The following is a 162,321-nucleotide window of genomic DNA, read 5'->3' as shown; positions in this document are numbered from 1 at the left end:
AAGGGTCGTAGGAGATGACTACGTTGATAGGCTATAGATGTAAAGGCAGTAATGTCATAGTCGAGTAGTACTAATAACCCGTAAGCTTATGTACGTCCTTCCAGCCCCCTAACCACCAAAGGGGGAATAAAGGGCTGGAAAGAAACTTTCTCACTAAACAAAATTTTTCTTTATCTCAGTATGTTAAGATATTATGTAATTGATATTTATCACAAGATAAGTAACATTACAGTAATTGCCCAAAGCAATTATAACCTCTTAAGGTGGTTATTGCGGCGGGGCTCACCTCTTCCCATCCCGAACAGAGTAGTTAAGCCCGCCTGCGCAGATGGTACTGCAGTTATGTGGGAGAGTATGTCGTCGCCTTTCTTTTAAAACCCGTTCTAATGAACGGGTTTTTTATTATAAATACTTTTCAGTAGTAGAAAAGTATACTGGTACCTTAGCTCAGATGGTAGAGCAATGGACTGAAAATCCATGTGTCCCTGGTTCGATCCCTGGAGGTACCACAAAAAGCTCGGATGGTGAAATTGGTAGACACGCTGGACTTAAAATCCAGTGAACAGCAATGTTCGTGCGGGTTCAAGTCCCGCTCTGAGTACTAAAACTTCAGTTAGCTAACGCGAACTGAAGTTTTTTTGGTTTTAGAATATAGAATGCTCGTAATCATGATTACTAAATTTATTTTTTAACAGTTAAGTTCAAAGGTTGAGATTATCCTAAGGATGTTTGATAATCTGAACAATTAAAATTAATTTTTTGTATTGCTCTATATTGAAATCTAAATTTATCTTTTTCAATATGCTCTCTTTTTAAGCAGCTAAATAACTATTTAAACTTGGCTGATTAATTTTTCCGTAAATATTTTAATGAAGTTAAGAATAGATTAATTTATCTTCATATGTGTTTCGTCGGAGTTTGATTAAACTTTAAGTTGTATTTTTGTTTTAATTATAAAAATTTAATATGAAAAGAATTATTTTGTTTTTGACATTCACAATGTCTTTAAACTCACAAGCGCAACAACGCCCCAAATTAGTCGTAGGTATAGTGGTAGATCAAATGAAAATGGAATATTTATATCGTTTTTCAGATGATTTTTCAAATAATGGATTTAAACGGTTAATGAATGATGGATATACTTTTCATAATATGCATTATAATTATGTGCCAACCTACACAGCTCCAGGTCATGCGAGTATTTATACTGGAACAACTCCGTCAACACATGGAATAGTTGGAAATGATTGGTTCAACAAAGCTATTGGAAAAGATATGTATTGTACGGATGACGCTTCTGTAAAAGTAGTCGGTGATGGGACAGAAAAAGAAGGAGCAATGTCTCCTAAAAATTTATTAAGTACAACTATTACTGATGAGTTACGTATGGCAACGAATTTTAAAGGTAAAGTAATCGGTTTGAGTATTAAAGATCGAGGAGCAATTTTACCTGCAGGTCATTTTGCCAATTGGGCTTTTTGGTACAGCAAAACTGGATCTTTTATTTCAAGTACTTTTTATGGTTCAGCATTGCCTAGTTGGGTAACGGAATTCAACCAAGAAAAACGGTACATGAATTACATTAATAAAGGTTGGGATTTATTGAAGCCAATTGCTACTTATAATGAAAGTCTTGCTGACGATAATCCTTATGAAGGTAAATTAGATAAAGCCAATGCACCAGTTTTTCCGTATGATTTGAGTAAAATTTATAAAGAAAAAGGAGCAGATGTTTTAAGAACTACACCTTTTGGCAATGATATTTTGGCAGAATTAGCTATGAAAGCTATAGAAAAAGAACAATTAGGGAAAGATGGAATTACAGATTTTTTGACTGTTAGTTTTTCTTCTACAGATTATGTAGGACATACTTTTGGACCTCGTTCTATGGAGCTACAAGACACTTATTTGCGTTTGGATCAAACCATTGCTCAGTTTTTAAACTATTTGGATAAAACCGTTGGAAAGGATAATTATTTGCTCTTTCTAACTGCTGATCACGCTGGAGCTGAGAATCCAAATTATTTAAAAGACAACAAATACAATGTTAAAAATATTCCTTCTAAAGACATTGTTGCGGCATTAAAAAAACATTCAAACGAAACCTTTGGTTCTGATTTGATATTGGATTATTCTAACTTTAATCTTTTTTTTAATAAAGAAACTATTAAACAAAAAGGTTTAGAATTGGGGAAAGTGAAACAAAGTTTTAAGGACTTTTTGATGACACAAGAACAAGTTAAACGAGTGTATACTGAAGAAGAAATTTTAGCTTCGTCAGGAGATGATTATTTTTTGAGTTTTATATCTAAAGGATATGATCCTAAACAAAATGGTGATTTAGTTATACTCGATAAGGCGGGTTATATGCAATATCAAGCTACAGGTACTACACATGGTTCACCTAATAGTTATGATACACATGTTCCTTTACTTTTTTACGGATGGCAAGTTCCAAAAGGAGAATTGCACACTAAAAAATACATTACTCAAATAGCACCAACACTTTCACAAATGTTGAAAATTCCATTTCCTAATGGAACTGAATCTGAAGTTTTGGAAACGCTTTTGGAAAAAAAATAATTTATATTAAGTTTTTTTTTGAATATAGAAAACTCCTGTCTTTGATTAAGATAGGAGTTTTTTGATTTAAAGTTAGACTCTAAAATTTATTTTCTACTTCAGCAGCCTCTAGCATTAAATAATGTAGGTCGGTGTTTTTTATGAAAGGTTTTAGTAATTCGCTTCCGGGTCCATACATCGCTAATTCACTATAATCCGCAGAATGATCCATACTGATCCAGCCCACTGAATTGTGTTTCTTTTGAATGTCAGCCAACGCTTTGAAAGGCAAATGTTTCGGATTATAAAGACCTTCTTCTAATTTAATATTCGAATAAAAATTCAAAATTTCCTTGGCTTCATCTTCTTTTAGAATCGTTTTATTTGCATATTCAATTCTTTCAATTGCTTGTGATACAGATGTTTCTTGGCCAATTCCATTCAAAATCCAATCGTTGGTTTGTTTGTAATTTTGGACACTATCAAAATTAGCATCTGCATCTTTTCCGTAGATAATTCCCGGATTAGCATTCCCATGATCTGTGGTGATAATGACCAACGTATTTTTATCTTTTTCAGCAAAATCAATAGCAACTTTTACAGCTTCATCATGAGCTACTTGATCATAAAGTAATCCAGTGATGTCATTTCCATGTGCTGCCCAGTCTACTTTTCCTGCTTCAACTTGCAGTACAAAGCCGTTAGGATGGTTCTTCATTTTATCAATGGCACGTTCCGTCATTTCTGCTAAAGTTGGAATAGTTCCAGTTAGTTCTTTACTGCTTTCTCTGTCTTTTGAATAAGGAAGCCCATCATTGTGAAAAACTCCAAGTATTGGTTTGGTGTTATCACAAGCTAACATTTCACTTTTAGTTTTTACCACAGAAAATCCATTTTTTGAAAATTCTTGGTACAGATCACGTTTGTCTTTGCGGCTTTCGGAGGAGAAATAGTTATTTCCGCCACCCATCATGATATCAAATTTTAAGTCAAGATACATTTCGGCAATACTTTCCTGACTGTTTCTACTTTTTGAGGCAATACAAAAACCCGCAGGTGTGGCATGTGTGATTGGAACAGTAGTGACACATCCCGCCATTTTTCCTGCTTTTTTGAATTTTTGCCATATTGGAAGGTATTCTTCTCCGTTTATGCCAACATTTAAGGAGCCATTTTTGACACGAAAACCACTTCCCCAAGAAGAACTTGCTGCAGCAGAATCGGTGACAATTGATGATGCTGAAGCCATATCCATCAATGCTCGAGTTACTTTATTGTCTTTGTATAGTTGAATCCAATTGCTTCCTTTTCCCGTTTTTCTATTCAGGTATAAGTCAGCCATGTTTAATGTACCAATACTCATTCCATCGCTAACGATCACGATGATATTTTTAGCTTTTGAATTATTTTTTAAAGTGTCAAAATCAAGTTCGTTTGCATTTCCTTCAAATGGATTTAAGAATGTAGCACCAATTGCAAATAAAGAACCGTTCTTGAAAAATTTCCGTCTATTCATTCGTTTGAGTTTTTTTGTAAGAATTTCAAATGTAAAGAAACTCTTTTACTGAATATGTTAAGGATTGATTATTTTTTGGAATAAAATAATTTTACGAGGAGATTGGTTTTAATGTAAAAAATAATCCCCTTTACGGTCGCAAATGGGATTATTTAGTTTATTCTGTTGATACTGCAACGGGTAACGGAATTTGATTTTTAAGTAAGTCTTCAAAGGTTTCATGCGCTCTGATTAAATGTCCTTCGCCGTTCATCCACAAAACCTCGGCGGGCTTGTATCTCGAGTTGTAATTCGATGCCATAGAGAAGCAATAGGCTCCCGCGTTTCTAAAAGCTAAGATATCGCCTTCTTTAATTTCAGCAATTCTTCTGTTGTTTGCAAAAGTATCTGTTTCGCATATATATCCTACTACGGAGTAAAAACGCTCTTTCCCTTTTGGATGTGATATGTTTTCAATATGATGTTGTGAACCATAAAACATTGGTCTAATTAAATGATTAAAACCACTGTCTATTCCTGCGAAAACTGTCGAAGTAGTTTGTTTTACGACATTCACTTTCGCCAAAAAGTAACCAGCTTCACTTACTAAAAATTTCCCTGGTTCAAATATCAAGGTTAATTCTTTTCCGTATTCAGTACAAAAGGCATTGAATCTTTTTGATAATTTTTTACCTAATTCTTCGATGTCAGTTTCGATATCGTCTTTTTTATAAGGCACTTTAAATCCACTTCCAAAGTCTAGGAATTCAAGATTCTTGAAGTTTTTTGCGGCATCAAATAATATTTCAGCAGCATATAAAAATACTTCGATATCCAAAATATCAGAACCAGTATGCATGTGTATCCCTACAATGTTCATTTTAGTGTTTTCGACAATACGAACTAAATGAGGCAATTGGTGAACCGAAATACCAAATTTACTATCGATATGACCAACAGATATATTTGCATTTCCACCAGCCATTACGTGCGGATTTATACGGATACATACAGGAACATTCGGGTATTTTGTTCCAAATTGTTCCAAAATGGATAAGTTGTCAATATTTATTTGAACACCCATGGCATTGACTTCTTCAATCTCTTCTAAAGAAACACCATTAGGAGTATAAAATATTTTATCCGGCTCATACCCTGCATGAAGTCCTAGTAATACTTCTTGAATAGAAACAGTATCTAATCCTGATCCCATTTCTCTTAATAATTGAAGTATAGCTACATTTGACAAAGCCTTCATTGCATAATTGATACGCAACTTATTTACCTTTGAAAAAGCTTTTGATAATCTATTGTACTGAGATTGTATTTTTTCGGCATCATAAACGTATAATGGACTGCCAAATTGTTCTGCTAATTGTACTAAGTCTTTTGATTGCATGATTATTAATTTTGAGCAAATTTATTACTCTTTATTTAGTCTTACAAGCTAATAAATGAATTCTAACAAATTCTAACAAAAAGTTATAAATTAAACATTTGTTTGAAATTTTATAAAAAAATAACCCTTGACAAATTTTTCTATCAAGGGTTATAAAATATTATTTAGAATTACAAGTTCGGTAAATCGCCATTTCCTTTGGTTGGTAAATTCGTATAACCCATTAAGTATTTGTCGACTTCTCTGGCAGCTTCACGACCTTCAGATATTGCCCATACAATTAATGATTGTCCTCTTCGCATGTCTCCTGCAGTAAAAACATGAGGAACATTCGTTTGATAATTCGTTGCTTTATAATTGCTTCTCATATCAATTTCTAATCCTAATTGATCACTTAGTGTTCTCTCTGGCCCTGTAAATCCAAGTGCCAATAAAGCTAAATCACAAGGCCATATTTTTTCTGAACCTTCTTTTTCTATCAATTCAGGTCTTTGTCCCGGTGTCATTTTCCAAGCCACTTCAACGGTTTTTAAACCTACAACTTGGCCGCTTTCATTAGAAATGAATTCTTTGGTGTTGATTAACCAGTTTCTATTACAACCTTCTTCATGTGAAGAAGATGTTTTTAATTGCAATGGCCAAAATGGCCAAGGAGTAGTTTCACTTCTTCCAACAGGTGGTTTTGGTAAAATTTCAAAATTAGTAACCGATTTGGCTCCATGTCTGTTTGATGTTCCCACACAATCAGAACCGGTATCACCACCACCAATAACGATTACATCTTTATCGGTCGCCATTATTTGGTCAGAAACTACTTCGCCATATAGCGATTTAGTTTGTTGTGTCAAGAAAGTCATTGCTTGAACTACGCCTTTACTTTCTATTCCTTTTGTTGGTAAACTTCTTCTTTCGGTTGCGCCACCACATAATACTATAGAATCAAAAGCGTTCAATTCTTCAATGCTATAGTTTACGCCAACATTTACATTCGTTTTAAAAGTAATTCCTTCTGCTTCAAGTACTGTAACACGTCTGTCGATAATTCCTTTTTCTAATTTAAAATTTGGAATTCCGTAACGTAATAATCCACCAATGGCATTGTCTCTTTCAAAAACGGTAACGGTATGTCCAGCACGATTTAATTGTTGTGCAGCCGCTAAACCAGCAGGACCAGAACCTATTACAGCTACTGTTTTTCCTGTTCTAACTTCTGGTGGTTGTGGTTTTATCCAACCTTCAGCAAAACCTCTTTCGATAATATTTTTTTCAATATTTTCAATAGCAACTGGTTCGCTTATAATTCCTAATACACATGATTTTTCACATGGAGCTGGGCATAAACGACCAGTAAATTCAGGAAAATTATTGGTTGATTGCAATATTTTTAAAGCACTTTCCCATTCTTCCTGATGCACCATGTCATTAAAATCTGGAATCAAATTTCCTAATGGACAAGCACTGTGGCAAAATGGAATCCCACAATCCATGCATCTGGATCCTTGTTCTTTGATTTTATCTTTAGGTAATGAAATTGTGAATTCATTGTAATTTGAAACACGCTCTTCAATAACTATATTACTTTCGTCAGTTCTATTGTATTCTTTAAATCCTCCTATCTTTCCCATAACTATAGTGCTAGTAGTTCTTCAATTTGTTTTTCTTCGGCTAAACGTTGTAATGCTTTTTTGTAATCTGTTGGCATTACTTTGACAAAATGTCCGCGTTCGTTTTCCCAATCTTCTAGAATCCTTTTTGCCAAAGGGCTGTTGGTGTACATAGAATGATTTTTTATCAAACGTCTCAGTTTTGTAAAATCTTCTTCTTCCAATGTTTCAAAAGCGACCATTTCCATATTGCATAATGTAGCGTCGAATTTTTTATTTGGATCAAAAACATAAGCAATACCACCGCTCATTCCAGCTGCAAAATTTCTTCCCGTTTTTCCTAAAACTACGACAGTTCCTCCGGTCATATATTCGCATCCATGATCTCCAATTCCTTCTACAACGGCTGTTGCTCCAGAATTTCTAACACAAAAACGTTCTCCAGCCATACCATTTATATACGCTTCACCAGTAATTGCTCCATAAAGTGCTACGTTACCAATGATGATATTTTCTTCTGGTTTGAAAGTTGCAGTAGGAGGAACTTTGATTATCAATTTACCACCTGAAAGCCCTTTTCCTAAATAATCATTACAGTTTCCATGTATCTTTAAGGATAAACCATTTGTTGCAAAGGCACCAAAACTTTGTCCTGCGGATCCTGTAAAATCCACTAATATAGTGTCCTCAGGTAAACCTTGAGCGCCATATATTTTTGAAATTTCATTACTCAATATAGCACCAACGGAACGATCCGTGTTTTTAATATCAAACGTAACTCTAGTTTTTTCTTTTCTATAAATAGAAGGAATAGCTGCTTTTATAATTTCAAAATCAAGAACATGTTCTAAAGCATGGTCTTGTGTAGTCGTATTGTGATTTGGAACTTCTTTGGCTTTTTCTGGTTTGTATAAAATAGCAGACAAATCTAATCCACTTGCTTTATAATGCTTGATAGCTTTATTGACATTCAATTTTTGAGATTGTCCTACCATTTCTTTTAATGTTCTAAATCCAAGTTGTGCCATGATTTCTCTCAACTCCTCAGCAATAAAATACATGAAGTTGATGATGTGTTCCGGTGTTCCTTTGAAATTTTTTCTCAATTCAGGATCTTGTGTTGCAATACCAACTGGACATGTATTCAAATGACAGGCTCTCATCATAATACATCCTGACGCTACTAAAGGAGCGGTTGCAAAACCAAATTCTTCAGCTCCAAGTAAGGCAGCAATAGCGACATCACGACCCGTTTTCAATTGTCCGTCACATTCTAAAACTACGCGACTTCTCAAATCATTTAAGATCAAGGTCTGTTGTGCTTCGGCAAGTCCAAGTTCCCAAGGAATACCAGTGTGTTGTAGTGAAGTTAATGGTGCTGCTCCAGTTCCTCCATCGTATCCAGAAATCAAAATCACGTCAGCTTTTGCTTTAGCAACACCGGCAGCGATTGTTCCAACACCTACTTCAGAAACTAATTTTACATTAATTCTAGCTTCACGATTGGCATTTTTTAAATCAAAAATTAACTGTGATAAATCTTCAATAGAATAAATATCGTGGTGTGGTGGCGGTGAAATTAATCCAACATAAGGCGTTGAATTTCTCACTTCGGCAATCCAAGGCACTACTTTTTCACCGGGTAATTGTCCACCTTCTCCCGGTTTTGCACCTTGAGCCATTTTTATCTGAATCTCTTTGGCATTGGTTAAATAGTTGATAGAAACCCCAAATCTTCCTGAAGCAACTTGCTTAATCGCACTATTTCTGGAATCTCCATTTAAGTCTTTTTGGAAACGTTTTGGATCTTCTCCACCTTCTCCAGAATTACTTTTTCCACCAATTCTGTTCATGGCAATCGCCAGATTTTCATGGGCTTCCTGGCTAATAGATCCATAAGACATGGCGCCAGTCTTGAATTTCTTTACTATTTCGGTCCAAGGCTCTACTTCGTCAATAGAAATTGGGTCTAAGTTGTTGAATTCAAATAAACCTCTAATAGTCATTAAGTTTTCGCTTTGATCATTGACCATTTTAGCATATTCCTTATAACTTTCAGGACTGTTTAAACGTACAGCTTGTTGTAATTTAGAAATCGTCGTTGGATTAAACATGTGTTTTTCTCCTGATCTTCTCCATCTGTAAATTCCTCCAATCTCTAATGGCAATAAATTGCTGACTTTTGAATTTGGAAATGCTTTTTGGTATCGTTTCTTGATTTCTTTTTCAACTTCCATTAAACCAATACCTTCAATTCGGGACGGTGTGTAAGGGAAATATTTAGAAGTGAATGTTTTGTTTAATCCTAAAATTTCAAAAATTTGTGCCGCTCTGTATGAATGTAAGGTAGAGATGCCAATTTTATTCATGATTTTCAGAATCCCTTTTGCGATAGCTTTATTATAATTTTTAATAGCATAATCCGCTTTTATACCAGTGATAAAACCTTCGTTTACTTGGTTATGAATAATTTCATTCACCATGTAAGGATTAATTGCACTTGCTCCGTAACCAAATAATAAGGCAAAATGGTGTGGCTCACGAGGTTCTGCAGATTCTATAATGATTCCAAATTTAGAACGAGATTTTAAAATATTCATAGAGTGATGAATATAAGAACAGGCCAAAAGCATTGGTATTGGAGCCATTTTTTCACTCACGCCTCTATCAGAAATGATAACAATATTACACCCTTCTGAAACTGCTTTAAAAGTGGCTTGAACTGCTCTTTCCAAAGCACGTTCTAATCCGTTTACTCCTTTTTCGATGTCATATAAAGTAGATATCGTTACTGATTTGAAATCAGCATGATCAATGTTTTTGACTTTATCTAAATCCTCATTTGAAATCACTGGATTTTGGATTTTTAATTTTTTACAATGCTTAGGCACAATGTCAAAAATATTATAATCCCCACCAATCGCTAAACTAATATCAGTAATTATTTCTTCACGAATACCATCCAATGGTGGATTGGTCACCTGAGCAAACAGTTGTTTGAAATAGTTGTATAAAAGCTGTGGCTGATCTGACAAAACTGCCAACGGAGTATCATTTCCCATAGAACTTAATGCTTCTGCACCTTGAGTTCCCATTGGGTTTATGATTGTTTTTAAATCCTCTAATGTGTAGCCAAAAAGTCTTTGTCTTGTTTCAAAATCAATATTTTCTACAGGAATTGGATTATCAGTGTATGGTATTTGAGCCAATTGTACTAAATTTTCATCCAACCATTGTTTGTAAGGACGTTTGGTAACAATCGCATTTTTGATTTCGTCATCTTCAATAATTCGGCCTTCGTTCATGTCCACCAAAAACATTTTTCCTGGTTCTAAACGACCGTGCTGAATCACATCTTCTGGCTTGATGTCAAGAACACCAATCTCTGAAGACATAATTACGAAACCACTTTTAGTCAATGTATATCGTGAAGGACGCAATCCATTTCTATCCAATAATGCACCAATAACGTTTCCGTCAGTAAAAGGAATAGAAGCTGGGCCATCCCAAGGTTCCATGATGCAAGCGTTGTATTCATAAAAGGCCTTTTTGTCGGCTGACATCGTTTGGTGTTTTTCCCAAGCTTCAGGAACGACCATCATCATTGCTTCCGGAAGAGAACGACCGGTCATCAATAACAGTTCAATTACCATATCCATTGAAGCCGAATCTGATTTTCCTTCTAAAATAATTGGGAATAATTTTTTGATATCATCACCAAAAACATCACTTTTCATCAATTCCTCACGAGCACGCATGCGACTAATATTACCACGAAGTGTATTGATTTCACCATTATGGCACATGTAACGAAAGGGCTGTGCTAATTCCCAAGATGGAAATGTATTGGTAGAAAAACGTTGGTGTACCAAAGCTAATCGGGTCACTAAGTCATCATCTAATAAATCAGTATAATACCTGCTGATGTCTTCCGGCATCAACAAACCTTTATATATTATAGTAGTAGTGGAGAAACTAGAAAAATAAAACATATGGCTTTCTGAAATTCTTGAATTTCGAATCGCATGTTCTGCTATTTTCCTCGCTGCAAATAATTTAGCATTAAATTGTTGTTCTGTAAGGTCTAATCCATTTTTACCTACAAATACTTGTTTAACGGTTGGTTCTTTCTCGCCGGCAATTCGGCCTAAATTTGATGCATCAACCGGAACATCTCTCCATCCTAATATTTCAAGATTTTGATCGCGTATCGAAGTTTCAAAAGTAGTTTTACAAAATACTACTTGGTTGGAACTTTTTGGCATAAAAACCATTCCTACGGCATACTCTTTAGTTTCCGGAATATTAAATTCGCAAACTTTCTTAAAAAAATCATGTGGGATATCAAATAATATTCCTGCTCCATCTCCAGTTCTGCCATCTGAACTCACTGCGCCCCGGTGTTCTAATTTGATTAGGATATCTAGTGCTTTGTGGATAATATCATTTGACTTAATTCCATTTAAATTACAAATGAATCCTGCTCCGCAATTGTCGTGTTCAAATTCGGGCAAATAAAGGCCTTGTTCTTTAACTCTCATGCTTACTATTTTTTTTATACAAAAATAAAGATTTCGTTGAATATAATTCATTGTTTGCGGGTTAACGATTCTATTTTTACAATAAAATTAGAAAAACGTTTCGTAAATGATAATAAAGTAAATTAAATAGATTGTATACGACAAATCAATAATTTAAATTCTTTTTAATGCAAAAAATAGTGTTATTACAATGAAATTAAAGGGCTAAGCAAGAATAATTCAATCGATGTAGTACCTTTTTATATTTAAAACGAAAACTATTTTCCTTTTTAAAAATGGATTAAAACTTAAATTTCAATTTTGAATTGTAATTTGATTTTTATTATCAGTTTTAAATATAAAAAGATTTCTCTATTAAGATGAATTTTGCTATTTTTGTCCCACTTTTATTCTGAAAGAAATTCAGAAGCCAGACAAATTCTATATTATGAACATACACGAATATCAAGGAAAAGAGATTTTAGCTAGCTACGGAGTTCGCATTCAACGCGGAATCGTTGCTAATAGCCCTGTAGAAGCGGTTGCTGCTGCAAAACAATTAACTGCCGAAACGGGTACAAGTTGGTATGTTGTAAAAGCCCAAGTTCATGCAGGTGGACGTGGAAAAGGTGGTGGAGTGAAACTTGCCAAAAATTTACAACAAGTTGAAGAGATTTCAGAGCAAATCATCGGAATGCAATTGATTACACCTCAAACTTCTGCTGAAGGTAAAAGAGTACACAAAGTTTTAATTGCTGAAGATGTGTATTATCCTGGCGAAAGTGAAACTTCTGAGTTTTATGTTTCTGTTTTATTGAATAGAGCTACAGGTCGTAACATGATTATGTATTCTACTGAAGGTGGAATGGATATTGAAGAAGTTGCTGAACATACTCCTCATTTAATTTTTACTGAAGAAGTAGATCCTTCTGTTGGATTACAAGGTTTTCAAGCAAGAAGAATTGCTTTTAACTTAGGTCTTTCTGGAAATGCTTTCAAAGAAATGGTGAAATTCATCGATTCTTTATACAATGCTTACATAGGATCTGATGCTTCGATGTTTGAAATCAACCCGGTTTTAAAAACATCTGACAATAAAATTATGGCTGTTGATGCTAAAGTAAATATCGATGATAATGCTTTATACAGACAAAAGAAATATGCTGACATGCGTGACATTCGTGAGGAGAACCCAATCGAAGTGGAAGCTAAAGAAGTAGGATTAAATTATGTAGATCTTGACGGTACTGTTGGATGTATGGTGAACGGAGCTGGTTTAGCGATGGCAACTATGGATTTAATCAAGTATGCTGGTTTTGAACCTGCTAACTTCCTTGACGTAGGTGGAACTGCTGATGCAAAACGTGTTGAAACTGCTTTCCGTATTATATTAAAAGATCCAAACGTAAAAGCTATTTTGATTAATATTTTTGGTGGAATCGTTCGTTGTGACCGTGTGGCACAAGGAGTTGTTGACGCTTACAAAAATATGGGTGATGCAATTAAAGTGCCAATCATTGTTCGTTTACAAGGTACAAATGCAGCTATTGCAAAAGAATTAATTGATAATTCAGGAATGCCAATTTTATCAGCAGTTGAATTTCAAGAAGCTGCAGATCAAGTAAAAGCAGCACTTTCTTAATTAGGAATAACGTTATATATTTTTTTGAAAATCCTGTTTGCTACTGCGAACAGGATTTTTTTTTTGCTGAAAATAAATTTTTAGATAGAACAAATCATAATAATAATTGAAAGTGTAAAGTTTTCTGGTTTACAACAATTATCTTTGTTCTTAACGTTTTTTAGTACTTATGAAACTTCAGACACAAAATAATTTCACTACCGAACTGCCTGCTGATCCCAACCAAACCAATGTTCCAAGACAGGTTCATCAATCCGCATTTTCGTTTGTAGTACCCAAAAAGCCAACCAATCCTTCACTGATTCATGCTTCAATAGACGTAGCAAATGCTATTGGTCTTTCTCAAGATGATATCCTTTCTACTGATTTTTTGAATACTTTTTCTGGAAGTATCATTTATCCTGGTACGAAACCGTATGCTATGCCTTATGCCGGACATCAATTTGGAAATTGGGCCGGACAATTAGGAGATGGTCGTGCCATTAATTTAACTGAAGTAGTTAATGATAATAAAACCTACACTTTACAACTAAAAGGAGCAGGACCAACACCATATTCGCGAACAGCAGATGGGTTTGCCGTTTTACGTTCTTCCATACGAGAGCATTTATGTGCTGAAGCAATGCATTATTTAGGCGTTCCTACTACGCGTTCGCTTTCACTAATGCTTTCTGGCGATCAAGTATTGCGGGATGTTTTGTATAAGGGAAATCCAGCATACGAAAAAGGCGCCATTGTTTGTAGAGTCGCTCCTTCATTTATTCGTTTTGGTAGTTTCGAATTATTCGCTTCTCGAGAAGATCACGATAATCTCAAACTACTGACAGATTTTACCATAAAACATCATTTTCCTCAGATTCAAAAAGAAGGTGTCGAAAAATATTTGGCCTTTTTTCAAGAAGTAACCCAAACGACACTCAACATGATTGTGCATTGGCAACGCGTTGGTTTTGTTCATGGCGTTATGAATACCGATAATATGTCCATTCACGGCATCACCATTGATTATGGACCTTACGGCTGGTTGGAAGACTACAATTCTGGCTGGACACCAAATACAACCGACAACCAACATAAAAGATACCGTTTTGGCAATCAACCAGAAATTGCGTTGTGGAATTTATACCAATTGGCAAATGCGTTGTATCCTTTGATAAATGATGCAAAGCCACTCGAAGCTATTTTAGAGGCGTATAGTACAGATTACGAAAAGGAGTATTTGAATATGATGCGAGATAAACTCGGGTTTCAAATCAAAAAAAATCAAGATGTAGTTTTGATTCAGAGTTTGACTCAATTGCTTGAAAAGGTAGAAACGGACATGACCATATTCTTTAGAAATCTGAGTAATGTATCCAAAGCTGATGCTGCAACAACCGCTTTCAACACCATAAAAGACGCTTTTTATAATGAAAAGGATTTAGATAAAACGATCTTGAAAGATTGGCATGATTGGTTTGAGAAGTACAGCATTCGAATCAATGAAGAAACACTTTCGGATTCCGAAAGAAAAAACCAAATGAATACAGTAAATCCAAAATATGTATTGCGAAATTACATGGCGCAATTGTCTATCGATGATGCCGATAAAGGGAATTATTCTCTACTCAACGAATTATTCGAAATTCTTAAAAATCCATATGAAGAACAACCGAATTTTCAAAAATGGTTTGCCAAAAGACCGGATTGGGCCAGAGATAAAGTAGGATGTTCGATGTTAAGTTGTAGTTCTTAAAGTTGCATTTATAACAGTAATAAATAAGATGAAGAATAGAGTTTATTTTACACCAATTCCCTCTTGACCTCTTAGCAATATCTTGTTTTTATTATCTAAATTCTCTTTAGTTTTTCCCAAGATGTTAATGATGTTAAATTTTGTATCACTTTTTCTAAAATTATAAAAAGCCTCTGAATTGGTAACTTCAACTTCTAAAATATAGTTTCGGTCTAATTTAAAAGTGTCAATGTTGTCTTTTATAAATGCTCCATTAACCATATAAACAACATCATTACTTTTGATTTTGGTAAATTGAGATTTAATTTGTTCCAAGCTTATGAAATCATATTTCTTAGGGTTTTTAGACGTAATGTTAATCTGGCCACGATACAAAATACCATTTATAATTGAGTCTTTTTTGACAACATGTATAGATTCAATTTCATTTGGTTCGACGTATTCAATTGTATTGCTTGGAACTAAGTTTAAATCAATAAACACCGCAGGTTCTACAGTTTTATTATTTTGTCCAAAAAATAGGGTTGTAAAAAGTAGTATGGAGCAGGTTAGAATAAATTTCATATTTGAAGAGATAAATTTATTTAGATAAACTAAATATACAAAAAATCCTGAACTCTCATTCAGGATTTTGATAATGTATTAATTTCCAATTTCTTGAATCGCATCTGATTCGTATATTTTGAAACCTGTATCGTTTTTTTGCGCAATTTTCAAAAGTGCTTTGGCTACGGTTTTACCTTCAATTGGTTTGTATTTTTTTAAATTTCCAAGGAATAGAAAGGACAGTGTTTTCATGAAAAAGGCACCTACTTTTTCGCCCAATCTGAATTCAGTTCGATTTCCCAAAAGAAGCGAAGGTTGCAATATAGCAACGCTTTCAAAATCGCAATCCTTAAGGAAATCTTGAATTTCTCCTTTTGTTTTTAAATAGAAGTTTCCAGATTTCGCATCGGCACTAAGAGATGAAATAATTAGGAATTGTTTGACTTTATGTAGCAATGCAAAAGCGGCAAACTGGCGCGGATATTCAAAATCTACTTTTCTAAAAGCTTCTTTACTACCTGCTTTTTTGATTGTCGTGCCAATGGTACAAAAGAAATCATCACCTACAACTAATTCTTTATAGCTTTCTGGCTTGTCAAAATCAATAATGTGTTGTGTTAATTTAGGATGCTTTATTCCTGTATCTCTTTTTACGAAAGTGATTACTTTAGCGTAATGTGGACTTTCTAAAAGTAAATTTAATAGTTCTGAACCTATTAAACCGGTGCTACCAATAATCACAGCCGTTTCCACAGTTATGATTTTTTATTCTTACCGAAATTAAATTTCACTTTCTCCACTACTTGAACTTTTGAATTTCCTTTTGGATATTGTTTTTTAGAAGTGTTTTTTGTCGCAGGTCTTGATTTTGAGGGTGCTTCGTCACCTCTTGATTTTTCTTCGTCTCTTGGTTTTGCCTTAAACTCGGGTCTGTCTTTGGATCCTTCTTTTGCAGGAATTTGAGCTTTGTGTTTTGCTAAAACATCATTTGGGTTTTTTGGATTTTCTTTCGTTCCACGCAAATGAATTACCAATGCGTTTAGAAAGTTACGCAACACTTGGTCGCCACATTCCATGTAATTTTCATGTTTTTCATCACGGAAAAAAGCACCTAATTCTGATTTAGTGATTCTAAAATCTACTAATTCTAATATTTCAACTATTTGATCGTCACGTAACATTAAGGCTACACGAAGTTTTTTAAAGATATCGTTATTTGTCATCATATTCTAATTTTTTACAAAGGTACGGTTTAAAAGCAATTGGACCACAATTTTAGATTTAGAATTGGTTTTGGTTCAGAAGGTGAATTATAGTATCCAAATCTTCTTTTTTATGATTGGCAGTAATTACAATTCTGTTTAAATCCTTTGTGTCTGTGGGATATTTAAAATTGGTTATAATAATTTTATTTTCTGTAAAAACATCATTTATGCCTTCGATTTCCGGATAAATGAGTGGATAATTAGCATCAAAAAGAATGGCCTCATTTTTACTTAAATGAGTATCAATATAGTTTAAATTGTCTTTTAATTTTTGGTGCTGTTGTAAATAAATATGCTCCGCATCTGACATTGTCTGTACAAATGCAGCATTCATTCCGGCACTGGAAACAAAAGTATCGTGAGTTGCTACTAGATTGATAAATTCAGAATCACTAGCAATTACGCCTCCTGTCAATCCAAATGCTTTGCCCAAAGAGGACACCATGATTTTCCTTTTAACGTTGGGAAGATTAATGTTCGAATAAATCCCGCAACCATTCATACCCAAAATTCCAAGTGAATGTGATTCGTCAATAACTAAAGTGATTTCTTTATTGGACGGAATCAAATTCAGAATAGAAAGATCGATTGGTTGTACACGAAAGGAGGGAACCGAATCCGTCAAAACAGTAATTTTTTCAATTTCAGAATCGAGCAACCGAGGATTTATCTTTTCTCCAATAAAAAAAGGAAGACTGTTTTGCGATTTGATGGCAGTGTGCGTATCCGGAAAATGAAAAAAGCAATCGGTTTCAGGAGTTAATGCTTCAATAACTAATTTTCCTGCTAACATTCCGGAAGAAAGGGTGAGAGCAGCTTCTGCTTTGATGAAATTGGCCAAAAACCGTTCCCCATTTTCGTAGGCGGTCAGTTGAATGTTTGCACTTCGAGAACTTCCATACGCCGTTCCCCATTGCAAAATGTTTTTAATGAGCAGTTTTTTGAATTCAGGATGCGTTGGCAAACCCAAATAAGCCGTTCCTCCAAAATAAAGATATTCTTTATTTTCGATTTCAATTATTCGATCTGGAAATTGGTTGACTTTCATTTAAAACTACATTAAAGTTACACCAGTTCCGTTTAAGTCAGAATAGTTTATTTTTCCAAAATCGATTGTCACTCCAGTTGCAATATCTTCTGCCAAAAGCAATGCGCCGTCCATATCTACATAATCCAATTGTGGCAATAAATGCGCAATCGCAGAAATTCCTACAGTCGATTCGGTCATACAACCCACCATGGTTTTTAGACCTAATTTCTTGGCTTCCTGAATCATTCGTCTTCCGGGAGTTAATCCGCCACATTTTACCAACTTCACATTCACACCATGAAAATGGTTATGACATTTTGCTACATCTTCTTCGATAATACAACTTTCGTCGGCTATAATCGGTAAAACGGAATGTTTAAAAACTTCCTTGTGTCCTACCCAATTATCTGCTTTCAAGGGTTGTTCCAAGAATTCCACACCCAATTTTTTTAGTGCAACGGCATTGTTTATGGTTTCGTCCACGCTCCAGCCACAATTGGCATCGATTCTGAAAATAGCATCGGTATGTTTCCGAAGTTCAGTAACAATGGCTATATCTTCTTTGGTCCCTAACTTGATTTTATAAATCGGCCAAGGCAATTCCTTCATTTTAGCCACCATTTTTTCGATGGAAGCTATTCCAATTGTGTAATCGGTCAATGGATTTTTGTCAATGCTATAATTCCACAATTCGTACAGTTTCTTTCCTTTTTTACGCGCGTATAAATCATTGTATGCCATATCCAAAGCGCACAAAGCAAACATATCGTCTTTTAAGTAAGGATGGATTTTTGCCCAAAATGCTTCGGGTGTTTCCTCTGTAGTATTTTCGATTATGGTTCTAATTTTTTCTAAATCCTGCATCATCACAGGAACTGTTGTCTTGTAATATGGATTAGAAGTTGCTTCGCCACAACCAGAAAAACCATCACGTTGCAACTCCACAATCAAAGATGGCTGAACATCAATCGATTCTCTTGAAATCGTGAACGTATGTTTTAATTTGAGTTCGTATTCTCTTAATATTAGTTCCATTTGGGGTTTAATTTTACTATTTGTTGTGTTTATTTAAAGCAGAATTTTTTATAAACCGAGCCATAAAAAGGCATCGACAAAACCGTCGCGCCATAGTTTTTCATTGTGTTTTCCGTCTTTTACAATTGTTTTTTTATTTAAATTGAGGCAATAGCATCGATTAGAATTTATTAAATATTCCATTTTGTTCAAATCCGAAACCATGTCGTCACTTTCAGCATCGCCACACAGAAAATAAATTTTCGACTTTATTTTTTTTGATTTTTCAGTCAGCGTATAAATGTCTTTGGTAAACCAAAAGGAAGGCGAGAAAACACCTGCTTTTCCAAAAATTTCAGGATATTTTAAAACGGCATAATAGGAAGTCAAACCGCCAAGAGAACTTCCCATGATGATTGTATTTTTCTTTTTAGTTTTGGTTCGATAGGTTTTGTCGATTTGTGGCTTCAATGTTTTTACGATAAATTCTAAATAGTTATCTGCTTTTCCACCACCGTATTTTTCGTTTTTAAAAGGCGTTAATTCCTCCATTCGTTTCTCATTTCCATGTTCGATTCCTATCACAATAACCTGAGCTTTTAGGCTATCCAGTTTTTCATCTACATTCCATTCCCCGGAATAAGAAGTTTTTGCATCAAACAAGTTTTGAGCATCATGCATATAAATTACAGAGAAATTCTTTTTTGAGGTTGCATAATTTTCGGGTAAATACACCCAAATTTTCTTTATAGTTTGAAGTTGTGGCGCTTCAATAGTAAAAGTAGACACTTGTTTAGAAGCCGTAGTTTTCTTTATTTCTTCGCACTGAGCAGTAATTTTTGCTATCGTAAAAAAGAAAAGTAGGATTAGGAATTTTAGTCGATTCATTATTAGTTTTTGTGTTTTGATTTAAAAACAATATTTTAGCTAAAAATAATAATTTGATGAATACATTCGAACAAAAGAGGAGTTTACTTTTAGAAATGATTGCTTTTTCTACCGTTGACGGACATTTGCATAAAAGAGAATATGAATTTTTAGAAATTGTCGCCAAAGAACTGAGTTTTGACAGTACCGTTTTTAAAGATTTTTTTCATCAAGAATTACCTTTAATACCGATAAAAACTGAATTTCAACGGATTCAACAATTTTATAGATTGGCTTTATTGATGTATTGTGACGGAATTTTACATAAAAAAGAAGCTGTTGCGATTCAGCAAATAGCAATTGAAATGGGACTTAATCCAATAGCTACAAAACGCATTCTTAAATTGATGAATGAAGCGCCTAATGCAATTATAGATGCCGAAGTTTTATTAAATATTTTTCAGGAATAACATAATTAACCTTTGATTCTAGAGGAATTTGAGGATCTATATTTTTACTATTTAATTCTTAAAAGACATTTTCACACCAAAGCCTGTCTGTAAATCAGGCGCATTATCTAGCGTAAGGTCTTCTCTAATGTATATAAAATAAGAAAATTGTTTAACAGAATAGGTGCAGATAAAATTCCATGCATCAAGATTTTCATATAGGTGAGATAGTGTTTCCTGCCAATGCGATTTTACTCTCTCGCCAGTTAAAATGATATGATTAAAATCATTTTTATTATTGTAGGGTGTTTGAAAAGTATAATTGATCCCAAATGAAATAGTATTATTATTTTGAAGTTTTCTTTTATAATCAATAAGTCCTTCAAAACTGTATAGGAAGGAGCGATCGCTGAAGTTTACTCGATCTCCAAACTGGAATAATCGCTGTCTTAAAGCGCCTGCACTGATGCCTACAGTCAATATGTTTTTATCTTTAACTATCATTTTCTTGATAGCGGAAGAAGAAATACCAATGTCCATAACAGGATTGTATCTGGACATATTGATGCCGAAGTGGGCGCCAAAATTCATATAGATTCGATGTTTCTTATTCATTTCTAATTTTGGATAGTAGAAATAATTGATCTCCATTCCTGGAATTCGAAAATTACCATTGTTCATTGTTAGAAAGGTGTTGTTCTCGTCTTGATAGGATATTTTTGCTTTGTTTAAACCATAATACCGTCTCGAAAATGGATCTTCTCCTCCGGCAATAGTACTGTGAAACCATTCAATGGATTCATCAGAGGTAAATACTGAAAATGGATATTTTCCTCCGTCAAGGGAATACGAACGGATGCCAAAAGTAAGTTCGTGATTGACCGATAAAGGCAAGGAAAATGTAAATTTATAGGATCTAATGACACCGTCAGCAGTAAATGAGTTGGTTTGAGCAGGAACGGTGTTGAGGTCAAATTTGTATTCTCGGTCATGCCAAGGAAACTGTGCCGCATTTGCTCTATCAACTGGATTCGTTAAAGTATATGATTTAACATAAGGCAACATCACATTTCCGCTGGAAACTTCAAATGAGAAGGAGTATTTCTCTGGTGAACGCACTTTAAAATTATGATTTATTCGGGAAATGTACATTCCTAACGGGTGATTAGAAAGAATATTTGGTTTGATTAAATCAGTGCTGTTTTCTATTTCTGTGCGTATCAAATCCTGCTCCGAAGTTTGTCCTGAAGCACCTGAAATAAATCCTAAAAGAATTAAAATGTATGAATAGCATTTCATTTAAAATCGTAATTGATTGTATAACAATTAGATAATATTTCAGTTCAAATTTAAAACTTTTTAAATAATTTAAAAGCATTTCATGACAAAATAGTAGTACTTAAAGCCATCTAAATTTACGAAGTTATATTTTATATTTGTTTGCAATGATGTATTGCAGCGTTCGCTAGGCTAATTGACCTTGTAATCTCTTGATATCATCCCGTAATTTTGCCGCTTGCATAAAGTCTAAATCTTTTGCCGCTTTCTCCATTGATTTGCGTTTCTCTCTAATAATCTTCTCGATTTCCGGTTTGGACATATAAGTCGTTTCCGGTTCGGCAGCTGAGTTTAAGGTAAGTCCTAATTCATAATCTGCTAATGGATTTTTGGTAAAAGCACTCTCGATTTTTTTATTTAAAGCCATCGGAACCAAGTTGTGTTCTGTGTTGTAATTAATTTGTTTGGTTCTGCGGTAATTGGTTTCATCAATAGTTTTTTGCATGCTATTTGTGATTTTATCCGCATACATAATTGCTTTTCCATTAAGGTTTCTTGCCGCTCTACCAATGGTTTGCGTCAATGAACGGTGGCTTCTTAAAAAACCTTCTTTGTCTGCATCTAATATGGCGACCAAAGAAACTTCTGGTAAATCCAATCCTTCACGAAGCAAATTCACACCAATTAACACATCAAAAATTCCTTTTCGCAAATCTTGCATGATTTCTATTCGTTCTAAAGTATCTACTTCAGAGTGAATGTAACGACAACGAATATTAACTTTTGTTAAATATTTAGCGAGTTCTTCGGCCATTCTTTTGGTTAAAGTCGTCACCAAAACGCGTTCGTCAATTTCGGCTCGAACTTGAATTTCTTCAATTAAATCATCAATTTGGTTTAAACTTGGTCGGATTTCGATAATTGGATCTAGTAAACTTGTCGGGCGAATTACCTGCTCTACAACAACGCCTTCTGTTTTTTGTAACTCATAATCCGCTGGTGTTGCCGAAACATAAATTACTTGGTTTTGCATCGCTTCAAATTCTTCAAATTTCAAAGGACGGTTGTCCATTGCAGCTGGAAGTCGGAAACCGTATTCCACTAAATTTTCTTTACGGCTTCGGTCGCCGCCATACATAGCGCTAACTTGTGAAAGTGTCACGTGACTTTCATCGACCACCATTAAGTAATCTTTAGGGAAATAATCCAATAAACAAAAAGGTCTAGTTCCCGGTAAACGACCATCAAGATAACGGGAGTAATTCTCGATTCCAGAGCAATAACCCAATTCCCGAATCATTTCCAAATCAAAATTGGTGCGTTCTTCCAATCGTTTTGCTTCTAAAGGTTTGCCAATTTCCTTGAAATAATCAACTTGTTTTACCAAATCTTGCTGTATTTCCCAAATGGCGCCTTGCAACACGTCCGGTGAAGTCACAAACATATTAGCTGGATAAATAGTCAGTTTTTCAAATTTTTCAAGAACCTGAGAATTCTTGGTGTCAAAACTTTCAATTTCCTCAATTTCATCCCCAAAGAAATGAACTCTGTAAGCTTCATCTGCATAACTAGGATACACATCAACGGTGTCGCCTTTAATCCTGAAACTTCCAGGATTAAAATCGGCTTCTGTTCTGGAGTATAAACTTTGCACCAATTGATGCAATAATTTAGTTCGTGAAATGATTTGGCCTTTCTCTATTGGAATTAAGTTTTTCTGAAATTCTATTGGATTTCCAATACCGTACAAACACGAAACAGATGCGACTACCAAAATATCTCTTCGTCCGGAAAGTAATGAGGCAGTTGTTGACATTCTCATTTTTTCCAGTTCTTCATTGATAGATAAATCTTTTTCGATGAAAACGCCGGTTACGGGCATAAAAGCTTCAGGCTGGTAGTAATCGTAATAGGAAACGAAATATTCCACGGCATTATTCGGGAAGAATTGTTTGAACTCGGAGTATAATTGAGCCGCCAACGTTTTGTTGTGTGCCAAAACTAAAGTGGGTCTTTGTACTTCCTGAATGACATTAGCCACCGTAAATGTTTTCCCAGATCCAGTAACACCTAAAAGTGTTTGGAATTTATCGCCCTCAATAATTCCCTGAACTAATTTTTCAATCGCTTGGGGTTGGTCGCCTTTGGGTTGGTAATCGGATACTACTTGGAAATTCATCTGTATTTAGGGGCAAAGTTTTACAGGGGCAAAGGTACAAAGTTTGGCTTCTTTTTTTCCAAAGTTTAAGCCAAAAAAAAACCATTCGCGCAGGCGAATGGTTTTCAATATAAAATAGGGTTTTCTAGAAACTCAAGCTTAACCTAGCAAAAAGGAATCTTCCGTTTTGACCAAATTGAGAGGTGTTTCTTGAATATGCAAATTGATTTGCATTTGATAAGTCAATTGTGGATGGTGCAGCGTTGTAATCAATAGCTCCAGATACTAATCTAGGTCTGATTGCAGTTTGTGTACCAAGATTTGCATCAGGATAGATGTCAAAAATATTGTTAGCTCCAATTACAACTTTTGCAGCTCCAGTAATTTTAAAACCAACAGATAAGTCAGTGATTATTTTTGCGCCCCAGATTGGATGCTCTACTTCGACTGCTTGACCATTTATTATGGCTCCTTCAACTCTTCCATCTCCATTTACATCAGCCGTATTTGGATCAGTTACCTGTCCGAAGTAAACATTTCTCAAAAAGAAATCGAATTTTTTATAAGTAAAAGAGTTGGTTAAATTTCCTTTAACTCTAGGGATTGCTTCTTCTAAATAGATTCTGCTCATTTCAGAAAAATAACGGTTTATTTGACCATTAGCAACTAAAGTAGGCGATCCTTGTATAGCACCCACTTGTCTTGTTTGAGAAAAAGTAGTAGCTAAATCTGATTTGATTACTATAGCTCCTAAATTTAGTTTATGTGTTATAATGATATCAATACCTTTAGACTCGGTACTAATAGCATTGGCAAAAAAGGTAGCCGCATTTGCTCCAGCTAGATCAAATTGTAATTGAAGCTCTCTCTGTGGTGTTCCTGCAGCAAATGTTCCCGATGGACGAGAAAATTGATCCGTCAAAGTTACTCTGTCATCTATTCTTACAATATAAGCATCTGCTGTTAAAGTTAAATTTGCTTCTGGAATTTTAGCGGTAAAACCAATACTAGCACTTTTAGATTCTTCTTGTTTCAATTGCGGAATTCCAAGGGCTTTAGCTGCTGGAGAGTCATTACTAAATGTACTTACTTCAAATGGTACACCACCAACAAATTGAGTCGCTGTAGCGTTAAAATTGATTTGATGTAAAGAAGGAGCGCGAAAACCTGTGGAAACGGCACCACGCAAATTAATGTTGTCTGTTAGTTTATAACGACTGGCAACTTTAAAATTAGTAGTGTTTCCAAAATCAGAATAATTTTCAAAACGAACGGCTCCGTTCAACAACCATTTATCTGTAACATCATATTCAAGATCTCCATAAATAGCGGCACTGTTGCGTCCTTTATCAACTGCGTTTGCAGGTCTAAAACCCGGAAATACTTGGGAACCATTTCCTCTAATAGATCCAAAGAAATCAGTTACGATAAGATTAGCGGGTGTTACTCCTGGTAAAGCAACATCACCGTTTATATCATATAAATTATATGATTCAGGTTGTCCAGCATTGATGCTGTATTTTTCATTTCTGTATTCGGCGCCGAAAGCAACGTTCAAATCACCAAATTTTTGATTCATGTCAAAATTGGTTGTGTTTTGGCTAAATGCCAATCCACCTGCATCAAAAGTAGTTAGAGAATTTTCTCTCATGGAAGAATTGACGGTATTTTCAACACCATAATCAAAACTGTTTCTACCAAAAGTATTACTCAAATCAAAATTCCAATTACCAAAAATGGTACCTCGCAATCCTGCCGCTGCTGAAATGTCGTTAATTGTAGAATGGATTTCAGGTAAAAAACCATTTGGATACAAACCGGTATACGATCTAGATTGATTTGGTCTTCTGTAAAACCCAGCAGCTTCACCAGTTCTGTGGCTGTTCCCTCCAAAAGCATACAACTCTAATTGATCAGTTATAGGATAGGCAGCATTTACAAAGAATTGTGAGCTTTGAAGTGATGATTGACCTACTCGCATATTAAAATCATTACGAACTAAGCCTCTAGCAGCAAGTTCGTCCGAAGTTACATCAGCTCCTAATAAAGTTCTCATCCCAGATAAATTTCCTGCAGTAGCGGCACTTTGAATAGCTGTTTTTGTAGTTGCATCAAAATAACTTACTTGTTGTGCATACGTATTAATTGTGTTCAACAAACCGTTGTAAAAACCAGGGGTAGTGTTTAACGTATTCGCATACAAACTATTAATGTTAATACCTGCTATTCTAGCTCTTTCTTCAACAGCATTATATCGGTTGAATAAACTTCCTGTAACTTCTTTGGCACGACTTGTTTGGCCTCTCAATTGAGCGCTTGCCGTAACATTGATGAAACTTTTTTCCTTTCCTAAATTTGTTCCGTAGTTTAAGTCAATTTGAATGTTATTTCCATCATTTCCGCCAGTATGGTCGTTAGCATTTTTAGAAAAATGGCTTCCACCAAAAAGGTTTACTTCTAATTTTTTAGTGTCTTTTTTCATGTTGATGTTGATTACACCAGCAATAGCATCTGAGCCATATTGAGCTGAAGCTCCATCTCTTAATACTTCAATTTTTTCGATAGCAAAAGCGGGAATGGAATTTAAGTCGGTACCTACAGCTCCTCTACCAGGTGATCCATTGATGTTTACTAAAGAGGACGTATGACGTCGTTTTCCATTTAATAAAACTAAAACTTGGTCTGGTCCTAAACCTCTTAATTGTGCAGGGTCAATGTGATCTGTTCCATCAGCTACAGTGGTTGTATTAGATGTAAATGATGGCGCAACCATATTTAAAATCTGATTCAAATTCGTTTGAGCCCCTTGTGAAGCGATCTCTTTCATAGAAATCACATCAATAGGTACTGCAGATTCAGTGACTGTTCTGGTTGGATTTCTGGATCCGATTACGACAACATCTTGTAGTGTTTCGCCACTTCCCATTAAAGTAACGTTTAATGTAGTTCCGGTTACCTTCAGTGATTTAGTTTCTAATCCTACATAAGAAAATTGTAAAACGTCTCCAATTTCAGCGCTGATGGTATACGTTCCATCGATATCTGTTGTTGTTCCTTTTGTAGTTCCTTTTACGATAATTGTCACGCCAGGTAACGATTCTCCTTTTTCATCCACTACACGACCTTTGATAATCTCAGCAGTTGTATTTTGATTTAAAGTAGAGAAATATTCAGCATTCATTCCGGTGTTAGCAATACCTTCTTTTTGTAAAATAATTTGATTACTTACTTCGGTATAATTCATTTTTAATGGTTTCAAAATGCGAGTCAATACACTGGATAATGCTTCATTATTAGCATAAACACTCACTTTTTGATTCAATTGTGACATTCTCGAATTGTACGAAAATTTTACATGTGCCAATTTCTCAAGTTTTGACAAAGCAGTATCTAAGTTCAAATCGGTCACGGTAATAGTTACCTTTGTGTCCAGCTTTTTTTGACCTCTGATATTATTCGCAAATGTTATACTTGAAAATACAAGGGCTAAAACAAATTGAAATAAGGTTATTTTCATAATTCGAATTAGTAGTCGTTGTTTGAAGACGGTTTTTTTCATAATTTTGGTCTGTTTTTATTAATATTCGTTAGTTAGGGTATTGGTAGAACAAAGCAATTACTCTTTACAGAGAGTGAATTGATTTTAGTTAAGGCGTCGAGAATGTTACAGCATTTTCGGCGCTTTTTGTATTATATATTTTTATTCATAGGCAAGTTACTATTAATTACATCCATCGGATATAATACTAATTTGGTTACCATTCATTTCATAACTCGTATTGTTTCCAAGGCTTTTGCAAATAATTTTAAGCTTTTCAGGTAAAGGTTGATCTGTTAAAGATGTTGTCAGATAACAGTCTTTTAATTTGGATTGAGGAAAATCAATTTTCACTAAGTAGGCTTGTTCAATTGTTTTTAAAATTTGTGACACAGGAATATCGGTGAATTCAAATCCTAATTGCTCAATATTACTCTTCGAATTAATTAATAATTCATCTTGTGTAATATCAGTAATCTTTTTAAAACTTAAGTTTTTTCGAACGAATCGCAGTGCTTGATTGGGCAATAAAACAATCAGCTCGTCTTTTGAATTTGAGATTAATTCATTCGATCTTACTTTTACTTTTCCAGTCCGAACCACAACTTCTACATTTGGTTGATTAGCGTATGCTTTTATTTTGAAACTGGTTCCGACTACTTTTGTAACGATTTCATTCGCAAATACAAAAAATGGCTTTTTAGGATCTTTGCTAATTTCGAAAAAGCCTTCACCGGACAGGTACACTTTTCGTTCATTACCCGCAAATATTTTAGGATAACTTAATTTGCTGTTGGGTTGTAATAAAACAGAACTGCCATCGGATAATGTTATGATTTGTGGTTTGTCTGAATTATTCGTTTGCTCCACTAAGCCTTCTTCATTTTCATTGATAAGTTCGCTATAAGTTAGTGCGGAATCATTATCACTGTTGGTTTGATTGTACAACCATCCGGTTAAAAGGCTTAAAATCAAAACAGCCGCAACTCCGTTAAACCATCTTTTTCTCAAAAGCTTAAGAACTGGTTTTTCCTTTTTATTTTCTTCTACTCTTTCAATTTTTTTCCAAGTAGCTTCCAATGCATTTTGCACTTCATCCTTAGTTAAATTATCATTAGGCGCTTTCATTGCTAACAACCATAATCGAGCCTCTTCAACTAATTTAGCACGATTGGAATTTTCTAAGGTCCATTCTTCCCATTGGCGTTGATCATCATTGAAATGCACCCATAATCGGAATGATTCATCAGCTAAAAAGTGTTCTATTTCGGTATAATTAGTACGGTGTTGCATCAAAAAAAGGGTTACATTTAAATAGAGGACCTTTTTTTTAATTGATACTCACTAAATAGTGTTTTTTTTTAAATTATTTTTTCGAAGATTAAAATGTGAGCGAAACAAGCATTAAAATGCAGCAGATGTTTCCTTTCCAATCTTTGCGTAAGCTTAACAAAGCGCGGTGCAAAAGATTGTTTGCCGATTGATAATTAATATCCAATGTATCGGCAATTTGGTCTACGGTTAGTTCTTGTGTATAACGAAGGTATAAGGCTTCTTTTTGTCGAGAAGGCAAATCATTTATCAAATGATTGAGATGTGACACTTTAGAAGCTGTCGTTTCCTCTGAGATAAGTTCATGTTCAATTGAAAAATCAAATAAAAATTCTACCGTATCTATAGAACTGCTAAGGCGAAAAATCCGATCCCTTTCTTGTGATCTAGTTATACGCTTGCGAACACAGGCTAATAAATAGGCTTTTACAACCACTTTATCACTCAATTTGTCTCTATAAATCCAAATGTCAGTAAAAACATCTTGAACACAGTCTTGCACTTTTTCTGGAAAGGGAATAAAAGAATTTCCATAGCGTACTAAATGTGCATAATGTCTTTTGAAAAGTATGGAAAAAGCATTTTCATTCCCTTCTTTTAGACTGTTCCAAAGTGTGGAATCATCAAGTATTTCGGTGTGTGACAGTTGCTTTTTTACCATTTAGTTTAAATTAGAACATTGACTTTAAACACAAAAAATAATCTGAAAAAGAATAATTAATTTAGCTTTTTTAGTTTAAAAAGTTTAGTTTTCAGTTGCCTTTTTAATGCGTTGTAAAAGAAATTTCTTTATAATTAATTAAAGATTTCTTTATCAAATCTACGTAAAATTATGTTAAAATGATCTTTTACTCTTGAAAGTAGCAAGAAATACAACTATTTATGAATAACAGTATTTTTTTTTCGGTAAAGTAATTTTTTAGAAGTATAATTATCGATTTACTAATAGAAGTTTTTTAAGTGCTTCATTTTAAATCCATAATAGGAAGAAGTATAGGTACAGATTGATTTTCCAGACTATCAAGAATGATTGTTGGGATTGATTGCTTAAACTAAATAGGAGTTTTTATTCGAACTTCCAGGCTTTTTGTTGTGCTTCACTCAGGAAAGTCCAAGCTATTATTCGGCTTGTTTTTTGGCCTTGAGCCATATCAATTGTTTTAATTTCGACTGCACTTACTTTGTTTAGTGTTTTGTAAAGACTGGAAAGATTTTCTTTTTTAGATACCAAAGTGGTGAACCATAAACACTGCATCGGATATTTTGCACTTTCGTAAATCATTTGGGTCACGAAACCTAATTCGCCGCCTTCACACCACAATTCAGCATTGTGACCTCCAAAATTTAAAACAGGTTTAGTTACTTTGCTCTCGGCACTTCGGGATTCTAAATTATTGATTTTTCGAACTGTGCTTTTCGTAGCTTCCTCTTGTGAGGCATGAAAAGGAGGATTGCAAATGGTAAACGTAAATCGGTCTTCGGGAGTGATTATATTTTTAAAAATAAAACGAGATTCCGTTTGCTGTTGTAAACTAATGGCATCAATCAGTTTTGGATTTTCTTCAATGATGGCGCTACAATTTTCAATTGCTTTCAAATCGATATCGGTTCCTACAAAACTCCATCCATACGCTGAATTACCAATTATTGGATAAATGCAATTGGCACCTACACCAATGTCTAAACCTTGAACGGTTTCTCCTTCAGGAATGATTCCGTTGTTGCTGGAAGCTAATAAATCTGCTATATAATGAATGTAATCCGCTCTTCCTGGAATCGGTGGACAAAGATAATTTGCTGGAATATCCCAGTTTTGAATGTCGTAATGAGATAACAATAATGCTTTGTTAAGCGACTTTACTGCATCAGGATTACTAAAATCAATTGTCTCTATATTATGTTCATTTATAGAAACAAAAAGCTGCAATTCAGGAGATTTTTCTATTAATTGCTCAAAATTATATCCAAATCTATCCAGGTTTCTCGGATGTAAATTAGTTTTTTCGGTAATCGTTTTTGCTTTCATTTTCTATATTTCGGTGCAAAGATAGGCATAACTATTTTGTAAAAGTATAAAGACGACTTTGACCCATTAAACATATGAAAAATAAATCATAAAATCAGAACCTTGCGTATTTTTCGAAAACTAAAAACGGTTACTTTTATAAAAAATACAACTAGAATGACTTTTATGCCCGCTTCATTTCATTTCAAAAAGAGATACATAGTGTACAGTTTAATGTTTTTGTATATCGTAATATGTCAATCCTGTATGACGATGCGATATTCAGATAAGGAAACGACAAAATTTTTCGCTGGCTCTAAAACAGAATTTCAGGATAAAACAGTTGTTTTTGAAGGTTATAAAGTACATTATGTAGCAACTGGAAATGCGCAAAACCCAACTTTGTTTTTTATTCATGGGTCGCCTGGAAGTTGGAATGCTTTCAAAGAATATCTTCAGGATACTTTATTGCTCAAAAAATACTGAATGATTGCTATTGACCGTCCGGGTTTTGGATACAGTGATTTTGGTGAAGCTCAAAATTTAAAGGTACAGTCTCAAAGAATATCTGAATTCATCAAAAAAATCGATAATAAAAAGCCATTAATTTTAGTAGGGCATTCCGTTGGCGGACCTGTTGTGGCTCAGTTAGCCGTGGATAATCCGTCTTGGTACAAACGATTGGTGATATTGGCTGGATCATTGGACCCGAAAGCGGAGAACCCAGAAAAATGGAGAACGGTTATCAAGGCATCGCCTTTGCGGTATTTGATTCCTGGAGCATTACGCCCGTCCAATGATGAATTGTGGTGGTTGAAAAAGGATTTAGTTTATTTAGAACCAGAGCTGAAAAAAATCACTTGTGATGTCACCATTATTCATGGAACAAAAGATGCTTTGGTACCATACAGTAATGTTGCCTTTATGCAAAAAAAAGTTTACCAATGCTAAATCAATCGATACGATAACGATAGAGAAAGCCAATCATTTTATTCCTTGGAGTCATTATGAGATTGTGAGAAATGTATTGTTGGATATACAATAAATGTTTAGTCCATGCATTCCATCATCAATAAATCGCCTTCATTATGTTCTATTGTTACGATGCCGTCTTTGATTACGTGATTGCTGCTTCCGGTTCTGTAACCAATGGTCAAACTGTCATCTTTCAATGGATAAAATAAATTATCCGAATGGATTCCTGTAACGTGACCGATAGGAATTAATGAAATAGGAGTGTTCGCTGTATACCATTTTTCGAATTTCTTGGGCAATAAAAAGACTTTTGAATGATCGTCCAGAATGACAATTTTCAATAGATTTCTGTATCTCGTGATGTTAGTCAGATTTGTAATCGTGTGATCTGCTCTTCGTCCGGTGGCCCAAACTACGTTTACGGCAGGAATTTTTCGTTCGATTAAATAGTCAAAAGCCTTCTCTAAATCGGTTTTATTTTGATCTGGCGTATGAATAATTTCAATTGGATATTGAGTCGTTTTATAAATTTCAGGATCAAATCCTCTATCAAAATCTCCTAAAAGCACATCGACTTTGATGTCTAATTCCATTACGCGAACCATAGCCGAATCCAATACCACCACAAGCGGTGACCATTCCAGTAATTGACTTAATAATTCCAGATTACAGGAAGCGCCGTTGGCAATGATTAAAGCGGGTTCTTGGTCGTCGCGAACGATATGGTGTGAAGACATGAGGATTGTAGATTTAAGAAATGTGAATTAAGATTTTAGATTTTGGCAATCGATAATAGAATAGATTGTAGGCTGTAAAGTTAGTTAAAATATGTAAACTGGAAACTGCGACTGAACTTTAGCCCAGATGGCAATGAAAACCAAAACAGGTTGTAAACTTTAGTTTTCTGGCTGTAGAAGAGCGACCAAAGGAAGCTCCTTATACAGACTGGAAAACTGTTTAGAACCTGTTTTTGGTTGTAATGAACAGCTGGATTAGCTCCTAATTATTCAATCGTATAATTTCTAACATCGATTTCACTTAGGGAGAAATAGCCCAAAGGATAATTAGCCGAATTAGTGGTGTTGATAACATTTCCTCTCACGGTTGCCGGTGGAGATTGAAAGGGTCCACCGCCATTATTTCCGGCAATACTGACTAAAACACTCATGTAATTATAGTAGGTTTTTGAAATTCCGAAGTGCGTTACCTCAATTTTATCGTCTTTTTTTAATTCATCATTTTGCGAAATACTAAAAAATTCGTTTCCGTTGAAAAACTCATCCTGATCCACATAAAAATTTGATTTTACCTGATTGGAATATACATATTTGTAAAGATAATAATTAGGCTCACCAGCTGGATCTTGGTAAAATGTTTTAATTTCTTTTTCGTTGCCTGTAAAACCACCTTGGTTGTTTTGAACAATTTTAGTAATGGCCGTAACAGGTTTCAAGGTTTCGGTTGCAGTGTACGTATTACCATTGCTGATAACCGTCAGCGTGTAGGTTTCGTTTATAAGCGGAATAAAAGTAGCGCACGTATATTCACCGGTATTCGCAATTTCCGAAAAAGTAAAAACCAGATTAGTGCTATTTTTTATGGAAACTGTTGCTCCAGAAACTTTTGGAATTTCAGTGCTATAAAATCCTGTTGTAGTAGTCAATTTTATTTTTTGTTGATTTCCCACAGTTCCTTTTTTCCAATTAATAGCTGCTTCAATAACCAGTTTTGGTGGCGCATTGTCTAAATCTACTTCAATAACCTCTTCGCAACTGGTTGAAAAAATAGCTATTAAAAGTATGAGATATAGTGTTATTTTTTTCATAATTTCATGTTTTTATTTTGTTCTCTTTTGAAAGACTATCCTTAGAATTTAAAGTTATAACTCACTGCTGGAACTATACCAAAAATAGAAGTTTTTATGGCTTCATTGCTACCAGTATCAGCATTTTGTCTGAAATTGATTGAAGCAGCATTTTTTCGATTGTACAAATTGTAAATGCTAAAAACCCATTCGCCTTTCCATTCTCTATTTTTATTTTTGCTGGGCGTTAAAGTGGCAGCAATGTCAAGATGGTGGTACGCTGGAAGCCGATTTTCATTTCTCAGTCCGTAACTAGGTACATTGATTCCTAGGTATTCATATTGTCCAACAGGATAGGTCACGGGTTGTCCCGTTTGCAAAGCAAAATTAGCTCCAAAAGACCATTTTTCGTTTAAATTATACGATGTGGTTACCGCAACATTATGCAGTTTATCATACACTGAATTGTACCATTGCCCGTTGTTGATCCCGGTTTCTATTGGGGTTCTTCCTGGAGTTTGTTGCTCTGATTTGGATAATGTGTACGAAATCCAGCCATTAAATTTTCCTTCGTTTTTTCGGAACATGATTTCTAAACCATACGATCTTAATTGACCGTTTAGGATTATTTGCTCGATGGCTTTATTGGCAATCAAATTAGCACCATCAATATAATCCAATCGGTTTTGAACTTCTTTATAATAGGTTTCAACTTCAAGGGAATACATGTCATCGTTGAAGTTTTTAAAGTAACCCAAAGCGACTTGATCGGCAATTTGAGGTTTGATAAAACGATCACTTGGCGTCCAGACATCAAGCGGAGTAGGCGATGAGGTATTCGAAATCAGTTGCAGATATTGCACCATTCTGTTGTAACTTGCTTTGATCGATTGGTCGTCGTTGATTTGATACGCCAAAGAAAATCGAGGTTCCAGATAATTATAGCTCTTCATCACTTTGTTACGGTCGTAGAATTTGGTGCCAATTGGAGTTGCTTTTTCATAAATCTGTAAATCTGAATTAAAGAGCACCGGATTGTCATTTTCATAAATATTCACCGTAGATTGTCCTAAACGGTAAAACATACTGTAACGTAATCCGTAAGATAATGCTATTCTATCGGAGATTTCGTGGTCCGCATTGATGTAAACTGCAGGTTCGAAAGCATATTTTTTATCCAATTGGTCAAAGTTAATTCCGGAGTCCGCATCTGATGGTCTGATGGTTCCAGGATTGAACTCGTAATAGATTCCGTTTAGCCCGTAATTCAATTTGAATTTATCTGAAATATAATTCTTAAAATCGTATTTGACATTATAATTTTTGATGCCCGAATCCCATTTGAAACCAACAAAATCCAAATCTAAACCATAATAATAATCGCTGTAAATAAGCGATAAATTCGAAAATAATTTTTCAGAAAATAAGTGGTTCCAGCGCAGGTTTACCGTGGCATTCCCATAAATATTGGTAAAGCTTTTATTTAAGCTAAAAACATCCCTACCAAAGTAACCAGATAAGTATAAGCTGTTGTTGGTGTCTAATTTATAGCTCAATTTAGTATTCAAATCATAAAAATAAACAGAGTTGTTTTTTTGTTCTTCGGAAAGCTTAAGGAATAAATGTCCATACGAACTTCTGCCGCCAATAAGGAACGAACCTTTGTCTTTTACCAAAGGTCCTTCGGCCAAAATCCTACTGGAAATTAATCCAATTCCGCCATTTACATGAAAACTTTTACTGTTACCATCTTTTTGATAAATATCCAAAACAGATGATGCTCTTCCGCCATAACGTGCTGGAATTCCACCTTTGTATAATTTTAAATCTTTGATAGCATCCGGATTAAAAACAGAGAAAAATCCAAAAACATGCGATGAATTAAAGATCGTTGCTTCGTCTAATAAAATCAAATTTTGGTCGGCTCCACCACCACGAACATTGAAGCCAGAGGCGCCTTCGCCTGCATTAGTAACTCCGGGTAGTAATAAAATTGATTTTAAAACATCGACTTCTCCCAAAACGACAGGCATTTTTTTGATAGCTGAAATAGAAAGTTTGTTGACACTCATTTCGGGTTTCTTGATGTCAATTTTTGTTTTATTGTCTGTAATGATTACTTCTTGTAAAGCCGTTTCATTGCTAAATAAATTAAAATTATTTTTTATATTTTGGTTCAAAGCGATCGATTCTTCAATGGTTTGATAGCCCAAATAACTTATTTGAACGGTATAGTTTCCTTTTGGTATCGTAATGGAGAAAAATCCGTATTCATTTGTTGTTACGCCAGTTTTTAACGCTGGAATTACAACGTTGACACCTATTAAAGTTTCATTGCTATTGGCGTCTATAATAGTTCCACTTAGCGTAAATTTTTCTTGAGCGAAACCCGAGAGCACGGACAGTAATACAACTAAAAAGGTAATAATTTTCTTTGGAGTCATTGTTTAAATTTTATCGAAATGAAAAAACGCAAAGTACACTAAATTGAATAGTAATTGTCATATAACAATTGTTAAGGTATTGCTAATATAAAAAAAAGACAACCGTTTCGGGTTGTCTTTTAAATATATATAGCAGAAAATAATTAGGCTAGTTTAGCATCTAAATTTTCTTGGATAGCTGCCAAAAAAGCCTCCGTAGTCAAATAGTCTGCTGCAGTCAAACCTTCTGGTTTTACTAACATGGCTAAATCTTTAGTCATTTTTCCACTTTCAACAGTATCAATACAAACTTGTTCTAGTGCATGACAAAAATCAATTAAGGCTTGGTTTTCGTCTAATTTACCTCTGTGTTCCAATCCTCTTGTCCAGGCAAAAATAGATGCAATTGGGTTCGTTGAAGTTGCTTTCCCTTGCTGGTGCTGTCTAAAGTGACGCGTTACTGTTCCATGAGCTGCTTCTGCTTCTAATGTTTTTCCATCAGGAGTTACTAAAACAGAAGTCATTAGACCTAAAGAACCAAAACCTTGTGCAACAGTATCGGATTGTACATCACCATCGTAGTTTTTACAAGCCCAAACAAATCCACCACTCCATTTCATTACAGACGCAACCATGTCATCAATCAATCTGTGTTCGTAAGTAATACCTGCTTCAACAAATTGTGCTTTGTAGCTCGATTGGTATACTTCTTCAAAAATATCTTTGAAACGACCATCATAGGCTTTCAAAATTGTATTTTTTGTAGAAAGATACAAAGGCCATTTTTTTGTCAATGCCATTTGAAATGAAGAATGTGCAAAACCGTAAATACTTTCATCAGTATTGTACATAGCCATTGCAACTCCGTCTCCTTTATAATCGTATACTTCCCAAGTTTGAGTTTCTCCTTCTTCAGGCACAAAAGTCATGGTTAGTTTTCCTTTTCCTTTGATGACAGTATCAGTAGCTTTGTATTGATCTCCAAAAGCATGACGGCCAATAACAATAGGTTGTGTCCAGCCAGGTACTAAACGTGGTACATTTTTCATGATAATTGGTTCACGGAAAACGGTTCCACCTACAATATTACGGATGGTTCCGTTTGGAGATTTCCACATTTTTTTTAAACCAAATTCTTTAACGCGGTCTTCATCTGGGGTAATGGTGGCACATTTTATACCAACATTGTATTTTTTTATTGCTTCAGCAGAATCAATTGTGATTTGATCATTGGTAGCATCTCTGCTCTCCATTCCTAAATCATAATATTTAATATCTAAGTCTAAATAAGGAAGAATTAATTTTTCTTTAATAAAAGACCAAATAATTCGTGTCATTTCATCTCCATCCAATTCTACAATTGGATTGGCTACTTTAATTTTTGTCATAATGTATTGCTATATGTAATTCTTATTTTTAAACGTGGCTACAAAGGTAATAAAACGATATCGTAAAAGAAAATGCGTTTTCATTAAGTTTTTAGTAGTATAAATTGAATTATGGAATTAGTATTATTGCGAATCTAAATTGCGAATATGAAAATGAATTTCCTTATAAATTATCAAATAAGAGCTATCAAAATTCTTTTGTTTTAGTTAAAATCTACTGAATAATGATTGTTACTTTGGGTTTAAACCAAAAAAAAGTCCCAACAGTGTTGGGACTTTTATAGTAAAGAGATAGTGACTATCTTCTTTTGTCTTTAATCTTAGCTTTTTTACCAGTAAGTTCTCTGAAGTAGAAAATTCTAGCTCTACGAACTGCACCTTTTTTGTTGATTTCAATTTTCTGTAAAGCTGGCAAGTTAACTGGAAAGATACGCTCTACTCCAATAGCACCTGACATTTTACGAATTGTGAAAGTTTCTGTATTAGCAGAACCTCTTCTTTGGATAACAACTCCTTTGAAAAACTGTGTTCTAGTTTTTTCACCCTCTCTAATTTCGTAGAAAACTGTGATAGTGTCTCCAGCTGCAAAAACTGGGAATTCTTTTCTTGTTACGAATTCGTCTTGAACGAATTTCATTAAATCTGCCATGATATTTTTAATTATGGGTTGCATTAAATCAACATTCACGGATCTCGCCAGAGGTTAAACTAATGTGGGCGCAAAAGTAAATAAAAAAGTTTAAAGTTTAAAGTTTTTCTTGTTTAAAGTTTAGAAGTTCTTGAATACCAACTTTAAACCTGAAACTTTAAACCTGAAATAAATTTTTTACTCCTCCAATAAATCCGGTCTTCTGTTCTTAGTATGTTCGTAGGCCATATCCTCACGCCATTTGTCTATTTTAGCAAAATTCCCTGAGGTTAAAACCTCTGGAACTTTCCATCCGTTATAATCTGCTGGGCGTGTGTATATAGGTCCTGACAATAATCCGTCTTGAAAACTATCCGTCAATGCTGAGGTTTCGTCACTCAAAACTCCTGGAATCAATCGGATTAAAGCGTCTGATAATACCAAAGCTCCTAATTCACCGCCACTCAATACATAATCACCAATTGATATTTCTTTGGTAATAAAATGATCGCGTACGCGTTGATCCACCCCTTTATAATGTCCGCAAAGGATAATAATATTTTCATACATTGACATGGTGTTCGCCATTTTTTGGTTCAAGGTTTCCCCATCTGGCGACATATAAATGATTTCATCGTAGGTTCTTTCGCTTTTCAAATGTGTAATACAGGCATCAATAGGTTGCACCGTCATCACCATTCCTGCACCACCACCATAGGGATAATCATCCACACTTTTTTGTCTGTTGGTCGTATAATCCCGCAGATTATGGAAATGAACTTCCACCAATCCTTTATCAATAGCACGTTTCATAATCGAAGCCTCAAACGGACTTCTCAATAATTCTGGGAGAACAGTAACAATATCAATGCGCATAATTTTTCTTAAAAAGGTTCTAAGTCGCAAAGGTACAAAGATGCGGAGGTTTTCAAATAACCAAATACCCAATTCAACTATTAAACTTTTCTTTCGGAGCTTTTTCCAGCTTTACACGCTATCTTTTCTTGCTTAAAGAAAGCAAGAAAAGGATGTTGTCTCAATCTGGGCTAGGGTTTAGTCGAATTAGAACATTTTCGTTATTACAAAGACTTAGGGAGCATAGCACCACAAACAAAAGCTGCTATGACTAATGTAGAGATTTGTATTGTTTTGGTAAATCTTAAAGTATTCTAAATTGTATTGATTTACAATTTTTTATTTCTGAATTTTGATATTCAATGAATGATGATGAAAAATAAAATTCGAGTTTTAGGAAGTCTAACACTGCTCTCGGCAAGTCTGTTGGTTATGAATTCCTGCAGTTCTATGCCTAAGGGAGCAAAGGTAATTCAAGATTTTGAGAAAGATAAATACTTAGGAAATTGGTACGAAATTGCACGGCTGGATTTTATCTTTGAAAAAAATTTAAACAATACAACCGCTGAATATTCATTAAACGAGGATGGAACGATTCAGGTGGTAAATCGAGGGTATAATTACATAAAGAACAAAGATGTAGCATCTACAGGCAAAGTGAAGTTTGCAGGTGATGCAAAGGAAGGGAAATTAAAAGTTTCTTTTTTTGGACCATTTTATTCGGGATATAACATTATTGGACTTGATTCGGACTATAAATATGCTTTGGTTGCAGGTAAAAGTCTGAAATATCTGTGGTTGCTTTCGCGGGATAAAACAATGCCACAAGAGGTAAAAGAAGCATATTTAAAAACGGCGAAAGATCTTGGCTACAAGACTTCCGAACTTATTTGGGTAAAACACAATTAGTTTCTACAAATAGAAGAGGGGGATGATTTACAGTCTTTTTTGCCAAAATGGCTCAGTAACAATCACTAAAAAATGGTCTTCCATTAACTGAATCCATTTAGTGAGAATTTTCAAATTGTCTAATTTAATTCGTAAATTTGCGCTTTAACAAAAATTAAAAAAAATGGAAAACGGAATATATGCTAAATTCAACACCACAAAAGGTGCTATTTTAGTAAAACTTACACACGATTTGACTCCAGGAACAGTTGGAAACTTCGTAGGATTGGCGGAAGGAAACATAGAAAATAAAGTAAAACCACAAGGGGTTAAATTTTATGATGGATTAAAATTCCACCGTGTAATTCCTAATTTTATGATTCAAGGGGGTTGTCCTCAAGGAACAGGAACTGGAGATCCAGGATATAAATTTGATGATGAATTTCACCCAAGTTTGAAACACAACCGTCCGGGAGTTTTAGCAATGGCTAACTCAGGACCTGGGACAAACGGTTCACAATTTTATATTACGCACATTCCAACGGATTGGTTGGATAACAAACATACCGTTTTTGGTCATGTGGTAGAAGGTCAAGATATTGTTGATGCTGTTGAGCAAGGAGATGTTTTAGAATCTTTAGAAATTATCAAAGAAGGTGAAGAAGCTAAAAATTGGAATGCAATTGAAGCATTTATCACATTCAAAGGATCTCGTAACAAACGTGATGCTGCTGTAAAAGCAGAAGTGGAAGCAGCGATGGAAAAATTAGCAGCTGGTTTTGAAAAAACAGAAAGCGGTTTGCGTTACCAATTCATCCAAAGAGGTGAAGGTAAAAAAGCAGAAAGTGGAAAAACAGTGGCTGTTCACTATGAAGGTTCTCTAGAAAATGGTAAAGTTTTTGACTCTTCTTATCCAAGAAAAAAACCAATTGAATTTAAATTAGGTCAAGGTCAGGTTATTGAAGGTTGGGATGAAGGAATCGCTCTATTGCGTGTAGGCGATAAAGCCCGTTTTGTGATCCCATCGGATTTAGGATATGGATCTCGTGGTGCTGGTGGAGCAATTCCACCAAATGCTACTTTGATTTTTGACGTAGAATTAATGGAAGTTAAATAGGTAAAACTGTTTATAGAATTACAAAATCCCATTCGCCGCGGCGAATGGGATTTTTTTTGCAATTCAGAAATTTTGGTTTGTCAAATCGGTTGCGGTGTACGCTATGAATTTAAAAATTCAATTAAATCACTATTTAATTTGTCTTTTTCAATGTAAAACAACCCATGAGGGGCTCCTTCATAAATGATAAATTTATTGTCTGGAATCAGTTTTGTCGCTATCTCAGAAGTTATTTCAATAGGGACAGTTTTGTCCTCATCCCCATGAATAATTAAGGTAGGAACATTCACGGATGCCATTTCTCCTCGAAAATCAGTAGAGGAAAATGACTTGGCACATTCTAAAGTCGCACGAGGTGAAGCAAAAGAACACAGCATTCTATAATAATCCAACAAAGGAGTGCTTATAGGTTGGCTGATAAAACTTACCCCAAAAAACGTTTTTCCAAAATTATCTAGAAAACCAATGCGGTCGGCCTTAATTTGCTCTGCCATTCCATCATACTTTTCTTGTGGAACACCGTTAGGATTGGAGTCCGTTTGCAATTGAAACGGGGTCACTGACGATATAAGTACCGCTTTTGAAACGCCTTTCCCACCATGACGACTGAAATAGCGTACCACTTCGCCACCGCCCATTGAAAAGCCAACAAGTGCGGCTTCTTCCAAATTCAATTGCTCGATAATGGCTGCTAAATCATCCGTTAAAGTGTCATAATCATAACCGTCCCAAGGTTGAGAAGATTTCCCAAAGCCACGACGGTCATACGCAATAACTCTAAAGTTATTTTGAACTAAAGTGTCAATTTGGTATTCCCACATTTCATTAGATAAAGGCCATCCATGTATAAGGATAACGGGTTTACCTTGTCCATAATCTTTTACATATAATTTTACATTTGGTGCTGTTTCAATATACATATCTATTCCAGTTCTTGTTTCATCCTGAATATTTTTTTTGCGCAATTCACTGTTTTTCATTTCCATACTAGTTATTATTTATATGCGGAATTAATATTAGTTTTGTAAAAGTAGACGGATGCTATGAAAATAGCTTTATAGAATTAGTGTAAATAGTTGTAAAATTTATAGGTTTGTTATTATGTCCTAATATTTAATAAATTAATTATGGAAAACATCAGCTGGCCGGAATTTGAGAAAGTAGAAATGCGTGTGGGAACTATAATGGAAGTGCATGATTTTCCAGAGGCCAGAAAGCCAGCTTATCACCTTACAATCGATTTTGGTTCTGATCTTGGAATTAGAAAAACATCTGCACAAATTACGAAAAGATATCAAAAAGAAGATTTAATGAATCGTCAAATCGTAGCCGTGGTTAATTTTCCTAAAAAACAAATTGGGAAATTCATGAGTGAATGCTTGGTACTTGGCGCGGTAGGAGAGCCAGGCGATGTGATTTTACTGGCTCCTGATTTTAAGATTGATAATGGTTTGCGAATAGGATAATTTAAGTTTCAAAAGTACTTGTTTTATTGGCTTCTAAAGTTTCGTATTTATTATGGATGGCTAATATTATTACTCCAAATAAAACGGCAGTAACAATCAGGATTGTATTCAGAATTCCTTCTGTACCAAAAGAAAGTTTTATCAGTATTGTCGAAATTATAAAACCCGAATTTCGGATGACTCTATTAAATTTATCCGATAAAAAAAAGGAGAATAAGAGTAAAAGAACTTCTACCAATATCAAAACTGTAAAAAATTTATCGAAGAATATTTTATTGATATCTTTTATTTTATCTACGATTTGCGTTAGTGAAAAGAAACTTTCATAAATCCAATGTCCTAGACTATAAAGCGATAGCACAACAAAAATGGGAATGAGCACAATCGCAAAAATGTTTTTAAGTTTTATAAATTTATTTACATCTAACGTTTTTTGAATTTTAGATTGGTTGATCTCATTTTTTCTGTTGAGGTTGTAAAAAACAAAAATTAAGAAGAATAAAAGTATAGTTGCTATAATGTCAAGCGTAAAATTCACATTCGTTTTTACAGTGAACCAGCTGGAGTTAATTTCTAATTTAGTTAAGTCTTTAAATATTCTACGAATAATAATTAATGTTATAATTTCATATTGTTTGCCTATATAGATTGTTGTTGATTTAGGTAAATAATAGACTAAAAGATACACTTCGTATATCAATATAAAGGAAAAAGGAGTATAAATGGCAGAGATTGGATTACTCAACAATTTCGAATAATCATTGACCAAAATAATTTCAAGATCAACCAATGCTATAACTAGCAAATGAAGTAAATAGCTAATTATAGCTACAGAGATAAAAAACTTTTCGGTTGTTTTCTTTGTCTTTTCAGATAAAAGAGCGGTATATAAAAAGCTAAACAATGATTTGGTTTCTGTCATTTGAGTTATATATATAGTAAACGTAATCAAAAAAGCCTGGAACTCATTTGAATTTCAGGCTTTTAACTTTCGTTTAAGCGTCTTTTAGCCATTAAATATCATCAAAATCGATATCCGTAAAACTAGATGTTTGTGGTAGGATCTCATCATCTGATTTTTCAGAGGCATATTCTTTTTTGAAATCTTTTTGGTGTCTTTCTGAAATTACCTCTTCGCCTTTATGGTTCAAAACGTAAGAAGTCATATCTCCTAAAATCTCAGCAAAAGCAGCAAAATCCTCCTTGTATAAATAGATTTTATGTTTTTTGAAGTGGAATGATCCATCTTCCTCAGTAAATTTCTTGCTTTCGGTAATGGTAATGTAATAATCATCTGCTTTTGTAGCTCTCACATCAAAGAAGTAGGTTCTTCGTCCAGCTCGTAAAACTTTAGAAAATATCTCTTCTTTTTCTAACATGTCATGTTCTCTCATAATCCTTTCTGTCAATTTATGGTTGTTAACTAGTTTCCAAAAATCTACAAAAAATATGTATTACACAACAATTAAAGCATTTCTTTTTCTGAAAGTTGTTTCAAGTACAAAGCGGCGTAATATCCTTCCTGATTTATCAATTGATTATGAGAACCTTGTTGTATAATTTGGCCTTTATCAATGATAATAATTCGGTCTGCGTTTTTAGCCGAAGAAACGCGATGACTAACAATAATAGTTGTTTTGTCTTTGCATATTTCATGCAAGTTGTTTAGTATCTCTTCTTCGGTTTGGGTATCCACAGCGGATAAGCAATCGTCAAATAGCAAAATCGGAGGATTCTTAATGATGGCTCTCGCAATAGAAACTCTTTGCTTTTGACCGCCAGAAAGGGTAATTCCCCTTTCGCCCAAAACTGTTTCGTATTGTTTACTGAAGCCCATTATATTATCATGAACAACAGCACTTTTAGCAGCAGATTTTACTTCTTCTTCTGTAGCATTTTCTTTTCCGAACATAATATTGTTCTTGATACTGTCTGAAAATAAAAAGGCATCTTGCGGTACAATCCCAATACTGTTGCGTAAATCAAAAAGATTGATGGTGCTTATTTCATTTTTATCAATATTTATTTTTCCTTCTGAAACATCGTACATTCTTGAAATTAGGGATAAAATGGTAGATTTTCCTGAACCTGTTTTGCCTAGGATAGCTAAAGTTTCTCCCTTTTGTACGGTGAAAGATATGTTTTGAAGCGCTTTGATATTGGTGTCTTCATAGGTGTAACTTACATTTTCAAAAGAAATAGTTCCTTCTATTACCGATTTGTTTTCGTTTTTATTTTTTATTTCTGGTTCTATTTTTAGAAATTCATTAAGCCTTTTCTGCGACGCTTCTGCTTCTTGAACCATAGACGAAACCCAACCTAATGATGCTACAGGCCAAGTAAGCATATTGACATACAATATAAATTCAGCGATGGTTCCAATGCTTTTAATGGTGCCATCGATATACATTAAACCACCAAAATAAATGACCACTAAGTTACTGATTCCTATTAGAGCCAACATTAATGGACCAAATAAAGACTGTACTTTGGCCAAATTCAAGCTTTTACTTTTGCTTTCATTCGCTAAATTAACCATGTTGTTTTGATGTTGATCCTCCAAAGAATACGCTTTTATCACGCGGATTCCAGAGAATATTTCTTGTGAAAAACTGGAAACTTTGGATAAATATTGTTGAAAAATGGTGCTTCTTACATTGATTTCTGAACTTAGCTTGAAAATAGCATACGATAAAAGCGGTAAGGGCAAGAGTGTGTACAATGTTAATGTAGGCGAGACATTATACATGTAAACAATAACAATAGCAAAACGGATAACCGTGTTTATGGTATACATTACTGCTGGACCAACGTACATTCTCACTTTTGAAACGTCTTCGCTGATTCGGTTCATTAAATCTCCTGTCCGATTTTGCTTGTAAAAATTTTGAGAAAGATTTTCATATTGGCGGAATACTTCGTTTTTTAGGTCAAATTCAATATGGCGCGACATCACAATTAGAGTTTGTCGCATCAAAAAAGTAAGGAAACCCGCAATGATCGTTGTGGCAATAATCAGTAAAATATTCGAAATTAATTCTTGATGAATCATGGATTTGGCCACGGTTTTATCTTTGGCGAAAGCTTCAATAACCTTAAATGATTTGCTGATCAACTTAGGAGTGAACAACATAAAAATCTGAGCTATAATCGTAAAAACGATTCCGAGTAGAAAACTGTATTTGTATTTGACGAAGTATTTGTTTAAATAACGTAATTCTTTCATTTTTTTAATATATTCTGTGTTGAAATGATTTTATTTTTAGGATAAAATTTTATTTTTAATAATTTAAAGGCTTAACTTTTACTTGTAAATCTTGCTAATTTGGTGATTTTTTAACAAAGCATTCATATATGTTTATATTTTGTGTAAATTTGGATTGTCTTTTTGACAAATTCATAATTTATCACTATTAAAACTTACACTATGAATGCAGCTTTCACAACTGGCAAGGAACTTCAAAAAATGGATCCCGTTTTTGGCCAATTATCATTTGATGATCACGAACAAATTGTATTTTGCAACGACAAAGATACAGGTTTAAAAGCAATTATTGGTATTCATAATTCGGTTATGGGTCCTGCTTTAGGCGGAACACGAATGTATAATTACGCAAACGAATGGGAAGCATTAAATGATGTTTTGCGTCTGTCGCGGGGAATGACTTTTAAGGCAGCAATCACAGGATTGAATATTGGTGGAGGTAAAGCAGTTATTATTGGTGATGCCAAAACACAGAAAACACCAGAGTTGATGCGTAAGTTTGGTGAATTTGTACATTCTTTAAGCGGAAGATATATTACTGCTGAAGATGTAGGAATGGAAACCGCAGATATGGATATCGTTAGAGATGTAACGCCTTATGTTACAGGAATTTCTGAATCTAGAGGTGGTTCTGGAAATCCATCTCCAATTACGGCTTATGGAGTGTATTTAGGAATGAAAGCAGCTGCTAAACAACAATTTGGTTCGGATGTTTTAAGCGGTAAGAAAGTATTGGTTCAAGGAATTGGTCACGTTGGTGAAACTTTAGTTGATTATTTAACCAAAGAAGGAGCAATCGTTACTATTGCTGATATCAATGAAGAAAAATTGAATGAAGTAGGAACGAAGTACAATGCAGAAATTTTCAGAGGGGAAGATTTATATAGCGCAGATGTAGATATTTATGCGCCTTGTGCTATGGGAGCTACGTTAAATGACGCTACTGTTTATAAAATTAAAGCAAAAGTTATTGCTGGTGCAGCTAACAATCAGTTGGCAGATGAAAATGTGCATGGAGCAATCCTACAAGAAAGAGGCATTTTATATGCTCCTGATTTCTTAATTAATGCGGGTGGAATTATTAATGTTTATGCGGAATTAGCACATTATGACAAAGCTGAAATTATGCGTAAGACGGAAAATATTTATAACACAACTCTAGAGATATTTGATTTTGCTCTTGCTAATAAAATCACACCGCACCACGCCGCTTTGACGATTGCTCAAAATCGAATCAATCAAAGAAAATTGGAGAATAGCAAAAAGTAATTTTAACTGTTCCATAATCCGTATTCAGTGTTCATTTCGTCTTGATCGATGCATACGGATTATGGAATACTTTTAAAATAAGCGATTATATATTTTATTTTAAAAAAGTAAAGACTTATTTTTGCAGGCTAATTAATAAAAGTTCTTACAAGGTGGTAAATAGAAGGCACATTCGCGTTAAAGTCATGCAATCCATTTATGCGATGCATCAAAGCGGTTCAGATAATTTAGAAAAAGAAGAGAAATTTCTTTTTTACAGTATCGACAATATTCAAGATTTATACCTAATCATGCTTTCTTCGCTGATTGAGATTTGTAAAACAGAAACAATCTTTTTGCATAAATCAAGTCTAAAGCATCTTGCAACTGCTGAGGAACGTAAGCCCAACGAGAAATTCATTAAAAACAGGATTTTTCAAATTCTTTCCGAAAACAACTCATTAAGTATTGCACTGGAAAACCGTAAAATTAATAATTGGACTTTAAACGACGATTATATTTTATTGCTTTTGAATGCGATAAAAGCAAGTAGTTTGTATGCCGATTACATGAGTAATGCAGTAAATACATTTGAAGAAGACCGACAATTTATTGTTGATTTGTTTATGGAGGTTATTGTTCCTAATGAAAAATTATACGACTATTTAGAAGATGATAAGTTGACTTGGGTTGATGATATTCCATTAGTGAATACGCATATCATCAAGCAATTGAAAGCGATTAAACCAGGTGAAGATGACAATTTTAGAGTACCAAAATTGTATAAAGACAATGAAGACAAGGATTTTGTAAAAGACTTGTTTCGAAAAACGGTTTTAAATGAAACTGAATTGGCAAAGGAATATCTAGATAAAACGCCCAACTGGGACAGTGATAGAATTGCTGAAATTGATACGATTATCCTTAAAATGGCAATTTGTGAATTCTTGAAATTCCCGTCCATTCCAATAAAAGTTACTCTTAATGAATATTTAGAAGTCGCTAAGGAATATTCTACACCAAAAAGTAGTATTTTTATCAATGGAATTTTAGATAATTTAGTAAAAGAGCTGCAAACCAACAAGAGAATCATCAAAGCTGGTCGTGGTTTAATGTAATAATTAACAAATAAAAAGAGAATTAAAATTATGGAACAATTAACTCAATTTGCACCGTTTATATTAATGTTTGTGGTGATCTATTTCTTTATGATCAGACCACAACAAAAAAGAGCTAAAAACGAAAAAGAATTTGAAAGTACGTTAAAAGTAGGTGATAAAATCATTACTAAAAGCGGTCTTCACGGAAAAGTTTCGGAATTAGCGGATACAACTGTTGTTGTAGAAACGATGTCAGGAAAATTAAAAATGGAGCGCTCTGCAATCTCTATGGAAATGAGTGCTGCATTGAACAAAAAATAATTCACTCCTTCTTATCAATATAAAAGTCCCAATCCGATTTTCGGTTTGGGACTTTTTTTATGTAAAAAACAATCCTATTATTTCTTATTCTTTTTATTCTTCTTTGCTTTTTTAGATTTTGCCTTGGCTTTTTTTGCTTTTATCTTGGCTTTAACTTTTGCTTTCTTCGCTTTGTCTTTTTTAGCTTTTTTTGCCTTTTTAGCTTTTGCTTTCGCTTTTTCTTTTGCATCGGCTTTTTTAGCCTTTTTCTTGTCTTTGTCTTTCATTTTCACTGTCTTTTTAGTGGTTTTTTTCTTGTCTTTTTTTTCTGCTACAACAGGAGTACTAGTGTCGCTTTCAACCGCGATAGTTATCGTTTCTTCAATAATTTCTGTTGTGATGGTCTCGTCTACAGGTTCTATAATCGCTACAGGCTCGTCTTTAACTTTGATTACGGGTGTTCTTTTGGCTCTAACCGGCTTTTTAATCTCCGGTTTTGATTCAGCCGGCTTTGTTGTTTCCTCTTCGTTTTGTTGTGTCATAGTTTATATTGTTAGTTTACTACTTGTTTTAATTACATTCTATATTCTGAATAATGTTATTAAATTGTTGTGTTATTGTAAGTAAATATAGTGATTTAAAACATAATGCAATGTTAAGCTTTTCATAGAATAGCTTTTTTTTATTTCAGTAAATCAATTATTTTCGAAACAATGGCATCTGAATTAAAAGTGTAAAACAAGGTTTTAATTTTGTTTTTCAAATAAAAATCGATCAAACTTATGGCCGCACGTTGGCTTATTAAAACAATAAAACCCCAAATCTGAATTTCAGAAATGGGGCTTTATTTTTACAGTAATAATCATTTAAACCTATGTTTTTCAGTAACACTGGAGGTAAACAAGTAATAATTTTATACGATCAACAGGTTAACTAGTTGTATTCCAATATTTTATTTTCTTGCACTATTTTCTATAGCGGTTAATTCAGCTATTTTAACGATTACTTCTACTGCTTTTTGCATGCTTTCTGCAGGAACATATTCGTATTTTCCGTGAAAATTATGGCCACCTGCAAAAATATTAGGGCATGGTAATCCTTTATATGATAACTGAGAACCGTCTGTTCCACCACGAATAGGTTTAATTAATGGTTTTATTCCAATTTCTTTCATTGCTTGTTCAGCAATATCCACAATATGTTTCACAGGTAAAACCTTTTCTTTCATGTTGTAATATTGATCCTTTATTTCGGCGGTAACGATATCTTCACCAAACTGTTTAGCAAATTTCTTATTTATTTTTTTAGTTATTTTTTCTATTAGCTCTTTACGCTTTTCAAATTTTTTCTTGTTGTGATCGCGAATGATTAATTCCAAAACGGTTTCTTCGATACTTCCTGTTAAGTGATGAACGTGAAAAAAACCTTCATATCCTTTTGTTTCTTGTGGAGTCTCTCCATGAGGGAGTTCATTGATGAAATCATTAGCGATCAGCATGGAATTGATCATTTTACCTTTGGCATAGCCAGGATGCACGCTTTTTCCTTTGAAAGTTATTTTGGCGCCAGCTGCATTAAAATTTTCGTATTCTAGTTCTCCTACTTGGCTACCATCCATAGTATAGGCCCAATCAGCTCCAAATTTATCTACATCAAAATGATGGGCACCACGGCCAATTTCTTCATCTGGTGTAAAGCCAACTCTAATTTTTCCGTGTTTGATTTCTGGATTATTAATAAGAAATTCCATTGCCGTAACAATTTCTGTAATACCGGCTTTATCATCGGCACCTAATAATGTAGTTCCGTCAGTGGTAATCAACGTTTGTCCTTTGTAAAGCAATAAATCTTTGAAATAACTAGGCGATAAAACAATATTTTTATCGGCATTTAATACGATGTCTTTACCATCGTAATTTGGTACAATTTGTGGTTTTATATTGGCTCCGCAAAAATCAGGTGACGTGTCAAAATGAGAAATAAATCCAATCGTTGGTACCTCGTGCTCCACATTACTTGGTAGTGTAGCCATGATATAAGATTTATCATCTATTGAAACGTCTTGCATTCCAATATTTTTCAATTCCTCAACTAGTTTATGAGCTAAATCCCATTGTTTTTTGGTACTTGGAGTTGTTTCTGAATTCGCATCGGATTCCGTATCTATAATTACGTAACTGATGAAACGATCGATGATATGTTGCATGGATTTTTATATGTTTAATTCAAGCAAATATATAAAAATGGAAAGGATAAGAATGTTTAAAAAAGTATAATTTATTAATTGTTTCCAAACATATTATAGGGATCGTAGGGAGAGGCGCTCACTTCTATAGTATCGATCGTGCCATTTTGATCGATGTCATTTTCAAAAGAAAAAGTAAAATTAGTAGCTATTAATGCGATCACTTTGTAAGTCAAAACAACTTGATTTCCGATATAGAAATAGAGTGTATCCTTTTTTATTTTCCAGTCCAATGTAGCACTGTTGTTCGTGCAATAATCATTTGTAAAAGTGGTTTCAATAAATTGATAAGCTTGTCCCGGTCTATTTAGAAAACCAAAAAAATCATTATTACAATTTGGATTATGCTCGTAATTATAATAGGTTCCGTTTATTTTCAAAACGTCATACCGCCACCCTTTTAATAGTAAATTGACATTGAATGTAGGTTGGTCAATTGATCCTATTTCTTCATCGTCATTTGAGCAAGAAATAGTTAACAGAATTAGCGCAAGCACAATTATTTTTTTCAAGTGATTTATTTTTGTGGTGATTGTACAAAAATAGCTTTTATTGTAAGTAATTGTTCAAATGTATGTAGCAAAACAGCAACTATTTTCTATTTTTGCACCACACAACTAACTACTCATGTATAAATTACTGATTCGCCCCATACTTTTTAGCTTTGATCCTGAAAAAGTGCACTATTTTACTTTTTCATTGATTCGCTTTGTATCAAAAATACCAGGTTTTCCAGCACTTTTTAAATCTCTTTATGAAGTAAAGGATTCTCGATTAGAAACGGAAGTTTTTGGATTAAAATTTAAAAATCCAGTAGGATTAGCAGCAGGTTTTGATAAAGATGCAAAATTGTATAAAGAACTATCGAATTTTGGTTTTGGTTTTATCGAAATAGGAACACTCACGCCAAAAGGACAAGAGGGAAACCCTAAGAAACGCTTGTTCCGTCTAAGAGAAGATAATGCAATCATCAATAGAATGGGCTTTAATAATGGAGGTGTTCATGAAGCGGTGGCACTTTTAAAGAAAAATAAAGGCGTTTTAATAGGCGGGAATATTGGAAAAAACAAACTGACGCCAAATGAGGAAGCCACGTCAGATTACGAAATCTGTTTTGAGGCGTTGTATGATTATGTTGATTATTTTGTGGTAAATGTAAGTTCGCCTAATACACCAAATCTGCGTGCTTTGCAGGATAAAGAACCGCTGACACAGTTGTTGCAAACACTGCAAAACAAGAATTTGGCAAAGCCAAAACAAAAGCCAATTTTACTGAAAATCGCACCTGATTTAACTGATGAGCAGTTACTAGATATTATTGATATCGTAAACGAAACTAAAATAGCAGGCGTTATCGCTACCAATACTACTATTTCCAGAGAAGGTTTACAGTCCGAAAATAAAGTTGAAATGGGCGGATTGTCAGGGAAGCCGTTAGCAAAACGTTCTACTGAAGTGATTCGGTTTTTATCCCAAAAAAGCAGTCGATCTTTTCCAATCATTGGAGTAGGAGGAATTCATTCTGCGGCTGATGCCCTAGAGAAACTAGATGCTGGAGCAAGTTTGGTACAATTGTACACTGGTTTTATTTACGAAGGACCTGCTTTGGTAAAAGCCATAAACAAAGAAATTTTAAAAAGATTGTAGTTTTTAAATCGTATTAAATACAGCATAACATCAAATTTTCTGAAATTTGAAAACCATAATTTTAAATTCCTAATTGTTTTTCTATCTTTGGCTGTCTATGGAAGCAATAAAAATTATAGAATGTCCACGTGATGCCATGCAAGGTATCAAACCATTTATTCCTACGAAAAAAAAAGTGGCATATATTCAGTCTTTGTTGCGTGTAGGTTTCGACAGTATTGATTTTGGGAGTTTTGTTTCGCCTAAAGCGATTCCGCAAATGCAAGATACAGCCGAAGTTTTGGCACAACTTGATTTGTCTCAAACCCAAAGCAAATTACTAGCAATTATTGCTAATACACAAGGCGCGACGCTAGCCTCTGTTCATCCCGAAATACAATATCTAGGTTTTCCATTTTCGATTTCTGAAAATTTCCAAATGCGGAATACGCACAAAACTATAGCCGAATCCTTAATCACGCTTCAGGAGATCCTTGAAATTGCAGATAAAAGCAATAAAGAAGTAGTGGCCTATTTATCCATGGGTTTCGGTAATCCGTATGGAGACCCATGGAACATGGAAATTGTTGGGGAGTGGACCCGGAAATTAGCAACGATGGGTGTTAAGATTCTGTCGCTCTCGGATACAGTGGGAAGTTCAACTCCTGAGGTAATCTCGTATTTATTTTCCAATTTAATTCCCAAGTATCCCGAAATAGAATTTGGAGCTCATTTACATACCACTCCAGATAAATGGTTTGAAAAAATTGATGCAGCTTATAAAGCGGGATGCCGTCGTTTTGATGGCGCTATCCAGGGTTTTGGCGGCTGTCCAATGGCGACTGATAATCTCACGGGTAATATGCCTACGGAGAAATTGTTGTCCTATTTTACTGCTCAAAAGGAATTTACTAATTTGAGTCCAATGAGTTTTGAAAGTGCTTACAATGAAGCTTCTAAATTGTTTGGAGAATATCATTAAAAATAACATCCTGTTATTTACAAACATCAATTACTTCAGAAATAATAAATTTAGGATTGGTTCGTTAGTTATACTGTTCTCTAAATTTTACCATTAAATTACCTTAGTATGAAATTTCGGACTCTCAATAGATTTTTAGGAATACTACTGTCGTTTTTTTTATTTTCCTGCGCAAGTGATTTGGATTTCAATCAGGTGAATGATGTAAAAATAGAACCGGTAATCGTGACTAATTTAGCCTATTTTGATGTTCTTGCAAATCAATTTGTCACCAATGGAGCGGAACAAAATGTGATTTTTGATGGGCCAACGGTTGATGTCTTCAACGGCTCTTTTTTTAGACAGCGATTAAAAAAAGTGGAACTTTTCTTTGAAATGGAAAATACAATAAATAGAGGGTATTCAGTAGATTTAGTATTTTTAGATAGAAACAATCAACCTGTTCACGCTATTAATCTGGCTATTCCACCGTACTCAGGTAAAGTAAATAAAGTAACCAAAACGGAAGTATTTGAAAATACCCAACTTGATGTGTTAAAAAGAACTACAAGAATTGCTTTTACGATGACTATGCTGCCGGGTGCGGCATTAAGCGAAAGTAGTACAGGCAGTTTGAAATTGCGTTCAGGTGTGACCGCTTATCTAGTAGTAGAATGAAAAAAACAGTGTGGGTTTTAGTTCTAATGCTAGCGATAAATTGCTTTTCGCAAAATAAACAAATATTATATAATTTTACCTCGGTTCCGCAGTCCTTGCTGACTAATCCTGGTGCTGATTTCAAATACAATTTTTATTTTGGGATTCCTCTCTTGTCTGGAATTTCTGCAAATGTAGGTTCTAGTGGATTTTCAGCTTATGATTTATTTGCCGATAATGGTATCGATTTTAATGTAAAACTGCGGAATGTTGTGTTTTCTACTACAAGAAAAGACAGGCTGGCGATAAACGAGCAAATAGAAGTTTTTAACGGTGGTTTTAAAATTGCTGGAGAACAAAGTGATTCCTATATTTCGTTTGGTATGTATCAGGAATTCGATGCGTTGAGTTATGTTCCTAAAGATTTAGCCATTTTAGCTTTAGACGGGAACAGAGACTATTTGGGTAAAGTTTTTGATTTAGGAGATTTAAATGTAAAAGCTGAAATGCTATCCGTTTTTCATCTTGGATTCCATAAGAATATTAATAAAAACTTTATTCTAGGTGTACGTGGAAAGATTTATTCTAGTATTTATAATGTTAGTTCTACAAATAACTCGGGTTATATTTACACTATTCCATCTTCAACCGTAGTCTACGAACAGATGATTTATTCTCAACTGCAACTTAATACATCAGGCATCGCAAAATATGATGACGAGAATTATGAACCTAATGTAGTAAAAGATATCACCAAAAGGGCTTTTTTAGGTGGTAATTTAGGGTTGGGATTTGATGCTGGTTTTACCTATTATCCAAAGAAAAATGTACAGCTAACTGCAAGTATGATAGACGTTGGTTTTATTAAGCACAATAAAGAAGTGGAAAGTTTAACTTATAAAGGAACCTATGAATACAAGGGAGTAATTCCAAAATTCAGTTCTGGAGAATCGGTTGAAAATGGATTTCAAGATTTTAAGGACGCTATTCCTTTGGACACTTTATACGCAGCTTATACAACTTGGCGCCCAGCTAAATTCAATTCTTCCGTTCAGTTTTCATTTGATGAAGAAAGACCAGAAGAGTGTAATTGTTTAGATTATAATCCGGAAACTACTTATAAAAGCGCGGTAGGTGCTCAGCTCTTTGTGATGACTACTCCAAGAACGCCATTGGTTGCCTTTACCACTTTTTACAGAAGAAAAATTTTCAAGTCATTGCAAATGAAAGCAACATATACTTTGGATTCGTATTCATACAATAACATAGGTTTGGGATTATCTAGCACTTTTGGCCCTGTAAATTTCTATGTTCTTGCTGACAATCTTTTGGAATACAGAGATGTTACCAAAGCAAATAGTCTTTCTTTTCAACTGGGACTAAATGTTATCTTTAAGAATAGAAAAAAATAAATGTTATTCTAAATCGGAGGCTTTCCGTCGTTTAAATCCTTTGTAAATTTCTATCCAAAGTACGGACACAATCCCTACTAAAATACTCAATCCCATTTGGAATCCAGAAACCCTTTCAAACTGGAAAAAAGAGGCAAATAATGGGATAAACAACAAGGAAGCCGTTACTAAAATGGTGGCGCTGATGATCAATAAGACCAAATTATTTTTGTACTGTAATGTTGTTAAAATGGAGTAATAAAAGGAACGATTGGCAAGTGTTAGAAAAATATTAGACGAAATTAACGTTAGGAATACCACGGTCCTTGTGGTACTCTCAGAACAATGTGTAGCTACGCAATACTGGTACATAAATAACAGTCCAATTGTGATGACAAGACCTTGAATGATACTGATTGTAATTTCTTTAAGTTTAAAAAATGTACTAGTAAAAGGTCTGGGTTGTAACAGCATTAAGTTGCGTTCCATAGGTTCGTTCTCGTATATTATAGAGCAAGTAGGTCCCATGATTATTTCCAAAAATATAACGTGAACTGGGGAGAAAATATTAGGATAAATCCATCCTAATGCCAAAGGGATAAAGATAATCAAGATGATAGGGATGTGTATTGAAATGATATATTGTATGGCTTTTTTTAGATTGTTGTATATTTTCCTACCCATGGCAACCGCATCAATCATTTTGGAGAAATCATCCTCAATCAGGATCAGATTGGCAGCTTGTTTCGCAATTTCTGTTCCCTTTTTTCCCATAGCAATTCCTATGTGGGCTGATTTTAAAGCGGGTCCATCGTTTACACCATCACCAGTCATGGCTACAATTTGATTGTTGTCTTTTAGTGCTTTTATAATCTTGAGTTTAGCTTCAGGAAACATTCTGGTAAAAATGGCAGTTTCCATAACCTTTTCTCTAAGTGTTGCGTCGTCCATCGCCATTAATTCATCTCCATTTATTGTTTTATCGGCATTTCTAAAACCAATTTGTTTAGCAATTGTCGCTGTTGTTTCCGCATTGTCGCCTGTAACTATTTTTACTTGGATTCCAGCTTTGTATAGGGTTTCGAAAACCGCTTTTATATTTGCTTTTGGAGGATCGTAAAAAGCAACTAGTCCTTTAAATTTAAAAGAAAAATCCTGTTGTTTTTCAGGATAATCAGAGCCTGAAAATGCTGCAAGTCCAACACTTAAAACCCGATATCCTTCTAAAGCCATTTTGCTCATTGCGGCTATAATTTTTTGTTTTTCATTTTCGGATAAATTTGAAGTTGCTATTAATGCTTCAGTAGCACCTTTGGCAGCGATAATTCTGTTCCCATTATGATTCTCGAAAACATGAGTCATCATAGGTGGTTTCCCCTCTAATGGATATTCATGTACAAGTTTAAAATTAGGCCGTTCGTCCGCTGTTTTTAATTTGGAATAGGCATCATGCAAGGCGATTTCCATTGGGTCAAAAGGAATGGGTTCGCTGGCCCACATCGCTATAGTTAATAATTCAGTATTATTGTCCGAGCAAGGTTCGTTTATAGTATCATTCGACAGCGTATAGCATTGCGCCAGACTCATCTTGTTTTCTGTAATGGTTCCTGTTTTATCTGTACAAATTACGTTTGCACTTCCTAAAGTTTCTACGGTTTTTGTTTGTTTAACAATAATCCCCATTTTCATCAAGCGCCAAGAACCAAGAGCCATAAAGGTGGTAAAAGCAACTGGAATCTCCTCTGGAATAATACTCATTGCCAAAGTTAGCGCTTTCAAAAGGCTGTCTAGAACCTCTTTTGAATTGTAATAATTTATAAACCAGACAAAGCCAAAAATCACCAAACCAACAAGAGACATTTTTTTGACAAAGTTTCCGATCTGAATTTGCAAAGGTGTTTTTTCTTCCACAATAGATTCTAGACTTTTGCCTATTATTCCCAATTGAGTTTTGTTGCCTATAGCGGTTACTTCACAAATCGCCAAACCACCTGTGACAATTGTTCCAAGAAATACGGTATTGTTTTTTGTTGTTTCATTTTTAAAAACAGCCAGCGATTCTCCAGTAAGAATGGATTCATTAACAGAGAAATCATTGGATTGCAGGATGACGCCGTCCGCAGGAATAAAAGTGCCTTCTTCCGCTTGGAGCAGATCACCTATGACAATTTCCTCGCTTGGAATTTCTATTATTTCATTGTTGCGAATGACTTTGCTTTTGGGTTGGGATAATTTTTTTAAAGCTTCAATTGCTGTTCTGCTTTTTGATTCCTGATAAAGTGAAATAGTAGAAACTAACAGTATTGCTACGGTCATGAAAATTCCATTTCCAAAATCGCCTGTAATGAAATAAATACTGGTTGCAGTAAGTAAAAGCAGGAACATGGGTTCTTTGACCATTTCAAATACCGAATTCAGAAAAAGATTTTTTTTCTGTTGAACTATAGCGTTTGATCCAAACTTTGTTCTCGAAAGTACTACTTCTTCATTTGAAAGTCCTTTCAGCGGTTGTTGGGTTTCTGTCATAACAAAATAAATTAATCAGATTTAATAGATTGGAAACCATAGCGTAAATCAGGAACAAGGAATTGCCTTCGAAATGCAATTTAATTATTTATTGTATAAAGAAGCTGTTTTTTTGCTTAAAATTGTCTATATTTGCACGCAATTAAACTCCAACTACAATTGCAATGATCGCACACAACTCTAAGATTATCGGTGAAGGATTAACTTACGATGATGTTCTATTAGTACCCAACTACTCCAATGTGCTTCCGCGCGAAGTGAGTATTCAATCAAAATTTTCAAGAAATATAACACTAAATGTTCCAATTGTATCCGCTGCAATGGATACGGTAACCGAAAGTGCAATGGCAATTGCTATGGCTCAAGAGGGTGGAATAGGTGTTTTACATAAAAATATGACAATCGAGCAGCAAGCTGCTAAAGTACGAAAAGTAAAGCGTGCTGAGTCTGGAATGATTATAGATCCAGTTACTTTGCCGTTGACTTCTACTGTAGCTGATGCTAAAAATGCGATGAAAGAATATGGAATTGGAGGAATTCCCATTGTAGATGATAATCAAATTTTAAAAGGAATCGTCACTAACAGAGATTTACGTTTTGAAAAAAATAGTGCCAGACCTATTATTGAGGTAATGACCAGCGAAAATTTGGTTACTGTTGCGGAAGGTACTTCACTAGAACAAGCAGAAGTAGTTTTACAGGGACACAAAATCGAAAAATTACCAGTTGTTAACAAAGACTACAAATTAGTAGGCTTGATTACCTTTAGAGACATCACTAAATTAACTCAAAAACCAATTGCCAACAAAGATGTTTACGGTCGTTTGCGAGTTGCTGCAGCCATCGGTGTAACTGGTGATGCGGTGCAAAGAGCTGAAGCATTAGTAAATGCTGGAGTTGATGCCATTATTATTGATACCGCTCACGGACACACACAAGGTGTTGTCAACGTATTGAAAGAAGTAAAAAGTAAATTTCCTCAAATTGATGTTATTGTAGGTAACATTGCTACACCGGAAGCAGCTAAGTTCTTAGTTGAAAATGGAGCTGATGGTGTAAAAGTAGGAATTGGACCTGGTTCAATTTGTACCACGCGCATTGTTGCGGGTGTAGGTTTTCCTCAATTTTCTGCTGTCCTTGAAGTGGCTGCGGCTATCAAAGGAACTGGAGTTCCTGTAATTGCAGATGGTGGAATTCGGTATACAGGTGATATTCCTAAGGCTATTGCTGCAGGTGCTGACTGTGTGATGTTGGGTTCCTTATTGGCCGGTACCATGGAATCTCCTGGTGAAACTATTATTTTTGAAGGAAGAAAATTCAAATCGTACCGCGGAATGGGTTCTGTTGAAGCGATGCAGGAAGGTTCAAAAGACCGTTATTTTCAAGATGTTGAAGATGATGTAAAGAAATTAGTTCCAGAAGGAATTGTGGGTCGTGTACCTTATAAAGGGGAATTGAATGAAAGTATGCAGCAATTCGTTGGGGGTCTTAGAGCTGGAATGGGTTATTGTGGTTCAAAAGATATTCCTACGCTACAAGAAACTGGTCGTTTTGTTCGCATTACAGCTAGTGGAATCAATGAGAGTCATCCTCATAATGTAACTATTACAAAGGAAGCTCCAAATTATTCAAGATAAATTTTAAGCTAAAAGCATAAAAAAGGCTGCCTAGAGTTGAAAACTTTTGGCAGCCTTTTTAAGTACTTAATCTCTTTTTGGAGTGTTTTTCTTATCTCTCTTTTCTTCTTTCTTTTCTTTAGCCGTTTTCAACGGCTCTTTTTTAGCTGTTTTCTTTGCGTCTTGACTTTTTGCCATGATATAGATTTTTAAAATTAGTTTTTTATAATGTAAGTAAATGTATATAATTTTTTTGATTTGGAATGAAAAAATATTTTAAAAACATTCCTTCGATGATTAATTATCATACTCCCTTGGCATACAATGAGTGAGATGTAATTGGCATATTAAAAATGGAGGAGTCTCTCTTCGTAAATAAGAAGTTCTGTTTTAGATTTTAATTAACCTAAAGAATCTTTACCGCAGTAATAATTATTTTTGAAACTAACAATTGTCGCGATAGACCCTGATAAAAAATACTGCCAAGTTTCAAGTTTACGGCATTGGCACCTGTAAATTGCTATAATTGTATTGTCGTTATTGTTGTAGTACATACTTTGAAATGTGATCCTATCAATCGATTACATTGTATTGGAATTTTAATTCTGTCCTAAGTGTATCTGATTAAAGTGAAAATTTCTAATCGCTACTGCCATCGAGGAATTGTAGAATTAGAAATAAAACCGACTGGATTTTCATTGTATTTATTTCTTCTTCAAAACCTTATATTCCTCATAACAACCACTTATAGCATCCATGATTTGTAAGTCGTTTGCGGATTGTATAAAAGATTCGGAATAGTTACAACGCTGGAGAATTTCAGCTATTTCATTTTTTTCAACGCCTAAAATAACTGAAATCATTTCTCTATCAAACTTAGATTCTAGTAGATTCCGAACCGTGTCATCTTTTTTCATCTCTTTAAGTTTCTTGAGCTCTTTTGGGTTTTTACCAAAAAAATTATAGAGCACATCTGCTGGATTAAAGATGGATCCAAGTACTCTTCCAAAGGCATTTGGAGAATAAGCGCCTGCTTCATATCCTTGGGTTAACCCTGAAATGCTGTACCTGTAGTTTTCTTTAACGGGAATAATTTTAGTGTCAACTTCTAGATATCCTGTTAAATTAAAGGGACGTATTACTATTTCTTCAAGTGCGATGGCTTTTTCAGTAAGTTGTATTTTTGTGCTTTTATTTTTGATCCAGTCATTGGTAACACGCACGCGGAGCGATTGAAAACCTAGGCTAGTAATGTGAAGTGTGTCGTTGAGTTGCACATCGATTTCAAAATAGCCTCTTGAGTCAGTAGTTGCACCTCTTACTTTGTTGATATTTATGATATTCACATTAGGTAAAGACTGTCTAGTTGTGTTACTGATGATGATGCCATCAACTTTTTGGGAAGGTTCTTTAACTTGTGCAACAGCAACCGCAGAGAGGATTGTAAACAAAAAAACTACAAAATATTTCATACACTGATTTAAGACTTTAAAAGTAATAAATCAGGATTAAATATTTTGTAGTTCTAGTATATAATTACAAGAAAATTAACAATGAATGTTAGTCTCTTCTTGGTCTTCTTGGTCTTGGTGCGTCACCAAAGCTTTCAGAGCGTCTAGGTGCTCTATCTGATGAACCTTCAGTTCTAGGTCTGTCAGATGAAAAACCACCTTCTCTTCTTGGAGCAGCACTTCTAGAATCGCTTCTTCCGCCAAATCCACCTTCTCTTGGAGCTGAATTTCTATCGCTTCTAAAGCCACCGCCAGAACCTTCTCTTCTTGGAGCAAAACTACCTTCTCTTCTTGGAGCAGAACTTCTTTCGCCACCAGAGCGACCTCCGCCAAAACCACCACCAGAGCTTCTTCCATTATGGTCACGTCTTCCGCCACCTTCATTTTTAGAAATTTCAACATTGATTCTACGTCCTTCTAATTGTACGTTGTTCAATACTTCCATTACTTTATCAGTATGTTCCGGATCAGTGTTAAAGAAAGAGAAACCTTCTTTTACATCAACTTTGAAAACGTCATCACGACCTAAGTCTAATGTTTCTTTTAAGTAATCTTTCAATGACATCCAATCAAAGTTATCTCTAGAACCTATGTTCACAAAATATCTAGTTGCACCACCATTGTTATTTTCTCTTGGAGCACCATCTCTGTCATCACGTTCTCTTCGTTCGGAACCTGAAGCTTGATTAGAAAGGTCTCTCGTTTTCTTGTAGTAATTGATAAAACGATTAAATTCAACCGATACCATTTTCTTGATTAATTCTTCTTTCGAAAGATCTTCAAGAACGCTGTTTATTGCAGGTAAATAGTTGTCAATTTCGTGATCAACCTCTACATCTTTAATTTTATTAGCTAAGTGCAATAATTGGATTTCGCAGATTTCAATCCCAGATGGAATAGTTTTTTCTTCGAATTTTTGTTTGATGATTCTTTCAATAGAAGAAATCTTACGCAATTCGCTTTTAGTTACAATTACAATAGAAGTACCTAATTTACCAGCACGACCCGTACGACCTGAACGGTGGTTGTACGTTTCAATTTCGTCAGGAAGTTGGTAATTTACTACGTGAGTAATATTATCAACGTCAATTCCACGAGCAGCAACATCTGTCGCAACAAGCATTTGGATTTGGCGACCTCTAAAAGATTTCATTACACCATCACGTTGCGCTTGAGATAAATCTCCGTGCAAGGCAGCAGCGCTGTATCCATCTTCGACTAATTTTTCAGCAACAGCTTGTGTATCTCTTTTGGTACGACAAAATACTACTGAGAAGATGTCTGGATTAGCATCAGCTAAACGTTTCAAAGCTTCGTAACGGTCACGTGCATTTACAAGGTAAAATTCGTGAGAAACGGTAGCTGAACCTGAATTTTTAGCTCCAACTGTAATTTCAATTGGATCGGTCATGAACTGTTTTCCAATACGTGCTACTTCAGCAGGCATTGTTGCAGAGAATAACCATGTGTTTTTTTCGTCTGGCGTAGTAGACAGGATGTTTACGATATCTTCGTAGAAACCCATGTTTAACATTTCGTCAGCTTCGTCAAGAATACAGTAGTTGATTTGAGAAATGTTTACCAATCCTCTATTAATCATATCTTGCATTCTTCCTGGAGTTGCTACAATAATTTGTGCTCCTCTCTTTATGTCTCTCGCTTGTTCTGTAATGCTAGCTCCACCGTAAACTGCTACCACATTAATACCTTTTTCGTATTTAGAGTAGTTTTTAATTTCGTTGGTAATCTGCAAACAAAGTTCACGTGTTGGAGATAAAATTAATGCTTGTGTGTTTCTGTTGTTGGCATCAATTTTCTGAATAACTGGAAATCCAAATGCTGCCGTTTTCCCTGTCCCTGTCTGAGCCAACGCAACCATATCTGTGTCTTTTTCCAATAATAGGGGAATCGCTTTCTCCTGTACTTCGGTCGGATTTTCAAATCCTAGATCTAAAATCGCCTTCAGTAACGATTCACTCAATCCTAATTGTTCAAATTTATTCATATGTATTTTTAAAATAGGGTGCAAAATTACTGTTTATAATCCATATAAACTAATGCTATTTTAAGAATTAATGATTTATTACAATTTGATTATCAGATTGTTATATTTTTAATTGTAAATTACACTATGCAGTCGCAGCTATTTTATTGGGATTACACCCTTTAGAATTTAATAATTTGTTCGAAAGAGTGTGTTTACTGCGCTCTATTCCGATGTTTTCAAAAAATCAATTAGTTTTTTAGTTGCCTTTCCCCTGTGACTGATTTTGTTTTTTATCTCTAATGATAATTGGGCGAATGTTTCGTCATAACCGTCTGGCTGAAAAATGGGATCGTATCCAAAACCCTGATCTCCAATTTTTTTTGAAGTGATCAATCCTCGTGCTATTCCAGTAAAAAGATGCTGGTTGCCATTTAGATTTAATGCCATAACGGTTTTAAACTGTGCAGCTCTATTATTTTTGCTGCCAAGCGCATCCAATAATTTATTCATATTATCATCTGCGTTGCGTTGTTTCCCAGCATAGCGCGCGGAGTAAACGCCGGGATCACCATTCAAAGAGTCTACTTCTAGTCCAGTATCATCTGCAAAGCAATTGTAGCCAAATTTTTCAGTCACATAATTTGCTTTTTGAATTGCATTCCCTTCAATAGTTCCAGCTGTTTCTGGAATGTCTTCAAAACATCCTATACTTTCAAGACTCAATATAAGAATTGTATCAGGAAGCATGCTTTGTAATTCTAGGATTTTGTTTTTGTTATTAGAAGCGAAAACGAGTTGCATTTTTTTTTGATTTAATTTCCAAATATACGCTTTATCGGTAGGACAGATCCCATTTGAAGTATTTTATTGTTTATTAAATATAGGGAGCTGTATTTGTAATAAATATTTTAAAACCTGTACACTAAATTATTTTTAAAGTATTGATATTCAGGTAATTGTGTAAATTTTTTATATCTTTGAATGTCGTTTTGGTTGATCACTTGAATAATTTGCCAGTATATGGTGATACTATTTAAAAAGCTAATTTTACTGAACGGTAAAGTTTGTAATGGTAAATCGAAATTAACAATCGGAGGCCCTTTAAAAAGGCCTCCTTTTTTTATTTGTTGGTTTCCCTAAATAATAATTATTCCTGTACTTTTTTGATAGTTAATTTTCTACACCACTTTTGTTCAATTGTAATTCTGCGTTCATTATTACTAATATCTATTTAATAACTGATAATCAATACGTTAATGATTAGTTAAAGTGTTTGATGTTGTTTTTTTATGTTCTAATTAGTTGTATATTTGATTATGGTTTTGGTTTATTGTTGAATATATCCATCTGCAAGGAGAAGAGTATTTACTAGTTAGTAGTATCGAAAGATATAAGCTGATAACAAAAAACCAAAGTCCATAATTAGGAGGCCCTTTAAAAAGGCCTCCTTTTTTTATTTGTTGGTATCCCTAAATAGCAATTATTCCTGTACTTTTTTGATAGTTAATTTTCTACGCCACTTTTGTTCAATTGTAATTCTGCGTTCATTATTACTAATATCTATTTAATAACTGATAACCAATAAGTTAATGATTAGTTAAAGTGTTTGATGTTGTTTTTTTATGTTTTAATTAGTTGTATATTTGATTATGGTTTTGGTTTATTGTTGAATATAACCATCTGCAAGGAGAAGAGTATTTACTAGTCAGTAGTATCGAAAGATATAAACTGATAACAAAAAACCAAAGTCCATATTTGGAGGCCCTTTAAAAAGGCCTCCTTTTTTTTGTGCTACTCCTTGAAGTAGTAGTTTTTACAGATTGTTTTTCAAAAGAATTTTTCAAAGTTTATTTTTAAAAATTAGTTGCCAAATAACATAAATGGAGTGAAAAAAGTCATTTGCCAATTCATGATAAAAATAAGTTAAATAACTGATTATCAATTTATTTTGTTGTTTAAAATCGTAAATTTGAGTGTGGTTTTGATTAATTACTTGAGATGGCAATCTCACAATGAAATTGATATCTCATAATCGACTCTTCTTGTAATAGTAGCAGTTAATATTGGTAAATCAGAATCAACAATTGGAGGACTCTAAAAGTCCTCCTTTTTTTTAATACTGTAAACCATAATCTATTTTAAAAAATAGATAAGTAGTAAGCATTTGTCTGTAACGGCTATTTTACTGCGTGTTGAAAAGGGTTTAGTTGCTGCATGTAACACGTTAATTTTTTGGTTTAAAAACTATTTTTCAATATTTTTTCATTTAAATATTGCTAACTTTAAGTATGTTTTTGATTAATTACTTGAATATGTCTTTCCTACAATAAGAATGACAATTCAATAATCAGCTATACTACTAATTGTATGAGTTGATAATGGTAAATCAGAATCAGCAACAGGAGGGCCGTAATGGCCCTCCTGTTTATTTAGTAAAGGTTCTTTTTTAATGCTTTGTTACGCTTTTTAAATTGTCAGGAAAATACAAATCAGCTAAATGAGCAAATTCATCACCACGCATGAAAATGTTTATATCTACCTCTTTGAAGCTTTTTTTTCCTGCGGCAGCGAGTAGTTCATTTGCCGAATGCAATGTGTTTTTATGAAAATGAAAAACACGTTCTGATTTGTCTCTTACAACTAATCCTTTCATTAACATTTTGTCTTGTGTAGCCACTCCTGTAGGGCATGTATTGGTATTGCAACGCAATGCTTGAATACAGCCTATTGAAAACATAAAGCCTCGAGCACTATTGCAAATATCTGCACCAAGAGCAACTGCTCTCAGAATTGAATAGCCCGATATCATTTTGCCACTGCAAATAATGCGTATGCGGTCTCTAATTCCAAAACGGACTAAAGTTTTATTGACAAATATAAGTGCAGGTTCAAATGGCATTCCTACACCATCTGCAAATTCTAATGGCGCAGCTCCCGTTCCTCCTTCGGCACCGTCAACAGTGATAAAATCGGGGAAGCAGTTTTGAGTAATCATTTCTTGGCAAATCATTTCAAATTCTCTAGTGTCCCCGATGCAAAGTTTGAAGCCTATTGGTTTTCCATTGGAAAGTACTCGTAATTTTGATATGAAAGCAATCAAACCTTTAAAATCTTCAAAAGCAGAATGATTGGGAGGTGAAAGAATCGTTGTATGTGGTAAGACACCTCTTATTTTAGCAATTTGTATCGTGTTTTTTGCTGCTGGTAAAACTCCTCCATGGCCTGGTTTAGCTCCTTGTGATAATTTAATCTCAATCATTTTTACTTCTGGTAAATTTGCTTTTTCAGCAAATTTACCGCCGTCAAATCCACCTCTGTCATCGCGACAACCAAAATAACCCGTTCCTATTTGCCATGTAACATCGCCTCCTTGCTGATGGAATTCGGTTAAGCCGCCTTCCCCTGTATTGTGATAAAAGTTTCCTTTTAAAGCTCCTTTATTTAGAGCCATGATAGCATTCTCACTCAAAGAACCAAAACTCATTGCAGAAATATTCAATAAAGAAGCTGAATAAGGCTGTAAACAGTCTTTTCCTCCAATTGTTATTCGAGGAAGTTCCTCATTGACGACCGCAGGAAAAATGGAATGTTTAATGCCTTCATAATGAGGTTCGTTTAAATTGAGTTGCGTTCCAAAAGGAGTAGTAGAATCGATGTTTTTGGCTCTTTGATATACGAGGGAGCGCTCATTTCTTGAAAAAGGTTTTCCGTCAGTGGAACGTTCGATAAAATATTGTTGTATTTCTGGAGCTATCATTTCGAATAAATATCTGAAATAACCCAAAACCGGAAAATTTCTTAAAATAGCATGTTTGTGTTGGATGCTGTTAGCCAAACCAATTAATAATATAATGGTCAAGAGTACCATAAATAGCAGGCCGACATTGAAATAAAAATAAATAATACCGTTGCAAATTAATGCGGATAGTATTAAAACGAAAAACTTTTGTCTCATTCTCAAAATTGTTTAAGCCCCTAAAATACTAAGAATATTAAATATTTCTTACTTTTAACGCTTTTAATTATAAAGGATTTTTTTAATTCGCATTCGCGTTCTGGATTAAGGACGTGGTTTGAAAACCATAAGATCCTTTTTAACGTATCTGTTTTTAATTAATAACAATTCACAAATTATGAGTCTAAAAATAGATAAACAGATACTTGCTGTTTCAAAATTTTTATTTTTCGTCTTGTTTTTTTCTAACACGTATGCACAGTATGTCTTCCCAAGCGATGCAATTCCTCAAAAAATTTCTTTACACAAATACACTACGATTGCTGATGTAGGTCAAAGAAATTTAGACGTCAAATTTGTTATGGCTAATTTTGATGCTTTGAAACCGCTACAACTTGAAACTGAAAATGACGATTTAGGTTTTACTCAAAATAATTTCTGGTCAAAAACAGTACTAAAAAATCCGACTAATTCTAGCTTGAATTACTACTTAGAAACGGCCAGACCCGTTACTGATTTAGTCGAATTATATACCGTTGATAGTATTAATGGGAAAATTACAAAATTAGTAAGTGGTGATGCCATTCCGTATTCGGAGCGAAGTTTTGAGAACCGTAAAGCTATTTTCAAAATAGACCTTGCGCCAAGATCGACTCAGCAGTTGTATTTGCATTTAAAGAGTGATGGTGAAGCTATTAAAATTCCAGTCATGCTGTATTCAGCAGAAAGTTTTATGACAATGATATCAAATGAACAATTGTTTTTTGGTATGTTTTATGGAATTTTAGTCATTGCAACAATAATCTATTTCTTCTTCTTTTTTGCTTTGAGCGATAAGATCTTTTTATACTATAGTTTATATGTTTTTTTTGTAGGTTTGTTACAATTTGCTTTAGATGGATTTTTCTTCAAATTCGTTACGCCAAATGCAGGTTGGTTTTCTAATCATGCTTTATTGTTTATAGCGATTATAGCGGTTTTTTTATCGGGTAAATACAGTGAGTTGTTTTTAAAAATTAAAAGTAATAGTCGAAAAATCTACATTCTGTTTAATGTTGCTTATGCCTTATTGTTTTCGTTATTGTTCTGCGTTATTTTTATCCCGTCCATTTTGTTGTTTTCTTACATTTTAGTTAATGTGCTTACACTCGTATTTCTAATCTTAATTGTTTATTCCATAGCCTATCTCTATTATAAAAGGAAGCCCGTAGATGCTTTTTTTACTGCTGGTATTTTATTTTTAATAACAGGTTTTGGCATCTTTATTTTGTATAATTTCGGCTTATTACCCAATACCTTTTTTACTCAAAACAGTTCGAAATTGGGAACCGGTTTAGAGGTTATTTTCCTATCCCTTTCGATGTCCAAATTAATTAGAAATTTGAAAAACGAAAAAAATGAACTCAATCGGATAGCCTTGGTCCGTTCTGAAGAAATGAACGATTTGAAGTCTTACTTCTTGTCCAACATCAGTCATGAATTGCGAACGCCATTGAATGCTATTGTAAACTTGATTGATTCCATTTCTAGTGAAGTTCAGGACGATAAAATTAAACAAAACTGTCAGGTCATAAAATATTCATCTCATAGTTTATTGAGTTCTGTTAATGATATTTTAGATTTTTCTAAAATTGAAAAAGGGGAATTGAAGTTGGAAATGAATCAATTTGATCCCTTGCAGGTTTTGCAGCATTTAAAAGATAATGCCAATCGAATTGCCACAGAAAAAGGATTGCAGTTTGAATTTTCTGCCTCAAGAATTGTTCCTCATTTATTATTTGGGGATCAAACTCGTTTACAGCAGATTGTTAATAATGTGCTGAATAATGCTTTAAAATTTACATCCACAGGTTTTATTAAATTTACTATTGATAGTGAACTAAAAGCGAACAATAGAGCCAGTTTAATTTTGACCATTTCTGATTCAGGTGTAGGATTTCCAAAAGAGAAAATGGATCGTATTTTTGCTTCTTTTTCTCAAAATAATAGTAATAACAAGCGCCAATTTGGTGGACTTGGATTGGGTCTTTATATCGTGAAAACATTGGTCAATATGCAAAATGGAACTATCGAAATGAATAGTACAGTCAACCAAGGAACTACGTGCATAATAGAATTAGATTTTGATATGGTGCAGCAGGAAAAAAAGGAAGTAATTGGAATTGAGCCCGTAGTTTGCGATTTAGGAGGCAAAACTATTTTGGTAGTGGAAGACAATCCTATTAATCAAATGGTTGTTAAAATGATAACTAAAAAATGGTTGAACACCACCGTTATTTATGCTAATAATGGACAAGAAGCACTCGAGGCATTCAAAATAAATCAATTTGATATTGTCTTAATGGATCTTCAAATGCCAGTTATGGATGGATACGAAGCGACAATTGCAATTAGAAACGGGGAAGCAGGAGCAGAGAATGTAAATATACCCATTATTGCAATAACCGCTGATGTGATGGAAACCACAAAGCAGCGGGTTAAAGACATTGGGATGAATCATTATTTATCCAAACCTATAAGGAAAGAAACCTTGTATGAAACAGTAAAAAAATTAGTTTAGCTGAAACGCAATCGTACATAAACATGTTTGATTCCTTTTTTTTCAGATTCTCGTTCGTCTATTTCCAAGATATCAGTTAATGATTTTAGCATTGGAGTTAATTTTACAAAACCATAATTTCTAGGATCAAATTCTGGTTTTCTTTTTACGATTAGGTTTCCCACATCACCTAGAAATGCCCATCCATCATCATCGCAAATATCCTCTATGGTGGTTTCAATCAATTCAATGGTTTCTGTGTCGATTTTGCTCAATGATTTCTCTATCGGTTTTTCAACTGTTTTTCCAGCAGGTTTTCCAGCAGGTTTTATAGTATCTGCGGAACGTTTTTTAGCTTTTTTCTGGATAGCGCCGTCTAAAACCTCGATGTAAATAAATCGGTCACAAGCAACTATAAAAGAATTGGGTGTTTTTTTCTCTCCAATTCCAATAACTTTCATTCCAGATTCTCTCAAACGAATGGCTAGACGCGTAAAATCAGAATCGCTAGAAACAATACAAAAACCATCTACTTTATCCGAATATAACAAGTCCATGGCGTCAATAATCATTGCTGAATCCGACGAATTTTTCCCAACCGTATAGCTGTATTGTTGAATAGGAGTAATTGCGTGTTCCAGTAAAACACTTTTCCACCCACCTGCATTTGGCTTGGTCCAATCGGCATAAATGCGCTTAGTGGTTGGTGTTCCAAATTTGGCTATTTCTTCCATCATTCCTTTTACATTGCTGTATGGAACATTATCAGCATCAATGAGAACGGCCAATTTTAATTCTTTTGTATCTTGTGACATTTTTTGATTTGTTGCGTTTTTCAACTTTAAAGGTAGGAATAATTCTTTTAATTGATATTTTTTTACTTTTTGTTAGCTAAATCTTTGATGGAAACCTCGTCTATTCTAACATCTTTAATAACGACTTCGCCATTTTTTATGGCAACTAAAGCATAAGTTTGATCCTTCTTATTTAGAGGTAATTCTCGGTAAATTTTTTCGGCATCAGAGGCAATATTTTCATTCATGTAAAACCGATTAAAAGGAAGGTCCAAAGCTATTTTATTCTGATCAATAGTAAAAGCAATTTTTGATTTAACATAACAATTTTCCTTAAAGGGCTTATTTCTTGAAATTGAAATTATCTTTGCAAAACCATCTTTATTCGTTTTGATAGTGGCATAAACGATCTCTCCTATGATCCATTTAGAGGCATTTTTAACGGTTATTTCTCGTTCTTTAAAAAAAAGAGTAATGTACTTTCCTCTAAAAGCATCATAAGGATCTACTGGAGCAGTTTGAAACTTGAACTCAGTTCCAGTTTTCACTACGTCTTCCTGTTTCAATATCATTTGCAACGGAACATACAATTGTACTACAATGAGTAAAATAAATAATAGGACTTGTACTTTCTTATTTTTCATTACTATTTCTATTTTTTAGCATGATATAATTAGTCGCGAAAAATCCAAAACCAATGGCAATAAATACGATTCCTCGGATCACAAAACTCAAATTGGTATCAAAAAAACGACAAGTAATAAGAATGGTAATTATTACTAAACCAAAATTTAGTATTCCCAAATGTTTTTGGGTATTCCCGCGTTTAATCTCCGCAATCCCTATTGCTAATACGATTCCATTGGCGACAAGAGAAAATTCGTATCCCGAAATGAAAGGAAGGATATTGGTCAGAAAGACGAAGTCGAAAATGGTAATTGCTTTGAATTTCGTTTTGGAGTTTTTTGCATAAAATAAGACAGCAGCAAAAAGTGTAAGAAGAAAAGCAGTTAAAAATTCGGTTGAAAAAAAAGTATCTTTCGCAGAAATAGTATTATAAATAGACTTATCCCAAAACCACTTAAAGCTATAAAGCAACAGCAAGTAGAGTATTCCTAATTTTCCAATAATCAGATAGCTATTATTTTTTAATTTTAAATTTTTAAAAAAGGAGGATTCACCAATAAAATAAAAAATCGTAAACAAACTCATGTAGCTTAAATACAACAGATTCTCATTTTTGTTAGCGATAGTGCCTAAACATATTAAAAGAGATAGCGAAACAAACCAGTTATGAAAAAGGGTGAAATTGCTTTGTGAATTAGTTCTGAGTAGTTGTATATAGTGTGGAACTATTCCTAGAATTAGTAACCAATAATAATAAGAATGGGCATTTGGATAACTAAAGTAATTCGTATTGCAAACATAGTAGGTAATTCCAATAAGATATAATAGCGAAACTATTGAGGATCGAATAAGATATACTAATGGCAAGCACAAAAGCATCCAAGTGATTAAAAATGAACTTAAATCTCCTGGAATATTATAAACCTGAGCAATTAATGAAATTGTGGTTCCAACGGCAAAGAATAGAAAAACGGCAGAACTTTCTCTCCAAGTATTGTTTTCGGACTTTTTTAAAAGGGAATAGCCACTTGCGAATTGACCCATCAAAAGAGGCAGAAACGATAGGATTATTTTTGAAGGTCGGGATAAATTATCCCAGTTATGCGCAAAAACTAGTACGACTCCAAGTCCAATAAGAATAGCTCCTAAAACACCAAAAACCAAATACAGCTTATGCTCACTTCCACTTTCTTTTTGGCTATAATAAGACTTAATTTTTTCGGCTGTTTCGGGTGTAATTATGTTGTCTTTCAGCAGATCGTGCAGATCGTTTGTAATTTTGGGAGACATAAACTATATTTTGTATGTCCCAAATATACAAAGATTATTGTTGAAATCATCTTTAAGTCCTAATTCATCCTGAAGGTGAGAGACGCCCTTTTGTACTGCTTTGGCAAGGGATAAAGCTCTTTTTATAGACATCATAAATGATATTAACTGGCATTAGGATTAGTTTCAAAAAAGTATAAAGTTAAAGCTTGAAAAATAAATTTACTTTCAAGTCCTTTATAAAATTTAAATAATTATTTTTGCAACTTCTTAAAATTAAAATTATTACTTGATATATTATGGTAAAAGATTTATTCGAAAGGATTCAAAACAATAAAGGACCTTTAGGGAAATGGGCTTCACAAGCCGAAGGTTATTTTGTTTTTCCAAAATTAGAAGGGGAGCTTGGTCCAAGAATGCAGTTTGGTGGAAAAGATATTTTAAATTGGAGTTTGAATGACTATTTAGGGCTTGCCAATCACCCTGAAGTACGTAAGGCTGATACAGAAGCGGCAGCACAATATGGCGCGGCATACCCAATGGGCGCACGTATGATGAGTGGACATACCAAATATCACGAGCAATTAGAAAATGAATTAGCGGCTTTTGTAAAGAAAGAATCAGCGTATTTATTGAATTTTGGATACCAAGGAATTATGTCTACAATTGATGCCCTGGCTACAAAAAATGATGTAATTGTATATGACGTTGATGCTCATGCTTGTATTATTGACGGAGTTCGTTTGCACATGGGGAAACGTTTTACATACAGACACAATGACCTAGCGAGTATGGAAAAAAACCTGCAACGTGCTACAAAATTGGCGGAAGTAACAGGAGGAGGAATTCTTTTTATTACTGAAGGTGTTTTTGGAATGCGCGGACAGCAAGGGAAATTGAAAGAAATTGTTGCCATGAAGGAAAAATATAATTTCCGTTTGTTGGTTGATGATGCACACGGTTTTGGTACACTTGGAAAAACAGGAGCTGGAGCAGGTGAGGAGCAAGGTTGTCAAGATGGTATAGATGTTTATTTCTCTACTTTTGCAAAATCGATGGCTAATATTGGTGCTTTTATAGCAGCAGACAAAGATATTATTGACTATTTGAAATATAATTTGCGTTCCCAAATGTTTGCTAAGGCATTGCCTATGATTCAAACAATTGGTTCGTTGAAGCGTTTAGAATTGTTGCGTAATCATCCAGAATTAAAAGATAAATTATGGGAAAATGTAAATGCATTACAAAACGGATTGAGAGAACGAAACTTTAATATTGGAGATACAAATACTTGTGTGACTCCTGTATATCTTGAAGGAAGTGTGCCAGAAGCAATGATTATGGTAAACGATTTAAGAGAGAATTACGGTATTTTCTTATCTATTGTAATCTATCCAGTTATTCCAAAAGGAATTATCTTGTTGAGAATGATTCCTACCACATCTCATACGTTATCAGATGTAGAGGAAACCCTTACAGCCTTTGAAGCGATTCGTGAAAAATTAGAAAATGGTACGTACAAAGAAATTGCATCTAGAACAAAAGTAGATTTAGACGCATAGTTCCACAACCACTCTTTTCGTCTTTGGAAATTGGGGTAATAAAAGTGAAAATTAAAAAGTAAAAAATCTCGTTCACCACGGTGACTGAGATTTTTTTTTGTTTCTAGTCCAATGGAAATAACGTAGATTTATTAAAATTATACAAAGGAATATGACAAAAATACGTGTGTTGATTCTCGCTTTGGTGAGTGTTCTCTTTTCGTGTAATAAACAAAAAGGAACTGATGTAACTCCAGAAAAAAATGATATTGAAGAGCCTATTTCTGAGCAGTTTTATAGTGGTAACATTAAAAAAGATACTGTTTTAATGAATCTGACAATGAAAGGAAATCAGATATTATCGGGAAAATTAATTTACAATTTTTACGAAAAAGATAAAAATGAAGGAACACTTATTGGAGAACTAAAAGGCGATACGCTTTTTGCCGATTATACCTTTATGTCTGAAGGTATTTCATCCGTTCGACAGGTTGTTTTCTTGAAAAAGGGACATACGTACATAGAAGGTTATGGAGATGTTGTCGAAGAGGCTTCCGGAAAAGTAATTTTCAAAGATAGAAAACAATTAAAATTCGATGGAAAAAGCATTTTGTATAGAGTGAAATTTCACTCGAAACCTTTATTGGATTGAGCAAGCCAAAATCGGAAATAGAATCAAAAAATCCCATTGGTAAATGGGATTTTATTTCTAGTTCTATGATAATTCTTTCCGAAAAGTACATCTTCGTTTGTGAATCACGGGAAAAAAATGCTTCCATAAGTTAATACTAGCTGCATTATCAGCTAGCTCAGGAGTTCTGAAGCAGTTTATAATTCCCTTTTCAGTGAAGGTCTCATAGTATTCATTGAAAATTATTGCGGTTACCGCCTTGTTTTGATAGTCAGGATGGACGCCTATTAAATAAAAAATCACACTTTTACTTTGCTTTTTAGCCCTTAGCAAATGCAAAAATCCAAAAGGGAATAATTTTCCTTTCGATTTTTTCAAAGCTTCCGCAAAATCAGGCATCACAATACTAAAAGCTACAATATTATGATCTTTATCCTCCACGAATTTGACATATTCGGGATTGATAAAGCTGATATAGTTTTTCTTGAAATATTCTTTTTGGGTATTTGAAATTGCTACAAAAGAGGATAACAAAGCATAAGATTCATTGAATAAATCAAACATTTTATCCACATGTGGCATTATTTCTTTAGTGGTTTTAAAATTTAACGGCGCTAATTGGTATCTTTTCTTCACTAGATCATTGGCTTTCTTGAAAAATTCCGGTTTTACATGGGCAAAAGGAAACTTACTTTCAATATATTCTTTCTCTTTGATGTAACCCAGTTTTTCAAAATGATCTGCATAATACGGATGATTATACCAAGTGATCATGGTTCCAATTTCGTCAAACCCTTCAGTTAGCACACCAACTTTGTCTAAGTTTGAAAACCCCATTGGACCTTCAACATATTCTAAGTTGTTTTTTCGCCCCAATTCGTACACTTTTTCAAGTAATGCTTTTGTTACCTCAATATCGTCAATGGTATCAAACCAACCAAAGCGGACTTTCATTTTTTGTTGGTCTTTTACTTCTTTCCAATTTATTATTGCTGCAATTCGCCCTACGATTGAATTGTCTTTGTAGGCTAGGAAAAAATAGGCTTCGGCATCTTCGAAAGCAGGATTTTTTGTTTTATCAAAGGTTTCTAATTCGTCAGCAATAATAGGTGGAACCCAATATTTGTTGTCTTTATATAAAGAAAAAGGGAATTTTATATACGCTGTTAATTCACTTTTCGTAATCGCTTCTTTTATTGTAATCATGGTATTTCTTAAAATTCTATATTATCCTTTTTTTGTCTTTTTGGCTCTTTTCTCTGCTTTTTCTCCTGAATCACCTGAGTCAATATTTACGCGTACTTCTTTATAATTAGCATCATACCGCCAAGAAAAACCAATTCCTCCATAAACGATAGACGGTGTGTTCTTAAGGCTTGAGCTTATTGAAGCATCAATTTGAAGGTCTTTGTTTATTAAATAAGCAGCACCTCCACGAACGATTGCATCGCTGTAAAAATCACTTTTAAATCCTTGGTTTTCCACAAATCCAGACCATTTGTCATTAAATCCTCGTGTTAACGTTACTACATAACCATAACTTGGAAAATCGGTCGTTACATAATCTGCAATGATGTTAGTCACAAAAACCCATTTGCCATCACCTAAGTGATTTTGGGTGATCAACATGATTTTTGGAGATATGCTGGATTCTGGAGAGAAAGCGTAAGGATTATCTGCCATCGTAAAATTAGCCCCAGCAAATAATGAAACGGCAGGGAGTAATTGGCGCCAATTGAATTTTCTGTTGGCTTTCCAGCTGTAAATATTAACTTTTTTCTCATAGTTTTTAAAAGGATCGTAAATTAAAAACTTAGCTCCTAAAATCGTCTGTTTGAAATCTGCTATATTGGAGTTGTTAAATAACGAATTGTATTTCTCGTTTTGGTATTGGATGTCTGCTATCAATTCGAGCCTTTCCATGAACAATCCCCATCGCAGTGTAGCATCAATTCCAAAACCATTAGCATCATAATTTAGTAGATTATGTTTTTGTTTGATTCCATATAGGCCTGTTTCTATTTGAATAACTGATTTTCCTACAGAGTAAGCAGACATAGTTTCGCCTGGTCTATTAGAATTAATTTGATCAGTATGTTGTCCATAATGAATGCTTGGAATTGTTAATAGGACTGCTGCAAGTACCATTTTTATTTTTTGCATAGTAGTATTTTAATTAAAAAGTGACAACGCTTTTCAAATGTACTATATTTTATTATTTATTTAAGAATGATATTTTAATTTTGAGCGTTGGATTTATTAATTTTGAAAAAAATTACACATTTATGCAAACAGCTTCCTTTACTGGTTTTATAAAAGCACTTTTTTATATGATCGCTTTTTACTATATTTTTAGGTTTTTGGCAAAATTGTTTTTGCCACTAATTGTAAAAAAAGTTGTAGAAAAAGCAGGGCAAAACATGCAACAGCAACAACAGAATACGTGGAATAATACGCAAAGTAAAGATGAAATAATATACAATTCGGAGAATGTCAAAAACCCACGCGAAACCAAAAAAGTGGGAGATTACGTTGATTACGAAGAAATCGATTAAATTTGTCGTTATTTGCAGGTTTTTTATTCTAATCCAAACTTTTTTAAATTGAAAATAATAAATAAGTTCTATCCGCACGCCCTTGCTATACTTGGTTTTGTATTCGTTTCTGTTCTTTATTTTTATCCTGTATTACAAGGAAAACAAATTTTCCAGTCTGATATTGTGCAGTATACCGGAATGGCCAAAGAACAAAATGACTTTAGAGCCACGGATGATGTTGAACCGTATTGGACTAATTCAGCCTTTGCTGGAATGCCTACCTATCAATTGGGAGCAAAATATCCGCACGATTATATTGGAGCTTTAGATGATGTATTGCGATTTTTACCGCGTCCTGCGGATTATTTATTTTTATATTTCCTCGGATTTTACGGTTTGATGCTGGTGTTAAAAGTTGATCCTTTGAAAGCTTTTTTTGGTGCTTTAGCCTTTGGTTTATCTACTTATTTAATTATCATTCTCGGCGTTGGCCATAATGCGAAAGCACATGCAATTGCTTATATGCCGTTGGTTATTGCCGGTTTTATTCTGGTGTTTCAAAAAAAATATATTTTGGGAGGTTTGATTACGCTTTTTGCGACAGCATTAGAAATCAATGCAAATCATTTCCAGATGACCTATTATTTATTGATTTTCTTATTGATTCTTTCTGCTTATTTTTTATATCAGCAAGTAAAAGAGAAGGAATATAAATCCTTGTTGTATTCGTTTGGGATATTAGCAGCAGCAGGAATTTTAGCTATTGGTGCCAATGCTACGAATCTATTAGCCACTTCTGAGTATGCTGATTTTAGTATTCGTGGAAAAAGCGAATTGACTTTCAATCCAAACGGTTCGAAAAATGAGACTACTTCTTCAATGTCTAAGGACTATATTACGGAGTATAGTTATGGAGTGATGGAAAGTTTTAATCTTATTGCACCTCGACTTTTCGGGGGTTCAAATAATGAGGCTGTTGGTAAAGACAGTAATATGTATGAATTCATGATAAGTCAGGGAGTTCCAGAAGATCAGGCAACTGATTTTGTTTCGGGAATGCCAACGTATTGGGGAGATCAACCTATTGTGGCCGCTCCTGCATATATTGGAATCGTAGTATTCTTTTTGGCAATTTTGGCGTTGTTCATCGATAAAAGAAAGATTAAATATGTATTCCTATCCGGTTCAATAGTTGCGTTAGTTCTCTCATGGGGTAAAAACTTTCCATTTTTGACCGACTTTTTTATTGATTATGTTCCAATGTACGATAAATTCAGAGCGGTATCTTCAATCCAAGTTGTGTTAGAATTGTGTTTCCCCGTTTTGGCTATTATGGGATTGCAGTCTTTCTTCAAATTGGACAAAAAACTGCAATGGAAAGCATTATATGAAACGACAATTTTAGGTTTAGGAATTATTTTGATTTTATTTTTAAGCAAAAGTATGTTCAGCTTTTCTGGAGGAAACGATGCTTATTTTCAAGAAAGTTACGGTCCTGAATTTGTAAGCGCTCTTAAGCTGGATCGAATGAGTTTATACAGTGCAGATTTATTGCGATCAGGCTTTTTTGTTGTGTTAACAGCCGGCGTTTTATGGTTGTCCATAAAAGAGCGATTTGCTCAAAATACAGCCATTATAATTGTAGGTTTATTGATGGTTTCCGATTTGTTTTTTGTGGATAAAAAATATGTATCTGGGAAAGATTTTGTAAGCGGAAGTCAAGTTGAAGTACCTTTTCAAGAGTCACCTTCAGATACTGAGATTCTAAAGGACACCGCTAATTACCGCGTTTTTGAAGTAGGCGATAACATGGGTGCAAGAGCTTCTTATTTTCATAAATCTATTGGTGGATACAGTGCCGTAAGACCTAGAAGAATGCAACAATTAATTGATTATCAGATTTCCAAAAATAATATAGAAGTGCTTAATATGCTTAATGTTAAGTATGTTATCCAAAAAGACAAAGAAGGAAAAGAATTCCCAGTATCAAATCCGGATGTTAATGGAAATGCATGGTTTGTGAGCCAAGTAAAATTGGTGAATTCTGCTGACCAAGAAATGAAGGCATTAGAAAATTTGGATTCTAAAAATGTGGCGGTTGTAAACAACAAAGATTTTCAACTTAAAAATGTGGCTTTCGCCAAAGATAGTTCAGCGACTATAACTTTAGAAAATTACAAACCTAACTACTTGAAATATGTATCAAACAATTCAAATGAAGGTTTAGCCGTTTTCTCTGAAATGTATTATGGAAAAGGTTGGAATGCGTATATTGATGGAAAAAGTGTGTCTCATATTAGAGTGGATTACGTTTTAAGAGCTTTGAATATTCCAGCAGGAAAACACACGATCGAATTCAAGTTTGAACCTCAAGTGATAAAAACAGGAAGCACAATAACGTTGATTAGTTCCATAGGAATGCTGCTGCTTTTAGTTGGCGGGATTTATTTCGAAAGAAAGAAAAAGATTTAAGATTGTTGATTAACGAATTTTGATTTTAGATTTTGAATTATCGTATTATAACAAATCCTTGAACTTGAAACCGAAGAAAATTTTAATAATTACCTATTATTGGCCACCGGCGGGCGGGCCAGGTGTGCAACGTTGGCTTAAGTTTGTAAAGTATTTGCCAGACTTTGGCGTTCAGCCTATTGTTTATATTCCGGAGAATCCTACGTATCCTATTGTTGATGAAAATTTGGTTCAAGAAGTTTCTGATAAAGCGATTATTCTGAAACAGACCATTTTTGAACCCTATCAATTGGCTTCTTTTCTTTCGAAAAACAAAACAAAAAAAATCAGTTCAGGAATTATTCCAAATCAGAAAAAGCAATCTTTTTTAGATAAAACGTTTCTTTGGATTCGCGGGAATCTTTTTATTCCAGATGCGCGTGTTTTTTGGGTGAAACCCTCGGTTGCTTTTTTGGAACAATACATTATCGAAAATAATATTGATACCATAATAACATCTGGACCGCCTCACAGTTTACATCTTATTGGATTAGAATTAAAACAAAAATTAGATTTGAAATGGTTTGCTGATTTCCGTGATCCTTGGACTACTATAGGCTATCACAAGTCTTTGCGTTTGTCCAGTTTTGCAGCTAAAAAACATAAAGCACTGGAAAATAAGGTTTTGAATACAGCCGATACTATTATTGTCACTAGTAAAACGACTAAAACGGAATTTGAAGCGATTACACGCCAGCCTATTGAAGTGATAACAAATGGATATGATACGGAACAAGTTGCAAAACAGACTTTAGATACTAAATTTAGCTTAGCACATATTGGTTCCTTTCTATCTGAGAGAAATCCTCTGATTTTATGGGAAAGTTTGGTTGAACTGACACAAGAGATTCCAGATTTTAAATCACATTTAGAAATAAAACTAATCGGAGCAGTTAGTCAGGAAGTTTTGGAAACGATTATGCATTTTGGATTGAATCCGTATTTGAATAATTTAGGATATCTTTCGCACGTAGAAGCAATTGCACAGCAAAGGAAATCGCAGGTTTTATTGCTGATCGAAATTGATTCTGAAGACACAAAGAGTATTATTCCTGGTAAATTGTTCGAATATATGGTTTCGAACAGACCTATAATTGCCATTGGCCCAAAGGATTCTGATTTTGCCGAAATCATCAACAACACGAACACCGGCGTCTTCCTCAAGTATTCCGAAAAAATGAAATTAAAAAGTGTAATTTTGGAATTTTATAATCAATTTTTAGAGGGGAAGTTACAATCAAATGGAGTGGGATTACAGCACTATTCACGAAAGAACTTAACCAAACAATTGGTTTCGTTGCTAAACAAAATGTAAATTAGAAGTGAGGTTGATTATAACTTCACAAAAAGATAATAATGGGAATAGTACTAAATCAATCTTTAAAGAATACAATAATTACCTACTTAGGTTTTGGAATTGGAGCAATAAATACACTTTATTTATATCCCATTTTTTTAGGTGCTACGTATTATGCTTTAACTAATTATATACTTTCTGTTGCTAATGTAATCATGCCTTTGTTTGCAATAGGAATGCAAAATACATTAGTTAAATTCTATTCTCAGTACAACACTGACGAAGAACGATCTCAGTTTTTGTCTTTTACTGTTTTGTTTCCGTTACTGCTCTCCATCCCGTTAATTTTTATAGGATTTATTTTTTTTGATGATATTTTAATTTTTGTATCCAAGAAAAATCCAGTCGTTAAGGATTTTATTTGGCTCATTCCATTTATAGGACTGTGCATGGCCTATTTCGAAATTTTTTACGCTTGGGCCAGAGTTCACATGCACTCGGTTTTTGGTAATTTTATCAAAGAAGTAGGTTTGAGATTGTTTTCCTTAGTTGCGTTGATTGGGGTGTACTATAATTGGATTACTGTGGTAGATTTTGTCTACATCACAGCTGGAATTTATTTTTTGGCGCTGTTGATCACCATGGCGTACGCATTTTATATTAAAAGGCCCAGTTTTCAAATTACTGTTCCAAAAAATGCAAAAGGTTTATTGGAATATACTTTCTACATTATTTTATCAGGAAGTGTGGCTAATTTGCTTTTGGATGGCGATAAAATTATGCTGAACCAATATATGGTTATTGAAAACATTGCCTATTATTCGATAGCAACCTTTATTGCATTAGTGATATCAGTTCCAAGTCGTGCAATGCACCAAATTGTATACCCTATTACCGCTAAACTGATGCATGATAATAAATTTAGCGAATTGAATGTGTTATATAAAAAGACATCAATCAATTTACAAGTGGTAGGTGGTTTTGTAATGTTAGGAATTTTTGTAAATATTAATCAGTTGTATGAAATTGTACCAAAAGAATACAGCGGTGGAATATTAGTTGTTTTTATGATTGGATTATCAAAATATTTTGATTTGATATTAGGAAATAATAATGCAATCATTTTTAATACAAAGTATTACCGTGCTGTTTTATTTTTAGGCGTTTTTCTAGTAGTTGTAGCGATTGGTTTGAATGCAATATTTATTCCTCTATACGGTATTATGGGGTCCGCATTTGCTACTTTGGTGTCAATTACGTTGTACAGTATAGCTAAATTGCTTTTTGTGGTCAAGAAATTGCATTTGTATCCATTTACAAAGCAAACCCTATATTCGCTCGGAATCACATTTGTTTTGTTCCTTTTATTTTATTTTTGGGAATTTCCCTTTAATCCAATAGTATCTATAGGTTTAAAATCGGTTTTAGTTACCCTTACTTACATTTATATTAATTACAAATTTGTAATTTCCGTTGAAATCAATGAAGCTATTGATTTGGTTTTAAAGAAACTACGATAGAAGATTTGTAGTTCTGGAATTAATATGCAGTAAATTAAACACTTTATTATCGGATATTTAGGATTTAATTTTAGTTACTACTGTATGATAATAATTGAAATATCACTAAAAGTGGGTATTGTATGATTCTAAATTTGCTTTTATTTTTGTCCTTGTTGTTTTTAGAAATAACAAATCAAAAATGTGGATTAATTATCATAAGTAACATGAAAACAAACGATACTATCTTGGACGAGAATTTAATGAAATTTTCGTCGATTCTCGCCAATAAAACTAGCAACGGCTTTGTAGTTTTGGAACGAAATGACAAGTTGCCGTATGCCGTTTTATTAAAAAAGAAAAAAAAAGTAGACCATTTTTTTAATTTTGTTATTTTTTGTGCAACTCTTGGTCTTTGGTCAATTGCTTGGATTTACATTACACAAGTTTCATCAAAGGCTAAAAAAATCCTAATAGCAATTGATGAAGACGGAAATCCGTTTGAAGAAAAATGTTATATGGGGTAATGCTCTTATAATTTATCTATCAAATAGTGTCCAGTAACTGAAGCTTTTATTTTTGCTACCTGCTCTGGAGTTCCCACTGCTAATAGTTTGCCACCATTTTCTCCACCCTCAGGTCCTAAATCAATAATCCAATCCGCACATTTTATTAGATCCAGATTGTGTTCTATCACAATTATCGAATGTCCTTTTTCGATTAAGGCATCAAAGGAAGTTAATAGTTTTTTGATATCGTGAAAATGCAATCCTGTTGTAGGTTCGTCAAAAACGAAAAGTGCTTTGTCCTTTGTAGCTCCTTTTACTAAGAAGGAGGCTAACTTGATTCGTTGCGCCTCGCCACCTGAAAGCGTAGACGACGATTGTCCTAATTGTACATATCCTAATCCAACATCTTGTAGCGGTTGTAATTTTTGAATGATTTTAGCCTGTTTGTTTGCTGTAAAGAAAGCAATAGCATCGTCAACAGTCATAGTGAGAATATCATGGATATTTTTGCCTTCAACGGCTACTTCCAGAACTTCTTTCTTAAATCTTTTTCCATTGCAGGTTTCGCAAGGCAATTGCACATCGGCCATGAAGACCATTTCCACATTAATGGAACCTTCTCCTTTGCAGGTTTCACATCTTCCACCATCAACATTAAAAGAAAAATGTTTGGCTTGATATCCTCTTATTTTTGATAATTTTTCTTTAGCGTATAATTCTCTAATGTCATCATACGCTTTAATATAAGTAACAGGATTAGAACGAGAACTTCGGCCTATTGGATTCTGATCGACATATTCAATGTGTTTTATTTGTGAAAATGATCCAGACATTTCACTGAATTGTCCCGCTTTTTCGCCCACATTTTCCAGTTTTTTCTGCATTGCTGGGAATAATATTTTCTTGACAAGCGTGCTTTTTCCACTACCTGAAACTCCTGTAATTACAGTCAAAACATCCAATGGAAAGGTGACATCTATATTTTGAAGATTATTTTCTCTGGCGCCTTTTATTTCGATATAATTCTTAAATGGTCTTCGTTTTTTAGGAACTGAAATCTCTAAATCTCCGTTCAAATATTTAGCAGTAAGCGATGTCGATTTAAGAATTTCATCAAATGTTCCTTGTGCTACTAAATGACCGCCTAATGTACCCGCTTCGGGACCAATATCGATGATCATATCCGCTGCCTTCATAATATCCTCATCATGTTCCACAACAATAACTGTGTTCCCTAAATCTCGAAGTGAAAGCAATACTTTTATTAAACGTTCCGTGTCTTTTGGGTGTAAACCAATACTCGGTTCATCCAAAATATACATCGATCCCACTAAGCTGCTCCCTAGCGAAGTCGCTAAGTTTATGCGTTGCGATTCTCCACCAGAAAGGGTTGATGAATTTCTGTTTAACGTAAGATAATCCAAACCAACTTCAGTTAAAAATGCCAGTCGATTGTTTATTTCAAGTAATAAACGTTTGGCGATTTGCTTTTCATAAACATCTAACTCAATGCTATTAAAGAAACGAACTAAATGTTTAATTGGTAAATCAACTAAATCAGAGACTGTCTTAGAATTAATTTTCACATAAGAGGCCTCGATTCGCAAGCGTTTTCCTTTACAGGAATAACATTTGGTTTTCCCGCGATAGCGAGAAAGCATTACCCGATTTTGTATTTTATAATTTTTTTCTTCTAATTCTTTGAAAAAAGTATTCAGACCTTGAAAATATTCATTTCCGTTCCAAATCAATTCTTTTTGCTCTTCGGATAATTGAAAGAACGGTTTGTGAATGGGAAAATCAAACTTGTAAGCGTTATTTACCAATTCATCTCGAAACCAACTCATACTATCACCACGCCAAGGGAAAATAGCGTTTTCATAAATAGATAAAGTAGTATTGGGGACCACTAATTCGGCATCAATTCCTATAATATTTCCATACCCTTCGCAAACGGGACACGCTCCATAAGGATTATTGAAACTGAACAAATGAACGTTTGGTTCCAAGAATGTAATACCGTCTAATTCAAAATTATTAGAATAAGAAAACTTTTTATCGGAGTTTAATTCTTGTAAATGGCAAATTCCTTTTCCTTCAAAAAAAGCGGTTTGCACTGCATCGGCTAATCGATTGTAGAACTCTTCTTCCTCTTTAACTACAATTCGATCGATAATTAGAAAAATATTTTTTTTGCTGAGTGAATCTGGTAAATCATCCAAACGAACCATTTCATTATTTACTAATATTCGAGCAAAACCTTGTTGCAATAGCACTTTTAATTTGTCTTCCAGTTTTCTTCCTTCTTCCAAATGAATGGGAGCGAGGAGAAGCCATTTACTTTCTAAATCAAAAGTTTTTACATCAGTGACCACGTCAGTTACTGTATTTTTTTTGACTTCTCGTCCAGAAACTGGGGAATAGGTTCGTCCTATTCTAGCAAACAATAATTTTATATAATCGTAGATTTCTGTTGAAGTTCCTACAGTCGATCTGGCATTAGTCGTGTTAACCTTTTGTTCGATAGCAATTGCGGGGGCGATTCCCTTAATGTATTCTACTTTTGGTTTGTCTAATCTTCCAAGAAATTGTCGGGCGTAAGACGATAAACTTTCTACATAGCGCCTTTGTCCTTCGGCATACAGTGTGTCAAATGCCAAACTTGATTTTCCAGAACCTGAAAGTCCGGTAATAACCACTAACTTATTTCGGGGAATGGCGACATCTACATTCTTTAGGTTATGTACTTGCGCACCTTTTATGATGATATTTTTCTTTGGATCTAATTTTGAAAGGTCAACTTGCATAAAAATGATAATTTTTACAAAAGTAATCAATTTTGAACGGACTAAAAGAATTGAACAACTCACAAATATTGATTAAAAGAGCGGTAGAAATATACTTTTTCCTTGTAGTATAGTTTTTATTTTTTCTATCCAATAAATAAATACTATTTTTAAGATTATTTTTGGAATAATTAACATCGAAATACCATTGAAAACAAAACTATACATTTTTATTTTTTTACTGTCTTTTACTGCTTTTTCTCAAGAATTGCCACCAATTATTAAATACTCCTCTTCTACGTATGGCGCGGGAAACCAAAATTGGATGATTTCTCAAGATCAAAACCATTATGTTTTCTTTGCTAATAATGAGGGACTGTTAGAATTTAATGGCGCGGTGTGGGAGTTATATCCATCGCCAAACGAAACTATTATTCGTTCGGTAAAAGTGATTGGAAACAAGGTTTTCACGGGTTGTTACATGGAATTTGGTTTCTGGACGCGAAAGGCAAATGGCAAGCTTAAATACGTTTCACTGAGCAAAACAATAAAAAGTAAAATTCTTGATGATGAACAATTTTGGAACATCTTAAATTATGATCAATGGGTGATTTTTCAATCCTTGAATCGGATTTATATTTATGATTCTAAAACAGGAGGGTTTCAAATTATTGCTCCTAAAAATAATATAACCAAATCGTTTCGAACAAAAAATGCGCTCTTTTTTCAAACGATTAATGAAGGGCTTTTTGAAATTGAAAGTGGAAAAGGACGATTGGTTTCTGACAATGTAATTTTACAAACGAATAAAATCGTAAATATTTTCGCAATCGATGAAGGCCTTTTGATCCAAACCCAGAGCAACGGATTTTACAAACTCATAGGGACTGTATTGACTAAATTTTCTACAGAAGTTGACTCAGAGTTGGCGGCAAGCAGCGTGTACAGTAGTCAGTTACTGTCAGACGGAAGCTTTGCTTTAGGAACGGTTTCAAATGGGGTTTTTATCGTAAAAAATGATGGAAAAATCAAATACCACATCACTCAAAATAAAGGTTTGAGTAATAATACGGTACTTTCTTTATTTGAAGATGCCGATAAAAATCTTTGGGCAGGTTTAGACAACGGAATCAATTGTATTAATCTGCAATCTCCAATACAAAGTTTTGTTGATGATACAGGAATTTTAGGAACCGTATATACATCCAAATTGTACAATGGCAAACTGTATGTAGGAACTAATCAAGGTTTATTTTATAAAAATTATCAGACTAATGATGAATTCAAGTTTGTAAATGGTACTAAGGGGCAGGTTTGGTCTTTGTTTGAATACGATGGTACACTTTTTTGTGGTCATGATTCTGGAACCTTTGTAATTGAAAATACGATTGCAAAAAACATATTTTCAGCATCAGGAACTTGGAAGTTTGAAACAGTCCCCAATCAAAAAGGTATTTTACTTCAAGGAAATTATTACGGAATGTCAGTCCTTACTAAAATCAATAATCAGTGGAGTTTTAGAAATAAAGTAGCCGGATTTGATTATTCCTCCAAATATTTTGAAGTCACAAATAGTTTGGAAGTTTTTGTTAGTCACGAATACAAAGGAGTTTTTAGGTTACAGTTGGATCCAAATCTATTGAAAACAAATCCTTTTAAAACTTATAAAACACCTACAAAAGGGAAAAATGCCAGTTTGACTAAATTCAATAACACCATTTATTATGCTAATAAGGAAGGGATCTTCAAATTGAATGACAAGACAAAACAATTCAATAAAGACAAGTTGTTGAGTTCTATTTTTGAAAAAGAGGAGTACACATCGGGAAAATTAATTGTTGATAATTCAAATAAAATATGGCTTTTCTCGAAAAATTACATTCATTATTTTTCATTAAGTAAATTAAGTAAACAGCTGAAACAAAATATAATTCCAATTCCCGCTTCATTGACTAATTCCATGTTAGGTTATGAAAATATTACCCAAATTTCGAACTCTAACTATTTGATTGGAACTACTGATGGGTATTATATTCTAAATCTTAACGATTTGAGTTTTAAAAACTACACAGTTTTAATTACTGATGTGATGACAAATAGGCAAAATGAAATTTTTAAAAATCAAACTATTTTAAATGAAGGTCGTTTTCACTACGATGAAAATAACATCACTATTAATTACACCGTTCCAGAATACAATAAATATATAAATGCTGAATTTCAGTATTTATTAGAAGGGTTTCAAGAAGATTGGAGTGCTTGGAATGCAAAAACGTCGGTAAATTTTAAGAATTTGCCATCAGGTGATTACACGTTCAAAGTACAAGCTAAATTTGCTAATGGTACTTTGAATGATGCCGTTGTTTATTCGTTCCGAGTTGAAAAGCCGTGGTATTTGGTTAATCTTGCGCTCTTTATCTATTTTATTTTCTTTCTTATAATGGCTCGACTTATTCACAAAACCTATAAAAACTACTATCAAAAACAAAAAGAAAAACTGATAGAAGAGAATAATCTATTATTAGAAATTAAGGAGCTTGAAAACGAGCAAGAAGTAATGCGAGTTAGAAACGAGCAGCTTTCTTTAGATGTGGATACTAAAAATAGGGAGTTGGCTGTCTCTACTATGAGTTTAAATAGTAAAAATGAACTGCTAGCTTTTATTAAAGATGACTTAAAGAAAACAACGGACGATGGGAATCGAAGTATCAAATCGGTTATTTCTACCATCAATAAGAATATTTCAGAAGGGGATAGCTGGAGTGTTTTTAAGGAAGCTTTTGACAATGCGGATAAAGATTTTTTGAAAAAAGTAAAGCTAGCTCATCCATCCTTAACTCCAAATGATCTGCGATTGTGTGCCTACTTAAGATTAAATCTTTCATCTAAAGAAGTGGCTCCTTTGTTAAATATTTCGGTTCGAAGTGTTGAAATAAAAAGATATCGTTTGCGTAAAAAAATGGAGTTATCGCATGAACAGGGGCTTGTTGAGTACATTTTATCTGTATAGTTTTCTTCAATTCTCAAAAATAAAACTATACATTACCACAACAATACCGTTATTGTTATGGTTTTTTTTTTTTATAAGAAAAGCAAGTATCATAATTTCTTCTTAATATTCAATACTTTTTTCAGTATTGTAAATTAAATACCAAAATTTTTGCATTGTATGTTTTTTGTTGAGGTTCTTTTTGATTTATTATTAATGGTTCCTATTAATTTTATAATTCACAAAAAACATAAATTATGAAGTCAAACTATCTACTAATCCTTTTTCTATTTCTATCCTCTTTTGGTTTTGCCCAAGGATATGATGTTGGAGGAGTTGTTAAGGAAGCAGGTTCTGGTTTACCTATACCGGGAGTAAATGTTCAAGTTAAAAATTCAACAATTGGCACATCGACAGATATGGATGGTCGTTTCTCTCTAAAAGGAGTTGCTGCTGACGCCACACTTGTCTTTACTTACATAGGATTTAAAAATACGGAATATAAAGTTGTAGCTAGCAATAGTGCGCTTTCAATTTCGTTGGAAGAAGATTCGAAAGTATTAGATGAAGTAGTGGTGATTGGATACGGAACTCAGAAAAGAAGAGAAGTAACAGGTGCAGTTTCTGTTGTGGACAGTAAAACTTTAGAGGCTTTAAAACCTGTAAGAATTGAACAAGCTTTACAAGGAACAGTTTCTGGGGTGAACGTGACTACTACCTCAGGCGCTCCTGGAGCCGCTTTGGATATTCGTATTAGGGGTATTGCCACCAATGGGGAGAATAGGCCCACCACTATAATTGATGGATATGTGGGAGAGTTGGGATTGTTAAATCCAAATGATGTAGAATCTATCACAGTTTTAAAAGATGCTCAAGCAGCTATTTATGGTACTATTGGTGCTAATGGGATCATCCTTATTACCACTAAATCGGGTAAAAAAAACTCAAAAGCTAGAATCAGCTATAATTCCTATACCGGTTTTCAGGAAACGTCAAGAACATTACCGACATTGAATGCTACCGAATACGCATTATTATTAAACGAAAGCTATGCTAATGGAGGCAACCCAGTTCCTTTTCCTAATGTTTCTGGTTTAGGTAAAGGGACAAACTGGCAAAATGAGGTTTTTAGTACCAGTGTCCCTATTATCAACCATGATATTTCCTTTTCTGGGGGATCTGATAAAATTACGTACGCCGTAAGTGGTTCTCATCTGGATCAAGAAGGGATTATTGGCGAAAGTAAATCTGGGTTTTTAAGAAATACCGCCAGAGTCTCGTTGGGAGCAGATGTTTCAGAGAAATTGAAATTGAAAACGAACGTAATCTATACTTATTTTAATAGAAAATCATTAAATGAAAATGGTTTAGGTTCTGTTTTATTTAATGCTTTAAATACGCCCTCTACATTATCACCTTATGATGCCAATGGCGATTTTACAAAAGTGCCGACAAATACTGGGTTGGGAATAGAAATTATAAATCCATTAGCCCAAATGGCTAATACTTATAATGATTATAACTTTAAAAAAGTAAATGGTAATTTTGGATTGGATTATAAAGTTTTTAAAGATTTTACAATTTCGAGTTCTATTGGTTTTAATACTTCAAATAGTGAATCTAAATCGTTTGCCAAACAAATTTTGTATTGGATAAATCCTTCGGATAAAGTATTTGATGTTTTGAGAAGTTCGGTTTCTCAAAGTGCTATTAATGATAATGATTATTCTTTTGATTTATTCGGAACGTATACTAAGAAAGTTGCTGAGGATCACAATATAACGGCCACAATAGGAAATACTATTTTTAAGCAGTTTGGAAACGGATTGTTTGCAACTGGATTTGATGTTCCTTACAATTCATGGGAATTTGCAGATATAGCGTTGACAAAGGGTATTTCTGAAACAGTTCCAAACAGTTCTTACAATTATGACGAAAGAAGACTTTCTTATTTTGCAAGAGGGCAATACGATTATAAAGGAAAATACCTTTTTTCAGCAATGATTCGTCGTGATGCTTCGACTAAATTTGGTCCTGGGAACAAAGTGGGGTATTTTCCATCGTTCACGGCAGGTTGGGTAATTTCAGATGAAGGATTTTTTGGAGAAGACAAAATAATCAACTTCATGAAGTTGAGAGGGAGTTATGGTACTTTAGGAAATGACCAAATTCCAAATAATGGGTATATTTCTCAATTGAGCGGAGAGGCAACTTATGTTTTTGATGATGTTTTAGTGAATGGTTTAGCAACGGGCCAAACTCCAAATCCAAATTTGAAATGGGAAGAGGCTAGAAAATTTGATGTTGGTTTAGATTTTAAACTACTACAAAATAAAGTGTCTATAGTTGCAGATTATTTTATTGATACCAGAGCTGATTTATTAATCCCTTTTATTCCTGTTTCTGGAATCAACGGAACTGCAGCTCCAGGGGCAGCTTCACCAACAATCAATGCGGGAACGGTACGAAATTCAGGTTTGGAGTTCTCCATCGATTACAAAAATAAATTCTCTGATAATTTTTCGATGAGTGTTGGGTACAATGTTACTTTCCTTAAAAATGAAGTGCTAGAAGTAAATAACGGAATAGGATATATTGAAGGTGGTGCATTTGGCGTAGGTCAACTCCCTCCTTCAAGAATGGAAGTGGGCAAGCCGATAGGTTATTTTTTCGGATATCAAACGGATGGGATTTTTCAAAACCAAGCTGAAGTTGCTGCACATCCATCTCAATTAGCCCTTGGTGCAGAGGCGAGTCCTGGTGATCTTCGTTTTGTGGATGTCAACGGAGATGGAATCCTTGATCCTAATGATAGAACTAGTATTGGTGATCCAATTCCGGCAGCGACAATGGGGTTCAATTTGCAAATGAATTACAAGAACTTTGATTTTGCAGTCTATACTTTTGCCTCTGTGGGGAATGATATGGTCAGAAATTACGAAAGAAATCTTACTGATGTGAATCGCCTTAATTATGTTCTGGATCGCTGGACAGGCGAAGGAAGTACTAATTCTACTCCAAGAGTCACTACGGGTGCAACTGGAAATTCAACTTTCTCTAGTTATTTTGTTGAAGATGCCTCTTATCTAAGAATCCAAAACATGCAGTTAGGCTATTCATTAGATCCTAAATATTCTGAAAAAGCGGGAATCACTAAAGTTAGGTTGTATGCAGGGGTAAACAATTTGTACACGTTTACAAAATACAAAGGTTTTGATCCAGGCGCATCCAATGGATCTCCAATTGGCGGTGGAATTGACTATGGTTTTTATCCAATTCCAAGAACCTATTTGTTAGGTTTAAACATTAATTTTTAATTCGTATAAAAATGAAAAAGTATCTATTTATTACCCTAATAACAACAATTGTACTCTCTACTATAACCATTTCTTGTAGTGATGATTTTGTTGACCGACCTGTTGAATATTCGATTGATTCGGAGAATTATTTTAACTCAAAATCCGATTATGACAATGCTTTAATTGCTTCTTATGATTTGTTGCAATCTACTTATCTTAATGCTTTATTAGGCGAAATTGCTTCAGATAATACGTTGGCTGGTGGCGAAAGTCAATCCGATACGCCCGGTTTTCAGCAAATTGACAAAATGATTCATACTCCTGTGAACAGTAATCTTAAAAATTTATGGGACTGGATGTTTGCTGGAGTTCAGAGAACGAATTACATTATGGAATTTAAAGACAAAACTGATTTTGAAGGCAAAAATCAAGTACTTGCAGAAACACGTTTTCTAAGAGCGTATTATCATTTTGAATTAGTAAAATGGTTTGGTGGAATTCCCATGAAAGGGGATGCACGATTCAATCCTGGTGACGAAAAAGTAATTCCTCGCTCTTCTATTTCAGAAGTTTATGCTTCAATTGAAGCCGATTTAATTTTTGCTTCCGAAAACTTATCTGCTACAGCGGCACAAAAAGGAAGAGCAACTAAAGGCGCTGCTTTAGCATTACTAGGGAAAGCCTATTTATATCAAAATAAATATCCACAAGCAGCAACCACTCTTGAAAGTTTAATTACGGCATCTCCTTATTCACTGGTTTCAGATTACAATACTATTTTTGAAAATGCAGGAGAGAATGGTCCGGAATCAGTTTTCGAAGTTCAATATACAGATGTTGAAGGTGCCGGATTTGGATGTTTCCAATGCAGTGAAGGAAATATAGCCGTAGGTTTTAGTGGACCAAGAAATTATTCAGGTGATTTATTTACGTCTGGTTTTAGTTTTAATGTTCCAACTCAGAAAGTCGTGAACGCATTTGAAGCTGGAGACAGAAGAAAAGCGGTAGCAATTTTAGACATAGAAGCTTGGGCTACTGCAACAGGCGCTACTTTTGGAAAGGGATATGAACATACTGGTTTTTTTAACAGAAAATACATTCCAAGAAAAAGACGTTCCGAAGCCCAAGGGGATTTAAATCTAACCAATCCAAATAATTACAGAGCGATTCGATACGCAGATGTTCTTCTGATGGCTGCGGAAGCCTACAATCGCGGTGGAATTGATGATGCAAAAGCAAGAGGGTATTTGAACCAAGTTCGAAGACGAGCTTTTGGAGACTTAAATCATGATATCTCCTCTTCTGGAGCTGCGTTGACTGACTTTATTTTGGCAGAAAGAAGAGTAGAATTAGTTGGTGAAGGCCACCGTTTCTTCGATTTAGTTCGTGCAGGAAAAGCAGCACAGGAAATTACTGGATTTAAAGCCAATAAGAATGAATTATTTCCAATTCCATTGGAAGAGATTCAATTTGCTAATGGAAATTGGGCACAAAATCCTGGATATTAAAACTAATATGATTTATATATGAAAAAGTTAAAATTAATACTAAGTATTTTTGTTCTAACGTTCTTTTTAGGATGTTCAGACGAAAACAATGATGTGGATTTGGACGGCGTGAAGGCTCCTTTAAATATAGCTGCATTGACAACCATAACTCAAGATAATTCAGGGAATGTCACTTTTTTGCCAAAAGGGGAAGGAGTTACCCAATTTGAAATTTATTTTGGAGATGCGACTACAACGCCTGCTTATGTAAATCCTGGTGGAACTGTTACTCATAAATATAGAGAAGGTAAGTATCAAGTAAAAATTGTAGGTGTAACGATCAATGGTAAAAAAACAGAAGCGATTCAAGAAGTTACCGTATCTTTTCTAGCCCCAACAAATTTTGAACCTACCATAACTATAGGCAGTAACCTTTCGATTAATGTAACTGCTAAAGCAGAATTAGAGACTTTCTTTCAGGTTTATTTTGGAGATGTAGCTAATGAAGTTCCGGTTGATTTTATGGAAGATGAAGTGATTACACACACCTACTTAAATCCTGGAACATATCAAGTAAGAGTGGTTGCCTTAAGTGGCGGTCTTGCAACAACAGAAAAAACACAGGCAATTACCGTAACTAATTTATTTGCAGCACCTATTCCTACGATTCCTGCGGCAAATGTAATTTCCATGTTCAGTGATAGTTATACAAATGTTGCTGTGGATACTTGGAGAACTTCTTGGTCGCAGGCTAACCTTGAAGATATTGACATCAGTGGCAATAAAACTAAGAAATATAGTGCCTTGAATTTTGTAGGTATCGAAGCGACTACAACTCCTATAAATGCATCAGCTATGACATTTTTTCACCTAGATATTTGGTCCTCGGATTTAACAGAATTTAAAGTTAAGTTAGTCGATTTTGGAGCTAATGGCGCTTTTGGCGGAGGTGATGATAAAGAACACGAAATCACAATTTCAAACCCTGAAAAGGAGAAATGGGTGAGTTTAGATCTTCCGTTAAGTACCTTTACCGGATTGACAACTCGCAGTCATATTGCACAATTAATTTTAGTTGGTGCTCCCTCAGGAAATACTACGGTTTATGTAGATAATGTTTTCTTTTACAATCAAGCAGGATCTATAACTGCAGCTCCAACACCAACTGTAGCGGCTTCTAAAGTGATTTCTATGTTCAGTGATGTCTATACAAATGTAGCGGTTGACACGTGGAGAACTTCTTGGTCTAGTGCCACACTTACGGATTTAAGCATCAATGGAAATGCTACCAAAAAATACAGTGCCCTTGATTTTGTTGGTATAGAAGCAACAACAACTCCTATAAATGCAACAGCTATGACCCATTTTCATACGGATGTTTGGTCTTCCGATTTCACAGTATTCAAAATAAAATTAGTTGATTTTGGCGCGAATGGTGCTTTTGGTGGTGGTGATGACAAAGAGCACGAGGTAACGATTACCGCTCCTGCAAAAGGATCGTGGGTGAGTTTAGATATTCCTTTAAGCACTTTTACAGGGTTGACCACACGTGCTCATATTGCACAGTTGATCTTTGTAGGAGCACCATCTGGAAATAACACTGTTTATATTGATAATGTTTATTTTCACAACTAATAAATCGGATAAAGTAAATTCATGATAAATTTAAAAGGATTGGATTTCAATCGATTATCACAACTGGATTTTTAAAAAAATAGTAAAAATGAAAAAAATAATAATAAACATAGTATCCCTTTTTGTCCTTCTTTTGATGGTCAATTGCCAGGAGGATAATTTAGGTTTTGGAGCAATAGATACTCCTGCCAACCTCCAAGTTGCAGTAGAAATAACGGGCAAGTCTGTTGCGTTTCCGAATGGAGATGGCTCGGGAAAAGTAAAATTTTCTAGTACGGCGGATAACGCTATTTCATATAAGTACATTTTTAGCGATGGAACTTCTCAGAATTCACCTAGTGGGATTTTGGAAAACACTTTTGCTACACCAGGTACAAATACATACACAGTTACTGTAATCGCTTCTGGAGCGGGAGGAGTAGCTACCAATATGACTTTGGAAGTAACTGTTTTCAGTGATTTTAAAGATGAACAAGCGGTACAATTCTTAACTGCTGGAACGTCCAGAAAATGGTATTGGGCGCAAACTGAGCCAGGACATTTAGGAGTTGGTCCAAATGTTGCTTGGTCAGATCCAACTTTTGGAACAAAAAATTATTACCCAGATTTCTATCAAGCTAAAGCTAATGAGAAATCAGCTACGTGTTTGTATAATAGCGTAATGACTTTTTCTCTTGTTGGTCCAATAATGAAATTTGAATTGGATAACAAAGGACAAACGTATTATAACGGTGCTTTCAAAGGTGGTGGTGAGGATGCTTGTTATGACCTAAACACTAGTGGGTTAAAAACAGTCACGTTGAGCAAATCCGAATCTTTCGTAACTAAGAATCCAGATAGTGCAACTCAAACCAGAGGAACTGTAATTAATATCGCAGATGGTGGTTTTATGGGGTATTTTGTTGGAACTAGTTCTTATGAAATCTTATCAATTACTGATAATAGAATGGTAGTACGCGTAATTCAATCTGGAAATCCATTTTTAGCTTGGTATCATACTTTTACCACTTCGCCTCCAGGTGCAGCTGTAACGCCAACTCCTACAGTTGATTATACTGTTTTGAAATTTTCTGATGAATTCAATACTGACGGTGCTCCAGATCCTACAAAATGGGGTTATGACCTTGGTGCTGGCGGTTGGGGGAATGGTGAAGCACAAACGTACACTAGTGCTGCTGATAATGTAATTGTTCAAGGTGGAAGTTTAAAAATTACTGCTAAAAAGGTAGGAACAAGGTACACTTCTACAAGATTAAAGACAGAAGATAAATACGAATTTACTTATGGTAAAATAGAGGTCAAAGCTAAACTACCAGTAGGTGGAGGAACTTGGCCTGCAATTTGGTCCTTAGGACAAGATTATAAAACAAATGCATGGCCAAATTGTGGTGAAATTGATTTCATGGAGCACCGAGGAAATACTCCGAATGTAATTCATGGTTCCTTGCATTATCCGGGGAATTTTGGTGGAAACGCAAATACGGCTACCACAACCATAGCAAATGCGTCAAGTGAATTTCATATTTACAAAACAATTTGGAGTCCCACCTCAATTCAGTTTTATGTGGATGATAAGTTATTCCATTCTTTTGCTAACAGTAGTTCAGTACCTTTTAACAGTGATTTTTTCATGATTTTGAATGTGGCAATGGGAGGAACTTTTGGTGGAGCTATTGATCCTGCTTTTACTCAATCTTCTATGGAGATTGATTATGTGAGGATTTATCAATAAAATAAGGAATTAATATAAAAGGGTCGGAATTTATTTCGGCCTTTCCAATATAATAAAAATGGATAAAGATGAAAAATAAATCCCTGTTAGCATCATTTGCTATAGCAGCTCTACTAGTTGCAGGTTGCAGTAATAAAATCTTGAAATCGCCTGTTGCTTTTTCCAAAGAAAATGTTTTAGAAACTAAAGTGGATTCTGTACTTCAACTGATGACTTTGGAAGAAAAAGTAGGGCAACTCAATCAGTACAATGGTTTTTGGGATATCACAGGTCCGACACCAAAAGAAGGTCAGGCAGCAAAAAAATACGAGGACTTAAAAAAAGGTTTGGTTGGATCAATGCTAAATGTAAAAGGAGTTAAAGATGTAAAAGCGTTGCAAAAAATAGCGGTAGAACAAACCCGCTTAGGGATTCCACTGATTTTTGGATTTGATGTGATTCACGGATACAAAACAATCAGTCCAATTCCGTTAGCCGAAGCGGCAAGTTGGGATTTACAAGCGATAAAAAAATCAGCTGCAATAGCCGCTGAAGAAGCAGCTGCTGTAGGGCTAAACTGGACTTTTGCGCCTATGGTTGATATTGCCCGAGATGCCCGTTGGGGTCGTGTGATGGAAGGCGCTGGTGAGGATCCTTTCTTAGGAAGTAAAATTGCCGTAGCTCGTGTACAAGGTTTTCAAGGCGAAGATTTAGCGGCGACGAATACTATTTTGGCTTGTGCCAAACATTTTGCAGGATATGCTTTTGCAGAATCCGGGAGAGATTATAATACCGTTGATATTAGTGAAACCGTATTGCAAAATACTATTTTTCCTCCATTCAAAGCAGCTGTTGAGGCTGGTGTTCGAACATTTATGAACTCTTTCAATGAACTAAATGGTATTCCCGCAACAGGAAATGCTTACTTGCAAAGAGAAGTTTTAAAAAGAGATTGGAAATTCGATGGTTTTGTAGTGTCTGATTGGGGTTCGATCAACGAAATGATTCCACATGGTTATGCGAAAGACAGTAAACAGGCAGCTGAAATAGCTATTAATGCTGGTTCCGACATGGATATGGAATCCAGTGCGTATGTGGAACATTTAGTGGCGTTGGTTAAAGAAGGCAAAGTCAAAGAAAGTGTTATTGATGATGCGGCAAGACGTATTTTGAAAGTAAAATTTGAATTGGGTTTATTTGATGATCCTTATAAATACTGTGATGAAAATCGCGAATTGGCAACTGTTGGAAAAACAGAATTTCAAGAAGGAGTTCTGGATATGTCCAAAAAATCAATTGTACTTTTGAAAAATGAGAAGGAGTTATTGCCTCTTAAAAAATCAGGTCAAAAAATTGCATTAATTGGGGCTTTGGCAAATGATAAAACGAGTCCATTAGGAAGTTGGAGAATCGCTGCTGATGATAATACAGCCATTTCAGTTTTGGAAGGATTGCAAAAATATCCTGGGAATCAGCTTACTTATACCAAAGGAGCTGATGTAACAGAAGGAAGAACGCAATTCGTTTGGGAAACCAAAATAAATATGACGGACAAAAGTGGATTTGCTGAAGCGATAGCCGTTGCAAAACAAGCGGATGTAGTAGTTATGGTTTTAGGAGAACACGGTTTGCAGTCCGGTGAAGGTAGGAGTAGAGCTGATATTGGTTTGCCAGGTGTGCAACAAGAATTATTAGAAGCAGTATACAAAGCCAATCCAAATGTGGTATTGGTTTTAAATAACGGTCGCCCATTAGCGATTCCTTGGGCTGATGAAAATATTCCTGCCATTGTTGAAGGATGGCATTTAGGAACACAAAGCGGTAACGCTATTGCTCAGGTTTTGTACGGTGATTACAACCCAAGTGGGAAATTACCAATGACTTTTCCTAGAAATGTGGGTCAGCTTCCACTATATTACAATTATAAAAATACAGGAAGACCGGTCATGAATGCGCCTGAAAGTGTATTTTGGTCTCACTATATTGATGAAAAGAATACGCCTTTATATCCCTTTGGTCATGGACTTAGTTACTCTAAATTTGATTACTCTGATTTGCAACTATCATCCAATTCTTTTGCTAAAAATGGCAAAATAGAAGTTTCTGTAAACCTGAAAAATTATGGCAAAGTTGCTGGAAAAGAGGTCGTTCAATTATACATTAGGGATTTGATAGGAAGTGTCACGCGTCCCGTTAAAGAGTTAAAAGGTTTTGAAATGATTGAATTACAGCCTAACGAAACCAAGAAAGTGGTGTTTACAATCGATGAAAAAACAATTGAGTATTTCACAGCAAATAGAAAATGGGAAGCAGAAGTTGGAGATTTTAAAGTATTCATCGGAGGTAGTTCTGTAACAAAATTGGAAGGCAATTTTCAATATTCTAATTAAACTAAAATGAAAAAAATAGTAGTATTATTATTTGTGGTCAATTTTTCCTATGCACAGCAAACCAATAGAAAACTGGTTTGGGAAGAAAATTTCGACGGAAAAGAATTAAATGAAAAGAATTGGAACTTTGAACTTGGTGATGGTTGTCCTAACTGTGGTTGGGGCAATAACGAGCGACAATTGTACACCAATCAAAACCACAAGATTACTAAAGATCATTTAGTCATTACAGCCAAAAAGGAAGCAGATAAATATACTTCGACGCGAATCACTACCAAAGGCAAAAAAGAGTTTCAATACGGTCGTTTCGAGGCGAGAGCAAAGCTGCCTGTAGGTCAAGGTGTGTGGCCTGCTTTGTGGATGTTAGGTTCCAATATTACTGAAGTCGGTTGGCCAAAATGCGGTGAAATCGATATTTTAGAATATGTTGGGAAAGAGCCCAACATGGTTTTTACTTCATTGCACACGCAAGACAGCCACGGAAATACTATAAATACCAAGAAAACAAGATTTGATGATATTGAGGAAGGTTTTCATATTTACGCTATGGAATGGACCAAAGACAAGATTGATTTTTTTGTAGATGATACTTTAGTCTATACGTTTGCGCCTGAAAATAAGACAGAGGCAGTGTGGCCTTTCAATCAGCCGTTCTACATTATTGTGAATATGGCCATCGGAGGGAATTTTGGTGGTCCTGAAGTGGACGATACAATTCTTCCGCAGGATTTTACAGTGGATTATATTAGAGTCTATCAATAACTGATAAAAATCATCTAAAAAGAGTATAACTAAAATAAGGTTTGATTCTAATTAGTTAACAATCAAGTCTTATTTTGGTTCTTTTATTTTTAAGAATTCCTTGACATAAAATTTACTGTGTTGACTAAAGGCATACTATTTGTACTGTTAATGTGAAAAAAAGAAGAAAAATTTTAACAAATTTTATTTTTGATATGTTAATTTTTATTAATTTTACTTGCATGTTAAAATATTAATTGGTTAAATTTGAAAACTTAACAACCTAAACACTCTTTAGCCTATAATAGAAAACTACTTTTTAGAGAAAAATCTCGAATTTTAATTAACAACTAAAAAGTATTATTATGGTTAATATACAACTTCCAGACGCGTCATTAGTTAAGGAATATGTCGCAGGTAATGAGGATGCCTTAGCTAAACTAATAAAAAGGCACGAATCAAAAATCTACGGATTTATTTATTCTAAAATCCCAGATCGAGATATAACCAATGATATTTTTCAAGATACCTTTATCAAAGTTATAAGAACTTTGAAATCAAACTCTTATAATGAAGAAGGTAAATTCTTACCATGGGTAATGCGTATTTCTCATAATCTGGTGGTAGATCATTATCGAAAAACGAAAAAAATGCCGATGTTCAGAGAAACAGAGGAATTTTCTATTTTTTCAATAATGTCTGATGATTCGTTAACAATAGAAAATAAAATTATAGCGGACCAAGTCCAAATGGATTTACAAAAACTAATAGAAGAACTTCCAGCGGATCAAAAAGAAGTATTAGTCATGCGTATGTATCAAGATATGAGTTTCAAGGAAATATCAGAGTCTACTGGAGTGAGCATTAATACTGCCTTAGGAAGAATGCGGTACGCTTTGATGAATTTGAGAAAAGTAATTGATAAACACCAAATTGTTTTAACCAATTAACAATATCTTGAAAGTTGCTGCGTTGTAATAGAAAACAAAAAGGTATTACTTTATGGCAAAAACTTACTCAAAAAAATCATTAGTTTCCCAAACGATGAAACCAAGTAAAGAAACAATTTCTTTTTTATTAGGCTATTCCAAAGCATTAAGCATAATAAAAATAGACAATAAAAGTTTCGAAATTATATCGAATTAGGACTCACTTGATTAAAAAACAAATCATTTTTCAAATGTAACCAGCTTAAAAATCCCACCGTATTTCAAATGGAACATGTGGGATTTTTATTTTTTGCTACTTTGCTTTTTGAGATAAGTATCAAGTACGGTTTTGCGACCAATAGTTTTGGTAATCACATCTTTTTCCATATCCCAGCCACGAGCTGGAGAATATTCCCTCCCGTACCAAATAATCTGTAGGTGCAGGTCATTCCATATTTCCTCGGGAAAAATACGTTTCGCATCTTTCTCCGTTTGCACTACGTTTTTTCCATTGGTTAAATTCCAGCGGTACATCAATCTATGAATGTGAGTGTCAACAGGAAATGCAGGAACTCCAAAAGCCTGTGACATTACCACACTCGCTGTTTTATGTCCCACAGCCGGCAGTTCTTCTAAAAATTCAAAACTTTGAGGCACTTCTCCAGCATGTTTGTCAATTAGGATATGAGACAATCCATGAATTCCTTTCGATTTCATTGGCGATAGACCACAAGGCCGAATGATTGCTTTAATTTCCTCCACTGACATTTTAATCATATCGTATGGATTATCTGCCTTGGCAAAAAGCAAAGGGGTAACTTGATTTACCCGCACATCCGTGCACTGTGCCGATAGCAAAACGGCAATTAATAAAGTATAAGGGTCTTTGTGATCCAGCGGAATAGGGATCGTTGGATATAATTCTTTTAACGTATTTATAACAAAAGTTACACGTTCTTGCTTATTCATTTTTGTATTTTTATACGTGTAAAAATAGTATAATTTTTAGTATGTGCCTAATCCAGCTGTACATTGCAAGTCCTCCTTCAAAAAACTTTTTTTCTAAGGTCATAAAGGAGCTTCCTGCCGGTCGCTCTTTATTACCAAGAAACAATAGTTTTTTTTAGTCTGGGCTTTTCATTGCCATCTGGGGCAGTAAATAGTATATAGAGGTGGAATTCTTTACCTTTGAGTGTATTACTTTTAATTAAAATGAATAGAAATAGCATTAGTAAAGATAGCTAAGTTTTAAAAAAGCAATAGCATTGTTGCGAACTTTACGGTTAACAAACAAACAAAATTATGACAACATTAAAAAAAGGCGATAAAGCCCCTGATTTCTCTGCCTTGGATCAAGATGGACAAGCACATCAATTAGCCGATTACGCTGGAAAAAAACTCGTAGTTTTCTTTTACCCGAAAGCAAGTACACCCGGATGTACCGCAGAAGCTTGTGATTTAAGAGATAATTTTGAGCGTTTTCAAGCTAATAATTATGCTTTGTTAGGCGTAAGCGCTGATTCAGCCAAAGCACAAGCCAAGTTTAAGGACAAGTATGAATTTCCTTTTCCGTTACTTGCGGATGAAGATAAATCCGTAATTCAGGCTTTTGGGGTTTGGGGTCCCAAAAAATTTATGGGTAAAGAATATGATGGAATCCATAGAACCACTTTTGTAATAGACGAAAACGGAATTATTGATGAGGTTATCGAAAAAGTAAAAACTAAAGAACACGCTGCACAAATATTGAAATAAATCTTTAGTAGTAAAAGTATAGAGCGTCTTTTAGAATCTAATTAGCTAATACATATAAATACAAAATCCTTGACTGTTTGCACAATCAAGGATTTTGTATTTAAACTATAATAAAGGGTTTAATTAGTTTCTTTCAAAACCTTATTTGGATCATAGCCAAAGAGTTGGTGTTCTTTTATTATTTCGGCAATACCAGAAGGAAGCATGGTTTCCCAGCCCATTTTGCCCTGATTGATCATGTTTAAAACTTCACGGGAGAACACTTCTAAAATAGAAGGATCATAATCATTTATATCAACTACTTTTCCATTGAACTTAAAGAATTTATACAGTTCTTTCATTCTAGGGTGTACCTTCAAGTTTTCGGAGGTAATTATTTCACCGTTTTCACCAATCATTGGATACAAGAATACCTTCATATCGCGATAAAATAATTTACCAAAAGCTTCTAGTATGCCACCACTTAAATGGCGGTAATATTTCTCGTCAAAAATATCCACTAAATTATTCACACCCATGGCTAATCCCATTCTTGCCTTGGTATAATTAGCAAAATATTCTACTACTTTATAGTATTCTTGAAAGTTCGAAATCATAACTGTTTGCCCAAGTGAGCAGAGTAACTCCGCTCGATCCATAAAATCTCTTTCATCGATTTCTCCATCGGAACGAAGGTTTGATAGCGTAATTTCAAAAATTACAAGTGTATTTTCTTTATTTACCTTGTTTTCATTCAGAAACATTTTCAATGATTTCTCATACATATCCATGTTAACCTTTGTTACTGGACGAAAACTTCCTCGGAAAGCAAGAATATTTTTTTTGTACAAGATGGCTGCAGGTAGAATGTTCTTGCCGTCAGGATTAAACATTACCGCATCAGTCATGCCATTTTTAACAAGTTGCAGACTCATCAAACGATTATCAACATCGGCAAAACGCGGACCTGAGAAATTGATCGTATCTATTTCCAATTGATCTTTATCTAGATGATCATATAAATAACGCAACAAGCGTTTTGGATCGTTGTATTTGTAATATGCTCCATAAATTAAGTTTACTCCCAGAATTCCAAGCGTTTCTTGTTGTAAACGAACATCCGTTTCTTTAAAACGAATGTGGAGTATAATTTCGTTATAATCCTCGTCAGGCTCAATTTGATAACTAATACCTACCCAACCATGGCCTTTGAATTGTTTGGCAAAGTCGATTGTGGCAACCGTATTGGCATAACTAAAAAACATTTTATTGGGATGTTTTTCTCGGCTCAAACGTTTTTCTATTAAATTGACCTCATGCGATAGCATTTTTTTGAGTCGGCTTTCAGTAACATAACGGCCGTCTTCCTCAATGCCATAAACGGCATCACTAAAGTCTTTGTCATAAGCTGACATCGCTTTTGCGATTGTTCCAGAAGATCCACCAGATCTAAAAAAATGTCTTACAGTTTCCTGTCCAGCTCCAATCTCTGCAAAAGTACCGTAGATATTTTCATTCAAATTGATACGGAGTGCTTTATCTTTTACTGAAGGGATTTGTTCGATGATGCGATCACCTTTTAATTTTATTTCTGTATCCATTTTCTTTTAATATGGCTAATATTTTGCAAAGTTAATGAAATAGGTTTCTAATGAAAGATAATTAACCCTATTTTTGTAAATAAAATCAAGAAAGTTGAAGGTATATTTTTTAGGAACTGGTACGTCACAAGGGATTCCTGTTATTGGGAGCAATCATCCTGTATGTAAAAGCACTGATAGTAAAGACAAAAGACTCCGTGTTTCTGTTTGGATTTCGTGGGGTAATTATTCTTATGTAATCGATTGCGGACCTGATTTTAGACAACAAATGCTTTCTTCACATTGCCAGAAGGTTGATGGGATTTTATTTACCCATGAACATTCAGATCACACGGCAGGAATTGATGATATACGGCCATTTAATTTTAAGCAAGGAGAAATACCAATTTATGCGCATCAAAGAGTCATTGATAATCTAAAAAGACGCTTTGAGTATGTTTTTGAAACCGTGAATAAGTATCCTGGAGCACCGTCTATAGAAACCAATGAAGTGATTAACAATAAGCCCTTCTCCATTGGAAACAAAACAGCAATTCCCGTGAATGTAATGCATGGAAACCTTCAAGTTTTTGGTTACAGAATAGACGATTTTGCCTATTTAACAGATGTCAAAACAATTGAAGATAGCGAAATTTTAAAGCTTAAAAATTTAAAAGTATTGGTTATAAATGCTTTACGAGAAGAACCACATGATACGCATTTCAATTTGAAAGAAGCATTAGATTTTATAACTTTGGTTCAGCCTGAAAAGGCCTATCTCACACACATAAGTCATATTATGGGATTTCATGAAGAGGTGCAAAAAAAACTTCCAAAAAATGTTTTCCTAGCGTATGATAATTTAGAAATTACACTATAATACCAATCCAAATGAAAAAATCATTATTTCTCTATTTATCTATTCTTGCCGTACTTTTTGCTGTGTTTACTTATTCTTTCTTGGGTAGCGAGGTCAAATTTGAACAAGAAAGGTACAAAAAAATAACTACTAAGCTGCGGGACAGTATCAATTTGTTAACTACTAAATTAGCTGATGCCAACTATTTTTCTTTGGAAAAAAATGAAAATGCTCAAAATTATTTTGATTCGGGAAGTGCAGAAAAGATGATTCAATACGAGAAATTAATTCCTGTTGTTACTGAAAAATTATTGGATTTAAACGCTAACCCAAAAGGAAATCCTTACACAGGACAAGATCAAATAGGTGCGAATAAATTTATCATCAATAAAGTAAAAGTGTTGAATCACCGATGGATTATCGCAGATTTTAGTGATGGGGATATTTGGGGGGAAGTTTTATTGAAGTACTTTGTCAATGAAGATGAAAGTATTTCTTTTGAAGTAAATCAGTCTTTGTTATACCAGAAACAAAAATAGCCAATAGATTAAATGGAGAAAAATCCTTTACTTAAGATATTCGACCTGCGATTATCTCCTTTCTGAGGATTTGTATCAGGTTTTATTTGGCCATTTTAAATTTCAATCGCAGATAGATCACTTAATGAAACTGCGATTGAAAATTATTTATTTATGGTCCACAAGCCAACTTTTGAAATCATAAAAATTTTGTGGAGCCACTCCATGGCCTATTGGATACTCCTTGTACGTTATGTCAATTCCTAAATTTTCTAATACTGCAGGTGTTTTCCTAGCCCATGCTACAGGGATAACTTGGTCTGAAGTACCGTGCGAAGCAAATATTTTTAAATTGTTAAAAGTATTTTTAAGGTAATCATCGCTAACAATTTCTAAATTTAAATAGCCGCTCATAGCCACTACTTTTTGGACCTTTTCTGGATAGGAGAGCGCCACAGCATAACTTAAAATCGATCCTTGACTAAAGCCAACTAAAGTTACTTTTTCAGGATCAATTGGATAGGTTTGAATCAATTCGTCAATAAATCCTGCAATTAAATCTCTGGAAACTTTAGCTTGATCGTGGTCGGAAAACTTATTTTGGTCTGCATCAAAATTGATTGCGTACCAAGCATAGCTGCCATATTGCATGTCGTACGGTGCACGGGCTGAAATTATATAATATTCATCAGGAAGCTCAGCTGCAAATGAAAATAAATCAGCTTCGTTGCTGCCGTAACCATGCAGTAGAAGTAAAAGTGGGTTTTTATCTAATTTTACTTTGGGCTCGCGTATTTTATATTCTAAAGATAAATTCATTTTTATTTATTGTTTTAAGAATCTTTATCAAAGTTTGAAAAAGTGATAAGGATATAGCACTTTGAAATTAAATTTAGGATATGTTGGATAACCATTTTTGAAAATAAGCTCCTAGTAAGGGAACGGGCTTTGTTTCCCCTTTTATGGCGCTGGTAATGCCATAAGACCATAGAACTAGTACAAAAATCCACATGGGTGCTGAAATCAGTAAACTGTCAAAATTACTGATGATAAGTCCTAGTGATATAAATGTTAAGGTGAGTCCGAGTCCTTGTCTAATGTGGAAGGAAGCAAATGCATTTTTATCTTCTGAGTTCATGGACATGGCTATAAAAACGCCAATTCCTAAAATATAACTCGTTATAGCAGCTGTTTTTCCTGATTCAGAGGTGTTGTTATTATTATTGTTCATTTTTCTATGCTAAAATTAATTTTGCTTGATTCACAATCCCATATACTTTTCCTTTTATTTCTGTTCCTAAAAATGCAGAATTTTTAGATTTTGAAAGGATTGCTGTTTTTGTAAAAATAGTTTTTGGTTCTGGATTAAATAAGGTCATGTTTGCTTTTGAACCTTCATCTATAGTTTGCATTTCAATGCCAAATGATGTTTTCCCGGCGGTCAATTTCTCAATTACAATTTCTAATGGTAATACAGTCATCAACGCACCAAAAGCGCTTTCTAGTCCTATTGTTCCATTTTTGGCTCCATCAAATTCCATTTTTTTATGCTCAATATCCATTGGGTTATGATCGGAGGTAATCATGTCAATCGTTCCATCTTTTATTGCTTTCAGTAATGCTTTTCTATCCGTTTCCGTTCGAAGCGGCGGTGAAACTTTATATCTGGTATCAAAACCTTCTAATTTTTCATCTGTTAAAACTAAATGATGCACGGCAACACTGCACGTTACCTGCAGACCATTGGCTTTTGCATCTTTGATTAATTGAGCGGATTTTTTAGTGGAAATCGTAGGTATATGTAATTTCCCACCAGTGTATTCTAAAAGGAATAAATTTCTTGTAATTTGTAATTCTTCGGCAAGGTTGGGAATTCCTTTTAATCCTAATCGAGTAGAAACAATACCTTCATTTGCCACTCCATTTCCTTTTATATTTTCGTCTTGGGAAAAAGCCACAATTAATCCATCAAAATCCTGAACGTATTGCAATGCAATTTTCAGCAAATTAGCATTGTCAAGACTTTTATTATAATCTCCAAAAGCGATGGCACCTGCTTTTTTCATATCGTATAATTCGGCCATGTCTTTTCCGGCACTTTCTTTGCTTAAAGCGCCAATAGGATAGAGTTGTGTTGCACATCCTAAAGCTTTATTTAACACAAAATTTACTTGGGACTGATTGTCAATAATGGGGAAGGAGTTGGGTTGTAACGCTATTGCTGTAAAACCACTTTTAGCTGCAACGGTAAGTCCATTTGCTATCGTTTCTCGGTCTTCAAAACCCGGTTCTCCCAGGCAAACACTAGAGTCAAACCAACCTTGGGAGACATGTAAATTATCAAGTTTTATCTCTTCGGCATTGTCAGAATTTGAAAGCGAAGTTCCTATTTTTTTTATAAGACCATCAACAATTAAAATATCTACAGTCTTATTGTGAAAAGGACTTTTTGAATCGATAATTTTGGCGCTTCTGATGATAAATTTCATAGGTTTATTTTAATTATTTGAACTTCGTTAACTATTTTACGAATCTTATAATTGCCATTTCTGCAATGAGAAATAACAGTGCAAAGATAACAAACCATTTCCAGATTTGATTATCCGATCGATCAGATTGTAGTGTATCAAAAAACGATTGTATGGATTCCGTTGTTTTAAAGTCGGAGAAATTGCTTAGATTGGCTGAAGCCAAATCACTTTCGGTTCTGCCATAATTAAAACTTATGTTTTCAATCCATTCTTTTTTACGGAGGATTTTAAAATTACCCGCCTGTTTAGGAAAATCATTGAAAGTCATTTTGACTTTGTTAGTCAGGATCTGTTGCAGAGGAATAAATTCTTCATCGGAACCTTGTACCGTCAAAATTGCGTCTTTATCCAAGGATACTTCAGTCCAATGGGGGGTATCATTTCCTATAATCAAAGCATCAATACCATTATTTGGATTGTACATTGCCATTTTATAAAAAGTAGGGACAATAAGCGGAGATTGTTGAAAATTTGAGTTCTCAAGAGAAATCGGAGCTGCAAAGACGGCTACTTTACCACTTGGATTGTTGGTTGAAGTCAAAAAAATGCTTTGATCTTCATAGGATAAAACAGCTGGATTTGAACTCGTTAAAGAAAACGATTTTTTTGTTTTAGGATATTGAAAATTAATCACTTTTTTCTCGAAAACACTATTGTAAATGGGATGATTGAAGTTGATTTTTGTAATTTGTTTTTCGTTATTCTCTAGCGTATTAAATTTCAGGGACCCAAAATTGGATACAAAAGAATTCAAATTTGTGATGGAACCTTCTGCCGATGGAATCAGAATTAAATTCCCGCCTTTTTGTACAAAAGATTTTAAAGTGGTTGTTAAAGCTTGGGGGATTTCATCTAATTCATTTAATACAATAGCATCTTGATCCTCTAGTTTATTATAATCCAAGGCACTTAAAGTATAGGTATTGAAATTGAATTCTTCAGCAGTATAAATACGAGAAAGGAAATTGTTTTTCGTCGGTTCACCAATGCTGATAACATTTGTTTTTTTTATTTTTGAAATACTAAAATAATAGGTGTTATCATAAGTCAAGCCATTGTCAATAATTGAAACATAGCCATGAAAAGCTTGTTTTGGAATGGTGAAATTAATACGTTTTTTGGATGTTTCTAGTGGTACTGTCGTTTTTGCAATAAGCGTATTATTATTGTTGTATAACGAAACTGGAATGGGATCGAAATCCCCTCCATATGCGCTTAGTTGGATACTTATCTCATAAAAATCATCAAGTGTTTTATCGATGAAAACGCTGTCAATGGAAACGTTATTTTTTTGTTCTGCCTTTGGGATGATAAAAATAGGATCATCTTTTAACGCGACATTTTTCAATTGTTTTTGATCAAGGCCAATTCCGTCGGTAATGATTATGATATCCTTTTTATAAGCGCTTTTATGGGCTTTTAATTGGGCTAGGATATTGTCCAATTGGAAAGGAGAGGCGCTGTGTTTTAGATTTTGTAAAGTAGCTCGAATCGACTTAATATCCGTATTCCAATAATTTTCTTCATTAGTAAGCAAAGAGAAATTTTTGTTTTTAGGGGTTTCTTCCAGCAAATCTTGGACCGCTCGTTTTAGTAGCTCCCCTTTTTTACCTTTGGCTTGCATGCTAAAGGAATTATCCAAAATAATATACAATTCATTGTTGGCATTTTTATTGTCTTTGGATTCAAAAAAAGGTTGTGTAAAAGCAATGATAACAAAAAATAGCAACAATAGACGGCACGCAAGAAGCAACCATTTCTTAATTTTAGAGCTTTTTCTAGTTTGAATAGAAAGTGCTTTTAAGAAGCGAACATTGGTAAAATATTCTTTTTTGAAACGACGTAATTGAAACAAATGAACCACTATTGGTATGATCAACGCGAACAGAAAGTATAGAATTTCGGGATGTTTAAAATGCATTCTGTGGTTAAGTTTACTTCACTAGATTTTATCTTCAACGGTGTTCATTGAATTTTCTGAGTCAAAAATACAAATTTGTTGACAGTTTTAAGTGAAGTTGTTATAATTTTTCAAAGGAAGAAACAATTGACAATCATTATGAATTTAATATGTATTTTAGCTTTTAAATAAAATTTACAAACATGAGAAATTCGTTTGCTGTAGTTCTTTTAATTTTAATTTTTTCGAGTGTTCAAGCACAAAAAAATAAATTGAATTTACTGGTAGGGACCTATACCCAAAGTTGTGATAGTAAAGGAATTTATGTGTATGAATTTGATTCAAGAATAGGTGATTTCAGTTTTAAAAATGCTACTGAAAAGGTGATAAATCCAAGTTATTTGTCGGTTTCAAAAGATAATAATTTTGTGTATTCCGTAAATGAATTTGGAGCTGAAAGTGCAGTAAGCTCTTTTCGATATAATTCAACAAGCGGAAAATTAGCATTAATTAACAAGCAAAGTTCAAAGGGAGCTGATCCATGTTACATTATCAATGATGAAAAAAATGTGATAGTTGCTACTTATTCTGGCGGGACTATTTCTGTTTTTGGTAAAAATAATGATGGAAGTCTTGCTGAGGCAAAGCAAGTAATCCAGCATTATGGAAAAGGAAGTAATGCTCAAAGGCAAGAAGGTCCGCACGTACACATGGTTCATTTCACTCCAGATCAAAAGTTTGTTTTGTCTAATGATTTAGGGAATGACAAAGTGTATTCTTATGCCTATAATCCTAATGCTGAACAAACTGTTTTAGAACTGAAAGATAGTGTTTCAGTACAATCGGGTAGTGGGCCTAGACATTTGACATTCAGTAAAAACGGAAAGTTTGTCTATTTATTACAGGAACTCAATGGTGCCTTAACGGTATTTAGTTATTTCAATGGTATATTGACAAAGATTGATGAAACCACTATTTTAGCTAAAGATTTCAAAGGAACATTTAGTTCTGCGGATATTCATATTTCTCCGGATGGGAAGTTTTTATATGCTTCTAATCGTGGTGAAGCCAATGACATAACAATTTTTAAAATTCTTAAAAGCGGAAAATTATTACTGAAAGGTCAAACCAGCACGCTGGGAAAAGGACCCAGAAATTTTGCAATAGATCCAACTGGGAATTTTCTTCTGGTAGCACATCAATATACCAATGATATTGTAATTTTTAAAAGGAATAAAACTACGGGAGCTCTAATGGATATTGGAAAAAAGATTGCTTTGTGTTCTCCGGTTTGCTTAGTTTTTACAAAGAATTAAAAACTATCAATTCAAAAAAAAAGGGTTGAAAAATGATTTCCATTTTTCAACCCTTTTTTACTATAGATTATTTTTTTTATTTTTTGTCCCCGATGGTCAGAAAGAAATCAGGATTAAGAAACGGAATACCGATCTCTATTTATTCTTGTCTTTTCTCTTTTTATCTCTTGTTTTTAGCATGTTTCTATTTACAGAACCGTGCGTTTTTTTCTTAGTTACCCCAGGTCCACCTAAGTTGACTTTCTTATTCTTTTTACTTTTCTCCTGAAAAGCACCATCTCCGTCTAGTTTTTGTTTTTTCATCATAAACTTAATCGGTTGTCTGTCTTTTTCAGGTTCGATTAATTTCGAGGAAATTTCAACTGTGTCTGGAAAGGATTCGATGGCTAATTCCATATTCATCAGCACTTCGATTTCTACTTTATATTCCTCTTCGCGAGGGGCAATCATGCTAATTGCGGTTCCTTTTGCATCGGCACGACCTGTTCTACCTATTCGGTGCATATACAATTCAGGTAATTCAGGCATTTCGAAGTTCACAACATGGGTAATGTTAGAAATGTCCAGACCTCTTGCCATAATGTCCGTCGTAATTAGACCACGTAAATTTCCTTCTTGGAACGAAGCCATGGTACTCAAACGATAGTTTTGAGATTTATTGGAGTGGATTACTCCAAATTGATCCTCAAAATCTTCCTCGATGCGCTCATGAACCATATCTGAAATTTTCTTATTATTCACAAATACCAAAACACGACTCATGTCTTCGTTGTTTTGCAATAGGTGTTTTAGAAGATTTATTTTGGTATTAAAATTAGGAACTTGATAGGCTGTTTGCTTAATATTCTCTAATGGTGTACCTGAGGCAGAAAGTGTAACTTCTTGAGGGTAATCAAAATAGTCATTCAAAATAGCATCTACTTCATCCGTCATCGTTGCCGAGAACAGAATATTTTGACGTTTTTTAGGCATCATGGCCAAAATTGATGTAAGCTGAGTACGGAAACCTAAATTTAGCATTTCGTCAAACTCATCAATTACTAGCTTTTGCATTTCTTCAAAACGAATCACATTATCTAATGTTAAATCCATGATTCTTCCTGGAGTACCTACAAGAATATCGCAACCTTTGTAAACGGCAGTTTTTTGAGTGTTGATATTAACACCTCCAAAAATTCCAATCGTTCGAACCGACATGTATTTTGTCAATTTCTCCACTTCTTCCACGACTTGAACTACAAGCTCCCGTGTAGGAACCAGAATCACTATTTTGGGAGTATGTCCTGGAGTAAATTTGTATAGTTTAAGCAAAGGCAAAAGGTAAGCAAATGTTTTACCAGTACCTGTTTGAGCGATTCCCATCATATCTCTTCCTGACATAATCACAGAAAAGGTTTTTTCCTGAATAGGAGTAGGAGTTGTAAATCCTAGATCGTCTATCGCTTTTTGTACGGATTTAGGAAGATTGAATTGCTCAAAAGTAGTCATTTGCTTAAATTTTTTGCAAAGATAGTCTTTTTGAAAGTAATGCGGAAAATCAAGTGGATTCTAACCATTTTTGATTCTATTTTCAACTTTTTTAGGAAGCTAATTATTTAATAATCGCTTTACACGTAACACTAATTCATTTGGATTAAACGGTTTTGCAATAAAATCATCAGCGCCTAGTTTAAATGCTTCGCTAACAGAATTTTCTTCTTCGCCTAAACTGGATAACGCAATTATAGCTTTTTTATCAAAATGGCTTCTGACAAAACTGATTACCTCCAAGCCAGATTTATAAGGCAATAGCAAATCAGTGATCACCATGTCTGGATTTATGTCATGCAATTGCTCAATAGCATTCAGTCCATCTTTCAAGACGGTCAGCTGATATCCTTCCTTACTTAAAATGAACACAAGTATTTTGATCATTAGTTCATCATCTTCAATGATCAGTATTTTTTTGTCGCTATTCATCTTGAGATATTTTATTTGTTATAAAGCTCAATCTCGTCAATCATTACCATTGGTTTTTTATTTTTTCGCTTTCGCCAAACAGGTAAATCATCTTGGTTTTGTATGACTAATTTAATTTTGTCAAAAGAATGGAAACTTGTATCTGCTAACCCTATTTCGCTGGTTTTTACTTCATAATTTTCTACTAAATTTACGATTTTTTTTTCAGTTATCAAATTCCATTTTTTGTTTTTATATCCAAATAGTGTAATTTTTTTTGGAATAAAAATCCAATTTCGTTGGTTATCTAAAAAGTGAAGTTGAATGTGATTAAAATCTAATCTATTGGTTATCAATTCTATTTCGGGATTGTTTCCATACCATCCAATCCAATTGATATTGTAGTCCGTATGCTCTTTAATTCCATCTACTAGTGAGGAGCTTCCTTTTGCAGAATATTCAATTGCTGGCGGAGTTAGAAAATTAACTTCTAGTTTTTCTCCAAGGTGGGTGGCTGTGTTTTTAGTAATTTCTAGCCAGTTTTCATAATATTTATTGGGAGATAGTCCCTCCTCGCTCAGTTCATAAATTCCCAATGCCTTGCAAGCTTCTGCAAATTGGAGTACTCTTTCAGTAAGTCCTGCTTTTACTTCTTTTTTTCCTTCAGTATTGATCACGAACATTCCGTGTTTATCAGTGCCATAAAACTTAGACTGTTCAAAAAATACATATTCTAGCGTGAGTCTTAATTTATTTATTCTGGAAGATAAAACAGGATCTTCACCTACTGACATCGCCGCTTCATTCAGTAACTGGTCATATTGGTCGATCGCTTTTGGTGATAAAAATGTATTTCTGTTTTGAATTGGACCAGAGTAAATGTCTAAAGGTCGGTTTGAATTTTCTTGATTTTCAGTCAATAAATTGAGATATTCTTTCACCGAAGAGGCGGCATTACCATAGAATCCTCTTAAGAAGTCATCTGTGGTGTCTTCCAAATCTATTTCTGTGTTCCACAATAATTTAGCTAAAAGATACTGTCTCAATTCCGAAAAATCTCCAGGAACATCTGCATAACCTTGGACAAATACTCCTTTCACATTGTTTTGTTTGAAAAGTTTATAGTTATCCGAAAAAGTATGAAAGTTTGGAAATGGAGCTAGGTAGTTTGAAAATTGAACCGTATAATCCCATAAATACAAATTAGAGGTAGTTTTCCCCCAGTTGTGCAATACTTTAATAAAGGTTTTGTTTTCAAGATTGGCTGCTATTGATTTTCCTCTATTCAATTCGATTGGACAAAATAAGGTATAAATATTAGGTTGTATTTTTAAATTTATGGGGGCTTTATAAGTATGTTGGTATGCCAGAGTGGCTATTTTTGTTTTAGGAAAATGTTTGGCAATTTTGTTGAGAAAAAAGTATAGAGAACCTTGTGGTCCGCCGTGTTTTTCATTTAATGATTTGCATTTTTCACACTCACAATACACGGCATCATCATTTTGACTTACCGATATAAATGATGCATTGGGATTTTTAGCAATAATTTCAGCAATTTTTTTCATGACCTTTTCAACTACAAGTTCACTGGTCATACAAAGCGATTCTGGCCTTCGCTTTCCCTCATAAAAGGCAAAAAATTCAGGATTTGTTTTAAAAAATTCTTTTGCAGGTAACAGGGTCTGAAATGAATGTCCCCAGATACTAAAATCATTTAGATGCCAGTCTAATTTATGCCAATCCCTGAAATCTTCATCAAAGGCATCTGGATAAAGTAGCACTCGGTATTCAAAAGAAGGATGGTGTGTTTTCTCCGTATTCTTTGGAAAAACCACTCTTTTTAATTTTGGGATATACAGGTCTGTTGCAGTGAATTTTCTAAATCCCCAATTTTCAAGTAAAGTATAAACGGCATATCGAAGAAGTTTTTCATTGGGTGCAATCAAATAAATATCCTTCTCATCACTTTTGATGCTGAAACTATTTTGGTCTTTTTTATTTTTTAACTTTGAAACAACGAGGTAAATGGAGGAAGCCATTTTTTTAGGTTCATCGTTTGTTTGAACTAAAAATGGATTTGTAAAACTTTTATCTAAGTAAGTTTTTAAAATTTTCGCAGCAGGCTTGGCAATTTCGTCGTCTGTGATAATCGTATTTTCATTCCCTGTTTCATTCTCAATTATAATATTAGATTGAGCCATAGCTTGCGAGTTAAAAAGAACTATAAAGAATAGCATATAAATTATTTTCAGCCGTATGATAAACATATTTTTAGAATTTATATTGCAACATTAGCGATAATTCCAATTCATTTTGTGTTAAGGTCCGGACATATTCTTGCTTGTTATAAGTAACTTGTAGGCCCGCTATGTAGTGTTTGCGGAACATTTTGTAATATCCTGCACCCATGCGATAGGAATCAAGCGAAATTCTTTCATTGAATTGTCCCAGAGTGGTTCTCTCTTCTGGAGAGGAACCATAACCAGAAGTCAAAGTTACATAATCAAACCGAGTTTCAAAGTAATACCTGATGTTTAGACTGACTGCGGGATACCAATTATTATTGTCGCTTTGAATAAAAGTTCTCAGATTAATCCAATACGACCCAATGTATTTTCCCGCCCCAAGAACAACCGTTGTGAAGTCATTATCTTGGGTTTTTAAATAGCGAATGCCCAAATCGCCTTCCCAACCTTTTTTAAAATTCTGATAAAAGGAATATCCAAGTCTCAATTTGCAGGAACTTCGGTCCAACACAAGGATTCTGGAATGTATTTGATTAAAAAAGGTTCTTTTTTTTCATGCATGTGTTTTCGCATTCGGGTGATAAGTTCCATATCTTCTCCTAATGATTTATGCCAGTAACCGCCAACTTTTATCGCTATTTCTTTATCGAACATTCCCAGACCACCTGAAACTAATAACAATCCATTGATTTGGCTCCAAGCCATTCTCCCAAATAGGAAGGATCGTACATACTCTAATTCCTGAAATCTAGGATACCAATCTTTAGGAAAATGTACCTGATGCAAAAAACCTTCTTTCACCTCACAAGAATTAGAAATTCTGATTCCAGCTCCTGTCGCGATTACTCGTGTTTCATTTTCCATAAATGGTTTCGCTAATTTTAGAATGGTATCAGTTTTTAAAATACAATCTACATCCGTGCATAAAAATAAGGGATATTGAGACGAATTGATTCCAGCATTAGAACCGTCTGCTTTACTTTTCCCGTTCACTTTATCCACCACCATCAACTTTGAATATATAGGGTTAGTCGATTTATAGTGTCCTCGAACGGGCATAGTCACGATTCTTTCTTGGTAATAAAAATCAACTTTAACCAGTTCAAATTCGGTTATCAATTTGGTTAAAGTATCATCTGTGCTGCCATCATTGACTATAATAATTTCGTACTTAGGATAGGTTAATGACAACAAAGATTTAACATTATAGACAATACTAACTCCTTCATTAAAAGCTGGTGCTACAACGGAAACGCCTAGTAAATGATTTGAACGTATTAATATATCTTCCGAAATGTATTTTTGGTATCTGAGATGTTTCAGTATCGCAAAATAGGAGAGAATTGATAAGACGATGTAAATTAAAATATAAGTTAGCGAAAAAAGCGAAATGAAAATTTCGTAGTAGTAAATAATTTGATGGGTAAAGTTATTTATCATTAGATATAGATTGCTCTTACATGTTTTGTCATTTTTGAGGTGTCATAATCTTGAGTAGCTAGAACATTTAGCCCTGTTTTATCTATTTCGTTTAAACAGTCAACTGCTTTTAATTTTAGGTCTTTATTGGTTTCATAGCATATTATATTTTCTAGAAAAGAGAGTATACTTTCATCGCCGATTACCTTTAATGTATCTAATATTTCTATTTTGAGCTCAGGTGTTACTTGGTCAAAAAGCCGCAGTATATCCTCTTTGGCTTCAATCAAAAAGAGTTCTCGGATGGCAATTATAGCCTCCTTTTTTACGCTGTTATCTTCTAGTTGAATCAATTCAATAATTTCTTTGGCGCTGCTTCTATAATTGTAATAAACCATTATTTTAAGTCCTAATTTTATAACTGAAGCGTTAGTGGTCATAAGCCACTGATCAATGTTTTTAGGAATTGGAATTTTCTTTTCATGCAATATGTCCATAATTTTTATCATATTCAATTGCGAAATCCCTGAGGATAATTCCAGAAAACTTTCCATGTGATTTTCTGACAAGGAGATATAGGCCATGTTGGCATTTGATTGAATTACAATATTGGGGTGTTTCAAATACGTTTTGATCAAAGACCCTCCTTTTTTATACTCTAAAGCTTGGTAGTGAAAAAATCCTTCACATTTATAAAAAGTTCTAAAATCGCGAATTAATCCTTCAGAATATTTATCAAGATGTAAACCTTGGTAAAAAATTGTGATTTGCTTGGATACCTTTCCCTTCAAACTACTCTTAAAACGAATCATGTCAGTAATGATCATTTCCTTACACCAGGATTTATGAAAAGGAATCTCTTTTTTAAAAAGAGATAATTTTGTTCTGAATTTTTCACTATTCGGTTTGGAGAGAATCATCTCCGTCAAAAACGTCTCTGCCTTATTGCTTATTGATTCTTTAAGGGGTTTATTACGCTCATAGCGTATTCTTCTTAATAGTAAAATAAGGGCTAGTAACACCGTCAATAGCACCATAAATGGAATAATGTAATTTTCTAGGTATTTAAGAAATAAGTCCATGATTAGCAGTGTTTTATAAGTTAATATTACAAATAAAATAAAGCCAAAAAAAATATTTTCGACGTATAACATTTAAATCCTTCAAAAGACATATTCTAAAAAAAGACTGGAATAGATTTAATAAGAGGTAGTTTTTTGGAATTCATTTTAACAAATCCTGATCCTTTTCAAAGGAACTTAGTAGTTTAGTTATTTTTATAGTTAAAAGGGAAACGGTACACTTTTTTTAAACATTAACTCCAAATTCGGATCAAATAAAGGAGCAAAATTCTTCTTTCCTGGAGTAAAAGAAGCATTTTACCAAATTAAAATTGTATTTGAAAAGCGTGGTCTCTTTATTTGAATTTTAGATTCCATGATACGGTTAGCGAATAAATCCAAAAATAATTGCCAGGATCAAAAGCTATTTCTTGATGTGCTACGTCAAATTGTGCACTCCAAGCTTCTTTGTTTTTGTTAGTGGTAAAAAAGTAACCCACATTAAAGCGCTGTGTTTTTAGGTTAATAATGGCAGCATCGTTAGCATCAAATATAAATTGATTGGCTTCAGGAGACACTCCCATGCTAAATAAAAAGCTCAAATAGTTTTCGGCATTGCTGCGGTATTTTCTATAATTTAAAGCTGCTGATGTGCTAGTACCTCCGTCACCTGGAGTAAAATTAGGCCGCAAGGACCAAAAACTGTTTCCAGTATACCAACCAATAGATCCCGTGTAAATTGTAGTTGTTGAACTGTATTTTAAAGTTCTAAAACCAGCCGAAATTTCTAGACTATGAGGTAGGGATTTGTATAGTTCAGCACCATATCTTAAATCGGGAAATAGGAAGGTATTGGCAAATCCTACATTTACATAAGCATACAGGCCTTTCGCAATTTTAGGGTATAAATCAAATTCTATTTGAGACCCATTTTCATTAAAACGGCGGTTGAAATTATATTTTCCAATAATGCTGCCATATTTTGTTTGCTTAGCATAACTCAATGTATAGTATTGCATGGGGTCAAAGGTTTTAGAGTAAATATCAACCGCAGCTCGCAAGCCTATATCGTTAGTTCGCAGGGTACTGTTTAAATCGCTCAGAAACTCTTTTGATTTTTTATCATCCGGATTTTGCGCAATATATGTTTTAACAGTATTTCGAGCCTCTACGGCGTTGTTTGTATTCGTAAGAGCAGTTGCCTTTAATAAAACAATTTCTGAATCATTTGGGAAGATTTTTAGTGCCTTGTTAGCCATTTCTAGAGCTTCATAGGGCGCGTCACTCCATGATTCGTTTTTAATTGCTGCAATCCAAGTGGCTTTATGCTGTAAATCTTTCTCTAAAATACTAGCAAATACTTTTCTGGCTTTTTTATAATCTCCATCCCAAGAATACGTTGTTCCTAAAAATAAACGGATATCATGATAATCAGGATATTTGGTCAATATATTTAGCAAAGTATCTTGCGCTTGTTTTCGTTGCTGGTTGAACGCTAAGTTCCGCGCTGTTTCAAAGGAAGTATCGGGGTTTCCATTATAGGCTTTTTGTTGTCCCTGCATTTGAAAGAAACCCAACAATGCCATTAAAAAAGTCAGTTTTGTAATTATTTTTGGAATCATTTTTTTAAGGATTTTTTAAAATTGGAGTATTCTTTATTTTCAGGACTTAATGCTATAAGACTGTCAATGGTCTTGTTTGATTCTTTAAAATTATTCATTCTTTTATAGGCTTGTGCCAATTTATAACCTAATTCGGGGTTATTTATTTGATTGCCTAATGCTTTTTTACCAATAGCAATTGCTTTTTTATTTTGCCCAGACCACCAATAGACATCCATTATAGCTAAGTAGGAATCACCATAATACGGCGTTCTGCTTAAAACTTCCTGTAATTCTATTTCAGCTTTTTTATAATCGCCATCCCAAGCTAAGGTGCGGCCCTTTAGTGTTCGCACGTCTCCATAATTGGGAAGATCGTTCAAAATATAATTGCATAATAGTCGTGCTTTTTCACGTTCTTTTTTGAAAGCTAAATCGCGAGCTAAAAAGAATATATGGTCCGGATCCAATCCTTTAGTTAGTTTTTTGATGATCGAAAGCTCTTCTTTTGTAAATTCATACGTTGGTTTATTATAGCTGGAAGCAATTTTGGTAATTTTGTTCTTTTTTGTTACGTATGAATTTAGTTTTTTAAAATCATCAAATGAACTACTTACTTTTTCGGTTATATCGCTATCTGTTTCGCTAATATTGAAATTTTCATCAATTTTAAACAGCGCTCCATCAGAATAAAAATTGTCTTTATAAATATAATCACTAATGCTTCCTTTGTATCTCATCAACGCAATGTTGTGGATGTTTCTAAATTCTCTTACCGTGTCTAGTCCTTTACTGATCCAAGTTGTTTTTTCCGGTTTGTTGAATTTGTAATTGTTCGTTAGAAAAGAAACTAAACTTGGTGTGACATCAGAATGAGAAGAAATGGATTTAAATTTTGCTGTTTTCTTCAATAGGGGACTGTAAATGTAAAACGGAACGTGAAAACGAGATAAATTATCTTTTTGAGGCACGGGAATTAAGCGGTGGTCTCCAGTAATTATAAAAATGGTATTTGCATAATCCGGTCTTTTAGCATACGTTTCCATGAAGTTTTTGATTGAACTATCCGTGTAAAGAAGACATGCAAATATGTCTTTGTATTCCTTTAGTTTATTTTTTTCAAAATAGGATTTGGTTTTTAGAATGCGTTCTACTTTTTCTAAATATATATTTTTGGACGGGAAATCAAAAGGTTCGTGATTGGTTAGCGTCATTATAATATCCAATCTAGGTTGTTTATTGTCTTTTAATTCGGATAATGTTTTGCGGTATATTTCAGCATCTGGATACCCCCAAGAAAAACCACCTGAATTTGCTTTAGTCTTATTATATCCGGGGCCAAATTTGTTGATGTCTATAATTTTATCGATACCATTGTATTCTAAAAAGGTACTTTTTCTGTCAAATGTCGATTCATCACCACAGTAATAACTGGTAGCATATCCATTTGATTTTAGAAAACTGATTAGCGAATTGTGTTTCGGTAGCGGATTTAATTCCATGAAACCATTTTCTCCAAACGGTAAGGAGCCCATCAATGAAGGTAACGCGCCAAAGGTACGTCCTGAGTTACTTACAAAATTTTCCCAATAAAGTGATTTCTCTGTCAAGGAATCGAGGTAAGGCGTGAAGCCTTTATAATCGCCATCATCTGTAAAATCACTGCCAAGTCCTTCCACAATGATGAATACGATATTCGGATTATTTTTATTAATAGTGAAAAAGGGAGCCAAAACATCTTTAGTATTTTCGGAGGCTTCTTCTAATGGAAATTCTTTCTTAAAAGTCATGCTTCCTTCATTTGCAAAAGCTTGGTCATTTTTGGCTCTTATAATGTCACTCAATAAGAAATTTAGTTTATTCTGCGAAATAGGTTTTTGATTGCTGGCTACTAAAAAATTCAAACTGCACGATAATAAAACGACTACAAGTATAATTTTTGCGTTGGCTTTAGGCCCATATTGTTGCAACAATCGGTTTAATCCTAAATAAACAATAGGAAGAATTATAAAAGGCAAAAATAGTAAAAAAGATAACGATAAAGAGGCAGTAACAGTGGTGTACATATCACTCCAAGAGTATCCAAGAAGATCAGCTCCAAGATTGATGTGCGTTGTAAGGCTATATCCTATTAAACCAAGTTGGATTAAGGCAATGATGGAAAATAGGAATCGGATAACCATTATTCCTAAAGAATTTTTTACTTGTTTTAATACTACATAAAGCGGGAAAAATAATAAACCAATAAATATTCCTGTAAAAAAATCATCTAATAATTTGTATAGGAATAATTGTATTTCGAAATTTTTGAAAATTTCAATTAAGCTTAATAGACAAAATATAAGCATTAATGAAACGGTAGAATAAAGATATTCCAAACTGTTTTTATAATTAAATTTAATTTTCATTGCGCTATAAATTATGCTTTGGTCATTCCTTTTCGGGTCATTTCTCCCCATTTCTTTTTTTTGTTAAAATAATAATCAAAATTTCCTCGTATTGCGGCATATAAGATGAAAGGATGATTAACAAAAGGTTCTAAAAAAGCAATTTGTAATAAACGAATGCCAGTTCCTTTCTTTTTATACTGGTGATAGGTTAACTCTTCTGTAATCAATGCTATTAAAGAAAAGAAAACTGTAAATAAATAGGCTAAAATAATTAATGCAAATGCATAATCCCACCTAATCTTATTAAATACAGTGAGAATTCCAAAGTACAGTATGCCGACAAATTCAATCACAGGTGCCATTCTTTCGAAAAAGAACCAATAGGGATAACTTATCAAACCCAGCACCTTATATTTTGGATTAAATCCAATTTTGCGATGTTTCCTTAAGGTTTCAATTGTTCCTCGAGTCCATCTGTTTCTTTGAGAAATAAATATTTTATAGTTGTCAGGAGCTTCTGTCCAACAAAGTGGGTCTGGAATATAGGCTACTTTATATATTTTGTTCTGTTCTTCCATGTAGGCTCTCATCCGCACCACAAGTTCCATATCTTCACCAACGGTATTTCTATCATAACCGCCAACCTCAATTGCTATTTTTTTATCAAATAAACCAAAAGCACCTGATATAACCAACAAACCATTCAGTCTACTCCATGCCATTCTACCTAACAAAAAAGCGCGAATGTATTCTAAAATTTGCCCCTGTTCGATTAGTTTTTTGGGAAAGTTTACATCGTGTAATTTACCTCCTTTGACCACACATGAATTTGCAATTCTAATTACTCCTCCAGCAGCGATAACTTTTCTATCTGTTGTTTCTAGAAATGGTTTGATCATTTTTTGGAGGGAATCTTCTAATAGGAGACAGTCTACATCTATACAAGCCACATATTCACTGTTACTAATGTTAAGTCCCATGTTTAGTGCGTCGGCTTTTCCTCCATTTTCTTTATCAACGATAATTAGTTTTTCAAATGCAGGATTAGTTGATTTGTAAATTCCGTTTCTAAGGGGTTGGGTTGGGATTTGTTCATTGATGAGGTAATCTACCTGGACTAAATTATATACTTCAATTAATTTCTCTAAGCTATCGTCTTTACTGCCATCATTTATTATAATTACGTCATAGTTTACATAGTGATTGGACAATAAAGAGCGTACATTCTCCACAATATTTAAACTTTCATTGTATGCTGGTGCTATAATTGAAATGGAAGGAGCGCTAGTAGAAGACATTATTTCTTTGTAGTTAACATAACTGTTTTTACGCTTGTATTCAATAGTCTCTATCGCTGAAATAAACGCAAGAACAAGGTAGGACGCAATGGCAGTCGCACTAAAAATAAAAAACAAATAGTGAAATAATTCAATTATATTTTGGACTATAGGATCTCCCATACTTAATTGTTTTCTATAAAATTAACGATTCTCAAATAGGGATCGTTAGCGGATTCGATTTTTAAAGCACAGAATTTTTCTCGATTAATTCCTTTTAAAATTTTCAAGGCCATAATCTTTATTTCAAAAAGGTCATGATTGATATATTTCATAATAAAGGATTCGTCATCACTTTCGTATAAATTTTCCATCATTTTAAAAACAGCGATTTGCTCTTCTTGACTGCGTTTCTGTAAATCCGTTTTTAAAATTTCTTTAGCTTCCAATACATTTAAATAGCTTAGTACATCAATTGCATCTAGTCGTACTTTTTTATTTCTGTGATGCAACAATTGAATGATCTCGTTTTTTGCTTCCAATTGATTGTAGATTTTGGCTAATTTTAGCGCAAAAATAATCACGGAGTCGTTAGAGGAATGCAACCAAGACGCGATATTAGAAATGTTTTGATTTTCTAATTTTTGCACTATTTCCAATAATTGAATCTGATCCCATTCTGAAAGTGGTGTTTCTAATAAATCTAAAAAAGTAAGTCCTTCAAAATCAAATAAATTGACCATATACAATTGCATTTCCTTTCGGACTTCTGGTCTAGGATGATTTAGGTGAATTATTACTTGATCATAAGCTTCCTTTATCTGAAATTGTTTTAATTCTCGGATTCCTTTGGCAATCACAAACCATTTTTTATGACTTAATCGAGATAAAGCATAATCGACAAGTTCCGTTTGATAATAAAGATTTTGGATAGAGTCCGCAACTTCACCCGAAACTTCATTTTTCAACTTGACCAAAACGGCAATTAAAATTTTCCTTTTAAAAGGTTCTTTGGCATCGTTTTTTAATAGATCAATAATCGCTTGTTGCTCTGAACTAATTGTCTCTTCTTCATTTCCAGCATAGAGATAAGTGATAAGAGCGGATTCATATTCTTGCTCATAGGCAATAGTGACCCTTTCTTTTTTTCTTAGATGGCCTCTTAAATATTTCAAATAAAAAATAAGACCAATAATGATTATTGAAAACAAACCAATTATAATCCAAGCAGCTTGAATGATAGTTGGAGAATCATTGAAATAGTCAATTAAAAAGGAATAGGTATTCATATCGAAACTCTGGGGTAATTCAATTGGACTTATCTAACTCAACAAGCGTTTTACTCTCAAGACTAGCTCGTTTGGGCTTAAAGGTTTACTCATAAAATCAGTGGCGCCTAGATCAAATGCTTTAAGAACAATTTGCTCTTGTCCTGCTGCTGAAAAAACAACAATAGGAGTGAGGAGATTTAATGTGTTTCGCACATGGCTGATCACTTCTAGTCCGCTGACAAAAGGCATCATAATGTCTGTTAATATTAATTCTGGATTATGTTCTTCAATTAATTCAATTGTTTTCTTACCATTCTCCGCTATAAAAAGCGAATATCCTTCTTTTTCTAATTTAAATTTAAGTAACATCGAAAGCATCGAATTATCTTCTGCGAGAACAATTTTTTTAGCACCATTCATATTAGATTCTCTTTGTTTTTTTGCGAAAGCAAAAATATTATTTTTCGTAGGTTGTTGGTAAAAGCTTGGGGCTTTCTTCCATTTGTATTTTGATTAGTATCAAAGTAAATTTTTAACACATCTTTGATTTTTACTATTTTTTATTTTATGCGCGTGAGGTCTAATTACACGATAGGAAACATTGTACTTACGTAAAATTATCTCTGTTGGTTTTAGCGAGTTGATTTCAGTGATTTATCACCAAAGTTCCTATTAATCCAACATGAATCAAAATACGAACTATTTCTTGGTTTTGTAAATAGGGATACACTTCTCAACGTACTGATATTGTTAATTTTGTTCAGAATTTAAAGGATTTTATACAAAATAAATAATGTTCAAAATAGTGCAATGGCTACTTATTTACACGAACAGGATTCATAAATAACGATAGATTATTAGAATGTACGAGTGAAAAAAGAAAAAGAAGTTTTATGATATTTATCCTCTTATCTTCGGCAAGATTGAACCTGAAAATTGAATCTTGTAATCCGGTCTGAGAGTGATTTGATTGGGTTCGAAAAAGACTATTAAACATAATACTATTTCGCAGCAAAAGACATAAGTAGGTTTTCATGTTTTTGTTAATTTTAAGTTGAATTTTGTAAGTACATATATCACAATTACAATAGTGGGGACTATTGTGTCGCAACGATATGGTACAAAGATAGATATAATCGTAATATAAAAACTTAAATATCCCTGTAGAGTATTAAAAACCCTCAAATACACCTAAACCAAACAAAGCAAAGTCGTATTTAACAGGATCTATACTATCTAATTTTCGAAGTTGCGAGTCTAACTCTGCGACTGCTTTTCCATCATTTTGCTTCCGAGTCAGTAATCCCAATTTCCTTGCTACATTTCCAGAATGGACATCTAATGGGCAGGATAAAGGTGCCGTTGAAATGGTTTTCCAGATTCCGAAATCGACTCCCTTATTATCTTGACGGATCATCCATCTCAGGTACATGTTGATTCGTTTTGCCGCAGAGTTATTTAGCGGATCCGATATGTGCTTTTGGGTTCGATACTGATGTGGAATTTCGAAAAATATTTTCTTGAATTCGTGGATGCTTTTTTGCATGGAGTGGGCTTCCTGATGTTTGCTAAAAACTGCCTCTAAGCCACCATGATTGGTATAGATATGTTTCAAACTTCTAATAAAGCTGGATAAATCACCTCCATTGAAAGTTCTATGTACAAAAGATTCCATTCGATCTAAATCATTTTCGCTGTGTGACATAACAAAATCATACGGCGCATTTCCCATCAAATCCATCATACGGTGCGAATTTTTGATGATCATTGTGCGATTTCCCCAAGCAATAGTGGCACTTAAAAAACCGGCAATTTCAATGTCTTCTTTTTGTGAAAATAAATGAGGAATTTGTACAGGATCACTTTCTATGAAATCAAATGTATTGTATTGAAGTACTTTTTCGTCAAGAAAATCTTTAAGTTCTGATTTTGTCATGATTGGAGCGCTTGGTAGCGAAGTAGAAAATTTAATAAGAAATAATACCATCAACGAGAGGTAGCAGGAAAAGAATAAAATTCTTTTTTAAAAGATACTAAAAGTACCTTCGTACATTTAAATTAGTGTCCGTTAAGTTCGTGTCGAAATGACAGTTGGTTTTGCTAAAAAAAATAGAATAGGTCTAATTACTAATTTGTCCATCTACCATCACTAATTTTCTATCGGCCATATTGGCTAACTCTTCATTGTGGGTAACAATGACAAAAGTTTGTCCTAGTTCATCTCGTAATTTAAAAAACAATTGATGTAAATTTTCTGCAGAAGCCGTGTCTAGATTTCCTGAAGGCTCATCAGCAAAAATGATCGCTGGTTTGTTGATTAATGCTCTAGCAACGGCTACGCGCTGTTGTTCTCCTCCAGAAAGCTCATTGGGCTTGTGGTTGATTCGATGCGAAAGTCCCAGATAAGTCAATAATTTTTTGGCTTCGGTTTCTGTTTCCTGTTTGGATTTATTGGCAATAAATGCAGGAATACAAACATTTTCTAGCGCTGTGAATTCCGGTAGTAACTGGTGAAATTGGAATATAAAACCTAAATTCAAATTTCTAAATTTCGATAAAGTTTTGTCATTCATCGTCAGGATGTCTTCATTGTTGATGCGCAATTCAATTCCATTTTCAACGGTTGGTTGGTCCAAAGTACCAAGAATTTGCAAAAGCGTTGTTTTTCCAGCACCTGAAGCGCCAACGATAGAGACTATTTCTCCCTGTTTAATGTGTAAATCTACTCCTTTTAAAACATGTAGTTGATCGTAATATTTATGTAGATTTTTGGCTTGTATCATTTTGAAACTATTTTCACAAAGAAACAAAGATTTTAATGATTATTAAATGCAACGCCTATTATTTTGCCTTGACAAAGTATAAACTTTAGTTAATAGGCTCAATTTCTTGCTATTTTTTAAATAAATTTGAGTTAAATTGACATATTATGAAAAAAGTAATTGGAGTTTTTTTGGCACTGCTGCCTTTTTCATTTTGTGCAAAAGAAAAGAATATAATGGTGCCAAAAAGTATAGAGACAAAAAATATGGAAATACAAAACGGAAAAGAAGTAGCTACTTTCGCAGGAGGATGTTTCTGGTGTACAGAAGCAGTTTTTTTAGAATTAGATGGGGTGAGTAAGGTAGTTTCAGGCTATATTGGCGGGCATACCGTAAACCCGAAGTATAGTGAAGTTTGCGATGGAGAAACAGGACATGCTGAAGCGATTGAAATTACATTTGACCCATCCAAAATAGGATTTGGGGAACTATTAGAAATATTCTTTGCTACACACGATCCTACAACCTTAAACCGTCAAGGAAATGACGTTGGAACACAATACAGAAGTGAGATATTTTACCACAATGCAGCCCAGAAACAATTATCCGAGGATTATATCGCTTTGATGACAACTGAAAATACGTTTGGAAAACCAATTGTTACTAAAATTTCGGAAGCAACGGTTTTTTATGTCGCTGAGGATTACCATCAAAATTATTATAATTTGAATAAAACACAAGGGTATTGCAGTTATGTGATTACGCCTAAAATTGATAAATTAAAAAAAATATACCAAGATAAGCTCAAAAATTAATTGGCATTAGATTTGTACGTATTCTGGAAAATAATAATTTAAATACTATGACAGAACAAGTGTCCGTTAGTAAAGTAAATAATAAAACCAGAAATCTAATTTTGGGAATTGTATTTGATGGCATTGGAATGCTCTCGTTTACTGTTCCTCTAATCGGTGAGTTTTCAGATGTGATTTGGGCTCCATTAGCAGGTTTTTTGATGACCTGGATGTATAAAGGAACGATAGGGCGGGTAGGAGGAGTAGTAACTTTTCTGGAAGAGATTTTACCATTTTCGGATTTTATTCCAACCTTTACCTTAACCTGGATTTATAATTATGTAATTAAAAACAAAGATGCCTCGTAAATTCGAGGCATTTTTTGTTAGTCGTTAAAAAGAAATCCTAGACCCATGCGCTTGAGCATTTTTTTTTCGAAAGCCCAAAAGAATTTGAACTGTCCAAACAAAAGGCCAATCAGCACTAAAAGTATTTGGTAAATGGGAAAAATTAAAAGTAACCGAACAGGCGTAAAACAATAGCCTAAATCTTCTTTTGTAATTCCAAGCCAAAAGCAAAAAGGTTTTGAGAGCCATGCTGATGCAGATCCAGTTATAGCAAAAACAATAAATATAATAGTAAGTTGGAAATTAGTTTCAATGCCCCAACGTTTTTTTAGTTTGTTCATTTTAATTTATAATCAGTACAAAGGTAGTGATACTGTTTGTGAATAGGTACTAGCACATTAAAAAATGGACGATAGAAGTTTTGAAGTGGCATTTAACCAGAAAATGAAAGAGTAATTTTCAAAAACAAAAAATTTCAATCTTATCTGATGGGTACAAAACCAAAAAGTATTTGATTGTACGTATTTTGAAAATAAATCATATAATTATAAATCAAGTAATTCACTTCGTATCCGTAATTAATCGTTGGATCATAATTGATGGTCATTTCATATAAATTAGGATCATATCGTTGCGGTTGCAAAACACGGCTGTTCCATTCCATAACATAAAGTTGATTTTTAGCCGCGAGAAAGGCTTGAGAATGATAACCTCTTTGAAAAGCTCTTGAATTGAGCCACATATTAAATCTTGGATCAATTATAATTACTTCATATTCAAGTTCGTCATTGGCAATACGGACCGTGTCACCTTGAGCCGCAACCGTTTTTTCAGTTGTAGGAAAACTTGACTTCGATGTGTTACAACTAATAATAAACACCAAAATAATTGCTAATAAATAAACACTATTTCTCATAATCAAAAATTGAATACTAAAATTACAATATTAAATGATTTATTAATAACGTTTTAACAAAAAAGAGAGGTTGCCTTTTAGGGACAACCTCTCTCGAATATTTAAATAATCTAGGACTAGCTTAACAAACTAATAATTTGTGAAGCTAATTCAGTACCGATTCTGTCTTGTGCTTCTCCTGTTGCAGCTCCAATGTGTGGAGTCAACGAAATTTTATGGTTCATCAAAATAGCCATTTCAGGAGTTGGTTCATTTTCAAAAACGTCTAATCCTGCAAATAATACTTTTCCGCTGTCTAATGCTTTTACTAAAGCCACTTCGTCAATAACACCGCCACGGGCACAGTTTACGATGCCCACACCATCTTTCATAATGGCAAGTTCTTTTTCGCTAATGATGTAACCATCTTGAGCAGGAACGTGTAATGTAATGAAATCAGCTTCTTTGAAAACCGATTCCAATGATTGTGAAACGATGGTAGTCGTGATGGATTGTCCGTCAAAAAATTCCACTTTAACATCCACTTGAGGGATAAAACTATCGGCAGCAATCACTTTCATTCCTAATCCTAACGCCATTTTAGCGGTAGCCTGACCAATGCGGCCAATTCCAACTATTCCTAGCGTCTTTCCTCTTAATTCGATTCCGTTTGCGTAGGCTTTCTTCAAACCATCAAAGTTGGTATCGCCTTCAAGCGGCATATTTCTGTTCGAATCGTGCAAGAAACGAACACCAGAAAATAAGTGTGCAAAAACTAATTCTGCCACTGATTCTGAGGATGAAGCCGGAGTATTGATTACGTGAATTCCTTTGCTTTTAGCATAATCCACATCAATATTGTCCATTCCTACACCACCACGTCCTATAATTTTCAATCCAGGACAAGCGTCAATAATGTCTTTACGAACTTTAGTAGCACTACGAACCAATACTACACTTACATTATTTTCATTAACAAAATTAGCCACTTGTTCTTGCGCTACTTTTGTCGTTATCACTTCAAATCCACCTTTTTCTAAAGCTAGAATTCCACTTTTTGAAATTCCGTCATTGGCTAATACTTTCATTTATTTTTTATTTAAAAATTGAATCATTTAAAAATTAAAAGATTCAATATGGATTATTATACTGTATAAATTAAATGTTTAAAAATTGCTTTTTCAAATCTTTAAATCATTCAATTATTTAATTTTTAAATCTTTGTTTCCAATTCTTTCATAACATCTACTAAAACCTGAACGCTTTCTAAAGGAAGCGCATTGTACATAGAAGCTCTGTAACCACCTACGGAACGGTGACCTGGTAAACCTGAAATTCCCGCTGCTTTCCACATTGCATCAAATGTTGCCGCATGCGCTTCATCATGCAATAAGAAAGTAGCATTCATATTCGAACGATCTTCCACTGCAGCTGCTCCTTTAAATAAAGGGTTTCTGTCTATTTCTCCATAAAGTAATGCCGCTTTAGCATTGTTAATTTTTTCAATAGCAGCAATTCCACCAAGGTTTTTCAACCATTGTAAGGTCAATAAAGAGGCGTAAACAGGGAAAACAGGTGGCGTATTGTACATACTTTCTGCTTTGATATGTTTGGCGTAATCCAACATGCTTGGGATTATTCTACCATTTTTACCTAAAATTTCATCTTTTACAACAATAAGTGTAGTTCCCGCTGGACCCATATTTTTTTGTGCTCCGGCATAAATCAAATCAAATTTAGAAAAGTCTAATTCTCTAGAAAATATATCCGAACTCATGTCGCACACTACTGGCATATCAACTGACGGAAATTCCTTCATTTGTGTCCCAAAAATAGTGTTATTACTCGTGCAGTGGAAATAATCAGCATCCGCTGGTACAGTATATCCTTTTGGAATATGATTGTAGTTTTGTTCTTTCGAAGAAGCCACGGTAACAGTTTCTCCAAAAAGTTTTGCTTCTTTTATCGCTCCTGCAGCCCACGTTCCCGTATCCAGATAAGCTGCTTTTCCGCCCTCTTTCATTAAGTTGTAGGGAACCATTAAGAATTCTAAACTCGCTCCTCCAGCAAGAAATAAGGCGCTGTAGCCTTTTCCTTCTAGACCTAAAAGTTCAAGAGCAAGTGCTCTAGCTTCATCCATAACGGCAACAAAATCTTTACTTCTGTGCGAAATTTCTAAAAGCGATAACCCGGAATCATTAAAATTTAAAATTGCTTGTGCTGATTTTTCAAAAACTTCTTGCGGTAAAATACAAGGTCCTGCGCTGTAGTTGTGTTTTTTCATGGTGTAGTTTATGTCCAAAAAATTAAAGTGCAAATTTCGACAATAGGAGTTTAAAAAGCGTTAATTAATTCGGAATAATTGCACTTTTTTCCACTAAATTGTTAACAAAAATGAAATTGTATCGATGTTATCTGCGTAATTCCATAATCGGGGATTTTGAGTTTGTCCAAATGCCACGCTGTTTTCTATAGTCTCATCAGCAACGATACATTGTAATCGCTCATTTTCAGACTTTAATCTTGTTTTTAAATCATTTATATCCTCGTAAAACTCGTAAAAAACACTCGAAATAGGCGAGGCATGACTTTGATCTTCTTTCAAGGTAAGAAATCCGTTATCCAATAATTTGAAATTACTCATCAGAAAAACGGCTTTGTTGTAATCGTAATTGTTAGCGTATTTTTCATAATGAATGACGTCTTGGTAAGCAAATATCGCTTCAAAAAACGGAACAAAGGAATATTCTTTAGGCACAAATAGTTTAGAAACATTGCGGCAACCCAATCCAAAATAGCGAAAAATATCTTCCCCTAAAGCGGTAAGTTGTTCTTTGGTTTCATTTCCTGTTAAAACTGCCACTGAATTTCTGCTTTTTCGAATAATGGAGGGTTTGTCTTTAAAATAATATTCAAAATATCGGGCTGTGTTGTTGCTTCCTGTGGCAATAACGGCATCAAAATTTTCTAATTTCCCCTCTACAAAAGTAATATTCTGAGCTAATGCTGGCTGAACTGCAATAATGTATTTCGCCAAAAAAGGTAACAAATGCTGATCATTTGAGGATGTTTTTACCAAAACAGTATTTCCTGTAATCAAAACCGAAAGGAAATCGTGAAAACCCACTAGTGGAATATTTCCAGCCAAAATTAAAGCGATGTTTTTGGATGTTCTATTTTGTAAATCATATTCGGAAAGCCATTTTGTCAAATTTTCGTCCGTTAGGGCTTCTGCCCAGGATTGTATGGAGAAATAGACGTTGTCCGCAGTATACCAGCCATTGTGTGACTGAGACAGATTTATCAATGCGATAAAAGCATCAAAAAATGTATCGTTATGCAAAACAGCTGGCTTTTTGACCGTGTTGTCCTTAGAAAACTGACCTAGAAATTTTCCTAATTCAACAAAAACACTTTTTTTTGTTTCTAATGTCATTATGTTTGCTTATGAATAGTTTAGATTGTAATTTTGCACAAAAATAAGGATAAAGTATTTAGGCATTGTTAAAAAAACGGAAGTTTTAAAAACAAACTACATTCCTAAAAACGGATCCTTTTAAACAAAGAACAATGGCAATTATTATAACAGACGAATGTATCAATTGTGGTGCTTGTGAACCCGAGTGCCCAAATACAGCAATATATGAAGGAGCAGACGATTGGAGATATAAGGATGGAACTAAACTTAAAGGGAAGGTAATTTTACCTGATGGTACTGAAATTGACTCTGATGAAGCTCAAACTCCAATTTCTGATGAAGTATACTACATTGTACCTGGAAAATGTACCGAATGTAAAGGTTTTCACGATGAGCCTCAATGTGCAGCAGTATGTCCTGTAGACTGTTGTATCCCAGATGATAATCACCTGGAAAGCGAAGAGACTTTATTGAACAGACAAGCTTTCTTACATAACGAATAACACTATTCTGATAGAAATAAAAAAGAAATCCTGAGTTTTTGCTCAGGATTTTTTGTTTTGTTTTTTTCTTGCGACAATTACAAACGTGTCATAGGCATAGGTTTTTCGATCGATTGTTTTTACGATTTCAAACCCATTTAGATACAGAAACAATTGTATTTCATTTAAAGTAAAAACGCGAACGGTTGAAAAATCATCTGCAATTATTTCCTTTTTATTATTTTGAAAAGTATAGTATTGCGCACTCCATTCCAGTAAAAAATTTTCTGACGAAGTTGTTCTCCAGTTGCTGGATCAAAAGTAAATCAAATCTTCAAATGGAGCTTCATGCAGTATAGCTTCATCATCCTTGGTAAATGGAATAAACCTATTGGCATCTATAAAATCAAAAATTAGAGTTCCTTCTTCGTTTAGGTTTTTATATATGGATTGAAAGGTGTTATTTAGGTCTTCATTTGTGATTAAATAACTAGTTGAGCGTCCTGTAATTAAAATAGAATCTACTGGTTGCTCTAATTTAAAATCCCTCATGTCACCATGCAAGAAAATCCCTTTTTTGTTTCGCTCTTGCGCAATTGCTATCATGCTTTCGCTATAATCTAGACCAATGTAAGTGGTGTTATGGGCTAAAAATCGTTTCGAAAGATTGCCTGATCCACTACCAATTTCTAAAACAGTTTTACCATGATAATCCTGAATTAAATTGTTGTAGAAGTTAAACTCCTCATCGTAATCTATAAAATTTTGGTACATGGCATCATAGATTGCTGCCATTTTTCCGTTGTAAAGATTTGCCATGCTGCTTGTTGTTTTACGTAAAGTTTTGAAAAAATGTACCAAATGAAAAAGGGCTGTCTAATTGTGACAGCCCCTTTCTTAATTATTTTAGGATAAAATTTAGAATTTATAGTTTAAAGATAAATTAAACATTGTTCCCAATTGGCTAAAGTGATATCCATCATACGTCATTTGAGAATAACGACCATTGAAAGTAACTAAATTATATTGAGTTCTAGTTTGAGCTGGATCGTTTAAAATAGCTGTACCAGCTGCGTTTTCAGCTTTAAATTTCCATTCAGGTAATACATTTAATAGGTTGTTTACATTTAAGGCTATTGTTAGTTTGTCACTAGCAGCGTAATTAACACCTAAATCAGTAACCATTTTTGTTAAAAATTCTACTTTTAAATCATTTGACATACCAGCATTCTTAAATTTTGTAGGTCCAAATACAGTATTGTTCAAAGTGAATCCAAATTTTCCAAGTTCATATTCTGCACCACCAATAATTTTAAATTGTGGTCTTGAAGTAAACAATAGTGCTTCTTGTGTTTGATCAATTACTGATTGGTTAACTGCTACTACACTTGCTGGATTTTTTACAGGTCCATCAATTTCGTTTTGTAAAGTATAGTTACCAGATATATTAAAGCCCATTTTTCCAGACCCTACAATTAGATTTTTGTATCCTGCAACAAGATCAATACCTGATGTTCTAGAATCAATACCGTTCACAAAAAATGCTGATGTGTTAGTAGGAGAAAAAGTAATAGGGTTTCCTAAAACAATTCTATCTTCCACTTTAATATTGTAATAATCTATTGTAAGATTAAAATTCTTATTTGGTTTCAAACCTATTCCAGCGGTAAAATTAGTAGACTTTTCTGAGTCTAATTTTGGAACACCACTTGCTCTAGCAGCTGATGATACATTATTTATTAAACCTTGCACAACAATACCTTGTCCAGGAACAAATGAGGATTGTGATTTTTGAGTATAAATTTGGTGTAAAGATGGAGCTCTAAAACCTGTTGATAAAGAAGCTCTTATTGTGATTTTATCTTCAGAAAATTTATATCTTGTACTTGCTTTCCATACAGTTGCACTACCGAAATCACTGTAGTCTTCATATCTAACAGTACCATTAAGTAAGAAATCTTCTGTTATGTCTAATGCAACGTCTAAATAAAGACCTAGGTTGTATCTGTTGAATTTACCAGAATTTTCTGGAGTATTACCTTGAAAGGAATCGGCTCCACTTCTGTTTCCAATATATGAAGCTAGATCTCCTGCGAAAATTTCAAAATTTTCAGTTCTAAATTCAGATCCAAAACCTAAGCTTAATTGATCACTTAAATTTTTGGAAATATCGATATTCCCTACATAATGATTGAATGAAGTTCCACCTGGTTTAAAAGTAATTGGAGTAGATATACCATATAAAAAGTCCTCTCCTGGATCTTTACTATCATTACCATTAGCATCATTAAATGATCTGTTTTGAGAATTTGAAACGGTGTATATTTGCGTATTTCCTCCAGTAGTTAAACTTACATCTGTGTTCCAACCATTTTTTGTTGATTTGTAGCCGATTGTCGCATTGTAATCATTAAGATCACCTTCGAATGTTGGCACATAACCTTGGTATGATGCAGCAGTACCGTCGCCAAATAATGTTGCTAAATATGGCATGTCAGCTACTGATCTCCAGTATGGAGTTCTGTAATTAGCAAATGAATTTACTTTCTTGTAAACGTATGCTGCATTGTAATACATTTGATTGTTTTCATTGTAATCAACCCCACCATTTACTAAAAATTTAGCTGCTGCCGTTTCTGGAGATCCGTTTACGTTTCCAGCATCAGGTTTTAAAGCTAAGAAAGCATTCACATCTGCAGGATTAGCACCAAAATCAGCGATTTCGCCATCTGCATTTACTCTTCCAGGTCTATTCGCTAATGCTACTTTTGAAAAGTCAACAGTATAATTGATAAATCCTTTTTCACCAATAGTAGAACCATTGTTTAAACTTACACCATACATTTCTCCATCGCCTTCACTAGTTATTCCTGTTCTCAATGTTACAGATCCTAGAGAAGCGTTCTTTTTTAATATGATGTTCATTACACCTGCAATGGCATCAGATCCATATTGAGCAGATGCTCCATCACGAAGAATTTCAACTCTTTCAATAGCATCTGTAGGAATTGCTGAGATATCCGAACCTGTTTCTCCACGTCCTGGAGAAGTCTGTGTATACACAAGTGAACTCATGTTTTTTCTCTTTCCATTAATCAAAATTAACGTTCTACTTGGTCCCATATTTCTAATTTCATACGGATCCAATAATGAAGTTGCATCATTTACAGGTGTTTGAACCGTGTTGAAAGATGGAATTTTGTACTGTAATGCTTTATCAAATGAAGCTTGTCCAGTTGATGTCAAGTCTTTTGAAGATAAAACATCTATTGGTAGTGCTGATGTCGTATTACTTCTTGGCGCCGTTCTGGTTCCAGTAACGACAACTTCATCTAAGTTTTGTCCTCCTTCTTCTGATAAAACCACGTTCAAGGTTGCATCTGTGACTACTTTTTCTAATTTAGAAAAGCCTACATAGCTAAAAACTAAAGTAGCTCCTTCTTTTACTTTGATCTTGTAAGCTCCATCCATGTCAGTAGAAACTCCGTTTTGCGTTCCTTTTTCTACAATGTTGACTCCTGGCAATGCATTGCCTGTGTTGTCTTTTACTACTCCCGAGACCTGTTGTTGCGCAAAAACAAACGAGACGTTTAGCAGGATTAATAATAATGCAAATTTTTTCATAATAAGTTGTATTAGGTTTTTGGTTTGGTTTAAAATCAGTCGCAATATAATTTTTTTTAACATAATTGTAACATATTTTTTAAATTTTTGTAAAAAACATTTCAGCCTTTTTTAATGTCCAATTTTTAATTATTTAAAACATTTTTAAAATGGTATATTTGCAAACTTTTAGAGCCCATACTTTATCTTAATTTTAATATCGTATCAGTTTTAAAAGCAGCAGGTATTCGTACTGAATTCTATCCTTAAAATAGAAAAGGGACGATGCAATATTCCATTAAAAAACAAAATAGTATCTACCGATGAAAGCAGGAATTGTAGGATTACCAAATGTTGGAAAATCAACATTGTTTAATTGTTTGTCAAATGCAAAAGCGCAAAGTGCCAACTTTCCTTTTTGTACAATCGAACCTAATATAGGTGTAGTAAATGTTCCTGATTCCAGAATGGAAAAATTGGAAGAATTGGTTAAACCGGAACGCGTACAAATGGCAACAGTAGATATTGTTGATATTGCAGGTTTAGTTAAAGGAGCCAGTAAAGGCGAAGGTTTAGGAAACCAGTTTCTTGGTAATATTAGAGAATGTAATGCGATTATTCACGTATTGCGTTGTTTTGACAATGATAATATTGTTCACGTTGATGGAAATGTAAATCCCATTCGTGACAAAGAAACTATCGATATTGAGCTGCAATTGAAAGATTTAGAGAATGTTGAAAAACGTTTGGAAAAAGTAAATCGTGCCGCCAAAACAGGGAACAAAGAAGCGCAAACCGAAAAAGCACTTTTAGACCGAATTAGAGAAACGTTACTGCAAGCAAAATCAGCTAGAACAGTAACTCCGCAAAACAACGATGAAGAAGTTTTAATGGAATCTTTTCAATTGATTACTGCAAAACCAGTTTTGTACGTTTGTAATGTAGATGAGAATTCAGCGGTAAACGGAAATGCCTACGTAGATCAGATTCGGGAATTAGTAAAAGATGAAGATGCCGAAGTGATCATTCTTTCTGTAGGAGCTGAGGCTGATATTACCGAATTAGAAAGCTATGAAGAGCGTCAAGTTTTTCTTGAAGATATGGGATTATCTGAGCCAGGCGCATCAGTTTTGATTCGTGCAGCGTATAAATTATTGAAACAACAAACTTATTTTACCGCAGGTGTCAAAGAAGTTCGTGCTTGGACTATTAATATTGGGGCAACCGCACCACAAGCAGCTGGAGTAATCCACACGGATTTTGAAAAAGGGTTCATCCGCGCTGAAGTAATTGCTTATGAAGATTTCGTTCACTACGGCTCTGAAGCCAAATGTAAAGAAGCCGGAAAATTCAAAGTAGAAGGAAAAGAATATGTAGTTAAAGATGGTGATGTAATGCATTTCCGTTTTAACGTCTAGTTATTGCTAGGAACGAAGCAATCTCATTACGAAAACATCAAACCTGCAGAAGAAATTTTGCAGGTTTTTTTATATCTAACATTTTTTTGTACCTAATCCAGCTTTTCTCTTCAAGATTTTCCCATCCATCTCTTTTTTCTAAGTCATAAAAGGAGCTTCCGTTGGTCGCTCTTTTATGTCAAGAAAAAATAAGATGGATTTGAAAAATGCTTTCCGTTTCAATCTGGGGTAAAAGTGCTGTAGAGGAAAAAATGAAGATTCGTTTTCTTATTTGTTTTGTAATCTGTGAATCAGTGGCGAATTATTTTATTACTGTTTTATTTTCACTACTTTTAACAAAAACGAACGATCATGAAAATAATTGCCTTTGGCGCAAGCCCTAGTAAGAATTCTATCAATAAGAAATTAGCGACCTACGCTGCTCATTTATTTGAAAATGGGGAAGTTGAGGTTTTGGATTTAAATGACTTCCAAATGCCGATATACACTGTTGATATTGAAAAAGAAATAGGACACCACGCATTGGCGCAAGCGTTTTTAGATAAAATTGCTATTGCTGATATTTTGGTGGTTTCCATGGCAGAAAATAATGGAAACTATTCCGTGGCATTCAAAAATGTTTTCGATTGGTGTACTAGAATAAATGCAAAAGTTTTTCAGGAAAAACCCATGCTTTTGATGGCAACATCTCCAGGAGCAAAAGGAGCAGCAAGTGTTTTGGGAATAGCTAAAAATGCTTTTCCTTTTTATGGTGGAAATATAAAAGAAACATTTTCTTTACCTAGTTTCGATGCTAATTTTGATATTGTAAACGGTAAGATTTCCAACTCTGAATTGGATAACCAGTTGAAAGAACTTGTTAAGAATTTTTAATCTTTTAATCTTTAAATTTTTAAATCTTGAAATAGAAAATGTCAATATCATTCTTGATAACTTTGATGCTTTCCTATTTTAATTTTTATCGAATTACACTACATTAGCGCCAAATCCACAAAATCTACAATGTCCGATCAAAATCAATATACCGAAGATAATATTCGGTCACTCGACTGGAAAGAACATATTCGCATGCGTCCCGGGATGTACATCGGGAAATTGGGAGACGGTTCCTCACCGGATGATGGTATTTATATTCTTTTAAAAGAAGTTCTCGACAACTGTATCGATGAATTTGTCATGGGAGCTGGAAAAACTATTGAGGTAACCATCAAGGACAAAACCGTTACTGTTAGGGATTATGGTCGTGGGATTCCATTGGGAAAGGTGATTGATGTAGTTTCCAAGATGAATACTGGAGGAAAATACGATTCTTTGGCATTTAAAAAATCCGTTGGTTTGAATGGAGTTGGTACAAAAGCAGTAAATGCTTTGTCTAATTATTTCCGTGTAGAATCCGTTCGGGATGAGAAACAAAAAGCAGCAGAATTTTCAGCAGGAAACTTAGTGCTCGAAGAAGCTATTATTGAAACTACGAAACGCAAAGGAACTAAAGTTACTTTTATTCCGGACGAAGCAATTTTCAAAAACTACAAATTCCGTTTCGAGTATATCATCAAAATGCTTAAAAACTATTGTTACCTAAACAATGGTTTAACTATTTTATTCAATGGAGAGAAATATTTTTCTGAAAATGGTCTGAAAGACCTGTTGGAAGAAACCATTCATGCGGATGATTTGGAATATCCCATCATTCACTTGAAAGGGGAAGATATAGAAATTGCCTTAACACATAGTAAATCGCAGTACAGCGAAGAATACCATTCCTTTGTAAACGGACAAAATACAACGCAAGGCGGAACGCATCTCGCAGCCTATCGCGAAGCAATTGTAAAAACCATTAGGGAGTTTTACAATAAAAGTTTTGAAGCTTCAGATGTTCGAAAATCTATTGTCACAGCAGTTAGTATCAAAGTAATGGAGCCGGTTTTTGAGTCACAAACTAAAACCAAATTAGGATCAACTGATATGGGTTCTGAGCCAGGAATGCCTTCGGTACGTACTTTTGTAAATGATTTTGTGAAAACAAAGTTAGATAATTATCTACACAAGAATCCTACAACCGCAGACGCGCTATTGCGGAAAATTCTTCAAGCCGAAAGAGAGCGTAAGGAACTGTCCGGTATTCGAAAATTAGCCACAGATCGCGCCAAAAAAGCGAATTTACACAACAAGAAATTAAGAGATTGTCGCGCCCATCTTCCGGACACGAAACATCCTAAAAATCTGGAAAGTACCCTCTTTATCACAGAGGGAGATTCAGCTTCCGGATCCATAACCAAATCACGTGATGTTAACACTCAAGCGGTTTTTAGTTTGCGTGGTAAACCGTTGAATTCGTATGGAATGAGCAAGAAAATTGTGTATGAAAACGAAGAATTCAATTTATTGCAAGCGGCGCTGGATATTGAAGATGGATTAGAAAAATTGCGGTACAATAACATTGTAATCGCTACCGATGCCGATGTCGATGGCATGCACATTCGGTTGTTATTGATTACGTTCTTTCTACAATTTTTTCCAGAATTGATAAAAGAAGGACATTTGTATATTTTGCAAACGCCACTATTTAGAGTTCGAAACAAGAAAGAAACCATTTACTGCTATTCTGATGAAGAGCGAAAAGTAGCCATCGAAAAATTAAAACCAAAACCGGAAATCACAAGATTTAAGGGATTGGGAGAAATTTCTCCAGACGAGTTTAAAAATTTCATTGGAGAGACTATTCGTTTAGATCCTATTATGATGGACAAGAACACCTCAATTGAGCAGTTATTGTCTTTCTATATGGGTAAAAATACGCCAGACAGACAGGAATTTATCATCAAGAATTTGAAAGTGGAATTAGATGTAATCGAAAAGAATTAATTAGTAATAAATGTAATATGATTAGCAAAAAAAATCTGATTTATGCTGTAATAGCTTTTGTACTTGGGTTTGTATTAACATTTTTTATTATTAAAAGTTTGAAATAATAAAGACTTGGCTTATTCAAAAAAAACAATGAGTAATAAAATTGATGTCAGAAAATCTTCAAAATAATACATTATTCACTCAAGTTGTTGATTTGCTTCAACAATCAAAACAGCAAGTAGTAAGAACAATAAACCAAACCATGGTTTATACTTATTATGAGATTGGGCGCATGATTGTAAAAGAAGAACAAAACGGAAAAGATAGGGCTGAATATGGCAAGCAATTATTAAAAGGTCTTTCAAAGCAGCTTAATAATGAGTTTGGAAAGGGGTTTTCTGTTGATAATTTGGAAAATATGAGGAGGTTTTATTTATCGTATGCAATTTCCGAGACACTGTCTCGGAAATTAGACTTAATCAATAATAAATCCGAGACAGCGTCTCCTATTTTTAAATTGAGCTGGTCTCACTATATTTTTCTAATACGCATTGACGACGCAAATGAACGAAATTTCTACCAAATTGAGTCTGGAAAATACAATTGGAGCTTACGCAAATTAAAACGCCAATACGATTCTGCTTTATATACCAGATTGGCTCTAAGCAGAGATAAAGAAGGGATTTTAAAACTTTCTGAAAAAGGTCAGATTATTGAGAAACCTAAAGATATAATCAAAGATCCGTATATTCTTGAATTCCTTGGTCTGCCAGAATTGCATCAATATTCTGAATCAGAATTAGAAGAAGAAATCATCAATAAGCTCGAACATTTTCTGTTAGAATTAGGTCATGGTTTTACTTTTGTGGCGAGACAAAAGAGAATCACTTTTGATGATAAACATTTTAGAATTGACTTGGTTTTTTACAACCGAATATTAAAATGTTTTGTTTTAATTGATTTGAAAATTGGAGAGTTAAAACATCAAGATTTAGGACAAATGCAAATGTACGTTAATTATTACGACCGTGAAATGCGTTTAGAAGACGAAAATAATACGATTGGAATCGTTCTTTGCCAAAACAAAAGCGATTTGGTGGTGGAATACACTTTACCTGAAAATAACGAACAAATATTTGCCAGTAAATACAAAACGGTATTGCCGAGTAAAGAAGATTTATTGAAACTAATTGAACAGATATAAAAGCTTATAAGTTGGTTGGTTAAACAACCTAAAACAATTAAACTTTTAAACCTTAAACTTTTACATGAAAGACGAAGAAGAAGATAACATCATCCCAAATGAAGACGAATCGGAAAACGAAAGCAATGATTCAAACGAATCAAATGACGAAGGTTTTGACGATATCGTGTCTTCTGGAGGACAGCATTTTTACGATAATCAAGAAGACGGAAACGATACCATTACCAAAGTTACGGGAATGTACAAAGACTGGTTTCTAGATTACGCATCTTATGTAATTCTAGAGCGTGCCGTTCCTGCTATTGAGGATGGATTTAAACCGGTACAACGCCGAATCATGCACTCGCTAAAAGAGTTGGATGACGGCCGTTATAATAAAGTGGCCAATGTTGTTGGGCACACCATGCAATACCATCCTCACGGAGATCAGAGTATTGGTGATGCGATGGTGCAAATTGGTCAAAAAGAATTATTGATAGACTGTCAAGGAAACTGGGGGAATATCCTAACAGGTGATGGTGCTGCGGCTTCTCGTTACATTGAAGCGCGTTTGTCTAAATTTGCTTTGGAGGTTATTTATAGTCCAAAAATTACAGATTGGGGGGTTTCTTATGATGGACGTCGAGCGGAGCCGAATAATCTTCCGGTAAAGTTTCCTTTATTACTAGCTTCCGGTGCCGAAGGAATTGCTGTGGGTCTTTCCACAAAAGTATTACCTCATAATTTTAACGAATTAATAGATTCATCGATAAAAATATTAAAGGGAAAACCGTTTACGATTTATCCCGATTTTATGACACAAGGGATTGCCGATGTGTCCAATTATAATGACGGTTTGCGCGGCGGTCGCGTTCGGGTACGCGCTAAAATTGCGCAACTCGACAAGAATACTTTGGTAATTACCCAAATTCCGTTTTCTACGAATACGACGACTTTAATTGACAGCATTTTGAAAGCCAATGATAAAGGCAAAATCAAAATTAAAAAAATTGAAGACAATACCGCGGCTGAGGTAGAGATATTAATTCATCTTTTTCCAGGTGTTTCGCCTGATAAAACCATTGATGCCTTGTTTGCATTTACAGCTTGTGAAACTTCGGTAGCGCCATTGGGTTGTGTGATTGAAGATAACAAACCATTGTTTATTGGCGTTTCTGAAATGTTGAAAATTTCAACCCACAGAACCGTTCAATTACTGAAAAGTGAACTCGAAATTCAATTGGGTGAATTGGAGGAACAATGGCATTTTCTTTCTTTGGAACGTATTTTTATCGAAAATAAAATCTATCGTGACATTGAAGAAATGACGACTAGGGAAACGGTAATAAAAGCGGTTGATGATGGTTTAAAAGCACACACAAAACACTTAAAACGTGCTGTTACCGAAGATGATATTCTGCGTTTATTGGATATCCGAATTATGCGTATTTCTAAATTTGACAGCAATAAAGCGCAGGATAAAATTGAATCGCTGGAAGGTGATATCGAACAAGTAAAGCACAATTTAGAGCATCTGATTGATTTTGCAATTGCTTATTTTACCAAGTTGAAAGAGAAGTACGGAAAAGGACGCGAGCGCCAAACAGAGCTCCGTATTTTTGATGATATTGAAGCTACAAAAGTAGTGTTGCGTAATACTAAATTATACGTTAATAAGGAAGAAGGCTTTGTAGGTACGAGTTTGAAAAAAGATCAATACGTGACGGATTGTTCTGATATTGATGATGTAATTGTTTTTCTTCGTGATGGAAAAATGATGATTACTAAAGTGGATGCTAAAACCTTTGTGGGCAAGGATATTATTCACATTGCTATTTTTGACAAAAGCGACAAGAGAACGATTTACAACATGATATATCGTGACGGAAAATCTGGTCCTTCTTACATAAAGCGTTTTAATGTTTCGGGAGTGACGCGTGACAAAGCGTATGATTTAACGAATGAAACCACTGGCTCACAAGTGCTTTATTTTTCTTGTAATCCAAACGGGGAGGCAGAAGTAATTACTATTTTACTACGCCAAATAGGAACGGTCAAAAAACTGAAATTTGATATTGATTTCGCCAGTTTAGCCATTAAAGGAAGGGCTTCCAAAGGGAATTTGGTAACCAAATATCCTATCAAAAAAATCGAATTGAAAGAGAAAGGGATTTCGACTTTATTACCTAGAAAAGTTTGGTTTGATGATACCGTTCAACGACTAAATGTAGATGGAAGGGGAGAGTTGCTTGGCGAATTTAGACCAAGTGATAAAATTTTAATTGTTTCGCAAAACGGAAAAATAAAAGTAATTACGCCCGAGTTATCCACTCATTTTGATGAAGATATGATTGTTCTTGAAAAATGGATTCCTAAAAAACCAATTTCAGCCATTTATTACGATGGAGAAAAAGAGCGCTATTACATCAAACGGTTTTTGGTAGAAACTGAGAACAAAGAAGAAAGTTTTATTACAGAACATCCTAGTTCCCATCTTGAAATCGTTTCGACTGATTATCGTCCAGTTGCCGAATTGATTTTTACGAAAGTAAAAGGAGTGCAAAAAGAAAACATGACCGTAGACATAGAATCCTACATTGCCATAAAAGGATTTAAGGCGTTGGGGAATCAATTAACAGCAGATAAATTGAAGCAAGTAAATCTTCTAGAGTCGTTGCCTTATGACATTCCAGTCGCCGTAATTCCAGAAGAGTTGGAAGTTTTAGGAAATACTAGTGCCGATGATTCCGATGTTCAATTAGACGATGATGGTCAAATAACTTTAAGTTTAGAATAAAAGAAAAGCGCTCATGGAGCGCTTTTTTTTGTGAAATATTATTTCTTTTTCTTTCGCATTTTCATATTCAGGAATTCTACCCCTAGTGAAAATGCTATGGCAAAATACAAATACGCTTTTGGTACTGCGCCTACAGTTTGTCCCACTAATACGGCTTCAGATAAATGCATACTTTCAGTGATTAGCATGAAACCAATTAAAATCAAGAATGCTAAACCTAAAATTTGGATAGATGGATTATTGTTTACAAATGTTCCAACAGGAACGGCAAACAACATCATCACCCCAACCGAAATGACCACGGCCGTTACCATGATATACAAAGCCCCTTCCAATCCATTAGTCATCCCAACGGCTGTAAGAATACTATCAACAGAGAAAATAAGGTCAATCAATAAAATTTGAAAAATGACATTACCAAATGATTTAGCAGCTGAAGTTTTTAACTCTTTTTCCTCTTCTCCTTTATGATCTACTTTTTCATGTATTTCTTTGGTGCTTTTATAAATAAGGAATATTCCACCACCTAGTAATATCAATGCTTGACCATTAAAATGAGCACTAAACCAACCCCAGTCAAAGCTAAAAAGAGGTTCCTTCATTTTGATCAGCAAGGTAATTCCAAATAACAATGCAATTCGCATAAACATAGCCAAAAACAAACCTATTTGTGTCGCCTTTTTTCGTTTTTCAGGGGGTAATTTCCCCGTAACAATCGATATGAAGATAATATTGTCAATCCCTAAAATGATTTCTAGAAAAGTCAATGTCAATAAGGCGACCCACGCGTCCGGATTTAAAAATACTTCCATTCTATTTTTGTTATAAATTATAAAACTTAATCGGCAATTTTTGTAACGGTTCCTCTTTGTTTAGCATCTGAACCTACCATACCGAATTCAAAGGTATATGAATTTTTTGTGGTTGTCAAGATTTTCATACCAATAGCTTTTTCTTCCGCCATGTTTTTTGGATGTAATTTGAGCAATACATATTCACAATCATTCACCCAGCGTATGGAAGCCGTATCTGTTTTTCCTTCAAAAGTTTCGATTTCGATACTATCATTGCGTTCAAAAACGGTCGTTTTCTTTACCCCTTCAACTTCGTATTCAAATTTGAATTTTCCAGTTTTAAAGTCCTTACAGTTGCGCTCCGCATCATAACAGGACAGTAGGGAGACTAGCGGAAGTAGTAGTAGTATTTTTTTCATTAGTAGGATGTTTGTTTTTAAATTTTTATAAAGGATAGTAAGGTTGCGGTCTTAATCGAAGATTTGTGGGCTAGAAATGTAATTGCACAATTTTAATATCATATTTGTCTAAAAGACCACTAATTCCTTGACTTGAAAATTTAGCTTTTTTCATCGGATTGAACTCGGGATCAATTTTATAACTGTAAGCTGTTGTAAAATCAACGCCTGCCAATTGCGTGTCATTGAAGACCGCGTTATCTAAATTACAATTTTCAAAAACCGAATTCGTAAGATGGGTCCCAACAAAATTGACCTCTTTCATCGAACAAGTAGTGAATTTTGTCTTTGGCATTTTTTTATTAGCAAAGGAGGAATAATCCAAAACGCAGTCCTGAAAATTGACATTAAACAAGAAATCAGTACACTTGCTAAAATGGATTCCTAGCAGTTTACAATCTTTGAACCGAACTGTTTTTAAACTCGTTCCTGTTAAATCGGTCATGGCTAAATTGCAATTGATGAATTCGCAATCCATAAAAGTATTGTTTGAAAAATTACTATTGGAGAAATCGCAATTCTGGAACACACAATCTTCAAATTCTCGATTGTTAATTCTTTTGCCGATCCAGATGACTTTGTCAAATGTTTTTTGAATGTGAATTAGGTCTTCCATTAGTCGTCAGATAAGCTTCTTACAATAGTTTTTAATCCCAAATACATCAGGAACATAGCGGCAAGACACACCACTATTCCGATGGCTAAAACCAAATAATGCCAGACATTCCCTTTGTTCATAAAGGCATTATAAATCAGTGCTGGCCCTAAAAAGAGAAGAGGTACGGAACCTGATAAATATTTAACTCCTTTGGATAATAATTCTTTATTCGTTGCCATTTATTTTAGTTTAAAATAGTGTAAAGTAACAGGTTTTAGTATAGATTATAATGCTATTTTTTGTTAAAACCAGCCACTGCTTTGCGCACGCTACCGTATTTTTTTAATAGTGTGCTCGCTTCTTCATAGGAAATTGGAATTTCGCCCATGATCATTTTTACGCCACGATCCACTAGCTTTGTGTTGCTAAGTTGCATGTCGACCATTTTGTTTCCTTTTACTTTTCCGAGTTGGATCATTGTCGCTGTCGAAATCATGTTTAATACTAATTTCTGTGCTGTTCCAGCTTTCATTCTGGAGCTTCCTGTTACAAATTCCGGTCCCACTACCACGTCAATAGGGAATTGTGCTGTTTCAGAAAGCGGACTTTCTGCATTGCAGGAAATACTTCCCGTACTAATATTATTTTTGTTGCAGGCTGCTAATCCACCAATAACATAGGGCGTTGTACCTGATGCAGCGATACCTACAACGACATCATTTTCATTTATATCGTGTTCCAGTAAATCTTTCCAGGCTTGAGTAGCGTTGTCCTCGGCATTCTCTACCGCTCGTCGAATTGCAGTATCGCCGCCAGCTATGATTCCGTTTACCAAGTCGAACGGCACACCAAACGTAGGCGGACATTCGGATGCATCCACAATCCCTAATCGTCCGGAAGTTCCAGCACCAATGTAGAACAATCTACCGCCTAACTTCATTTTAGCTATAATTTGCGTTACTAAAGTTTCAATTTGTGGAAGTGCCTTTTCAACAGCATCAGGAACGGTTTTGTCCTCCTGATTGATATTAGCAAGCAATTCTTGTACGGACATTTTTTCCAGATGTTCGTATTTTGAAGGTTGTTCGGTGGTTTTTGTGAAAGTCATATTTCGTATAATTGGACAACTCCAAAATTAACCTTTTTTATCATAATCTCGAAATATTCTATTTTTAGTTTCAGGTTTCAAAAGTTTCAAGTTTTGTTACATTTATAAAGATGGAGTAATTTTACAGTTTTAATTTCTTATTCAGCGAAAGCTTTTCAAATTGTTGTCACGTGAAGTAAAATACTATATTTGTTAAATATTAAAAGATAAATGGATAGATTAGGCTTACTGCAGGGGATTGGTCGCATCTCAGTTTTTGTTTCTTTATTGCTTGCGTTTTTTTTATTAACGGTTAAAACTGAAAATAAATTAGCAAATCGTTTATTTGCCTGGTTTTTTATTTTCTCTGCTATCGATCTTAGCGGATTTTTTATTGACGTTGGTACTCGTAATGAGTTGAATTTAGAGATTTTTAGATCTACAGCCTGTTTGTTTGGAATGCCTTTATTTTATCTTTTTGTACTTGCAGTCTGCTATTCTGATTTTAAATTAAAGTGGAAACACGTAGTGCATTTGCTTCCTTTTATATTGGTTAATTTGGTTTTTATTCCAAGGATTTACCTTAGCACACACGTAGATAAAGATACGTTTGTTGCAACCCTTAATCAAATGCCAGAGATATATCTGATTCAGATTTTAATTGAATTGCAATATATATATTATATCGTCAGCGTATTTTTGATTTTGAAAAAGTACAGAGAAATCTATTTAGAAAATTACGCTGATTCGAGTACTGCGACTTATAAATGGCTTTTTCAGATAACATGTGTTTTTCTTCTCGCACATTCTATTGTGGCATTAAAAAATATATTGCGTTATAGCGGTTTCAGAGAGATATTTCTTTGGACAAATGTACTTGTAGGGGCGGTTGCTTTGCTTATAACGTGCTGGTTTATCATGAAAGCGCTCAATCATCCAGAACTTTTTAGAGGTGTTAATTCTAAATTACAATTAACAAAGGATATTCTGCCTGAAGTCGAAGAAAAAACGGAATCTAAAGATGTTCAAGTTGATGCGATTTCCAGTCAAATTTCGAAATTGAAACAATATATGGCGGAGAAAGAGCCTTTTCTTGATCCATCGCTTACCATTCAGGAACTAGCCAATCAAATTGATATTCCGGTTCGGGAGTTATCGGTTTTAATTAATCATCATATGGATCAGCACTTTTTTGATTTTGTAAATGAATATCGCATCCAAAAAGCGATGGGTATTTTGAAAGATCAGTCTAGAAGTCAGCTTACCGTTCTGGAAATTTTATACGAAGTTGGTTTTAACTCCAAATCTTCTTTTAATACCTCTTTTAAAAAATATACAAAATTAACGCCTACATCTTATAGAAACGCCTAGTAATAAGGAGTTTGTAAAAAGTCGTACTTCTTGCCCGATAAAGTCGAACTGATTTCATGAATAGAAATTGGTTCGACTTTTTTTTGTCGATCGAATTCTGAAAATTTCTAAGGCAACTTTGCTTCAAATTAATCGAAACAAGTTTTAAAATTAGAAATCATGAAAAAAGCAACTCTCCTTATTTTTTTAGTATTGCCTTTATTTTGTTTAGCACAAACATCATTTAAATTAAAAGGAAAAATAGCAAACGAAACAATTCCATTAGAATGGGCAGATATTTCCATATCGAATTCAGCAGGGAAAATTATAGATGGAACAACATCTAAACAAGATGGTTCTTTTGACATTAACCTTAAAAAAGGTTCTTATAAAATAGGAGTCAGTCTTTTGGGATTTACAGATTATGATAAAGAGATTACAATAGAAAATGATGCTGATTTAGGAATAATCATTTTAAAAGAAAGCACAACCAATTTGACAGTGGTCGTCATTCAATCTAAAAAGAAAACAATAGAACAGAAAACGGATCGTTTGGTTTATAATCTTGAAAACAATGTTACAACAGTTGGTGGAGATGCTTTGAGTGCCATTAATTCGGCTCCTGGAGTTGTCGTTCAGAATAATACAATAAATATATTAGGGAAAGGAACTTCTCGCGTTATGATAGATGGACGAATGATTGAATTAGTAGGTGAGGAACTGAATAATTTTTTAAAATCAATCTCCGCAAGTGATATTAAAAATATTGAAATTATTAGCAATCCACCGGCAAAATATGATGCTGAAGGATTGGGTGGAATTATTAATATTATTATGAAAAAAGGAGTTCGTGATTCCTGGAAAAACACTTCTACTGTTTCTTTTGATCAAAATAAATATGGTATTTATACTTTAAGAGATAACTTTTTTTACAATAAAAATAAGTTTAGATTTTCTACTAGCATTAATGCAAAAACAGGTTATTTGAATGCTACAGATGATTTAAGAATGTATTTTCCTGATGGACTTTCCCAGATGAGTAGCGTAACAAAGGTAACAAACGAAAATATTTCCGGTAAATTGGCTTTAGATTACGATTTTTCAGAACGTATAACTATTGGATTTCAATATTTAAACGATAGAAATAACCCTGATTTTAAATCGGATATCAGAATTGAGAATTACAACACTCAAAATGAATTGGATTATATTACGCTGAACAATAGCTTCACTGATAGAGGATCAAAAAACCAAACGTATAATGCACATTTGATTACCAAACTAGATTCCTTAAAAAGAAAGTTAGCTTTTGATGTGGACTATTTTAATTACAGTTCAAAATTCGATAGAAATTTTATCGCGAATAATTACACGCCAGACTTGACATTTGTTGATATAAATCAGTCGGGAAGAAACATTTCGAATCAGGATATTGACAATTGGAGTTTTAAGGCAGATATGGAACATCCGCTTCAAGTATTGAATTTGTCTTATGGCGCAAAAATGAGTTTCACAAACAGTGTAAGTGATGTGCTTTATTTCAATACAATTACAGGCGTTCCAGAATTAGATGCGAACCAATCCAACCGATTTAAATACACTGAAAACAATCAGGCGATTTATGTAAATGCGGATAAAAAACTCAATGAAAAATGGAATTTCCAAATGGGATTAAGATTGGAGAATACTCAAACAAATGGATTTTCTGAAACAATGAATCAGGAAATAGATAATAATTATTTGAAATTATTTCCAACATTTTATGCTTCTTACAAAAAAAACGAAAACAATACTTTTAGTTTGAATTATGGAAAAAGAATCAATAGACCACGTTTTGACTTATTGAATCCGTTCAGAATCTACATCAACAGCAGTAGTTATTCCGAAGGAAATCCGTTTTTAAGACCTTCATTTAGTGATAATTTTGAGCTGGGACATTCGTATAAGGAAATTTTGAGAACAAGTATTTTTGTTAATGCCATTACAAACGGTTATGGAGTTTTGTTTACCTCAAATCCGGAGACCAATACCCAGATTGTAACCCGTGAGAATTATTTTAAAAACTTAAATTATGGAATAGGGCAAAGTTACTCGGCAAGTTTTGGAGATTGGTGGTCTAGTGAAAATTCATTGTACCTTTTGGGAGCAAAAACAGAATTTATTAAAGCTATCAATGCTACACCATCAAACAGTTTACAAATTGATTTTTCAACAAATAATACTTTTTTATTAGGTAAAACGACAAAAATGCAAATTGATTTTACGTATACAACCCCTTTTAAATCCGGTTTATATGAAGTAGGATATGCCTCAAGTTTTGATATTGGTTTCAAACAGGATTTGTTTAATAAAACCATGCAGATTGCATTTTTGGCAAATGATATTTTTAATACTTCTTATTTAAAAGATTTTACTTCAGTTATAAACGGTGTAAAACAGGTCTATGAGGAGAAACAAAGTAATCGATTTGTACGTTTATCAGTGGTTTATAATTTTGGAAACAAAAAAATCAATGTACAACAGCGTGATTTTGGAAATAAGGAGGAGAATAAAAGAACCGGAGGTAATTAGACAATTGAAAGCTAGGAAACAGAAATCTATTTATTTCTGTTTCTTAACTTTATAAAATTATATAAAATACGCCAAAGCAATTCCTATCACAATCATGGAAACTTTTGCGATATTGAATTTGTGTCCTTCGCTACTTTCGAAAATGATAGTGGAAGAAATATGAAATAATATTCCAATGACAACGGCTGTTATTTCAGTATAATAGTCGTTTAAAATGGGTAAATAATCCGATAAAACAGTTCCTAGCGGCGTCATTATGGCAAACGTAACCATGAAGAAAAAAATTGCTTTTTTATTGAGGCTTGAGTTGATAAAAAAAGTAGTCAGAATTATGGCTATTGGTAAATGATGGATTGCTATTCCTATGGCTAAATCATTGTGGTGACTGAGTGGAAATCCTTCTAAGAAAGCATGAATGCAAAGGCTAATGAATAGCAACCACGGGATTTGAGTCATTATTGCGTGCCCGTGAACGTGTCCATGTTCAGCTCCTTTGGAAAAAAATTCTAATATGATTTGGAATAAGATGCCCAACATAATGAAGAGACCAATGGAGGGCTTAGCGCTTTCATAAATTTCCGGCAATAAGTGCATTACGGTTAAGGAAAGTAAAAACGAACCGCTAAAGGCTAATAGTAGTTTTAGGTTGGTCTTGTTCTTTGGTTTTAAAACCAATGCAATACTGTATCCGATAAGCACGGAAAGTAAGGGTAAAAGGTAATTCATATTTTTTGCTTAACCATTGATTTGTATTGTTGTTTCATCGTTTAAGTATTCAACTGTTAAAGTGTTTAATTGATTAATCCTTTAACTTTTCAACCCTTTTCTCGATTAACCTACTACCTATTTGAAAATCATAATCAGTCGTTCACTTTCGGTTTTATGGAATTTCTTCAATTTATAATCACCAAAAATGTCCAATAGATAAATCCCAGCTTCTTCCATTAATTCTTCAAAATCTTTAAGGGTTAAGGCTTTTACTTTCTCGGTAAAGTGGAATTGTTCGCCTTTGTCTTCAAAATTAATGTCTTTATAAATGTGGCCATCTTTAAGGTAGCGCGTCATGTGAAATTCGATTCCATTAACAGTTTTCGTTTCTTCAGGAACTAGGGTTTCTAGCACTTGAGCGACATTCATAAAATCAATCACTGCAAATCCATATTCCGAAAGGCTTTCCTTGATTGCTTTAAGGGTGATGAGGTTGTCTTCATCATTTTCGAAATAACCAAAACTGGTAAATAAATTAAAAATGGCATCGTATTTCTCTTCGAAAGTTTCTCGCATATCATGCACTTTGAAATGCAGTGTCTCATTCGTGTTTATGCTAGCTTCAGCAATACTGTTCTCCGATAAATCTGCACCAAGGACGTCAAAACCCAGCTGGTTCAAATAAATCGAATGACGGCCTTTGCCACAGGCTAAATCCAGTACTTTTGCTTTTTCAGGAAGATTTAGATAATGCGTGAGATTATCCATAAAAATTTGTGCTTCTCTGTAGTTGCGGTCTTTGTATAAAATATGGTAATAAGGAGTGTCAAACCAAGAAGAGTACCACTTTTCGGTTGAATTTAGTTCGTTTTTGGTAGACGGTTTTTCAGCTTCAGACATTTATTCTTTTTCAATTAATTCGATTCAGGCAAATTTAGTGTATTTTTGCAGAAAATAACTATTTCACAGCGATTCAAATGGGGTAACAGTGGGATATATTTTTTACCACATAGAAAATCTAATAGAAGAGGATTTTTTTAGATTTTTTTCCGCTTACCAATGTTTTCTCCTAAAAATAAAATATTTTTTTGTTTAAAAGTAGAGCATCTCTAGCGAGAATTGGATAAAATGGGTTGTAAGAATAAAAATAGGATGCACAATAGGATTGCATTTGGATAAGGGTTTAATTAGAATTTACTTTTTGGAATTTATAGAGAAAAATGGAAAATAATTATAAGATGGTTGCCAAAACCTTTTTTGGTTTTGAGGAGATATTAGCAAAAGAGTTACAGATGCTTGGCGCACAAAACGTGGAGCAAGGGGTGAGAATGGTAAGTTTCAAAGGAGACAAAGGGTTTATGTACAAAGCGAATTTAGCGTTGCGTACGGCTTTGAAAATCTTAAAGCCTATTTATTTTTTTAAGGCTAACAATGAGCAGACATTATACAAGGGTATTTCAGGGGTAAATTGGTCTAAATTAATTGGTGCTAATCAAACTTTTGTGATTGATACTACAGTACATTCCGAATATTTTAATCACTCGGAATTTGTTTCCCAAAAATGTAAAGATGCTATTGTCGATCAGTTCCGAGAAAGAACCGGTCAACGTCCAAGCATTGATAAAGTACATCCTGATTTAAGAATCAATATTCATATCGATAAAGACCAAGTATCTGTTGCACTAGACACATCTGGAAATGCGTTGAACCAACGCGGATACAGAACGGCTACCAATATTGCACCAATAAACGAGGTTTTGGCTGCGGGAATTCTTTTACTTTCCGGTTGGGATGGTCAAGGTGATTTCTTAGATCCAATGTGCGGTTCGGGAACTTTTCTAGCCGAAGCAGCAATGATTGCCTGTAATATTCCAGCAAACATCAACCGTAAGGAATTTGCTTTTGAAAAATGGAATGATTGGGACAATGATTTATTTGACAGTATTTCTGATAGTTTATTGAAACGGGTTCGTGAATTTCATTATACCATAAAAGGATACGATAAAGCGCCAAGTGCGGTTCAAAAAGCCAAAGACAACATCAAAAACGCCAATCTTGACGACTATATTTCAATCGAAGAAAAAAACTTTTTCGATACTGAAAAATCCTCGGAAGGGAAATTACATGTTGTTTTCAATCCACCTTATGATGAGCGATTGGATATTCACATGGAAGAATTCTATAAAAATATAGGGGATACCTTGAAGAAAAATTACCCAGGAACTAATGCCTGGATGATTACCGCAAACCTAGAAGCGCTGAAGTATGTAGGGCTGAAACCTTCAAGAAAAATTAAGCTTTTCAATGCTGGTTTAGAGGCAAGATTAGTGAAGTACGAAATGTACGAAGGGAGTAAGAGAACAAAGTTTCAAGTAACAACAGATGATGCTGAATAAGCAGGATTCAATTTTTTACTTTCGACTTTTGACTTTATAACTTTAAGACTTAAAAAATGACCAAATTACAAATACGAGCATTTATCTATCAATTAGGATGTTTTGCCATTTTATTTATCTCTGCTAGATTTGCAGTGGAGCAGTACACTAATTTAATTGGATTTTGGATTCCGTTAACTGCTTTCGTTATTGGCACTCTATTGTCGCCAAAATTCCAAGCAGTAAAAACTAAAGATGGAGAGAAATTATATATGAAATGGATTTTCATGAAGGGAATTAGAGAAGTAGGATAGCTTAGAAATCTTAAGATATTCTATTTTTAAAATATTGACCGCTAATTCGCTAATTTTTATTTTTGGTAAAAATTAGCGAATTGGCGGTTATTTTTCTTCTACTTTTTTCGCAACGATTTTCTTCTTGTAAATAGGAACGAAATAAGTAACTGTATAATTGAATCCTACTCCAAAACTACCGTCGTAAGTCCTATTAAATCCAGGAATGTATAAGTTAGAGAAATTATCTGGTTCTTTGTTGGTTACTAATCGGTTCAATCGAAGGCTGAAACCTACAAATACATTGTCAAATACTTTGGCTTTTATTCCAGCCACCACTTCAATCCAACTTGCGGATAATCCATCAAACTTTTTACCAGATGGAATTATTGGAGTTTCTGCAAAATATGGATTCGCATTATAAATTCTGTAACTGTTTAATTGCTGATTAAAAGTACTGAAACCGTAACGCATTCCTATAGAAATAATATTTTCCATATCGAGCCAGTTTTCATAGGCATTGTAATCAAAACCAACTTTTAAATACGAACCTTTGGTAGTGAAATTAACGCGGTCATCATCTGTTGTTTTGTTTTCGTTACCAAGCTCGGCGGCCAAAAAGTATTTTTTTGTCAATCTATAGTCTCCTACGAACTCAATTCCTTTGTAATTATTGTCATATAAACCTCGTGTTACTTTGTAGAGATCTAGCCCCACACGCACGCCATAGCGATCTGTTTTTAAGGGAATCGAGTCGCTCTTTATTATTGTAGGGTCAATTGCGACTAATGGTAGCGGGGCATCAGGAATTTTCTGATCTGTTTTAGGAGTTACTGAAACTCTTTTAACTGTGATAGTTTGTTTTACCGGTTCCCCTTTTGGCGTCGTTTCTTGTGCTTGTGCCAAAGTCAACAACAATAGGAGACAAATACTAAAAAAAGATCTTAATGTGTGTTTCATTTTCGTTTTCGATGTTATTTTTTTCTACCGATATAAATTTGATCCATTTTACATTAGCCGTTGTTGCATCGGTATGCGTATAGGGATTGGTTGGGTCTAATGTAAAAATAGTTTTGTAGCCACAAGCTCTAGAAACAAAAAGTTCTTGAGTACTGTAGTCAAATCGAACAATGTCCTGATCAACTAAAGCTGGATTTGAATTGCCAGAGTTCAGCGTGAAACTATAAGTAGTAGTTGTTCCCACTGTTTTTAACGGGATCGAAATAGTATTTCCACTAGTTGTTTCAGCTCCATTAAAAAGAATTCCAGTAGTCATTCCTTCGCCTACCACTTTTAGATTGGATACGTTTTTTAAAACCGAAGGATTCAAAAAGTCATAGAAACCAATCACCAATCGCGGCGTTGTGGGTGTATTTGCATCACAAATATCGTCTTTCTCACAACCTGAGAAAGTAAAAGCAAAAAACAATACCAATAAAAGTGTCTTTTTCATATAATAATATTCAGTGTTCAGTGCTCAGTTTTTAGTATTCAGTAATATACGACTGAATACTAAAAACTGCAAACTGACTACTATTTTCTTTTTTCTAAAAGCACCACGTTTTCTACGTGATGTGTTTGCGGAAACATATCCACCGGGCGCACGCGTGTTACTTTGTATTTCTCGTCCATTAAAGCCAAATCACGGGCTTGTGTAGCTGAGTTACAACTTACGTAAACCACTTTTTCAGGAGCAATTTTCATAATTTGTTCAATTACATCTTTATGCATTCCGTCTCTTGGTGGATCGGTGATAATTACATCTGGATGTCCGTGTTGTGCAATGAAGCTATCGTTAAACACGACTTTCATATCCCCTACAAAGAACTCGCAATTTGTAATTTCGTTGCGTTCCGCGTTTAATTTGGCATCTTTAATGGCTTCAGGAACACTCTCCACGCCAATTACTTTTTTAGCTTTTTTAGAAACAAACTGCGCAATCGTGCCCGTTCCAGTATACAAATCATAAACAATTTCATTACCCGTCAATCCAGCAAAATCTCTTGTTATTTTGTACAATTCATACGCTTGATCCGAATTGGTTTGGTAAAAAGATTTTGCATTAATACTAAATTTTAACCCTTCCATTTCTTCAAGGATGTAATCTCTTCCTTTGTATAATTTGATGTCGGTATCATATAAAGTGTCGTTTGCTTTACTGTTGATAACATATTGTAAAGAAGTAATTTGTGGAAACTTCTCATAGAGATGATCCAAGATTAGTTCTCTATTGGCTTTGTCATTTTCAAAAAACTGAATCAAAACCATGATTTCTCCCGTAGAAGCAGTGCGTAACATCAAGGTTCTCAACAAACCAGAATGTTCTCTGGGGTTAAAGAAGGTCAGTCCTTTTGCATTAGCAAAATCCCGTACTTCATTGCGAATAGCATTTGATGGATCTTCCTGTAAATGGCATTTATTGATGTCCAAGATTTTATCCCACATTTTTGGAATGTGAAATCCTAATGCGTTTCTGTTTCCTAAATCTTCGGTGCTGTCAATTTCTTTTTCGGTCAACCAACGGCTATTCGAAAACGAAAATTCCATTTTGTTTCTATAAAAAAATTGTTTCTCCGATCCTAAAATGGGTTCAAATTCAGGAAGTTCCACTTTTCCAATGCGTTGCAAGTGATTCAACACTTCGTTTTGTTTGTAATACAGTTGTTGACTGTATTTCATATTCTGCCATTTACAACCACCACAAACACCAAAATGCTCGCACATAGGTTCTATACGATGCTCTGAATATTCGTGAAAGTGAATCGCTTTTCCTTCGTAATACGCCTTGCGTTTCTTGAACGTTTGCACGTCGACTACATCGCCGGGCACTACATTAGGGATAAAAACTACTTTACCGTCGGGAGCTTTTGCCACCGATACTCCTTTTGCACCAGCATCAAGGACTTTTATTTGATGAAAGACAACTTTGTCTGTATTTTTCTTAGCCATAGCGCAAAAATAAGCGTTTGAATGGTTTTATAAATTCAATTTTGTAAATATTTTCAAAAAGTCTCCTTTTATTTTGTGTCTCATCTTGCTTTTCGCTGTAAATCCGCTTTCTTTTATCTTAAAATCGGCAACAAAAAGAGCTTGATAGCGCTCCCATGCTAGTGCAATTTTATTTTAGGGCCTTGTCAGCACCTCTTTTTCTATTGCAGTAGCGGTACACATGCCGTTTGTAGGCTTGGCCAAGCAATTCAAGCGCAACAACTGGAAAATAAAAGGACTAAAGCGATAACAAGGCCTAAGTCTACTCTAAATTTTTGTCTCTACATTGAAACAGTGTTGGTGTCGAAATTTAGCGATAGAAAAAGTTAAAAAAGGAGTGCGTACCTACCTGTTTCAGTATGCGTTAGGATTGGGAATATAAGTTAGCAGCACTTGCTTTTTGAGTGGGAACATTTCCTATATTTCTAAAATCTCTTCCCGTAGGTTCTTCAAAAACTTCTAGTTGAAATTGAGAGGTTATAGTGAGCAAATGATCAAAAATATCGGATTTAATGACCTCATGTTTTTCCCATTCTTTTTCATAAGTAAAACAATAAATTTCTAAAGGCATCCCTTGAGAAGTTGGATCTAATTGGCGAACCATAGTCGTCATCTCGGTATTAATTTTAGGATTCGAAAGAAGATAATTTTCTGCGTAAACTCTAAAAACACCAATATTAGTTAGGCTTTTGATATTTACTGGATTGGACTCATTATCAATTAGAGAAGAATTGGATTTCTTGATCTCAATTTCTTTCTGAAGGATGTAATCTCTTATCAGTGTGTATTGCTTAAATTGTTCTAGCATTTGATTATCACAAAAACAAAAACTACTTACCTTAAGATAGATAGCTCTTTTGATTCTTCGTCCGCCTGAGTTACTCATTCCACGCCAGTTTTTAAAAGAATCAGTGATGAAAGCATAAGTTGGAATTGTAGTAATTGTTTTGTCCCAGTTTTGAACCTTGACGGTGCTTAAGTTGATGGACATGACGTCTCCATCAGCATCATATTTTGGCATGGCAATCCAATCGCCCACGCGTACCATATCATAAACAGACATTTGAATACTCGCTACAAAACCTAAAATAGTGTCTTTGAAAATTAATAACAATATAGCGGTCATGGCTCCCATAGCACCTAAAAAGTAAAATGGACTCTTTCCTAAAAGTAACGACAAAATAAGAATTCCACCTACGAAATAAACGACGATATTTAGTACTTGAATGTAACTCGTAATAGGTTTGTCCTTGAAAATAGGAGATTTGGACAGAATGATATCAAATACCGCCAGTAAGGCAATGATGGTCCAAATGATGACCAAAAGAATTACAATCATCGCCAAAGTGACAATATAACTAGACAGTTTTGGATATTCGACCAAAATGGAAGGCACGGTGAAAATGACAAGAACTGCTGGAATAATATAAGCAAGTTTGTCAAATATTTTTTTCTCAATTAAGAGGTCATCCCATGTCATCTTAGTTTTTAAAAACAGCTTATGTATTGCATTAACAATTAATTTTTTGGTAATCAACCAAGACACAATGCCTATGAGGAACAAACAAAAAAGAAGTATCGGGAGATTGATGTAATAAGCGATTCGGGGATCTATGTTAAAAAAATCAGTTAACCAGGAAGGATCTATATTTATGGAAGGGTATTTTTTGGCTAATACAATCATTATCTTACTTTGTTTCATACAAAGGTAACATTCGCAAGTGAAGACAAGGTCAGATCCTTAGGATTGGCTTTTTCTTAACACTACACAATGGATTAACAGTAATCGAAAATTTTTACCAACGTGTTTTTTTTACCTAATTACAGTACTTGTTTCGACTAGTACAATTCAAATTTAGGTTATTTTGATTCCCTCTCTGAATCTGATTATTTTGAAGTTGGGAAATAGGCTTTGATTCCAATTACAAAAAGGAACGGTTTTGTAAATTAGTGGTAGCAGTCAAAAATAAAAAGATAATGAACCTTTGGCAGGAATACAATTTTATTTTTGAAAAATAAGAGCAGAGATCTACAATGAAAATCTATTTTTAGAAACTAAGGACTTCATCTAGGCTGCTGTAGTTTCTCTATTTTTAAATTTGAATAGTGAAAAGGCCAACGGAAAAAATAGCGATACTCTATAAAAAATAGTATCAGTAATCTCAACATTGTCGTTTTGTTCTTTTACGCAACAAAGATAAATTCGGTTTTGCTTTATTCTATTTTAGAAAGAGAATTGTGGTCTGTTCCAATTCCATTCTTCGTTTGATCAACGAAAGGCCATATTTCTCTTCTAATTGTTTGCTCATACTTTCAAAATTGGTCGTTTGAAGGGTGAAATTATAAGTGTCTTTGAGGTCAGTTTTGTCGAAAGTCATTCGCTTGTTCTCTTTGGTCAAAGCTTCAACCAGCGATTTAATGTTGGATTTTTTGATGATGATTTCCTTCGGGTTTATACTCACCAAGTTTCCATGTGAATTATGAGTTGATTTGTGTTTAGATAACAGAGATGAGTTTGAAACTTTTAAATCCCAAACTTCCATGTGTTTACGGGTCTTTTTAATTTGGAAATCATAGGTTTTTGCTATTTGATTCAAAGCAATCCTTTTTGTTTGTGAACTGTCTTTTAATTTGTTTTTGAAATATACGTTCAAAGTTTGTTCAAGCTGGTTTTCATTATTGGTTTGTAACAAAATTTCATTTGTATTCAGTAATCGGGATAGAATTGTTTTTAGACTTACATTTTTGTAAGCTAGGCTATCCGGATAGTTTTGTTGCGTACTTTGAAGGTGTATGTCGTCAGTTTCTTCGATCTTGATGGAATACGCAGGAGTTTCAAAGTTTAGTTTTTCAGAATGGTTTACGATGGATAGTATTCCAATTCCAATAAATAAAGCATTATGAAGCCCGTGCATTAAAAACCCTGAAATAAATCCATCACGAACCCTTAGATAGCCAATAATGAGGCCTAATATTATTTGTGGCGCTACTAAAAGTGGCGATAGAAGTAAAATGGTATAGGAAAACTGAAAATTAGTAATATGAACCATTCCAAAGAGCACAGCAGAAAAATAAAATATGAATTTGTATCTTTTAGTCCAGACTGAGCGTAGGAATGTTGTTGCTTTTTGTTGATTTCGTTTTCCTGTGAGTGAAGCTACTGCAACGATAAAATGCAATGCGTAATTGTCTTTGTAACGCAAATACAGGCGAAAGAGTAGCTCTTCGAAAAAAGGTATTATGATGACTACTACAAGCAAAAGCACTGGAATTGATACTGACTTGATCAAATTTTCCATTGCGTGGTTTTCAGGATCCACTAATCCTAGTTGTTCAAGACCACTAATCAAAAGAATCAAAACTACCATAACAGGAATTTCAATTAGCAGTAAAGAAAGAAGCGTTTTGATTTTTTGAACTACGGTACGTTTTGGTCCTGCCTCGTCTTTAGGATTTTTTAAAAAGACCATTAAATTGAAGTAGTTTTCTTTGATCGCTTCCTGCATAGGAGTATTTTATAGTTTAATATTTAGTGTTGTAGAAAAAAATCTAATGGACTGTTTAGGGAGGTGGTCTCATTTGAACAATGTTCCTTTCTCCTATGACAAACATAATCAAATCAATACGAAAAATAGCACATCAAGAAATATATTCACAAGAATTTTAAGTTGGTATTATAGAAGTTTTCATCATTGACACACTAGTACTTCATTAGGATAGATGCACTTTTAGTTTTATGTGAATTTTAAACTTTCGTTAAAAAATGGCCTGGTTTAGACTATTTTTTGAGAAATGAACTAAATTTGAGAAAACAGAAAATCTATAATTATGAAATATCCATGATTTAGCAAACGCAAACACCGATGAGTTTTTCGTAACTTAGATGTCCTAAAAAACGACATTATGAAAACAGTTGAATTCGAACAACTTATTTCTGTGGGATGCGGAATAGATGTTCACAAAGATGTTATGGTTGCTACTATAAGGAGTAGCGCAAAAGATTTTGAAACTAGAAATTTTACAGGTTTCACAAGTTCATTGATAGAGATGCGAGATTGGTTCAAAGAGCGCCAAGTTACCCATGTGGCTATGGAGAGTACAGGAATTTATTGGAAACCTGTTTTTAATATTTTGGAAGAAGACTTTGAAATCATTTTAGTAAATGCTCGTCATGTAAAGAATATTCCTGGACATAAAACGGACAAAAAGGACAGTGCTTGGTTGAGTAAACTATTAGTTGTAGGGCTTTTAAAAGGGAGTTTTATACCACCGAACGACATACGTGAACTTCGGGATTTGGTACGTTATAAAAAGAAAAAAACGCAATTTATCGCATCTGAAACCAATCGTATCATTAAAGTTTTGGAAGATTGCAACATTAAATTGAGTAGCGTAGTCTCTGATGTAAAAGGGGTAAGTGCTACAAAAATAATTAATGCTATTATAGATGGGGTTGAGGATGTTGCCCAACTTGTCTCTCATGCTCATGGCAAAATAAAGGCTTCGAAAGAAGATATAAAAGAAGCTCTCACAGGAAAGATAACTGATCATCATCGTTTCATGTTGAAAATAATACGAGAAACTATTGATGAAAATGAAAAATTGATTACAAAAGTTGAAACTCAAATAGATAAATCGGTTGTTCAATACCAAGTAGAATTAGAGCTTTTGCAAACTATTGATGGAGTTGGAAAAGACACTGCAATAACTATTATCAGCGAAATAGGTGTTGATATGGATTACTTTCCTAATGAACATCATCTAGCGAGTTGGGCTGGACTAAGTCCAGGAAGCAATGAGAGTGCAGGTAAAAAAAA

Annotated in this window: 129 protein-coding genes, 2 tRNA genes and 2 rRNA genes; 55 read left to right on the top strand and 78 right to left on the bottom strand. The window is 34.2% G+C overall.

Annotation, left to right across the window (positions count from 1 at the left end; translation table 11 throughout):
- From IWX83_RS05340 to pafA, 5 genes are all read left to right on the top strand, one after another.
- Nucleotides 1-94 (top strand): 23S ribosomal RNA (locus IWX83_RS05340); the annotation flags it as partial.
- Nucleotides 95-259: 165 nt separating this feature from the next.
- Nucleotides 260-369, top strand: a 5S ribosomal RNA gene (gene rrf, locus IWX83_RS05335).
- A 67-nt stretch (nucleotides 370-436) separates the two neighbouring features.
- Nucleotides 437-509: transfer RNA gene (locus IWX83_RS05330), tRNA-Phe, on the top strand.
- A 6-nt stretch (nucleotides 510-515) separates the two neighbouring features.
- Nucleotides 516-601 (top strand) — tRNA-Leu (locus IWX83_RS05325).
- Between the two features lie 365 nt (nucleotides 602-966).
- Entirely contained in the window at nucleotides 967-2,583 is a 1,617-nt protein-coding gene (pafA, locus tag IWX83_RS05320; RefSeq protein WP_196828155.1) for an alkaline phosphatase PafA, read from the top strand.
- Nucleotides 2,584-2,662: 79 nt separating this feature from the next.
- Here the strand turns inward: pafA and IWX83_RS05315 are convergent, their stop codons facing one another.
- The 4 genes from IWX83_RS05315 to gltB all read right to left on the bottom strand — a co-directional run bounded on the left by IWX83_RS05315 (nucleotide 2,663) and on the right by gltB (nucleotide 11,601).
- Nucleotides 2,663-4,078, bottom strand: coding sequence for an alkaline phosphatase (locus IWX83_RS05315; protein ID WP_196828153.1), 1,416 nt, complete (start codon nucleotides 4,076-4,078; stop codon nucleotides 2,663-2,665).
- A gap of 157 nt (nucleotides 4,079-4,235) precedes the next feature.
- The gene (gene lysA, locus IWX83_RS05310) at nucleotides 4,236-5,456 is read right to left on the bottom strand and encodes a diaminopimelate decarboxylase (RefSeq protein WP_196828151.1); all 1,221 of its coding nucleotides are present in this window, start codon (nucleotides 5,454-5,456) and stop codon (nucleotides 4,236-4,238) included.
- A 170-nt stretch (nucleotides 5,457-5,626) separates the two neighbouring features.
- The gene (locus IWX83_RS05305; RefSeq protein WP_073354339.1) at nucleotides 5,627-7,081 is read right to left on the bottom strand and encodes a glutamate synthase subunit beta; all 1,455 of its coding nucleotides are present in this window, start codon (nucleotides 7,079-7,081) and stop codon (nucleotides 5,627-5,629) included.
- A gap of 2 nt (nucleotides 7,082-7,083) precedes the next feature.
- Nucleotides 7,084-11,601, bottom strand: a complete 4,518-nt coding sequence (gene gltB / locus IWX83_RS05300) for a glutamate synthase large subunit (RefSeq protein WP_196828149.1) — start codon at nucleotides 11,599-11,601, stop codon at nucleotides 7,084-7,086.
- Between the two features lie 427 nt (nucleotides 11,602-12,028).
- On the opposite strand from gltB, the gene sucC reads away from it, so the two are divergent.
- Nucleotides 12,029-13,222 carry an ADP-forming succinate--CoA ligase subunit beta gene (gene sucC / locus IWX83_RS05295; RefSeq protein ID WP_073354336.1) on the top strand — a complete coding sequence of 398 codons (1,194 nt, stop codon included), beginning with the start codon at nucleotides 12,029-12,031 and terminating at the stop codon, nucleotides 13,220-13,222.
- Nucleotides 13,223-13,391: 169 nt separating this feature from the next.
- The gene (locus IWX83_RS05290; RefSeq protein WP_196828147.1) at nucleotides 13,392-14,957 is read left to right on the top strand and encodes a YdiU family protein; all 1,566 of its coding nucleotides are present in this window, start codon (nucleotides 13,392-13,394) and stop codon (nucleotides 14,955-14,957) included.
- A gap of 42 nt (nucleotides 14,958-14,999) precedes the next feature.
- Here the strand turns inward: IWX83_RS05290 and IWX83_RS05285 are convergent, their stop codons facing one another.
- The 6 genes from IWX83_RS05285 to IWX83_RS05260 all read right to left on the bottom strand — a co-directional run bounded on the left by IWX83_RS05285 (nucleotide 15,000) and on the right by IWX83_RS05260 (nucleotide 19,700).
- Nucleotides 15,000-15,521 carry a hypothetical protein gene (locus IWX83_RS05285; RefSeq protein WP_196828145.1) on the bottom strand — a complete coding sequence of 174 codons (522 nt, stop codon included), beginning with the start codon at nucleotides 15,519-15,521 and terminating at the stop codon, nucleotides 15,000-15,002.
- Between the two features lie 78 nt (nucleotides 15,522-15,599).
- Nucleotides 15,600-16,256, bottom strand: coding sequence for an oxidoreductase (locus IWX83_RS05280; RefSeq protein ID WP_196828143.1), 657 nt, complete (start codon nucleotides 16,254-16,256; stop codon nucleotides 15,600-15,602).
- A gap of 2 nt (nucleotides 16,257-16,258) precedes the next feature.
- Nucleotides 16,259-16,726, bottom strand: coding sequence for a DUF1456 family protein (locus tag IWX83_RS05275; protein WP_073207685.1), 468 nt, complete (start codon nucleotides 16,724-16,726; stop codon nucleotides 16,259-16,261).
- Between the two features lie 58 nt (nucleotides 16,727-16,784).
- On the bottom strand, nucleotides 16,785-17,816 hold the full coding sequence (locus IWX83_RS05270; RefSeq protein ID WP_196828141.1) for an aminotransferase class I/II-fold pyridoxal phosphate-dependent enzyme: 1,032 nt from the start codon (nucleotides 17,814-17,816) through the stop codon (nucleotides 16,785-16,787).
- 6 nt (nucleotides 17,817-17,822) lie between these two features.
- Nucleotides 17,823-18,833, bottom strand: a complete 1,011-nt coding sequence (locus IWX83_RS05265; protein WP_196828139.1) for a dipeptide epimerase — start codon at nucleotides 18,831-18,833, stop codon at nucleotides 17,823-17,825.
- 48 nt (nucleotides 18,834-18,881) lie between these two features.
- Nucleotides 18,882-19,700, bottom strand: coding sequence for an alpha/beta hydrolase (locus tag IWX83_RS05260; protein WP_196828137.1), 819 nt, complete (start codon nucleotides 19,698-19,700; stop codon nucleotides 18,882-18,884).
- Between the two features lie 56 nt (nucleotides 19,701-19,756).
- On the opposite strand from IWX83_RS05260, the gene IWX83_RS05255 reads away from it, so the two are divergent.
- Nucleotides 19,757-20,149 (top strand): excinuclease ABC subunit B, encoded by a 393-nt coding sequence (locus IWX83_RS05255; RefSeq protein ID WP_196828135.1) that lies wholly within the window; start codon nucleotides 19,757-19,759, stop codon nucleotides 20,147-20,149.
- Nucleotides 20,150-20,200: 51 nt separating this feature from the next.
- On the opposite strand, the gene IWX83_RS05250 is transcribed toward IWX83_RS05255, so the two are convergent.
- The 6 genes from IWX83_RS05250 to rlmF form a co-directional block, all read right to left on the bottom strand.
- Nucleotides 20,201-21,427, bottom strand: a complete 1,227-nt coding sequence (locus IWX83_RS05250; RefSeq protein ID WP_196828133.1) for a hypothetical protein — start codon at nucleotides 21,425-21,427, stop codon at nucleotides 20,201-20,203.
- Between the two features lie 166 nt (nucleotides 21,428-21,593).
- Nucleotides 21,594-23,585 (bottom strand): excinuclease ABC subunit UvrB, encoded by a 1,992-nt coding sequence (gene uvrB, locus IWX83_RS05245; protein WP_231379828.1) that lies wholly within the window; start codon nucleotides 23,583-23,585, stop codon nucleotides 21,594-21,596.
- A 124-nt stretch (nucleotides 23,586-23,709) separates the two neighbouring features.
- Entirely contained in the window at nucleotides 23,710-26,745 is a 3,036-nt protein-coding gene (locus tag IWX83_RS05240) for a TonB-dependent receptor domain-containing protein (protein WP_196828165.1), read from the bottom strand.
- 540 nt (nucleotides 26,746-27,285) lie between these two features.
- A complete protein-coding gene (locus tag IWX83_RS05235) occupies nucleotides 27,286-28,395 on the bottom strand; it encodes a FecR family protein (RefSeq protein WP_196828131.1) in 1,110 nt (369 codons plus the stop codon).
- Nucleotides 28,396-28,483: 88 nt separating this feature from the next.
- On the bottom strand, nucleotides 28,484-29,095 hold the full coding sequence (locus IWX83_RS05230; protein WP_196828129.1) for an RNA polymerase sigma factor: 612 nt from the start codon (nucleotides 29,093-29,095) through the stop codon (nucleotides 28,484-28,486).
- A 405-nt stretch (nucleotides 29,096-29,500) separates the two neighbouring features.
- Nucleotides 29,501-30,460, bottom strand: coding sequence for a 23S rRNA (adenine(1618)-N(6))-methyltransferase RlmF (gene rlmF, locus IWX83_RS05225; protein WP_196828127.1), 960 nt, complete (start codon nucleotides 30,458-30,460; stop codon nucleotides 29,501-29,503).
- Nucleotides 30,461-30,712: 252 nt separating this feature from the next.
- Between rlmF and IWX83_RS05220 the strand changes: the two genes are divergently transcribed.
- Together IWX83_RS05220 and IWX83_RS05215 are read left to right on the top strand one after the other, a co-directional pair.
- On the top strand, nucleotides 30,713-30,925 hold the full coding sequence (locus IWX83_RS05220; protein ID WP_196828125.1) for an alpha/beta fold hydrolase: 213 nt from the start codon (nucleotides 30,713-30,715) through the stop codon (nucleotides 30,923-30,925).
- On the top strand, nucleotides 30,926-31,390 hold the full coding sequence (locus IWX83_RS05215; protein ID WP_196828123.1) for an alpha/beta fold hydrolase: 465 nt from the start codon (nucleotides 30,926-30,928) through the stop codon (nucleotides 31,388-31,390).
- A gap of 98 nt (nucleotides 31,391-31,488) precedes the next feature.
- On the opposite strand, the gene IWX83_RS05210 is transcribed toward IWX83_RS05215, so the two are convergent.
- The 6 genes from IWX83_RS05210 to trmD form a co-directional block, all read right to left on the bottom strand.
- A complete protein-coding gene (locus IWX83_RS05210; RefSeq protein WP_196828121.1) occupies nucleotides 31,489-32,151 on the bottom strand; it encodes a thiamine diphosphokinase in 663 nt (220 codons plus the stop codon).
- A gap of 266 nt (nucleotides 32,152-32,417) precedes the next feature.
- Nucleotides 32,418-33,239: a DUF4249 domain-containing protein gene (locus tag IWX83_RS05205; protein WP_196828119.1), complete on the bottom strand. Its 822-nt coding sequence runs from the start codon at nucleotides 33,237-33,239 to the stop codon at nucleotides 32,418-32,420.
- Between the two features lie 41 nt (nucleotides 33,240-33,280).
- Complete coding sequence (locus tag IWX83_RS05200) at nucleotides 33,281-35,662, bottom strand: TonB-dependent receptor (RefSeq protein WP_196828117.1); 2,382 nt, start codon at nucleotides 35,660-35,662, stop codon at nucleotides 33,281-33,283.
- 143 nt (nucleotides 35,663-35,805) lie between these two features.
- Nucleotides 35,806-37,029: an isocitrate dehydrogenase (NADP(+)) gene (locus IWX83_RS05195; RefSeq protein WP_073354308.1), complete on the bottom strand. Its 1,224-nt coding sequence runs from the start codon at nucleotides 37,027-37,029 to the stop codon at nucleotides 35,806-35,808.
- A 298-nt stretch (nucleotides 37,030-37,327) separates the two neighbouring features.
- Nucleotides 37,328-37,678, bottom strand: a complete 351-nt coding sequence (gene rplS, locus IWX83_RS05190; protein WP_091257111.1) for a 50S ribosomal protein L19 — start codon at nucleotides 37,676-37,678, stop codon at nucleotides 37,328-37,330.
- A 177-nt stretch (nucleotides 37,679-37,855) separates the two neighbouring features.
- The gene (trmD, locus tag IWX83_RS05185) at nucleotides 37,856-38,533 is read right to left on the bottom strand and encodes a tRNA (guanosine(37)-N1)-methyltransferase TrmD (RefSeq protein ID WP_074723946.1); all 678 of its coding nucleotides are present in this window, start codon (nucleotides 38,531-38,533) and stop codon (nucleotides 37,856-37,858) included.
- A 351-nt stretch (nucleotides 38,534-38,884) separates the two neighbouring features.
- On the opposite strand from trmD, the gene IWX83_RS05180 reads away from it, so the two are divergent.
- Both IWX83_RS05180 and IWX83_RS05175 read left to right on the top strand, forming a co-directional pair.
- Nucleotides 38,885-39,421, top strand: a complete 537-nt coding sequence (locus tag IWX83_RS05180) for a lipocalin family protein (protein ID WP_073354347.1) — start codon at nucleotides 38,885-38,887, stop codon at nucleotides 39,419-39,421.
- Nucleotides 39,422-39,584: 163 nt separating this feature from the next.
- Nucleotides 39,585-40,517 carry a peptidylprolyl isomerase gene (locus IWX83_RS05175; RefSeq protein ID WP_196828115.1) on the top strand — a complete coding sequence of 311 codons (933 nt, stop codon included), beginning with the start codon at nucleotides 39,585-39,587 and terminating at the stop codon, nucleotides 40,515-40,517.
- Nucleotides 40,518-40,618: 101 nt separating this feature from the next.
- Here the strand turns inward: IWX83_RS05175 and IWX83_RS05170 are convergent, their stop codons facing one another.
- Nucleotides 40,619-41,503, bottom strand: coding sequence for an alpha/beta fold hydrolase (locus tag IWX83_RS05170; RefSeq protein ID WP_196828113.1), 885 nt, complete (start codon nucleotides 41,501-41,503; stop codon nucleotides 40,619-40,621).
- A gap of 141 nt (nucleotides 41,504-41,644) precedes the next feature.
- Between IWX83_RS05170 and IWX83_RS05165 the strand changes: the two genes are divergently transcribed.
- Nucleotides 41,645-41,983 carry a tRNA-binding protein gene (locus tag IWX83_RS05165; RefSeq protein ID WP_073354300.1) on the top strand — a complete coding sequence of 113 codons (339 nt, stop codon included), beginning with the start codon at nucleotides 41,645-41,647 and terminating at the stop codon, nucleotides 41,981-41,983.
- Between the two features lies 1 nt (nucleotide 41,984).
- Here IWX83_RS05165 and IWX83_RS05160 read toward each other — a convergent pair whose 3' ends face one another.
- From IWX83_RS05160 to IWX83_RS05150, 3 genes are all read right to left on the bottom strand, one after another.
- Nucleotides 41,985-42,905: a hypothetical protein gene (locus IWX83_RS05160; RefSeq protein ID WP_196828111.1), complete on the bottom strand. Its 921-nt coding sequence runs from the start codon at nucleotides 42,903-42,905 to the stop codon at nucleotides 41,985-41,987.
- A 91-nt stretch (nucleotides 42,906-42,996) separates the two neighbouring features.
- Nucleotides 42,997-43,377, bottom strand: a complete 381-nt coding sequence (locus IWX83_RS05155) for a PUR family DNA/RNA-binding protein (RefSeq protein WP_073351593.1) — start codon at nucleotides 43,375-43,377, stop codon at nucleotides 42,997-42,999.
- Between the two features lie 71 nt (nucleotides 43,378-43,448).
- The gene (locus tag IWX83_RS05150; RefSeq protein WP_196828109.1) at nucleotides 43,449-45,209 is read right to left on the bottom strand and encodes an ABC transporter ATP-binding protein; all 1,761 of its coding nucleotides are present in this window, start codon (nucleotides 45,207-45,209) and stop codon (nucleotides 43,449-43,451) included.
- A 201-nt stretch (nucleotides 45,210-45,410) separates the two neighbouring features.
- Between IWX83_RS05150 and IWX83_RS05145 the strand changes: the two genes are divergently transcribed.
- The 3 genes from IWX83_RS05145 (at nucleotide 45,411) to yajC (ending at nucleotide 47,917) form a co-directional block, all read left to right on the top strand.
- Nucleotides 45,411-46,517: a Glu/Leu/Phe/Val dehydrogenase gene (locus IWX83_RS05145; RefSeq protein WP_196828107.1), complete on the top strand. Its 1,107-nt coding sequence runs from the start codon at nucleotides 45,411-45,413 to the stop codon at nucleotides 46,515-46,517.
- 185 nt (nucleotides 46,518-46,702) lie between these two features.
- Nucleotides 46,703-47,614 carry a transcription antitermination factor NusB gene (gene nusB, locus IWX83_RS05140; protein WP_196828163.1) on the top strand — a complete coding sequence of 304 codons (912 nt, stop codon included), beginning with the start codon at nucleotides 46,703-46,705 and terminating at the stop codon, nucleotides 47,612-47,614.
- A 30-nt stretch (nucleotides 47,615-47,644) separates the two neighbouring features.
- Nucleotides 47,645-47,917, top strand: a complete 273-nt coding sequence (yajC, locus tag IWX83_RS05135; protein WP_066081751.1) for a preprotein translocase subunit YajC — start codon at nucleotides 47,645-47,647, stop codon at nucleotides 47,915-47,917.
- A 77-nt stretch (nucleotides 47,918-47,994) separates the two neighbouring features.
- Here the strand turns inward: yajC and IWX83_RS05130 are convergent, their stop codons facing one another.
- From IWX83_RS05130 to IWX83_RS05120, 3 genes are all read right to left on the bottom strand, one after another.
- Complete coding sequence (locus IWX83_RS05130; protein ID WP_139259414.1) at nucleotides 47,995-48,438, bottom strand: hypothetical protein; 444 nt, start codon at nucleotides 48,436-48,438, stop codon at nucleotides 47,995-47,997.
- A 410-nt stretch (nucleotides 48,439-48,848) separates the two neighbouring features.
- Nucleotides 48,849-50,102: a peptidase T gene (gene pepT / locus IWX83_RS05125; RefSeq protein WP_073351602.1), complete on the bottom strand. Its 1,254-nt coding sequence runs from the start codon at nucleotides 50,100-50,102 to the stop codon at nucleotides 48,849-48,851.
- 74 nt (nucleotides 50,103-50,176) lie between these two features.
- Entirely contained in the window at nucleotides 50,177-50,653 is a 477-nt protein-coding gene (locus IWX83_RS05120; protein WP_196828105.1) for a hypothetical protein, read from the bottom strand.
- 115 nt (nucleotides 50,654-50,768) lie between these two features.
- Here IWX83_RS05120 and IWX83_RS05115 point away from each other — a divergent pair, with 115 nt between their 5' ends.
- The 4 genes from IWX83_RS05115 to IWX83_RS05100 all read left to right on the top strand — a co-directional run bounded on the left by IWX83_RS05115 (nucleotide 50,769) and on the right by IWX83_RS05100 (nucleotide 54,797).
- Nucleotides 50,769-51,788 (top strand): quinone-dependent dihydroorotate dehydrogenase, encoded by a 1,020-nt coding sequence (locus IWX83_RS05115; RefSeq protein ID WP_196828103.1) that lies wholly within the window; start codon nucleotides 50,769-50,771, stop codon nucleotides 51,786-51,788.
- Nucleotides 51,789-51,885: 97 nt separating this feature from the next.
- The gene (locus IWX83_RS05110) at nucleotides 51,886-52,749 is read left to right on the top strand and encodes a hydroxymethylglutaryl-CoA lyase (protein ID WP_196828101.1); all 864 of its coding nucleotides are present in this window, start codon (nucleotides 51,886-51,888) and stop codon (nucleotides 52,747-52,749) included.
- Between the two features lie 108 nt (nucleotides 52,750-52,857).
- Nucleotides 52,858-53,406 (top strand): hypothetical protein, encoded by a 549-nt coding sequence (locus IWX83_RS05105; RefSeq protein WP_196828099.1) that lies wholly within the window; start codon nucleotides 52,858-52,860, stop codon nucleotides 53,404-53,406.
- The gene (locus IWX83_RS05100) at nucleotides 53,403-54,797 is read left to right on the top strand and encodes a DUF5723 family protein (protein WP_196828097.1); all 1,395 of its coding nucleotides are present in this window, start codon (nucleotides 53,403-53,405) and stop codon (nucleotides 54,795-54,797) included. Before IWX83_RS05105 ends, IWX83_RS05100 begins: the two co-directional genes overlap by 4 nt.
- A gap of 3 nt (nucleotides 54,798-54,800) precedes the next feature.
- Here the strand turns inward: IWX83_RS05100 and IWX83_RS05095 are convergent, their stop codons facing one another.
- Nucleotides 54,801-57,302 (bottom strand): cation-translocating P-type ATPase, encoded by a 2,502-nt coding sequence (locus tag IWX83_RS05095; protein ID WP_196828095.1) that lies wholly within the window; start codon nucleotides 57,300-57,302, stop codon nucleotides 54,801-54,803.
- A 164-nt stretch (nucleotides 57,303-57,466) separates the two neighbouring features.
- Between IWX83_RS05095 and guaB the strand changes: the two genes are divergently transcribed.
- Nucleotides 57,467-58,939 carry an IMP dehydrogenase gene (gene guaB, locus IWX83_RS05090; protein ID WP_073351619.1) on the top strand — a complete coding sequence of 491 codons (1,473 nt, stop codon included), beginning with the start codon at nucleotides 57,467-57,469 and terminating at the stop codon, nucleotides 58,937-58,939.
- 683 nt (nucleotides 58,940-59,622) lie between these two features.
- Here guaB and IWX83_RS05085 read toward each other — a convergent pair.
- From IWX83_RS05085 to IWX83_RS05070, 4 genes are all read right to left on the bottom strand, one after another.
- The gene (locus IWX83_RS05085) at nucleotides 59,623-60,390 is read right to left on the bottom strand and encodes a carboxypeptidase-like regulatory domain-containing protein (protein WP_196828093.1); all 768 of its coding nucleotides are present in this window, start codon (nucleotides 60,388-60,390) and stop codon (nucleotides 59,623-59,625) included.
- An 88-nt stretch (nucleotides 60,391-60,478) separates the two neighbouring features.
- Nucleotides 60,479-62,434, bottom strand: a complete 1,956-nt coding sequence (locus tag IWX83_RS05080) for a DEAD/DEAH box helicase (protein WP_091257090.1) — start codon at nucleotides 62,432-62,434, stop codon at nucleotides 60,479-60,481.
- Nucleotides 62,435-62,638: 204 nt separating this feature from the next.
- On the bottom strand, nucleotides 62,639-63,217 hold the full coding sequence (locus IWX83_RS05075; protein ID WP_196828091.1) for a non-canonical purine NTP diphosphatase: 579 nt from the start codon (nucleotides 63,215-63,217) through the stop codon (nucleotides 62,639-62,641).
- A gap of 1,645 nt (nucleotides 63,218-64,862) precedes the next feature.
- Entirely contained in the window at nucleotides 64,863-66,371 is a 1,509-nt protein-coding gene (locus IWX83_RS05070) for an FMN-binding glutamate synthase family protein (RefSeq protein ID WP_196828089.1), read from the bottom strand.
- A 178-nt stretch (nucleotides 66,372-66,549) separates the two neighbouring features.
- Here IWX83_RS05070 and IWX83_RS05065 point away from each other — a divergent pair, with 178 nt between their 5' ends.
- A complete protein-coding gene (locus IWX83_RS05065; RefSeq protein WP_196828087.1) occupies nucleotides 66,550-68,931 on the top strand; it encodes a hybrid sensor histidine kinase/response regulator in 2,382 nt (793 codons plus the stop codon).
- Here IWX83_RS05065 and IWX83_RS05060 read toward each other — a convergent pair.
- The 3 genes from IWX83_RS05060 to IWX83_RS05050 form a co-directional block, all read right to left on the bottom strand.
- Nucleotides 68,928-69,725: an NYN domain-containing protein gene (locus tag IWX83_RS05060; protein ID WP_091257088.1), complete on the bottom strand. Its 798-nt coding sequence runs from the start codon at nucleotides 69,723-69,725 to the stop codon at nucleotides 68,928-68,930. The two genes, IWX83_RS05065 and IWX83_RS05060, sit on opposite strands and share 4 nt — an antisense overlap.
- 62 nt (nucleotides 69,726-69,787) lie before the next feature.
- Nucleotides 69,788-70,348, bottom strand: a complete 561-nt coding sequence (locus tag IWX83_RS05055) for a GDYXXLXY domain-containing protein (protein ID WP_196828085.1) — start codon at nucleotides 70,346-70,348, stop codon at nucleotides 69,788-69,790.
- Nucleotides 70,338-71,621, bottom strand: coding sequence for a DUF2157 domain-containing protein (locus IWX83_RS05050; protein ID WP_196828083.1), 1,284 nt, complete (start codon nucleotides 71,619-71,621; stop codon nucleotides 70,338-70,340). The genes IWX83_RS05055 and IWX83_RS05050 overlap by 11 nt, the downstream gene beginning before the upstream one ends.
- A 278-nt stretch (nucleotides 71,622-71,899) precedes the next feature.
- Between IWX83_RS05050 and IWX83_RS05045 the strand changes: the two genes are divergently transcribed.
- The gene (locus tag IWX83_RS05045; protein ID WP_073351629.1) at nucleotides 71,900-73,162 is read left to right on the top strand and encodes a pyridoxal phosphate-dependent aminotransferase family protein; all 1,263 of its coding nucleotides are present in this window, start codon (nucleotides 71,900-71,902) and stop codon (nucleotides 73,160-73,162) included.
- Nucleotides 73,163-73,313: 151 nt separating this feature from the next.
- Nucleotides 73,314-73,793, top strand: a complete 480-nt coding sequence (locus IWX83_RS05040; protein ID WP_196828081.1) for a hypothetical protein — start codon at nucleotides 73,314-73,316, stop codon at nucleotides 73,791-73,793.
- Between the two features lie 63 nt (nucleotides 73,794-73,856).
- On the opposite strand, the gene IWX83_RS05035 is transcribed toward IWX83_RS05040, so the two are convergent.
- Together IWX83_RS05035 and IWX83_RS05030 are read right to left on the bottom strand one after the other, a co-directional pair.
- Nucleotides 73,857-74,978: a GTP cyclohydrolase gene (locus IWX83_RS05035; RefSeq protein ID WP_196828079.1), complete on the bottom strand. Its 1,122-nt coding sequence runs from the start codon at nucleotides 74,976-74,978 to the stop codon at nucleotides 73,857-73,859.
- A gap of 21 nt (nucleotides 74,979-74,999) precedes the next feature.
- Complete coding sequence (locus IWX83_RS05030; RefSeq protein WP_196828077.1) at nucleotides 75,000-75,935, bottom strand: transporter; 936 nt, start codon at nucleotides 75,933-75,935, stop codon at nucleotides 75,000-75,002.
- Nucleotides 75,936-76,057: 122 nt separating this feature from the next.
- Between IWX83_RS05030 and IWX83_RS05025 the strand changes: the two genes are divergently transcribed.
- From IWX83_RS05025 to IWX83_RS05005, 5 genes are all read left to right on the top strand, one after another.
- Entirely contained in the window at nucleotides 76,058-76,327 is a 270-nt protein-coding gene (locus IWX83_RS05025) for a DUF4834 domain-containing protein (RefSeq protein ID WP_073351801.1), read from the top strand.
- 48 nt (nucleotides 76,328-76,375) lie between these two features.
- Nucleotides 76,376-78,781: a YfhO family protein gene (locus IWX83_RS05020; protein ID WP_196828076.1), complete on the top strand. Its 2,406-nt coding sequence runs from the start codon at nucleotides 76,376-76,378 to the stop codon at nucleotides 78,779-78,781.
- 64 nt (nucleotides 78,782-78,845) lie between these two features.
- Complete coding sequence (locus tag IWX83_RS05015) at nucleotides 78,846-80,135, top strand: glycosyltransferase family 4 protein (protein WP_196828074.1); 1,290 nt, start codon at nucleotides 78,846-78,848, stop codon at nucleotides 80,133-80,135.
- A gap of 41 nt (nucleotides 80,136-80,176) precedes the next feature.
- Nucleotides 80,177-81,637 carry a lipopolysaccharide biosynthesis protein gene (locus IWX83_RS05010; protein ID WP_196828072.1) on the top strand — a complete coding sequence of 487 codons (1,461 nt, stop codon included), beginning with the start codon at nucleotides 80,177-80,179 and terminating at the stop codon, nucleotides 81,635-81,637.
- Between the two features lie 206 nt (nucleotides 81,638-81,843).
- The gene (locus IWX83_RS05005; RefSeq protein WP_196828070.1) at nucleotides 81,844-82,143 is read left to right on the top strand and encodes a hypothetical protein; all 300 of its coding nucleotides are present in this window, start codon (nucleotides 81,844-81,846) and stop codon (nucleotides 82,141-82,143) included.
- Nucleotides 82,144-82,148: 5 nt separating this feature from the next.
- On the opposite strand, the gene uvrA is transcribed toward IWX83_RS05005, so the two are convergent.
- Nucleotides 82,149-84,932 carry an excinuclease ABC subunit UvrA gene (gene uvrA, locus IWX83_RS05000; RefSeq protein WP_073351640.1) on the bottom strand — a complete coding sequence of 928 codons (2,784 nt, stop codon included), beginning with the start codon at nucleotides 84,930-84,932 and terminating at the stop codon, nucleotides 82,149-82,151.
- A 187-nt stretch (nucleotides 84,933-85,119) separates the two neighbouring features.
- On the opposite strand from uvrA, the gene IWX83_RS04995 reads away from it, so the two are divergent.
- From IWX83_RS04995 to IWX83_RS04955, 9 genes are all read left to right on the top strand, one after another.
- Entirely contained in the window at nucleotides 85,120-87,921 is a 2,802-nt protein-coding gene (locus IWX83_RS04995; protein WP_231379824.1) for a triple tyrosine motif-containing protein, read from the top strand.
- A 236-nt stretch (nucleotides 87,922-88,157) separates the two neighbouring features.
- Nucleotides 88,158-91,217: a TonB-dependent receptor gene (locus IWX83_RS04990; RefSeq protein ID WP_196828068.1), complete on the top strand. Its 3,060-nt coding sequence runs from the start codon at nucleotides 88,158-88,160 to the stop codon at nucleotides 91,215-91,217.
- A gap of 11 nt (nucleotides 91,218-91,228) precedes the next feature.
- Nucleotides 91,229-92,707 carry a RagB/SusD family nutrient uptake outer membrane protein gene (locus tag IWX83_RS04985; protein WP_196828066.1) on the top strand — a complete coding sequence of 493 codons (1,479 nt, stop codon included), beginning with the start codon at nucleotides 91,229-91,231 and terminating at the stop codon, nucleotides 92,705-92,707.
- A gap of 18 nt (nucleotides 92,708-92,725) precedes the next feature.
- Entirely contained in the window at nucleotides 92,726-94,321 is a 1,596-nt protein-coding gene (locus IWX83_RS04980) for a PKD domain-containing protein (RefSeq protein ID WP_196828063.1), read from the top strand.
- Nucleotides 94,322-94,409: 88 nt separating this feature from the next.
- The gene (locus IWX83_RS04975; protein ID WP_196828061.1) at nucleotides 94,410-96,053 is read left to right on the top strand and encodes a family 16 glycosylhydrolase; all 1,644 of its coding nucleotides are present in this window, start codon (nucleotides 94,410-94,412) and stop codon (nucleotides 96,051-96,053) included.
- A 68-nt stretch (nucleotides 96,054-96,121) separates the two neighbouring features.
- The gene (bglX, locus tag IWX83_RS04970) at nucleotides 96,122-98,422 is read left to right on the top strand and encodes a beta-glucosidase BglX (protein WP_196828059.1); all 2,301 of its coding nucleotides are present in this window, start codon (nucleotides 96,122-96,124) and stop codon (nucleotides 98,420-98,422) included.
- Nucleotides 98,423-98,428: 6 nt separating this feature from the next.
- Nucleotides 98,429-99,184: a family 16 glycosylhydrolase gene (locus IWX83_RS04965; protein ID WP_196828057.1), complete on the top strand. Its 756-nt coding sequence runs from the start codon at nucleotides 98,429-98,431 to the stop codon at nucleotides 99,182-99,184.
- A gap of 344 nt (nucleotides 99,185-99,528) precedes the next feature.
- On the top strand, nucleotides 99,529-100,113 hold the full coding sequence (locus tag IWX83_RS04960) for an RNA polymerase sigma factor (protein ID WP_196828055.1): 585 nt from the start codon (nucleotides 99,529-99,531) through the stop codon (nucleotides 100,111-100,113).
- Nucleotides 100,114-100,165: 52 nt separating this feature from the next.
- Nucleotides 100,166-100,309, top strand: coding sequence for a hypothetical protein (locus IWX83_RS04955; RefSeq protein WP_165930086.1), 144 nt, complete (start codon nucleotides 100,166-100,168; stop codon nucleotides 100,307-100,309).
- An 86-nt stretch (nucleotides 100,310-100,395) separates the two neighbouring features.
- On the opposite strand, the gene nth is transcribed toward IWX83_RS04955, so the two are convergent.
- Entirely contained in the window at nucleotides 100,396-101,061 is a 666-nt protein-coding gene (gene nth, locus IWX83_RS04950) for an endonuclease III (protein ID WP_196828053.1), read from the bottom strand.
- A 333-nt stretch (nucleotides 101,062-101,394) separates the two neighbouring features.
- Between nth and bcp the strand changes: the two genes are divergently transcribed.
- Nucleotides 101,395-101,847, top strand: coding sequence for a thioredoxin-dependent thiol peroxidase (gene bcp, locus IWX83_RS04945; RefSeq protein ID WP_073351660.1), 453 nt, complete (start codon nucleotides 101,395-101,397; stop codon nucleotides 101,845-101,847).
- Between the two features lie 119 nt (nucleotides 101,848-101,966).
- Here the strand turns inward: bcp and IWX83_RS04940 are convergent, their stop codons facing one another.
- On the bottom strand, nucleotides 101,967-103,427 hold the full coding sequence (locus IWX83_RS04940) for a TonB-dependent receptor (RefSeq protein ID WP_073351663.1): 1,461 nt from the start codon (nucleotides 103,425-103,427) through the stop codon (nucleotides 101,967-101,969).
- Nucleotides 103,428-103,521: 94 nt separating this feature from the next.
- On the opposite strand from IWX83_RS04940, the gene IWX83_RS04935 reads away from it, so the two are divergent.
- On the top strand, nucleotides 103,522-104,286 hold the full coding sequence (locus IWX83_RS04935) for an MBL fold metallo-hydrolase (RefSeq protein ID WP_073351665.1): 765 nt from the start codon (nucleotides 103,522-103,524) through the stop codon (nucleotides 104,284-104,286).
- 11 nt (nucleotides 104,287-104,297) lie between these two features.
- Nucleotides 104,298-104,804, top strand: a complete 507-nt coding sequence (locus tag IWX83_RS04930) for a hypothetical protein (RefSeq protein ID WP_196828051.1) — start codon at nucleotides 104,298-104,300, stop codon at nucleotides 104,802-104,804.
- A gap of 147 nt (nucleotides 104,805-104,951) precedes the next feature.
- On the opposite strand, the gene IWX83_RS04925 is transcribed toward IWX83_RS04930, so the two are convergent.
- From IWX83_RS04925 to IWX83_RS04910, 4 genes are all read right to left on the bottom strand, one after another.
- Nucleotides 104,952-105,602: an alpha/beta hydrolase gene (locus tag IWX83_RS04925; RefSeq protein WP_196828050.1), complete on the bottom strand. Its 651-nt coding sequence runs from the start codon at nucleotides 105,600-105,602 to the stop codon at nucleotides 104,952-104,954.
- A 73-nt stretch (nucleotides 105,603-105,675) separates the two neighbouring features.
- A complete protein-coding gene (locus tag IWX83_RS04920) occupies nucleotides 105,676-106,014 on the bottom strand; it encodes a hypothetical protein (protein WP_073351670.1) in 339 nt (112 codons plus the stop codon).
- Between the two features lie 4 nt (nucleotides 106,015-106,018).
- Nucleotides 106,019-107,272, bottom strand: a complete 1,254-nt coding sequence (locus IWX83_RS04915) for a dihydroorotase family protein (RefSeq protein ID WP_196828048.1) — start codon at nucleotides 107,270-107,272, stop codon at nucleotides 106,019-106,021.
- Nucleotides 107,273-107,303: 31 nt separating this feature from the next.
- Complete coding sequence (locus IWX83_RS04910; RefSeq protein ID WP_196828046.1) at nucleotides 107,304-109,235, bottom strand: BatA domain-containing protein; 1,932 nt, start codon at nucleotides 109,233-109,235, stop codon at nucleotides 107,304-107,306.
- Between the two features lie 182 nt (nucleotides 109,236-109,417).
- On the opposite strand from IWX83_RS04910, the gene IWX83_RS04905 reads away from it, so the two are divergent.
- On the top strand, nucleotides 109,418-110,530 hold the full coding sequence (locus IWX83_RS04905) for a lactonase family protein (protein ID WP_196828044.1): 1,113 nt from the start codon (nucleotides 109,418-109,420) through the stop codon (nucleotides 110,528-110,530).
- A 135-nt stretch (nucleotides 110,531-110,665) separates the two neighbouring features.
- Here IWX83_RS04905 and IWX83_RS04900 read toward each other — a convergent pair whose 3' ends face one another.
- The 13 genes from IWX83_RS04900 to IWX83_RS04840 form a co-directional block, all read right to left on the bottom strand.
- Entirely contained in the window at nucleotides 110,666-112,018 is a 1,353-nt protein-coding gene (locus tag IWX83_RS04900) for a DEAD/DEAH box helicase (protein WP_073351679.1), read from the bottom strand.
- A 99-nt stretch (nucleotides 112,019-112,117) separates the two neighbouring features.
- On the bottom strand, nucleotides 112,118-112,489 hold the full coding sequence (locus IWX83_RS04895) for a response regulator transcription factor (RefSeq protein WP_196828042.1): 372 nt from the start codon (nucleotides 112,487-112,489) through the stop codon (nucleotides 112,118-112,120).
- Between the two features lie 11 nt (nucleotides 112,490-112,500).
- Complete coding sequence (locus IWX83_RS04890) at nucleotides 112,501-114,705, bottom strand: DUF4838 domain-containing protein (RefSeq protein ID WP_231379822.1); 2,205 nt, start codon at nucleotides 114,703-114,705, stop codon at nucleotides 112,501-112,503.
- A 34-nt stretch (nucleotides 114,706-114,739) separates the two neighbouring features.
- Nucleotides 114,740-115,201, bottom strand: a complete 462-nt coding sequence (locus IWX83_RS04885) for a YaiO family outer membrane beta-barrel protein (RefSeq protein WP_196828040.1) — start codon at nucleotides 115,199-115,201, stop codon at nucleotides 114,740-114,742.
- Complete coding sequence (locus tag IWX83_RS04880) at nucleotides 115,198-116,154, bottom strand: glycosyltransferase family 2 protein (RefSeq protein WP_231379820.1); 957 nt, start codon at nucleotides 116,152-116,154, stop codon at nucleotides 115,198-115,200. The genes IWX83_RS04885 and IWX83_RS04880 overlap by 4 nt, the downstream gene beginning before the upstream one ends.
- Nucleotides 116,154-117,215 (bottom strand): hypothetical protein, encoded by a 1,062-nt coding sequence (locus IWX83_RS04875; RefSeq protein WP_196828038.1) that lies wholly within the window; start codon nucleotides 117,213-117,215, stop codon nucleotides 116,154-116,156. Before IWX83_RS04875 ends, IWX83_RS04880 begins: the two co-directional genes overlap by 1 nt.
- 335 nt (nucleotides 117,216-117,550) lie before the next feature.
- Nucleotides 117,551-118,816 (bottom strand): YaiO family outer membrane beta-barrel protein, encoded by a 1,266-nt coding sequence (locus IWX83_RS04870; protein ID WP_196828036.1) that lies wholly within the window; start codon nucleotides 118,814-118,816, stop codon nucleotides 117,551-117,553.
- Nucleotides 118,813-121,203 (bottom strand): LTA synthase family protein, encoded by a 2,391-nt coding sequence (locus IWX83_RS04865; RefSeq protein ID WP_196828034.1) that lies wholly within the window; start codon nucleotides 121,201-121,203, stop codon nucleotides 118,813-118,815. Before IWX83_RS04865 ends, IWX83_RS04870 begins: the two co-directional genes overlap by 4 nt.
- 11 nt (nucleotides 121,204-121,214) lie before the next feature.
- Entirely contained in the window at nucleotides 121,215-122,645 is a 1,431-nt protein-coding gene (locus IWX83_RS04860; RefSeq protein ID WP_196828033.1) for a glycosyltransferase, read from the bottom strand.
- Nucleotides 122,646-122,647: 2 nt separating this feature from the next.
- Complete coding sequence (locus IWX83_RS04855) at nucleotides 122,648-123,751, bottom strand: HEAT repeat domain-containing protein (RefSeq protein ID WP_196828031.1); 1,104 nt, start codon at nucleotides 123,749-123,751, stop codon at nucleotides 122,648-122,650.
- Nucleotides 123,752-123,784: 33 nt separating this feature from the next.
- Complete coding sequence (locus tag IWX83_RS04850) at nucleotides 123,785-124,153, bottom strand: response regulator transcription factor (RefSeq protein WP_073351696.1); 369 nt, start codon at nucleotides 124,151-124,153, stop codon at nucleotides 123,785-123,787.
- Nucleotides 124,154-124,904: 751 nt separating this feature from the next.
- On the bottom strand, nucleotides 124,905-125,669 hold the full coding sequence (locus IWX83_RS04845; protein ID WP_196828029.1) for a TIGR02757 family protein: 765 nt from the start codon (nucleotides 125,667-125,669) through the stop codon (nucleotides 124,905-124,907).
- Nucleotides 125,670-125,853: 184 nt separating this feature from the next.
- Nucleotides 125,854-126,516, bottom strand: coding sequence for an ABC transporter ATP-binding protein (locus tag IWX83_RS04840; protein ID WP_073351700.1), 663 nt, complete (start codon nucleotides 126,514-126,516; stop codon nucleotides 125,854-125,856).
- Between the two features lie 245 nt (nucleotides 126,517-126,761).
- On the opposite strand from IWX83_RS04840, the gene msrA reads away from it, so the two are divergent.
- Together msrA and IWX83_RS04830 are read left to right on the top strand one after the other, a co-directional pair.
- Nucleotides 126,762-127,310 carry a peptide-methionine (S)-S-oxide reductase MsrA gene (gene msrA, locus IWX83_RS04835; RefSeq protein WP_084129490.1) on the top strand — a complete coding sequence of 183 codons (549 nt, stop codon included), beginning with the start codon at nucleotides 126,762-126,764 and terminating at the stop codon, nucleotides 127,308-127,310.
- A gap of 47 nt (nucleotides 127,311-127,357) precedes the next feature.
- Nucleotides 127,358-127,657 carry a hypothetical protein gene (locus IWX83_RS04830; protein WP_196828027.1) on the top strand — a complete coding sequence of 100 codons (300 nt, stop codon included), beginning with the start codon at nucleotides 127,358-127,360 and terminating at the stop codon, nucleotides 127,655-127,657.
- A gap of 17 nt (nucleotides 127,658-127,674) precedes the next feature.
- On the opposite strand, the gene IWX83_RS04825 is transcribed toward IWX83_RS04830, so the two are convergent.
- The 5 genes from IWX83_RS04825 to IWX83_RS04805 form a co-directional block, all read right to left on the bottom strand.
- The gene (locus IWX83_RS04825) at nucleotides 127,675-127,977 is read right to left on the bottom strand and encodes a DUF6787 family protein (protein WP_196828025.1); all 303 of its coding nucleotides are present in this window, start codon (nucleotides 127,975-127,977) and stop codon (nucleotides 127,675-127,677) included.
- A gap of 140 nt (nucleotides 127,978-128,117) precedes the next feature.
- Nucleotides 128,118-128,552: a DUF6146 family protein gene (locus IWX83_RS04820; RefSeq protein WP_196828023.1), complete on the bottom strand. Its 435-nt coding sequence runs from the start codon at nucleotides 128,550-128,552 to the stop codon at nucleotides 128,118-128,120.
- A gap of 116 nt (nucleotides 128,553-128,668) precedes the next feature.
- Nucleotides 128,669-129,619: a D-2-hydroxyacid dehydrogenase gene (locus tag IWX83_RS04815; RefSeq protein WP_073351709.1), complete on the bottom strand. Its 951-nt coding sequence runs from the start codon at nucleotides 129,617-129,619 to the stop codon at nucleotides 128,669-128,671.
- Nucleotides 129,620-129,744: 125 nt separating this feature from the next.
- Entirely contained in the window at nucleotides 129,745-130,815 is a 1,071-nt protein-coding gene (gene serC / locus IWX83_RS04810) for a 3-phosphoserine/phosphohydroxythreonine transaminase (protein ID WP_196828021.1), read from the bottom strand.
- 93 nt (nucleotides 130,816-130,908) lie between these two features.
- Nucleotides 130,909-131,967, bottom strand: a complete 1,059-nt coding sequence (locus tag IWX83_RS04805; protein ID WP_196828019.1) for an acyl-CoA reductase — start codon at nucleotides 131,965-131,967, stop codon at nucleotides 130,909-130,911.
- 134 nt (nucleotides 131,968-132,101) lie between these two features.
- On the opposite strand from IWX83_RS04805, the gene IWX83_RS04800 reads away from it, so the two are divergent.
- Entirely contained in the window at nucleotides 132,102-132,452 is a 351-nt protein-coding gene (locus IWX83_RS04800) for a 4Fe-4S dicluster domain-containing protein (RefSeq protein WP_073351717.1), read from the top strand.
- 294 nt (nucleotides 132,453-132,746) lie between these two features.
- Here IWX83_RS04800 and IWX83_RS04795 read toward each other — a convergent pair whose 3' ends face one another.
- Together IWX83_RS04795 and IWX83_RS04790 are read right to left on the bottom strand one after the other, a co-directional pair.
- Nucleotides 132,747-133,250 carry a class I SAM-dependent methyltransferase gene (locus IWX83_RS04795; protein WP_231379819.1) on the bottom strand — a complete coding sequence of 168 codons (504 nt, stop codon included), beginning with the start codon at nucleotides 133,248-133,250 and terminating at the stop codon, nucleotides 132,747-132,749.
- Nucleotides 133,251-133,349: 99 nt separating this feature from the next.
- Entirely contained in the window at nucleotides 133,350-136,055 is a 2,706-nt protein-coding gene (locus IWX83_RS04790) for a TonB-dependent receptor (protein WP_196828017.1), read from the bottom strand.
- A 302-nt stretch (nucleotides 136,056-136,357) separates the two neighbouring features.
- Here IWX83_RS04790 and ychF point away from each other — a divergent pair, with 302 nt between their 5' ends.
- The 5 genes from ychF to IWX83_RS04765 all read left to right on the top strand — a co-directional run bounded on the left by ychF (nucleotide 136,358) and on the right by IWX83_RS04765 (nucleotide 144,282).
- Nucleotides 136,358-137,452 carry a redox-regulated ATPase YchF gene (gene ychF, locus IWX83_RS04785; RefSeq protein WP_073351719.1) on the top strand — a complete coding sequence of 365 codons (1,095 nt, stop codon included), beginning with the start codon at nucleotides 136,358-136,360 and terminating at the stop codon, nucleotides 137,450-137,452.
- A gap of 351 nt (nucleotides 137,453-137,803) precedes the next feature.
- Entirely contained in the window at nucleotides 137,804-138,325 is a 522-nt protein-coding gene (locus IWX83_RS04780; protein WP_196828015.1) for an NADPH-dependent FMN reductase, read from the top strand.
- 129 nt (nucleotides 138,326-138,454) lie between these two features.
- Nucleotides 138,455-140,317, top strand: coding sequence for a DNA topoisomerase IV subunit B (locus IWX83_RS04775; protein WP_073351724.1), 1,863 nt, complete (start codon nucleotides 138,455-138,457; stop codon nucleotides 140,315-140,317).
- Between the two features lie 151 nt (nucleotides 140,318-140,468).
- Nucleotides 140,469-141,506 carry a YhcG family protein gene (locus IWX83_RS04770; RefSeq protein WP_196828013.1) on the top strand — a complete coding sequence of 346 codons (1,038 nt, stop codon included), beginning with the start codon at nucleotides 140,469-140,471 and terminating at the stop codon, nucleotides 141,504-141,506.
- Nucleotides 141,507-141,570: 64 nt separating this feature from the next.
- Entirely contained in the window at nucleotides 141,571-144,282 is a 2,712-nt protein-coding gene (locus IWX83_RS04765; RefSeq protein WP_073351729.1) for a DNA gyrase/topoisomerase IV subunit A, read from the top strand.
- A 38-nt stretch (nucleotides 144,283-144,320) separates the two neighbouring features.
- Here IWX83_RS04765 and IWX83_RS04760 read toward each other — a convergent pair whose 3' ends face one another.
- From IWX83_RS04760 to murQ, 5 genes are all read right to left on the bottom strand, one after another.
- The gene (locus IWX83_RS04760) at nucleotides 144,321-145,094 is read right to left on the bottom strand and encodes a TerC family protein (RefSeq protein WP_073351731.1); all 774 of its coding nucleotides are present in this window, start codon (nucleotides 145,092-145,094) and stop codon (nucleotides 144,321-144,323) included.
- Nucleotides 145,095-145,120: 26 nt separating this feature from the next.
- Nucleotides 145,121-145,495, bottom strand: a complete 375-nt coding sequence (locus tag IWX83_RS04755) for a DNA topoisomerase IV (protein ID WP_073351732.1) — start codon at nucleotides 145,493-145,495, stop codon at nucleotides 145,121-145,123.
- 70 nt (nucleotides 145,496-145,565) lie between these two features.
- Nucleotides 145,566-146,150, bottom strand: coding sequence for a pentapeptide repeat-containing protein (locus IWX83_RS04750; protein WP_196828011.1), 585 nt, complete (start codon nucleotides 146,148-146,150; stop codon nucleotides 145,566-145,568).
- Nucleotides 146,150-146,371 carry a DUF6095 family protein gene (locus IWX83_RS04745; protein ID WP_073351736.1) on the bottom strand — a complete coding sequence of 74 codons (222 nt, stop codon included), beginning with the start codon at nucleotides 146,369-146,371 and terminating at the stop codon, nucleotides 146,150-146,152. Before IWX83_RS04745 ends, IWX83_RS04750 begins: the two co-directional genes overlap by 1 nt.
- 53 nt (nucleotides 146,372-146,424) lie before the next feature.
- Complete coding sequence (gene murQ / locus IWX83_RS04740; RefSeq protein WP_196828009.1) at nucleotides 146,425-147,240, bottom strand: N-acetylmuramic acid 6-phosphate etherase; 816 nt, start codon at nucleotides 147,238-147,240, stop codon at nucleotides 146,425-146,427.
- Between the two features lie 210 nt (nucleotides 147,241-147,450).
- Between murQ and IWX83_RS04735 the strand changes: the two genes are divergently transcribed.
- Entirely contained in the window at nucleotides 147,451-148,590 is a 1,140-nt protein-coding gene (locus IWX83_RS04735; RefSeq protein ID WP_196828007.1) for an AraC family transcriptional regulator, read from the top strand.
- Nucleotides 148,591-148,749: 159 nt separating this feature from the next.
- The gene (locus IWX83_RS04730) at nucleotides 148,750-151,140 is read left to right on the top strand and encodes a TonB-dependent receptor domain-containing protein (protein ID WP_196828005.1); all 2,391 of its coding nucleotides are present in this window, start codon (nucleotides 148,750-148,752) and stop codon (nucleotides 151,138-151,140) included.
- A gap of 57 nt (nucleotides 151,141-151,197) precedes the next feature.
- Here IWX83_RS04730 and IWX83_RS04725 read toward each other — a convergent pair whose 3' ends face one another.
- Complete coding sequence (locus IWX83_RS04725; RefSeq protein ID WP_196828003.1) at nucleotides 151,198-151,866, bottom strand: ZIP family metal transporter; 669 nt, start codon at nucleotides 151,864-151,866, stop codon at nucleotides 151,198-151,200.
- Nucleotides 151,867-151,983: 117 nt separating this feature from the next.
- Entirely contained in the window at nucleotides 151,984-152,748 is a 765-nt protein-coding gene (locus IWX83_RS04720; RefSeq protein WP_196828001.1) for a bifunctional 2-polyprenyl-6-hydroxyphenol methylase/3-demethylubiquinol 3-O-methyltransferase UbiG, read from the bottom strand.
- Between the two features lie 320 nt (nucleotides 152,749-153,068).
- On the opposite strand from IWX83_RS04720, the gene IWX83_RS04715 reads away from it, so the two are divergent.
- Together IWX83_RS04715 and IWX83_RS04710 are read left to right on the top strand one after the other, a co-directional pair.
- Nucleotides 153,069-154,244: a class I SAM-dependent RNA methyltransferase gene (locus IWX83_RS04715; protein ID WP_073351747.1), complete on the top strand. Its 1,176-nt coding sequence runs from the start codon at nucleotides 153,069-153,071 to the stop codon at nucleotides 154,242-154,244.
- Nucleotides 154,245-154,300: 56 nt separating this feature from the next.
- Nucleotides 154,301-154,537, top strand: a complete 237-nt coding sequence (locus IWX83_RS04710) for a hypothetical protein (RefSeq protein WP_073351749.1) — start codon at nucleotides 154,301-154,303, stop codon at nucleotides 154,535-154,537.
- Between the two features lie 87 nt (nucleotides 154,538-154,624).
- Here IWX83_RS04710 and IWX83_RS04705 read toward each other — a convergent pair whose 3' ends face one another.
- From IWX83_RS04705 to IWX83_RS04685, 5 genes are all read right to left on the bottom strand, one after another.
- Nucleotides 154,625-155,476 (bottom strand): DUF6048 family protein, encoded by an 852-nt coding sequence (locus IWX83_RS04705; protein ID WP_073351751.1) that lies wholly within the window; start codon nucleotides 155,474-155,476, stop codon nucleotides 154,625-154,627.
- Nucleotides 155,448-155,969: a DUF6452 family protein gene (locus tag IWX83_RS04700; protein WP_196827999.1), complete on the bottom strand. Its 522-nt coding sequence runs from the start codon at nucleotides 155,967-155,969 to the stop codon at nucleotides 155,448-155,450. Before IWX83_RS04700 ends, IWX83_RS04705 begins: the two co-directional genes overlap by 29 nt.
- Nucleotides 155,970-156,049: 80 nt before the next feature.
- Nucleotides 156,050-157,465 carry a 23S rRNA (uracil(1939)-C(5))-methyltransferase RlmD gene (gene rlmD, locus IWX83_RS04695; RefSeq protein WP_196827997.1) on the bottom strand — a complete coding sequence of 472 codons (1,416 nt, stop codon included), beginning with the start codon at nucleotides 157,463-157,465 and terminating at the stop codon, nucleotides 156,050-156,052.
- Between the two features lie 403 nt (nucleotides 157,466-157,868).
- The gene (locus tag IWX83_RS04690) at nucleotides 157,869-159,206 is read right to left on the bottom strand and encodes a mechanosensitive ion channel family protein (protein ID WP_231379817.1); all 1,338 of its coding nucleotides are present in this window, start codon (nucleotides 159,204-159,206) and stop codon (nucleotides 157,869-157,871) included.
- 517 nt (nucleotides 159,207-159,723) lie between these two features.
- The gene (locus tag IWX83_RS04685; RefSeq protein ID WP_196827995.1) at nucleotides 159,724-161,010 is read right to left on the bottom strand and encodes a CPBP family intramembrane glutamic endopeptidase; all 1,287 of its coding nucleotides are present in this window, start codon (nucleotides 161,008-161,010) and stop codon (nucleotides 159,724-159,726) included.
- A gap of 397 nt (nucleotides 161,011-161,407) precedes the next feature.
- On the opposite strand from IWX83_RS04685, the gene IWX83_RS04680 reads away from it, so the two are divergent.
- A partial coding sequence (locus IWX83_RS04680; RefSeq protein ID WP_196827993.1) for an IS110 family transposase occupies nucleotides 161,408-162,321 on the top strand: 914 nt, incomplete at its 3' end.

The organism is Flavobacterium sp. CG_9.1 (assembly GCF_015751645.1).
Taxonomy (GTDB): Bacteria; Bacteroidota; Bacteroidia; order Flavobacteriales; family Flavobacteriaceae; genus Flavobacterium; species Flavobacterium xanthum.
This window is presented reverse-complemented; position numbering and strand designations above follow the sequence as displayed.

Excerpts from the sequence above, each read along its gene's own strand:
- pafA (WP_196828155.1), top strand. The coding sequence starts at position 967 with ATGAAAAGAATTATTTTGTTTTTGACATTCACAATGTCTTTAAACTCA.
- IWX83_RS05315 (WP_196828153.1), bottom strand. The coding sequence starts at position 4,078 with ATGAATAGACGGAAATTTTTCAAGAACGGTTCTTTATTTGCAATTGGT.
- lysA (WP_196828151.1), bottom strand. The coding sequence starts at position 5,456 with ATGCAATCAAAAGACTTAGTACAATTAGCAGAACAATTTGGCAGTCCA.
- IWX83_RS05305 (WP_073354339.1), bottom strand. The coding sequence starts at position 7,081 with ATGGGAAAGATAGGAGGATTTAAAGAATACAATAGAACTGACGAAAGT.
- gltB (WP_196828149.1), bottom strand. The coding sequence starts at position 11,601 with ATGAGAGTTAAAGAACAAGGCCTTTATTTGCCCGAATTTGAACACGAC.
- sucC (WP_073354336.1), top strand. The coding sequence starts at position 12,029 with ATGAACATACACGAATATCAAGGAAAAGAGATTTTAGCTAGCTACGGA.
- IWX83_RS05290 (WP_196828147.1), top strand. The coding sequence starts at position 13,392 with ATGAAACTTCAGACACAAAATAATTTCACTACCGAACTGCCTGCTGAT.
- IWX83_RS05285 (WP_196828145.1), bottom strand. The coding sequence starts at position 15,521 with ATGAAATTTATTCTAACCTGCTCCATACTACTTTTTACAACCCTATTT.
- IWX83_RS05275 (WP_073207685.1), bottom strand. The coding sequence starts at position 16,726 with ATGACAAATAACGATATCTTTAAAAAACTTCGTGTAGCCTTAATGTTA.
- IWX83_RS05270 (WP_196828141.1), bottom strand. The coding sequence starts at position 17,816 with ATGAAAGTCAACCAATTTCCAGATCGAATAATTGAAATCGAAAATAAA.
- IWX83_RS05265 (WP_196828139.1), bottom strand. The coding sequence starts at position 18,833 with ATGGAACTAATATTAAGAGAATACGAACTCAAATTAAAACATACGTTC.
- IWX83_RS05260 (WP_196828137.1), bottom strand. The coding sequence starts at position 19,700 with ATGAATCGACTAAAATTCCTAATCCTACTTTTCTTTTTTACGATAGCA.
- IWX83_RS05255 (WP_196828135.1), top strand. The coding sequence starts at position 19,757 with ATGAATACATTCGAACAAAAGAGGAGTTTACTTTTAGAAATGATTGCT.
- IWX83_RS05250 (WP_196828133.1), bottom strand. The coding sequence starts at position 21,427 with ATGAAATGCTATTCATACATTTTAATTCTTTTAGGATTTATTTCAGGT.
- uvrB (WP_231379828.1), bottom strand. The coding sequence starts at position 23,585 with ATGAATTTCCAAGTAGTATCCGATTACCAACCCAAAGGCGACCAACCC.
- IWX83_RS05240 (WP_196828165.1), bottom strand. The coding sequence starts at position 26,745 with ATGAATGCTGAATATTTCTCTACTTTAAATCAAAATACAACTGCTGAG.
- IWX83_RS05235 (WP_196828131.1), bottom strand. The coding sequence starts at position 28,395 with ATGCAACACCGTACTAATTATACCGAAATAGAACACTTTTTAGCTGAT.
- IWX83_RS05230 (WP_196828129.1), bottom strand. The coding sequence starts at position 29,095 with ATGGTAAAAAAGCAACTGTCACACACCGAAATACTTGATGATTCCACA.
- rlmF (WP_196828127.1), bottom strand. The coding sequence starts at position 30,460 with ATGAAAGCAAAAACGATTACCGAAAAAACTAATTTACATCCGAGAAAC.
- IWX83_RS05220 (WP_196828125.1), top strand. The coding sequence starts at position 30,713 with ATGCGATATTCAGATAAGGAAACGACAAAATTTTTCGCTGGCTCTAAA.
- IWX83_RS05215 (WP_196828123.1), top strand. The coding sequence starts at position 30,926 with ATGATTGCTATTGACCGTCCGGGTTTTGGATACAGTGATTTTGGTGAA.
- IWX83_RS05210 (WP_196828121.1), bottom strand. The coding sequence starts at position 32,151 with ATGTCTTCACACCATATCGTTCGCGACGACCAAGAACCCGCTTTAATC.
- IWX83_RS05205 (WP_196828119.1), bottom strand. The coding sequence starts at position 33,239 with ATGAAAAAAATAACACTATATCTCATACTTTTAATAGCTATTTTTTCA.
- IWX83_RS05200 (WP_196828117.1), bottom strand. The coding sequence starts at position 35,662 with ATGACTCCAAAGAAAATTATTACCTTTTTAGTTGTATTACTGTCCGTG.
- IWX83_RS05195 (WP_073354308.1), bottom strand. The coding sequence starts at position 37,029 with ATGACAAAAATTAAAGTAGCCAATCCAATTGTAGAATTGGATGGAGAT.
- rplS (WP_091257111.1), bottom strand. The coding sequence starts at position 37,678 with ATGGCAGATTTAATGAAATTCGTTCAAGACGAATTCGTAACAAGAAAA.
- trmD (WP_074723946.1), bottom strand. The coding sequence starts at position 38,533 with ATGCGCATTGATATTGTTACTGTTCTCCCAGAATTATTGAGAAGTCCG.
- IWX83_RS05180 (WP_073354347.1), top strand. The coding sequence starts at position 38,885 with ATGAAAAATAAAATTCGAGTTTTAGGAAGTCTAACACTGCTCTCGGCA.
- IWX83_RS05175 (WP_196828115.1), top strand. The coding sequence starts at position 39,585 with ATGGAAAACGGAATATATGCTAAATTCAACACCACAAAAGGTGCTATT.
- IWX83_RS05170 (WP_196828113.1), bottom strand. The coding sequence starts at position 41,503 with ATGGAAATGAAAAACAGTGAATTGCGCAAAAAAAATATTCAGGATGAA.
- IWX83_RS05165 (WP_073354300.1), top strand. The coding sequence starts at position 41,645 with ATGGAAAACATCAGCTGGCCGGAATTTGAGAAAGTAGAAATGCGTGTG.
- IWX83_RS05160 (WP_196828111.1), bottom strand. The coding sequence starts at position 42,905 with ATGACAGAAACCAAATCATTGTTTAGCTTTTTATATACCGCTCTTTTA.
- IWX83_RS05155 (WP_073351593.1), bottom strand. The coding sequence starts at position 43,377 with ATGAGAGAACATGACATGTTAGAAAAAGAAGAGATATTTTCTAAAGTT.
- IWX83_RS05150 (WP_196828109.1), bottom strand. The coding sequence starts at position 45,209 with ATGAAAGAATTACGTTATTTAAACAAATACTTCGTCAAATACAAATAC.
- IWX83_RS05145 (WP_196828107.1), top strand. The coding sequence starts at position 45,411 with ATGAATGCAGCTTTCACAACTGGCAAGGAACTTCAAAAAATGGATCCC.
- nusB (WP_196828163.1), top strand. The coding sequence starts at position 46,703 with ATGCAATCCATTTATGCGATGCATCAAAGCGGTTCAGATAATTTAGAA.
- yajC (WP_066081751.1), top strand. The coding sequence starts at position 47,645 with ATGGAACAATTAACTCAATTTGCACCGTTTATATTAATGTTTGTGGTG.
- IWX83_RS05130 (WP_139259414.1), bottom strand. The coding sequence starts at position 48,438 with ATGACACAACAAAACGAAGAGGAAACAACAAAGCCGGCTGAATCAAAA.
- pepT (WP_073351602.1), bottom strand. The coding sequence starts at position 50,102 with ATGCAACATATCATCGATCGTTTCATCAGTTACGTAATTATAGATACG.
- IWX83_RS05115 (WP_196828103.1), top strand. The coding sequence starts at position 50,769 with ATGTATAAATTACTGATTCGCCCCATACTTTTTAGCTTTGATCCTGAA.
- IWX83_RS05110 (WP_196828101.1), top strand. The coding sequence starts at position 51,886 with ATGGAAGCAATAAAAATTATAGAATGTCCACGTGATGCCATGCAAGGT.
- IWX83_RS05105 (WP_196828099.1), top strand. The coding sequence starts at position 52,858 with ATGAAATTTCGGACTCTCAATAGATTTTTAGGAATACTACTGTCGTTT.
- IWX83_RS05100 (WP_196828097.1), top strand. The coding sequence starts at position 53,403 with ATGAAAAAAACAGTGTGGGTTTTAGTTCTAATGCTAGCGATAAATTGC.
- IWX83_RS05095 (WP_196828095.1), bottom strand. The coding sequence starts at position 57,302 with ATGACAGAAACCCAACAACCGCTGAAAGGACTTTCAAATGAAGAAGTA.
- guaB (WP_073351619.1), top strand. The coding sequence starts at position 57,467 with ATGATCGCACACAACTCTAAGATTATCGGTGAAGGATTAACTTACGAT.
- IWX83_RS05085 (WP_196828093.1), bottom strand. The coding sequence starts at position 60,390 with ATGAAATATTTTGTAGTTTTTTTGTTTACAATCCTCTCTGCGGTTGCT.
- IWX83_RS05080 (WP_091257090.1), bottom strand. The coding sequence starts at position 62,434 with ATGAATAAATTTGAACAATTAGGATTGAGTGAATCGTTACTGAAGGCG.
- IWX83_RS05075 (WP_196828091.1), bottom strand. The coding sequence starts at position 63,217 with ATGCAACTCGTTTTCGCTTCTAATAACAAAAACAAAATCCTAGAATTA.
- IWX83_RS05070 (WP_196828089.1), bottom strand. The coding sequence starts at position 66,371 with ATGAGACAAAAGTTTTTCGTTTTAATACTATCCGCATTAATTTGCAAC.
- IWX83_RS05065 (WP_196828087.1), top strand. The coding sequence starts at position 66,550 with ATGAGTCTAAAAATAGATAAACAGATACTTGCTGTTTCAAAATTTTTA.
- IWX83_RS05060 (WP_091257088.1), bottom strand. The coding sequence starts at position 69,725 with ATGTCACAAGATACAAAAGAATTAAAATTGGCCGTTCTCATTGATGCT.
- IWX83_RS05055 (WP_196828085.1), bottom strand. The coding sequence starts at position 70,348 with ATGAAAAATAAGAAAGTACAAGTCCTATTATTTATTTTACTCATTGTA.
- IWX83_RS05050 (WP_196828083.1), bottom strand. The coding sequence starts at position 71,621 with ATGTCTCCCAAAATTACAAACGATCTGCACGATCTGCTGAAAGACAAC.
- IWX83_RS05045 (WP_073351629.1), top strand. The coding sequence starts at position 71,900 with ATGGTAAAAGATTTATTCGAAAGGATTCAAAACAATAAAGGACCTTTA.
- IWX83_RS05040 (WP_196828081.1), top strand. The coding sequence starts at position 73,314 with ATGACAAAAATACGTGTGTTGATTCTCGCTTTGGTGAGTGTTCTCTTT.
- IWX83_RS05035 (WP_196828079.1), bottom strand. The coding sequence starts at position 74,978 with ATGATTACAATAAAAGAAGCGATTACGAAAAGTGAATTAACAGCGTAT.
- IWX83_RS05030 (WP_196828077.1), bottom strand. The coding sequence starts at position 75,935 with ATGCAAAAAATAAAAATGGTACTTGCAGCAGTCCTATTAACAATTCCA.
- IWX83_RS05025 (WP_073351801.1), top strand. The coding sequence starts at position 76,058 with ATGCAAACAGCTTCCTTTACTGGTTTTATAAAAGCACTTTTTTATATG.
- IWX83_RS05010 (WP_196828072.1), top strand. The coding sequence starts at position 80,177 with ATGGGAATAGTACTAAATCAATCTTTAAAGAATACAATAATTACCTAC.
- IWX83_RS05005 (WP_196828070.1), top strand. The coding sequence starts at position 81,844 with ATGAAAACAAACGATACTATCTTGGACGAGAATTTAATGAAATTTTCG.
- uvrA (WP_073351640.1), bottom strand. The coding sequence starts at position 84,932 with ATGCAAGTTGACCTTTCAAAATTAGATCCAAAGAAAAATATCATCATA.
- IWX83_RS04990 (WP_196828068.1), top strand. The coding sequence starts at position 88,158 with ATGAAGTCAAACTATCTACTAATCCTTTTTCTATTTCTATCCTCTTTT.
- IWX83_RS04985 (WP_196828066.1), top strand. The coding sequence starts at position 91,229 with ATGAAAAAGTATCTATTTATTACCCTAATAACAACAATTGTACTCTCT.
- IWX83_RS04980 (WP_196828063.1), top strand. The coding sequence starts at position 92,726 with ATGAAAAAGTTAAAATTAATACTAAGTATTTTTGTTCTAACGTTCTTT.
- IWX83_RS04975 (WP_196828061.1), top strand. The coding sequence starts at position 94,410 with ATGAAAAAAATAATAATAAACATAGTATCCCTTTTTGTCCTTCTTTTG.
- bglX (WP_196828059.1), top strand. The coding sequence starts at position 96,122 with ATGAAAAATAAATCCCTGTTAGCATCATTTGCTATAGCAGCTCTACTA.
- IWX83_RS04965 (WP_196828057.1), top strand. The coding sequence starts at position 98,429 with ATGAAAAAAATAGTAGTATTATTATTTGTGGTCAATTTTTCCTATGCA.
- IWX83_RS04960 (WP_196828055.1), top strand. The coding sequence starts at position 99,529 with ATGGTTAATATACAACTTCCAGACGCGTCATTAGTTAAGGAATATGTC.
- IWX83_RS04955 (WP_165930086.1), top strand. The coding sequence starts at position 100,166 with ATGGCAAAAACTTACTCAAAAAAATCATTAGTTTCCCAAACGATGAAA.
- nth (WP_196828053.1), bottom strand. The coding sequence starts at position 101,061 with ATGAATAAGCAAGAACGTGTAACTTTTGTTATAAATACGTTAAAAGAA.
- bcp (WP_073351660.1), top strand. The coding sequence starts at position 101,395 with ATGACAACATTAAAAAAAGGCGATAAAGCCCCTGATTTCTCTGCCTTG.
- IWX83_RS04940 (WP_073351663.1), bottom strand. The coding sequence starts at position 103,427 with ATGGATACAGAAATAAAATTAAAAGGTGATCGCATCATCGAACAAATC.
- IWX83_RS04930 (WP_196828051.1), top strand. The coding sequence starts at position 104,298 with ATGAAAAAATCATTATTTCTCTATTTATCTATTCTTGCCGTACTTTTT.
- IWX83_RS04925 (WP_196828050.1), bottom strand. The coding sequence starts at position 105,602 with ATGAATTTATCTTTAGAATATAAAATACGCGAGCCCAAAGTAAAATTA.
- IWX83_RS04920 (WP_073351670.1), bottom strand. The coding sequence starts at position 106,014 with ATGAACAATAATAATAACAACACCTCTGAATCAGGAAAAACAGCTGCT.
- IWX83_RS04915 (WP_196828048.1), bottom strand. The coding sequence starts at position 107,272 with ATGAAATTTATCATCAGAAGCGCCAAAATTATCGATTCAAAAAGTCCT.
- IWX83_RS04910 (WP_196828046.1), bottom strand. The coding sequence starts at position 109,235 with ATGCATTTTAAACATCCCGAAATTCTATACTTTCTGTTCGCGTTGATC.
- IWX83_RS04905 (WP_196828044.1), top strand. The coding sequence starts at position 109,418 with ATGAGAAATTCGTTTGCTGTAGTTCTTTTAATTTTAATTTTTTCGAGT.
- IWX83_RS04900 (WP_073351679.1), bottom strand. The coding sequence starts at position 112,018 with ATGACTACTTTTGAGCAATTCAATCTTCCTAAATCCGTACAAAAAGCG.
- IWX83_RS04895 (WP_196828042.1), bottom strand. The coding sequence starts at position 112,489 with ATGAATAGCGACAAAAAAATACTGATCATTGAAGATGATGAACTAATG.
- IWX83_RS04890 (WP_231379822.1), bottom strand. The coding sequence starts at position 114,705 with ATGCTATTCTTTATAGTTCTTTTTAACTCGCAAGCTATGGCTCAATCT.
- IWX83_RS04880 (WP_231379820.1), bottom strand. The coding sequence starts at position 116,154 with ATGATAAATAACTTTACCCATCAAATTATTTACTACTACGAAATTTTC.
- IWX83_RS04875 (WP_196828038.1), bottom strand. The coding sequence starts at position 117,215 with ATGGACTTATTTCTTAAATACCTAGAAAATTACATTATTCCATTTATG.
- IWX83_RS04870 (WP_196828036.1), bottom strand. The coding sequence starts at position 118,816 with ATGATTCCAAAAATAATTACAAAACTGACTTTTTTAATGGCATTGTTG.
- IWX83_RS04865 (WP_196828034.1), bottom strand. The coding sequence starts at position 121,203 with ATGAAAATTAAATTTAATTATAAAAACAGTTTGGAATATCTTTATTCT.
- IWX83_RS04860 (WP_196828033.1), bottom strand. The coding sequence starts at position 122,645 with ATGGGAGATCCTATAGTCCAAAATATAATTGAATTATTTCACTATTTG.
- IWX83_RS04855 (WP_196828031.1), bottom strand. The coding sequence starts at position 123,751 with ATGAATACCTATTCCTTTTTAATTGACTATTTCAATGATTCTCCAACT.
- IWX83_RS04850 (WP_073351696.1), bottom strand. The coding sequence starts at position 124,153 with ATGAATGGTGCTAAAAAAATTGTTCTCGCAGAAGATAATTCGATGCTT.
- IWX83_RS04845 (WP_196828029.1), bottom strand. The coding sequence starts at position 125,669 with ATGACAAAATCAGAACTTAAAGATTTTCTTGACGAAAAAGTACTTCAA.
- IWX83_RS04840 (WP_073351700.1), bottom strand. The coding sequence starts at position 126,516 with ATGATACAAGCCAAAAATCTACATAAATATTACGATCAACTACATGTT.
- msrA (WP_084129490.1), top strand. The coding sequence starts at position 126,762 with ATGGAAATACAAAACGGAAAAGAAGTAGCTACTTTCGCAGGAGGATGT.
- IWX83_RS04830 (WP_196828027.1), top strand. The coding sequence starts at position 127,358 with ATGACAGAACAAGTGTCCGTTAGTAAAGTAAATAATAAAACCAGAAAT.
- IWX83_RS04825 (WP_196828025.1), bottom strand. The coding sequence starts at position 127,977 with ATGAACAAACTAAAAAAACGTTGGGGCATTGAAACTAATTTCCAACTT.
- IWX83_RS04820 (WP_196828023.1), bottom strand. The coding sequence starts at position 128,552 with ATGAGAAATAGTGTTTATTTATTAGCAATTATTTTGGTGTTTATTATT.
- IWX83_RS04815 (WP_073351709.1), bottom strand. The coding sequence starts at position 129,619 with ATGAAAGTATTAGCCAATGACGGAATTTCAAAAAGTGGAATTCTAGCT.
- serC (WP_196828021.1), bottom strand. The coding sequence starts at position 130,815 with ATGAAAAAACACAACTACAGCGCAGGACCTTGTATTTTACCGCAAGAA.
- IWX83_RS04805 (WP_196828019.1), bottom strand. The coding sequence starts at position 131,967 with ATGACATTAGAAACAAAAAAAAGTGTTTTTGTTGAATTAGGAAAATTT.
- IWX83_RS04800 (WP_073351717.1), top strand. The coding sequence starts at position 132,102 with ATGGCAATTATTATAACAGACGAATGTATCAATTGTGGTGCTTGTGAA.
- IWX83_RS04795 (WP_231379819.1), bottom strand. The coding sequence starts at position 133,250 with ATGGCAAATCTTTACAACGGAAAAATGGCAGCAATCTATGATGCCATG.
- IWX83_RS04790 (WP_196828017.1), bottom strand. The coding sequence starts at position 136,055 with ATGAAAAAATTTGCATTATTATTAATCCTGCTAAACGTCTCGTTTGTT.
- ychF (WP_073351719.1), top strand. The coding sequence starts at position 136,358 with ATGAAAGCAGGAATTGTAGGATTACCAAATGTTGGAAAATCAACATTG.
- IWX83_RS04780 (WP_196828015.1), top strand. The coding sequence starts at position 137,804 with ATGAAAATAATTGCCTTTGGCGCAAGCCCTAGTAAGAATTCTATCAAT.
- IWX83_RS04775 (WP_073351724.1), top strand. The coding sequence starts at position 138,455 with ATGTCCGATCAAAATCAATATACCGAAGATAATATTCGGTCACTCGAC.
- IWX83_RS04770 (WP_196828013.1), top strand. The coding sequence starts at position 140,469 with ATGTCAGAAAATCTTCAAAATAATACATTATTCACTCAAGTTGTTGAT.
- IWX83_RS04765 (WP_073351729.1), top strand. The coding sequence starts at position 141,571 with ATGAAAGACGAAGAAGAAGATAACATCATCCCAAATGAAGACGAATCG.
- IWX83_RS04760 (WP_073351731.1), bottom strand. The coding sequence starts at position 145,094 with ATGGAAGTATTTTTAAATCCGGACGCGTGGGTCGCCTTATTGACATTG.
- IWX83_RS04755 (WP_073351732.1), bottom strand. The coding sequence starts at position 145,495 with ATGAAAAAAATACTACTACTACTTCCGCTAGTCTCCCTACTGTCCTGT.
- IWX83_RS04750 (WP_196828011.1), bottom strand. The coding sequence starts at position 146,150 with ATGGAAGACCTAATTCACATTCAAAAAACATTTGACAAAGTCATCTGG.
- IWX83_RS04745 (WP_073351736.1), bottom strand. The coding sequence starts at position 146,371 with ATGGCAACGAATAAAGAATTATTATCCAAAGGAGTTAAATATTTATCA.
- murQ (WP_196828009.1), bottom strand. The coding sequence starts at position 147,240 with ATGACTTTCACAAAAACCACCGAACAACCTTCAAAATACGAACATCTG.
- IWX83_RS04735 (WP_196828007.1), top strand. The coding sequence starts at position 147,451 with ATGGATAGATTAGGCTTACTGCAGGGGATTGGTCGCATCTCAGTTTTT.
- IWX83_RS04730 (WP_196828005.1), top strand. The coding sequence starts at position 148,750 with ATGAAAAAAGCAACTCTCCTTATTTTTTTAGTATTGCCTTTATTTTGT.
- IWX83_RS04725 (WP_196828003.1), bottom strand. The coding sequence starts at position 151,866 with ATGAATTACCTTTTACCCTTACTTTCCGTGCTTATCGGATACAGTATT.
- IWX83_RS04720 (WP_196828001.1), bottom strand. The coding sequence starts at position 152,748 with ATGTCTGAAGCTGAAAAACCGTCTACCAAAAACGAACTAAATTCAACC.
- IWX83_RS04715 (WP_073351747.1), top strand. The coding sequence starts at position 153,069 with ATGGAAAATAATTATAAGATGGTTGCCAAAACCTTTTTTGGTTTTGAG.
- IWX83_RS04710 (WP_073351749.1), top strand. The coding sequence starts at position 154,301 with ATGACCAAATTACAAATACGAGCATTTATCTATCAATTAGGATGTTTT.
- IWX83_RS04705 (WP_073351751.1), bottom strand. The coding sequence starts at position 155,476 with ATGAAACACACATTAAGATCTTTTTTTAGTATTTGTCTCCTATTGTTG.
- IWX83_RS04700 (WP_196827999.1), bottom strand. The coding sequence starts at position 155,969 with ATGAAAAAGACACTTTTATTGGTATTGTTTTTTGCTTTTACTTTCTCA.
- rlmD (WP_196827997.1), bottom strand. The coding sequence starts at position 157,465 with ATGGCTAAGAAAAATACAGACAAAGTTGTCTTTCATCAAATAAAAGTC.
- IWX83_RS04690 (WP_231379817.1), bottom strand. The coding sequence starts at position 159,206 with ATGAAACAAAGTAAGATAATGATTGTATTAGCCAAAAAATACCCTTCC.
- IWX83_RS04685 (WP_196827995.1), bottom strand. The coding sequence starts at position 161,010 with ATGCAGGAAGCGATCAAAGAAAACTACTTCAATTTAATGGTCTTTTTA.